Origin of the sequence: Ensifer sp. 2TAB8, assembly GCF_052115125.1 — a bacterium.
Taxonomy (GTDB): domain Bacteria; phylum Pseudomonadota; class Alphaproteobacteria; order Rhizobiales; family Rhizobiaceae; genus Ensifer.
In genome coordinates, this window is sequence record NZ_JBFRGB010000007.1 from 1 (window position 1) to 226,938 (window position 226,938).

Genomic DNA, 226,938 nt, shown 5'->3' on the forward strand with positions numbered 1-226,938 from the left:
CCAACCAATGGCATGACAAGGGCAGCGGAGATTCCCACATTGGCGTCTCGTGATCGGAGCAATGCAGGCAAGCGCGTTGAATTCCACGACATCTCAGACCCCTCCTACCCGTATGGTTGCAAAGCGCTCTATCTGGCTACTCGGCATGGCGAATGTGAAAAGGTTAAAGATCGGGAGGTCGGCGGCGTCGTATTTGATCCGCACCGTGAACTGGTTGGCGTTGTTGGCGTCGGCCTTGACGGTGACGGTCATGTGCGAGGATTTGATGAAGGCCTGATCCATCGTCGTGCGCCGGATGTAGTCGGTCGCGAGGCGTTCACGCTCGTTTTCCGATAGTCCGGCGATGGCTGTACGCGCGGCATCTGCGGCGATTTGCTGGATGGAATGGGCTGTGCTGAGGTAGACGCCGTAGGCGATCAAGGTCAGCACGCAAAGGAAGAAGAGTGGCGCTATGATTGCAAATTCGATTGCAGCGGCGCCGTCTTGGCGGCCTGTAAGGCGCTTGAAGTTGGACATTGCAGCATCTCCGCGTACCCACGTTGCTGTGTTTTTCAAATGTCCCTGCACCCACACGATGGTCCTCAAATATTAATTTTCTCATACTCCGATAAGTTGTTGAATCGTCATACTTTTCGCACATGTTGCAAAAGGCGTATTCACGGTTGATTTAGTGTTTATGAAGGTAAGCGAGTTTTTGCCTGTCATACCCCCGAAATAGCGAATTCGGAGATGGCTGCAAAACCGCTGAGATACCCCGTTTTGGGGCGGCACCAGGGATCAGACTGACTTGGGCGTTCAGTCCTGCCCGGGCGATGACCGATAGTGTTCGAGCTGGCGATTGAGCGTTGCAAGGTCGGCGCGCAGTTCCGAGATCTCGCGCAGCAATACGTCATCGACCTTGTGGTGCAGGGCGATGAGTTCGACTTCGGATTTCAGGTTGACCTCATAGTCCTTGGACGCCGCGAAGCGGTCACGTTCGGCCTGGCGGTTCTGCGACATCATGATGATCGGCGCCTGCAGGGCGGCGAGCATGGAAAGCACCAGGTTGAGGAAGATATAGGGGTAGGGGTCGAACGCTCCAGCCAGGAGCAGCAGCGAATTCACGATCACCCAGCAGACGAGGAAGCCACAGAAGGCAAGGATGAAGGTCCAAGAGCCGCCGACCCGGGCAATGCTGTCTGCGAGCCTGTCGCCGAAGGTCTGCCGGGCTGCGAAAGCCGCATTGGTATCGGTGGTCAGCGGGCGCCGCTCGCGCGCGTGGGCGAGTATGCGGCGCTCAATCTCGCCGAGTTCGCTGAGCGGCTTGCCGAAGAGCTGTTGTGAGAAATTGTTGAAGTGCGGCATGACGATCTCCGGGGTTGGACGGAGAAAATCTAGAGCATTTCCAGCAAAAGTCCGTAGCGGTTTTCTGTCCGCGAGACGCGGCGTCGCCCCGGAAGCTCGAGAGCCGGACCGGGTGTAACCGGTCCGGCTTCGATGGATCAGTGGGTCTCGGCCGCGCTCGCGAAGAGGTCGGCGTGGGACTTGAAGAACCGGTCGGTCGAGAAACGGTCGCCGAACATCATGTCGTGCTGCAGGAAGCGGTAGTCACGCAGTAGTGCCGGCACCTTCGGCTGGCGCGACCACTCGGCGACCTCCTTGCCGTTCTTGCGGATCAGCATATAGCGGTCGACGACGCGGTACTGGTCGTACACCTTGCCGAGGAACCCGGTGTAGTAGGGGTGCTCGTAGCCGGACTGCTTGAGGATCTGGTAGGAGAGGAAGGCTGGGCTGATGGTGCCGACGTTCTTCTTCGGGCCTGTCTTGTTCGACCAGACGACGAGCGGCGTTTCGTGCTGCGCCTTCATCTGATCCTTCGAACCTTTACGCTCTGCGGTGACGCCCTTCATGAAGCCGGTGCTGGTATAGACGGTGTTCAGCGGCGGCAGGTGGTCGCCAAAGAGCACGATGACCGTCTCGCGGTCGCGCTTCTTGGCCCAGTCCATCAGCTTCTTCAGGCTGTCGTCGGCTTCCTTGATGCCCTGCGCATAGGTGGCGAGCACCTGGCGGTCGGCTTCGGGCAGGTCGCCCTCGATCTTGATGGTGTTCTTTGCGTAGCGGTTGGCCTCATAGGGGCCGTGGCCCTGCAGCGTGACGGCGAAGAAGAAGAACGGGTCGTCCATCGCGTCGGCCTGGCGGATGATCTCGTTGGTCAGCGACTCGTCCGAGGCGAAGATGCCGCGCTTCTGCATCGGCGGCATGTTCTCTTCCGACTTGAACATGTCGAAACCGAAGGCCTTGTAGACGGCGGTGCGGTTCCAGAACCAGCTCTGGAAGGGATGGATGGCGCGCGAGACATAGCCTTCGCCGCGGAAGAACGTGGCAAGCGACGGGATCGGGTTGCGGATGTACTGCTGGTACGGAATGCTGCCGTAGGGCAGGAAGGCGTTCGAGAAACCGGTCAGTGCTTCGAACTCGACATTGGCGGTCATGCCGCCGAATTCCGGCGAGAAGACGTTGCCCGACTGCATCTCGCGGATCGTCGGCATCGGATCGGGCGACAGCTTCACGTTCGGCAGGCGGGTCGGATCCCAGAAGGACTCGCTCATCAACACGATGACGTCGGGCTTGCCGCGGTGCGAGGTGCCGGCCGGCAGTGGCTTCACCGGAATGCGGTCGATCGCATCGGCCATATAGCCGGCGGGCGCGCTGACATTGGCCATCGGCAGGTTGATGGCAAACGCAAGGGCAAAGCCGTTGTGCTTATAGTTCTCGGTCTGGTCCCACATGATGGGGATGACCTTCAGGCGGTCACGGATCCAGGAGAACTGGTTGTAATCCATGATGTTCCAGAAGGCGACGAGCAGCGGCAGCGCGAAGGCCAGACGGGCAACACGCTCGCGCGTCGAAAGCTTGGGGAATGTCCGCCAGGCAAAACGCAGGAGAAGGGCGATTGCGACGACGGCGGCGATCAGGCCGACGGCAATGCCGATGGCCGTCCACGGCCGATCCTTCACCAGAACGGGCATCAATTCCATGATCTGGCGGCCGAACAGGAAGTCGGTCGGATAGAGCGGATCGGAGAGGAAGACCTGTTTCTGCTGGCAGACGACGGCAGGGATGATGGCAAGCGGTGCGATCACCACGGCGGACTTGTGCTCGCGACCAAAAATACCGTCGATGGCCAGCATGATCAGGAAGAATGCACCGACGGTCGTCAGCGCCGGGCGCGTCGGATCGAGCATGTAGGCGAGAGCATCGGACAGCGACTGACGCACGATCAGTTCGACGACGAAGACGAGGGAGGCTGCGACGAAGAGGGAGAACAATGCGCTGCGGGTGGCCGCAAGTGTCTTGGCGTGCCGTGCGGTGAAGCCGGGTCTATCGACGTAGACGCGCGAGCCTCTCGCGACAGCGGAATCGATACTAGCCAACATGTTCTCCAATTTCATAAATGCGTCGTGTAACTGTCATACGCCTGTCATTTTGAACAGGGGATGAATGGTTTCTTAACGTGGTTTGGGAACAGGTTTTCGTGACGTGAGGGCACTGCAACGGCCCTTCATAAGAACCGGGAAAGACAGAATTTTTCGGTATTTTTTCGCGGAGCGGCGATTGGCTGTGGGTATTTTCCCGCGGATTGCGCTAAAGAACACTGCGAAAGTCAGACGCAATCGCTCAGAAAAGACCGACAGGCCCGCTCATGACCGCTCACAAGACCGCCCCCACCATCCTCCGCATCGCAGTCGCCCAGCTCAATCCGACGGTGGGTGACATCGCCGGAAACCTGGCCAAGGCACGCGAGGCGCGCGCTGATGCCGCGCGCCAGGGCGCCGATCTCCTGTTGCTGACGGAGCTGTTCATTTCCGGCTATCCGCCGGAAGATCTCGTTTTGAAGCCGGCCTTCCTGAAGGCATGCCTGCAGGCAGTCGAAAAGCTGGCGGCCGAGACGGCCGACGGCGGACCGGGCGTCATCATCGGTTTGCCGCGGCTTGCCAAATCCGGGCGACACAATTCGGTGGCGGTGCTTGACGACGGCAAGGTGATCGCATTCCGCGACAAGGTCGATCTGCCGAACTACGGCGAGTTCGACGAAAAGCGCGTCTTCGATCAGGGGGAGATGCCGGGCCCGGTGAACTTCCGCGGCGTGCGCATCGGTATTCCGATCTGCGAGGACATCTGGGGCGATCTCGGCGTGTGCGAGACGCTGGCGGAAAGCGGCGCGGAGATCCTCTTGTCGCCGAACGGTTCGCCCTACTATCGCGGCAAGGTGGATGTCCGCCACCAGGTGGTGCTGAAGCAGGTTCTCGAGACCGGCCTTCCGATGATCTATGCCAACCAGCTCGGTGGCCAGGACGAGCTTGTGTTCGACGGCGCAAGCTTCGCCTTCAACACCGACAAGTCGTTGGCCTTCCAGATGAGCCAGTTCGAGGAGGCGATTTCGATCGTCGAATGGAAAAAGGGCGACGGCGGCTGGCATTGCGAAGGCGGCCTGAAGTCTCGCCTGCCGGAGCGGGAGGAGGCGGATTACCGCGCCTGCATGCTCGGCTTCCGTGACTATGTGAACAAGAACGGCTTCAAGAATGTCGTGCTCGGACTTTCCGGCGGTATCGATTCGGCGATCTGCGCCGCACTGGCCGTCGACGCCCTTGGCGAAGAGCGGGTGCGCACCGTCATGCTGCCCTACCGCTACACCTCGCAGGAATCGCTGAAGGACGCCAAGGAATGTGCCGCCGCTCTCGGCTGCCGCTACGACATCGTGCCGATTTCCGAGCCGGTTGAAGGCTTCCTCAGCGCGCTTTCCGATACGTTCGAGGGCACGGAGCCCGGGATCACTGAGGAGAACCTGCAGAGCCGCACGCGCGGCACCATTCTGATGGCGATCTCCAACAAGTTCGGCTCGATGGTGGTGACCACGGGCAACAAGTCGGAAATGTCCGTCGGCTATGCCACGCTCTATGGCGACATGAACGGTGGTTTCAATCCGATCAAGGACCTCTACAAGATGCAGGTCTATGCCATATCGAGTTGGCGCAATACCACGGTTCCCCCAGGTGCACTGGGCCCATCGGGCATCGTCATTCCGCAGAACATCATCGACAAGGCGCCTTCGGCAGAGCTTCGTCCCAACCAGACGGACCAGGATTCGCTGCCGCCCTATCCGGTACTTGACGATATTCTCGAGTGCCTGGTGGAAAAGGAGATGGGGACCGACGAGATCGTGGCGCGCGGCCATGACGAGGCAACGGTGCACCGGGTTGAGCATCTGCTCTACATCGCCGAGTACAAGCGCCGGCAGTCGGCACCGGGAGTGAAGATCACCAAGAAGAACTTCGGCCGCGACCGGCGCTACCCGATCACCAACCGCTTCCGCGATCGGGGGTAGGTGGTGAGCGCGTCTGCCGAAGCGCGGGACGGAGGGGAAAGCCGTCCGGAGTTCACGGAGGAGGAAATCCGGCTCGTTCGGCTATGGTCGCTGAGCGACGCTTCGGTGAGCAGGCAGCTTTCGGCGCAGGTCGCCTATTTCGCAACACCCGCGGTCTTCGGGATCTACGGTCTGGCGATCGGCAGCCTTGTCATCGTCGGGGTTGCCTTCGTCTGCACGCTGCTGCTTTTGGCCTGGGGCTTCTTCTCGGCTTGGCGGGACCAACGCAATCTGATCCTGATGCAGTCGACCTGCACCAAAATGCTGGCGACATTGCCGCCGGGCGAACGCGACAAACAGCTTCGCGGCTAGGCAGGAGAGAGGCATGCGCAGTTCCATCGAAATCCACGACATCATCAGCGGCGAAACACAGGTCGTCTGGCAAACGGACCGGCTGGTCGAGGCGCCGAACTGGTCGCGGGACGGCACGCACCTGATCATCAATGGCGATGGCCGACTTTATCGCCTCGGCCTCGACGGTTCGGAGCCGGTGGAGATCGACACCGGCTTTGCCACACTCTGCAACAACGACCACGGCATTTCGCCGGACGGGGCCACGATCGCAATCAGCGACAAGACCGAGTTCGGCAAGTCGGCAATCTATCTGCTGCCGGCCGAAGGCGGCACGCCGCGGCTTGTGACCCGCAACCTGCCGTCCTACTGGCACGGCTGGTCGCCGGATGGACGAACGGTGACCTATTGCGGAATCCGCGACCAGGTCTTCGACATCTACACGATCTCTGTCGATGGCGGCGAGGAGCGGCGGCTGACCCACGGGGAAGGGCGCAACGACGGGCCGGACTGGTCGGCGGACGGCGAATGGATATACTTCAACTCCAGCCGCACCGGACGCATGCAGATCTGGCGCGTTCGGCCCGATGGCAGCGCCGTCGCGCGCATCACGAACAGCCCCTATGGCGACTGGTTTCCGCACCCTTCGCCGAATGGAAAGCATTTGCTGGTGCTCTCCTATGACGGCGACGTGTTCGATCATCCCAGGGACCTCGACGTCCGCCTGCGATTGATGGACATGGATGGCCGCAATGCGCGCGTGCTGTTCGAGCTCTTCGGCGGGCAGGGAACGATCAACGTTCCCAACTGGTCTCCGGAGGGCGATCGCTTCGCCTTCGTTCGCTACGAACCGGAAAGCTGACAAAGCTGGACAAGTATACTTGCGGCATGCTAGCGCTGAGCTCGTTCGCAGGGCGCATCCGATCCGCGGGAAGGGCAAGGCCCACCTGTCTCACTGAACTTGGTTGCCACACCTCTTTTCAGTCTGTGGGCGCGGATACCGGACGAGAATGAAAGGAGGTCTTTCATGATCGCGCGCGATCTTTCCGCGAACCTTACCCTCGATATGCTCCGCAAGCAGGCCAAGGCTCTATTGAAGGCCGTAAAGGCCGGCGATGCCAGCGCAAGCCAGCGGGCGCTACCTTACTTTTCCGATCTCGCCACGATGGGCCTTCAGGATGCCCAACTGGTGCTTGCCCGCGAATTCGGCTTCTCGAGCTGGACCCGGCTGAAGCGGCATTTCGAAAAGGCGGGAGCAGCAAAGCCGGCAACGGAGCAGCTTGCGAACCGGTTCCTGTCGCTTGCAACCGTTTCTTATTTCAGTGACATAGCGCCGGATCCCGAACGTTTTTCTGAGGCGTTCTCCCTGATCGAGACCCATCCTGAAATCGGCGAGGACAGCATTCATGTCGCGGCAGCAAATGGCGATGCCGCTGCGGTCGACCGCTGGCTTGATCGTGATCCGAAACTTGCAACCAGGCGCGGCGGTCCCTACGACTGGGAGCCGCTGCTTTACGCCGCCTATGCCCGGGTTCCCGGTCGCTCCTCCTTGGAGGTCGGCGCGCGGCTGATCGCGCGCGGGGCCAATCCGGACGCCCATTGGCTGGATGATGGCCAGTATCGTTTCACGGCGCTGACCGGCGTCTTCGGCGAGGGCGAGGCCGGGCGCGAGCGGCAGCCGCCGCACCCGGAGTGGGCGGCATTCGCGCGGCTGCTGCTTGACGCCGGAGCCCAGGCCAATGACAGCCAGGCGCTCTATAACCGGATGTTCGAGCCTGATAACGGTTGCCTGAAGCTGCTGCTCGCCTATGGCCTCAACGCCAATGACAGGAACAACTGGCTGGTGCGGGCCGACGGCGGTTTCGTCGAGAACGGCGAGCGCGTTTTCGACTACCAGCTTGCCTGGGCGCTCGAAAAACGCATGGGCGACCGCGTGCGGCTTCTGGTCGAGCACGGTGCTGACGTCAATCGCACCATCAAGGGGCGAACGCCTTACCAATGGGCGGAACTCGGCGGCGACGGGGCACTGGCGCAGTATCTGATTTCGCAAGGTGCAGTGGAAGAACCGCTCGACGATGTCGACCGGTTGGCCCGGGCGATCTCGGAAAACGACGGAGACGTGGCAAGGGCACTTGTCGATGCCGATCCGACGCTGATTGCACGAACGCAGACAGCGCATCCGGTATTGCTGCATGAAGCGGCCGGTGAGGACAGGCGCGTCGAAGCGACGCTCATGCTGTCGCTCGGCTTCGACGTCAACCGCATGACATCGCGCACGCCGCTACACGAGGCGGCGCTGCACGGGCATCTCGCAATGGCGAGGCTGCTGCTCGATCACGGCGCTAATGCAACGGCCCGCGATCCCTACCATCATGCGCCGCCGATCGGCTGGGCCGCGTACAATGGCCGGGCTGAGATGGTGCGTTTCCTGAAGGAAGAGCCGCTGGATATCTTTGCGGCCGCATCGTTCGGTGTACTCCATCGCATTGCCGAGAACCTCGACCGGCAGCCAGACTTGCTCGAAACGCCGTTCGGCCGCTTCCGGGGCCACGGCCGTCCGGAGCCGCAACAGGATTGGATGACGCCGCTGGCATTCGCCGTAGTCAACGGGCAGGCTGCCGCCGTGCGGCTGCTCCTTGATCGAGGTGCCAATGCCGGCGTCCGGGACGGCATCGCGGGCCCGTCGATCCGCGATCTGGCGCGCGACAAGGGCGATGAGGAGATCATCTCCTTGCTGCGCCCGGCGGCCGTGCCGAAGTAAACACCCGGTGCAAATGGGGGAGCGCTGGCTTTGGCTTGCGCTCCCTGCAAGCGCACCTGCGACTGCTGATTGTCAACGGATTCAGCGGGTTGAAACCGTTAAGTATTTCAACACCAGCTTATTTAAGCCAAACTTTGACTTTGCTCTCTAAGGTGCTGCCCGTGCCCGCCGCCGTCGCTGTGCATCGCGCTTGGAAAGGCGCGATGCACGCTCGCGACAGCCGGCCGGACGAGGGGGCGATTGCATCATGGACAAGACTTTGCGGCTAGCGAAGCGGAGGAGAACGGTTTGGGCAATCCATGCCGCCTGCACCCTGGTCGCCGTCCTGATCATCGCGAGCCTCATCTACGTTCTCGATCGGTCCGTCGCCGAGGCGGACCGCTTCGGCCTGTCGGCCGAGCGCCGCCTGGTGGCAAACGAGCTGCGCCACCAGATGGATGCGGTCGTTCAATTTCAGGCGCAGATCTCCTTCTGGGACAAGACCTATCAGGAGCTCGCCAATGGGCATGTCAGCGACATCTTTGCAGCGGATGAGCTGATGGGCTGGCTGTGGGAGGACTACGGATTCTCCTGGCTGATCGTGACGGACGTCGATCACAAGGTTTCGACGGTGTTGAAGGATGGTGTGGTCGTGCCGGGCGACACGGCCCGTGTGCCGCTTGACGAGGTCGATGATCTGCTCGACGAAGCCAAGCGCCGCTACGACAACTCGCTCAGAAACAACCATGGTTCCTATGTGCTTGATGTCGTCACCCCAGATCCGCAATCGCTGATGCCGGCCGTGCCCGGAATTCATGCGGTGGACCTGCGCGAGATCGACGGGCGCATGAGCGTGGCGGTCGTGCAGGCGGTCATCCCGGAAACGCTGGTGATCCCGGCCGAGCGCCGGGCACCGATGCTCATGGTCTCGGTCAGGCCAGTGACGGCCAAGATGACCCGCGAAATCGCCGCGCGCCTGGGTATCCGCGGGTTGGCCTTCGTGCCGCTGACCGAGCGGCCGGAGGGTAGCGTCTATGCCTCGATCGGGCGCTGTTCGGACGCCTCCTGTCTGGTGGCGGCGTGGATGCCGAAGTCGCCGGGTGGCTTTGTGCGCGCCGAACTGCTGCCGAGCGTCATCGCCATGGCGATCGTCGCGGCGCTGCTGATGGCGTTCGTCGCCTTCCGCTTCTCGACACTCTTTGCCGCCTTGCAGCAGAGCGAGGCGCTCAACCGCCATCTCGCCAAGCACGATCGCCTGACGGGGCTGCTCAACCGCAGCGGTTTCGACGATATGCTGGCGGCAGCGCTGCTGCGGGCAAAGACGCATCCGTTCACGCTGGTCTATGCCGATCTCGACGAGTTCAAGGCGGTCAACGACCGCCACGGCCACGCGGCCGGCGACGCCGTTCTGGTCGCCATGGCCGAGCGCTTTCGCAACCGAGCCGGACCCAAGGGGACAGTCGCGCGGCTTGGCGGCGATGAGTTCGCCATCATCCTCGGCGATTGCAGCGAGACGGAAGCCTGTGGTCTTGCGGCTGGCCTTGTCGCCGATGCGCAGACGCCGGTCGCGTTCAACGGCCAGTTGCTCGTCGTCGGTGGCAGCGCCGGCATCGCTTTCGCGCCACGACATGGCCTGACGGCGCGCGCCCTGCTGCTGGCTGCGGATGAGGCGCTCTATCTTGCCAAACGGCGCGGCCGCAACCGCGTCGAGACCGCTGACGATGCGGTGTTGCCGGGCGAAGCCTCCGACGAGGAGCCACCCGCCGGACCGGGCGGCTCGGGCGATTTTCCTACTCCGGTACGTTATAGGGCGTGATGACCACGACGGCTGAAAGCTGAGGGCCGACGGCGGTGGACGGAGCGCGGCCATGGAGCATGATCGTGCGGAAGGCCGTGCGGGCGTCGGTCTTCAGATCATGGTGAAGGACGAAGTGAATGCGCCGCGCGCGCAGCAGCGCCAGATTGTCCTCATCGAGATCATGGGCAATGTAGAGCGCGCAATGGCGGCCGAGGCGATCGAAGGCTGCGAGTACGGAGCGGTTGCCACCGCCGATCGAATAGGCGGCGTTGATGTCCTGGTTGGCGGCAAGCGCCGCGTCGGCCAGCGCGCCCGTCTCGCTGTCGCGACCATGCCCTTCGCTGATCTCGACGATCCGGATTGTCGGATGATGTTCGCGCAGCACCCGGCGAAAACCGATCTCGCGCTCTTCCTCACCGCGGAAGCGGCCGCTGGATAGCGTCACGAGCACCGTGGCTTCGGCACCGGCAAAGCGCTCGCCGATCAGATAGGCAGCGGTTTCTCCGGCCGCCCTGTTGTCGGCGCCGGCATAGGCGGTGCGCTGGGAATGGGGCAGATCTGTCACCAGGGTCACGACGGGAATGCCGCTGATTTCGAAGCGTGCGACGGCTGCGACGATCTCGGGCACATCCGGTGCCTTCAAGACGAGCCCATCGGTTCCGCGCAGGCGTATGCGATCGAGCAATTGCACGATGTCGTACGGACGCATGGTTTCGGCGAAGTGAAAACGGCAGCGAAAGCTCGTCGGCGCCAATGTCATGGCTTCGCTTTCGAAGGCCCGCCGCACCGCGTCGGTGAAGCGCTCTGGCGCCTCCATGACGATATCGATCGCGAACTTGCGGCCCTGAATGTCGAGTCCGGCCTGCTGCTTTTCCAGTTCCTCGATGGCAGCGCGAACGCGGGCGACGGTCTGGCGGCGGACGCCGGGGCGCTCGTTGAGCACGCGATCGACCGTCGCTGTGCTGAGACCTGCCTGAAAGGCGATGTCCTTGACCAGAAACGGATGGGCCATCGCCATTGATCTCCTGATGGATTTTTGATGGATTCTTGCTCTATATCATGTTTTGCCGCCGCCTATAGTCATGTTCATCGAGATGTTCCAGGGGAGGAAACGGGATGAAGACGGACAACAGTGCGTGGGAGCGGATCGAGCGCGTGTGGCTCACCGAAGAGACCTGCGACATCGAGGCGTTCCGGGCGGAAGTGGAGCGCCGAACCAATCCGGCGGACTATCCCTATGCTTCGGGCTGCGACAAGAACGTGCTGATCTACAACAGCGCCGATCTGATTGCCGCCTGCGAAAATGCCGAGACGCGGCGCGCGGCGCTTGCGGAGATCTGCGAGGCGCTGGCGACCGGCCCGGGTGTGGCGGTCTTCAAGCGCGCCTTTGCCGATACCGCCGCGATCGATGTCGCGAGCACCGTCTTCGACGAGATCATCGAGGAACAGCATCGCAGCAACAGCGGCGGCGGCGATCACTTTGCCAAGCCCGGCGCCAACGATCGCATCTGGAACTCGCTGGAGAAGCACTGCCTCAAGGCACCGGAGAATTTTGCCGCCTATTACGGCAATACCATCATCGCACTCGTCAGCGAAGCCTGGCTCGGGCCGAACTACCAGATGACGGCGCAGGTGAACCGCGTCAATCCGGGTGGTGCTGCGCAGTCGGCGCACCGGGACTATCATCTCGGCTTCCAGACCTCCGCGGTGATCGAGCAGTACCCGGCGCACGTGCACAAGCTCTCGCCGGTGCTGACGCTGCAAGGCGCGGTTGCCCATTGCGACATGCCGCTCGAGAGCGGACCGACGCTGTTCCTGCCCTATAGCCAGACCTATGTGCCGGGCTACCTGGCGCTCAACCGGCCGGAGTTCCGCGCCTATTTCGACGAGCATCACGTGCAGCTCCCGCTCGAAAAGGGCGATGTCGTCTTCTTCAATCCGGCGCTCTTCCATGCAGCCGGCAACAACCGCTCCGCCGATATCCGTCGCGTGGCGAACCTGCTGCAGGTGTCCTCCGCCTTTGGCCGGGCGATGGAGACCGTCGATCGGCTGACGATGAGCGCAACGCTCTACCCGGCGCTGAAGGCGTTGCTGGCCAACGGCCAGCTGACCGAAGCGGAAGCGGCCAATGCGATCGCATCCTGTGCAGAAGGCTACTCCTTCCCGACTAATCTCGACCGTGATCCGCCGCTCGGCGGGCTGGCGCCGAAGACCCAGGCACAGTTGATGCGCGAGGCGCTGGCCGTAGGAACGAGCTCGCAGGACTTTCACGCGGCGCTCGACGCGCAGGCGAAGCGCAAGCTGAGCTGACGGTTCAACTACCCATTCGAAAGGCTCCCGGTGCGTTTCGCCCGGGAGCCGTCGCTGTTTGACACGATCATGTTCGAGGAGGAATTCGATGAGTGGACAATTGGAAGGCAAGATCGCCATCGTCACCGGTGGCACGCAAGGGTTGGGCGCAACGATTGCCGGCCTCTTCGCCGAGCGTGGTGCTGCCGGCATCGTCATCTGCGGACGCAATGCGGCCAAGGGGCGGGCGAAGGCTGAGGAGATCGGCAAGGACAGCGGCGCGAAGGTGGTTTATGTCCAGGCCGATCTCGAAAAGGTGGAGGACGCCCGCAAGGTCGTTGCCGCTTGTGATGCGGAGTTCGGCCGGGTCGATGCGCTGGTCAATGCCGCCGCGATCACTGACCGCGGCACGATCCTCGATACGACGCCCGAACTTTTCGACCGGATGTTCGCGATCAACGTGCGAGCGCCGTTCTTCCTGATGCAGGAGGCGGTGAAGGTGATGCGACGCGAGCGAACCGAAGGCACGGTCGTCAATATCGGCTCCATGTCGGCGATGGCCGGGCAGCCCTTCATCGCCGCCTATTGCTCGTCGAAAGGGGCGCTGGAGACGCTGACCAAGAACACGGCCTATGCGCTCCTGCGAAACCGTATTCGGGTCAACGGCCTGAATATCGGCTGGATGGCTTCCGAAGGCGAGGACCGGATCCAGCGCGAGTTTCACGGTGCATCGGTGGACTGGCTCGAAAAGGCGGCTGCCAGCCAGCCGTTCGGCCGGCTCGTCGACCCGGCAGAGGTGGCACGCGCCTGCGCCTATCTGTCTTCGGCTGAATCGGGGCTAATGACCGGATCGGTGATCTGCTTCGATCAATCGGTCTGGGGCGGCTATGACGGTTCGCCGCATCCGGTGGCGCCGCTATAGGCGGCGCTTGTCTTTCGGTTGCCGCTATGCGCTTATGGCGGCGTCAGGTGCCCGCGCGAGCGGGAGAATCGGGAATCCGGCGTCATTCCGGAACGTGCCCAACGCTGTGACGGGGACGGTCGCCTCTAAGTGCCTTGAATTGATTCAAGGATTTGCCACTGGATCTTCAATCGGTCTGGGAAGGTGAGGCGGCCGGTTGAACCGGAGTCAGAAGACCGGCCTGGCAAGATAGACCGAACCCCGCGCGGACGGCGGGAGGTTGCGCATTGTTGGGGATCGAACGATGCTAACTGAACCGAAGGGCGGCCTTGCGGCTGCCGGTGCCTTCGCGCGCAATGAGCGGGAGGCCGTCTACCGCGCCATCGAAACACGCCGCGACGTGCGCGACGAATTTCTCGCAGAACCTCTTCCCGACGATCTGGTGAAACGCCTGCTTACGGCTGCGCATAGCGCGCCGTCTGTCGGCTTCATGCAGCCCTGGAACTTCGTGCTGGTGCGAGCGGAAGAAACGCGTGAGCGCGTCTGGCAGGCCTTTCGCCGCGCCAACGATGAGGCCGCCTTGATGTTCGAGGCGGAACAGCAGACGAAGTACCGTTCGCTGAAACTCGAGGGCATTCGCAAGGCGCCGCTCAGCATCTGCGTCACCTGTGACCGCACGCGCGGCGGCGCCGTCGTCCTCGGCCGTACCCATAATCCGCAGATGGATGTCTATTCCACGGTTTGCGCCGTGCAGAACCTGTGGCTTGCCGCGCGCGCCGAAGGTGTCGGTGTCGGCTGGGTCAGCATCTTCCACGAGGCGGAGATCAAGGCGATCCTCGGCATCCCTGGTCATGTCGAGATCGTCGCCTGGCTCTGCCTCGGCTATGTCGATCGCCTCTACCAACAGCCGGAGCTGGCGGTGAAGGGATGGCGGCAGCGTCTGCCGCTGGAAGAACTCGTGTTCGAGGAAGGCTGGGGGAACTGCAGCGAGCGTTCCTGAAACCCGTTGCGCCAAAGTGCGCAGCGGTATTGCGACAGCGACATGCGAAATATCGAGAACTTGAAGCGCAATGAGCGAATCTGAAGATCGCGACGCGCTTTGAGATGGCGCTCCGGGATCAGTTCTGGACCGGTTGATAGGCCGGTCCCTTCGGGTGCTTCAGGTCGATCGAGGTTTCCTGTTGCGGCAGGAAGGTCGGGCCGACGACGCGCACCTTGCTCTTCGACGGATCGTAGGGCCGCTCCTCAGGCGGTGCCTTGGCGGTCGTGGTCTCCGCCGGCTTCTTGGTTTCGATCACGACGATGGACGACTGGTCGTCACCGATCCTGGTGCCGGTCGTCTTCGGTGAGGTTGCGGCGGTCTGTGGTATCTGGCAGCCGCACATGCCGGGCTTGCGGACACCGCGGGTGCGATAGGCGAAGGCATTCGGCATTTCGGTATAGGGCCGGCCGGTCACGGCCGAGACCATCTGGTCGCTCTCTTCCGTGTTGATATCATGTAAGTAGAGTTCGGTTTCGGCACCCGGGCAGCGCGCCCGGCAGGCCTGTTCGTCCCGCGGGAAATCGGCCGGCGTGGCGTCCGAGGAGATCGGGAAAAAGGCGCCGTCGCAGGTGCGCACGCACATGGTCCGCAGCGTGCCGCTGTAGTAGCGTTCCTGCGGCGCATAGCCGTCTTCGCCAAGCATCGGGCCGTAGGCGTCGTCCGGCGGCAGATCGGCGATGATGTTGCGGTGCGATTCGGGCTCTTCGGGGTCGACGCTCGCGAACTCTTCGCGGTCGCCATAGCAGCCATTGATCTCCAGCGCGGCAAGGATGCGGCGACGGCTGTCCTGGCTGCCCCCGGCAACAATCTGCTCGCGCTCCGATTTCAGCATGCGCAGATTGTCTTCCATCTCGGCAATGAGGCCGTCGAGTTCGCCACAGATATCCGGGTTGCCGCCATCGAAGGTGACGACGCTGCCGCCACCACAGGCAGCACGGCGGCGGTCGTTCTTCGCCCTGCGCAGTTCGATGTTCTGGCGGGAGATCGCACTCGCATAGTCACGGGCGTCGGCATTGCTGGAGACGATGTCAGGCAGCTGCGCAAGACGGGTGTTCAGCCGGTCGCACACGGTCGATGCCAGCGAAGGATCGGCACCGACCAGGGCAAACGGCACAAGCACCGCAGCGAGGTGTTTCAAGCGCGGGAACACGGGCGAAGTCTCTTCCTGCAACCGCTCGACGCCGGCCTTCTGATATGGGCGGCTGCCAGCGGCATTTCCTGTTTCACCTCCATCATAGAGCTTGTCGGTGATCGTGCAACGACAAGCGGCGGTTTGCGTTAACGGGTCCGGCTGAGCCAAGCGCTCAAGCGGCGCGGGCGGTTTCCAGCGACATCGGACGTTCGAGAACAGTGCCTTCGATGGCGGCTACCGCTTTCATACGCTGGAGCAGGCTCTCATTCACTTCCCAGGCGACGGCAACGGCAAAGACCGAGCCGATGCGGTGCGGTTCGGCAATGCGCTCGCCGGGGCATCCCATGCGGCGGAACATGCGCTCCAGGAACACGTCGGTAACGGTGACGATATGGCTGATGCCGGAGGCAAGGCCGAGTTCACCGACGCCGCACATCAATTCGGCTGCTGCAACGGTGACCTGATTCGAGGCGCGGTCCTGCGAAATCTCCGGCTCGATGCAGAAGCGGCTCGATTCCCATACCGAGGCGCTGCGGATTTCCGGGTTGTCGCCGAGCAGGATCGGGAAGGTGTCGTCCAGCATGTTGGGGCCGAGCGTTGGCAGCAGCCGCAGCGCGCCACGCAGGCGACCGGTGTCGGGGGCATAGGAGAGCACATAGAGCGGATTTGCCTTGTCGTAGTTGTCGATTTCCCACTCGCCGTCCGTCTGCACATCCCATTTTAGGAAATCGTGAAAGACGCGCTTGCGCAGCCGAAACATATCGTCGACGGCCTGCGGGTGCTGTGCGCGGGTCTTTCCGTTCAGGATCCTGATCATCTTCTTCTCCATCCTTGTTTGGGGATGGGCGGATGCTGTCAGGCCGGCGGCGGTCGCGTAACTGTCGGTAGTGACAGTTTAAATCAGCGATTTTTCCCACTAGATTTCGAGGGGTTTTTTGGAGGGCTTGGCGCGAGCTGCGTCAAACGGTGGGGATCAGCGCATGGCGGACGGCCTGGGCAACGGCCTGCGTATTGGACACGACATTGAGCTTGCGCCTCGCATTGGTCATGAAAAAGCGCACGGTGCGCTCGGAAATGCCGAGAATCGTTGCGATCTCCCAATAGCTCTTGCCGGCAGCGGCCCAGGTCAAAACCTCGGTCTCGCGGCCGGTGAGCCGCATGTCGCGGGTCGAAATGCTGCCGGCCATCGCGCCGTGCTCCAGCATGGCGGCGTGGAAGAGATTCGCCGCGAGCTGGAAATCGCGCAGGTGATGGCGCCGATAGATCGTCCACTCGTCAGCCGGCATGTTGACGTTGATCGCCAGCATCGCCATCCGGCCGGCCGGTGAGGGGAGCGGCAGGGCGACGCCCTCGGTGGAAAGACCGATCTCCTGTGCCGCCTGGAAAAGCGGCTCGCAGTCCGCAAAGCGATGTCGCGCCATCGTCCACTCCACCGGGCGAACGCCGCCAAGTGCGAGTTTCAAGATAGGGTCGATTCGGTGAAGGCCGCGCGACCGGTAGATTTCTGCGGCATAGGCACCGAAGGTGTGATGCAGGCGGCAGATCTTGAGTTCGTCCGCGTAGGGCTCGGCTTCCAGGTACAGGAGATGGGCGATGCGGAACGTGCGGCGCATCAACGTAAAGAAATGAGCGGGCTCGACACAGCCGCCGCATTCCAGGATTTCCAGCATGTCGAGGACAGCCTGCTGCTCAGTCATGCCACAACACCGAATCTCGTCCGAGGCTCCAGCATGGTTAGGGGTTCACCTTTTGTCCAGCGCAAACTTACCTGTTTGGTGTGTAATACCAATTTTGCAATTTTCGATTGCCGACCGCCGCGGTCGGTTTGCGCGAGCCTGCGGTAGAGGGTGATTCCGCTGTGATTCTCGGGCGATAGAGCGCCGCGCTCAACGATTGCGCGGCGCCTGGATATGGCATTGGGGGCGCCGGTGCGGCGCCCGAACTCCGCGAAGATCGAAGGCGATCTCCGCGGTATCATTTCAGCCCGGATGGCTGGCTTCGACGACCGCGAGAGCCGCCATGTTGACGACACCGCGCGACGTGACCGAAGGCGACAGGATGTGGGCGGGAAGCGCCGAACCGAGAAGAATCGGGCCGACATGCAGGCTGTCGGTCATGGTTTTGACGACGCCGAGCGTGATGTTGGCGGCATCGAGATTGGGGAAGACCAGGAGGTTGGCTTCGCCCGACAGGCTGCTGTCCGGCATGACGCGATGGCGCAGCGCTTCCGAGATCGCAGCATCGCCGTGCATTTCGCCGTCGACTTCGAGATCGGGCGCCAGTTCCCGCACCAGCTGAAGCGCCTTGCGCATCTTGGTGGCGCTTTCCGAATCGCGCGAACCGAAGTTCGAGTGCGAGACGAGGGCCGCACGCGGCGTGATGCCGAAGCGGCGGATTTCCTGTGCGGCCATGACCGTCGTCTGCGCGATCTCCTCGGCGCTCGGGCAGTAGCTCACATAGGTGTCGGTGAAGAAGGTGGCGCCGCGCTGGGAGATCAGCAGGCTGAGGGCCGAGAAGTCGAGCACGCCTTCACGCTTGCCGATGATCTGCGAAACGTCGCGCATGTGCCTGGAATAGCGGCCTTCGACGCCGCAGATCAGCGCATCGGCTTCGCCGCGCTTGACGGCAAGTGCGCCGATGACCGTCGTGTTGGTGCGCACGATGGTGCGGGCGGCTTCCGGGATGACGCCGAGACGGCCGACAAGGGCGAAGTAGTCCTCGACATAGTCGCGGTAGCGCGGGTCGCCTTCGGGGTTGACCACTTCGAAATCGACATCGGGACGGATGCGCAGGCCGTAGCGGCGCAGGCGGGTCTCGATGATCTGCGGACGGCCGATCAGGATCGGGCGGGCAGTACCCTCTTCGAGCAGCACCTGGGCGGCGCGCAGCACGCGCTCGTCTTCGCCTTCGGCAAAGATCACCCGGTTCTTCTGGGCGTTCTTGGCAGCCGCGAACACCGGCTTCATGATGAAGCCCGAACGGAAGACGAAGCGGTTCAGCTTGTCGAGATAGGCGTCATAGTCCTGGATCGGACGGGTGGCGACACCGCTTTCCTCAGCTGCCTTGGCGACGGCCGGCGCGATGCGCAGGATGAGGCGTTGGTCGAAGGGCGAGGGGATGAGGTAGTCCGGGCCGAAGACCGGGGTCTCGCCGGAATAGGCGCGGGCGGCAACGTCGGACGGCTCCTCGCGGGCGAGGCCGGCAATGGCGCGGACCGCCGCCATCTTCATTTCTTCGTTGATCGTGCTTGCGCCGCAGTCGAGCGCTCCGCGGAAGATGTGCGGAAAGCAGAGAACGTTGTTGACCTGGTTCGGAAAGTCCGAGCGGCCGGTGCAGATCATCGCGTCCGGGCGGGCGGCACGGGCGGCTTCCGGCATGATCTCCGGCGTCGGGTTGGCAAGCGCCATGATCAGCGGCTTTTCGGCCATCTGCACCAGCAGTTCCGGCTTCAGCACGCCTGCGGCGGACAGGCCGAGGAAGACGTCTGCGCCGCCGATGCTGTCGGCGAGAACGCGGTTGCTGCTGTCCTGCGCATAGATGGACTTCCACTCGTCCATCAACACTTCGCGCCCCTTGTAGACGAGGCCTTCGAGGTCGTGGACCCAGATGTTCTCGCGCTTGGCGCCGAGCGTCACGAGCAGGTTGAGACAGGCAAGTGCTGCCGCACCAGCGCCGGAGGTGACGATCTTCGCCTTGGCGATGTCCTTGCCGGCGAGTTCCAGACCGTTGAGGATGGCGGCGGCGACGATGATGGCGGTTCCGTGCTGGTCGTCATGGAAGACCGGGATCTGCATCTTCTCGCGCAGGCGCCGCTCGACTTCGAAGCACTCGGGCGCCTTGATGTCCTCGAGGTTGATGCCGCCGAAAGTCGGCTCCAGTGCCGAGATCACGTCGACCATGCGGTCGATGCTCGAGGCGTCGATCTCGATGTCGAAGACGTCGATGCCGGCGAACTTCTTGAACAGAACCGCCTTGCCTTCCATGACCGGCTTGGAGGCCAGCGGGCCGATATTGCCGAGGCCGAGCACGGCTGTGCCGTTGGAGATCACGGCAACCAGGTTGGCACGGGCGGTGAAATCCGCAGCCGTCTCCGGGTTGTCGCGGATGGCGATGCAAGGCGCGGCAACGCCTGGCGAATAGGCAAGCGCCAGGTCACGCTGGTTGCCGAGCGGCTTGGTGGGCTGGATTTCGAGCTTTCCCGGGCGAGGGTAACGGTGGAAGAATAGGGCCTGCTGGTCGATGTCGCCGCTGGCCGGACCTGTTTGGGATTTCGTTTTGTCGCCCGTGTTCATGCTCTCACATTCCTCATTCGTGGTCGTGCCTTTTGGCATGAATTCGGAGCGAGGTACAGTTTGCCGTGCTGATTTCGGGAGCCCGACAGGCAGCAAGGCGCTCATGTCATCTTCCTGAAACACGAGTCTGGTTTTCACGGAGGCAGGAAGCGTAACTAGAGACGAGGCTGGCATGACGGCGGCGCAGCAAGACAACTCCGTACGAAAGCTCAGGACGTTGTTCATCTCCGACGTCCATCTCGGCTCCAAGGCCGCCAAGACGGACTACCTGCTTGATTTCCTGCGGTACCACGAAGCCGAAACGATCGTGCTTGTCGGCGATATCGTCGACGGGTGGCGACTGAAGCGCAGCTGGTACTGGCCGCAGAACTGCAACGACGTCGTCCAGAAATTGCTGCGCAAGGCGCGCAAGGGTACGCGCATCGTCTATATCCCCGGCAATCACGACGAGTTCCTGCGCGATTTTCCCGGCGTGCACTTCGGCGGCATCGAGGTGGCGCAGCGCTATCTCCACGCCGGCGCCGACGGCCGCAAGTATCTCATCCTGCACGGCGACGAGTTCGATGTGGTGGTGCGCAATGCCCGTGTGCTGGCCTATCTCGGCGACTGGGCCTATGACACGGCGATCGCCATCAATATCGGCCTGGCCGCCATCCGCCGGCGTCTCGGCATGCCCTATTGGTCGTTCTCCTCCTGGGCCAAGCTCCAGGTGAAGCATGCGGTGAACTTCATCGGCGAGTTCCAGAAGGTGGTTGCCGACGAGGCTCGTCGCTACGACGCGCAGGGCGTGATCTGCGGACACATCCACCATGCCGTCATCGAGAACATCGGCGATATCCGCTACATCAACACCGGCGATTGGGTGGAAAGCTGTACCGCGATTGCCGAGCACCACGATGGCACGATGGAGCTCATCACCTGGCACCAGATGCGCGGCGGTGCCCTCGAGGGCGAAGCGTCGGGCGAAGCCGACAAGCTGCTTGCGCAATTGCTGATCCAGCGCGCCGCCTGACCCCAGAGGCGGCAGGCCGGTCCTGTCGCGAAAACTAGGTTATGGCGAGCCATGCCCGGGCTGTGCTAGAGATCACGTACAGCCATCCAGGTCAGCCGATGATTCCCTCCTCAGCGCCCGCATATGTGGGCCCTCCGCCGCGCCATTTCGCGCTTCGCATCGCCTTGCTCTTCTGCGCGCCGCTAATCGTCAACGGCTTCGCGATGCCGTATTTTCCGATGTGGCTCAGCACGCTCTCGATGACCGACTTCGAGATCGGCGTCGTGCTGGCGCTGCCGATGTTCGTGCGCGTCATCACCGCGCCGATCGCGGGCGTCATTGCCGACCGTCTCGGCGAGCGTGCGATCGTGCTGATCTGGTCCGGGTGCCTGTCGCTGGCGACCGCCCTGGTGCTCTTCTACTTCCGCGACTTCTGGCCGGTGCTGGTCATCTACACACTGCAATCGGCCGTCTATTCGCCCTATGTGCCGATCGTCGAGGCGATTGCGCTATCGGGCGTGCGCCGCTGGGGTTTCGATTATGCCCATATGCGGCTCTGGGGCTCGGTTGCGTTCATCGGAGCGACGATGATCGGCGGCTGGATGGTCGGTATCTTCGGCAGCGACATGGTGCTACCGGCCATGGCGATCGGGTTCGGGCTGACCATCGCCATGGCGTATGGGGCACCCCGGGTCGGCAAGCCCCGCCGGCCGTCACCGATCACCGCGCTCACCGAGCCGCCGCCGAAGTCGCTGCGACAGCTCGACCTGCAACTGCTGTTGATCGGTGTGACGCTGGTGAACGCCAGCCATGCGATGCTCTTCGCTTTCTCGGCGATCTATTGGCAGCACATCGGCTATAGCGGTACCGAAATCGGCCTGCTCTGGAGTGCGGGCGTGGCGGCTGAGGTGACGATGTTCATCTTCGCCAAGGCGATCAGCCGTCGTTTCAGCGTCTGGGTGATGATCCTGTCCGGCTGCTTTCTCGCCGTGGTGCGCTGGATCATCTTCCCGATGGATCTCGGCTTCAGCGGCTACTTCATCCTCCAGTGCTTCCATGCCTTCACCTATGCGATCATGCACACGGGCATGCAGCACAAGCTGGTGGAGCGGGTGGTGGAGTCGCAGGAGGCGTCCGCCCAGGGGCTCTATTTCTTCTATACCGGCATCTTCACCGCGATCTTCACGTTCCTGTCCGGCTATTTCTATGCCTGGTACGGTGTAAAGGGCTTCTACTCGATGTCGGTCGTTGCCTTTGCCGGCTGCTGCTTCGCGGTCGCCGCCTGGTACCTTCAGCCCCAGAGACGCGGTTCCGGCGGGAAGACCAGCGACGCCTCGTAACGTAGGCCCGGCGTGCGATCTTCGGCGAGCAACAGCGGCCCGTCGAGGTCGACGAAATCGGCGCCCTGGGCGACAAGGATTGCCGGCGCCATCGCCAGCGAGCTGCCGACCATGCAACCGACCATGATCTTCAGGCCAAGTGCGGTCGCCTGATCGCGCATTCGCAGCGCCTCGGTGAGACCGCCGGTCTTGTCGAGTTTGATGTTGACGGCATCGTAGCGGCCGACGAGGGCGGCAAGGTCGCCGGTCGCGTGCACGCTTTCATCCGCGCAGATGGGGACGGGCCGGGCTATCGTCGCCAGTGCCTCGTCGCACCCGGCAGGGAGCGGCTGCTCGATCAGGTCGATGCGCTCCTCCGCGCAGATCGCAAAATGATAGGCAAGCGTTTCCGGCGTCCAGCCTTCATTGGCATCTAGAATGATGCGGCTCTTCGGCGCGCCGGCCCGTACGGCGCGGATACGCGCGGCATCGTCCGGCGTGCCGACCTTGATCTTGAGCAGGGCACGGTGGGCGTATTTTGCGGCCTGCTCGCGCATTGCATCCGGTTCGGCAAGCGACAATGTGTAGGCGGTGGTCAATTCCTGAGGCGAGGGAATGCCTGCAAGTATATGAACGGCCTTGTTTTTCTGCTTGGCCTCGAGATCCCATAGTGCGCAATCGACGGCGTTGCGGGCGGCACCCGGCTTCATCTGGCGCTGTAACTCGACGCGGCTGAGGCCCGCCTCAATATGCGGGCGTATGGCGGCAATCTCGGAAAGTACCGATTCGATCGTTTCGCCATAGCGTCCATAGGGCACGCACTCGCCGGCGCCGGTGTGGGTGCCGTCGCTGATTCGGCAGGTGACGACGCTTGCCGTCGTCTTGGAGCCACGCGAGATCGTGAAGGTGCCTGCGATCGGGAAATGTTCCACTGAAGCATCGAGGGAAAGTGACATGAAAACGTCTCCGGCGAGCAATCTGAGGGTCCGGCATCGCCGCCGGCCCAACGTGCGGGTGACAGCTACGGTGCGAGCCGTTATGACGGTGCAAGCATTTACGAATCTTTACGGCGCCGCGCGTTGAGACGCATAAAGGTCGCTGTAACACTTTAGGTCTGCTGCATAATTCTGTCGTTAGGTCGATTTCGATTTAAAGGATTATGCGATCGCAAATCAGGAAAACCGAAACCACGTGACGCAATCCGCCCGCAAGCTTACCGCCGATGTCGAACTGGCCGAAAGTACCAGTGGGCAAAGCTATGTCTTCACGGGCACCTGGCGGCACGAAACCGCGGAAGCGATGGCAAAGAAGCTCGATGGCCTCGCCCGCAAGAGCGATGGCGTCACGCAGTTCGATCTCTCCGGCGTGACGGCGATGGATACGGCCGGTGCCTGGATCATCCGGCGCTTCATGACCCGCATTGCCGGCACTTCGCGCGACGACGTGCATTTTGCCGAGGGCGGGCAGCGGTATATCGAGCTTATCGACGCCTTGCCGGCGGAACTGCGCGCGCCTGAAAAAGGCAACGGGCGCGTTCCGTTGTTCCAGCGCATCTTCGCGCCGGTCGGCGAGGCGATGGTGGCGACCTGGGACGATATCGTCGCGGCCATGTACATTCTGGGGTCCGCGGTGCGCGGCGCCCAGCTCAAGCTCGGTAGGCACAGCGGCGTCTCGCCGGCGGCGATCGTTCATCAGATCGACCGGATGGGCGTGATGGCGGTACCGATCATCACGCTGATGTCTTTCCTGATCGGGGCGATCATTGCACAGCAGGGCGCGTTCCAGCTGCGCTACTTCGGCGCCGAAGTCTTCGTCGTCGATCTCGTCGGCATCCTGCAATTGCGCGAAATCGGCGTTCTCCTGACGGCGATCATGATCGCCGGCCGCTCAGGCAGCGCCATCACCGCCGAAATCGGCTCGATGAAGATGCGTGAGGAAGTGGACGCGCTGAAGGTGATGGGGCTGAGCCCGATCGGCGTCCTCGTCTTTCCGCGCCTCGTCGCGCTCACCGTTGCACTGCCGCTGCTGACGATCATCGCGAACTTCGCCGCCTTGACCGGCGCGGCCCTGGTCGCCTGGGGCTATTCGGGCATCACGATCCCGACCTTCCTTGCGCGGCTGCAGGAAGCGGTCGATTTTTCGTCGGTCGCTGCCGGCATGATCAAGGCGCCGTTCATGGCGCTCATCATCGGCGTGGTCGCAGCCGTCGAGGGGTTGAAGGTCGGCGGCAGCGCCGAATCGCTCGGCCGGCATGTGACTTCTTCGGTGGTCAAATCGATCTTCGTGGTGATCCTGATCGATGGCCTCTTTGCCATGTTCTACGCAGCAATCAATTTTTAAGGCGGGGAACAGCGTGAGCGCAGTCGAAAAACGACATGAGGAAGATCAGGCGACGGAAGCAGACGGGCGCGAGTCGGTGCTTTCCGTCCGTGACCTGACGGTCGGCTTCGGCTCCAACATCGTGCTCGACAAGCTGAACCTCGAAATCTACCGGGGCGAAATCCTCGGCTTCGTCGGCGCGTCCGGAACCGGAAAATCGGTGCTGATGYGCACCGTGCTCAGGTTGCTGGCAAAGCGTTCCGGCAAGATCGAGATCCTGGGCGCCGACTACGACAAGATCACCGAGGGCGAGCGCATCGCGCTCGATATGCGCCTCGGCGTTCTCTTCCAGCACGGCGCGCTCTTTTCGGCGCTGACGGTACGCGAAAACATCCAGGTGCCGATGCGGGAATACCTCGATCTGCCGCAGAGCTTGATGGATGAACTGGCACGGGTGAAGATAGAGCTCGTGGGCCTTGCGCCGGAAGCAGCGGAGAAATATCCGTCCGAGCTTTCGGGCGGCATGATCAAGCGCGCGGCTCTCGCCCGGGCGCTGGCGCTCGATCCCGATCTGGTCTTCCTCGACGAGCCGACCTCGGGCCTCGATCCGATCGGTGCCGCGGAGTTCGACGAGCTCATCGCCAAGCTGCGCGACACGCTGGGATTGACCGTGTATATGGTGACTCACGACCTCGACAGCCTCTTTTCCGTCTGCGACCGCATCGCGGTTCTCGGCAAGAAGAGGGTGCTAGTGGAGGGTACGGTAGAAGACATGCTGGCCTGCGACGACCCTTGGGTGCAGTCCTATTTCCGTGGCAAGCGGGCTCGAGCGATCGTACGCCACGATCCATGACTGGGAGCATCCGGTGCTCAAGCCAATCGCTTGGGAGCCGAAAGATGCGCCGGAAACTGAAATGCAAGAGGTTCTTCGTGGGTTCATTTGAACACACGGCGCTCCAGTGAATGCGGTTTTGGCGCCCAGGCGTCGAGATACGAGGTAGAGCCGGTGAAGCGGCCACGAAGGTAGTCGGTACGAATGGAAACGAAAGCGAACTACGCCATTGTCGGTTTCTTCACGGTGTTCGTGATCGCGGCCGCATTCGGCTTCGTCTACTGGATGTCGCAATATGGCCGCAGCGGCGAGATGGTGGAGCTTGTGGTCAATATTCCGGGTTCCGCCAACGGTCTTTCCGTCGGTTCGCCGGTGCGCTTCAACGGCATTGCCGTCGGCACGGTGCGCAATCTTGCGATCGACGCCAATGATCCACGCTATTCGATCGCCGTCACCGAGGTCTCCGTCGATGCGCCGGTGCTGAAGTCGACCAAGGCAACGTTGGAAGTGCAGGGGCTGACGGGCGCGGCCTACATCGAGCTTAGCGGCGGTCGCAATGGCGACGAGAACATCCTGAAGACCGCGATCGAAAAAGGCACGCAGGCACGCATCCTTGCGGATCAGTCGAGCGTGACCAGCCTGCTCGCAACGGCCGACCAGATCATGGACCGGGCCAACAACGCAATCACCGACATTCAGGGCTTCGTAACGGACGTGCGCGGCCCGCTGACAAATACGATCGGCAATGCGGAGAAGTTTTCCACCGCGCTCGCCAACAATTCCGGTGCGATCGACGACTTCCTGAGGAGCGTGACGGAGCTTTCGGGCTCGGTCAGCGCAGCCTCCAAGAAACTCGATTCGACTCTTGAATCTGCCGATGCCCTGGTGAAGTCCGTGGATCCGAAGAAGATCGACCACATCGTCTCGAACGTCGAGCAGATCAGCAACGACCTGAAGGCCGCTTCAGGCGGCGTTTCCGAAACGGTTGCCGCATTCCGACGCACGGTCGAAACTTACGAGCAGTTCGGCAAGAATGCCCAGAAGACGCTGGAGCGGGTCGATACGCTGGTGGCCTCGGTCGACAAGGAGAAGGTCGAGCTCGTCGTCAACGACATCACTGCAGCGACCGCCGACGCCCGCAAGACCGTTGCCAATATTTCTGAGTTCGCCTCGAAGATTACCGCCCGGCAGGAGGACATCGACCGCACGGTCACCGATGTCACCCAACTGGCGAGCAAGCTGAACAATTCGGCCAACCGGGTCGACAGCATCCTCGTCAAGGTCGACGGCTTCCTGGGCGATGCGGATGCCCCGTCGCTTTCGGCCGAGGCGCGCGCGACGCTCGAATCCTTCCGCAAGGTGGCAGACACGCTCAACGCGCAGATCGGACCGATCGCCGACAACTTGCGGCGCTTCTCGGGCTCCGGCCTGCGCGACGTCGAAGCGCTCGTCACCGATACGCGACGGACGGTCCAGAGCCTGGAAAACACGATCTCCACCTTCGACAAGAACCCGCAGCGTCTTCTCTTTGGCGGCGAGACAGTAAAACAATATGATGGTCGCACCCGGCGTTGAGTCGGGGCGTGGCGGGACCAGCTTAGGGCCAGACGGTGTGCTTTCGATCGAGGGGGCGCCAAGGTGCGTGGGACAAGGGTATTGGCAGTATGAGTTTTCAGGGGCTGGTTGGTATGCGAGTAGCGGGAGCGCGGCGCTCCGCCCTGATTTTCATGCTGGCAGCAGGCCTTGCCGGCTGCGGTACAAAAGCGGTCAATGACACATACAGTCTTTCGGCGTCGCCAGCCGTCGAAGGACGTGCCTCCACAGGCAAGCAAATCCTCGTGCCGGAACCAACGGCACTGAAGGCGCTCGACAGCGACCAGGTCGTCATCCGTCTGTCCGGATCCGAGCTGCAATATCTCTCCAAGGCACAATGGAGCGACCGACTGCCGAAGCTGGTGCAGTCGAAGCTGGTGCAGGCCTTCGAGGACACCGGCAAGGTCGGCGGCGTCGGCAAGCCGGGCCAGGGGCTGGCGATCGATTATCAGGTGATCACCGAAATCCGCGCCTTCGAGGTCTCGACGGAAGGTGCGGACACGGCGATCGTCGAAATCTTCGCCAAGATCCTCAACGACCGTAACGGTACGGTGCGGGCGCAAAAGGCGTTTCGCGCGACCGCCAGCGTCAAGGGCGCAGGAAACCCGGCCTTCATCAAGGCAATGGACCAGGCTTTCGCAAGCGTTTCGGCCGAGATCGTCAGCTGGACGCTCGGCTCGATCTGACGACGCCTATTCAGTGCCAACCGGCTCGATCCGGTTGATGACTTCCGCCACGCCCTGCATCTGTTTTGTCGCCTCTTCGGCGCGCATGGCTTCGGCTGCCGTCGCGACGAAGCCGGCAAGGATGATCGTGTTGCCCTTGGCCGTCACCGTTACATCGGCGGCATCGAGGCCGGGCGCGACCGCCAGAAAGTGGGCGACGCGGCGCTCCAGTTCAGCCGGATGCTCGGGCGTCAAGCGCTCCGGTTCATCGCCGTAGAATGTCCGTTTCTTGAAAATCATCGCATCCACCTCGCTCAACGCAGAGGAAACGCCGGATGCTCCGGTTTGTTCGACTGTTTCATTCGAAACAGCGGGAAATCGTCAGCCGTGCCATGTCTGTTTTCAAGCGACGGGATCTGTCGCGGCCACAATCAGCATGCAGGGGACATATCGATGCGCGGTTCTTTTTTCGCCATGGCTCTGGCGATCGTGACGGCTCTTGCCTTGGGTACGCCGGCACAGGCAGGGAACTACAGCTATGGCTGCAAGCCCAGTTGTGTCGTCAAAACCGTCAAGACTTATGGCGCCTATGGCGCGGTCATCCTGAAGAAGGTCCGCATATGCAATTGATGCAGGGAGAGGGCGTTCGCGATCGGCGAAACGCTCTCCGCCCTTGGCTTACGGCCAGCGCACCACCGGGGGCAGCGACGACAGGATCGACTCGACATTGCCGCCGGTCTTCAGGCCAAAGATCGTGCCGCGGTCGTAGAGCAGGTTGAACTCCACATAGCGACCGCGCCGTACGAGCTGTTCGTCCCGATCTTCCTCGGTCCAGGGCGCATTGAAGTTGCTGCGCACGATCTTCGGGTAGACGAGGGCGAACGCCTTGCCCACATCGCGGGTGAAGGCGAAGTCCGCGTCCCAGCCGCCCTGTTCCTCCGCCGAATGCAGCCAATCGTAGAAGATGCCGCCAGTACCGCGCGGCTCGTTACGGTGCGGCAGGAAGAAATAGTCGTCGCACCACTTCTTGAACTTGGCATGGTCGGCGACCGCATGACGGCTGCAGGTGATTTCCATGGCGCGATGGAAGAGCTGCGTGTCGGCATCGGTCGTGACGCGGCGGCGATCGAGCACCGGCGTCAGGTCGGCGCCACCGCCGAACCAGTTGCTGGTCGTCACCACCATGCGGGTGTTCATATGAACGGCCGGCACATTGGGGTTCACAGGATGGGCGATCAGCGAAATGCCGGAAGCCCAGAAACGCGGATCCTCGGCAGCGCCCGGGATCTGGCTGCGGAACTCAGGCGAGAATTCGCCGTAGACCGTCGACGTATGGACGCCCACCTTTTCGAAGACACGGCCTTCCATCATCGACATGCGGCCACCGCCGCCCTTGCCATCGTCGCGGCTCCAATCCTTGCCGACGAAACGTCCGGGCGCGCGGTCGGAGAGCGGACCGGTCAGATCATCCTCGATCGCTTCAAATGCAGCGCAGATAGTGTCGCGCAGTCCTTCGAACCACGCGCGCGCCTCGGCCTTCTTGTCTTCGATATCTGCGGGGAGGCCCGGGGGTAGCTGCGGTCGTTCCATGGAAAATTGCGTCCTGTTGGCGGGATTTCCCGATGAAATGCCGCCGATTCTATTGAAGTCGCCACAGTTCATACTTTCGCGCCGATGGCAACGCCGGTCCAGTACCTTGGGCGGTCTGTCGCAACGACAGCACCTATGGGCAGCGAACCTGCTCTCCAACAAGCCTCTGGCAAAGGGCGAGCGCCGTCACTATATTAGCGACTAGAGGTATAGCCCATGGCAAGAATACCTGCAGGCCCGCCGCTCGATGGTTTGCGGCGGCAGATCGCCCGGCATCGCCGGGACAACCGGACACGAGGCGATGGCCTTTTCGTGCGGGAAACCTTTCGTCTCGATCGCAGTGCCGCCCGCGCGAAGGCCCGGGAATGGTTCGATACCTGGCCGAAAGCTGCCTACTGGACCGAGGTCGAGAGCTGGCGCCAACTCGATGGCGACGAGATCGAGTTCACAATGCGCCGCCTGCCGACGGCTGATTAGCCGTTCTGCTCCTCAAGGGTGCGTGTCTTCGTCCATCAGTCGCGGTCCGGCGCCTTCCATCGACAGCACGTCGTGCGGATTGCGCAGCGGACATTCGCGCAGCGACAGGCAGCCGCAGCCGATGCAACTCGTCAGGTGATCGCGCAAGGCCATCAGGTTGGTGATGCGTTCGTTTAGCTGTTCGCGCCAGTTTTCGGACAATTTTCCCCAATCCTCCACCGTCAGCGGACGATCGTCCGGAAGGACCAACAAAGCGTCCTGTATCTCAGACAAGGGAATGCCGGTGCGCTGGGCGACCTTGATGACCGCGACGCGTCGCAGGACGCTGCGCGGATAGCGGCGCTGGTTGCCGCGGGTACGGTTGCTGCGGATCAGCCCCTTGGCCTCGTAGAAGTGCAGGGTGGAGACGGCGACGCCGCTTCGTTCCGCCACTTCGCCGACCGTCAGTTCGCGACGCAATTCGCTGCTTTTCACAATTGTCATGATGGCTATTGACCTCAACTATTGTTGAGGTTTTATAGCATTGGCTCCATACTGCAGACAACAGGAGCTTGATCCCCATGACTGAGAAAATGACCCTTGCCGTGATCTATGGCAGTGCGCGCCAGGGTCGCTTCTGCGATACGGTCGCCAACTGGCTGATCCGGGAACTTTCGGCTTCGGAGACCTTTACGTTGACGGTGATCGACCCGGCGCGGCTGCGGACGTCGCGTGGGCTCGGGGCGGCGGTCAATCCGGGCGAGTGGCTCGAACGCAAGATCGCCGAGGCTGATGCCTTCGTCATCGTCACGCCCGAGTACAATCACGGCTATCCGGCGGCGCTCAAGGAACTGATCGATTCGGTCTACGAGCCCTGGCAGGCCAAGCCGGTTTGCTTCGTCTCTTATGGTGGCGCCTCTGGCGGCATTCGGGCCGTCGAGCAGTTGCGCCAGGTTTTCGGCGAACTACATACGGTGACGTTGCGCGACGGGATCACGTTCCCCAAGGCCTGGTCGAAGTTCGATGCTGCCGGCAACCTCTACAAGCCCGAGGAACTGCGCGCGCCGCTGTTTTTGATGATGGATCGGCTGACCTGGTGGGCGCGCGTTTTGAAGCAGGCGCGCAAAAGCGCGCCCTACAACGAAGTGGCTGCGTAGCACCTGCCATTGAAAGCCGTCGGTTCCGCGTTCAGCGGCCGCCGGCCGTGGTCAACAGCCAAGGAGGTGGCGATGTTTGCGCTGTCAGGCTGGAGAGACTTGCCGGATCGCTTCGCCGGCGATCATCGCTACGGACATCGCGATGTTGAGCGAGCGCTGGCCTTCTGCCATTGGGATCAAGATGCGCCCGTCGGCGCGTTCGTGCACGTGGTCGGGAACGCCGGCGCTCTCTCTTCCGAAAAGTAGGATATCATCGGGGCGGAACTCGAAGCGGGTATAGGGCAGGGCAGCCTTGGTGGAGGCGAGCACCAGCCGGCGTCCGCTTGCAGCCCGCCACGCCTCGARGTGCTCCCAGTTGACATGACGGGTGAGCGCGACCGAAGCGATATAGTCCATGCCGGCGCGTTTCAGGTTGCGGTCGGAGAGGTCGAAACCGGCGGGTTCGATCACGTCGACGGAGAGGCCGAGACAGGCGGCCAGGCGCAGGATCGTGCCGGTGTTGCCTGGAATATCGGGTTGGTAGAGGGCGATGCGCAGGCTGCTCATTTCAGATCACTCGTTTTTGCGGCCATCGCGCCGCGCGTCAAACTCCGCAGCCAGGATGCCCATCATGATGTCGTCGTGCCACGCACCGTCGATCAGAGCCGACTCGCGTTCGCGGCCCTCGACGGAGAAGCCGGACTTGACGTAGGCGGCAATCGCCCGTTCGTTGAAGGCGAGAACCCTGAGCGAGACCCGGTGAAGGGCAAGTTCATCGAAGGCATAGGCCAATACCCGCTTCGTGACCGCCGTGCCAAGACCCTTGCCCAGCCGTTGCGGATCGAAAATGCCGATGGCGAAGCTCGCGCGTCGATCCTGATGGTTGAGGTTATCGAGGCGCACTTCGCCGATGAGGCCGCCCTGATCGATGACCCAGGCGGTCGGATGTCCGGCGATCCGCGTCACCCAGGCGGCGGCCTCGCCGTGACCGAAAAGGCCGGCAAACGACCTACCGGCGCCGAACATCCGGTAGATTTCCGGATCGCGGCCGAGCCTCAGGCGCGCATCGACATCACCGTCGTGAGGGCGGCGAAGGACAAAGCCGTTGCCTTGAAGATCAGGAGCCCTATCCGATGAAGCGTTCATGCTGCTTCTCCAGTGCGAAATGGCCGGCGTTCCCTGCTTGTGAGGGCGCTCATATTGCTGAAGCTAATCTGTGCCGAAACGGCAACAGACACGCAATCGATGAAAAATTGTGGAAGAAACAGCCTGCGACAATCTGGCATGCCGGCGCAAATAGGGGTAGAGATCGAGCCTCTTCAACGCGAACCGACGGAGGCAAACATGAATGTATTGATGTTGACACGCCTTCCTGGAGTAGTGGGCCACCGTTTGGCCTGACCGGTTCCGCGACCTATCTTCTAAAAGAGATTGACGCGCTTCCGGAACTCCGGAAGACGAAGCCCTTTTTCGGGCTGCATTTCCGGACTGACTTTTTCATCATAAGAACGCGGGGAAACCCGCTTTCCTTCAAAATTCTCTGAAGGAGCAAATGCAATGTTTGGCTGGTTTGAATCCCGCCTTGACCCATACCCGGCGGAAGAGCCGACGCTCCCGCCGAAAAGCCTTTTCGGCTTCTGCTGGCATTATTCCAAGCCGGCCGTGCCGTGGCTTCTCATCATGTCCGTCTGCACCATGCTGATTGCCGTCGGCGAGGTGGCGCTGTTCCAGTTCCTCGGCAACATGGTCGACTGGCTGTCGAGCGCCAACCGCGAGACGTTCCTTGCAGCCGAAGGCGGCCGGCTCTTCTGGATGGGCGCGCTGGTCCTCATCGGTCTGCCGGGCTTGGTCGCAATCGACTCCTTGATCATGCACCAGGTGCTGCTCGGCAACTATCCGATGATCGCCCGCTGGCAGATGCACCGCTATCTGCTGCGCCAGAGCATGACCTTCTTTGCCAACGAGTTCGCCGGGCGCGTGGCGACGAAGGTGATGCAGACGTCGCTGGCGGTCCGCGAAACGGTCATGAAGATCCTCGACGTCTTCGTCTATGTCGTCAGCTATTTCGTGACCATGCTCGCCGTCGTCGCGACTGCCGACTGGCGTCTCGTCATCCCGCTCACCATCTGGCTCGCGATCTACATCTGCATCGTCAGCTACTTCGTGCCGCGACTGCAAAAGATCTCCAAGGAGCAAGCGGACGCGCGCTCGATGATGACGGGACGGATCGTCGACAGCTACACCAATATCGGCACGGTCAAGCTCTTCTCACATGCCGGCCGCGAGGAAGGTTATGCACGGGACGGCATGGACAGCTTCCTTGGCACCGTGCATCGCCAGATGCGCAAGGTGACGCTGTTCCACATCCTGGTTTACGCCAACAACAGCATCGCGCTCTTTGCCATCGCAGCGCTCGGCATCCATCTCTGGTTGACCAGCGCCATCTCGGTCGGGGCGATTGCGATCGCCGTCGGTCTCGCGATGCGCATCAACGGCATGTCGCAATGGATCATGTGGGAAGTCTCGGCGCTCTTCGAGAACATCGGTACGGTCTATGACGGCATCGGCATGATGACCAAGGGGCACGACATCGTCGACGAACCGGACGCCAAGGCGCTGAAGGCGGAGAAGGGGGCGATTGCCTTCGACAACATCCGTTTCCACTACGGCAAGGCCAAGGGCGTCATCGATCACCTGCAGCTCGACATCAAGCCGGGCGAGAAGATCGGTCTCGTCGGCCGCTCCGGCGCCGGCAAGACAACGCTCATGAACCTGCTGCTGCGCTTCTACGACCTGGAAGACGGGGCGATCCGGATCGACGGCAAGGATATCTCCACCGTCACCCAGGACAGCCTTCGCGCCCAGATCGGTGTCGTTACGCAGGATACCTCGCTGCTGCACCGCTCCATTCGCGACAACATCGCCTATGGACATCCGGAAGCGGATGACGAGGCGATCATCGCGGCGGCGAAGAAGGCGAATGCCTGGGACTTCGTTCAGGGGCTCGAGGACAACCAGGGCCGCAAGGGCCTGGATGCCCAGGTCGGTGAACGCGGCGTCAAGCTCTCGGGCGGCCAGCGCCAGCGCATCGCGATCGCGCGCGTGTTCCTCAAGGACGCGCCGATCCTGATCCTCGACGAGGCGACCTCGGCGCTCGATTCCGAGGTCGAACAGGCAATCCAGGAGAACCTGTTCGCGCTGATGGCCGGCAAGACGGTGATCGCGATCGCCCATCGTCTGTCGACCCTGACGGAGATGGATCGGCTGGTGATCCTCGAGGCCGGCCGCATCGTGGAGACGGGCTCGCATGCCGAACTCGTCGCTCATGGCGGCCTCTATGCCGATCTCTGGTCTCGCCAGTCCGGCGGCTTCATTGCCGACGATGTCGAGAAGGAAGAGGCGGCAGAGTAAAAAACGCAGCCCGCCGTTCCTTCGAACGGCGGGCTGACCTTTCACACGTTACGCATTTGTAATCAGCAATTGCACCAAAACCGATTGCTGTTCCCACCGAACCGCCTATATCGGAACCATGCTCAGCGCTATCGTCAGCCTCTTCGAGAACTGGATCAAGCCGTTCGCGCCGCGCGAGCGCCTGCAGCCGCCGAAATCGCTGTGGGGTTTCGCCTGGTTCTACGCCGCCCAGGCGAAAGGGCCATTCATTGCGATGGCCGTGCTCGGCGGCCTCGTGGCGATGCTTGAAGCAGGGCTGTTCTATTTCGTCGGCCGGCTGGTCGACGTTCTCGATACGGTGAAGCCGGAAGCCGGCTGGGGCGGTCTAATCGCCGCCAACGGGCCGGAACTCCTGTTCATGCTCTTGACGGTGATGGTGTTCCGCTTTCTTGCGGTGTCGCTGGCAGCACTGGTCGAAGAGCAATCGATCATCACCGGCTTTCTCAACCTGGTGCGCTGGCAGTCCTATGTGCATGTCGCGCGCCAGTCGCTGACCTTCTTCCAGAACGATTTCTCAGGACGTATCGTCACCAAGGTCTGGGCCGGGGCGCAGGCGACCAGCGACCTCATCGTCTCGCTGCTGCAGGTCGTCTGGTTCATCGTGATCTACACCGCGTCCACCATGGCGCTGGTGGCGCAGCTCGACTGGCGCCTGGCGGCAATGGTCGCCTTCTGGATCGTCGTCTTCCTGGCGCTCGCGCGCTTCTTCGTCCCGCGCATCCGCAAACATGCCCGCGACACGGCCGAAATGGCATCGATGCTGAATGGCCGCATGGTCGATGCCTATTCCAATATCCAGACGCTGAAGCTCTTCGGCCGCGATGAAGAGAACGACCGCTATATCCGCTCCGGCTTCGACCGGTTCCAGCGCGCGGTCATTCCGTTCACGCGGCTTCTGACGGCCGTGCGTGCGTCGCTGGCGCTGCTTTCCGGCATGATGATCACGGCCATCGCCGTCTATTCGATCCATCTCTGGCTCGGCGGCTCGATCAGTTCCGGGGCAGTGGCCTTCACCCTGGCGCTGGTTCTGCGGCTCAACATGCTGCTTGGCCGGATGATGACGCAGTTCAATTCGATCATGCGCAACATCGGCACGATCCAGAACTCGGCCGAACTGGTGTCGCAGTCGATCGGGCTCGTCGACCGTCCCGGCGCCACGGAGCTTGCCGTCAGCCAGCCGGAAATCCGCTTCGAACACGTGCGCTTTCATTACGGGAAGGGCGAACGCGTCATCGACGATTTCTCGCTCGTCGTTCGCCCCGGAGAAAAGGTGGGCATCGTCGGCCGCTCCGGCGCCGGCAAGTCGACCCTCGTCAATCTGCTCTTGCGGTTCTACGACCTCGAAAGCGGACGCATACGCATCGACGGCCAGGATATCGCCGCAGTCACGCAGGAATCCCTGCGCGCGCAGGTGGGCATGGTCAGCCAAGATACATCGCTGCTGCACCGCTCCATCCGCGACAACATCCTGTTCGGCCGGCCCGATGCCAGCGAGGAGCAACTGATCGCCGCTGCAAGCAAGGCTGAGGCCTACGACTTCATCCTCGGCCTCCAGGACCAGCGCGGTCGCAAGGGTTTCGACGCCCATGTCGGCGAGCGCGGCGTCAAGCTTTCCGGCGGTCAGCGCCAGCGTATTGCGATCGCGCGGGTGATGCTCAAGGACGCGCCGATCCTCGTTCTCGACGAGGCGACCTCGGCGCTCGATTCGGAAGTCGAGGCGGCAATCCAGTCCAATCTCGACCGTTTGATGCAAGGCAAGACGGTGCTGGCGATCGCCCATCGGCTCTCGACCATCGCCGCACTCGACCGGCTCGTGGTCATGGACAAGGGGCGGATCGTCGAGGAAGGAACGCATGCCGAGCTCGTCGCCCGCGGTGGGCTTTATGCCGGGCTCTGGTCACGCCAGTCGGGCGGATTTCTTGCCCGCGAAGAAGCGGCGGAGTAGGGCGGCTCAAGAGCACTTCAACACCTGCTCGACCGGCTTGAATTAAGCCTAACTGGCGACCGTCAAGTCCTTGTGCCGATTGGCCGCGCTTTTCCCCGCGACAATCTGCCCACATCCCCTTGTCAAGGCTGGACATAATTTGCGATCAAGCATAGAACGCGCCGGATTGACGGGGAATCTGTGTGCCGTGCGTGCGCAGAATTTTTTCGGATTCTGGTGCCGATGTCGTGTTTGCAGCCGCAAGACGACGGGGGCGGCAGCACTATGAATTGGGCGCGGTTCCTTGACCTGGATCAAGTCTCAAGGGGCAGGAATTTCGCCGGGGGCGGATGCGGTTTCCGCAATAATTGCGTGAGAGGATGGTTTAGCCGTGAGCGAACACGACACTTCAAGCGAGGCCTTGGGCGAGCCCACTCGCCGCGATTTCCTTTATCTGGCTACCGGTATGGCAGGCGTCGTCGGCGCTGGTGCTGTCGCTTGGCCGTTCATCGACCAGATGCGTCCGGATGCATCGACGCTCGCGCTCGCCTCGATCGAGGTTGACGTTTCGAGCCTGCAGCCCGGAATGTCGCTGACGGCGAAATGGCGCGGCAAGCCGATCTTCATCCGCAACCGTACGGAGAAGGAAGTCGAAGAGGCAAAGGCCGTCAAGCTCGACGACCTGAAGGATCCGGTTGCGCGCAATGCCAACCTTCCAGCCGACGCACAGGCAAGCGACGTCGATCGCTCTGCCGGCGAAGGCAAGGAAAACTGGATCGTCATGATCGGTTCCTGCACTCATCTCGGCTGCGTGCCGCTTGGTCAGGCCGGTGACTTCGGTGGCTGGTTCTGTCCCTGCCACGGTTCGCACTACGACACGGCCGGCCGTATCCGTAAGGGTCCGGCGCCGGAGAACCTTCATGTGCCGACCTTCTCGTTCGTTTCCGACACAGTTATCAAGATCGGTTGAGGGGACTACTGATAATGAGTGCTGAACATTCAACCTACACGCCGACGACAGGCATTGAGAAATGGGTTGATTCCCGTCTGCCGTTGCCGCGTCTCGTTCATGATAGCTTCATCAGCTATCCGGTTCCCCGGAACCTGAACTACGCCTACACCTTCGGTGCCATGCTTTCGGTCATGCTGATCGTCCAGATCCTGACCGGCATCGTGCTGGCGATGCACTACGGTGCCGACACGTCCGTTGCCTTCAACTCCGTCGAAAAGATCATGCGCGACGTCAACCACGGTTGGCTGCTGCGCTACATGCACGCCAATGGCGCATCGTTCTTCTTCATCGCCGTCTACCTGCACATTGCCCGTGGTCTCTACTACGGCTCGTACAAGGCTCCGCGCGAAATCCTCTGGATCCTCGGCGTTGTCATCTACCTCCTGATGATGGCGACCGGTTTCATGGGCTACGTTCTGCCCTGGGGCCAGATGTCCTTCTGGGGCGCGACCGTTATCACCGGCTTCTTCACCGCATTTCCGTTGGTGGGTGAGTGGATCCAGCAGTTCCTGCTCGGCGGCTTCGCTGTCGACAACCCGACGCTGAACCGCTTCTTCTCGCTGCACTATCTGCTGCCCTTCATGATCGCCGGCGTCGTCGTCCTGCACATCTGGGCTCTGCACGTGACCGGCCAGACCAACCCGACCGGCGTTGAAGTCAAGTCCAAGACCGATACCGTTCCCTTCACGCCCTACGCGACGCTGAAGGATGCGCTTGGCGTCTCCGTCTTCCTGCTCGTCTACGCCTGGTTCGTCTTCTACATGCCGAACTTCCTTGGCCATCCGGACAACTACATTCCGGCTGACGCGCTGAAGACGCCGGCTCACATCGTTCCTGAATGGTACTACCTGCCGTTCTACGCGATGCTGCGCGCCATCACCTTCAACGTCGGCCCGATCGACTCCAAGCTCGGTGGCGTTCTGGTGATGTTCGGTTCGATCATCATCCTGTTCTTCCTGCCCTGGCTCGATACGTCCAAGGTCCGCTCGGCTGTCTACCGTCCGTGGTACAAGCTGTTCTTCTGGATCTTCGTCGTCAACGCCATCATGCTCGGCTGGCTCGGCTCGCGCCCTGCAGAAGGCCTCTACGTCGTGATGTCGCAGATCGGCACGCTGTACTACTTCGGCTTCTTCCTCGTCATCATGCCGGTTCTCGGCCTGATCGAGACGCCGAAGCGCATCCCGAACTCCATCACCGAAGCGGTGCTGGAAAAGCGGAATGCGAAGGCGCAGCCGGTAGCCGCGCGCGCCTGATCAGAACAGCGATTGATAAGGAACCCACAACAATGAAAAAGCTTGTTACAGGCATTCTGTCACTCGCTGTCGTCGCTGGTCTCGGTCTCGGTGCAGCTGTCGCCGAAGAGGCGAAGGGCGGCGAGGAGCATGGCGGCGGTACGCCTCACTATCCGATTCACAAGCCGGAGCAGCAGGAATGGAGCTTTGCCGGCCCGTTCGGTCACTATGACAAGGGCCAGCTTCAGCGCGGCCTGAAGGTCTACACCGAAGTCTGTTCGGCTTGCCACTCGATGAACCTGGTGGCCTTCCGTACGCTCGAAGGCCTCGGCTACTCGGAAGCGCAGGTAAAGGCGTTTGCGGCCAACTACGAAGTCCAGGACGGCCCGAACGCCGACGGTGAGATGTTCACCCGCAAGGCTCTGCCGTCCGACCACTTCCCGTCGCCTTACGCGAACAAGGAAGCGGCTGCTGCATCGAACAACGGTGCAGCCCCGCCGGACTTCTCGCTGATCGCCAAGGCACGTGGTATCGAGCGCGGCTTCCCGCAGTTCGTCTTCGACATGTTCTGGCCCTACCAGGAAGGCGGCCCGGACTACATCCACGCGCTGCTGACCGGCTACCAGGATCCGCCGCAGGGCGTCGAGGTCGCCGAGGGCACGCACTACAACCCGTACTTCGCGAACGCCGCCGCTCTGGCGATGGCGCAGCCGATCTCCAACGACCAGGTTACCTACGACGACGGCACGCCGCAGACGGTCGACCAGTACGCCAAGGACGTCGGCGCATTCCTGATGTGGACCGCAGAGCCGCACCTCGAAGAGCGCAAGCGTACCGGCTTCATGGTCATGGTGTTCCTGCTGATCTTCACCGGCCTCGTCTATCTCACGAAGAAGTCGGTCTACGCTAACAAGGAACATTGATCGACCGCCGCTAAGCCGGATTGATCGAAATCCATAAAGAGGCCCCGGTTCGTCCGGGGCCTTTTTTGTTGCCTATTGCGTATCCGGCGGCGCCTGACCCCAAGCCAAAGACAACAAAAAGGACGTGCTGCTTCATGGTGGTTCAAGCGTCTATGCGCGTCTATCGAAGCGCATCGGGCTGCATATCGCGCGCTCCTGCAACATCCCAGCGAAGGCAGATCGCCACAGCGTTCCCTAACGCGCGTGCGCCACCGCAACGGATCCAGGAGAGACTGTGCGACGGGCCTGGGATCTGTGCCCCAGCGGCTTCTATGCGTCGGAAGGGCCTGGTTTCCAGCCACCTGCAGCGGCCCATTGATCTGCACGTCGAATGATCTGCCACAGATGCTCCGACTTGCCCTCGGTGTAGGCCATCCGGTCATGACGATACCGTGCCGCTAGAGCACGCTTCAGTTCGGCATATGGGGCGTGTTCAAGGACGTGCGCGCGCATGTAGTCGCGAAACAACAGCGACCATTGCTCCTGCCAGCTTCCCAACCGTCGCATGTGGATGTGCGTGCGTTCACCGCCTGGCTGCTCACGGAAGTAGCGTTTCGTCCGATCGGCGTTCAACGGCCGCCACAGGTAGCCGATCGTCGCCATCTTTTCCGCGATGATTTCGATCGGTTCCAGATCGGCAACGGAAAGCTGGACATCGATGATTGGTTTGGCCGCCAGCCCCCGGATTGCAGTGGAACCGACATGGTCGATACGCAAGGCATGGTCTCCCAATGCGTGGCGGATCGCATTTGCCTTGATCGCAAACCTCTCCGGCCAATCAGGAGACCAGTCGAGAATTTCGACCGGCGATGCAGTGTGAGGCAGTTCAATCTTCATGACCGAAATCCATGACGTAGCGTCTCCAGTGTCAACATCTTTGGTTTGAGCACGCGGCTCACGCATTAAGCGCACATCCGCATATTGAGGTTGTAATTTTAATCGAAGAACACCTGGTCAGTTGCGTCTCTCCGTTTCTCAAGAGGTTGAAATCCGATGTTCATTTCATTCAGACGGCTGGTGCTGGCCGGTACGATCGGCCTTGCCTTTCTTCCCGGCATCGCCCAGGCCGAGAGCTATTCGACGCTTGCCAAGCAGGGCTATGCGATCGGCAAACTTACTAGAGGCAAGTCCGGCGCCTGGGGATGGGTCGTCGCCAACACCGAGAAGAAGTTCTTTTGCCGGCTCAATGTCGCCTCGGCCTATGTCAACAAGAAGGAGATGGTGAGTTTCACGGCAAGCGGGCGAATGCTTAAAATCGACCGCGCGACCTATGACGGGGCGCTCGGCGGGCCGGACCCGAACAAGCCTTACTTGAAGGACCTTCAGGCTGGCCGCGTGAAGCCTGCCGACGTCGGCGGCTGCTCGCCGYTGCGCTGAACCGGTTTGGGCTGAGGGTGAGGGCTGGCGAGTCTGTTGGTCCCGGTATGTCTGCTGCGCCCCGTTCACTACGGCTGCCTGCGGACAGACAGTCTGAGTTTAGCGGAAGCGACCGACCGCTTTTCTTCACTGACGCGCTTGCAAACGAAAACGGCCCCGTCGCAAGACGGGGCCGTTTGTTGTTCTGGATGCCAGTGCCGCTTAGCTGAAGCGACCGGCTGCGTGGGCGAGCATCGTGTACACCTTGCCGGTATCCGACGTCAGGTAGGTCTGGGTGATGCGCTTGTCCGGGTCGTTGCGGGCAACGTCGGCGAGCAGTTTTTCAAAGTCCGAGATATAGCGATCCACGGCGGTGCGGAACTCCGGCTCACGATCGTACTTACGCTTGATCTCGTCGAAGGTCTGCTGGCCTTTCAGCGTATAGAGCCTACGGGTGAAGACGTCGCGCTCGCCGCGCTGGTAACGGCGCCACAGTTCGACCGAGGCATCGTGATCGATGGCACGGGCGATATCGACCGAGAGCGAGTTCAGCGACTCGACGACGTGGCGCGGATTGCGGCTATCGCCGGTGCGGGCTGCAGGCTGCGCTTCCGCCGGGCGCTGCGGCGCCGGCGAGGGCGCCTCTTCACGCGACGCCGCACGCAGCAGGTCACGCATCCAGCCACCACCCTCAGCAACCTCACTGGTCACCGCCTGCGACGGAGCAGGCTGGCGAACGGCTGGTTGTTCGATGCCGAGGCTGCCGCGCAGGGCCTGGGCCGGTTCCTGCCGGCCCGGCTGCTCGACCGCCTGCTGCACTGCGGGCTGCTGAGCGATCGGCTGAGGCTGGGGTGCCGGCTGCTGCTGGACGACTGGCTGCTGTTGAACAACCGGCTGTTGCTGCGCGACTGGCTGTTGCTGGACCGGACGAGAGACCGGAGCGGCGGCAGGCTGCTGACGCAGCGGCTGGGCGACCTCGAGCTGCGTCGAGGACTTGCCGATGATATCGGATAGTTCCTGCAGCGCCTTGATCTGCTCGCCAACGGCGCGACGCATGACCGCCGCGTTTTCCTTGGCCTCTTCCGGCAGGTCGAATGCACCGCGCTTCAGTTCTTCGCGGGTCATGTCGAGTTCCTTGCGGATCTCGCCGGCCGAGCGACGGATTTCGTCGGTGGCGCCGCTGAAGCGACCGATCGCTTCGTCGATCGCCACCCGAACCGCGTCGCGCAGTTGCCCTGCGACGCCGTCGGACTTCTTGCCGCTTTCCGTCAGMATGCGCTCGATGTCGGATACCGAGGCTGCGACGCTGCCGCGCAGACGCGAAGCCACTTCCTTGGAGCGCTCCTCGGCATTGGCAAAGGCGCCTTCGATCGATGCACCGGCATCTTCGCCGACCTTGGCAATCGCCTGGCGCAGCGCTTCAGAGGCGCCAAGCGCGCGACCCTCGACAGAGGTCAGCGTCTTGTTGACGTCGGCAAACGAGGTCTCGACACCGGAGCGAAGCGTATCGGCGATCTGGCGCGAACGCTCCTCAGCCCGGCTGAAGACCTGCTCGACCGAAGCGCCAGCTTCGTCGCCGGCCTGGGCGAGGGTGTTGCGCATCGCTTCTGCCGCTTCCACTGCACGCTGTTCAGCGCTGGTGAGCAGCCGGCCGACATCCGAGAAGGACTGCTGAATGCCGCTGCGCAGGTTGCCGGCAACGAGGCCCGAGCGCTCTTCGGCGCGCTGGAAGGCGCCGTCGACGAAGCCTTCGAGCGCACGCATCGTGCGTTCGATCTCTTCCGAACGCTGGACGAGGCCGACCGACAGGGTGCGCAACGCGTCCTGGCGTTCCTCGAGTGTGCTGACGAGGTTCGACTGGGCGGCCCCCAGCAGGTCCGACGCCTGGCCAAGCACCTTCGAATGGTCCTCGAAGCGGCCGACGATGCCGCCGATCTGCGAGAGCGTCGAGGCGGAGATGTCGGAGAGCTTGTCGACCTTGCCTTCGATGAGGCGGGTGGAAGTCGACAGCATGTCGGAAGCCTGGCGGGTCGATTCCGACACACGGGCGATCGTCGATTCCAGACGCTGGTCCATCTCGCCAAGGTTGTTGCTTGCCTGGTCGATGACCGTGGCGATCGCCGCATTGTTGTTGGCGAGTTGGTCGATCAGGCCCATCGCGGTCGACTGCAGACGGTTCTCGACCATCTTCATCGCTTTCGCCGTTTCCTCGGCGCGGTGCGAAATCGCGTTCAGCGTTTCACCGGTGCGCTCGGCAATGGCGTTGACCAGGGCGGCATTTTCCGCACGCAGGCGGTCAGCGCTTTCCTGGGTCACGGCGGCGATGCGTTCGGCTGCCTCGCGGCCGGTTGCGGCATACTGGTCGATGACCGGGCGAGCCTGCTCGTCGATGAGGCGCGACAGTTCGAGCGAACGGCCGGCGAGCATCGAGTTGAGTTCGCGGGTGCGGTCGTCGAGCGTGTTGCGGATCGCTTCGCCGCGGGCTTCCAGCGCCTTTTCGGTGTTGGCGAGGCCCTGGTGGATGTTGTCCGCATGGCTGGCGATCTGGCTGTGCGTCGCAGCGAGCCGTGCCGTTGCCGTATCGGCCGCGTCGGCGATCGAGCGGGCGAGATCGGCATGACGCACTGCTGTGGCAGCAGCCTTCTGCTCGATCGTATTGGCGAGGTCCGCATGGCGCGCGGCGGTTGCCGCTGCGGTCTGGTCGATCGTGTTGGCGAATTCGGCCTGACGGGCAGCGAGTGCCGACGCGAAATCGTCGCCAGCCCTGGAAAGGAGCTCGGCAGAGCGCGCCGCTTCCGCGTCGATTTCACGGGCAACGTCGCTGACGGCGCCGCGAAGGGTCGTCGCAAGGCCGGCAGCCTTGCCTGCGATGCGCGCCGCTTCGGCGTCGAATTCCTGGGCAACCTCGCCAACTGCACCACGGAGCGTCGTCGCGAGGCCTGCAGCGTTGCCTTCGATGCGGGCTGTTTCCGCGTCAAATTCCTGGGCGACATCGCCGACGGCGCCACGAAGCGTGGTCGCAAGGCCGGCAGCCTTGCCTTCGATGCGGGCTGCTTCGGCGTCGAACTCGTGGGCGACATCGCCGACGGCGCCGCGAAGCGTGGTCACGAGACCGGCAGCCTTGTCTTCCATGCGGATGGCTTCGGCGTCGAACTCCTGGGCCACACCGCCAACCGCGCTGCGCAGGTTGCTGACGAGATCGGTCGTCTTGCCTTCAAGACGGGAGGCTTCCGCGTCGAGGTCCTGCGTTGCTTCGCTGACTGCGCCGCGCAGGCTGCTGACGAGACCGGCGGCCTTGCCTTCGATGGTGCGATTGACGTTTTCAAGACCGATATTGAGGGCACGATCCATGGTGCCGAGACGCTCGGCGATGCGTTCCGCACCGGACTCGATGGCACCGGAGATGCGGCTTGCCGCGATTTCGCTCATGCGATCGATGTCGCCGGCACGGTCGCCAAGGCTGTCGGCGATGCGCTGGCCGGCGCCATCAACGATCTCGTTGACGTTGCCGACGCTGTCGCGGACGCGCTCTTCGAGCGAGCTGAGGCTGACTTCGAGACGCAGGCCGGTATCGTCGACCAGCGCGTTGACGTCGTTGACGCTGCCGCGGATGCGATCCTGCAGAGCGCCGAGGCTGCTTTCGATGAGGGTGCCGGTGTCGCCGACAACCGAGCCGACGCTGCTGACGCTGCCACGGATCCGCTCTTCGAGGGTGCTGAGGCCGCCCTCGACGCGGGCAGCGGCATCGTCGACGACGGAGCCGACATTGGCTACGCTGCCACGGATGCGGTTTTCAAGCGCGCCGAGATTGCTTTCGATGCGGGCGCCGGTGTCGTCGACAACCGTGCCGACATTGCCGACGGTGTTGCGAATGCGGTCTTCGAGCACGCCGACGCGTGTTTCGATATGCATACCCGTTTCGTCGACGATCGAGCCGATGTTGCCAGCGCTTTCACGCATACGATCTTCGAGAGCGCCAAGGCTCGTCTCGATGCGCAGGCCGGTATCGTCGAGGCGGTCGTTGATGCCGTTGATCGACAGGTCGACGCGGTTGGTCAGGCTGTCGGCCGCCAGGCTGATCTGGTTGGCCGTTTCAGCCAGACGCTCCGCAATGTGACCGGTCGTCGAACGCATGCGCGCGTCTAGCGTTTCGCCGCTGCGGTCGATGACCCCGGCGAGTGCCGACTGGCGCTCTTCCAGCGACATTTCGAGCATGCTTGCGCTGGTGGCGAGCGTCGTGGCGATGGCGGTCGACTGATCGGCCAGCATGCCTTCGAGCTGGTCGCGGCCCTGGCCGACGGCCAGGTTGATGGCGTTGATCCGGTCGTCGAGCGTGGCACGGATCTCTTCGTGCGTCGACGTCAGCGTATCGCGCAGATGTTCGGCACGACCGCTCAGCGTCTGCTCGATCTCCGCTGCCTTGCCGGCGAGCGAAGCGGTTGCTTCGGTCGTACGCGCGGTCAGCGCATCGGCGATGTGCGCGCTGGTCTCGGTCAGCGTATCGGAGATCTTGCCGACGCGGCCGCTGAGGTCCTCGGCGATGCGGGCGCTCGTCTGGGTGAGGGTATCGGAAATCAGGCTGACGCGGCCGCCAAGGTTTTCGGCGATCGTGTTGACGCTATCGGAGAGCTTTTGCTCGATATCACCGACGCGGTCGGTCATGGTTTCGGCGACCGCCGTTGCGCGGAACGTCAGGCTGTCGGCCACGTCTTCGGCGTGACGGCTCAGCGTATTCGCCATCTCGTTGGCGCGCGACGACATCGTCGAGGTGATCGCAGCGGCGCGCTCGGCAAGAACGCCATCGAGCGCCGATGTCTGGGTCGTGAGGGCTTCGGAGATCGCCTCGCCACGTTCGGAGAGAACGCGCTCCAGCCGATCGGCAGTGCCGTTGACGGCATTGTCGATCGAATCCGCGCCCATCGACAGGATGGTCGAAAGCGCGAGCGTGCGTTCGGAGAGCGTATTGTCCAGGCGATGCTGGCTTGCGGCAATCGCGCTGGTGATTTCGTCCGTCGAGCCGCTAAGCGTCTGTTCGATGCGGGCATGGGCGGCGTGCAGGCCATCGACGAAGGCTGCGGTGCGGGTATCGAGACCTTCCGTCAGGCGCTGTTCGCTTGTGGTGAGTGCGCTTGCAAGCGCGTCTGCGCGCTGGCCGAAGCCGTTTTCGATGCGGTCCTGCGCCTGGGAGAGGGCCCCCATGAGGCCGCTCGTCTTCTCGGAGAGCACGCTGTCGATACGGCTGTGGGCATCGCCGACCAGGTTGCCGAGCTCAGAGGTACGGCTGCTGATCGTCTCCTCGATGAAGTCCTGCGTCGCGCCGAGCGTGGCCGCCAGTGTCAGCGACTGGTCGGAGAGAGCGGAGCCGATCTTCTCGATGCTGCTGTCGAGCGCGCCGCCGATCGCTTCCGAACCGCCGGAGACGGTTTCGTTGATGCGGTGCAGGCTTTCCATGAGCTTGGTGTCGAGCATGCTCGCGCGCTTGTCGAAGGCCGAGGCGAACTCGTGGAAGCGTTCGTCGAAGGCGGTAGCGAGCTGGCCAACCGTGGTCTGCAGTTTCTCTTCGAAGAAGCCGCCGCGCAGGTCGAGATCCATGATCGCATCGTCGGCGCTCGAACGCAGGCTCTGACGGAAGCTTGCGCCTTTCTCGTCGAGCGTGGCGTTGAGCGAGGCAAGTACGTGATCGAGGCCGCCGGTGATCGCCTGCTGGCCGACACTGAGGCTCTCGTTGAGGTCACGGGTGCGGGCGATCAGCGTCTCGTTGAGCTGGCGTGCACGGTCGTTAAGCGCCGCGTTCAGCCGTTCGGTGCTGGCGTCGAGCGAGGAGGCGCGAGTTTCGAACTGGCTGAGCAGGTCTTCGCCGCGCTTCGTCAGCGTGTCGCTCAATTGGTCAAGCCGCGTATCGAATTCGGTGCTAAGGCCAAGGCCGGCCGCGGTCAGGCCCGAAAGCAGCGTGTCCGTACGGGCCGACAGCATGCTGCCGATCGACTGGAGGGCGCTGTCGGATTTTTCGCTGAGGGCCGCGGCACGCGTGTCGATGAGGGACGCGAAGGCTTCGCCGGAAATCGCAATGCGCGAGGCGATGTCGTCGCTCGCCTGTTCCAGGTCGTCCTTGAGTTTGCCGTGGGCACCGGCGATTGCCGAGCGGATCCGCTCGGAGTGGCCGATGATCGCTTCACGCTCGAGGCCGAGTTCCTGCACCAGCGTGCGGACGCGCAGTTCGTTTTCGCTGTAGCTGCGTTCGAGCGCGTTGACTTCGGAATGGACCAGCGTCTCGAGTTCGGTGGCGCGTGCGATCGTGCGCTCGATGCCCTCGTTCATCGCCGAGACTTCGCGGCGAACGGCCTGACCGACGGTCATGACACGATCGGCGGCGGCGGTCTCGGGTTCGGCGAGGCGCAGGGCCACTTCAGCCATGGAGCGAGCCGCATTGCGCAGTTCCTGCGCGCGGGCGATCATGATGGCGAAGGAGAAGAAGAGCATGACCGGCAGCAGAATGCCGATCGCGACGCCGATGGCGCCAGGGGTCGCCGCCAGATCGCTCAACGTGCGGATCTGCCAGATCTGCGGCCCATAGAGAAGGTTGGCAATGCCGAGGCCTGCGATGGCCCAGATGATCGACACCAGCGCGGCAACCCGGATCGCGGCGCGATTGGAGCGCACGTCGAGCGCACGCAGCATCGCAGCCGGCGAACGGCGACCATCGTCGTTGGCGGCGGAAAGGGAAGGGGATTTCGGCGCAGGTTCCGGGGCGAGCGTCTTGGCCGCTTCGGCAGCACGTGCCGCGCGGGTTGGCTCCGGTTGAGACTTTGCTCTTTTATTCTGATCGGGCGCTGGCGCCTGATTGCCGGGCTGAGACACATTTTCCTCCGGATCATCCAAGGAAGTCTTGTCGTTCGGGCTCGAGTTAAGCTCGTCAAAATCGATCTTCAGGGCAGCTTCCAAAGCCTGGAAGGCCTTCTCGTCGATTGACTCATTGCTCTTTTTCGTCGCCATGGGGATACGCCTCATTACCTTTTGCCAGCGACGAAGCTGCCAGCGCACGCGCAAAACGGGCGGGCCGGGCTTCTTCCTCGCGGGCTGTGACGGCAAGATACGCGCATTGGATCTACGCAATACCCTACTGATCACACACTGCATTGCCTCGACGGATAGTCACATTTGCGGACGAAAGGGACCGCGACTTGAGCTTATCCACCGGAACGGTTGCCATTTTCGCACGAAGGCACGTTCCTGAGCGTATCGTAGTGACACATTAGCCGGGTTCTTACAATTAAGAGCGCTCGGGCTTAATTAAAATCCTAATGAAATCTTAATACGATAGCCGGGCCAAAGCCAGAAAATACAAGGAAATCAGATGGTTTAACGGCCGTTAACCATTTTCCCAGATTCCCGCCCATATTGCGCCCCGATTTAAGCCGATAGCAGCCCCGCACCCGCAAAGGATGCATGTCCGAAGAATACGGGTGTGCGTGTCGATGACAGGCGACACCGAAAACAAGACCAACATAGAATAAACAATAGGGAATTTGGCTCATGGCAGCCCTTAGAATTGCCTTCGAAGCTCCGGACAACCCGGGAAACTCTGCAGCGACCGGCAAGAAGCCGATCGACCTCGCTCACCTTGCAGCACAGACCATGGGTGACAAGGCGCTCGAAATCGAAGTCCTCCAGCTCTTCGCGCGTCAGGCGCGCCAGGTGATGAAGGAGATGGTCGAAGGCGACCACACGCTTCGTACTCAGGCCGCCCATCGACTGAAGGGGGCTGCGCTTGCGGTTGGCGCCGTCGACGTCGCCCGCTTTGCCGGCGCGATCGAGCAGAACCCGGACGAAGCATCGCTCTGCGAGGCTCTTTCGGCTGCTGTGCTCGAAGCCGAGCTGTTCATCTTGAAGCTCTGCCGCTAATTCGCGGCGCTATCGGGCGGGTGGCCGCCCACATTTCAAGATAAAGGCCTCGCGCCCGTGGCGCGCGAGGCATGGGATGATGGCCGTTGTTGACTGGCCGGCGGATTTGTTGGAAGAACTTCCACTGAATTTGCGCCCGAGCGGCGTGCGTTCTGAACAGGCTTTACGCCTTGCCAGTCCCAGCAGTTCATTCCGGAAAGAAACATGACAAAACTTACGATCGTTGCCTTTGATGGCGCGCGCCATGAACTTGATGTCGAAAACGGCTCGACGGTCATGGAAAACGCCGTTCGCAATTCGGTTCCCGGCATCGAAGCCGAATGCGGCGGGGCCTGCGCCTGCGCGACCTGTCATGTCTACGTCGATGACGCCTGGGCGGCTGTCGTCGGCGCTCCGGAAGCGATGGAAGAAGACATGCTGGACTTTGCCTACGACGTCCGCCCGACGTCGCGGCTTTCCTGTCAGATCAAGATGAGCGATGCCCTCGAGGGTCTCGTCGTGCATGTGCCGGAGCGTCAGGCTTAAGTCGCATCGCGATCTTTCAGCTTGCGCGTTCGGCATCGCGCTATGACGCAGCCGCCGCTACTCAAATTGAGGGTCTGGCCTCAGCGCTCCGCATCGGACTGCGCGGGCCGCTCTCCAATCCATAGCTTTGCACAAAAAAAGCGCCTCGCCGGTCGTTGGACAAGCGAGGCGAGGAGGGCGCATCGCTAACAGATGAGGGAGGGGACATCTGCAGCACCAAGACACGCCAGGAGAACCCATGCCGGCTCCGCTGTTCAGTTTCTTCTTTTTAATATTGAACAACTCCGCCTAAACTAAAGTAACGGCAATATTTAAGCTCTTCGCACAAATACTGCGCCGCGCTTAACCCACTCATTCGGCGAGGGCTAGTCTTCATTCCGGCCCCTCGCTCCATGGTTTCAATATAGATGAGTCGGCGGCCGCCAGCCATCGTTATATTTCACCAATAAAATACTGTGGGTATTGCCGCTGAAATTACGCAGGAGCCGACTATAGTCCGGCTCTTCTTCGGGGTCTGCGCGCCGCTACCTATTGTTGCGTTTTCTTCAGCGCTTCGAGCCGGTATTGCAAAAGCCGGATCATGCGTTTGTCGAAATTTGCGGCTTCCGTACGATCGAAACGCGCCTGATCCTTGTCGTGATCTTCGATCGCCGTGGCACTGACCCGCGCGACGCTTGCCTGCATGCGCTCGCAATCCGATTCCGGCTTCAGCGCCAGGAACATCTTCTCCATGCGCCGTGCGTGGTTGCGGGCGATTTCCGCGTGCCGCTCCTCATGACGCTTGATGTCGCTCGAAAGCGTGTCCCAAACCAGAGCGAGGTCACGGCCTGCCTGACGGCGGTATTTCCAGCGCGGCAAGATGATGCGGGTGCTGAGCGTTACGCGTGCCGAGCCAACCGCACAACGGCCGCCCCGGTTCACATAGGTGATCGAACCTCCGAACTTGATGCGGGTCGCGCCCGGGTGACGCGCGCCGGTGGATTTCATCATCGGGCCGCCGGTGGAGAGTGCCTTGTCGAGTTCCGCCGCAGTCCGTCCACCAATCGTGAAATAGGAAAAGCTCTTGTTGATCACGGTTTCTCCCGACGCGGCGCTGAGGGGAGCGGCGACCAGGAGAGCGAGGAGGGCGGCTTTGAACGGGACGCGTACTCGGGACATCAATGCGTGGTTCTCTTCAGTTGAACTTCGATCAAGCTTGGGGCATAGCCACGGTCGGCGCAACAGCAAATCGAGGGCTCTCGGCCGAATGCGGATCGTGAGGGAAAATGACTTACAATCCATTTCAGAAATTTAGCTGGAAGCTGGCGCATGGGCGCAGCCTGGAACTCGGGCCGCGTGGCGTTTTGATGGCGATCGTCAATGTTACCCCGGATTCTTTTTCCGATGGCGGGCGTTTCATCGATGCTGTTGCTGCGGCAACGCAGGGCGTGCGGTGCCTGCAGGAAGGCGCGCTGATCCTCGATATCGGCGGTGAATCCACGCGGCCGGACGCCGCTATGGTCAGTGCTGAGGAGGAGCAGGCGCGTATCCTGCCGGTGATCTCGGCGCTCAGCCGCGACACCGATGCTCTCATCTCCGTCGACACCTACCGGGCGTCGACGGCCCGGCTGGCGGTCGAAGCCGGCGCTCACATCGTCAATGACGTGCACGGTCTGCAGCGCGAGCCGGATATCGCAACCGTTGCCGCGGATACCGGGGCAGGGCTCTGCATCATGCATACCGGGCGCGGCAGGCAGAAGCTCCCCGACGTGATCGACGATCAGTTCCATTTTCTCGAACGCTCTCTCGAAATCGCCAGTACGGCGGGTGTGACGCGCGATCATATCGTCCTGGACCCAGGCTTCGGCTTTGCCAAGGACACGGATGAAAACCTCGAACTCATGGCGCGCTTTGCCGAGCTGCACCGCTTCGAGCTTCCGTTCCTGGTGGGAACGTCCCGCAAGCGCTTCGTCGGGGCAGTGAGCGGACGCGAAGCGGCCGACCGGGATGTGGCAACGGCCGCGACCACCGCACTGCTGCGCGCCGCTGGAGCAGCGATTTTCCGGGTACACGATGTCGCAAACAGCAGGGATGCGCTGGCCATGGCCGATGCTATGCTCAGGGCCAGAACGGGATGAAAAGCGCACGCGGCCCTTGGCCCACATGCGACTGCCACTTACCAGAATCGATCACGCTGAACTCGGCACGCGACCGAAACCGGCGTGATCCCAGAAAAAGCCGACGGGACGGAGAAGCATGAGCCCGACTTACACCATCACTCTCAAGAATTGTGCATTCTTTGCGCGCCATGGCGTCTTCGACGAAGAAGAGCTCCTCGGGCAGCGCTTTTTCGTGGATGCCGAGCTCGAGGTCGAGCAGGGAACGGCGCTCGTCGACGATTCGATCGAGGACACCGTCCACTACGGCATCGCCTTTCAGGAGATCGAGCGTATCGTCACCGGGCGCCGGCGTTATCTGATCGAGGCGCTGGCGCTGGAAGTGGCCAAGACGCTCTGCGTGCGCTTTCCGCAGATCAAGCGCGCCAAGGTTTCGATCCGCAAGCCGAACGCGCCGGTGCCCGGCGTGCTCGACTATGTCGAAGTGACGGTCGAGCATGTCGTCTGAGGCGCGCTGGCGCGTCGCCTCTCTCGGTCTCGGCGGCAACCTCGGCGATCCGCGCAAGGCGATGGCCGAAGCGCTGCAGGCTCTCGATGCACGCGAAGACTGCGTCGTCGAGGCCGTGTCACGTCTCTACCGCACGCCACCCTGGGGCAAGACCGATCAGGCCTGGTTCTTCAATGCTTGCGCCCAGGTCAGGACAACCCTTGAGCCCGAAGCCCTGCTGGACACGTGCCTGGACATCGAGCGATCGATGAAGCGGGTCCGTGACGAGCGCTGGGGACCACGCACGCTTGATATCGACGTTCTGACGTATGAGGGCGTGGCCCAGACTGATACACGGCTGGAACTGCCGCATCCGAGAATGACGGACCGCGGTTTCGTGCTCATGCCGCTTGCCGACTTCGCTGCTGATTTGTTGGTGCGTGGACGTACGGTCGGCGACTGGTTGCGTGAGGCCGATATTGCAGGGATAGAGGTTGCCGATGGCGACATGACCTGGTGGCGTGCGGTTTCCTGAGTGATCCCGCTAACCCGACAAGACCTTCGAAAACAACAAAGCCCCGGCAAATATTGCCGGGGCTTTGTTGTTTGACCGTGCCTTGAATTTACTTGATCGAGCCGACGGCGATCGCATCGATCTGGCGATTGAGGCTGACGCCGATGACCGGGACCATCGTATCTTCGACCTTGACCGAAATGGTGATGTTCATCGTCTGGTCGTCCTGAAGCCGGGCGATCATAGCGCCGTTGAGCTTCTTGCGGTTGATGCCGACGACGACCTTGTCCTTGGCGACGTTGCCGGAAACGACATCGAGGCCCTTGCCTTCGGCGCCATCGAGAAACTTGCCGGTATAGCTGTTGCCCTTGCGGGTGATGAGTGCCGACATCGGCTGCTTGAACACGCCGACGCGGCAGAAGCCGTCGAGCTTGATGCCAGTGTCATCACCGGCCACCGATTCGCCCGAGAGATCGCAGGTGAACTTGGTGCCCTTGTACTTGCCGGCGACAATCTCGCCAGGGCCTTTCCATTGGCCGGCCACCTTCTCGAAGAAGGCCTTGTCCTTGGCGCCGGAAAGGGCTGGCGTCGCAACGCTGACGGTAGCCGCAAGCGCGAGGGCGGCGGTGCCGCGAGCGATCAAAGAGGGGCGCGAGAACATAAACGATCCTTGATGGGTCAACGTCCGAAACTGGAAGTCACATTTGCGCGGAAATGGTTAATGGAGCGTTTCTGAGGCGGCGGTATCAAGGCATCTTTGTGGCCGCGACGCCAATTATGCACAGCGCTTTTGGCCCCATCAGGCCAAGCTTCGCATCTTTTCTGCAAAGCCGCTTCAAGAGTCTGCCGGAACGAGCGCTGAAGCGGCGTGTCATGCGAATCGGTCGCCGCTTTCGCTGCCTGTGCGCCCGGCGCCCGGACTCAAGTCGGCGAGAAAATCGCCGATACCCGGGCGTTTCAAGGCGCGGAACGGCATGGGACGGCAAAGGTCCATGGCCGCGATGCCGATGCGCGCCGTCATCAGGCCGTTGATCACGCCTTCACCAAGACGCGCGGAGAGCTTCGAGGCGAGGCCGTGGCCAAGCACCTGCTGGATGAGGCTATCGCCGGCGGCAATCGAGCCGGTGACGGCAAGATGGGCGATGACATCGCGCATCAGCCTCAGCAAACCAAGCGTGCCGGGGCGGCCGCCGTAGAGTTCGGCCATGGCGCGGATCAGGCGAGCGGATTCGTAAAGCACATAGCCGAGGTCGACCAAGGCACGCGGGCTGACCGCGGTGACGATCGAGACGCGCTTCGAGGCAGCCAGGATGAGACGACGGGCTTCGCGGTCTAGCGGGCTCAGGAGTTCGCGTTCGGTGAGCTCGATCAGATGCGGGCCATCGATGATCTCTCCCTCGGTCTCCTTCAGTCGCGTGCGGCCGCGTGCCGTTCGCGGATTGCCGGCCAGCAGATGCACGAGCTTCGTCTGTGCCGAGCCCGCGAGCTTGGTGTTGCCTGAGGTCGCTGCGGTCTCCGTTTCCGCTTTCAGCTTCTGGATGGCCGTGAGTTGCATCATGCCCGAGAATTCGCGGGCAACGACGATCAGCAGCGCCAGCAGTCCGATCGCCACGACGGCAAGGGCGGTGTAGCCGAGCCAATCGGCGCGACTGAAGAGATCTCGCAACAGGCGATCGACCCAAAGGCCAGCAGCCAGCGACAGGATGATGCCGAAAGCGCCAACCGCGATCTTGCCGACCGAGAGGCGTCGCTTGCGCGGGCTTGCCTCCGGCAGGGCGAGTGCCTCGACCGAAAGCGTCGTCTCGCGGAACGGATCTTCCGTATCGGGCGTCAGCACGACGTTGTCGCCGAAGCTCGCGGGCGACCGCGGCGCGCGCGGTTGAGGTGCGGGCTGGGTCACCTTCTCATCGCCAACCGAAAAGGCGCCCGGTCGGCGGCTGCGGCCATTGCTATCGTCACTCATGCCAGCCGGTCTCCAAACAGGAATTGCATGGCCCGGTCGAGGCGGATATGCGGCACCGACAACTTGAGGCCACCGCCGGTTTCTTCGAGATGCGGCGGACGGAAGCGCACAAAGCTGAGCTCCGGCATCGGGTGGGCGGCCTCGACGAAGGTCGTTCCGCCCGACTGCATCTCGATCGCCTTGAAAAGTACTTCAGGATCCTCCGGCAAGTCTCCGGGAAATATTGCAGTTTTCTTCTCGCCGTCAAAGATTTCGCCATTGATCTTTTCGCCGGAGATCGGTGTGCCGACGATGACGGGCAGCGCGTGGCCATCGTGATTGACGGTCGCTTCCCGGGTTGCCCTGACCGAGGCGAGCGCCATGACCTCCAGGCCCGCGCCGCTCATGCCGATGCTCTCGGCGGCGCGATCGACCAGGCGTGCGGCGATGCGCTCCAGCCGGTCGTGGCTTTCGTGATGAAGATGATCCGCCTTGGTTGCGGCGATCAGCACCTTGTCGATTCGTCGCGTGAGAAAAGACGAGATCCAGCTGTTGGTTCCGGGGCGGAAGCAGGCAAGCACGTCGGCCAGTGCCTGCTCGAGATCAAGCAGCGCCTCCGGGCCGTTGTTGATCGCCTGCAGCGCGTCGACCAGCACGATCTGGCGATCGAGGCGGGCAAAGTGCTCGCGGAAGAACGGGCTGACGACGTGCTTCTTGTAGGCCTCATAGCGCCGTTCCATCATCGCCCAGAGAGAACCTTTCGGTGCGCGGCCATCAGGAAGATCGGGCAGCGGCGAAAAAGTGAGGGCCGGCGACCCCTCGAGATCGCCCGGCATCAGGAAGCGGCCAGGCGGCAGGGTCGAGGGAGAGCGTTCGTCTGCCTTGCAGGCCTTCAGATAGGCCGTGAAACTCTCGGCAAGCCTGCGGGCGCTCGCCTCGTCGGCAACCGCGGTCGGGCCGGCGGAAGCGGCCAGCGTCAGCCAATCCGCTGAAAAGGTGCTGCGGCTTGCGGCGCGGGCGCGTGTCACGGCATTGTTGCTGAACGCGCGGAAATCCTGTGCCAGCAGCGGCAGGTCGAGCAACCATTCGCCTGGGTAGTCGACGATGTCTAGCGACAGACGACCCGGTGAGAACAGTCGATTCCAGCCGCTGGCGCTCTCATAGTCGAGCGTGATGCGCAGTTGTGAAATGGCGCGGGTCGAATCCGGCCAGATGCGATCGCGCACCAGAGCGGCGATGTGATCCTCGTACTGGAAGCGCGGCACAGCGTCATCCGGTTGAGGTTCAAGCCTGACCTTCGAGACCCGCCCCGAACGCACCGGCTCGAACACGGGCAGGCGTCCGCCGTTCAGCAGATTGTGCACCAGCGACGAGATGAAAACGGTCTTGCCGGCGCGCGACAGGCCGGTGACACCGAGGCGGATGGAGGGGTTGACGAGGCCGGAGGCTCGATCGGTCAGATTGTCGAGCGCGATCAGGGCGTCGTCTTTGAAGCTGGTCAGGTTGGGCGCCAAATCTTGCTCTTTCTTGCGGCGTATTTCCATAAGGCGTTCTGCTGACGTCGTCCGGCAAGAACTGTCGCACGCAGGCAGCCACCGCGATATAGGCAATATTTCCCCGGCCGCAACGACGGCCCGGCAATTCTTCTATTGGCCGGGCAGCAGGATCGAGACCAATGTCGCGAATTCGGCACGATCGTTCGGCGCAACGGCAGGCAGGTCGAGGATCGAAAGCCCCGCCGGCGGATACCCATAGGGAAAGGCCTCACGCGCGGCGTCGTCTCCGATCAGCTGGTGAAGCAATTGCTCGATCATCGGGTTGTGCCCGACCAGCATCAGCGAGTTCAGATCCCGATGCGCATCTATGAGATCGAAGTAGACTGTCGTCGGCCCCGAATAGAGTGCGTCGATGTAGCGGATGTCGAGATCTTCGCTGACGGTACGAAAGAACGGCTCGGCGGTTTCGCGGCAACGCACGGCGGTTGAACAGAGGATGCGCTCGGGATGGATGCCACGGTCGGCAGCCGTCTGCGCCAACCGTTCCGCATCGATGTAGCCAACGTCGTCCAGTGCGCGATCAAAGTCGCGCTGCCCCGGCAACGCCCAGCCGGAACGCGCGTGCCGCAGAAGGTAGAGGCGGAGGGCCTTGGGGGCGCTGTCTTGCATCGTGCGGTTTCCGGTGCCTGCCTGTCGCCTCTGGCGCCAGGGTCGAATGTCGTTGTCGGGCCACAGCTTGCGCATCGCCCGACAGATCCCCACCTTTTCCCGCAGGAAAGGCAAAGATCAAGCTGCCGGCCGCTTTTTTCAGGGGATCGGCAAGCTGCTGCGCTTTGCCGCGGTCGCGATCAGGCGATCCAATGACGCAAACACATCAGCGTCACTTTTGAGCGAGAACTGCCGGACGCTGCGGTACGCACAAGCAGGTATTCAAGTTCGAATGTGTAATTTTGATGAAATATTCGTCAGTTAGCCTGAATCGCGAGCAATATTAAAATACGGTTGAGTGTCTCTTCCGAGGCTTGAATCAAGGCTTCCATAGGTCTATACACCGCCGCAATGAGATGTTCTTCAGGAGAATCGCGTTGAGTGAGAAGATCGATCTTAGTACCTTCGTCCTTTCCGAGGACGATGAATTCATGAATGCCAACCACCGGGCGTATTTCCGGGCCAAGTTGAACGCTTGGAAAAATGACATCCTTCGCGAGGCACGCGAGACACTGGATCACTTGGCAGAGGAGAGCGCCAATCATCCGGATCTCGCAGACAGAGCTTCTTCCGAAACTGATCGGGCAATCGAGCTCAGAGCCCGGGACCGCCAGCGCAAGCTGATCTCCAAGATCGATGCGGCGCTGCAACGGCTCGACGAAGGCACTTACGGCTATTGCGAAGAGACCGGCGAGCCGATCGGCCTGAAGCGGCTGGACGCCCGTCCGATCGCAACCCTGTCGATCGAGGCGCAGGAGCGGCACGAGCGTCGGGAAAAGGTCTACCGGGACGAATAGGATATCCGACTTTCGGAACTGTCTGAAAAAAGGCGCGGGTCAAACCGCGCCTTTTTCTTTGGTTCAGATGCTGATCAAGAGTGGCTCTTTTCGTGCGATGGGCAACGACGTCACCCGCTAGCGGGGAAGCTACGGCTTCCGGCCGGCCGAGATGTCGGCCAGCATGCGGTTCATTTCTTCTTCGATGGTTGGTTCCTTGCGACCGCCTTCGGCGCCGGGGGCGCCAAGCGTGGGCTCCTGCCGACCGGATGGCGCAAGTGAGCGGCTCTCCGGCGCCACCATGCCCGCCGTGGAGGTAACCGTGCCTGGGCCGGCTATGCCGGGGCCAAGGCGCTGCAGGTCGCCGGTGATCTCTGCATCAAGCAGGCGCTCGAAGTCCGTCAAGCCGGCCGCCGGCTGGGGCTGCTGCTGGATGGCGGGGGCCGGGCGCTGCAACTGCACGGGCTGGACCGGGATCGGCGGTGCCTGGACTTGCTGAACCACCGGAGCGGGCCTGTTTACCGCGACGTCGAAGTTTGCCTGAGGCGTAGAAGCGGTCGCAACGGCCGGGATCTCCGCGGCCTGCTGCACCGGCGGACGGACAAGCGGACGCTGTTCGGCCGCAAGCATGGGCGCTGCGGCCGGGCGTTGCTCGGCGACGACACGCTGCGGCGCGACCGGCTCGACACGGGCGACCGGCTGTTCTTCCGGCCGGGCAACGGGGCGGACCGGCGTGATGGCTGCGACGGTTTCAGGTTCAAGCGCCGGTGCGGCCTGCTGCGGAAGCTCCCGTGTTGCCGGCCGGCTTTCCACTGCCAGCGGCTCTGCAGCCTTGCGCTCGGCGACAGAGGCGCGCTCCGCGGGCGCACCGATCCGGCTTTCGATGACGATATCCGTGGGACCGCCGATCATGATCAGATGTTCGACATCGTCTCGGCGCACAAGGACGAGCCGGCGACGGGTATCGACGGCGGCGGCATCGAGCACGGCAAGCCGCGGCTGGCGGTTCTTGCCACCGCGAATGAAGGGCGAGGAGGGGCGATTGCGCATGACCCAGAGTACGATCACGAGGCAGAGAAGTCCGATCGCGACGGCTGCGGCGGCGATGACGAACCGGCTGCCATTGTCTGCGATGATCGTTTCCATCATAGGCTGAACTCCTTCTGCCTTTCGAGTGGCAGTATTTGACGGCTTTTTTCGGGCTCGGACAAGGACTTCGCCGACATTCCCTGTGAATTGGCTGCAATGCTTCCGCCGAGGTGCTTTTTGCTGTTATCTCTGATTGTTAAAGATGATTCTTGTCCGGATGATCGAGGGCGGGTCGGGATTGGCCGATTTCGCCCGGCGGATCGAGCGGATGCCGGCCGGAAGGGCTGGGCCGCGCCACCGCGCGGCGCCGGCCGCATAAGAGGACCAGATGACGAAATTGCGGCAGTCAGGCGACTACCAGATGCCGGTTATTGACCGTGGCGTCAGGCCGGGCACCGTGCTGCGGATCGTTCTGCTCGCGATCGTCCTTACCGTTTCGGCCATCGCCTTCGTGCTCTTCAAGAACGAGATGGATAACGAGATCGTTCTCGGCATCCTCGGCGTTCTTGCCATGGTCGGCATCTTCTTTCTCGTTTCCTCCGTCATCGGCTTCATCGAGGTCATGCCGCAGTCGCGGCCCGACGAGCTGGCGCGCGCCTTTCTCGATGCGCATGAGGACGGCACCATCGTCACCGACCGCAAAGGCCGGATCATCTATGCCAATGCCGCCTATGGCGCGCTGACGGGTGCAAAGAGCGCCGCCGGCATCCAGTCGCTCGAGACCATCCTGTCGCGCAATCGCGAGGCGACGGAAGCGATCTACCGGCTGACCAACGGGCTGCACGAGGGCAAGCAGGGGCATGAGGAATTCCGACTGCTGAAGCCGCTGGCGACCAGCACCTCCAGTGGCTCCGGTGCCCACTGGTTTCGCTTGAAGGCGCGGGTGCTGCCGCTTGAAGACAGCGAGCGCAACCCGCTCTATCTCTGGCAGATTGCCGACATCACGGCGGAACGCGACGACCAGGAGCGCTTCTTCAAGGAATTGCAGAACGCCATCGACTATCTCGACCACGCCCCGGCCGGATTCTTCTCCGCCGGGCGCAAGGGCGAGATCTTCTACATCAACGCCACGCTCGCCGACTGGCTCGGCATCGACCTAACCAAGTTCCAGCCGGGCTCGATCAGCATCGGCGACCTGGTGGCGGGCGAGGGGCTGACGCTCGTCCAGGCGGTTCAGGCAGAGCCTGGCCTGAAGAAGACCAAGATGCTGGATCTCGATCTGCGCAAGATGAACGGCCAGAGCCTGCCGGTGCGCATGATCCACCGCGTCTCCTCGACCCGTGACGGGGCACCCGGCGAAAGCCGAACCATCGTCATGTCGCGCGAAGGCAGCGAGGACAACGATCAATCGGCATCGAGCGCGGCGATGCGCTTTACCCGCTTCTTCAACAATACGCCGATGGCAATTGCCTCGGTCGACGGCAACGGCCGGATTCTGCGCACTAACGCGCCATTCCTGAAGCTCTTCTCCGGTCTCGTCTCGCAGGACGACGTCGAGCGCGGCGCGTTGATCGAGGCCGTGATGCACGAAACCGAAAAAGGGCGCCTGCACGAGGCGCTGGCCGCGGCCAAGGACCGGCAGGGCGATATCGCGCCGATCGATGCGCTGCATCCGACGGATATCGAACGCCATTTCCGCTTCTATATCAACGCCGTGATCGACCAGAGCGATCAGTCGCCTGAGGAAGCGGCGATCATCTATGCGCTTGAAATCACCGAGCAGAAAGCGCTCGAGAACCAGATGGCGCAGACCCAGAAGATGAACGCCGTGGGCACGCTCGCCGGTGGCATCGCACACGACTTCAACAACGTGCTGACGGCGATCCTGCTTTCGTCTGACCATCTGCTTCTGTCGGCCCGTCCGGCAGACCCCAGCTTTGCCGACCTGATGGAGATCAAGCGCAACGCCAACCGCGCTGCGGTTCTCGTACGGCAGCTGCTCGCCTTCTCGCGCAAGCAGACGATGCGGCCGACGGTGCTCAACATGACGGACGTGATCGGCGACCTGCGCATGCTGGTCGACCGCATGACCGGAACCAACGTCAAGGTCGAGGTGGACTATGGCCGAGATCTCTGGCCGGTCAGGACCGATCTCGGCCAGTTCGAGCAGGTGTTGCTGAACCTGGCGGTCAACGCCCGCGACGCAATGCCTGAAGGCGGCACTATCACACTTCGCACGCGCAACCTGCCCGCAGCAGAGGTTGCAGCCTTCGGGCGCCGCGAGTTGCCGGACGACGATTTCGTGATGGTCGAGGTCGCCGACCAGGGAACCGGCATTCCGCCGGAGATCCTCGACAAGATTTTCGAGCCGTTCTTCACCACCAAGGAAGTCGGCAAGGGTACCGGCCTCGGCCTGTCGATGGTCTATGGCATCGTCAAGCAGTCGGGTGGCTACATCTATCCGGAATCGGAGGTCGGCAAGGGCACGACCTTCCGTATCCTCTTGCCGCGTCACATCGAGGTGCCGGTAGCGGTCGAAGAGCCTTCGCAGACTGCGTCTGCCGCGGCAGAGACCGCACCTGCGCCGGTGGCACAGGCGGTTGCAGCACCGGTGGCGAAGGCCGAAGAGCCGGCCGATCTCACCGGGGATTCGGCTGTCGTCCTGCTCGTGGAAGACGAGGAGGCGGTGCGCCGTGGCGGCAAGCGCATGCTCGAAACGCGCGGCTACACCGTCTACGAGGCGGGATCCGGCGTCGAGGCGCTGGACATCATGGACGAGCTCGACGGCGCGGTCGATATCGTCGTTTCGGACGTGGTCATGCCGGAGATGGACGGACCGACGCTTCTGACAGAGCTTCGCAAGAAATACCCGGACCTGAAGTTCATTTTCGTTTCGGGCTATGCGGAGGATGCCTTTGCCCGCAACCTGCCGGCCGACGCGAAGTTCGGCTTCCTGCCGAAGCCATTCTCGCTGAAGCAACTGGCCGTCTCCGTGCGCGAGATGCTCGATTCCTAAATCGACGCCATTGATCCAAGGGCCGGAAGCGGCCCAGATCGAGGCTCAGGTGCTGCCAAACAGGCGTTCAGAACTAATCGTGCTTGTGCCTTGACCAGGGCTCGCCAATACGCGGTGCGCGTTGCCGACCTGCCCAGAGGAAGATCGCGATCTCGTCAATGTCGGGGTGGATATCCACGACATCAGACATCGCGACGTTGGTTCCCCGTCCAGGAACGCACGAATGATCGTCAGCATAGTGTGTGACGACGAGAATGGGACGACCAGCGACGACCGAGCGGCAGGCAATGCAGGCAGCGTTCGGTGCTAGATCAAACTTCCAGCGCATACTCAACCTTCGCAAATGCAAAAGCCCGGCACTTGCGTCCCGGGCCTTTCCGTTTTTCCGTGGTCTTGCGGAGTGATTTACTGCGCGTTCAACGCGACCGCGATTTCGCCGGCGAGGCGGGCATTGTTCTCGACCAGCGCGATGTTGGTCTCGAGGCTGCGGCCCTCGGTCATGTGGAAGAGGTTGTCGAGCAGGTAAGGCGTAACGGCCTTGCCGGTGATCTCGTCGCTCTCGGCATTGTCGAGTGCGCGGGCGATGTAGATTTCCATCTCCTCACGCGGGATTTCGCTTTCTTCCGGAACCGGATTGGCGACCAGCATGCCGCCGTCGACGCCGAGCAGTTCGCGCATGTTCTGGAAGTTGGCGATCGCTGCCGGGCTGTTCAGCATCAGCGGGCTCTTGAGGCCACTGTCGCGCGACCAGAAGGCCGGGAAGACTTCGCTGTCATAGGTGACGACGGGTACGCCGCGGGTTTCGAGCACTTCGAGCGTCTTCGGAATGTCGAGGATTGCCTTGGCGCCGGCGCAAACGACGATGACACCCGTACGGGCAAGTTCGTCGAGGTCGGCCGAAATGTCGAAGCTGAGTTCGGCGCCGCGATGCACGCCACCGATACCGCCGGTCGCGAAGACCCGGATGCCGGCGCGGGCGGCGGCAATCATTGTCGCGGCAACGGTGGTCGCGCCGGTGCGGCGTTCGGCAATCGCGAAGGCGAGGTCGGCGCGCGAGACCTTCATCGCACCTTCCGTCTTTGCCAGCTCTTCCAGCTTGGCGTCTTCAAGGCCGATATGCAGCACGCCATGGATGACGGCGATCGTTGCCGGCACGGCACCCTGTTCGCGGATGATCGCTTCGACGCTGCGGGCCATGTTCAGGTTGCCCGGATAGGGCATGCCATGGGTGATGATGGTCGATTCCAGCGCCACGATCGGCGCGCCACGCGCCTTGGCGGCTGCGACCTCGTTCGAATATTCCATCGGCAGGGAGGGAGAAGCGGGTTTGGTCATGGTCTTTCCTTGGGAGTTCTGCTGGCAATTGTCATGACAGCATTTGGGGAGCGGGCACAAGGGCCAGCGCCTGTTCGAGATTGGTCGCGGACATCTCTTCGGATGCGGCCAAGGGAGAGCGCAATGTGATTCCGGCGGCTGCGATGCCGTGCCGCAGGCATTCGTCGATGCCGCGACCCGCGAGCCGGGCGGAAAGGAATCCGGAAGCGAGTGCGTCGCCGGCGCCGGTGACGTCGGCAAGTGCCGGCAGGGCCGGCGGAACGGCGACGCAGACGCGCTCACCATCGAAGGCGACAACCGCACGACCACCGCGTGTCACCACGCCACCCTTTAGGCCTGCGCTTCGCAGCAGCGACGGCCATTCTTCCGCCTCGGCTGCGTCCTTGCCGGTCAGCGCTCGCGCCTCGGATTCGTTCATGAACAGGAACGACAGATATGAAAGGCACGAACGATAGCGGATGACCTTGGCGGGCGAAACCGCAATGCCGGCGACAAGGCGCCCGGTATCGGCAGCCGATTGCACCAGCGCGGCAATCGTTTCTTCCGGCAGGTTGGCATCCGTCAGCACGAGTTTGCTCGTGGCGACGACTTCGCGCAGAGCCCGCCGCTGCAGCTGCCGGGGAGAGAACAGCCGGTAGAGCTCCATGTCAGCGAGCGCGATGACCAGATTGCCGTCGTTCTCGAGGATCGCCGTGTAGCTCGGCGTCTGACGGTCGAGAAAGGTGAGGGGACTGTCGATGACGCCGGCGGCGGCCGCCGCTGCCGTCACCATCTCGCCAGCCGCATCGCCGCCACGCGTGCTGATCATGCGCACGCTGTGACCGAGGCGCGAAAGGTTGCGGGCCGCATTGAAGCCACCACCGCCGGCCTCTTCGAACCAGGTGCCGGGATTGCTGGACCCCGGTGCCGTCGTTCCCGATATGCGGCCGCGCCTGTCGATGTGCGCACCGCCGAAAACGGCGATTTCAGCTTCCGTCATGAATGTTCCTCTGCTTGGCCGTTCGGCCGAAATATCTGTTGGCTATCTGCAATGGCCGATGGCCGAATTCCAAGTACCTGATGCGCCTGACGTCTTCGTCGGCGGCGAATCGGCAAAGCCTTGCCGGGCAGGTTCRAAGGGGTATCCCTCGTCTTCGAGAACCCTTGGTTTCAATCCATGAACATGAACGGAACGAAACCAAAATATCGGTTGTTTTTCAATGTATTGTCCTGCTCTTGCAAATACGGAACAAAACATGTACAAAAACTCCTGCGGCGGCTTCATTGCCTCGGTAGCTTCAATAACCTAAAGGTGGACCAAATGGCACAAAACTCTTTGCGGCTCGTAGAGGACAAATCGGTGGATAAAAGCAAGGCACTTGAAGCGGCACTTTCCCAGATCGAACGTTCGTTCGGTAAGGGATCGATCATGAAGCTCGGTGGGAAGGACAGCATCATTGAGATCGAGACGGTTTCGACCGGCTCTCTCAGCCTCGACATCGCGCTCGGCATTGGCGGCCTGCCGAAGGGCCGTATCGTTGAAATTTACGGCCCGGAAAGCTCGGGTAAGACGACGCTGGCGCTGCAGACCGTCGCCGAAGCACAGAAGAAGGGCGGCATCTGCGCCTTCGTCGACGCCGAACACGCGCTCGATCCGGTCTATGCCCGCAAGCTCGGCGTCGATCTTGAAAACCTCCTGATCTCGCAGCCCGATACCGGCGAGCAGGCGCTTGAGATCACCGACACGCTGGTACGCTCCGGCGCGATCGACGTTCTCGTCGTCGACTCCGTTGCAGCGCTCGTGCCGCGCGCTGAAATCGAAGGCGAAATGGGCGACAGCTTGCCGGGCATGCAGGCCCGTCTGATGAGCCAGGCGCTGCGCAAGCTGACCGCATCGATCTCCAAGTCGAATTGCATGGTCATCTTCATCAACCAGATCCGCATGAAGATCGGCGTCATGTTCGGTTCGCCGGAAACCACCACCGGCGGCAATGCGCTGAAGTTCTACGCATCCGTGCGTCTCGACATCCGCCGCATCGGCTCGGTCAAGGAGCGCGAAGAGGTCGTCGGCAACCAGACCCGCGTCAAGGTCGTCAAGAACAAGATGGCACCGCCCTTCAAGCAGGTTGAATTCGACATCATGTATGGCGAAGGCGTATCGAAGACCGGCGAACTCGTCGACCTCGGCGTCAAGGCCGGCATCGTCGAGAAGTCCGGCGCCTGGTTCTCCTACAATAGCCAGCGCCTGGGGCAGGGCCGCGAGAACGCCAAGACGTTCCTGCGCGACAACCCGGATCTCGCACGCGAGATCGAGACGGCGCTGCGCCAGAACGCTGGCCTGATCGCCGACCGGTTCCTCGAGAATGGCGGTCCGGAAGCTGACGACGGCGACGACGCCCCCGAAGCATAAGCGGCCGAGGTCCGCAGAAGCTACCAACGAAACCGGTCGTCCCATTGGCGACCGGTTTTTTGCTGCCGTCTGGACAGTATGATACGTGAACGATAAAAGCCTTTGGTTCCGGCGACCGAGGGCGTTGGAGGGCGCGGCCATCATGGGTGGCTGCGGGGTTCAAGGACAACGGTTGATGGCGCGGCGATGGCCGCTGCCGGCCGGATTTGATGCTTAAGAATAGGACGCAAGATGAGCGGCGTGAATGAAATCCGGTCGACCTTTCTCGACTATTTCCGCAGAAACGGTCACGAGGTCGTGTCGTCGAGCCCGTTGGTGCCGCGCAACGACCCGACATTGATGTTTACCAATGCCGGTATGGTGCAGTTCAAGAACGTCTTCACCGGCCTGGAGCAGCGTCCCTATTCGACGGCCGTCACGGCGCAGAAATGCGTGCGTGCCGGCGGCAAGCACAACGACCTCGACAATGTCGGCTACACCGCGCGTCACCACACCTTCTTCGAGATGCTCGGCAACTTCTCCTTCGGCGACTACTTCAAGGCGAACGCTATCGAGCTTGCCTGGAACCTGATCACCAAGGAATACGGCCTCGACGCCAAGCGCCTGCTGGTCACGGTCTACCACACCGATGACGAAGCCTTCGACCTCTGGAAGAAGATCGCCGGCTTCTCCGATGACCGCATTATCCGCATTCCGACCAGCGACAACTTCTGGGCCATGGGCGATACCGGACCGTGCGGCCCGTGCTCGGAAATCTTCTACGACCATGGCGACAAGATCTGGGGCGGACCACCCGGTTCGGCCGACGAGGATGGTGATCGCTTCATCGAGATCTGGAACCTCGTCTTCATGCAGTACGAGCAGGTCACCAAGGAAGAGCGGGTCAACCTGCCGCGTCCGTCGATCGACACCGGCATGGGCCTCGAGCGTCTGGCAGCCGTGCTGCAGGGCGAACACGACAACTACGACATCGATCTCTTCCGCGCCCTGATCGCCGCGTCCGAAGAGGCAACTGGCGTCAAGGCCGAAGGCGACCGTCGCGCGAGCCACCGCGTCATCGCCGACCATCTGCGCTCCTCCGCTTTCCTGATTGCAGACGGCGTTCTGCCGTCGAACGAAGGCCGCGGCTACGTTCTGCGCCGCATCATGCGCCGCGCCATGCGCCACGCCCAGTTGCTTGGCGCGCAGGACCCGTTGATGTGGAAGCTGCTGCCGGCTCTCGTCGGCCAGATGGGCCGCGCCTATCCGGAGCTGGTGCGCGCCGAGGCGCTGATCTCCGAAACGCTGAAGCTCGAAGAAACCCGCTTCCGCAAGACGCTGGAGCGCGGCCTCAACCTGCTCTCCGACGCTTCTGCCGATCTTTCCGAAGGCGACCAGTTCAACGGCGAGACCGCGTTCAAGCTTTACGATACCTATGGCTTCCCGCTCGACCTGACCCAGGACGCGCTGCGCGCCAAGGGCATCACCGTCGACACCGATGCCTTCTCGGCCGCCATGGCGCGCCAGAAGGCGGAGGCCCGTGCCAATTGGGCCGGCTCCGGCGAGGCGGCAACCGAAACGATCTGGTTCGAGCTCAAGGAGAAGCACGGTGCCACCGATTTCCTCGGCTATGACACCGAGACCGCCGAAGGCGTGATCCAGGCGATCGTGCGCGATGGCGCCGTCGTTGCTTCAGCTGCCAAGGGCGACACCGTCCAGGTGGTGCTCAACCAGACGCCGTTCTACGGCGAATCGGGCGGCCAGATGGGCGATACCGGCACGATCACCACCGAAGGCGGCAAGCTCACCGTGACGGATACGCAGAAGCGCGGCGAGGGGCTCTTCGTCCACTTCGCGACTGTTGCCGAAGGCACGGTCAAGACGGGGGACGCTGCCCAGCTTGATGTCGATCACGCGCGCCGCTCGCGCCTTCGCGCCAACCACTCGGCAACCCACCTCTTGCACGAGGCGCTTCGCGAAGTACTCGGCACCCATGTGGCCCAGAAGGGCTCGCTGGTGGCGCCGGAGCGCCTGCGCTTCGACGTGTCGCATCCGAAGCCGATGACGGCGGAAGAGCTGAAGATCGTCGAAGAAATGGCCAATGAAATCATCGTGCAGAACACGCCGGTGACCACGCGCCTGATGAGCGTCGATGACGCGATCGCCGAAGGCGCAATGGCGCTCTTTGGCGAAAAATACGGCGACGAAGTGCGCGTTGTCTCGATGGGTCGTGGCGTTCACGGCTCGAAGGCCAACCGTCCTTATTCCGTCGAACTCTGCGGCGGCACCCACGTATCAGCCACCGGTGACATCGGTCTCGTCCGCGTCGTCTCGGAAAGTGCCGTCGGCGCTGGCGTCCGGCGCGTCGAAGCCCTGACCGGCGAAGCGGCGCGCGCCTATCTCAACGAGCAGGACGAGCGCGTGAAGACGCTCGCCAGCACGCTGAAGGTTCAGCCGGCCGACGTGCTCGGCCGCGTCGAAGCGCTGCTCGACGAACGCCGCAAGCTCGAGCGCGAACTGACCGAAGCCAAGAAGAAGCTGGCGCTCGGCGGTGGCGGCGAGGCAGGTTCCGCCGATGCCGCCCGCGAAATCGCCGGCGTCCGTTTCCTCGGCAAGGTCGTTTCGGGCGTCGAGCCCAAGGATCTGAAGAGCCTCGCCGATGACGGCAAAAAGAGCCTCGGCTCCGGCGTCGTCGCCTTTGTCGGCGTCTCCGGCGACGGCAAAGCCAGTGCGGTCGTCGCCGTCACCGATGACCTGACTTCGAAGCTCAGCGCCGTCGACCTCGTTCGCGTCGCATCCGCCGCACTCGGCGGCAAGGGCGGCGGCGGACGCCCGGACATGGCCCAGGCCGGCGGCCCGGATGGCGAGAAGGCAGCCGAAGCGATCGAAGCGGTCGCCGTCGCGCTCGCCGGATAATTGGTAGGAAAGAGTTATAGAAAGAGCCACTGCCGCATTTTGAAGTACTGCATGTTTCCTTAAGTCGGAAACTATTTAGGGAAGCATGCAGCAACTGAAATGAGGCGCGCTATCCGCTGTGGCACTCCAGCATTAAGCGTTGCCACGGGAATCTGCAGGAAGGTTCGGTTCAGTTTGGCAGTTTTGTCGCGAAGGTAGATTTCTACGACATTGCCTTTCGCAACAATGCGATGACCTGCCTCACTGAGGGGCCTTTGATCGGCGGTGGTTTGGCGCGTTCACAAAACTCGCGCCAAACGAACAGAGTGAGCTCTGCGCCATCCGTTGCTGTTTCGCCCGGTCCTTCCGCAAAGCTTTCCAGCGCACGATACCGATCGTCGCACCAGAACAGCTCTTCCACCCAGTCGTATATTGGAATGATATGGAAGTGGATTGGATAACCGGGAGTGTGCCCATACCTGCTGATATATACTCGCTGGGCGTTCAGTTCTCTTTTTAGCGCTCTTTGAGCCAGCGACAGCAACGGACCAAGCTCGGTTAAAGCAATTTCGGTTAGATCGGAAAGATCGTTGGCGTAGCCCTTAGAGCCGACCATAAGATAGCCGGGCAGAGCCGAGTTCATCCGGTGATTAACAAGCCATCCGTTTGTCTCGGCAACATGAAACTGCTGAGGGATTTGCAAGCTTCTGCCTCCGTTATAGCTGCCGCAAAAACTACAGAGCTATCCGCGACGACGAAACCTATTTATCAATTTCATTCTTGATCGAATAGGTTAAGTCGCATCAACGGTCGCCGTGGGGATCGGCGCGCGATCTCTGAAAATCCAAGGGCGGTGAAGACCGAGGCAATACCGACGAAACCTTCTCCCCACATCAAAGGCTTCTCGGAGTCGATGGGACAAGCATCGACGGCCACCGCGTGGTTCGCTTTCGCAAATTCAAGGGCGGCGCCGGCAAGCTGCCGCATGAGACCCTGACGGCGGTAGCCTGTGCGCATAAAAAAGCAGGTGGGGTAAACTCTCGAAAGATCAGGTTCATTCGCTTTTTGTAGAGGCCGCGACGCTTTCGCGTCATGAAAACGCGCGGAATCCGACCGTGGGCCGACAGCACACCAACCGATCGCTTTTCCGTCGCTATAAGCGAGCAGTCCGGGTGGCGGTCCGGCCACTACAATTGCGCAGAAAGTCTCTTTCCGGGCAGCCTTGTCCGTGGCCTTATAGTCTGCGCCCTTGATGCGCAGCCACATGCACCAGCATCCTGAATTGGCGCCGCGCTCCGGGCCGAAAAGGTCTTCGAGATCGGCCCAGCGATCGGCCGTCAATGGGTGGATATCGAACGTATCAGGCATTCCACCTCTCAAGATTTCAATCGGCGGTGTGGCCAACAGTACTGGCACCTATGTGTCAGTCGGAATGCAGGCTACCACGAGAACCGCCGGCTGCGCGCCAGACAACTCCGCAGGATTTGTCAAATTGATCTATGGTCTACCGATCCGTGAGCAAAGCGTGAAAGGGTAGACATGGAAGAGCGGGTGACGTGGGCAACCTATGAACGGCGTCTGCACAGGGTCAGCGACTACATCTACGGCCATCTTGACGGCGATCTCGACCTCGATCGTCTCTCCGAGATTGCCTGTATGTCGCCGCACCATTGGCACCGTATTTACCGTGCTGTCCATGGCGAGACGCTGGCCGGAACGGTGAAGCGGCTGCGGCTGCAGCGGGCCGCTGCCGATCTCGCCCAATCCGATCTTCCTGTCGAAGCGATCGCGCAGCGCTCTGGCTATCCCAATCTGCAATCCTTCAATCGCACCTTCAAGGGAGCCTACGGGCTGCCGCCGGGGCGCTATCGGAGAGAGGGAAGCCATGTCGCCTTTGAAACCGCGTCAACGGAAGGAATCCCTGACATGTATGAAGTCACCCTCAAGGACGTCGACGTCTTCGATCTCGTCGGCGTCGCCCATAGCGGCTCCTATATGGAGATCGGACGCGCATTCGAAACGCTCTACGGCACCCTGTTCTCACGACAGCTGTTCCGACCGGAGATGGAGATGATTGGCATCTATCTCGACGATCCCGAACTGGTGCCGACCGACAAGCTGCGTTCCTTCGCCTGCGTCAGCGCACGCGAACAGATGCCAACGGACGCTCCGTTGACAGCTCAGCACCTCGACGGCGGCCGCTACGCCGTGCTGCGCCACAAGGGCCCCTATGCGGATATGCCGAAGGCCTACCAATGGCTCTACGGCACCTGGCTGCCGCAGTCCGGCCGTGAGATCCGCGACAGCCTGATGTTCGAGAAGTACCTCAACAATCCCCGCGAGGTCGCGCCGACCGAACTCTTGAGCGAGATCTACCTGCCGTTGAAATGACGGGTATGGGTTCGCCGCGTCGCAATTGACGAATCAGCGGCCGGGCGGCAGTTTTGGTTCGGCGTGGCCTGCGCCGAACCTCCAAAGATCGTCCCCAGCACGATCCTTTCACGGAGGCAAAGGGACTTCTGTCTCGGGTCGCAAACCTGGCCCCACCGTTTCGGGTCCGGTTGCTGGGGAACTTGCCCGAGACGCGAAAGGCCCGTCATGACTGAAAGCCGGAATTTCAAACGCCGCGTGCGTGCCCGTGCCGCCAAGACCGGTGAATCCTACACCACAGCACTCATGCATCTTCGCGATGCTTCGGTGGAAGACACACCGCCGCAATCAAAGGCGTTGCGCCTGGCCGTGGTTCAATCCGGCTATTTCGATGATCCGCGAGACGCCGCAGCGCTTCGCCTTGCCGGCGAAGAGATCCGGCACCTGATGCGGGCGGCACATCGGGCAGGAGCGCGTGTGGTGCATTTCCCGGAGGGAGCGACGTGCTTTCCGAACAAGCGTATCATGTCCGCTATCGGTCCCCGCGACATCGGCCCATCCGATTGGCGCCGGTTCGATTGGGCGGTTCTGCGCGCGGAGCTTGATGCCACCCGATCATTGGCACGGGACCTCGGCCTATGGACGGTGCTCGGATCTGTACACCCGCTCACCGAACCGCACCGCCCGCATAACAGCCTGTATGTGATTTCGGACAAGGGAGAGGTCGCGACGCGCTACGACGAACGCATGCTGTCGAACACCAAGATCTCGTTCATGTACACGCCCGGATCGATCCCGCTGACATTCGACGTTGACGGTGTCCGCTTCGGCTGCACGCTTGGTATCGAGTGCCACTTTCCCGAGCTCTTCCTCGAGTACGAGCGCCTGAATGTCGATTGCGTCCTGTTCTCGACCACTGGCGGCGCGCAACCGAACGATCTTGCTTTCGCAGCTGAGGTGCAGGGGCATGCGTCCAGCAATTGCTACTGGGCAAGTTTTGCCGTTCTCGCACAGCCGGGCCTCGCCGCTGCCTCGGGTATCATTGCTCCCGACGGCCAGTGGGCGGCGCGATGCACCGGAGATGGCCCTTCAATTGTCGTGGCCGATATCGGCAACGATCCCGGCGATCCCGCCCGACCCTGGCGTCGACAGGCGCGAGGCGGGATCTACGATCCGCATATCGTCAGCGACGACCCGCGAAGCAAAAGGCGCGATATGTTCTAGGCGTAGACAGCACCTCAGCCGAAGCGACCGAGCCTAGTGTGAAGCAGCCTGCGGCGAGGCCTTCCGCAGGGCTGCCGCCATGCGCGTGGAATCGCCCCAGGTCGAAAGCCAGATCAGGACGGTGGTGGCAAGGGAGATGACGGCGCGCAGGGCGTCAGCGAGCCGGTCTTCGCTCGAAAGCTGCGCCTCGGCGTGATCGAGATGAGCCAACTCTTCCTCGCGGATCGACAGGATGAGAGCGTGAAGGTCGGAATCCTTGCCCGCAAGAAAATGTAGCTGATCATCAAGGTGACGGTGCACGGCAGCTTCCACGGCTGCCGTGCAAGCCCATATGCCGCGGCGGCCGAAAAGCGCGCTCAGGAAGCCAAGCAACCAACCGCCCAAACTCCAGAACGGCATGATGCGGCAGGGGCGGGATCTTCGCGCGGGCATCGCCGCGCGAAACAGCGCGCAGTGCTCGATCTCGTGACCAAGCATTTCCGAGAGCATCGGCACGCAATCCCTGTAGAACCGACGAGCGACGGCAATCTGGGCACTATAAATGCGGATCGCGCCGAATTCCCCGGCGTGATTGACCCTGACGATGCGAGCGATCGTCAGGGCGTTGCGCGGGGAAATCGGCGCGATCATTTTTCAAGCTCTTTCGAGCCTATCAGGCGGCCATGGCCTTCTGCAGGTTCTCGTCGATCTTGTCGAGGAAGCCGGTGGTCGAGAGCCACGGCTGATCGGGGCCGATGAGGAGCGCGAGGTCCTTGGTCATGAAGCCGGCTTCGACGGTGTCGACGCAAACCTTTTCGAGCGTTTCGGAGAAGCGGGCGAGTTCAGCATTGCCGTCGAGCTTGGCACGGTGGGCGAGGCCACGGGTCCAGGCGAAGATCGAGGCGATCGAGTTGGTCGAGGTTTCCTCGCCCTTCTGGTGCTGGCGGTAGTGGCGGGTAACCGTGCCGTGGGCGGCTTCGGCTTCGACCGTCTTGCCATCCGGCGTCATCAGGACCGAGGTCATCAGGCCGAGCGAACCGAAGCCCTGGGCAACGATGTCCGACTGCACGTCGCCGTCGTAGTTCTTGCACGCCCAGACGTAGCCGCCGGACCACTTCAGCGCGGAAGCGACCATGTCGTCGATCAGGCGGTGTTCGTACCAGATCTTCAGTTCCTTGAACTTGTCGGCGAATTCGGCGTCGAAGACCTGCTGGAAGATGTCCTTGAAGCGGCCGTCATAGACCTTGAGGATGGTGTTCTTGGTCGACAGGTACACCGGAACCTTGCGCTGGATACCGTAGTTGAACGAGGCGCGCGCGAATTCGGTGATCGAATCGTCCAGGTTGTACATGCCCATGGCAACGCCGGCCGACGGTGCGTCGAAGACGTCGTATTCGATTTCCTTGCCGTCTTCGCCGACGAACTTCATCGTCAGCTTGCCCTTGCCCGGGAACTTGAAGTCGGTGGCGCGGTACTGGTCGCCGAAGGCGTGACGGCCGACGATGATCGGCTTGGTCCAGCCCGGAACCAGGCGCGGAACGTTCTTGCAGATGATCGGCTCGCGGAAGATGACGCCACCGAGGATGTTGCGGATCGTGCCGTTCGGCGACTTCCACATCTTCTTCAGCTTGAATTCCTCGACGCGGGCTTCATCCGGCGTGATCGTGGCGCACTTGACGCCGACGCCGTGCTTCTTGATCGCGTTGGCAGCGTCGATCGTGACCTGGTCTTCGGTCGCATCGCGGTTTTCGACGCTGAGGTCGTAATATTCCAGATCGACGTCGAGGTAGGGATGGATCAGCTTGTCCTTGATGAACTGCCAGATGATGCGGGTCATCTCATCGCCGTCGAGTTCGACGACCGGATTGGCGACCTTGATCTTTGCCATGAATATGCCTCGTAGTTTAAGCGGGACAGCGGGAGCGACGTCCCTTCCTCTCTGAAAAATCCTGTGCCCTATAGCACTCAGAACCGGCAAGGCAAAGCATGCTTGGCTGAAACTTTGGATGGAGGCGAAGGCGGGCGTCGACCAAGGGTTCGGCAGCACTTTCTGGGCYAAGCGGGCCACGGGCGTGAGGACGCGACAGGGTCGCCGCAGCACCTCGAGCGGCAGCATGTTGTAACGGAGACAGGCAGCAGGCTTTCGATGTTGCCRGCCTTGCAAAGATCGCTTCTGCCGCTATGCAGGAAGAACCGGCGAAAGCGGCGCGCGTCCCCAGGCGAGCGCGGACAGGCAAGGGCATCCGATGGCATTTCGTTCCCGTATGCGCGATTGGCTTCTTGCCAACGATCCGGCCTTCTCGCGGTTGCGACAGGCCTCACGCATCACCACGACGATCGTCGTTTCCGTGCTGATCCTGATGGCGGTCCATTATGTCATCGTGCCGCTGCCACCGGCGGCCTATGGCCTTGCCGCGTCACTGTCGATCGAGGGCGGACTGGCGGTGCGCGACCGCACGATTGCAGGGCAACGCGTCACGCGCATCATCGCTGTCCTCGTCGGCGTTTCGATGATCTGGCTCGCTTCGCTGCTCGAGGAATATCGTTACGTCTCGGACGTCGTCTTCCTGCTGATCATCTTTCTCGCGGTCTATGGCCGCTCGTTCGGCCCACGCGGCTTTGCCGTCGGCATGTTTGCCTTCATGTCCTATTTCACCGGCGCCTATCTCCGTCCAACGGCCGATCAGTTGCCGGCGCTCTTCTTCGGGGCCGCGGTGTCGGCGACGGTCGCCCATCTCGTCCGTACGCGGCTGCTGCCGGATGATCGCTACCGCGATCTGCTGCGCGCCGCGGCCAGCGTGCAGCGCCGCGTCGACCAGATGCTGCTGCAATTGGCGGAGATCGCCCGCAAGCCCGTGCTTTCCGAGGTCGACCGGCGTCGGCTGCTGACGGCCGAAGAGCGGCTGAAGGAAGCAGTGCTGATGGCCGAAAGCTTCATTCCGACCGAGAACCGGCGGCCGGGACCGGAGCCCGGCCTTGCGTCCTCGGATCTCGTCGTCAACCTCTTCGACCTGCACCTCGCCGCCGAAAGCGTGATCGTGCTGAGCTTCCAGTCGATGCCGCCACCGGCGCTGGTGGAGGCGATGCTGGCGCGCGATGGTGAAAGGATCGACGAGGAAATCGCGCGCCTTGGCGAGGCCGCTCCGCGCCGCGAAGAGACGGTGAAGGCGCTGCGCTGGCTTCGCAACGTCCGGCAGCGGCTTGCCCGCAGCCTCGCGAAGCTGACGCCGGTCGATCTCGAAGAGCCGCCAGCGCTTGAGGGGGGCGCGGCGACGCGCTGGAAGCCATCGCTTGCCGACCCGGCGCTGAAGACGGCGATCCAGATCACGCTTGCTACGGGCATCGCCATGGTCTTTGGCCTGATGCTATCGCGCGAGCGCTGGTTCTGGGCGGTGCTTGCGGCGTTCCTGGTCTTTACCAATACGCGCTCGCGCGGCGATACGGCCGTCAAGGCGCTGCAGCGTTCAGCTGGTACGCTCTTCGGCATCGTGGTCGGCATCGTCGTTGGCACGCTGGTCGGCGGCAGCATCTATCTGGTTCTGCCGCTGAGCGCGCTTTGCGTCTTTCTCGCCTTCTATTTCCTGGCGGTCTCCTATGCGACGATGACCTTCTTCATCTCGGTCGTGCTGTCGCTGGTCTACAGCCTCATGGGCGTGCTGACCCCGCATCTCCTGCAGCTGCGCCTCGAGGAAACGATGATCGGCTCGATCGCCGGCGCGGCGGTTGCCTTCGTCGTGTTTCCGACCCGAACGCGCACGACGCTCGATGCCGCCGTCGCAACCTGGTGCGACGAGCTGACGGGCCTGTTGCAGGCGGCGAGGGACGGGGCCTCGGGGTTGATGCTCATCACCCGATCGCAGGCGCTCGACCGGGCCTATCGCGATCTGGCTGCCGCGGCAAAGCCGCTCGGGCTTCCCTGGCAACTCGTCACGCGTCCCGGCCATGTCCGCCAGGCCCTGGCGATCTTCATGGCCTGCACCTATTGGGCACGGGTGTTCGCGCGGCGCGTCGGCACGGATGCAGACGTGGAGGGCACGGCATTCAAGGACGACATCGACGCCAATCTCGCACTCGTTCAGTCCGTGCGCGACAAGGCGTCGGCCTATTTCTACGAGGTCGGCCGGATCGGTGGACCGGTCGATCGGCATCTGCCGATATCGCGAGACGACGCGGAGCTCGGCCTTGAGATGATCGGCGTCTCTCTCAACCGCCTTCATCTGTAGTGGACTTTAATTTCCCCGGTATTTGTGCGAGGGAAGCGCCGAACGACAGGCGAAGGCACGAGAAAATGGCAGGTACGAACAGCGAGCGCGAACTTCTGGCGGAAGGACCGGCGATCATCCTCGCGTATCCGCAGCTCGGCGAAAACATCGGCATGGTCGCCCGCGCGATGGCGAATTTCGGCCTGGCCGAGCTTCGGCTCGTCAATCCGCGCGACGGCTGGCCGAGCGAAAAGGCGCGCTCCGCCGCGAGCCGTGCCGACCATGTGATCGACGCTGCCAAGCTTTATGGCTCGGTCGAAGAGGCAATTGCCGATCTCAACTTCGTCTATGCCACGACCGCCCGCGACCGCGACGGCTACAAGCCGGTGCGCTCGCCGATCGTCGCAGCCCGCACGCTGCGCCAGCGCTTTCAGGGGGGCGAGAAGACGGGCATCCTGTTCGGGCGGGAACGCACCGGCCTCACCAACGAGGAAGTGGCCCTTGCCGACGAGATCGTGACCTTCCCGGTCAATCCGGCTTTCGCCTCGCTCAATCTCGCCCAGGCCGTGCTCCTGATGTCCTATGAGTGGCTGAAGACCGGCATGGAATCGGAGGACCAGACCTCGTTCCAGGCGATCGAGCAACGACCGGCCACCAAGGAGCATCTTCAGGGCCTGTTCGAGCATGTCGAGGAGGCGCTCGATGCGCGCAACTATTTCCGCTCCGCCGATAAAAAGCCGAAATTGGTCGAGAACCTGCGCGCCGTTCTGACCAGACCATCCTTTACCGAATCGGAAATCCAGGTGCTGCGCGGCGTCATCTCTTCGCTCGACCGGTTCACGCGGGAAAACCCGCGGGGCTCCGGCGCTCCGAGTGATAGCAGCAGGGGCGAGCACAGCAGGAAAGCGCGAGACAACGGTGACAGCGACTGAACTGAAACCCATCCTCGTTTTCGACAGCGGCATCGGCGGCTTGACGGTGCTGCGCGAGGCGAGGGTGCTGATGCCCGAGCGACATTTCATCTATGTCGCCGACGATGCCGGCTTTCCCTATGGCGGTTGGGAAGAGGCGGCGCTGAAGGCGCGGGTGATCGAACTCTTTGGCCGCCTGCTCACCGAACACGATCCGGAAATCTGCGTAATCGCCTGCAACACCGCCTTCACGCTCGTCGGCGCCGATCTGCGCGCAGCCTATCCACAAATGACCTTTGTCGGCACGGTCCCGGCAATCAAGCCAGCGGCCGAGCGCACACGCTCCGGGCTGGTCTCAGTGCTGGCGACGCCCGGCACGGTCAAGCGTGCCTATACCCGCGATCTCATCCAGTCCTTTGCCAGCCAGTGCCATGTGCGGCTCGTCGGCTCCGAGAACCTCGCCAAGATGGCGGAAGCCTATATTCGCGGCGAGAAGTTCGACGACGAGACCGTCCTTGCAGAGATCGCGCCGTGTTTCGTCGAGATGGACGGCAGGAAGACCGATATCGTGGTGCTCGCCTGCACGCATTATCCCTTCATGGCCAACGTTTTCCGCAGGCTCGCACCCTGGCCGGTCGACTGGCTGGATCCGGCCGAAGCGATCGCCCGGCGGGCGCGCTCGCTGGTGCCGCAGCCAAACGGCTTCGAGCCGCTGAACGGCCAGGACCCGGCGATCTTCACCTCGGGCAAACCCGATTTTGCCACGCGCCGGCTGATGCAGGGCTTCGGGCTGACGGTGGCACCTGAAGCCATCGTGGAAAAACGAGCAGGGCACGCCGAAGCGCTCGGGTAGAGCCCTGTTCATGCGTCGCTACGACCGGCACGGCCCTCTAAAGGAAGATCGCCAGCAACAGGCCGATCAGAACGGCCAACACGCAGGCGGCGCGAAAGCGCATGCGGCCGGCCCGTGCGGCGTCGTCTTTCGAGGCGACCCGTTGCGTGTCCTTGTAAGCATCGCGCATACGCTGATCGAGATTGTGCAGCTCCATCTGCTGTTCTGTTTCATAGTGCTCCATTCCTGCCCCTGGCAAATCGCTTCGACTAAATCCCAAATGGGCATTCGTCCCTACTCGCCAAAGGACGATCTTCAACTTTATATTGTGGCGGTTCGGATCTACATCCGGTTATTCTGCGTAGACTCGCCCGTGCGTATTCCCTGTGGGTTTTGTGCGCCGGCGGCACGATTTCCGGGAAAACCGTGCTAGGTGTCGCCCGACGGGCGGTCTCCGCGTGATCGCGAATCAGTTCAACACGAAGAGGTGGAAATGAAGGTCGGCATCGACATGGGAGCGACGTCCGAAGGGACATCGGCCTCGCTCGATATCGAGGAGCTTCTGGCCACCCGTCTTCTGGTGCAGGGCAATTCCGGTTCGGGCAAGTCGCATCTTCTGCGCCGCCTGCTGGAGCAATCGGCGCCCTGGGTGCAGCAGTGCATCATCGATCCCGAAGGCGATTTCGTCACGCTCGCCGACAAGTTCGGCCATGTGGTTGTCGAGGGCGAACGGACCGACGCGGAACTGATAGGCATTGCCACCCGCATCCGCCAGCACCGCGTCTCCTGCGTGCTGTCGCTGGAAGGGCTCGATATCGAGCAGCAGATGCGCAATGCCGGCGTGTTCCTGAACGCCATGTTCGATGCGGACCGCGAATACTGGTATCCGGTTCTCGTCGTCGTCGACGAGGCGCAGATGTTTGCGCCATCGGTCGCCGGCGACGTCACCGAAGAGGTGCGCAAGATTTCGCTCGGCGCCATGACCAACCTGATGTGCCGCGGCCGTAAGCGCGGCCTTGCCGGTGTCATCGCCACGCAGCGCCTGGCGAAGCTTGCCAAGAATGTCGCCGCGGAAGCCTCGAACTTCCTGATGGGGCGCACTTTCCTCGACATCGACATGCTGCGTGCCGCCGATCTGCTCGGCATGGACCGGCGCACGGCAGAAATGTTCCGCGACCTGAAGCGCGGCTCCTTCGTCGCGCTCGGCCCGGCGCTTTCACGACGCCCGCTCAAAGTGACGATCGGCACGGTCGAGACTTCGGCACGCTCGACGAGCCCGAAGCTGATGCCGCTACCCGAAGCCCCGCAGGACGTCGAAGACCTGATCTTCACGCCGGATCCGGACGAATTGACCCGGCCGATCATGCGCCGCGTCGTCGCGCCGCCGCGGCCAACGACCGACATCCTTGCCGAACTGTCGCGTCCGCGGCCGGAAGCCGCTGCGCCGATCGAGGCACGGCAGGCCCAACAGGAGATGTCTGCCGAAGAAAAGGAGACCCTGCTCGACGGCGTCTTCGCGGAAATTCTGACCAATCCGGAGGCGGCCTTCCGGCCCGATGCGGAACTGTTTCAGGACTTCCTGGTGCGATGCCGCATCCGTCGCCTCCCGTCAGGCGCTGCCCTTTCGCTCAGCGCGTTTCGCCGCAAGATGGCGGTCGCCCGTTCTGGGATCGACGCCGAGACGGCAGCGACGGAGGTTTGGGCACAGGCGTTGCTGCTCGCCGATCGCGTCACCGAAGACCTGCAGGCGGTGTTCCTGATGATGGCGCAGGCCGCAATTCGCAGCCTGCCGTGTCCTTCGGACGCGATGATTGCACGGGCCTACGGCACGCATTCCGCAAGACGGGCCCGTCGACTGCTCGGCTATTTCGAGGAACATGGGCTGATCGTCATCCATGCCGATTTCACCGGCAAACGGATCGTCGCGTTCCCGGACCTTGGCAGCGAGACCGCGCCCGGCGATGCGAACGGACCCGACACGGCAAGCACGACGGCCGCGGCGGCCGAGTAAGCTCTACCTAAGCTGCCGCCTTCCAGTGCTGGCACAGCGCGACCATCGCAACAGGCGCTACAGCCAACTCTGAACCACCCGGTCGGATGCGTGGATGCAGGTCATTTGCAGCCGGCCGGTGCCGATGTTGACGAAACGGTGCGGCGTTTCGGGGTCGACGACGATGATGTCACCGGCCTTGCCCATGATCTTCTGCTCACCCACCGTGAATTCGGCTTCGCCAGAATGAACGATCCACGTCTCCGGATAAGGGTGGACGTGAAGGGCTGGCCCCTGGCCGGGTTCGGCATCCATGAGAAAGAGCGAAATCGGGGTTCCGAATTGACCGCCCTCGAACAGGATCGTTCGGTTGGGGCTCTGTTTCTGCTCTGCACGTGGAATGACATGAAACATGCTGGCCTCCCTAGTCGTTCGGCTTGGCTTTCTCAAGCGGATGAATTATCTTCACGAGAAGATATTATGTGAAACTATCTTCCCGTCAAGATAGATTGATGAAGATCGAGGTGAACGATGCGGAACGAGAATGAGGCGAGGGATCACGTCGATCGGTTGCAGGGGCAGTGGCAGCGTGAACTGCCCGATCTCGATACCGAGCCGATGACGATCCTCGGGCGTGCCTACCGCCTTTCCAATCTCGTCCGTCCGTCGATCGAGGAGACCTTTGCCTCCTTCGGCCTCGACCGCGGCGAGTTCGACGTGATTTCGACGCTGCGGCGATCCGGGCCGCCCTATCGACTGACGCCGACGGACCTCTATACGTTGCTGATGATCTCGTCGGGTGGGCTGACGCACCGGCTCGACCGGCTGCAGAAGGCAGGACTGATCCTGCGTGAACGCTCCGCATCCGATGGCCGCAGCAGCGTCGTCGGATTGACCGACAAGGGAGTAGCCCTTGCGGAAGCGGCGATTCGCGCGGATATGACCAGCGAAGCACGTTACCTCGAAGGGTTGAGCTCGGAAGACCGCGCCGCTCTGGCTGGGTTGCTCAGGAAGCTGCTCGTCTCGCTGGAACGGGCCTGACCTGTTGATCCGGCCTGAAGCGAAGCCGATTGCCACGATTTCGTTTGACAATAGTGGCCCGACCCACTAAAGCCGCCCCAACGCCGGGCAGAAATGTCCGGTGTTTCATTTGACATGTCCCGTGGCTTCTCCGTCAGCGTGATCGTGAGAAACCTGTCAGAACCCCGAAAATGGGTTCAGAGGAGGGCGTGTTTCCTTGATCCGGCTTGGAAACAGGCCGGTGTAACCGTTTGAAAGGAAATGCGATGAGCAAGCGCGAATCGTCCAAGTATAAAATTGACCGCCGTATGGGCGAAAACATCTGGGGCCGTCCGAAGTCCCCGGTTAACCGCCGCGAATACGGCCCGGGCCAGCACGGTCAGCGCCGCAAGTCCAAGCTTTCGGACTTCGGTGTACAGCTGCGCGCCAAGCAGAAGCTCAAGGGCTACTACGGCGACATCCGCGAGAAGCAGTTCCGCGCGATCTTCGCTGAAGCTTCCCGCCGCAAGGGCGACACCCCGGAGAACCTGATCGGCCTGCTCGAATCGCGCCTCGACGCGATCGTCTACCGCGCCAAGTTCGTTCCGACCGTCTTTGCTGCCCGTCAGTTCGTCAACCACGGCCACGTCAAGGTCAACGGTGTTCGCGTGAACATCGGTTCCTACCGTTGCAAGCCGGGCGACGTCATCGAAGTCAAGGAAAAGTCCAAGCAGCTCGTGACCGTTCTCGAATCGGTTTCGCTCGCTGAACGCGACGTTCCTGATTACATCGAAGTCGACCACAACAAGATGGTTGCGACCTACGTCCGCGTGCCGGTTCTCTCCGACGTTCCTTACGCCGTCGTCATGGAACCGCACCTGGTCGTCGAATTCTATTCGCGTTAATCCGAGGCTCGCGCCTTGTGACGTTTCGAAAACCGCCCGGAAACGGGCGGTTTTTTTGTCTGTAGCCTTCGCTACGCGACCGCACTCCGATCATGGCGATCTCACCCCTTGTCTCCGAAGGCGGTGAGCGAGAGGGAAGCCGATGCCTGAGCAGAACGCTCCGCAAGACCTGCAGGCGATCATCGACGATATCCACCGGGAACTGAGCCCAAGGTTCGGCCAAGGCAAGGTCGCCGACTACATTCCGCAGCTCGCGCGGGTCGATGCCAAGCATTTCGGCATGGCGATCGTCACCACCGATGGCAAGATCTATCGGGTTGGCGATGCCGAGGTGCCGTTTTCGATCCAGAGCGTCTCGAAGGTGTTCACGCTGACGCTGGCGCTCGGCAAACACGGCGAGAACATCTGGCACCGGGTCGGTCGCGAACCGTCCGGCTCCGCGTTCAATTCGATCGTGCAGCTCGAGCATGAGGGCGGAAAGCCGCGCAATCCCTTCATCAATGCCGGTGCGATCACCATCAGCGACCTGATCCTCGCAGGCCATACGCCGCGGGAACTGATCGGCGAAATCGTGCAGTTCGTCCGCTATCTTGCCGACGACGACCAGATCGTCATCGACCACGAGGTTGCGCGTTCGGAGACGGCCACCGGCTACCGCAACTTCGCGCTCGCAAACTTCATGCGCTCCTATGGCCGGCTCGACCATCCTGTCGACCACGTGCTCGGCGTCTACTTCCATCATTGCGCCCTGGCGATGACCTGCAGCCAGCTGGCGAAGGCCGGCCTGTTTCTGGCCGCAGGCGGCAGTAACCCGCTGACCGGCCACAATGTGGTCTCGCGCCAGCGGGCGCGACGCATCAACGCACTGATGCTGACCTGCGGCCACTACGACGGCTCGGGCGATTTCGCCTATCGCGTCGGCCTGCCCGGCAAGAGCGGCGTCGGCGGCGGCATCCTGGCAGTTGCTCCGGGCAAGGCGTCCGTCGCCGTCTGGTCGCCGGGTCTCAACGAGAACGGCAATTCGCTGCTCGGTTCGCTGGCACTCGAAATGCTGGCGGCACGCACCGGCTGGTCGGTGTTCGGGTCGTAACGGCCAGCCAGCGGGCGATTTTCCTTGATCTTGACGGCTGGAGCGGGCAAGTGCAGGCCAAGATTTGCCGGGCGCCGGTTGCGCCCGCGCCTGCCGCACAGGATCCCCTGCCATGGACCTTTCGCTCACGTCGTCGCAAGACCCGGTCGAAGCCACTTTCGATGAGGTCGAGATCGACGCCGGCACGCATCCGCTGTTCAGCCGCATGCCGTCCTCCGTCTCGTTCAACAAGCTGCGCAAGCGCCTGCTGCGCCAGACCCGCCAGGCACTCGACGACTTCGGGATGTTGAAAGGCTCGAAGCGCTGGCTGATCGGTCTTTCCGGCGGCAAGGACAGCTATAGCCTACTGGCGCTTTTGATGGACCTGCAATGGCGCGGGCTGTTGCCGGTGGAACTCATCGCCTGCAATCTCGACCAGGGGCAGCCGAACTTCCCGAAGCATATCCTTCCGGAATATCTGCAATCGATCGGCGTCAAGCATCGCATTGAGTATCGTGACACCTATTCGATCGTGAAGGAGAAGGTGCCGACGGGTGCCACCTACTGCTCCCTCTGTTCGCGGCTGCGCCGCGGCAACCTCTATCGCGTCGCCCGCGAAGAGGGCTGCGACGCGCTGGTTCTCGGCCACCACCGCGAGGACATCCTCGAAACCTTCTTCATGAACTTTTTCCATGGCGGCCGGCTCGCCTCGATGCCGGCAAAGCTCCTCAACGACGAAGGCGATCTGATGGTGCTTCGTCCGCTTGCCTATGCGGCCGAAGATGATCTTGCCAAGTTTGCCGCAGCGATGGAGTTCCCGATCATCCCTTGCGATCTCTGCGGCTCGCAGGACGGGCTCGAGCGCAATGCGATGAAGGCGATGCTTTCCGATATCGAGCGACGCATGCCCGGCCGCAAGGACACTATGCTGCGCGCGCTCGGCCATGTGAACCCGTCGCATCTGCTCGATCCCAAGCTGTTCGATTTCCAGTCCCTCACACCGGAGCCCAAAGAATGAGCCATTCCGTCGACATCGCCGGCCTCGCCAACCTCATGCAGGAGGCGGCGGTCAAAGAAATCCTGCCGCGGTTCCGCAATCTCGGGGCGGATGATGTCCGGATGAAGTCGGAAGCGATCGATCTCGTGACCGAAGCCGACGAGGCGGCCGAACGGCTGATCAAGTCCCGTATGGAAGACATAGCGCCCGGCGCACTGTTCATTGGCGAGGAATCGGTCGCCGCCGACCCGGCGCTGCTCGACAAGCTTGCCGATGCCGAGCTTGCCGTCGTCGTCGACCCGATCGACGGCACCTTCAATTTCGCTGCCGGCGTGCCGCTTTTCGGCGTCATGGCGAGCGTCGTTGCGAAGGGCGAGACAGTTGCCGGCATCATCTACGATCCGCTCGGCAACGACTGGGTGATCGCGGAGAAGGGCTCGGGCGCCTGGATGTGCCGCCCGGATGGGACGCAGGAGCGCATGTCGGTCACCGTCGGCGTGCCGCTCGAAGCCATGGTCGGCGGGGCCTCGACAGGTTTCTACCAACAGGAAGCACGACGCGAAGTCATGGCCAACATGGCCAAGGTCCGCATCGCCACCAGCTATCGCTGCGCCGCGCATGAATACCGCATGCTTGCCGGCGGCCACATCCACTTCCTGATGTACCAGAAGCTGATGCCCTGGGATCATCTCGCCGGTACGCTGATCTCGCAGGAAGCCGGTGCCTATGCCGCCCGCTTCGACGGTTCGCCCTATCTGCCGGCCCATCTCAATGGCGGACTTCTGCTGGCGACAGACAAGGAGAGCTGGGAGACGCTGCGCAGCGAGGTCTTCACGGTCTGAGCTGTTCGAAGCAGCCCGAAAATGCGAAAGCCCGCCCGGATCGCTCCGGGCGGGCTATTTGTTTGCCTTCTGGCGGCCGTCACATATGGCCGCCGCCGTGATCCATGGAGACGTCCTTGTCGCCCGGATGGGTGAAGAGCTTGCCCTTTTCAGCCCAGAGCGTTGCAAGGATCGTCACCGCGCCGAAGAGCGCGAAACCACCGAACAGCGGCTGCAACGTGCCATTGAAGAGCTGGCCGACAGCGCCGCCGATGAGCGCGCCACCGGTGGTCGAAACGAAGCCGGTGATCGCCGTTGCGGTACCGGCCAGGTGCCCCATCGGCTCCAGGCTGATCGCGGTGAAGTTCGTTGCGATCACCGCAAAGAACATCAGGAGCACCGAGAACATCAGGTAGCTGACGACGAAGGCCGGCGTGCCGGAGAGCGACATCACGAAGCCTGCGACCGAAATCAACGTGAACAGGATCATCGAGACGTGCGAGATGCGGCGCATGCCGAAGCTGCGGACGAAGAAGCCGTTGGCGAAGTTCGCAACCGCAATGCCGCCGGCCGTGCCGGCAAAGGCGATCGGCAGCCACTCGCCGAGGCCGTAGACCTCGCCGAAGATCTGCTGGACGGTAACGATATAGGCGCAGATGACGGCGGTAAACATCGTCATGCCGATCATGTAGCCGCAGGTGATACGGTTGGTGAGTACGGTCTTGAAACCCGATGCCACCGCGCCGACGGAGAGCGGCATGCGCTCCTCTTGGGGCAGGGACTCCTTCATGCGGGAAAAGGCCCAGACGAAGAGGATCGCGCCGATGATGCCGATCAGGATGAAGATCCAGTGCCAATTGGCATAGAGGATCACGAGCTGGCCGATCGAAGGGGCGACGATCGGCACGATCATGAACACGATCATGACATAGGACATGACGCGCGCCATCTCGCGGCCGCCAAAGCAGTCGCGCACGATCGCCATGGTGGTGATGCGGATCGCAGCGGCGCCGATACCCTGAATGAAGCGCAGGATGAGCAGCGTCTCAAAGCTCTGGGTAAGCGCAGCCGAAAACATCGACACGGTGAAAAACGCGAGGCCGCCCAGCAACACCTTGCGACGGCCGAAGGCGTCGGAAAGGCTGCCGAAGAAGATCTGCGAGAGGCCGAAGCCGAGGAAGAAGACGCCGATCACCAACTGGCTATCGTTGGTGTTGGCGACGTTCAGCGACTGGCCGATGGCCGGCAACGCCGGCAGCATGCTGTCGATGGCGATAGCGACGCTCGCCGTCATGACGGCGATGGTGATGATGAACTCGACGATGCCCATGTTGAGGCGTTGAGCCCCGGAAACCCCGTCGATATGTTCGGATTGATTGGCAATGGTGGACATTTGGGAAAACCCGTAAATTCAATCTTTGGAGAGACTGGCCGGCAGTTTGGGGCGCTACAGCGACCTTTCGCGTCTTAAGACACGCATGGCACTTTAGAGATCAACCGGCCGGCTGATGGTGCGGTTTGAACAGCTTGCCGCGTTCGGCGATGAAAACGAAAACGAGACCAATCGCGGCAACGGTGAAGTAGCCAGTGGCAAGCGGCGTGGCCGTGCCGTCGAAAGACTGGCCGATGAAGGCTCCGATCACGCTTCCGCCGATCGTCTGCATGAATCCGAGCACGGAGGATGCGGTTCCGGCGACGTGTCCGAGCGGCTCCATGGCCATGGCGTTGAAGTTTGGCGCGATCAACCCGAACTGGAACATCGTGGCGCAGTAGAGCACGACGAAAATCGGGAAGGGCAGCGGTCCATAGAGTGAGGCCGACATCCAGACGAAGCTTGCGAGCGTGAAGCCGCAGAGCGCCGCATGTGAAAGCGGCCGCATGCCGAAGCGGCGGACAAGGCGGGAGTTGGTGAAGGAAGCGACCGCCATCATACCGGCAAACGCCGCGAAGACAAGCGGAAACCACACGCCTAGGCCGTAGACGCCGACGAGCACCTGTTGCGCCGAGTTGATGAACCCGAAGAGCGCGCCAAGGATCACAGAGGTCGCGAGCGTATAGAGCAGCGACAGCCGGTTGGTCAGCACGATGCGGAAACCGCTGAGGATGACCGACGGCGTGAAGTCGCGGCGATGCGCCGGATCAAGGGTTTCGTCAAGCTTTGAGACCACGAGCGCAATGATCATCACCGCATAGACTGCGACGACCACGAAGATCATGTGCCATTCTGCAAAGCTGATGATGAGCTGACCTATGCTGGGCGCGACGACCGGAACGATCATGAACACCATCATGACCAGCGACATGACCTCCGCCATCTGCCGGCCGCCATAGACGTCGCGCACGATCGAGATGGTGATGACGCGCGTCGCCGCCGCACCCGCGCCCTGGACGAAGCGCAAAGCCAGCATGAGGCCGAAGCTTGGCACGACGGCGATTGCGAGCGCACACAGTGCGTAGAGAACGAGACCAGCGAGAAGCGGCGGCTTGCGGCCGAACCGATCCGACAGCGGGCCGAAGAACAGTTGTGCCACGCCCATGCCGAGCAGATAGGCGGTGATGATGTATTGCCGCTCATTTTCGGAGGCAACGCCAAGGCTCGCGCCGATCTGCTGCAGACCGGGAAGCATGATGTCGATCGAGATCGCGTTGGTCGCCATCAGCATGGCCATCAATGCGATGAACTGGAATTTCGTGAGGCCGGGCCGGGCGTCGTCGTTGGTCGTACTTGTCATTTTCAAAAAGTCCTAACGGCGCATCGGGCGCAAGCGGAACAGGTTGGTCCGGAGCAGATCCGGAAAAAGAGGATGTCTGCTGGCGTCATGCCGGCAGGCATATGAATTGCGAGCAGGGGCCGCCGGGGCGATATGAAACCGCACGGACCGGGCCGGCATGAAGCAAGGGAAGCGTCGAGCGGCGGGGACCGGACTTCCGGCGCCAGAGCGAGGCGAGGACCTCTATGAGCAGCTTATGCCGAACGATCGCAACCGATTCATGACAGGCCGGACATCAGATATCCGGCCCTTCGCCCGCTCCTGAACGCCGGCAGGCGCTCGTGAAGAAAGCACGCTCTGAACGCATCTCGACGGCTCCCGCGCGAACACGCGCGAAAAGCCTCCAGAAGAACAACGAAAATTAGGCGATCCGGAACGACCGTCAGAATCAAAAAAGGCGGTTGCCCGCCTTCTCCGAAAGATCGGGACGAGGCGTCGCTAGATCAGGCAGCAGCACCCTTGACGGCAATGCCCTGCGCCTCAAGGTGCGACTGCAGTTCGCCGGCCTGGAACATCTCGCGCACAATGTCGCAACCGCCGACGAATTCGCCCTTGACGTAGAGCTGCGGGATCGTCGGCCAATTGGAGTAATCCTTGATGCCCTGGCGCAGGTCCGCGTCGGCGAGCACATTGACGCCCTTATAGTCGACGCCGATGTAATCGAGAATCTGGACCACCTGACCGGAGAAGCCACACTGTGGGAACTGCGGCGTACCCTTCATGAAGAGCACCACATCGTTCGTCTTGACTTCATTGTCGATGAATTCGTGAATTCCGCTCATCTTGTCTTCCTTCCTGCGCCGGCTTCAAGGGCCGGATATCTATTGGCTCTTAGATAGCATGCATATCGGTGATTTTCACCACCCATTCGCAACAAATATTGATGGTCCTCAAGATGTGGTTTTATTACCACTCCCGCGCCACGCGCCTCATCAGACCACGCGCAAAGCGCACTGCAGAGACCTTTGCCTTGCACGTTTTATCCTTAAATCGACCAGGAATTAAGGAGCATGCCGCCGTCAGGCGGTGCGGCGACGGGTCTTGCTGCGCGCCGCAGCCGTACGGCGACGGCTGACCTGCTTCTTGGCCGGCTTGCTGACGGCAGCCTCGAGGATATCCCCGAGGATGCCGCCGCCGGAAGTCGTCCGCGCCCGACGCTTCGTCCGCTTGGTCGAGGTTCGCTTGACGCCGGTCTTCTTGAGGATTTCCCTCAGCGCGCTATCGACAACGCCGCTGACAAGTTCCTTGATCAGATCAGCCATTCCGGCTCACTCCGGCGCGCTCGTCTGCAGGGCGAGGGCGTGCAAGACACCCCCCATGTTGCCCTTGAGCGCGTTGTAGACCATCTGGTGCTGCTGCACGCGAGTCTTGCCACGAAACGCTTCGGCCACGACTTCGGCGGCATAGTGGTCGCCGTCACCGGCCAGATCGCGGATCGTGACCTTGGCTCCGGGAATCCCGGCCTTGATCATGTCTTCGATGTCGCCTGGTGTCATGGGCATGATACGCCAACTCCTTGTTTTTCTGCAGTGCCGACCGCGTCGCCAGTACCGCTCCATACCCTCAGGGAACCACGATTCAGGGGCGAAACGCAATTGCTGAATCAGGTGAGCAACAACGAGGTGCGGCCGACAATTGACGTTCTGCAAATCTGCAGAAGGTTCCTGCGACAAAGCTGATAGCAGTGAAATGCCGGTTCCGCTCTAGTGCGCAAGGGCTGGTGAGCCGAGGCGGAAGCCCGTTGCCGCCCCTTCATTTCAACAGCCCGCGCGGATGTGCCGGGCACCGCTAGGGAAGTCATATGTCACGTGATCAGGCGAATAGGGCAACGGTCGAAGCCTATGTGCGGGCGATGAATGCAGGCGACATCGAGGCCCTGCGTCCGCTCTTTGCCACCGACGCGGAGATTCAGGGCGTGGTGGGTGCCGGCGCCTTCGATTTTGCCGCACGGGTCTGGCACGATCTTCACCACGGGCTGAACATGAGGCTCGACGTCCTGTCCATGGTCGCATACGAAGACACCGTCGCGGTTCGCCTGCGCGAAACCGGCAAATGGACCGGCCCGTTTCTGGACTTCAGGCAACCGACCGGCCGCTCTTACGAGTTGCTTGCGATTGAATGGTTCGAGTTCAAGGCTGGCAAGATCGCACGGCGATGGGGCGCACGTGACGGTGGCGCGCAGGCGCGGCAACTGGGTTTTCCGGACGCGGCCAGCCATTGTCCGGCGGGTAAGGAAGAGGCGCTGGAGACCGCCTAGGCTCCCGGGGCGGAGCGTCCCTCGAACCGGTGGCGGTGGCGGACGACTTCAAAGCGCGCCGTCACCGCTTCGCGAAACAGCCGGACATGTGGGCTCTCACGCAGGCTTTCGTGATAGAGGAGCCAAATGTCCGAACGGGCCTCGAGCTCGGGAAGGGGACAGCGCAGCAAGCCATCGTCCACGGAGGCGGCCCAACAGGGAAGCGGGCCGATGGCCAACCCGGAGCGCACTGCGGCTATCAGATTGGGCACGGAATTGCAGTGGATGCCGATCGGGGCGTCGGGTGCCGCCTTGCGCAAGGCAACGAGCGGTCCCAATTCCTTGAGACTGCCGGCTCCTCCAACGATCTCATGCCGGCCGAGGTCGGCAATGGTGCCAGGCAAGCCATGGCGCTCGGCGTAGGATCTCGCGCAATGAAGCGCCCAGACGCTGGTTGCAAGCCGGCGCCGGACGATGCCCGGCTCTTCAGGGCAGGAGCCGACGCGCAATGCGACATCCACTTCACCGCGCGAAAGATCGAGCCGGCGATCGTCGGCGATCAACTCAATGGACAATGACGGGTGCTGACTGCGCAGTTCGGAGACCAGCGGCGCCACCACATCGATCGCAAGGATCTCCGTCGTGGTCACACGCACGGTGCCGGCGACCGTCCGGTTCCAGCCGCGGGCCGTGTCGGCGAGCGTGCTCGCGCCTTGCTCGACCTGTTCGGCGAGCGCGACGGTCGCTTCCCCGCGCTCCGTCAGGCGATAGCCGTTCGGAAGGCGCACGAAGAGGGTGAGGCCGAGACCGCGTTCGAGCGCGTCGATCCGGCGTGCGACGGTCGTCTGATTGACCTTGAGGCTGCGAGCAGCCGCAAGCGTGGAGCCGGTGCGCGCCACGGCGAGAAAATATTTCAGGTCGTCCCAATCGAACATGGCGCGTCCGGAAAATCACCCGCCGTGGTGGCGCTGTTCCTGTCTCAATTCTCCGGTGCGAGGTCGCCCTGCATGAATTCCGGGAACCAGGCCTCGTGGGCGGCACGCAGATCTGCGACCGAAACCGCCTTGGCTTCGCCGAGCTTGACGGCGTCGCCACCGGTCTTGCCGATCACGGGGAGCGAGACGCCTGCAGCCTTCGCACGGGCGGCAACCGCATCGAGCGCACCGGCAGCGACGGTCACGACATAGCGACCCTGGTCTTCACCGTAGAAGGTGGCAATCGGGTCATGACCGGCAACAGCGTCGACGGCAGCGCCGATGCCCGATGCCATCGCCATTTCGGCAACGGCAAGTGCAAGTCCGCCCGACGAGCAATCGTGAACGGCGGTCACGAGACCGTCGACGATCAGGCCGCGGACGAAGTCGCCAACCTTGCGCTCGTGCGCGAGGTCGACATGCGGTGCCGGGCCGTCAGTGCGGCCGTGGACGTCACGCATGTAGACCGACTGGGCGATGTGCGAGCCGAGACCGGCAGGGGCGCCGGCGAGCAGGATTGTTTCGCCTTCCGCGGCAAAGCGGATGCGCACCATCTTCGACCAGTCGTTGATCAGGCCAACGCCGCCGATCGTCGGGGTCGGCAGGATCGCCTGGCCGTTGGTCTCGTTGTAGAGCGAGACGTTGCCGGACACGATCGGGAAGTCGAGCGCGGTGCAGGCCTCGCCGATGCCCTTGATGGCATGAACCAGCTGGCTCATGATTTCAGGGCGTTCCGGGTTGCCGAAGTTGAGGTTGTCGGTGGCTGCCAGCGGCAGCGATCCCGTTGCCGTCAGATTGCGCCAGCACTCGGCGACCGCCTGCTTGCCGCCTTCGTAAGGATCGGCTTCGACATAGCGCGGCGTCACGTCGGACGAGAAGGCGAGTGCCTTTGAGGCATGACCTTCGACGCGGACGACGCCGGCGTCGCCGCCAGGAAGCTGCAGCGAATTGCCCTGGATCAGCGTGTCGTACTGCTCATAAACCCAACGGCGCGAGGAGTTGTTGGCCGAACCGACAAGCTTGACGAGCGCGTCGGCGACATCGGCAGCCGGAATGTCGTTGGTTGCGAGCGGTGCCGTGGTCTTGGCCGGGGTCCAGGGACGATCGTATTCCGGGGCTTCGTCGCCCAGTTCCTTGATCGGCAGGTTTGCGACTTCCTCGCCCTGGTGCAGGATGCGGAAACGCAGGTCGTCGGTGGTCTTGCCGACGATCGCGAAATCGAGGCCCCACTTGACGAAGATCGCCTTGGCGACTTCTTCCTTCGCGGGCTCGAGGACCATGAGCATGCGCTCCTGGCTTTCCGACAGCATCATTTCGTAAGCCGTCATGCGCTCTTCACGAACCGGAACGCTGTCGAGGTTGAGCTCGATGCCGAGGTCGCCCTTGGCGCCCATTTCGACCGCCGAGCAGGTAAGGCCGGCTGCACCCATGTCCTGGATAGCGATTACGGCGCCGGTCTGCATCAGTTCGAGGCAGGCTTCGAGCAGGCACTTTTCGGTGAAGGGGTCACCGACCTGAACGGTCGGACGCTTCTCTTCGATAGACTCGTCGAATTCGGCAGACGCCATCGTCGCACCGCCGACACCATCACGGCCGGTCTTGGCGCCCAGATAAACGACCGGGAGGCCGACACCTTCAGCCTTCGAGTAGAAGATCGCGTCGCTCTTGGCGAGGCCGGCAGCAAAGGCGTTGACGAGGATGTTGCCGTTGTAGCGGGCGTCGAACTCGACTTCGCCGCCGACGGTCGGAACGCCGAAGGAGTTGCCGTAGCCGCCTACGCCGGCAACGACGCCGGAAACGAGGTGGCGGGTCTTCGGATGATCCGGCGAACCGAAGCGCAGCGCGTTCATCGCCGCGACGGGACGGGCGCCCATGGTGAAGACGTCGCGCAGGATACCGCCGACGCCGGTCGCAGCACCCTGGTAGGGCTCGATATAGGACGGGTGGTTGTGGCTCTCCATCTTGAAGACGACGCAGTCGCCGTCATCGATGTCGACCACGCCGGCATTTTCGCCGGGGCCCTGGATGACGCGCGGACCCTTGGTCGGCAGCGTGCGCAACCACTTCTTCGAGGATTTGTAGGAGCAGTGCTCGTTCCACATGGCCGAGAAGATACCGAGTTCGGTAAAGGTCGGCTCGCGTCCGATCAGGCTCAGAATACGCTCGTACTCGTCAGGCTTCAGCCCGTGCGATGCGATGAGGTCCGGGGTGATGGGGCGGGTGTTGGAAATCGTCATCGTCGACCGTCAAATCCTTCGGGCGGCGCGCAATCCACGTAAGAGGAATATGGCGCGTGCGAACCGCAACAGAAACAGGGGGCGCTTTGCGGCTTCTTTAGCCTATGCTGCGGCGCGGCGCGACAGAAAAATACGGGCGATCAACAGCGGTTGACGCCCGTACAAAGCTTCGCAGAAGGCTGATGCGGCGGCTCGTGTCAGAACTTGTAGCCGAGCGCGAGGCCGGCGCGTGTCAGGCCATTGTTCGGGCCGTCGCACAGATTGGCATGCGACGCGTGTTCCACGGTCGCCGAAACGTTCCAGTGCTCATCCAGGCGGACGCCGGCGGCGGCGTATTCGCGGAAGAGGAAGCGGCAGCCGAGCTGGGGGCCGGAACCGCTGGGGTTGTCGAGGTCGCCGTCATGAACCGTACCGCCGGCGCCGAACTCGACGAAAAGGCGCTTCGTCATGTCAAATGTCCAGCTCAAGCCGCCATAGGCCTGATTGACACCGTTGGACGCGGTCGCAACCGCCGCGCCGGCATAAACCCGCGGACGCAGCAGCTTATCGCCGAGATCGACCGCGCCATCGGCATCGAACGGGTCGAAATACACGGTGAACGACGGAAACACCCCGTCTTCCTGCTTGCCGCCGGCCGCAATCGACGTCGTGACGCCGAAGCGCATTTCATCGAAGACGCTATCCGCAGCCATCGCCGGCGTGGCGGCGCTCAACGTGGTCGTGGCGAGAAGAAGGAGCGCGACGCGTCGCGACGAGGCTGGGCTGAACGGTAGCGGCATGCGGAATCCTTGAGGCGAATCATATGCGCAAGACTGCTAAAATAATATGTTGCGCAACCTTGCCCGAAAGTCACCCCGTGGATTCCGATAATCACTCGAAACTGTCGTAGCCGGCACGTCCGCTGTCGAGCAGCCGCTTCAGCGTCTGAAAGCCTGCTCGTACCTGGGCCCGGTCCGGCGGTGAGGAAAAGCCGATGCGGATGCGGTGGAAGACGCGGTCGGTGCGGCCGGCCTTGAACTCATCCTCGTCGTCGACGAGCACGCCCTCCTGCAGGGCGGCCTGCTTGAAGGTGCCGGACAGCCACGGATCGGGCAACTTCATCCAAAGGAACGGTATGCAGGGATGCGAGGTGAAGTCGATACCGTCGAAGATCTCACGCGCCATCGCCTCACGGGCGCGAACTTCTTCGATGCCCTTGCTGCGCAGGATCGCCGCCGAACCGGAAAGCACGAGCCGGGCACAAAGCTCCGCCAGGATAAACGGCAGGCCGCCGCTCACCATCTTGTGGGCAATGCGGATACGCTGGCTGAAATGTGGAGGGCAGGCGACCCAGCCGCCGCGGACGCCGGCAGCGACCGACTTCGAAAGGCCACCGACCAAAAATGTGCGCTCCGGTGCAAGCTCGGCCAGGAGTGGCGTCTGATCGCCGGTCATGGCGCCGTAGAGATCGTCCTCCACAAGCCACACACCATATTTGCGGGCGATGTCGGCGATCGCCTGGCGGCGGGCCAGCGGCATGACTGCGACTGTCGGGTTCTGCGCGCTCGGCATCAGGAAGGCGAGCTTCGGATGCTGCTGGGCGCAGACGCGCTCGAAATCCTCGGGGATCATGCCGAATTCGTCCGATTCGACCAGCGTCGTCCGGCGACCGACCAGCCCGGCGCTTCGGCTCACCTGCGAATAGGTGAGCGTCTCAAAGGCGATGCGATCTCCAGGCGCCGTAACCGCCGTGATGACGGCGACGACGGCCGCATGGGCACCGAGCGTCGGCACGATGTCTTCAGGCCGCGGGCGGAAGCCGCCGCGGGCCAGCCACAGGCAACCCGCCTCGAACCAATGGTCGGGGAAATTGCGGGCGTAGCTTGCGATATCGGCATGGTGGTCGTGGCTGATCTCGCTCAGCAGTTCGCTGAGCACCGTGCCTTGGCCGATATCCGGAGCCGCGGTGCTGTCGAACCTGAGCTTGCCGGCCGGCGCGACAAGCGGACGAGTGCCGGCGAGGGAAGTTGTCAGCGGATCGGCCTGTTCCGGCGGGCGGCTTTCAGGATGATCGAGCACATAGGTGCCGCGCCCGACTTCACCGCTCACCAATCCGCGTTCACGAACGATGTTGTAGGCGCGTCCGATCGTGCCGATTGTCACGCCTATATCGTAGGCGAGGTTGCGCTGGGGCGGCAATTTGGCCCCGACGGCGAGGGCGCCGGTGCCAATTGCGTGCTCAATCTGGTCGGCAATCCGCGCATAGAGCGGACCGTGACCCTGCTGAATGTCTGGGAGCCAATTTGTCATCGTGACAATTCTTTAGATTACAGCGTGAAATATGTCAATTATCACCGATACAACGATAGCAATCGCTGCATTGGGGTTGTCAATGAGTACAATCGATACAATTTGTTTGTCCCGTCCGGAAGTGACGTCCGTCTCTTGCCCCAGCACATTGCTGGGCGGCGACTACTCGGACGAACGCGAAAGCCTGCTGAAGCGGCTTTGGGGTCTTTATTGCGAATTGGCGGCGAAGCGCCGCAGCCGTCTGGCGCTCGGGGACATGAGCGAATGGCAGCTCAAAGATATCGGGGTTTCCGAGAAGGACGCCCGTCAGGAGTCGATTGTCCCATTCTGGCGCTAGCTGAGCGGAGCGGAACGACTGTTCGACAAAGCACAAAGGCCGGCGCCCTCTGCGGTCGCCGGCCCTTGGATCGATGCGATGATACGGGCGGGTTTACTTGCAGCCCTGTCCGCCGGCAGCCCAGCGCTTGATATCGGCGGCCATGCGCGTTCCGGTCGGCTCGTCCATCAACGGCCCGAATGCCTGGAGGCGTGCCGGGTTGCCCTCGGCCTGAACGACGGCAAGCGGGCGCGCTTCCGGCGACTTGCGCGGCACGATCAGAATGCGCGGACGACCTGAGAAGGAATTGAGTTCCGGCGCCAGGCGATAGGACTTGAATTCGGGATCGCCCGACTTGAACCAGCAGCTATTGGCCCCCAGCGCCACACGCTCCATGGTCGGCAGCGCCGCCGTGTTCGGGCTCGGCGCCGGCGGCTTCGGCGATTGGCACGAAGCGAGGAGGGCCAGGCTGAACGTTGCGCAGGCAAGTCCGGCCAGGCGTGCAGTGACAAATGAAGGCATCGACGGTCTCGCTCGCAATTGGGGGATGGGTCGGATGCCTTCTATCAGCCGGGTGGTTAAGCGGCGATTACTTCGAGCGCCGAAGCGAAGAGGCCGCGACCATCAGAACCGCCATGTGCGGCTTCGATCAGGTTCTCCGGATGCGGCATCATGCCGAGCACGTTACCCTCAGCGTTCATGACGCCGGCGATATCGTTCATCGAGCCGTTCGGGTTGGTGCCTTCGGCGTAGCGGAAGACCACCTGGCCGTTGCCTTCGATCGCCTTCAGCGTCTCGGCATCGGCAAAGTAGTTGCCGTCATGGTGAGCGACCGGCGAGCGGATGATCTGGCCCTTGCTGTAGGCGCGGGTGAAGTCGGTTTCGGCATTGACCACTTCAAGCTTGATCTCGCGGCAGACGAACTTGAGTGAGGCATTGCGCATCAGAGCGCCCGGCAGCAGGCCTGCCTCGACGAGGATCTGGAAGCCGTTGCAAACGCCGAGAACCTTGACGCCTTTTTCCGCCTTGGCCTTGATCGCCTGCATGACCGGCATGCGCGCAGCGATCGCGCCGCAGCGCAGGTAGTCGCCATAGGAGAAGCCGCCGGGGATGACGATCAGGTCGACATCGGGGATGTCCGTCTCCGTCTGCCAGACAGTGACCGGAGCCTTGCCGGAAATCTTGGTGAGGGCCGCAATCATGTCGCGGTCGCGGTTGAGGCCCGGTAGCTGGACGACGGCTGACTTCATATCTCTGTCTCCGATACGGCGAGATCAAATCTTGATGCCGCACCCCGACGAGCCAGGCACCTCTTGCGACGACAACAACACCGCTCCCTCGGGCGCCCGTGCTGCTGCGGCGTTTTCTTAACGTCTCGCTCCGCGCCCGAAAGCGCGGAACGATTTCGATGCCTGACAGATCAGGCGAACGAGATGCTGTAGTTCTCGATCACCGTGTTGGCGAGCAGCTTTTCGCACATGGCCTTGAGGTCTTCTTCGGCCTTGGCCTTGTCTGCGGATTCGATCTGCAGGTCGAAGACCTTGCCCTGGCGGACCTGGCCGATGCCGTCGAAGCCGAGTGCGCCGAGCGCACCTTCGATTGCCTTGCCCTGCGGATCGAGAACGCCGTTCTTCAGCGTCACGGTTACACGTGCCTTGATCACTTTGAATTTCCCCGAAGTTACTTTACCAGAACCGGACCGGTGCCGCGCACGGGTTCGTTCTCGTTCATGATGCCGAGACGGCGAGCGACTTCCTGGTAAGCCTCGACGAGGCCACCGAGGTCGCGGCGGAAGCGGTCCTTATCGAGCTTCTCGCGGGTCTCGATGTCCCAGAGACGGCAGCTGTCCGGCGAGATCTCGTCGGCGAGCACGATGCGCATCATGTCGCCTTCGAACAGGCGGCCACACTCGATCTTGAAGTCGACGAGCTGAATGCCGACGCCCAGGAACAGGCCCGAAAGGAAGTCGTTGATGCGGATGGCGAGCGCCATGATGTCGTCGAGTTCCTGGGGGCTTGCCCAGCCGAAGGCGGTGATGTGCTCTTCAGACACCATCGGGTCTTCGAGCGCGTCGGCCTTGTAGTAGAACTCGATGATCGAACGCGGAAGAACGGTGCCTTCCTCGATGCCGAGACGCTTGGCCAGCGAGCCRGCAGCGACGTTGCGCACGACGATTTCAAGCGGGATGATCTCGACTTCCTTGATCAACTGCTCGCGCATGTTGAGGCGGCGGATAAAGTGCGTCGGGATGCCGATCTTGTTCAGGTGCGTGAAGATGTATTCGGAAATACGGTTGTTCAGCACGCCCTTGCCGTCGATGACGTCATGCTTTTTCTTGTTGAAGGCGGTCGCGTCGTCCTTGAAGAACTGGATGAGCGTGCCCGGCTCCGGGCCCTCATAGAGGATCTTGGCCTTGCCCTCGTAGATACGGCGGCGACGATTCATGGATTCTGTCTCTGTGCTTGCTGGCGCTCTTGGGCGGCGCGCGTGGAATATCTCTCGGGGTCCATAGCTGAAAAGAACGGATTTCACAATCGGCGTATCTTTCAGTCCCACTGATTTACAGAGGGTAGCATGAAAGTCGCGAATCCCGAAAACTGCGCAATTCAGTTTGACCTCCATTTTGGTTATGGCGATAACTGTTCAGGGCACCGAATTCTCAGGGAGATCAATTGATGACCACTATGCAGGATCGCGAAAAAGCCTTTGAAGCGAAGTTTGCGCTGGACGAAGAACTGAAGTTCAAGGCTGAAGCGCGCCGCAACAAACTCCTTGGTCTTTGGGCTGCCGGATTGCTCGGCAAGCCCGATGCCGAAGCCTATGCCAAGGAAGTCGTGACCGTGGACTTCGAGCATGCCGGTCACGAAGAGATCATCCGCAAGCTCAAGGCGGATTTCGACACTGCGGGCGTTGCCCAGACGGAAGAACAGATCCGCAAGCGCATGCTCGAGCTTCTCGCCGAAGCGATCCAGCAGATCCAGAACACCTGATTGACGCGCACTCCCGCGTCCACCACCGCCCGGCCTCACGGCCGGGCGTTCTATTTGTCGGCGCTGCCGAAGACCGGCTTCCATCCGTGCCGCAGGCGGCGCTCGAGTTCCAGACGGTCCATCGGGCGGGCCAGGGCATAGCCCTGAAGCACGTCGCAGCCGAGCTCGCGCAGCATTGCCGCATGCTCCCAGGTCTCGACGCCTTCGCCGACAACCTGAATGTTGAGCGAGTGACCGATGTCGATGATCGCGCGGACCAGCTTGGCCTGTTTCGCGCTTTCCGTGATCGGCCCGACAAGCGCCCGATCGATCTTCAGCCGTGCCGGATTGAGGTTGAGCAGGCCGATGATGGAGGCGTGGCCGGTCCCGAAGTCGTCGATCTCTACCTCGATACCGAGCGCGTCGAGAGCCGAGATCGTCTCGGCGATTTCATCTTCCGGGTCATCGAGGAAGATGGATTCGAGCAACTCGAACGAGAGGACACCTGGCGGAATCCGCAGATCGCGCAGGTCCGCGATCAAGCCCGGATCACGCAGGCGCGGCGACGACATATTGACGGAGACCTTGGGAATGCCGAAGCCGGACTGCTGCCAGGATTGAAAGTCGGCATAGGCGAGCTCCACCACCTTCCGGTCGATCGCCGGCAGCACGTTGATCTCCTCGGCGACCTTCAGGAAATGGAAGGGGGCAAGCACACCGCGCTCGGGATGGTTCCATCGCACCAGCGCCTCGACACCGGTGATCTCCAGCGAATGCGCATCGAATTGCGGCTGATAGTAGACCGTGAACTGGCCTTCCTCGATCGCCTGGCGAATGTCGTCGCCGATGCGCTTGGCGTTGAGGATCTGCGTCTGGATCTGTTCGGAGAAGACTTCGACGCGGTCCCGGCCAAGGCTCTTTGCCCGGTAGAGCGCGATGTCGGCATTCATCAACAACTGCTTCGCATCGAAATCGTCGTGACCCTTCCAGGCGATGCCGATGCTCGCACCCAGACGGCAGAGCTGACCTTCGTGGGGGATGGGGCGGCGAAAGGCGTGGACGATGCGCTCGGCGAGCTCGGAGAGTTGCGGCAGGTTTCGACCACGGCGGCAGAGAATGACGAATTCGTCGCCGCCGATACGGGCGATGAAGTCGTCGTGGCGCGCATGCGCACGAAGGATGGCGGCGGCGTGCGTCAGCATGGCATCGCCGGCCTGGTGACCGAGCGTATCGTTGATCTGCTTGAAGCGATCGAGATCGATATGCAGGATGGCGTTGACCGCGACGTTCTCCGCCAGCATCTGGTCAAGGTAGCGCCGGTTGGGCAGGTCCGTCAGGTAATCGTGCAGGGCGTTGTACTCGATCCTGATCCGGGCCTGCTCGAGCTCGCGGTTGCGCGCCTCGGCAGAGGCCTGGGCCTGGCGTAAATCCTCCTGCAAGGCGATGTCTTCGGTGACATCCCAGTTGGCGCCGATAAGCTTTCGTGTTCCGAGGTGGTCGATATAGGTCGCGGCATTGGAGCGGATATGACGGATGGACCCGTCCGGCCGCACGATCCGAAAGGCGTTGCTGTACGGCTTCCCGGAGGCGATACCTTCGTTGGTCCGGGCAATGACCTTCTCGCGGTCGTCGGGATGGAGCGTGTTTTCCCACGCCTCGGAGCTCGGTGGCCCGTCGCTCGGGTCGAGGCCGTAGATCTCGAACATGCGCTCGTCCCAGTCGTCCCTCAGGGCGTCAAGGTTGAAGTCGAAGACGCCAATCTTCGAAACGCCGAGAGCAAGCCGCAGCCGGCGAGAGACCTCTTCGAGCCGCGCCTCAGCCTCCTTGCGGGCGGTGATATCCGTATCGGTCCCGATGATGCGGCTGGGTCTGCCATCCGGCCAATAGGCAACGGACGCCCCACGGCTCTCGATCCAGATCCAATGCCCGTCCGCATGGCGCTCGCGATATTCGAAGGCGTTGAATACAGCCGCGCCGGAATCCTGCCGTTCGATTGCGGCGCGCACATGGGCGTGGTCGTCCGGATGGACGTTCTGGATCCATGTCTCAAGGCTGCCGTCGACCACGGCGTCATCGGACAGGCCGCGAAGCCGTCTCCAGGTGGCCGAATAGAAGAGATCCCCGGTTTCGAAATCGTGGTCCCAAACCCCCTCAAGTGCGCTATCGAGAGCGTATTTCCAGCGAGTTTCGTCGTTGCGCAGCCCCGCGATTTCGTCGACGAGGTCATGCGCGGGGAGCAGCAGCAGGAGAAAGACATCCTCGCCGGCGAAGTGCACGGGAGACCAGGAGGCGAGCATCGGCAGCGAGCCAGAGAGGCTTTCGAAGCGAAGCGTCGTGGACGAAGTCGTTGCCGGCGGCAACCTGTTCCACGCTGGCAACAGAGGCCTGTCCTCATCGAGCACGAGATCAGCGAGAAGGGTCTTCCGCAGCGAAGCGGGCGTCCTTTGCAACAGTTCGCCGGCACGTGCGTTGGTCGTTATGATCCGTCCCAGATCATTGGCAATGATTGCCCCGGCCGGCAAGCGCTCGAGGGCGGCCTGCGTGAGAACATCCGAGTTCGCCGGCGCGCCGCGCGCGCCTTTGGTGAGACCTTCGTTGACGGCCACTTATCCCACGTCCAGCGTTTGCGACCACGGTTTCCAAGGCGGAGAGCCGGAAATCTGGCTGCAAATCAAGATTCGACAGCGCCCGAAGCCCTCTGGAGGGCGAGTCACGCTGCCATGCCGGCCGATGATGACCGGGGACAATGAACGTCGGATTAATGGGAGGGGCAGGATTGACAGGGCGTCAACCAGCCCGCCGATACATCAGGGCTTCAAGCGGCTCAGGAACTGGGCGAACACCATCGTGCCTTCCGGCCAGGGTCCATGGCCGGATTCGGTGTTGATGTGGCCGGATTCGCCCGCATCGACGAGCAGCGAGCCCCATGCATTGGCGATATCGTCCGCATGTTCGTAGGAGCCGAATGGATCGTTGCGGCTTGCAACCATCAGCGACGGGAACGGCAGGGGATCACGCGGATAGGGGCCGAACGTCATCAGGTGCTTCGGACGGATCGTCGGATTGGCCACATCCGGAGGTGCGACGAGGAACGCGCCGGCAATCGGCTTGTTGAAATGGGGCAGGGCGTGCACCGCAGTCGCGACGCCAAGCGAATGGGCGACGATGACGACCGGCTTTTCAGCCGCGTTGACCTCTTCGACCATGCGCGCCACCCAATCCTCGCGCACGGGCTTTGCCCACTCTGCCTGCTCGACGCGGCGTGCGGTGGACATCTTGCGCTCCCAACGGGTCTGCCAGTGCTCCGGTCCGGAGTTGGTGTAACCAGGAACGATTAGGATATGGGCGTCGGATACCTTCATGATGGCCGCGATGTGGCGCTGAACGCTGCCGAAGTCAAGGCCTGCGGCGCCGCGCGTCATTCAAGGCGCGCCAAGGCCGCCGCAGCACCGCGAAGTAGCCGCATGGCTCGCTCCCAGAAATCGGTGCCGATCTGCGGAAACATGCGGCAGGCGACAGCGCCTGCATTTTCTGTATAATCGACATGACGGTCGCGGTTGGTGCGACTTGGTTTCGTCGCATTGCTGTTCCGTGGCCGCTCTGGTTCGTTGAGGAGTGTGAGCCATGACAACATTCCATGTTCTGTCGGGGGCGGACGCGAGTGTCGCCCACCCCGGGATAAAGAAGATTGGCGTCTCGGACGTCTTCGACGCCTTGCGTCTCGGCTTCGAAGATTTTCGCGAAAAGCCGTCGCATTACGTCTTCCTTTGCCTGATCTACCCGATTGCCGGCGCCGTGCTGATCACCTGGAGCGCGGGCGCAAACATGCTGCCGTTGCTCTACCCACTGGTCTCGGGCTTCGCCCTGATCGGCCCGGTTGCTGCGATTGGCCTTTACGAAGTCAGTCGACGGCGTGAACTCGGCATGGACTATTCATGGCCGCATGCACTTCGCCTGCATCGCTCCCCGGCCTTGCCGTCGATCATGGCTGTTGCTGCCATGCTATTCGCGGTCTTCATCGTCTGGCTGCTGGTCGCCCAGGCACTCTACGTCCAGATTTTCGGAGCCGAACCGCCGGATTCCATCGCAGCCTTCTGGAACGGGATCATCAGCACGGAACAGGGTTGGAACCTGATCCTCGTCGGCAACGCCGTCGGCTTCGTCTTCGCCGTTATCGTGCTGTCGACGACGGTCATGTCCTTCCCGCTACTGATAGATCGTGACGTCGGCGCGGTTGCAGCGGTCGAGACATCGATCCGTGCGACCCTCGTCAATCCGGTACCGGTCGCGCTCTGGGGCTTCATCATTGCTGCCGGCCTCGTAATCGGCTCGATCCCGGTCTTTGTCGGTCTCGCCGTCATCATGCCGATATTCGGCCACGCCACATGGCATCTCTATCGCAAGATGGTGGAGCCAGGTCCGCGCGCCCGCTCACGGTGATTGCCGGCAACCGCTTCTCAGCGAAAGCCGAGCACCCCTCAACGCGAAAAGCGCCGCAGTTCAATCGACATGCGGCGCTTTGCAGCGTGAGCGATGGGCGGCTTTCGGTCTAGCGGAAGTGCTTGTAGTAGGAGGAAATCTGCGCCGCCGTATTGGAGGACAGATTGAGCTTGATGCCGATCTTGTCGCCGCGGTACCAGCGGACCATGCCGGTCAGGAAGCCGAGTTCCTCGCTCCTGATCGTTACTTCCTGCCCGGTCTTGGCACCGATATCGAAGAGCAGCTGAAAGCAAATGCCCTCGGCCGAAAGGTCCTTGACGATGCCGTTGCTGGAGCCGGACTTGACGGTCACCGTTCCAGTAATTTTCGTTTGCGTGCGCTGGGTCGCCCGCTCGACACTGTCCTTGTAGGTCATGTGATCCTCAGAAACCTTAGTTGACAGGCCCTGATCGTCGCACGCAATGATTGAACATCCGCCTAACAAAAATGCCCGCATTTAAGCGATGTGCGCCAAATGCGGGCATATTCATATGGTGCAACGCGGACGCGTGGCCCGCAAATCGGTCGGGCTCAGCCGAAGACGCGCTTGAAAATCGTGTCGACGTGCTTGGTGTGGTAGCCGAGATCGAACTTCTCGCGGATGTCCTCTTCAGAAAGCGCCGCACGGACTTCCGCGTCGGCCAGCAGCTCCTCAAGGAAGTCCTTGCCTTGTTCCCAGACCTTCATGGCGTTGCGCTGCACGAGGCGGTAGGCATCCTCACGCGACACGCCGGCCTGGGTCAGTGCCAGCAGCACGCGCTGCGAGTGAACGAGACCACGGAACTTGTTCATGTTCTTGGTCATGTTTTCGGGATAGACGAGCAGCTTGTCGATCACGCCCGTCAAGCGAGCGAGCGCGAAGTCGAGGGTTACCGTCGCATCCGGGCCGATCATGCGCTCGACGGAGGAGTGCGAGATGTCGCGCTCATGCCAGAGCGCAACGTTTTCCATCGCCGGGATCGAGAAGGCACGGAGCATGCGGGCGAGACCCGTCAGGTTCTCGGTCAGGACCGGGTTACGCTTGTGCGGCATTGCCGACGAACCCTTCTGGCCCGGCGAAAAATACTCTTCAGCTTCGAGCACTTCGGTGCGCTGCAGGTGGCGGATTTCCGTCGCCAGGCGCTCGATCGACGACGCGATGACGCCGAGGGTCGCGAAGTACATGGCGTGACGGTCGCGCGGGATGACCTGGGTCGAAACCGGTTCCAGCTTCAGGCCGAGCGCCTTGGCGACGTGTTCTTCAACGCGCGGGTCGATGTTGGCGAAGGTGCCGACGGCGCCGGAGATCGCGCAGGTGGCCACTTCCTCGCGCGCGGCGATGAGGCGCTGCTTGCAGCGATCGAACTCGGCATAGGCGAGCGCCAGCTTGACGCCGAAGGTGGTCGGCTCGGCATGGATGCCATGCGAGCGGCCGATCGTCACCGTGTCCTTGTGTTCAAAAGCGCGGCGCTTCAGAGCTTCGAGCAACTTGTCGAGGTCGGCGAGCAGCAGGTCGGTTGCGCGCACGAGCTGGACGTTGAAGCAGGTGTCGAGCACGTCGGACGAGGTCATGCCCTGGTGGATGAAGCGGCTGTCAGGGCCGACGAATTCGGCAAGATGCGTCAGGAAGGCGATGACGTCATGCTTGGTGACGGCCTCGATCTCGTCGATGCGCGCGACGTCGAAGGTGGCAGCGCCGCCCTTTTCCCAGATCGTGCGGGCCGCATCCTTCGGGATCACGCCGATTTCGGCAAGCGCATCGCAGGCATGGGCCTCGATCTCGAACCAAATGCGGAACTTGGTTTCCGGCGACCAGATGGCCACCATTTCCGGCCGGGAGTAACGCGGGATCATGGGCTTTAGCTTTCGTCGTCAGTGGAGGATGGCCGTGCCTCTAGCAAAGATAGCCGTGAAGCTCAACGCCATTGGCGTCGGCCGCGTGCCAGCCACAGGCTGACGCCGACCAGTATAACACCGCCAACCGGCAGATAGAGGCGAAGACCGAGAGCCAGGAACTGATAGAACGCGACGAGCGAGGTGAAGGTGAACTGGAAGAACCACGTCCGTGTGCCGATGGGTGCGTGCCATTGGGCGTAGAACTGTCGGTAGTCGAGCGCATAAAGCACCGCGGTCATCGCGACGGTGCCGAGCGACAGAAAAAAGAGGTAGGCCGCAAGACGCGTCTCGGGCCGACGCCCGAGCGCCGCAAAGCGCGCCAGGAACAGCGATGGCGGCCACGCCAGAAGCGCGCCGAAGCCGAAGATCAAAAGCAGTTCGGCGAGATGAAACGTGAGTGCACGTTCGCGGAGCCAGAGGCTATACCAGGCCGAAAGCGCCATTGCGCCACCCCAGAGCGGCGCACCGACGACAAGCTCGCGCATCGTCGGGATGGATCGGGCGAGCCGGCTTCGAGGCGGGGCACCTTCCAGCGCCGGATGTGCCTTCGCCTTGACGCCGGCCGCCGTGTCGTTCATTTCGCGATCCGGGTGGGGATCGCGATCCAGCGCCCATCGGTCGTGCCTTCGAAGCCGAGCGACTTGACGAGAACCATGATGACATGGGTTTCTGAGCCATCGTCATTCCGGTGGGTGATGGCACCGCCGACCTGATAACCGGTCGGGCAGCGGCGGCTCTCCGGTATGCGGCTATCGTCCTGCAACACGTCTGTCACCGGCTTCCCGGCCTTCATCGTCATCGACAGACGAAAGCCTTTGACCTCCTTGAGGAAGTCCTTGCAGATGCCTTCCGGCTCGAATGTTTTCTCTTCGAGAGTCACCGAATAGGTTTCGCGAAACCCTTCGGCGGCGGCAAAGGAGTCGTAGGTCAGCGCCAGCGGCTTGGCGTTCGCCTCAGTGATCGGATTGAAGGCGGCAAGCAGCCCGGGCGCATCGGCCAGGCGATAGGCGTCGATCAGCGGCGCGGCGCGGCGGCGTGCCTCGTGGCGCGGCTTAGAGAGCGGGCTGCCATCCTCGCGGCCGACGGCCCGCACGGGCGCGCCGGGAAGGAAACTGTCGTCGCGCGTATCGATCACGTAGATCGTCGAATACGGAAAGCCGGAGCCATCCTGAACACCGTATTCCTCGAAGGCGAAGACATTGCCGTCGGCCGAAAAGCCGATCGGCTGGAGCGCGGCATAGTCGCCGGCAAAGGTTGGCGATGCGGCTGCCGCGGCAGCCAGGAAAAGCACGCCGGGTAGTGCCGCGCGTGCCTTCATCGATAGGCCTTCTCGGCCGGCGTGCGGATCGCTGCGATCGCCGCCCGATAGGCTTCGACGGAGCCGCCCTTGAAGATCGCCGAACCGGCGACGAGCACGTTGGCGCCGGCGCCGCTGGCAACGGCGGCCGTGTCGGGCGCAATGCCGCCATCGACTTCGATCTCGATCGGACGATCGCCGATCATCGCCTTGATGCGGCGGATCTTCTCAGCCGTGGCATCGATGAACTTCTGCCCACCAAAGCCCGGGTTCACGGTCATGACCAGGATGAGATCGACCTCATCGAGCACGTATTCGATGGCGCTTTCCGGGGTTGCCGGGTTGAGCGAAACGCCGGCCTTCTTGCCGAGCGACCGGATGGTCTGCAGCGAACGGTGAAGGTGCGGACCGGCTTCCGCATGCACGGTCAGGATATCGCAGCCCGCCTTGGCGAAGGCTTCGAGGAACGGATCCGCCGGCGAAATCATCAGGTGGCAATCGAAGGTCGCGTCCGTGTAGCGGCGCAGCGACTTGATCACATCGGGGCCGAAGGTGATGTTCGGCACGAAATGACCGTCCATGACGTCGAGATGGATCCAGTCGGCGCCGGCATCGACGACGTCGCGGACTTCCTGTCCGAGCTTGGAGAAATCGGCCGCCAGGATCGACGGGGCAATGCGAATGGGGTGGCTCATGGCGCGCTCCGGCTAGATACTTTGCATGTCGCTATCGCAAAACCGCTCAGCATTTTTGCGCGATATGCTCTCATTTTCCGCGGCAATAGCACCGCCGAGGCCGGCAAACAACATGCCGGCGATCAAAGCTGCGTCAGGCGCCTTCGGACCAGGAGCGCATGAGGTCGTTTTCCGCAGGCGTCGCATCGTGAACGCCCCGGGCGATGGCCCGTGCCATGGTCGACGCTGCCACGGCGCCAAGGTCGATGAAATCCTCCACCGTCGGGGTCCTGCCGCTGGCGCCGGTAGCAAGCGCGAAGATCAGATCGCCGTCGAGCGGGGTGTGCGCCGGCCAGAGCCCACGGGAAAAACCGTCATGGGCAGCGATCGCCAGGCGCTTCGCCTCGGCCTTGGTCAACACCGCATCCGTCGCGATCACCGCGATCGTCGTGTTCGCAGCCGCAGACTGCCGGCCGCGAAACTTGATCCGGAGATCGGCAGCGTCGGCAGGCAGGGGATGCGGCAGGCCGAGGGCACCGAGTTCGCCATTCAGTTCGAAGGGTGCCGACCAGAAATGCCGGCCATCGCCAACGGTCGCCGAACCGAGCGCGTTGACGGCGACCAGCGCACCTATGGTGATGCCGCTTGGCAAAACGGTCGATGCCGAGCCGAGGCCGCCCTTGAAGGTGGCGGTCAAGGCGCCGGTGCCGGCACCTGCGGTTCCCGTCGTAAACGACGGGCCGGCGCGGCGAACCGCCTCGAAGCCGAGTTCGCGATAGGGCGGGTAGCGTCCCCAGTCCTTGTCACCGCCATTGATGAGGTCGAACAGGATGGCGGTGGGCACGATCGGAATCCGGTGCGGACCAACGGCAAAGCCGCGGCCCATTTCCCTGAGCGCCGCCTGGGCACCGGATGCAGCATCGAGCCCAAAGGCCGAACCGCCGGAAAGCACCAGGCCGTCGACCGTCTGTACCGTGTTGTGCGGATCGAGCAGATCGGTTTCGCGCGTACCGGGCGCGCCACCCAGCACCTGAACCGCAGCCGTTGCCGGCGGATCGCAGACGATGGCAGTGACGCCGGATTTCAGCCGGTGATCCTCGGCATTGCCGACGGTCAGGCCCGCAACGTCGGTAATCAGGTTCAGCGGTCCGGTGCGCATCATTGGGCGGTTCCTTCGGCAGGCGCCGGCACGAAGCGGCCGCCTTGCCACTGCATCAGGCGATAGGGATTGTCGGCACGCTCGTGCTGCGCGTTGAAGGCGATGGGGCCGAGCACCGTAGGGTAGGGTCCCTTGGCGAAGGCATCGAGAAGGGGCTTGTCGTCCTTCTCCGCCTGGTCCTTGGCCTGCTCGAGCATCGAGACGGCGGCAAAGGCCGACAGAACGTAACCATCCGGCTCGGTTCCCGCGGCGCGCAAGGCGTCCGCAACCGGCTTGCCCTCGGGCGACTGTGATGCCTCGGGCAGGGTGACCGCCAAAACGCCATCGGCGAGCGGCACAGTGAGATCGGCAGCATTGAGCGCATCGCCGCCGAGAAGCGTGAGGCTCGCACCTTCGCCTTGGGCATCGCGCGCAATGACCGCCGTGTCCTGTCGATCGCCGCCGGTAAAGATATGCGTTGCGCCACTCTTCACCAGTCGCCGCACCAGGCTGACCTGCTGCTCCTGGGCAGGTCGATAGGTATCGGTGAAGACCGGTGTCAGGCCGATCTCGCCAAGAGCTGAACGCACGCTCTCGACCAGTTCCCGGCTGTGGATGGTTCCATCATCGATCAATGCGATCGGCTTGTCCTTCCAACGCTGAACGATCGTGTCGACAATGCCCGCGGCCTCGGCGTTACCGCTGGGCGCAAGCCGGAAGAGCGGCCACTTCTTCTTCAGCGCATCCTCCATCAGGATATCGGAGCGCACGCTCAGCGTAATGGCGGGAATGCCTGCCTCGGCAAGCGCCGGAAGTGTCGCGTCCAGACTTTCGGTGCAGAGGAAGCCGATCGCCGCCTCCGCGCCGGCCGCAAGCAGCGCCTTCGTCAGCGCTTCGTTGCCGGCGGCACTGCAGGTCTCCGGAATGACGACGATCTCGCTGCCGCGGTCGCCGGCCTGGAATGCGGCGCCATCGATGATCTGCTTGCCGAGAATTGCAAACGGGCCCTCGACCGGGGCGACGACGGCCACCTTGATGCCGGCTGCCGCGGCGGGTGCGGCCTGTACCAGTCCGGCCACGACAAGGCTGGCGACGATCGATCGAAGCATTCACTTTCTCCGCTGCCGCTTGTTCCGGATCGGGTGCGATCCGAACCTGCGGCGAGCCCAAACATTGTCTGATCCGTTGCCGAATGCGACGGGCGCGCGGCACGGTAGTGGCCGCATGTTTTAAGGATGTGCCCCGCGGCGTCAAAGGAAAAGATGTGCGTTCTGGCGCAGATGGCACGATCCGCGTCGCGGCCATGTCGCAGAACTGCAAGATTCTCCTCGCAGCGGGTTTCATATTTCCCGGTACTGTCTATGTATGTGACTGACTTCGCTCGGAGAAAGAAGTGTTGAACAAGACCCGGCTGGACCCCATCAGTTACCGCGACGCCATGAGTCGCCTGGCCGGTCACGTGCAGATCATCACCGTGGCCGACGGTACCGAACGGCGTGGTGTCACCGTGACGGCATCCTGTTCCGTATCCGATAGTCCGCCGACGGTTCTGGCCTGTCTGAACGGCGCCAATCCACGCAACGAGATCTTCACGCGCAGCGACAGTTTCGCGCTCAATCTGCTGGGCGACGAGCATCGCGCGATGGCGCACGCCTTTTCCGGTCGCGATCAACTCGACATGGATCTGCGCTTTGCCCTTGGCCAGTGGACTAAACTGACGACGGGCTCTCCGATCCTCACCAACGCCATCGCCTCGTTCGATTGCCGTCTTATCGAGGTGAAGACGATTGCCACGCACCTGGTGCTCTTCGGCGAGGTCGTCGACGTCTCCCTCGGACCGGCGCGACCGCCGCTCATTTATGTGGACCGCGGATACCACTCGCTATAAGTTTTACGTGGTGAGATCGCGTGTTCCAGCGAACATGAGAAGATTTCCGTAAGCCTTTGATTTGGCTGATCGAATTCATTCGCATGCCAATATCAAAACGATCGATTCGAGCCGTGGCGGAGGAGACATGGCGACACAGGCGACGACTGGCCTGCCGCAGTCCATCGAGGAGACGATGGCGCTGCTCACGGCGCATGACTACCTCGCAGGCACGGCGTTGGCGACGGTGCTGTTCCTGGCGCTCCGGATGAAACGTCCGCTTTTTCTCGAGGGCGAGGCAGGCGTCGGCAAGACCGAGATCGCCAAGGTTCTTGCCAAGGCGCTCGATCGGCCGCTGATCCGGCTGCAGTGCTATGAAGGTCTCGACGTCGCCTCTGCCGTCTACGAATGGAACTATCCGGCGCAGATGCTGGAAATCCGGCTTTCGGAAGCGGCAGGCAAGATCGATCGGAAACGGGTCGAAAGCGACATCTTCTCCGAACGTTTCCTGATCCGCCGTCCTGTTCTACAGGCAATTTCGTCCAGCGCCGGTCGTGCACCCGTCTTTCTGATCGACGAGCTCGACCGGACAGATGAAGCCTTCGAGGCATTCCTGCTCGAAGTTTTGTCCGATTTCCAGGTGACCATTCCGGAACTTGGTACGATCCGGGCGGACGAACCGCCGATCGTGATCATCACCACGAACCGCACCCGCGAGATCCACGACGCGCTCAAGCGCCGCTGTCTCTATCATTGGGTCGATTACCCGAAGGCGGCGCAGGAGCTGGAAATCATCCGCCGCAAGGTTCCCGGCTGCAACGCGATGCTGTCGCGCGAAGTTATCGCCTATGTGCAGCGGCTGCGAACGATCGATCTTTTCAAGAACCCGGGCGTTGCCGAGACGATCGACTGGGCAACGGCGCTGACGGAGCTCGACCGGCTGGCGCTCGATCCGGAAACGATCGCCGACACGCTCGGAACATTGCTCAAGTATCAGGACGACATCGCCAGGATCGAGGGCGCCGAGGGGCGCAAGCTGCTCGCCGAAGTCAAGGCGGAACTGCTGGCGGCGGGTTGAAGATGGAGAAGCGGGGCGAGCACAGCGATAGTGCCATTCTCCCGCCGGCAGGCGAAGGTGACGGGCGCCTTGCCGACAACATCGTCCTTTTCGCACGCGCCCTGCGTCGCGCCGGCATCAAGATCGGACCTGGCGCCATCGCCGATGCCATCGATGCGGTCGCGCTGATCGGGATCGGCGGGCGGGACGCGTTTTACGCGGCACTGCAATGCGTCTTCGTCAAGCGCCACGAGGACCAGCCGGTTTTCGACGAAGCTTTCCGTCTGTTCTGGCGGTCGCGCGGTCTCGTTGAAAAGATGATCGCGATGATGTCGCCGCTGGCGCCGGAGCGCGAGAGTGAGCGACAGCAACGCCGGGCCGGCGAGACACGCGTCAGCGACGCGCTGCTGTCCGGGCACGAGGCAGATCGTCCCGCACGCGAGGAACCCGAGATCGATATCGACGCACGCTTCACGGTTTCGGGCCGCGAATTGCTGCGACGGGCCGATTTCGCGCAGATGAGCGCTGCCGAACTCGCCGAGGCGAAGCGCGCCCTTGCCGCGCTGACGCTGCCGATGGATCGCGTCGTCACCCGCCGCTTCCGACCATCGAAGAGGCAGATCCGCATCGACCCGCGCGCCACCATGCGTGACGCCATGCACTTCGGCGGGGAACTGATCCTGCCGCGCTTCCGGGAGCGGCGTGTGGTGCATCCGCCGCTCGTCGTGCTTGCCGATATCTCCGGCTCGATGAGCCAGTACACCCGCATCTTCCTGCATTTCCTGCACGCGCTGACCGAGGAACGGCGGCGCGTCCACACATTCCTCTTTGGCACCCGGCTCACCAATGTCTCCCGACAGTTGCGCAATCGCGATCCGGATGCGGCGATCGACGACTGTGTGGCCGCGGTCAAGGACTGGTCCGGCGGTACGCGCATTGGCGAAACGCTGCATGAGTTCAACAGACGCTGGTCGCGGCGCGTGCTCGGACAGGGCGCGATCGTGCTGCTGATCACCGATGGGCTGGAGCGTGACGACGTGGGCGACCTCGAGATCGAAATCGACCGGCTGCACCGGTCCTGCCGCCGGCTGATCTGGCTCAATCCGCTGCTGCGCTTCGACGGCTTCGAGGCCCGCGCGCGCGGTGTCAGAGCAATGCTGCCGCATGTTGACGAATTCCGGGCCGTGCACAATCTTGAATCGATTGGAGAACTGGTGAAGGCGCTTTCCGGGCAGGGCTCCCGGCAGGCGGACCCGAGGCGGTTCCTGGGTTCACGGTAATCGTCCGGTGGGAGGGTGGTGGCGACATGCTGGCAGTTGCAAATGTTCTGGATCCGCTCGACATCGCCGAAACCTGGATGAAGGAGGGGCGAAAGGTGGCGATCGCCACCGTGATCGAGACCTGGGGATCGGCCCCACGCCCGGTCGGCAGCCATCTGGTGATCGACGGCGATGGCAATTTTCAGGGCTCCGTTTCCGGCGGCTGCGTCGAAGGCGCCGTCATTACCGAAGCGGCGGACGTGATCGCATCAGGCACGCCGCGGATCCTTGATTTCGGCGTTGCAGACGAAACCGCCTGGCGCGTGGGACTTTCCTGCGGCGGCAGGATCCGCGTCTTCGTTGAACGGGTCGAAGGATAGCTATGGAACGAACGATTCTAGTCGCACTCAATGCGGCGCGCTCGGCGCGTCGGGCCGCCGTCACTCTCAGTGCTCTCGCCGGCGGCCGCAACCAGGTCTATCTTGAAGGCGAAGACTGTCCGGACGTCTGGCGCGTGCCGGTCGCACGCGCCCTGCAATCCGGTAGAGCCGGGATCGTGGAAACGGAGCAGGGCTTCTTCTTCCTCAATGTCTATTTGCCGCCGCCGCGCATTCTCGTCATCGGCGCCGTTCATATTTCGCAGGCCCTGGCCAAACTGGCTCCCGTTGCCGGCTTCGACATGACGATCATCGATCCACGCACCGCCTTCGCAACACCGGAGCGCTTCGCCGGGGTCGATCTTATCGCCGAATGGCCCGAGGATGCTTTGAAGGAAAGGGCGCTCGATCGCTTCACCGCGCTCGTCGCCGTCACCCATGACCCGAAGATCGACGACGAACCGATCCACGCCGCGCTTTCGGCGGGCTGTTTCTACATCGGCGCGCTCGGCAGCCGGAAAACCCACGCGACACGGATCGAGCGGTTGCGGCAGGCAGGTGTTTCCGAGGGTGACATCGCCCGCATTCGCGCACCGATTGGCCTTGATATCGGGGCGGCAAGTCCGGCAGAGATCGCCGTCGCGATCCTCGCCGAGATCATCGAATCACTCCGCCGCCGCGATACCGGCCAGATCCAAGGAGCGATCGCGTGAGGTTCGGACCGGTCAAGACAAGCGATTCGGACGGCGCCATACTGGCGCATTCGGTCAAGCTGAATGAAGCCCGACTGCCGAAAGGCCATCGGCTTTCGCCCACCGATGTCACCGCCCTGATCGCCGGCGGCACGCTGGAGGTGGTCGTTGCCCGCCTGGAGCCCGGCGACCTCATGGAAGACGAGGCCGCAACGCGCATTGCAGCGGCCATCGCACCCGATCACCTGCGTTTCTCCCAGGCAGCAACCGGGCGGGTGAACGTCTACTCTCGCGTTGCCGGTCTCTTCGTCGCGAACCGTCGGACTGTCGATCGGTTGAACCGCATCGATCCGGCGATCACGCTCGCTTGCCTTGCCGACCACGTGCCCGTGCAGGCCGGCGACATGGTGGCGACCATCAAGATCATTCCACTCGCAGTGTCTGCTCAGTTCGTCGAGGAAGCACAGAATCTGCTGAGAGACCACGCTGCGTTCGAAGTGAAACCCTTTTCCGCGCGCCGCGCGGCGCTAATAGCAACTCAGTTGCCAACGCTGAAGCCGCAGGTGATGGACAAGACGAAAGCCATCCTGACGGCTCGCCTGCGGCAATCGGGAAGCGAGCTTCTGACGGAGCGACGTGTCGCGCACACGGAAGGCGCGGTCGCTGCGGCAATCGATGAACTGCAGGCGGATCACGACTTGCTGGTGGTCTTCGGAGCGTCTGCGGTCGCCGATCCGGACGATGTGATTCCCGCAGCCGTCCGTCGCGCGGGCGGTGTCGTAGACCATGTCGGCATGCCCGTCGATCCCGGCAATCTGCTTGTTCTTGGCCGTGTCGGCGAGATCCCGGTGATCGGCGCGCCGGGATGTGCCCGCAGCCCGCGCGAAAACGGCTTCGACTGGATCCTTGATCGTATCCTTGCCGGCGAGTGGCCGAGCTTCGACGACATTACCGGACTGGGGGTCGGTGGCCTGCTGGGCGAAATCCCAACCCGGCCGCAGCCACGTGAAAAAGCAACTTCGTTGCTGGCTGGACCGGTCGAGATTGTGGTTCTCGCCGCCGGCCGTGCCAGCCGGATGGGCACGGACGGCGGACACAAGTTGCTTGCAACCTTTGACGGCGTGCCGCTGGTCCGCCGCAGCGTCGAAGCGGCAATTGCCGCGGCGCCCGGCAGGGTGGTCGTGGTCACCGGCCACCGCGAGGCCGATATCCGCGCCGCGCTGGAGGATCTGCCGGCGAAGCTGGTCTCCAATCCGGATTACCTGTCCGGCATGGCGTCGTCACTGACCACTGGGCTATCCGCAGTCAGTGAGCAGGCCGGCGGCATTTTGGTGATGCTCGCCGATATGCCGGGCGTTACCGGCAGCGATCTACGCAAGCTGCTTGATCGCTTTACTGCCGAAAACGGCCGCGCCGTCATTCGGGCAACCGCCGAGGGGCAACGGGGCAATCCGGTCATCCTGCCGCAACAGACCTTTTCCGCCGTCCGTCAATTGGTTGGAGACGTCGGCGCAAGACACATCATCGAGAAATGCGGCCTGCCGGTCATCGACGTCGAGCTTGGCTCGGCGGCACGACTCGATCTCGACACGCCCGAGCAGATCGTCGCTGCGGGCGGTATCCTGGAGGAATGAACGCGTGGACAATGCTGCCATCGAAGAGATGTTCGAGACGCTGGGGCCGGTGACTATCAAGCGGATGTTCGGCGGCAAGGGTGTCTATTGCCAGGGCATCATCTTCGCGCTCGAAGTGGACGGAGAAATCCTCTTGAAGGGTGATGAGCAGACGGCTCCGACCTTCGAGGCGGCTGGCTCAAGGCAATGGGCCTATGACGGCAAAGGCAAACCGGTAAAGATGCCCTATTGGAGCATCCCGGACGATGCGTTTGACGATCCCGACGAAATGGCGCGCTGGGTGCGGCTTGCCTATGAGGCAGCGTTGCGATCGAAAAAATAGCCCGATCGACCACCTCGGCGGATGCGACCCGCGTCGGCCGCATCACTGGTCGTCGATCGAAGGAATAGGATCGCAGATGCGTGTAGTCGCACGGCCGCCAGTCGCGCGCCTAGTGCTCCAACTTCCGCAGCGCTTCGACCGCGTCAGCCGCAAAGCGTGACAGCGGCTGGGGCAGGGCATCGAGATCGAACCACCCGAGTGCAGAAAGCTTGTGCGGTTCCGTAAGTTCAGGTTCGCCAGCAAAGTCCCGGGACACGTAGATCATCGAGATCCAGTGCTGACGGTCGGCCTCGATCACCTGTTCGCTGAGGCAGAGGAATTCGCTCGAACGGATCTGGAGGCCGCTTTCCTCTTCGGCCTCGCGCCGCGCAGCGGCTTCCGAGCGTTCCATATGGTCGACCTTGCCGCCGACGATGTTCCAGTGCTCGGCTTCGGGCGCGTTCACGCGCCTGTAAAGTAGGATCTTGCCATCGCGCACGATCGCAAGCCCGCAGCCGAAGCCCGGAAAATCGACGCCCGGCAGGCCCATAGGTTTAATCAGGCCTTGCCGGCAATCAGCATGAAGGCAGGGATTTCGTCGCCGAAGCCGACGGGCGTCGGGCCGTCGTCATAGTCGCGGCGGTGACGGTTGCGGCGGTCGCGATTGTCATCATTGGCCGGGTTCGATGCGCGCACCGGACGATCGGCGCGGTTGTTCTGTCCCTGCTTGTTTTCTGCGCTGCGTGCCGGTTTCACCGATTCCGCCCTTTCCGCGACTGTTTCAATTTCGGCCTCACTATCGGCACGCACGGTATCGGATTTATGATCGGAACGGCCCTTCGAGGCACGATCCCCATCTTTTTTCCGGTCCTTGCGACCATCGCGGCCGCGATCACGGCGGCCGGTATCGTGGCTTTCCATCGGCTCAGGCAGATTGGAAAGGTCGCCGTTCAGCCATTCGACCTTCTGGCCGATCAGCTTTTCGATGGCATCGGAGAACTTCGTGTCGCGCTTCGTCACGAGCGTGAAGGAGGCGCCGGAGCGACCGGCACGGCCGGTACGGCCGATACGGTGCACGTAGTCTTCCGCATGAATCGGAACGTCGAAGTTGAAGACGTGGCTGACGTCAGGGATATCGAGACCGCGGGCAGCAACATCGGATGCTACGAGCAGTGTGATGTTGTTGTCCTTGAAGTTGGCCAACATCGTCATACGCGAGCGCTGGTCCATATCGCCATGCAGCGCGCCGACGGAGAAACCGTGGCGGTCAAGCGACCGGAAAAGGTCGGCGACATCCTTCTTGCGATTGCAGAAGATGATCGCGTTCTTCAGGTCGTCCTGGGCGCGAATCAGATCGCGCAGCACGGCGCGCTTCTCGTAATCCTTGGCGTGCGCGGCAACGAAGCGCTGCGTCACCGTCTGTGCCGTGGAGGCCGGGCGGGCGACTTCGACGCGCTCCGGGTTCTGCAGGAAGCGATCGGCGAGCTTCTGGATTTCCGGCGGCATGGTCGCCGAGAAGAACAGCGTCTGGCGCGTGAACGGGATCATCTTGGCGATACGCTCGATATCGGGAATGAAGCCCATGTCGAGCATGCGGTCGGCTTCATCGATGACGAGGATCTCGACGCCGGTCATCAAGAGCTTGCCGCGCTCGAAGTGATCGAGCAGACGGCCGGGCGTGCAGATCAGCACGTCGGCGCCACGCTCGAGCTTGCGATCCTGCTCATCGAACGAAACGCCACCGATCAGAAGCGCGATGTTGAGCTTGTGGTTCTTGCCGTACTTGTCGAAGTTCTCTGCGACCTGGGCGGCAAGCTCGCGCGTCGGCTCCAGGATCAGCGTGCGCGGCATACGTGCGCGTGCGCGGCCCTTTTCGAGCAGCGTCAGCATCGGCAGCACGAACGAAGCCGTCTTGCCCGTACCCGTCTGGGCAATACCCAGAATGTCACGACGCTGCAGCGCCGGCGGGATGGCGCCAGCCTGGATCGGGGTCGGGGTTGTGTAGCCCGCATCGGTGACAGCGGAGAGAACTTTTTGGCTCAGGCCAAGGTCAGCAAAATTGGTCAAAGGGAAATCTGTTTCCGTTCCGGTTCAATAGAACACTGATCGATCGATGGAAAACGCACGAGCACGTGGCCGCGCTCATAAGCTGAACGTCGCTGAAAGTCAAGAAATCCAGCACGTTGAAGCAGCAAAAGGTAAATAGTGGCGAATCTGTCGCATTTCTTGTCAAGCCGCGCAAGACCCGCGGACGGTTCAAATGACCGTCAATTCATGTAGGAGGCGAGCTTCCGGCTGGCATCGATGAACCGCATGGGATCCACCGCTTCGCCGTTCAGGCGGACTTCATAGTGCAGGTGCGGCCCGGTGGAACGGCCCGTATTGCCGGACTTGGCGATGACTTCGCCTTCCTTCACCTGGTCGCCGACCTTCACCAGGACGGCGGAGAGGTGGGCGTATCGGCTCGACACGCCGTTGCCGTGGTCGATCTCGACCATGTTTCCGTAACCGCCGGTCAGGCCGGCATTCGTCACGGTACCAGGTGCGGCCGCGCGGATACGCGTGCCGACCGTCGCACGGAAGTCGATGCCGGCGTGCAGCGCCAGTCGACCGAGGAAAGGATCGAGGCGGTTGCCGAAGTCACTGGTGATATCGCTCGCCGGAGAGGGGTTGCCGAAGGGCAACGTGCGGACCTGCGCTCGTGTCTGCTCCAGCTCCAGAAGAGCCGTGTCCAGAGCGGCCAGCGAGCGGCCGAATTCGTCATCGGTTGCCGGCTCGACGAAAGGGCCGCCGATGGCGCTGTCGGCGGCGTCCGAGGTCGCAGCGGGGACCATTTCGGCGACGTCGCCGACCGGCAGGTCGACGCCGGTCCGGCCGACGATCGAGCGAATCGCATACGATGTCTTTGCCGCGCCGTCGGTCAGTTGTTTCAGGCGCGTCATCTGTTCGAGTTCGACGTCCTTCAGCGACAGTGTCACTTTGGAAAAGATCCGATCGGCGCGATCAGATGTCGATTCGGCCGCGTCGGGCGCAGCGTAGGCGAGGGGAGCGGGGCGGACGGTACCGGTGACCGAGGCCGCGTTCAGCCCCATCAGTTTCTCGATCGCCTTTACGCCGCCGCTGCTGGCGTCAGCTCGCTTCTCATAGGCAAGCGGTTCGATGATCTGGGGTTCATTGCTTTCCGTCGTCAGGCCCGAGCTCTCGGCCCTTTCGACCAGAGCTCCAAGCTTTCCGTTGCGCGAGGTCAGCGCCATCTGTTGGCGCAGCAGTTTCTCGACCTTTTCTTCCACCACCTGCTGGTCGAGGAGTTGCCGGCTGGTGACGCGATCGACCTGCGCCCTCAGCGCCGTGATTCGATCCTCGTATTCGTGCTGCATGCGCGCCTGGCGGGCGATCGTGCCGCCGATGAGATCGTCGCGCAGGACCAGATAGGATGTGGCGGCGAGATAGCCGATGCTGCAGACGCCGGCAAAGGATACCGCCATTGCCGCCATCCAGGGACGTACCGTCATGTGGCGGACCTTGTCGCCACTTGCCAGTATCAGAACGTGATTTTCCTTACGTTTTCCGAAGGCACGATTTGCCGAACGTCCAGACACCCGTTCTCTCCCGCCATGTGCGCGTTGCCTCGCATCACCTGCGGATCATTACACTTCGTTAGGGTTAACAATTGGTAAGGATGATTGCAGGAGCGTGACGCGGCTATCGGTTGGTAGAGGCCGTCATCGAGCGGTAGAAGGACGGTGTCAGCCCGGCCTCGGCGCGGGCAATATCGTTGAACGGCGCCTTCAGCGGTCCACGAAAGTTGGCACGCACGAGCGCCTGGAAGGTCGCTGCGGGATCCTTCTTCTCACGGGCACAGAGAAAGCGAAACCATTTGGCACCGACGGCAACATGGCCTTTCTCGTCTTCGTAGATCACATCCAGCACGGCCGCGCTCTCGAAGTCGCCGGTTTCGCGCATCTTGGCCTGCAGCGCCGGCGTCACGTCGAGGCCGCGCGCTTCGAGAATGAGCGGCACCACGGCAAGCCGCGCCGTCAGGTTGTTGCGGGTATCATGCGCCGCTTGCCAGAGCCCGTCATGGGCGGGCAAGTCGCCATAGTCGGCGCCAAGATCGTTCAGCCGCTGGCGAACCATACGGAAATGCTTGGCCTCCTCGAAGGCGACACGCATCCAGCCGTCGAAGAAAGAATTCGGCACCGGCTCGGTCGCAAAGCGGGCGACGATATCGAGCGCCAGATCGACGGCGTTCAGCTCGATATGGGCAATCGAGTGCAGCAAGGCGATGCGTCCCTTGAGGGACCCGAGCGACCGCCGCTTCACCTGTGTCGGCGGTGTCAGCACCGGCTTGTCCGGCCGCCCGGGGCGGACTGGCACGGGCCTGTCGAGCGGCGAGCGCAGCGACAGGGCGCGGCGCTGCCAGCGTCTTGCCGCTTCCTGCGCAAGCGCCGTCTTGATCTCGAGGTCCGCGGCGCGAATCGCTTCCACGGCTCCGCCCCGCAGGCTGTGAAACACGGGCAATTCGGTCATGGGGTTCCTCAGAGGGCCTTTGCGGCGGCCAAGACCTCCTGGGCGTGACCGTCAACCTTCACCTTTTCCCAGACCCTGACAACGACGCCGTCGGCGCCGATCAGGAAGGTGCTGCGTTCGACGCCCATGTATTTGCGGCCATACATCATCTTCTCGACCCAGACGCCATACGCGGTCACCACCGCCTTTTCCTCGTCGGCGGCGAGTGTCACCGTGAGGTTGTGCTTCTTGGCGAAGCGATCGTGCTTTTTCACCGAATCAGGCGAAAGGCCGATCAGCGTGATGCCGGCTGCCGCAAACTCTTCGGCAAGCTCGGAGAACGAGATCGCCTCCAGCGTGCAGGCCTGCGTATCGTCCTTCGGGTAGAAGAACAGCACTACGGGTCGGCCGCGAAACGCGGACAGCGAAATCGTGCCGCCGCCATCGCGCGGCAGCGTGAAGTCGGGAGCGACATCTCGGGGAACGGGTCTTGCCATGATTAAACCTTCCTTCGGCCAAGTTTTCCAGACAATCCGACGCTATTGCACGTCTCCCTTGGTCGTCGCCGAGTAAAGGGTAAAACATGCAATAACTCAAAGTTCTACAGCGACTTTTGCGCACCTTGGAAGGCGCGCGGCGCTGTAGGGCATATCGAAATTCGTCGACCGCCGTCCAGCGCATTTGTGCTAGATTCGACAGGTTTCGGACGGCACGCGCCGCTACGAAACGTTGCAGTCGTTCGCTTAGCGCGATTCCGGTTGCAGGTGGTGGCTGTCCACAGCATGGTCCCGCGTCTCATGGTGACTCTGCACGGCGACATGTGGTCTACAAGAAACGAGAAACCGCCGCCCGCAACGACTGACAAGTAGGACGCGGCGAAGGGCTCGTATCGAACGGAGGACGTCCGCGCTGATGAGTGATATCCGCGGCGAAAAAGTCGGCTTTCGCAAGAAAGACATCGTCGCGTTGCATGCGTTGCCTTCGGCGCAGGCACACGATCCTATTATCGTGCACGCACCACGCAAGAGCGCGCCCCTGCGCCTCTGTGCCAAGATTGCCCTTTCCATATCGCTGCTCGCCCTCATCCTAGGGGCGATCCTCGTGACCGTGATCGAAAGCGGCATGATGGACAGCACGCTGAACGCGCGTGCGCGGGCCGCCCTCAATTCGGCGCTCGGAAACGCCTATCACGCCGATGTCGGCAGCACGGTTGTCCGCATGACGGCAAGCGGCGCAATTGCGCTCAAGGCGCGCGAAGTGGAGCTCAGCGAGGCGACATCCGGGCAGCCCGTTGCGAAGCTGCGCTCGATCTCGATCGCGCTCGAACCGCTGGCGCTGCTGACCGGTCACATCGCCGTTTCGCGGCTCGAAGCGGAAGGCGGCGATTTCGATACCGGGCTCCTTCCTCGAGGCGAACCGCTCGATCTCACCAAGATCCGCATCGCCGATGTCGGCCAGGCCCTTGAAGCCCTGTTTTCCCATGTCGACCGCATGTCGCAGATGGCGGCCGGACGCGGCAACCAGACCGTAACGCTCTCCGATTTCAGTTTTTCCGTCGTCGGCTCCCGCAACCGCGTCGTTCCCGTCGTCGCCTCCGCGCTCGAATTCAACCGCGATGCCAGCGGCTCCATGAGCGTGAAAGGCAGCGCCTCCGTCGATGGCGTCGAGGTCGATCTCACCGCCGACGCGCTCGGGCAGAAGGGGCACGTCACGGGTTTTGAGGCAGCGATCACCAACCTGCCGCTTGCGCCGTTCTTCTATCACGGCAAGTCCGGTGCTGAGCAGGCGTTCGGCATCGACGCAACGGCAGGGCTGACACTGAAGGCGACGCGGGCCGCGGGCGAAGCAAAGCCGGATCTGCGCGTGGCGGTGCGCACCTCCAAGGGTGCGTTCCATGCCGGCGGCCTCATCTCGACGCTCAATCCATCACAGATGGACATCGCCTATGATTTCGAGCGCTCCTCGGTCGAGATCCTGCCGTCGGCCGTCAAGATCGGCCGTTCGACCTTTCCGTTCACCGGCGCGATCATCGACCTCGACAAGCTCTCGGGCGCCACGGAAAAAGGGTTCGCGATCGATCTTCTCCTGAAGAACGCCAGTTCGGCCCCGGAGGACGTCACAGAGCAGCCGCTGATCTTCGATGCCAAGGCGAGCGGCCGGTTCACATCGGACACCCACCGGCTGATCTTCGATCAACTCGCAGTCTCGAGTCCGCTCGGCTCGATGTACGGTTCACTTTCAGTCGCCTTCGGCAAGACCTCGCCACAGATCAGCTTTGCCGCCGTCAGCGATCGCATGGAGGCGAGGGCCGTCAAGCAGTTGTGGCCGTGGTGGCTCGCCAAGGGCGCCCGCCGCTGGGCGATCGGCAACCTCTTCGGCGGCATCGTCACCAACGCCCGCATCGAAGTGTCGGTTGCCGAGGGTCGGATTGCCAACAATGAGGGGGAGTTGAAGCTCAACGAGCAGGAGCTCAACATCAACTTCGACATCGACGACACGCGCATCAACATAACGGGCGAGATACCGCCGTTGCGCGACACGTCCGGCAAGTTCAAGCTGAGCGGACAGCGCATGACAGTCGACGTTGGGCGGGGCACTGCCTATTTTCCGTCGGGACGATCCGTGGCGCTCAATGGCGGCGACTTCATCCTTCCCGATGTCTACACCAAGCCGCTAATGGCGGAAATGAAGATCGAGGTGGGTGGCGAGGCTGATGCGATCGCCGAGCTCGTCAGCTACAAACCGATCCAGGCGCTGCAGAAAACGAAATTGTCGCCGGAGGATTTCAGTGGCCCCCTGACGGCTGTCGTCGGTGCACGCTTCGGCCTGATCTCCGACCAGAAGCCACCGAAGCCGCTCTACCAGGTGGAAATGCAGCTCGACAAGGTCAGCGTCAACAAGGCGCTCGAAGGGCGCCCTGTGACCGATCTGGTGGGGACGTTCCGCGTCGACAATCAGCAGGCGGTGCTGGACGCCGATGCGAAAATCGAAGGCGCAAAGGTCAAGGTCGCACTGACCGAGCCGGTCGATGCGGGTTCGACCGTGAAGCGCTCGCGCCATATCTCGGGCACACTGGAAGACGGTGTCTGGCAAAAAATCACGTCGGGTCCCTCCAAGATCATCTCCGGACCGATCACGGTCGACGTCGCCATCGATGAGACCGGCAAGCAGAAGGTGAAGGTCGGCCTTACCAAGGCGGCATTGTCGCTGCCCTGGATCGGCTGGAGCAAGGGTGTCGGAATTCCGGCCGAGGCGCAGTTCACGTCGAGCATGGACGGCGATTTGGCCACAATCAGCGATTTCGCCGTTGCTGGCGACGGTTTCGGCGCGCGCGGCAATCTGCAGGTGGACAATAGCGGCCTCGTATCCGCCGATCTCAATAATGTCCGTCTGGCACAAGGTGACGACTTCAAGGTTTCAGTCGATCGCGGCAAGGGCGGCTATACGGCCAAGCTCACCGGCGCGGCTGCAGACATCAGGCCGATCCTCGCGCAGATAAAGGCGGGAAGCGACCAGAACCAGGGCGGCAGTGACGATATCACCGTGAAGGCCCAGCTCGATCGCATTACCGGCTTCAACGGCGAATCCCTGTCGAACGTGAACCTTGTCTATGCGGAACGTGGAAGCCAGATCGAGGACGTCAACCTTTCTGCCGTCACCGGCAGCGGTCAAGCGCTCGTTGCCCGGATCGCCAAGGCCGGTGCCGACAACACGCTGGAACTGACGACAGGCGATGCCGGCGCGCTGGCGCGCTTTGCCGATATCTACCAGAACATGCGCGGCGGCCTGCTCAATCTCAAGCTGCGCGACCGAGGTGGGCGCTCCTGGCGGGGCAGCGTCGATATCCGCAAGTTCCAACTGGTCGGCGAACAGCGGCTCCAATCGATGGTGTCGACGCCAACGGGCGCCGATGGACGAAGCCTCAACCAGGCCGTCCGCCGCGACATCGACGTGAGTTCGGCCCGCTTCGAGCGCGGCTTCGCGCAGCTTGCGCTCGACCGCGGTGCGATCCGCGTCGATGGCGGCGTGCTCCGCGGGACCGATGTCGGCGCGACTTTCCAGGGGACTGTACGCGACGGCAACGGCATCATGGACATGACCGGCACCTTCATGCCGGCCTACGGCCTGAACCGCATTTTCGGCGAACTGCCATTGATCGGCGCATTGCTGGGCAATGGTCGTGACCGTGGCCTGCTCGGCATCACCTTCAAGCTCAACGGCCCCTTCAACCAGCCGAAGCTGACGATCAACCCCTTGTCGATCATCGCGCCGGGCGTCTTCCGCAGCATCTTCGAATTCCAATGAAAAAGGCCGGCGCTAAGGCCGGCCTGTCGATCGTTGTTTGATGCGCCGACTTTAGGCCGGGCGCACCAGAATGTGCTTCTTCTTGCCGAGCGACAGCTTGACGACATTGTCGGCGGTCACGTCGCCGGTACCGATCAGCCGGCGCTCGTCGCTGACGGCCTCATCGTTGATCCTGATGGCACCGCCCTGGACGTGACGACGGGCTTCGCCATTGGAAGCGGCAAGGCCGGCGCGCACGATCAACGTCAGCAGGCCAAGGCCGGCTTCGAGATCTGCGGTCGGAATTTCGACCGAAGGCAAGTCGTCGGCAAGCGCACCTTCCTCGAAGGTCTTGCGCGCCGTCTCCGCCGCCTGCTCGGCCGCCGGGCGGCCGTGCAGCATGGCGGTGATTTCCGTTGCGAGGATCTTCTTGACCTCGTTGATCTCCGAGCCGCCAAGCTTCGAGAGACGCTCGATCTCCGCCATCGGCAGCGTCGTGTAGAGCTTCAGGAAGCGGGTAACGTCGGCGTCCTCGGTATTTCTCCAGTACTGCCAGAAGTCATAGGCCGACAGCATGTCCGGGTTCAGCCAGATAGCGCCGTTGACCGACTTGCCCATCTTGGCGCCCGACGACGTCGTCAAAAGCGGCGAGGTCAGCGCGTAAAGCTGCTCGGTGCCCATGCGGTGGCCGAGGTCGATGCCGTTGATGATGTTGCCCCACTGGTCCGAGCCGCCCATCTGCAAGCGGCAGCCGGTGCGCTTGTGCAACTCCACGAAGTCGTAGGCCTGGAGGATCATGTAGTTGAATTCGAGGAACGACAGTGACTGCTCGCGATCAAGCCGCGTCTTGACGCTGTCGAAGGACAGCATGCGGTTGACCGAGAAGTGGCGGCCGACGTCGCGCAGGAATTCGAGGTAGTTGATACCGAGCAGCCAGTCGGCGTTGTTGATCATCAACGCGTCCTTCGGGCCTTCGCCATAGGTAAGGTAGTTGGAAAAGACCGTCTTGATGCTGGCGATGTTGGCTTCGATCGTCGCCGGCGTCATCAATTGCCGCGCTTCATCCTTGAAGGAGGGATCACCGACCATGCCGGTGCCGCCGCCCATCAGCGAGATCGGCTGATGGCCTGTCGCCTGCATCCAGTGCAGCATCATGATCTGAATGAGACCGCCGGCATGAAGGCTCGGTGCCGTTGGATCGAAGCCGATATAGGCCGTCACGGTTTCCTTGCGGAACAGTTCATCCAGGCCCGACTCGTCGGAGATCTGGTGGATGAAGCCACGCTCGCTGAGGGTGTGAAGGAAATCGGACTTGAAACCGGACATGATCTGTCTCTCTTGCGGGGAAGTTTTTGAACGAACGGGCGTTTAGCACTGTTTCCGCGCATAATCACTTCAAAAGTGATTCTGGAAATATTGACGGCATGACACAGACAAGAACGGCAATCGGCCTGATGAGCGGCACCAGCATGGACGGCATCGATGTCGCTTTGCTGAGGACCGACGGCGACGCGATCGTCGAGCGCGGCCCCTCTGCCGGCTATGCCTATGACGCCCGCTTCCGCGACCGGCTGAAACAGGGATTGGACGAGGCGAAGACCATCACGCAGCGGGACCAAAGGCCCGGAGCGCTGTCGGAGCTCGAGCGCGACCTGACGCTACGTCATGCCGAAGCGGTCAAGGCCTTCCTGCAGCATAACAGCCTGAAGCCGGCTGATATCGATGTGATCGGCTTTCACGGGCAAACCGTACTGCATCGCCCCGACGAAGCCCTGACCGTGCAGATCGGCGACGGCGCGCTGCTTGCCAACGAAACCGGCATCGACGTCGTCTACGATATGCGAGCCAACGACATGGTGCATGGCGGGCAGGGCGCGCCACTGATCCCGGCCTACCACGCTGCTCTGGCGCGGAGCGCGGCCGGGCTTGCGGCGCCAGTCGTCTTCGTCAATATCGGCGGTATTTCCAACCTGACCTTCATCGGCACTGGGGAGACGCTGGTTGCCTATGACAGCGGCCCCGGCAACACGCTGATCGATCAATGGGTCGAGGCACATGCCGGCATTCCCTACGACCAGGGCGGCATGATCGCGAGCGAAGGCACCGTTCTGCCCGATCTCGCATCACGTTACCTCGCCAGTCCTTTCTTCACCGCCAAGCAACGCCGCTCGCTCGACAGAAACGATTTCGCGCCGCCGTCGGGAAGCGACGCCGGCCTGGCCGACGGCGCCCGTACGCTTGCCCATGTAACGGCAGCAGCCATTCTCAAATCCGCCGGGCATTTGCCGCAGCGACCGTCCACCTACATCGTTTGCGGCGGGGGCCGCCTCAACCCGGTGATCATGCGCGACCTCGCGGCGCTGGCGAAGGAGACGGGCGCCGTGGTGCTACCGGCGGAGGATGCCGGCTTCAACGGCGATTCCATGGAGGCCGAGGCCTGGGCTTACCTCGCAGTGCGCTCCTTGAGGGGGTTACCTCTCACCTATCCAGGCACGACGGGGGTCCGTCAGCCTGTCACGGGCGGAAAACAAGCTGCCAGACGTGCTCGCTGAAAGGCCCGAAACGGTGTATCGTATCCACCGAACGGATTAATCAATTCTTCGCATCGGCCAATTAGGATCGGCATCCGCTACCACCGGTGGTGGCGAAAGGCGGCTCGCCGCAATACGAAGGTTTCGGGTTCTTCGATGGGTGGTGCGCTTTCTCTGCTGGCTGTGAACTTCATCATTGCGCAGATTTTCACGGCCGCATTCCTCACCATCGCTGCAAAAAGCCGCCAGCGCCGCGCGGCCCTGTGGTGTGCCGCCGGTTTCGCGGTCGCCTCGCTTGCGGCCGTTTGCGAAGCAATCGTTCCTTTCTCATCCACGCCGCGGCTCTTTGCGATCGGAGCCTTCGCCTGCATGCTCGGCGGCTTCTGCCTGCTGCGGTTCGGGCTCGGTCTCTTCTATGAGATCCCGGTGCGCTGGCCAGTGCTGGGCGCATGCTTTATCGCCGGTGTCGCGTTGGATGTGGCGATTTTCGATCTGCCGCGCGGCACCTGGCAGCATGCCATTCCCTACCAACTACCCTTCTTCCTGATCCAGATGTGGACCGCGTCCGTGGTGCTGCGTTCAGGACGTCGCTCGTTCTTCGACTGGCTGCTTTTCGGCCTGCTGGCACTCTGCTCGCTCTATTATCTCGTGAAGATCTATGCGGCCGTGGCCGCCGGCTCTGGCGCCTCCGCTCAAGATTACGTTTCGAGCCCGTTCGCGCTCATTTCCCAGGCACTCGGTGCGATGTTGATCGTCGGAGCAGGACTTGCGATGCTCGGCGTGATGGTCAAGGACATCATCGACGATGTGCAGGCCCGTTCGGAAATCGACCTGCTTTCAGGGCTCTACAATCGCCGTGGCTTTATGGATCGCGTCATGCCGCTCTTGCATGCGCGTGCCACCCAGACGCCAGGCACACTTATTCTCGCCGACCTCGATCGCTTCAAGCTGGTCAACGACACCTATGGCCATCTTGCCGGTGACGAGGTGATCCGTCGCTTTGCGCGGGTGCTGATGGACGTCATGCCGAACCGTGCCGTGGCCGGTCGCCTTGGCGGTGAGGAATTCGCAGTGTTCTTGCCCTGTACCGACCTGTCGGAAGCCCGCGTCGTCGCCCATGGCATGCGCGCTGCCATCATGTCCCAGCAGATCGCCGGCTTGCCGGAAGCAGCGCGTGTAACGGCGAGCTTCGGCGTCACCACCGCCGGTAGCGGCGAGGCCCTTGATCCCGTCATGCAGCGCGCCGACAAGGCTCTCTACTCAGCCAAGGCAAATGGAAGAAACCGCGTCGAGTGYGCGGATGCGCCGACCAACACCGTCGTCAATCCGACTGTGCCGCAGTGGATCAGCCGCCCGCAAGGCTAGCCTGAAACGAAAAGAGCCGCGCGATCCGAAGACCGCACGGCTCTGTTGTTCAATCGACCAACCGATCAGCGAATGCGCTTGGCAGCCGGCTCCGGCGTCAGCTCGCCGTTGAGGCGACGGTCGAGGTAGTCCTCGCATTCCGTCATCAGGCCGTCGACCTGGCCGTTGAAGAAGTGGTTGGCGCCGGGAACGGTGCGATGGGTGATCAGAATGCCCTTCTGCGCCTTCAGCTTTTCGACGAGACCGTTGACGTCCTTCTCCGGCGCGACCTTGTCGGAATCGCCGTTGATGATCAGGCCCGAGGACGGGCAGGGTGCCAGGAACGAGAAGTCGTAGATGTTCGGCTGCGGTGCCACGGCCATGAAGCCTTCGATCTCCGGGCGGCGCATCAAGAGCTGCATGCCGATCCAGGCGCCGAAGGAATAGCCAGCAACCCAGCAGCTCTTGGAGTCCGGATGCAGGCTCTGCACCCAGTCGAGCGCCGATGCCGCGTCCGAGAGCTCTCCGGCGCCATGGTCGAACTCACCCTGGCTGCGACCGATGCCGCGGAAATTGAACCGGAGCGTGGTGAAGCCGCGCTTCTGGAACATGTAGAAGAGCTGGTAGACGATCTGGTTGTTCATCGTGCCGCCAAACTGCGGATGCGGGTGCAGGATGATGGCGATCGGTGCGCTCTTCTGCTTCGAAGGCTGATAGCGGCCTTCGAGGCGGCCAGCGGGTCCGTTGAAGATGATTTCGGGCATTGGTTCTCCGGGAGTGTTCCTGGTTCGAATCTTGGGTTCAGATCGCGATCAGTCTTGACGAAAGCAGTCAGCTTTTCTAAAACCTAGTTTAGAACCGTTCAAAACTTCTGTGCGGGCATTCCGCCTTGTGCTTCGTCTCATAAGGCAAGCGACGCGGAAAATTCAAGGAAAATGCATCGCCAGAGGTTGCCGGGTCGCAGCCTGTTGTTCTAGCGAAGGAAATCATGTCGAGTTCGCGCATCTACATGGACTGGAACGCCACGGCGCCGCTTCTGAGCGAAGCGCGCGAGGCCTGCCTGTTCGCGCTCGACCTTGTCGGCAACCCTTCTTCCGTCCATGGCGAGGGCCGTGCGCTGCGCACGCTCATCGAGAATGCCCGCCGCGATGTGGCCGGCCTTTGCGGCGCAAAACCTGCGAGCGTCATCTTTACTAGCGGCGCCACGGAAGCAGCGAATCTTGTGCTGACGCCCGATTTCCGCATGGGGCGCACACCGCTGAAGATCGGCCGGCTCTATGCCTCGGCTATCGAACATCCGGCGGTACGCGAAGGCGGGCGGTTCCCGCGCGATGCCGTCAGCGAAATCCCCGTGACCTCCGCGGGAATCATCGACCTTCAGGCGCTTCGGGACATGTTGGCAGCGCATGATCGCCAGCTGGGCTTGCCGATGGTTGCCGTCATGCTGGTCAACAACGAGACCGGTATCATCCAACCGATTGCCGAGATCGCCGAGATCGTTCGTGCCCATGGCGGCATTCTCGTCGTTGACGCGGTTCAGGCCGCCGGCCGCGTGCCGCTCTCGATCGAAGAACTCGGCGCCGATTTCCTCATTGTCTCTTCGCACAAGATCGGTGGCCCAAAGGGCGCCGGCGCGCTGGTGGCGCGCGGCGAGGTGATGATGCCCGCACCGCTAATCCGCGGCGGCGGACAGGAGAAGGGCCATCGTTCGGGCACTGAAAATCCGGTGGCAATTGCTGGCTTCGCCGCGGCCGCCAGGATCGCCGGCGAAGGCGTCGGCCAGCGGATGAGCGCGATTGCCGCGCTGCGCGACAAGCTCGAAGGCGACATGCTGGCAGCGGCTGGCGATGTGGTCATACACGGTCGCGACGTTTCGCGCGTCGGCAACACGACATTCTTCACGCTTCCTGGCCTGAAAGCGGAAACGGGACAGATCGCCTTCGATCTCGAAGGGGTGGCGCTTTCGGCCGGATCGGCTTGCTCGTCCGGCAAGGTCGGGCAGAGCCACGTGCTGACGGCGATGGGTTACGATCCGCGCCAGGGTGCGCTGCGGATCTCGATCGGCGAGGCGACGACGGCGGCCGAAATCGAGCGTTGCGCCGCCGCCTTTGCAAAGGTAGCAGCAAGACGCCGTGCATCGGGGCAAGCCGCCTGAGGCGGAGCGAATGGATGAAATTGCGGAAAAGCAATTTTCCGCTTGGCAAACAGGGTGAAAAGCGCCTTTTAGCCATTACATAAGCGGTGCGCCGAGCGCATCGTGTTTACAAGCTGCCGGACCTTGGATCCGGCAAGATTGGAGAACGACATGCCTGCCGTGCAGGAGACCATTGATCAGGTCCGTCAGATCGACGTCGACCAGTACAAATACGGCTTTGAGACCACCATCGAAGTCGAGAAGGCCCCGAAGGGTCTTTCGGAAGATATCATTCGCTTCATCTCCGCAAAGAAGAGCGAGCCGGAATGGATGCTTGAGTGGCGTCTGGAGGCCTATCGCCGCTGGCTGACGCTCGAAGAGCCGACCTGGGCGCGCGTCAGCTATCCGAAGATCGACTTCAACGAGATCTACTACTACGCCGCTCCCAAGGGCGTGACCGGTCCGAAGTCGCTCGACGAAGTCGACCCCGAAATCCTCAAGGTCTACGAGAAGCTCGGCATTCCGCTGAAGGAACAGGAAATCCTGGCGGGCGTGCAGAAGTCGAAGATCGCCGTCGACGCCGTGTTCGACAGCGTCTCGGTCGTCACCACCTTCAAGGAAGAGCTGAAGAAGGCCGGCGTGATCTTCATGTCGATCTCCGAGGCGATCCGCGAACATCCGGACCTCGTGAAGAAGTATCTCGGCTCCGTCGTACCGACGACCGACAACTACTATGCGACGCTGAACTCCGCGGTCTTCACCGATGGCTCCTTCGTCTTCGTGCCGAAGGGCGTTCGTTGCCCGATGGAACTGTCGACCTACTTCCGCATCAACGAGAAGAACACGGGCCAGTTCGAGCGCACGCTGATCATCGCCGAAGACGGCGCCTACGTGTCCTATCTCGAAGGCTGCACGGCGCCGCAGCGCGACGAGAACCAGCTTCACGCTGCCGTCGTCGAACTGGTTGCGCTCGACGATGCCGAGATCAAGTATTCGACGGTGCAGAACTGGTATCCGGGCGACAAGGAAGGCAAGGGCGGCATCTACAACTTCGTCACCAAGCGTGGCGATTGCCGTGGCAAGAATTCCAAGATCTCCTGGACGCAGGTCGAAACCGGCTCGGCGATCACCTGGAAATATCCGTCCTGCATCCTGCGCGGCGACGGTTCGCGCGGCGAGTTCTACTCGATCGCCGTTTCGAACGGTCACCAGCAGATCGATAGCGGCACCAAGATGATCCACCTCGGCAAGAACACGTCGAGCCGCATCGTCTCCAAGGGCATCGCTGCCGGCGTTTCGGAAAACACCTATCGCGGCCAGGTTTCGGCCCACCGCAAGGCTGAGAATGCCCGCAACTTCACCCAGTGCGACTCGCTGCTGATCGGCGACAAGTGCGGCGCGCATACCGTGCCCTACATCGAGGCGAAGAACTCGACGGCACAGTTCGAGCACGAGGCGACGACCTCCAAGATCTCCGAGGACCAGCTGTTCTATTGCCTGCAGCGCGGCATCCCGACGGAAGCGGCGATCGCGCTGATCGTCAACGGCTTCGTCAAGGAAGTGATCCAGGAGCTGCCGATGGAGTTCGCTGTCGAAGCGCAGAAGCTGATCGGCATCTCGCTCGAAGGCTCGGTCGGCTAAGGCCCTGAACTGAATATTTAATGGCGCGCACGATGTTGCGCCCGAACACAAATTCGTTTCCCAAGAGGACGATTAGAATGCTTGAAATCAAGAACCTGCACGCCCGCATCGCCGAAGACGGCACCGAGATCATCCGTGGCCTGAACCTCACCGTGAAGGCCGGCGAAGTGGCCGCCATCATGGGCCCGAACGGCTCCGGCAAGTCGACGCTCTCCTACATCCTCTCGGGCCGCGAAGACTACGAAGTCACCGAAGGCGACATCCTCTACAACGGCGAGAGCATCCTGGAGCTCGACGCTTCCGAGCGTGCGGCCAAGGGCATCTTCCTTGCCTTCCAATATCCGGTCGAAATCCCCGGCGTTGCCACCATGCAGTTCCTGAAGGTGGCGATGAACGAGCAGCGCAAGTACCGCGGCGAAGACGAACTGACGACGCCGGAATTCATGCGCCGCGTCAAGGAAGCCGCTGCCGAACTCAAGATCGCTCCGGAAATGCTGCGTCGCCCGCTGAACGTCGGCTTCTCCGGCGGTGAGAAGAAGCGCGCCGAAATCCTGCAGATGTCGCTGCTCGAGCCGAAGCTGTGCGTCCTCGACGAAACCGACTCCGGTCTCGACATCGACGCGCTGAAGATCGTTGCCGACGGCGTCAACGCGCTGCGTTGGCCGGACCGCGCGGTCGTCGTCATCACCCACTACCAGCGCCTGCTCGACTACATCGTGCCGGACAGCGTGCATGTGCTCTACAAGGGCCAGGTCATCAAGTCGGGCGACAAGACGCTGGCGCACGAACTCGAAGCCAACGGGTACGCGGACATCATCGAGGCCGCGGCCTGACGCCTGTTGAAGGAGTGTTCGAATGAATATGCAACAGGCAATCAAGATGACGGCAGCCGAGACGGCGCTCGTCGACGCCTACACCGCCCAGATCGGCGATCTGCCGGGTGACGGCTCGGTACTCTCGGTTCGCGACACGCTGGTGCACGAGCTGCGCACGGCTGGCCTTCCGACCCGCCGTGTCGAATCCTGGCACTACACGGACCTCAGAACGCTGCTGCGCGCCGTTCCCGCAGCCGATCCGACGGCTTTTGCCGATCGCGTCGACGCGCTGGTTCCGGGCTCGACGGTGCTTTCCGTGCGCAACGGCCAGGTGGATCTCAAGGGCAGCCTTCCGGAGGGTTTGACTGTCCGTTCCTACGTCGACAGCCTGCTCGACGGTTCGGCGGCAGCCGGTCTCGCGGTGCTCGGCTTTGATGACGCGATCGGCCGCATCAATGGCGGCCTCGTTCGCGGTGGTCTCGAAATCGACGTGGCCGCTGAAACGGCGCTCGAAGATCCGCTGGAAATCCAGCTGGTACAGAGCCTCGGCCAGGCGCATACGCGCTTCCCGGTGACCTTCGGTACCAACACCAAGGCAACGGTAATCGAGCGGCATCTGTCGACCAACGATGCCGAGAGCTTCGTCTCCTCGGTCGGTGACGTGACGCTTGCCGAAGGTGCGGACATCATCTGGATCATCCTGCAGCAGCAGGGTGCAGCCGATACCCATCTCGGCCAGATCCGCTTCGACCTTGGCAAGAACGCCAAGCTGCATCTCTTCGTGATCAACGCGGGCGGCAAGCTGGTGCGCCAGGAGATCCACGGCAAGACGAGCGGTGAGGGCGCCGACTTCAAACTGCGCGGCATCAACCTGCTTGGCGGTGAGACCCATACGGACGTGACCTTTACGCTCGGCCACAACGTGCCGCACACCACGTCGACGGAGATTATCCGCAACGTCGTGTTCGATCGGGCCAAGGGTGTGTTCCAGGGCAAGATCCTGGTTGCCAAGGACGCACAGAAGACCGACGCGAAGATGGCGTGCAACACGCTGCTTCTGTCCGACGACGCCGACCTGTCGGCCAAGCCGGAACTGGAGATCTTTGCTGACGACGTGCAGTGCGGCCACGGTGCGACGGTTGCCGATATCGACCACACGCAGCTCTTCTACCTGATGGCGCGCGGCGTTCCGGAAAACAAGGCGCGGGCCATGCTCGTCAATGCCTTCGTTGCCGAGATCGTCGAAGAGCTTGAAGACCACGAGGCGCTGGTCGAGGCACTGGAAGACGTCATCTCGACCTGGCTCGACAAGCACGCCTGACGGGCTCCTTGCGTAATTCCTTAAATCCGCAGCGATTTGAGGGTAAATTATGCAGCGGTTCAACATGTTGCAGTGCGCTTAGCGCGTCTTGAGGGACGCGCGGCGCTCCAGGGCAATTGGATTAAGAGACATGGAACACACTGTACCGGTGCCTGCCTACGACGTCGAAGCGATCCGCAAGGATTTCCCGATCCTGTCGAAAACCGTCTACGGTAAGCCGCTTGTCTATCTCGATAACGGCGCATCGGCACAGAAGCCGCAGGTCGTGATCGATGCGATCTCCCATGCCTATTCCAACGAATACGCCAACGTCCATCGCGGCCTGCATTTCCTGTCGAATGCCGCGACGGAAGCCTATGAGGCGGCGCGCGAAAAGGTGCGCCGCTTCCTCAATGCCCCGTCGGCCGAAAACATCATCTTCACCAAGTCCTCGACCGAAGCGATCAACACGGTCGCCTATGGCTACGGCATGCCGAAGCTCGGCGAGGGTGACGAGATCGTGCTGTCGATCATGGAACACCACTCCAACATCGTCCCTTGGCACTTCATCCGCGAGCGCCAGGGCGCCAAGCTGGTCTGGATTCCGGTCGACGATAACGGTGCCCTGCACGTCGAGGAATTCGTCAAGTGCCTGACGGACCGCACCAAGCTCATCGCCATCACCCATATGTCGAATGCGCTGGGCACGGTCGTTCCGGTCAAGGAAATCTGCCGCATCGCCCGCGAGCGTGGCATCCCGGTTTTGGTCGACGGCAGCCAGGGCGCGGTGCACATGCCGGTCGATGTCCAGGACATCGACTGCGACTGGTACGTGATGACCGGCCACAAGCTTTACGGCCCCTCCGGCGTCGGCGTGCTTTATGGCAAGATGGACCGACTGAAGGAGATGCGGCCGTTCCTCGGCGGCGGCGAGATGATCGAGGTGGTGACCGAGGATACCGTCACCTACAACGACCCGCCGCACCGCTTTGAAGCCGGCACGCCGCCGATCGTGCAGGCGATCGGGCTCGGCTACGCACTCGACTACATGGAAAAGCTCGGCCGCGCCGCGATCCAGGCGCATGAGGCGGACCTGACGGCCTATGCACGCGAGCGGCTTTCGGCGGTCAATTCGCTGAGGGTCTTCGGCGATGCGCCGGACAAGGGCAGCATCTTTGCCTTCGAGATCGCCGGCATCCATTCGCACGATGTGTCCATGGTGATCGACCGCGCCGGCGTCGCCGTTCGCGCCGGCACCCATTGCGCCCAGCCGCTCTTGAAACGCTTCGGCGTTACCTCCACATGCCGTGCGTCTTTCGGACTCTATAATACCAGGGCCGAAGTGGATGCGCTGGCGGATGCACTGGAACATGCACGCAAGTTCTTCGCCTGAGAACTTGAAAGTTGAAAATTTGCAAAAGGTTCAAAGAGTTCTTTTGATCTTCTGAACCAAAAGAGAAAGTCCAGGAGGCCGATATGAGCCTTGATGCTACGGAAGAAAAGGTCGATGTTCGCGAGGGCATCGTACATTCGGAAATCCCGGCCGAGGAACTGGCGCGGCTCAGCGACGACATCATCGCCGCGCTGAAGACCGTCTATGATCCGGAAATTCCGGCCGACATCTTCGAGCTTGGTCTCATCTACAAGATCGACATCGAAGACGACCGGATGGTCAAGATCGACATGACGCTGACCGCTCCGGGTTGCCCGGTGGCTGGCGAAATGCCCGGCTGGGTCGAGAATGCCGTCGGCGCGGTCGAAGGCGTATCGGGTGTTGAAGTCGCCATGACCTTCGATCCGCCGTGGACGCCGGACCGCATGTCCGAGGAGGCGCAGGTCGCCGTTGGCTGGTACTGAGCCGAACGCCCGCATATTGATCCGTTAAGGCACGGATACTACATTTGATTCTGTAAGGCGCCGGGCCTTTACCCCGGTGACGACAAGGAGAACGAGCCTATGGGCTTTGCCGTTATGAGCCTGACCGATGCCGCTGCCGACCGCGTGCGTTCGATCGTCGATGGCGCCGGAGCCGATGCCAAGGGCATTCGTGTCGGCATCAAGAAGGGCGGCTGCGCCGGAATGGAATATGCAGTCGACCTGGTGACCGAACCCAATCCCAAGGACGACCTGATCGAGCATCAGGGCGCCAGGGTCTGGATCGCGCCGGAGGCTGTGCTTTATCTGCTCGGCACGCAGATGGACTTCGAAATCACGACGCTGCGTTCCGGCTTTACCTTCAACAACCCGAACCAGACTTCAGCTTGCGGCTGCGGCGAATCGGTCGAGTTGAAGCCCGCCGACCTCGCGGCGCTCGCTGCGCAGGGCGATGCCGTGGTGCGCGCCAACTAAGTTTCTCCATTCCTTCAAGCGGATAGGTCGGCCCGGTTTTCGCCGGGCCTTTTTTCTGCTGAGATGCTTGGACGTGGAACAGGGGATAGGGCATGGCGGCGTTCAATGAGGATCTCGTCTTCAAGGCGCTCTACGAGACGTTTCCCGACCCAGTGATCATCATCGACGCCGAGCGCGTGATCCGCTCCGCAAACAACGCCGCCCTTCGCCAGTTCGGCTATTCGGCTGAGGAATTCATCGACCGTTCGGTACGGCTGATCTACGCCAACGATACGGAATACGGGAAGCGCCTGCGGAACCGGGCGGCCCGCGTGGACGAAACCGCCGCCCGGACCTCGAACTATCTCTATATCAGGCGCGACGGATCGACATTCTCCGGCCACCTTCGCACGACGCCTCTGCTCGACGATCAGGGCGAAGAGCTGGCGCTGATCGGCATCATTCGCGACGTTTCGGATCTGACAGAGGCCGTGGGCGAGCGGCAGAAGGCTTCCGAAATGCTGAACGCGGCACTGGAAGCCATGCCCGAGGGATTCGCGATCTTCGACCGGGAAGAACGGCTGGTCGTCTATAACAGGGCCTACCAGGCGATTTGCGGGCCGGCAGGTGCGGCGCTTGAGCCGGGCATCACCGCCGAGGAAATCCTGCTTCTGGCACGCCAGGGCGGCCACTATCCCGATGCCTTGCCAGGCACCCGCGAGGGCGACGAATGGATCGCTTCGCGCCTGCGCGATTTCCGCCATCCCGACGGTCGACCCAAAATCTACCGCTACGCCGATGACCGCTGGCTACGTGTGGAGAACATCAAGGCGAAGGACGGCAACACTGTCGTCGCGCGCGTCGATGTCACCGATCTCAAGCGCGCGGAACTCGCGCTCGAGCGCCAGCGGCAGGAACTGGAGCACAAGAACGAAGCGCTCGACCAGTTCACGGCGACTGTGTCCCATGACCTCAAGGCGCCGCTCAGACACATCTCCATGTTCTCCGAAATGATCGAAGACGATCTCGCGGCAGGAAACCAGATCGAACTTGCCGAGAATGCGCGCCATCTGCGTGACAGCGTGAGGCGCATGAACCGGGTGATCGACAGCCTGCTCGACTATGCGCAAATCGCGCACCGGATCAGCCATTGGACAGAGGTGCGGCTCGCGGACATCGTTGCCGAGACGCTGACCATTCTTGCCAGCGACGCACAGGAAGCACAGGCAACCTTCGAGGTTGGCGACCTGCCGCAGCTGGAAGGCGACCCGGAGCTTCTCCGCCGTCTGGTTCAGAACCTGGTCGGCAATGCGATCAAGTATCGGCACGCCGACCGCCAACCGGTGATCCGCATTCAAGGCGGCCTCGTCGACCAGATCGTCGAGTTTGTGGTCGAAGACAACGGCATCGGCATCGATCCGCGCTTTTCAGCCCGGATCTTCGAAGTGTTCCAGCGGCTGCACAAGGACGAGACTGTCTATGGCGGCACCGGTATCGGCCTTGCACTGGCCAAACGCATAGCTGAAAGTCACGAAGGCTCGATCCGACTTGACACGACCTTCCGCGAAGGCGCACGTTTCATCGTGCTTCTTCCGAGGCGGCTACGGAAGGCGAACTAGGACGAAACAGGTGGCCTCGACGCCAAAGCGAGTGCTCTTGGTGGAGGACGACGCGCACGACGCGCGCTTCGTTCTGCGTGCCTTCGCACAGGTCGACGAAACGATCGATCTGGTGCTGGCAGCAGACGCGGACAATGCGACCGAGCACCTTGCCCAAACGCATTTCGACTATGTGCTCCTGGATATCAAATTGCCCGGCAACGACGGCATCGAGCTTCTGCGGCGCATCCGCAGGGGACAGGCGACCGTTCTGATCCCGATCATCGTGCTGACCTCATCCAGCAATCCGACCGATGTGCTCCATTGTTATCGAGCCGGCGCCAATGCCTATGTGGCCAAGCCTGCGTCGGTCGCCGGCTACAGGCATTTTGCCGAGGCTTTCGTGCGATTCTGGATCGAGAACACCATCCTGCCTCCCGGAATGACCTCGCGTCGGTAACCATGTGCATCGCGTAATCGCCGGCGGAATGGCGCTGCGCACGCATATTTGTCGATCTTCGCGATTTTAGGAAATGATTCTGGATGAGATGGGCGCGGGATGCGCGCTGCCACGGCCGCGGATAAGCGCCGGGGAAACCGGCGGAGCGGGCGCCCCGCCGGTTCTTTGGACGTTACTCTGCCGCTTCCGCGTAGCTTTCCAGCGGCGGGCAGGTGCAGACGAGGTTGCGGTCGCCATAGACGTTGTCGACGCGGTTGACCGGCGACCAGTACTTGTCGACACGGAAGGCGCCCGGCGGGAAGCAGGCCTGCTCGCGCGAGTAGGGACGATCCCAATCGCCAACCAGGTCTTCGACCGTGTGCGGAGCGTTCTTCAGCGGGTTGTTGACCTTGTCCATACGACCTTCCTCGATCGCGCGGGCTTCCTCGCGGATCGCCAGCATCGCATCGCAGAAGCGGTCGATCTCGGCCTTGGTCTCCGACTCGGTCGGCTCGATCATCAGCGTGCCGGCAACCGGCCAGCTCATGGTCGGGGCGTGGAAGCCGCAGTCGATCAGCCGCTTGGCGACATCGTCGACGGTGACCCCGGCGCTTTCGACCAGCGGACGGGTGTCGATGATGCACTCATGCGCGACGCGGCCCCTGGACGACTTGTAGAGCACCTCATAGGCGCCCTTCAGGCGGGCAGCGATGTAGTTGGCGTTGAGGATCGCCACCTTCGTCGCCTGTGTCAGGCCTTCGCCACCCATCATCAGGCAGTAGCTCCAGGAGATCGGCAGGATCGAAGCCGAGCCGAATGGCGCCGCCGAAACCGCACCGTCATTGCCGTCGGTTTCCGGGTGACCGGGCAGGTAGGGTGCCAGATGCGCCTTGACGCCGATCGGACCCATGCCGGGACCGCCGCCGCCGTGCGGGATGCAGAAGGTCTTGTGCAGGTTCAGGTGGCTGACGTCGGAGCCGATGTCGCCGGGGCGGGCAAGGCCGACCATGGCGTTCATGTTGGCGCCGTCCATATAGACCTGGCCGCCGTGCTTGTGCACGATCTCGCAGACTTCGCGCACGTTCTCCTCGAACACGCCGTGCGTCGAGGGGTAGGTGATCATGCAGCACGACAGGTTTTCCGCGTACTGCTCGGCCTTCGCACGGAAATCGTCCATGTCGATGTCGCCGTTTTCGCTGACCTTGATGACGACCACCTTCATGCCGGCCATCTGGGCCGATGCAGGGTTGGTGCCGTGCGCCGAGGTCGGGATCAGGCAGACGTCGCGATGGGCGTTGCCCTGCGCCAGGTGGTATGCGCGGATCGTCAGCAGACCGGCATACTCGCCCTGTGCGCCGGAGTTCGGCTGCATCGAGATCGCGTCATAACCGGTGACGGCGCAGAGCTTCTCCGACAAATCCTCGATCATGTGCTGATAGCCAGCCGCCTGTTCCTTCGGCACGAAGGGATGGATCTCCGAGAATTCCGGCCAGGTGATCGGCAGCATTTCTGCGGTGGCGTTGAGCTTCATCGTGCAGGAGCCGAGCGGAATCATCGCCCGGTCGAGCGCAAGATCGCGGTCCGAAAGACGGCGGATATACCGCGTCATCTCGCTCTCGGCGCGGTTCATGTGGAAGATCGGGTGCATCAGGTATTCGCTGGTGCGCAGCAGCGGCTGCGGCAGGCGGTAACCCGGCTCGAACTCTTCCACCTTGAAGTCGCCACCGAAGGCGCGCCAGACGGCTTCGAGCGTGACGGGGCGCGAGCGCTCGTCGAGGCTGATGCCGATCTTGGTTTCGCCGATCTTGCGCAGGTTCACTTCCTCGGCGACCGCGGTCTTGAGGATGATGCCCTGCAGCTTGCCGACCTCGACGGTGATCGTATCGAAGAACACGTCGGGTTCGACGGTGTAGCCAAGCTTTTCAAGGCCCATGGCGAGACGCACGGTCTTCTGGTGAACGCTTTGGGCGATCGCCTTGATGCCCTTCGGTCCGTGGAAGACGGCGTACATCGACGCCATGACGGCGAGCAGAACCTGCGCGGTGCAGATGTTCGACGTCGCCTTTTCGCGGCGGATGTGCTGTTCGCGCGTCTGCAACGACAGGCGATAGGCACGGTTGCCACGGGCATCGACCGAAACGCCGACGAGACGGCCGGGCATGGAGCGCTTGTGCGCATCCTTGACGGCCATATAGGCCGCATGCGGTCCACCATAGCCGACCGGAACGCCGAAGCGCTGGGTGCAGCCGATGGCGATATCGGCGCCCATCTCGCCAGGAGACTTCAACAGGGCCAGCGCCAGCGGGTCGGCAGCGATGGTCGCGATCGCGCCGGTCTGGTGCAGGCGGGCAATCAGGCCGGTGAAATCGTTCACGTGGCCGTAGGTGCCCGGATACTGGAAGATCGCGCCAAAGACGTCGACCGGATCGAGATCGGTGAAGGGATTGCCGATGACGATCTGCCAGCCGAGCGGCTCGGCGCGGGTCTTCAGAAGTGCGATCGTCTGCGGATGGCAGTTCTCGTCGACAAAGAATGCCTTGGCCTTCGACTTCGAGACACGCTCTGCCATCGCCATGGCTTCAGCCGCAGCCGTCGCCTCATCGAGCAGCGAAGCATTGGCAACGTCGAGGCCGGTCAGGTCGCAGACCATGGTCTGGTAGTTGAGCAGCGCTTCGAGACGGCCCTGGCTGATTTCCGGCTGGTAGGGCGTATAGGCCGTGTACCAGGCGGGGTTTTCCAGGATGTTGCGCTGGATCACCGGCGGCGTGATGGTGCCGTAATAGCCCTGGCCGATCAGCGAAACGAGCTTCTGATTGCGATTGGCCGTTTCGCGCATCTTGTCGAGCGCTTCGCGCTCGGTCATCGGCGCGCCCCAGGCGAGCGGCGTCTTCTGGCGGATCGACGGCGGGACCGTGTCGTCGATGAGCGCGTCGAGCGTCGGATAACCGACGACCTTCAGCATCTCGTCCATCTCGGCCGGCGACGGGCCGATATGACGCCGATTGGCGAAATCATACGGCTTATAGTCCGTGAAGGTGAAATCCTTGGGCATGCTCATCAGGCGACGAGCTCCTTGTAGGCCGCTTCGTCGAGAAGGGCGTCGGCCGCGTTCGGATCGGCGAGCTTCAGCTTGAAGAACCAGGCAGCGCCCTGCGGATCGCTGTTGACGAGCGACGGATCGTCGACGATCGCCTGGTTGACTTCGACGATTTCGCCATCAAGCGGACAATAGACGTCGGATGCCGCCTTGACGGATTCAACGGTCGCCGCAGTGTCGCCCTTGGCGAAGGTGGAGCCGGTTTCCGGCAGTTCCACGAAGACGAGGTCGCCGAGCTGGCCGGCAGCATGTTCGGTGATGCCGACCGTTGCGACGCCAGCTTCGACCTTCAGCCACTCGTGTTCGTCGGTGAACTTCAACATTTGCGCTCTCTCCTGATCAGCGTTTGTAGGTTTGTTTGACAAAGGGCAGGGCGGCGACGACGACAGGCAGGTACTTGCCGCGCACTTCCGCAAATAGGGTGGTGCCGTTTTCGATATGGCCGGCGTCGACGTAGCCCATGGCAACGGGACCATCGACGGAAGGACCGAAACCGCCCGACGTCACCTGGCCGACCGGGGTCTTGCCCTCGGCATCGGCGAACAGGTTTGCCCCACCGCGAACCGGTGCGCGTCCCTCGGGCTTCAGCCCGACGCGACGACGCGAAGCGCCATCGGCGAACTGGCCGAGGATACGGTCGGCACCGGGGAAACCGCCTTCACGGGCGCCACCGGCGCGGCGCGCCTTCTGCATGGCCCATTCGAGCCCGGCTTCGACCGGGGTCGTGCTGGTGTCGATATCGTTGCCATAGAGACAAAGTCCGGCTTCCAGACGCAGCGAATCGCGGGCGCCGAGGCCGATCGGCTTCACATCAGGATGCTCCAGCAGGCGCTGTGTCACATCGACGGCGGAGGCAACGGGAATGGAAATCTCGAAGCCGTCTTCGCCGGTGTAGCCCGAGCGCGCGATAATGCAGGTCACGTCGTGCAGGTCGGCTTCTGCAACGTCCATGAAGCGCATGGCGGAGACATCAGCCCAGAGCTCACCAAGCACGGCTTCGGCGTGCGGGCCCTGAAGCGCGATCAGCGCGCGATCGTCGAGCAGCGTGACCTCGCAGGTGTCGGAAAGGCCCTTTTTCAGAAGCTCGAAGTCGGCGTCCTTACAGGCGGCGTTGACGACGAGGAAGAGATGATCGCCGCGATTGGTGATCATCAGGTCGTCGAGGATTCCGCCTTCGGTATTGGTGAAGAGGCCGTAGCGCTGGCGTCCTTCAGCGAGGCCCAGCACGTCCACCGGCACCAGCTTTTCGAGCGCCAGAGCCGCGTCCTCGATCTTGCCGGACTTCGGCCGGACGATGACCTGGCCCATGTGCGAGACATCGAAGAGGCCAGCGGCGACACGCGTGTGCTGGTGTTCCTTCATCACGCCATCAGGGTACTGCACCGGCATATCGTAACCGGCAAAGGGCACCATGCGCGCGCCCAGCGAAAGGTGCAGCGCATGCAGCGGCGTGTGTTTCAAATGAGGATTGTCTTCCAAATCCGGCCTCCAGGTCTGGCGCTCCCGCGCCGGCTCACACTTCCGGCGTCAATCGCCGTCGATTCGAGCCCCCTCTGTCCCTTTGCCTGAGATTGTTATCCCTTCGGCGAGCGTGAAAACGCTTCTCTCCAGAGTCCTACCGGCACCTTGCTGGTCCTTTGGCCTGAGAGTTTCCGGGGCGGTTGCTCCTTCGGCACCGGATTGAACCGGCTTCTCCCAACAAGATCGTCTCCAGATAACGGCGAAGGCGGGAGCTTGGCAAGAGGGCGGTGTCGCGCTGAAACACATTTTTGTCGCATGACCAAAAGACGCAGCCGACACCACTGCGGCAATTCTGCCTTTGCTTTCTTCTCCGGTTGAGGATAACCCAAAGCAGATACCAGAGCGGGGTGTGGAAAGGCATGTGCGTTTTCTGCCCGCGTGCCGCTCTAACCCACAAGAGTCGATCACGATGACAGGGCGCGAAGGCAGGTTCGGGATAGCGGTGCGGCTGATCGCCGTATTCGCGCTCGTGTTCCTGACTTTTGCCCACAAGCCGCTCGGCGCCAAGACGCTGACGCCGGCCGAGATCGCCGCCTATCAACTGCCTGACGGTTCGATCGCCGAAATCTGCTTCGGCATGGACGGTGTCGACCACCAAAGCGGCAAGGGCCAGTCGATGGCCCCGGTCTGTGAAGCCTGCCGTCTCTCGGGCTCGGTCCTCCTGCCGGTTCCGCCGGTGGAGAGCGTGCGCGCCGAGGCGGGCACATGGCTCGTTTCTCCGCTCCTTGGAGAAAACGACGCTGCACATCAGCATCTGCGCCTGCTGCCGCCTTCTCGCGGGCCGCCCGTGCGTTCGTAATCCTCCTCTCGCATCCCATTCAATGCGCCGCCGTCAAGCGGCTTGGACCACCGAAACCGGGCAAAGTCCCGCGCGTGGTCAGGAGATTACGACATGACAAAGACCAGGATCGCGTCGCTTTCGCTCGGACTTACCCTTGCCGCAAGCGGCATTGCTCACGCGCACGCCACGTTCGAAAACGACACGGCGCCGGTTGAGAGCACCTTCAAGGCGGTGCTGCAGGTACCGCATGGCTGCGACGGCAAGCCGACGACAGAAGTACAGATAAAGTTGCCGGAAGGGTTTGTCCTCGCCCAGCCGCAGCCGAAGCCCGGCTGGGAAATCGAAATCATCAAGGGCGACTACAAGAAGGCCTACGACAATCACGGCAAGCAGGTCACGTCCGGCCCGGCGGAAATCCGCTGGAAGGGCGGCAGCTTGCCGGACGAATACTACGACACCTTCGTCGTCCGCGGCAAAGTCTCGGGCTTCGACAAGGAGACGGTACTTGCCTTCCCGACCACGCAGCTTTGCGGAACCGAAGGCAAGGTCGTCTGGGACCAGGTTGCCGCCGAGGGTCAGAACGCGCATGACCTGAAGAGCCCGGCGCCGACCGTGACGGTCACGATGGCCGACGCCGAAGATCCGCATGCCGGTCATGGAGGACATATGGCGGGCGCCGACGGATCGGCGAAACTCGGCGACCTCKAGATCTCCGGCGGCTCGGTGAAGGCCATGCTGCCCGGCGCCAAGGTCGGTGGCGGCTTCCTGACCATCAAGAATGGCGGCTCAAGCGAAGATCGGCTCGTCGCCGTCGAAAGCCCTGCGGCCGCACGCGTCGAGATCCACGAGATGAAAATGGAAAACGACGTGATGAAGATGCGCAAGCTGGATGACGGCGTTGCGCTGCCGGCCGGAGAGACGATCGAGCTCAAGGCCGGCGGCCTGCATCTGATGTTCATGGACGTGAAGACGTCCTTCAAGGAAGGCGATGCCGTTCCCGTCACGCTCGTCTTCGAGAAGGCAGGCAAAGTCGATGCGGCGTTCCCGGTCGGCTCGGCCAAGGGCGGCGAGGCGACCGGCGGCCACAAGCATCATTGATCATGAGATTGTGACGCCCGCCTCAGGCGGCGTCGCTTTCACCCTGTTGGCCGGCCGGTTCATCCTGCCGGCCTTCGTTTTCCCGCTCCTCGGAACCATCGTCGTCATCGCGCATGAATTCGAGATAGCGGCGCAGGGCTTCGGCTTCCGAACGCTCCGGCAGGCGGCCGTCGGCACTTGCCAGCATAAAGGCGAGGGGCAGGGCGCCCCTGGTCTTGGGGACCGAGACCGGCGTCAGCGCGGGCTCCTCGGGCCGCCGGGTCGAAAGCAAGGTGATCGCTTCATCGGTCGGGCCGTCACCACGCACGCGTGCAGACGGCTTCAGCGCTTCCGCTGCATAGGCCGCTGTCGTCGCGGATACTGTGACGACCTGTGTCACGTCTTTCCTGCCTTGCCATTGTCAATCCATTCTTTTCGCTCAACTCCACTTGCAGGCGTGTAAAAACCGACGCCTGCCTTTTAATAAAATCCTAACGGCGGCCGGATTGGCGGCGTTTGCGGCCAAAGACCAGGAACACAAAGCTGTACTTGCGATATCACTAAAGTGCGCGCACACTCGCCCAGATAGAAACGGGGAGGCTTCACATGACCGAGCGAAGCATACTGGAAACCCGGGTGCGGGCCCTCTACAGCGCCCGCGATGTCAACGACCTCGACACCATGATGGCGCAACTCGATCCCGAGTTCAGCTTCCGCATCGTCGGAAACGGCAGGCTCGGCACCATGGCGCTCGCGGTCAATACACCGGAGACGGTGCGCAGCAGTTTCGAGGCGCTCGTGCAGAACTGGGACCTGAGCGAGATGGAGATGGTCGGCGCTTACGTCGATGGCGACACCATCGTCGTCCACCGCGCCGGCGTCGTCTGCTTCGTTCCCTCGCAAACCCTCGAACGGACCGAGATCATCGACAAGTTCACGTTCCGCAACGGCCGGATCGTCGATCTGACAGAGTTCGTCGACACCTTGTTTGTTGCCGAGACGATCGGGCTGCTGAGCACGCGGGGTGTAGACTATTCGCCCTCGACTCTCGACAGAATGAGCCTTTGAACCTCCGGATCCTGGGATCGGATGGCGTTCATCAACACGGAGAGACGGCCACGCAGGCCGTGGATCTGGTCGAGTAGCCGCATGGCGACATCGACGCCATCGTCGTTGACGCCCATCGGACCTGTCAGATCCTGGATCAGTCGGGCGCGGGCAAGGTCGGCCTCTCCGAACAGCCAGCCGGCCTCCACCTCCTGCGGCATCAGCCAGCGCTGTTCGACCCAGATGCGCAAGACCTTCACTTCGATATCGAGGTTTTCGCAGAATTCACGGTCGTTCATGCCTGGCCTCCCATGCCCTTGCGCGGGTCTTCCGTCTTTCCGGCCGCCCAGGTTTCGACGAAGGCGGAAAGCGCCGGATCAGGGGTCTGCGGCAGCACGATCTTCAGGCTGACATAGGCGTCGCCATGGCCGCCGCCGGGCTTGTGCAGACCCTTGCCCTTCAACCGCAATGTCTTGCCGGTGTTGGTGTGCGGCGGGATCGTGACGTTGACCGCGCCGTCGATCGTCGGAACCCGGATCTTGCCGCCGAGCACCGCTTCGCTGAGCGAGATCGGCACTTCATAACGAACGTCATCGCCATCGGCCGCAAACAGAGAATGGGCCCGGACGCGAATGTCGATCAGGGCATCTCCCGCCGGCGCGCCATTGAAGCCGGGCTCGCCCTTGCCGCGCAACCGCAGCGTCTGGCCGTCGCGCGTGCCGGGCGGGATGGTGAGATCGAGCGCCGGTCCGCCGCCTGGCAGGTTGATTTCGGTCCTGGTGCCGTTGGCCGCGTCGAGAAAGCCGATCTCCATCGAAAAATGCAGATCGCGGCCACGCCGGCGTTGCTGCTGGCCGCCGCCGCGACGGGAAAAGAAGCTCGAGAAGATATCGTCCGAATCCGCGAAGTCCGAGAAACCGTGGGCATTCTCGTAGCGTCCGGCCGTATCGCCGGAGGAGGCGTATTCGCGATAGTAGTGGCGGGGCGCAGTCTCTGCCCCCGTTTCGTCGATTTCGCCACGGTCGTATTTGCCGCGCTTCTCCTCGTCACTGAGGAGCGCGTAAGCCGCCGAAACCGCCTTGAAACGGTCCTCCGCCCCCTTGTCTCCTGGGTTCAGATCCGGGTGCAGCTTCTTGGCAAGCTTTCGATAGGCGCTCTGGATGTCCTTTTGTGTCGCTTCGCGGCTAACGCCGAGCGTTTCGTATGGGCTCGTCATGGATCTCCCTCAGGCGGCAACGATCAAGGTCGGATCACGGGCGCCCTGCGTGCGCGATGGTCATGCGACTTCAATCACTCGCCTAAGAGCATAGGGCGGATTTCTGCGCGCGACAGGGGCAGCGCGCCATGCGTGACGCATTGTCGCCAACGCGCCACGCAACCACCGGCACCTTCGACCATTTCGCGCATTCGCGATCTCTGATACAATCAACGACGAATTATGTTCGAGGCGCGATGTCGCCTTGGAGCCCGGGGAGGTCGAAATGTCCGTCCGCCTGCAACTCGCCATCATGGTCGGCCTGATGATCAATGCCATTCTGTTCGGGATCGGTATCGTGACGGTTCTCTCGGTCCCGGTGCTTGCCGACAACGCCAAGTATTCGATCCCGGCGCTGGTGGTCGCCTGCTTCGTCACGACGCCATTCGTCGCCTGGATCATGGCGCCGCGGCTTCGCCTCAGATATTGGCAGGAGCGGGAACAGGCAGACAAGCACCAGCCGATCTAGCCAGCGCACTCACCGATCATTGACCACGTTTCACGTTCATCCATGAAATTAATGGGTGCGCGAGCCGCCAAACGGTCGCCGGCACAATTTACATCTTCAACGACCAAGCGTTTTGTTATACCACCGACTAGATGCCGCTTGTCGTGTGCGATAGTCCTCATATATCCACTAGTCTCAAGGACATAGCCGCTGTTAAGGCCCGAAAGGAACCGACTTCATGAGAACGATCGTATTGCTGCTCGCACTCGCTACCCTGACCGCTTGCTCGCAGACCGGCGGCGGTGGCACGCGCGTTGTTGGCGGTGACGGCGACTACTACCAGGGCATCGTTGCGCCCCGCTAAGGCGATCGTCTCCGCCGATCATTCGGCGGGTGCGGGCGCGCTTTCGCGGCAGGGACGTGCTGTCCGGGGAGCCGCCACCGGGCTGGCCTCGAAACCGCAGGCGGTGAAGGTCAGATTCTACCGGGCCGCTCCACCGTTTAGAGCAACGGCTTGAGACCCATCATGATTGACGATGGGTCCATGTCCAGCGGCCATCCTCCTGGCAATCCAGTATGGCGTCATAGAGATCACGGGCATCGCTCTCTTCACCGTTGTTGATGCAGGTGATCGCATTCTCGGAGAGCAGGCTCAGCACTTTCCGGAACGTCTCGTGCCCAAGGGTTGCCTCGAGCCGGTCAACAAAGACATATCGCGGTCTCGCGAGAAGCACCTTGGCCACAGCCAGAAGCTGTTGCTGCCCCAGGGACATTTCCCGATCCAACTCCTTCTCCAGTGCGTGAGTGTCGCAGGCAAGGCTCTCGAGACCAACGCCGCGCACGACCTCAAGAATACGACTGTCGGGGATGTCGTCCGGTTTATCGCCGGGCAGAAGAACCTGCCGAAGCGAACCCGGCGGCAGGTAAGGTCGCTGCGGAAGAAACAACAGGTCGTTCGGGCGGGTGATCCGCCCGGTACCGGCGGTCGGAATTCCGGCGGTCGCCCTGAAGAGCGCTGCGCCTGCAGCCGCATGCGATCCCGATATCAGCACCGGCATTCCCTGCGGGATCGATATCGACAGGTCGTGCAGCAAGGCGTGGCCGCCGACCGAGCCCAACGTCACATGCTCGAAGACCAGATCGCCCTCCCGCTTGACCAGTTCGACGCCGGTCGCACCCCTTGTTCGGCTCTTCTCAATGGCTTCCAGCAGGGAACTCAGCCGGGACACCACCGCGGCGAAGTTCGAGATAGAGTTGAACTGCCGAACGATCAGGGAGAACGCGCCGACGAGCATCGCGAATGCGGCACCGGATTGCGTGATGACGCCGAACTCGATTTCCCCTCGCATGAAAGCGGGCGCAATGATCAGGTCCGGGATGATCTGTATCATCCAGTTATACCCGCTCGTGAAATAGGAGAGGTTCCGGTTGACAGCGGTGATGACGCGGATGTTGCCGACGAGGTCGTCGAGGCGGTGGATCAACCTTGTTCTTTGCTGCCCCTCGACGCCCGTCACCATCACCGACTCGGCGTTCTCGCGGACATGCATAAGGCTGGATCTAAAGCTCGCTTCCTTGTCGAGCCGCTCGTAATTCAGGCCGATGAGAGGGCGTCCCAGGACGATCGTCATGTACGAGCCGCAGGCGGCATAGAGCACGGCCACGACGAATAGCAGCGGGCTGATGGACCACAACACGCCGGAAAACGTCACCACCGTCAGCGTGCTGCTGAACAGCATGATGATGTAGGAGAGCGTCGTGACGGTGAACGCCTGGATGTCTTCGGATATTCGCTGGTCCGGATGGCTCAGCGTACCCGAGACCTCCACGCGGTAGTAGGTCTCATTCTCCAGATAGAGATCGACAGCGCGCCGCGTCATGAATTCGCGCCAAAGCAGCGCCAACCGTTCCTCGACAAAGCGTGCGATGACACCGGTAACGGTGAGGACGGCAAACACGCACACATAAAACACGGCCTGCCGGATGAACTCGTCCATCTGGCGTTCGGCGATCGCGGTCATGAAATTGCGGCCGACGTAGTTGTTGACGACGTTGAGGCCGTTCAAGCCGAACAGCAGCGCCATCAGTCCGACGAACATCCACCTCGCCCTGCCGCCGACTTCAGAGGTCAAGAGCATTCGAACAGCCCGCGCAAAGCGAAGTGCGGTTGTTCTGATCGGCACTGGCTGGCTGTCCATCAGAGTACCTTTGTTGATTTGGCCCTCAGAGCCAGCCGCCGGAGAAACCTGCTCGCCTCAACCCCACCACGATCGGCGCACATCGGCGCATGATGTTCCATAGCAAGCCGGTTCGGTAATTCTCGATCATCAGGACCACCGGGCCCTGGTCGATGCCGAAGTGGTAGGGGCTGACCCACCAGCCGGAATCGCTTCCCTCGACGGGAAAGCTTCGGTTGAAGGAGGGCTTGAAGCCGTAAAGCTTCGTCATGCCGAGGCTCATGCGGGCGCAGTTCCAGACTGTCGGGATGACGATCTCCGGGGCAAACGGCAGCGAGGCGACGACGGCCCAAGGCGACACGGTACCATCGTCCGGGCCGAAGGGGGCGCCGCGGGCGAGGTAGTCGAAGAACTCTCGTTCGGTGCCGTTCACCATGCCCTTGGTCCAGCCCGGTCCGTCGCTCGCCGTGAAGCCCCAGCAATGCTCGCCATAGCCAACGAAATTCAACGGGTTGCGGATGGCATATTCCTGCTGGACGAACGTCGCGTGCCGGCTGTTTTGGAAGTAGTCGCTGTTGTGTTCGCGCATGAATTCGTCGCGGATGCCGCGGAAATCGATCCACATGTGCGAGAGCTGGTGCGTAAATAGCGGTCCCGAATAGAGCAATTCGCGACCGTAAAGGTTCCGCCAGTCGTAGCTCGCCGTATAGGCCGTATAGGCTTCCGGCGGTAGCGGATGGGTGGGCGAGCCGAGGCCGAGGATATAGAGCAGCAGGCCCTCGTCGTATCCACGCCAGCGATAGGGAATGAAGCCGTTTTCCGGCCGCCAGCCGTGGGTGAGCGTTAGCCCGTGGTCGCAGGCCCAGTTCCAGTCGGCCCGTTCATAGAGTGCGTTTGCCACCCTGCGGATTTCGACTTCCTCGGCATCGTCGCCGTCGAAATAGGCAGCCACCGTCAGAGCACCGGCAAAAAGGAAGGCGGAGTCGATCGTCGATAGTTCGCACTCCCAAACGCGTCTGCCGGTTTCGATATCGAGGAAATGATAGAAGAAGCCCTTGTAGCCGGTGGCGTCCGGCTCAGGACCTTGCGGGCATTGCAGGAGAAACTGCAACCGCCGACGCGCGATCTTCGCGGCAAACTTGCGAATGACGATGCCGCGCTCGACAAGTACGGGGATCGTCGCGAGCGCCATGCCGATCGCCGCGATGCTTGCGGGCGCATCTTCCTGCGTCTTGTCGCGCACGAGCCCGTTGTCGGGGTTGGTGCAATGCAGATAGTAGAGCAGGGTGGTGAACTGCAGCCGCGCAAGATCCTGCTCGGTCGGCATCCGGTTCAGTTCGGGATCTGTCGACAACAATTCCGACATAGCCAGCCAGCTGCGATTGCGACGCGTGGTTCATTCATCCAACGTAGGCGAGACGCTCCCTCCGGAGCGACCCGCGAGCGATCAAGCGATCGGAGCAAGGTCGTCAATGCGGCAGCACGCAGGCCCTAGACATTGTCGCCTTCCGTTGACGTCGACGGTTTTGCCTGTTGCGCATCCTTGACGCCCCATTTCCAGCCGCTGATCGAGGGCATGTCGTCGCCATGCTTCTCGATATACTCCCGATGCTCGATCAGCTTGGCCTGGATTGCCTGCTTGAAATAGGCAGCGCGCGCACCGAGTTGCGGCAGGCGGTCGATGACATCGCCGGCGAGGTGGAAGCGATCAAGCTCGTTCAGCACCACCATGTCGAACGGCGTCGTCGTCGTGCCTTCCTCCTTGTAGCCGCGGACATGCAGATTGTCGTGGTTGGTCCGGCGGTAGGTGAGGCGGTGGATCAGCCACGGATAGCCGTGGAAGGCGAAGATGATCGGTTTGTCGCGGGTGAAGATGCCATCGAAATCCCGATCGGAGAGACCATGGGGATGCTCTTCGGCCGGCTGCAACTTCATCAGGTTGACGACGTTGACGACCCGGACCTTCACTTCCGGAAGATGCTCGCGCAGCAATTGGACCGCAGCCAGCGTTTCCAATGTCGGAACATCGCCGCAGCATGCCATCACGACGTCCGGCTCACTATTGGCATCGTTGCTCGCCCATTCCCAGATGCTGACGCCCATGCTGCAATGGCGCACGGCCTGTTCCATCGTCAGCCATTGCGGGCCTGGCTGCTTGCCGGCGACGACGACATTGACGTAGTTGCGGCTGCGAAGGCAGTGATCGGTAACGGACAGCAGCGTGTTGGCATCCGGCGGCAGATAGACACGCACGACTTCCGCCTTCTTGTTGACGACGTGATCGATGAAGCCCGGATCCTGGTGGCTGAAGCCGTTGTGGTCCTGGCGCCAGACATGGGAACTCAGGAAATAGTTCAGCGACCCGATGGGCCGGCGCCAGGGGATCTCGTTGCAGACCTTCAGCCACTTGGCATGCTGGTTGAACATGGAATCGATGATGTGGATGAACGCCTCGTAGCACGAGAAGAAGCCGTGGCGGCCGGTCAGGAGATAACCTTCGAGCCAGCCCTGGCACTGGTGTTCACTGAGCACCTCCATGATGCGTCCATCCGGTGAGAGGTGGTCGTCCTCCGGATAGATCTCGGCCATGTAGCAGCGGTTGGTGACCTCCAGCACATCCTGCCAGCGGTTGGAGTTGTTTTCGTCCGGGCTGAACAGACGGAAGTTCTTGGCATCCATGTTGTTCTTCATCACGTCGCGCAGGAACTTGCCCATGACGCGGGCCGCTTCCACCGTAGTCGCGCCTGGACGCGGTACGTCGACGGCATAATCCCGGAAAGCCGGCATCTTCAGGTCATGCAACAACAGCCCGCCATTGGCGTGCGGGTTGTCGCTCATGCGGCGATGGCCCTTTGGCGCGAGTGCTGCGATCTCCGGCTGCAGCCGGCCCTGATCGCTGAAAAGCTCCTCGGGTCGATAGCTCTTCATCCAATGCTCGAGGATGCGGATGTGCTCGGGCTTGTCCATCTCGCCCATCGGCACCTGGTGCGCCCGCCAGTAGTCCTCGCATTTCTTGCCGTCGATCTCCGGGGGGCAGGTCCAGCCCTTCGGCGTACGGAAAACGATCATCGGCCAGGCCGGCCGCTTCAGATTGCCCCTCACGCGGGCATCGTCCCAGATCCGGCGAATCTCGGCCATCGCGGTATCGAGCACAGCGGCGAGCTGCTGATGCACGCTTGCCGGATCATGCCCTTCGACGAAATAGGGCTTGTAACCCATGCCCTCGAAGAACTTCTGCAGCTCGTCCTTCGGAATGCGGGCAAGGAAGCAGGGGTTCGCGATCTTGTAGCCGTTCAGATGCAGGATCGGCAGGACGCAGCCGTCACGGGCAGGGTTCAGGAACTTGTTGCTCTGCCAGCCGGTCGCAAGCGGCCCGGTCTCGGCCTCGCCATCGCCGACCACGCAGGCGACGACGAGGTCCGGATTGTCGAAGGCCGCGCCATAGGCGTGGCTCAGCGCATAGCCGAGCTCGCCACCCTCGTGGATGCTGCCGGGCGTTTCCGGCGCCACATGGCTCGGAATGCCGCCGGGAAAGCTGAACTGCTTGAACAGCCGCTGCATGCCCTCGGCGTCTTCGCTGATGTTCGGATAGAACTCGGTGTAGGTCCCTTCCAGATAGGCGTGCGCCACCAGCGACGGCCCGCCGTGCCCCGGACCGATGATGTAGATCATGTTGAGATCGTCGCGCTTGATCACGCGGTTGAGATGCACATAGAGCATGTTGAGGCCGGGCGAGGTGCCCCAGTGGCCGAGCAGGCGCGGCTTGATGTGTTCGCGTTTCAGCGGCTCGCGCAGTAGCGGATTGTCGAGCAGATAGATCTGGCCGACAGACAGGTAGTTCGAAGCGCGCCAATAGGCGTCCATCAGGCGGAGTTCATCTGCCGATAATGGCGTTGTCGAATGCGAGCTCCCGGATGCCGTCTCTTTCATCGATGCCGTTTCAGGCGAAACCATCTGAACCTCCCGATCATTAGGACATTGCCTGGATTTCTYCGGCTTGCAGTCGTGCAAGCCACTGCAGTCTTGTAAGTTCGCTACGGTTGTGCTGTTTCCCGGTGAAGGGCGGAATGGTGGAACGCCTGTCTTCGGACGACAGCGGCAGGGATCGTCTTGCTATTTCGGCGCCGCGAACACGTCCGTGCCGCGGCGATCTCGCGGCGGGCGCTATTGCGGATAGGGCTCGGAGAAGTGCTCGACCACGCCCCGGACGCCACGCACGCTTTCGGCGAGGATCCGCGCGGCCTTCCGGCAGTCGGCAGTCTCCACGTTGCCCCACAGATGGACGATGCCGTCGGTGACCGCGACCTTCACATCCAGCCCTTCGAGGCCAGTGTTCTCGCCGAGGCGCACGAGAATGCTGCGCCGGATGGCGTCATCCCCCGCAGCCGTCTCATCCTGCTTTGCTGCCAAAACCGCCTGCAACAGATCGGCGCGGCTGACGATGCCGACGAGAACGCCGTTTCTGAGGACAGGAATGCGCTTGATGCCGCGCTCCTGCATCAGCGCCGCCACGCGCGCAACGGACGCACCTTCGTCGATCGTGACCGGATCGGCTGTCATCGCGTCGCCGACGCGCCAGGAGGACCGCCTTACATAGGCGCTGGCCCGATCATCGGCGCCCAGCGTTGCGTCTACCACCGGCACGCCGCCGCCAAGCTCCGTCCGACGGATCAGATCGCCTTCACTGATCAACCCCACCAGACGGCCTTCATCGTCAACGACGGGGATGCCGCTGACATGATTGTCGAGCATGATCCGGGCTGCCTGTCTGACGCTGTTGTCAGGGGAAAGTTTGACGACGGACGTCGTCATCACATCTTTAACGCGCATGTCGATCCAACCCAGAAAAGGACCTTGGTACCGTCACCAGCGAGCGTAAGGTAAACCTATCGTGGCGGTTCGACAACCTGTTCCTGGGGGCGATACTCGAGTTGGGCGCTGTCGTTAGCCGCCCCCGCTGCAGCTTCTAGGCGAGCGTGCATACTCGTGCATCGCTCGACCGGGTTTCGCTATCTCGATGTGCGCAGGATGTTCCTGGTGGAGCCGAAGAACGCTAAAGCCTTGTTTCTTAATATCTTTTTGTGTGTCTTTTCAGTCCATTATTTTTGAGTAGCTGTTGCTAATAGTGCCCAATTATGCCTAATTGTCCCTAGTTGTGAATATGGCAATGAATAGGGCACGAGATGAGCGGCAAAACCCCCAAAAACCAGAACCAAACCCATGCTCGGGGAGTCGAACCCTCGGCCCCCAAGAACCGCAAGATTGCGCCTCTCACGTGGCATCGGCAAGACCGTGCCGGCCCCGGTTCTTTCGTGTTGGTGAAACAGGGCAAGCACGGGCCAACGGGCGAATACTGGATAGGCTCGGCGGCGATGGTATCCGAGCAGGCGRCACTCGAAATCGCGGCCGGGTTGCGGGACAGGATAATGAAAGGCGAAGACGTGTTTCAGGAGAAGCGCGACCGCAAGAAAATGACCGTCACCCTCGGTTGGTGCTGCGATGAGTTTTGGAAGGTTCATGAGCCGACACTGAAAAACGACAAGCACAAAAGCCAGTGGGTCCACGGGCTTACCGTCAAATGGAAGGCGCTTCGCGACAAGCCGATTTCCAAGGTGACGATTGACGACGTGACCCGCGTCATCAAACCAGTTTGGGAAACCACCACCGAGACCGCCGAAAAAAACATCGAGCAGCTATCCAAAGTGTTCAAATGGGCGATGGCTTATCGCTATTGCAAGGAAAACCCGGCGGATAAGTCCATTTTGAAAAACCGGCTCGGCACCCCGCGCAAGAAGGTTGCACACCTCGCCGCCTTGCCGTGGCGCGATATGCCGGCATTCATGCCGCGCCTTCGCGCATCCGTTGGTCTCGGCGCTCGGGCGCTTGAACTGGCGATTCTCACGGCATGCCGCACAACGGAAGTCCGGGCCGCTCGCATCGAGGAATTCGACCTGAAACAGAAGCTTTGGACAATCCCCGATACGCGCATGAAGGGGAACAAGGTTCACATTGTCACCCTCACCGAATCGGCGATTGACCTGATTGCCACATTGATAGGGGACAATAAGACCGGGTTGCTGTTTCCGGGGCAGGGCGAGGGCGATAAGCCGATTTCCGACATGACCATGAATGCCGTGCTTAAGCGGCTGAAAGTCGATTGCACCGTGCACGGTTTCCGCTCGTCATTCCGCGATTGGGCCGGGGCGAACGACCAGCCCCGCGAGGTTGTCGAGGAATGCTTGAGCCACGAAGTCGGCAACGCGGTCGAGAGGGCTTACAAGAGAGAAGCGCTGTTGCGGCAACGTCGGGACGTGCTTGAGGCGTGGGCCAAGTATCTTGCGCCCAAGGCGTCCAATGTCGTGGCTTTAAAAATTTAGATTTTAGAATTTTCTGGCCAGAAAGCAGCTATTTTCATGAAGGTGAGGGCCGGTTTTTCCGGCCTTTGCTTTGCCGAAAACGTTGCAAAAATGGAAACGAAATGCTGTTTCCGCAGGTTTTCGCCGAAACAATCTTGCTGACAGGCGGATAAACTTAGACATTATTGGTGTTCACCAAAATCCAATAAGGGACAGGTGGACCATGAATATTCGCCCCGATTACGAACCGCTCGAAAGAGCCCTTGCCCATATCGGCCGGGGTCGCAAGTGGTATTACAAGCACCGCAATGAACCCAATTTTCCCGCTGGCAAGAACGTGCACGGCCGGGTCTATGTGAAGGTCTCGGCGCTCTTTGCCTATATCGACAGTTGCCCCGACAATGTGCCCGCACCGCTCCCGCCGGTAACGGGAAAGCGCGGCCCCGGCCGGCCGCGCAAAATCCAACCCATTATTGCCGCCGAATGAAACGCCGCCCGCCTCGGGAGATTCGAGGGGAGCGGCGCGAAAGGCTCTTTGCAGCGAGCTAAATATAGGCGTGCACCCCTCGAATGCCAAGCGGGCGTTTTCCATCAAGGGAATCGCCATGCAGATAGAACTTGACGCCATCATCACCGACGACGCCGCGCAAATCCGCGTCGGCGGCACGAATCCCGAAACGGTCACCGAATACGCCGAGGCGATGCAAGGCGGAGCCATCTTCCCGGCCGTCATCCTCTTTAGCAACGGCGACGGCTTTTTCGCCGCAGACGGTTTCCACCGCATCGCCGCCGCAAGGAAAGCGGGGCTCGGCGCTATCCCCGCCGAGGTGCGGCAAGGCACCTTGCGCGATGCAATCCTGCACGCGGCCGGGGCCAACGCCGACCACGGCCTCAGACGCACCAACGCCGACAAGCGCCGCGCCGTCACCACACTGTTGACGGACCCGGAATGGGCCGGCTGGTCGGACCGCAAGATTGGTGAGGTTGCCCGCGTCGACCACAAAACGGTCGCCTCGATACGTCGGGAACTCACTGGGGAAATCCCCAAGGCCCGCAAGGTGGGGAATTCCCCACTCAGCCACGCCAACGGTACGCCGGTCGGCGGCTCGATGGTTGGCCGGTTGCTCGCCACCCTTTCCGATGAGGCGTTGATAGCCGAGTGCCGCCGCCGGGGCTTGGTGGAGGTGGTCGATGATTGACTATGACTCGATTAAGGCAACAGCCAAGGCGCTCAAATGCCGCGCCACGGACCTCATTGCGCTTGCCGAGGGAAACGACCCTTTCTATGCCGGCTTGCCTTATCGAAAAAGCGGGGCGGAATGGTTCGCCGGCCTCTGGCAACAATTCGGATGGGGAAGCGGCGTTCATCTTCGCCGGCTGCATTACATACTGATTTCCACCACGGCGCCGGTCCTGAAACCGGATGGCACGGCATATCTCAATACGCTCGATGACTGGAAGATGCTCACGCGGGCCTCACTCGCCGCCCGCTACCTCGGCCTTATTCCTGCCTCGCACCTGATAGACCGGCGCAACCCCGACCCGCAGGTCTTCGCCATAAACAGCCCCGTCGCCGGTTCGGTATCGCCGAGCATCGGGGTCGCCAACCGGATGCCGTCATTCGCTTACGACCTTCCCGACGTCGGAACCGACGACGCCCCGGATACGCCAGCGCTATACGTCTACGGCGTCCCGAACGGCCAGCCCTATCTGGTTGAAATCTGGTGTGAGAAGTCCACGCAAGACGACATTCTTGTGCCGCTCTGTCAGCGCCTCGGCGTCAACTATGTGCCCGGCATGGGTGAGACTTCCGAAATGCAGGTGCGGCAAGCGATAGAGCGCTGTATCGACGCGGGCCGGCCGATGCGGATACTCTACATTTCGGATTTCGACCCGGCCGGCCGCTCAATGCCGGTGGCCTGTGCCCGCAAGATTGAATTCATGGTGCAGGACACCGGCCTCAATCTCGATATCAGCTTGCAGCCTATCGCCTTGACGCCCGAGCAATGCGAGCAATTCCGACTGCCCCGAACGCCCATCAAGGAAGGCGAGCGCCGCGCCGCCCGCTTCGAAGAACGATTCGGCGAGGGTGCGACCGAGCTTGACGCGCTCGAAGCGCTGCACCCCGGCGCACTGGCGCGGCTCGTTGAGGAAGAAGTTTGTCACTACATCGAGCCGGCGCTGGCGAGCCGGTGCAGGGTCGCCGGGTGGGAGATAGACAGGCGGTTACGAGCGATAACCGACGACGTGCTTGAACCCTATCAGGACGAAATCGACGCGATCGCCGAGCGCTACGCCGAGATTCAGGACGAACTTAACGCCGCCATCGACGCGGCGCGGGAAGGTATGGAGCGGCTCGAAGCGGACGCCGCGCCGCTCTGGCAGTACATCGGCGAAAAGCTCGAAGAACTGGCCACCGGGATTGAAGTGGAGTCCCCCGAGCCGCGAGAGGCCGAGCCGGTCGAGGCACCGCTGTTTGATAGCGAGCGCTCATATTTCGAACAACTGGACCACTATCGCCGATGGCAGGGGCGCGACGAATGATGCATGGCACAGCAATTTCCCCGCTCATAGAAATTATCAAAACTTGGTGCAACCTCGGGGCCGTCGTCTTTCCGGTGAGGGGCGACAAGACCCCCTTGCTCAAGGATTGGCGAAAGAAAGCCAGCCGCGACCCGCAACAGCTTCACGATTGGTTCGCCCCGGCTCGGGATGGGCATTTGGCCTATGGTATCGAGTGCGCCCGCTCGGGCCTCGTCGTTGTCGATATCGACATGGCAGACGGCAAGGACGGCGAGGCCGCTTGGAATGCGTTGCTTGCCGAACTCGGGATAGCCGAACCGGCAACATACCAGGTGGCAACGCCGAGGGGTGGCAGGCATCTCTATTTCCGGGCACCGCCCGGATTGGAAATCAAGAACAGCGCCGGGAAGCTCGCCGAGAATGTGGACGTGCGCGGCTCGGGCGGTTTCATCATCGGGCCTTTGAGCCGAACCGCCGCCGGCATCTATGAGCCGCGTTTTACCCTCAAGGAAAGGCCCATCGCCGATTTGCCGCCCGAGCTTGTCGAGCGCTTGGGGAAACCCAAGGCACGATTGCCGGCAGCGACCAAGTCGACCGCGACGGCGAGCGCTGGCGAGCGCGAAGGCGGGATGAAGGGACTTGCAAAAGAGCTTGCCAACTTGCGCGCCGCAAAAGCGGGTGGCCGTAACGACGCCCTCAACAAGGCGGCCTTTGCGGTCTTCGCCCTCGTCAAAGGCGGATATCTCGATGAGGCCAAGGCGAGGGACCACTTAAGCGAGGCGGCGGCAGAAATCGGACTTGAGGCCGAGGAAGTCGAAAAGACCTTGGCGAGCGCTTGGGACGCGGCCGAGGCGCGAAGGGCCTATGACGACGAACAAGGCGAAAGCCGGCAGAATCTTGAGCTTGAGGACTTCTTTTATCACCTGCCGTCCAAGGAATACATTTTCCGCAAGACCGGCGATTGCTGGCCCGGTGCCAGTGTCAACTTGCGGGTCGCCCCTCGCTTCAATGGCTATGACGACAAGGGCGAGGAAAAATGGTTGCCGGCCTCATCCATCATCGCCGCTCGCCGTTGCGTCGAACAGATGACTTGGTTTCCCGGCTATCCCGAACTCATCGTGGGCAAGCTCATGGCCGGCGGCGCGCTCATCGATGAGCCTACGGCCCGGATTTACAATCTCTATCGTCCCGGCCCGAACCTTAGCCACGGCAACCCGGCCAAGGCATCTCGATGGCTCGACCATATCAACGGCATATACCCCGACGACGTGGACCACATCGTCACGTGGCTTGCCCATCGGCTGCAACGCCCCTTCGAGAAGTGCAATCACGCGTTGGTTCTCATTGGCGAACAGGGCGTAGGCAAGGACACAATCTTGTATCCGGTCATTCAGGCGATAGGCCGGTGGAACCATCAGGCGATTTCGCCGCAAACGCTACTTGGCCGTTTCAATAGCTGGCAAAAGTCGGTCCTGTTGCAAATTAACGAGGGGCGCGACCTCGGCGAGGTGGACCGCTATAGCTTCTATGAACGTTCGAAACCCATCATTGCCGCACCGCCCGACTCGTTGCTCGTGGATGAGAAGAACCGGCAAGAATATTCCGTACCGAACGTTTGCGGCGTCGTCATCGGTTCGAACTATCACACGGACGGCCTGTATCTGCCCGAGGACGACCGGCGGCACTATGTCGCCAAGTCAGAACTGGAAGTTTCCCAAATCGCCTCGGACTATTTCCGCAATATCTATCGATGGTTCACGAAAGAGGACGGCATAGCCCACGTGGCCGCCTACCTCGGGCAGATTGACCTATCCGGTTTTGACCCGGCCGCGCCGCCGCCAAAGACTCCGGCCTTTTGGGAAATCATCAACAGCGAACAGGCCCCGGAAGTCGCGATGTTGCGTGAGGCCATCGACCAGATAGCCGCCGATGCCGGCGAGTATCCGACTATTCTCACACTCGACATGTTGCGCGCCAAGGCACCCCAAGGAAGCCCGCTCGACCTATGGCTCACGGATAAGAAATACCGCCGGCAAATCCCTAAACAGCTTGAGCGCGCCGGGTTCGTCATGGTGCCGAGCAGCGCCGATAACAAGCTTTGGACCGTCAACAACAAACGCGTGGCCCTTTACGGATGGAAGAAAATTCCAAAGCCAGACCGTAACGCGGCAGCAAAGGCGTTCCAATGAGCTTTTGCAGTGGTTGCAGTGGTCGCACTGGTTTTGAAACTGCCCAACTTCTCGCGCGCGTGAGTACCACCCCCGTTTCTTGATTCTAGATTTGAGGGCTGAAGGGGAAGGGTGGAGGAAGGATGGAAGGGGCAAAAGGAAAAGTTTAGCGATTGTGGAACCACTGCGACCACTGCGACCACTGCACCGAAATCGTGCCAGCTTGGCCGGAAGACTCGCCCCCTCGGGGCGAGCATCGGGGGGGGCGGTCGCGTTTGAAATGCCGGCCCTTTGGAGGCCGCGCCGTGGAGACGAACATGAGATTTCGCAGCAAATGAATTTCAAAAAGTCGGAAGTCGCGTCAGTTCAACCCGGTGCCACCGCCTTGCGTCTGCATCATTTCCGCCCGCTCCAATTCGGCAATCCAATCGATGGGTTGGACACCGCTCGCAACCAACCCGGCGCGTGCGTTGTGGCCGATACCGAGGGCCGACGAGAGCCGCACAAAGTCGGCGAGTGCTTGGCGGGCGACGATGAGGGCAGGATTTCGACGGGGGGTGCCGTCCTTGTCGTGGATGATGGCCCCTTGGCGTTCGGCCTCGGTCACCATTCGTCTATGGTCGAACCACGCTTGGGCGGCCATTTCCAACATAGCCTCACCCGCGCCGTTCCAATGCGAGAGCGGCACGGCCAGTTTGAGTTTCTGCCATAGGAGCCGGCGTTGGTCGTCTTCCGGCCATGGCGGGCGCGAGCTTATGAAATGATATTCATCTAGGTCGCGTTGTATGGATGGCGGCTTGGCTTCAAGCTCGGTTTTGGTGCGATGGCCGCGATTGCCTTCCAGCGCCTTGAGAGCATCCGGTTTGCGGTTCCTGCCGCCCGAGCGGCCCTTTACTCCAACCATTGCTGTTTCCTTTCCAAGCTATCACGTGCTCTTGCCAAAAGCTGAAAGGCGATATCCTCGCCAATCGGGAGCCCCCAATATTCGCGCGGAACCTCGATAGCCTCGAACAACAATTGCCGCCATTCGGGCATCGGCTTTGGAAAATGGATGACTTCGCCCATATCCTCATCCTTTCGACGGTGCCGGCCGTGGGCCGGGTCTACAGCGCGACCGGCGCTTTTTCCGCGTGTCCCATCGTCTCGACACTATAGCGCGTCTGCGGCCAAATATAACGTTGCCAAATTGGCAACGAATTCCGTGCTTTGGTGACCGGGCTTCACCTGTTACACTAACGTCAGTCGTGTAACAGGGCATTCCGGCGCCCAATCGAACAATGTTCGCCCCGCGCCGGAATCCATCGAGCCGGGGTTTTCCATGTCGCACCTTTCCCTTGAAGCCGTTGCCCGTGAAGTACAAGACTTGCGGTCGCTGGCCATCGGCTTGCAGCGGCGGGCCCGAGCGGGTGACGAGGAACCCGGCGCCCCTCTCGGTGACCAGTTCATTGCCTTGGCCGCAAGCGCCCTCATGCAGGGCCTCGGGCGGCCCGAGCGGGCGGCCGAATGGGCAAAGCGCGCAGTCACCAATCCGGCGATGACCAGCGTTACCGGATGGGCAGCCGAGCTTGTGAGCGGGCCGACAACCGCGTTTCTCTTGTCGATGCAAAGCGGCATCCGGGCGGTTCCCGGCATCATGCGGCGAGCGCGTGGCATGCCGCTCGACGTCAACACGCGGGCCATCTCGCTAACGGCGGCGGCCTCGGCGCGATTCACCCAAGAGGGCGCCCCGATTTCGGTCGTCAAGGGAACCTTGAGGGCCAATGGGCTCATACCCTATACGGTGAAGTGCCTTGCAACCTTCAGTGAAGACATAGCTGACCACTCGCAACCAACGATTGACGAGGTGTAGCGGCAAATCCTCGGCGATGCCGTCGCTCAAGCTGTGGAAACCGTATTTTTCAGCGATGACGCCCAATCGGCATTTTCGCCGGCCGGCGCCTTGCTTGGGGCCACCGTGGTCCCACCGGGTCAAAGCTTCAGCGAGGACGTCCGGGGCCTCATGGCCGCGATTTCGCCGGCCGTCGACCCGGTTTTCATCATGAACCCCGCCAGGTTGGCGGGCGCGTCGGCGGCCGGTTCCTTGCTCGGGTTCGGTGCCTATGCCGTCTTTGGCTCATCGGCGATTGCCGATGACGATATGGTCGCGCTCGATGCCGCCGCACTCGTTTTTGGTGCTGGCACGCCATCGTTTAAACTTGGGCGTGAGGCGACTCTTGTCGAGGATACCGACCCGGTACCCATCTCGACACCCGGCACCCCGCCGACCATTGGAGCGCCGACGCGTTCGTTGTGGCAGACGAATTCCGCAAGTTTGCGTTGTGTCCTGCCCATCTCGTGGACCCCGCCGCCGTCAGCCATCGTTACCGGCATCACGTGGTGACCGCCATGAAACTCACCGGCTATCTTGGCCCCGAGCCCGACCCCGAAAAACCCGCCGTTGACGATTACGGCCTATCGGATGACGAAATCATCGCGCGCGAATTCGCCGCTCAAGGTCTCGTCTGGCATGAGCGGCCGTCCGCCGAGCCGTTCGAAGCGCGACCGCTACCGGAGCCGGAAGCGGAAATGACGCTTGAGGAACGGCGTAAGCTTTTCGAGGAAGAGAAGAAGCGCAAGCGCTACAACCGTGACGTTGAGGCCATCATTCTTCGGGTCACCCAAAAGGCCAAGCGCGACGGTGAAGCGCTAAAGGAAAGCATCCGAAATACGCTTGTCCTCGAAAAAGAGCGCATCGACCGGGAAATCGAAACCGAGGGCAAACACGCCGCCCAACGGTTCGGCGAGGAAGTGCGTAAGCTAACCGAGGATTTCGACCAGCGGTTCGAAGCACTGGAAAGCGCCTTACGCAAGGAAATCATCGAAGGGCTCACCTATCACCGCGACCGCTTCGACAAGCTCGTTGCGAAAGAGGTGGCCCGACAGATTGAAGCGAGGGCAAGGCCATGACCAGCAAGGAACCCAAGGTCCACTATACGGCCCTCATTCTTAACCGGGATTGCACGGGCACAAGGGTCTTTGAGGTGGATGGCGAAATGAGGATGGAGAAGGTCGACAGTCACGACGCCCTCATGGATGCCATCGGCCTCTTTGTCGCCCGACTGATAGAACCCCTTCCGCCGGCAAGCTCGCCCTAAGTGCGGATTGGCGGGGGCGGTCTTCGGCGAGTTGGCCGCCCCCATCACGAAATATCGCATGAGCCGGCCCAAGCGGTGGCCGGGACCATGCGAATGAGGCCGGGACGGAGGGCATTGCCAATCAGTCCGGTACGTCCCGGCCCGCTTCATCGCCTTGGACGCGGTCGGTCCTTCGGCAATCGCTTGGCATCGGCCGCCCCGAGCGGCTTTGGCCCCTTGGGCGACGTGGCCCCGATGGTTTCCGGTTCCCGTGGCGGTTTCTTGGGTTTTGGTCGGGAACGCCAAAGGTCGAGGGGACTTTTCATCGCCCGAACCTCGGCGGCGTTCGCGGGTGATGCACCTGGGCGACGACCGGGGGCGGCAACAATCCCCGGAACAGGCTTTGCAGCCGCTCCAATTCGTCGCCCGTGAGCTTGTCGGTCGCCCCGTTGATTGTCTGGTCGAGCGCTCGGCGGGAAATTCCGGCAAGGCGGTGAATTTCCTGTTTGGTGATGCCGGCCGCTACCAGCCGCCTTGTGAGCGCTACCGGGTTCATTGCCGGCTCACCTTGGCCTTGAGGGCGGCGGCGTAGGCTGGCGAAACCGTGCGCTTGTCCTTGGGCAGGTTCGCGACCTTGATGGCGGCGGCGTTGTCCTCTTGCGCCCACGGGTGCCACGGGTCGAGGCTCACGCCGTCCTCGTCGCATGCGCCGGCAAGCGAGCCCTTTTCATAGGCGGTCGTGATGCGGGAGTGGCATGGCTGGCAGAGCGCTTGCAGGTTGGAGCGGTCATAGCGCCGATGCGGGGCCACCTTCACCGGCACGATATGGTCGGCGTGGGCCGATGGTTCGCCGCATCGGACGCAATGGCGATTGGCGCGAAGGAAGGACCGGGAAAGCTTGGTCCAACGCTTGTCGTAAAGACGGCGGTCAACCGGCATCGGTGCGCCTCGCTCGATAAGCTCGCTCGATGCCAAAGCCTACTTGATAGCTTGGTCGGCTCGTCTCGCCTTGGGCAATGCGCCATACCGAGGCATGGGAAATCCCCGCCTCGGCGGCAATCTGGCGATAGGAAAGGCCGTGGTCGACGCGCAAGCATTCGAGCATCGATTGGAAGGCTTGGGCGGGGGCGGGCTGTTTGCGCATGATGCGAGTTCCTGAAACGCAAAGGGCGCACGAGAAGGCGCCCCGGCCCATAAGGCGGCAACAGTATAGAGAACCGAACCGAACGCGCCAATATGGCAATGCATGCGGCAGAATTCTATTTAGTTTCTAGTGCGTTGATTTTATTGCGTAATTTCTGTGATTTGGTGGAGCCTAAGGGAGTCGAACCCTCGACCTCCGCAGTGCGATTGCGGCGCTCTCCCAACTGAGCTACGGCCCCGTTCCAGTGGGATCATGAACAAATCCATGGTCTTTGCAAGAGCAACGTAACGAACCTAGGTCCGTCCGGAATCTGCGAGTGGCGGCAGGCCGTCCACCTAGGTTGCGATGGGGCTAGCTCAACTTTGACAGGTAGCGCGCTTTTCTCGTATCGAAAGGCAACACTTTCATGCAGGGACTTTGATGGACGATCTGAAATATCCGCGTACCTATCACTTGCCGACCAGTCCCGGGCTCCAAAGCGACGACAAGCGGATGCCGGACCTTGCACCTTTTCCAGGGTAGGCGGGTGATCGTCACCGAAAAAATGGACGGCGAATGCACGACGCTCACCGCGACCAGTTCCTATGCCCGATCGCCGGACAGCGGCTATCATTCCTCACGCGACTGGCTGCGCGCCTATCATGCGCGCCGTGCGGCTGATATCCCGGACGATTGGCGGGTTTCGGGCGAGTATCTCTACGCCCGGCACTCGATTGCCTACACGCGCGCATCCGGCAATGCTCTACAGTCGTACTTTTACGGCTTTGGCGTCTGGGACGATCGCAACACGCTTCTGGATTGGGATACCACGCTCGAAATCCTGGCGATGCTGGAAGTCGAACCGGTCCCGGTCCTCTATGATGGACCGTTCGGCAGTGACCTCGTCCAGAATGTCGTGGCGGGCTTGGATATGTCGCGCCAGGAAGGTTTTGTCATCCGCCTCGCCGAGCAGATGCCTTACCCTGCGGGAACGGGCAGCGCCGGCCGCTTCCTTGATGGCATAGCCAAGTGGGTGCGAGGCAACCACGTCGCCAGCGAACGACACTGGATGGTCGGCCGCGTCATACCAAACGAACTGCGAGAGGGGAGCGACGCGACGCCATAGGCTAAAGGTTCTCGCCGCCGTCTGGCATTCGCTACAAAAAACGCTTTTTCAGGAAATAGCGCGCAATCGCGTCTTCGCCGCCCTCAAGCTCACCGAACACCTGGAAGCCGAGCTTCTCATAGAAGGGTCGGGCCTGAAACTCAAAGGTGTCGAGCCAGAGGCCGATGTAGCCGCGCTCGCGCGCGATATTCTCCGCTTCCTCGATCAGTCGCCGACCAAGGCCCTGGCCGCGATACTCATCGGGCACGGCCAGATAGCGGATGAATGCCCAGCCGTAGCCATCCGTCGCATAGAGCCCGCCGGTTGCCGCCCCTGTCTCGCGGTCGCGAAGCACGATGGCAAAGCCGGGCAGATCGGCCATGCCACTATGCGCATCGTTATAGGCGTCCAGCGGCGCAACGATGCCGCGCAGGTCCTCTCTGCTCGGGTCTTCGAGAATGATGTCAATGATCGGGGTGGGCATCGCAAAACTCGGATTGTAGCTGAAAATCATCGGCCAACGCGGCCACCTTCGCTTAGATCGGCCATCCCCGGCGCTATCGAAGCACCACCGTCGCAAGCGCTGTCTGAATACCCTGGACGTCCGCTTCCGTCTTCATCGGCAAGATCCACCGTCGAACCATGACCAAGCAGCCCATAGAACAGTCCCATTGACACTCCCCCTATTTGCCGCGCGGCGGATGCGGATGGCGCGACACATTATTTAGAGACCGCATCAGCCTACGCAAGGTTGCATTGGCGTGTTTGCCTTCCGAGGGACGAAGGTCCGCCCGTGATCAAGCAGAAAGGGCCGCTGGTCGAATACCAGCGGCCCTTTCACGATATCATCATGTCACATCAGCCGTGACGGCGACGCTTGCCGCCGCGCGGCCACCGCCGCCGCGCTTGCGATCTGCTTAGCTGCAGCCGCTCGTCGCGCCGCAGGTGTCGCACTTCTCGCAGGTGCCGTTGCGCACCATCGTGAAGTTCTGGCACTCGGTGCACATGTTGCCGGTATAGCCCTGCATGATCGAGCGGGCGCGACGCTCGGCTTCCACCTTCTTGGCGTCCGTCTTGGCCGATGCCGCTTCCGCAGCTGCCTTGTCGGAGAAGAGGGCGGTCACTTCCGTTGCGGTCTCGACCGTTTCTTCGGCGATCTCCTCGGCCAGTTCCGCCGCGCGCTCTTCGTAGTCGCGCTTGAAGGCAACGATTTCGGAAGTCGAGATCGCCGTCGTCTGCTCGATCTTTCGGACCGTGTTGCCGGCGATCGAGGTTACAGTGGCGGTCGAAGAGGCTCGGGCAGGGGCGGTCGTCGACGAGCCCTTCGGCTCACCGGCGCGTTCGGCCGTGCCACCAACGATCGTCGGCTTGTAGCCGCGCGTCCAGCCGGTGGAGATCAGGTTGGTCTTGCCTTCCTGGATACCCTTGCCGAGCGCTGTGTTGCTGAAGTCGGACGTGTCGACATGGGCCAGATCGTGGCGACCGAGATAAGAGACGGCCAGTTCGCGGAAGACGTAGTCGAGGATCGATGTCGCGTTCTTGATCGCATCGTTGCCCTGAACCATGCCGGCCGGCTCGAACTTGGTGAAGGTGAAGGCCTCCACATATTCTTCGAGCGGCACGCCGTACTGCAGGCCGAGCGAGATGGCGATGGCGAAGTTGTTCATCATCGCACGGAAGGCAGCCCCTTCCTTGTGCATGTCGATGAAGATCTCGCCGAGACGGCCATCACCGAATTCACCGGTGCGCAGGTAGACCTTGTGACCGCCGACGACGGCCTTCTGGGTGTAGCCCTGGCGGCGGTTCGGCAGCTTTTCGCGGGCGCGGATCACCTTCTCGATGACGCGTTCGACGATCTTCTCGGTAATGGTGACGGCCTGGGCGGCGGCGGGCGCCTGGATCAGATCCTCCAGCGCATCCTCGTCCTTGTCGTCCTCGATCAGCGAGGCGTTGAGCGGCTGCGACAGCTTGGAGCCGTCGCGATAGAGGGCGTTTGCCTTCAGCGCCAGCTTCCACGAGAGCATATAGGCATTCTTGCAGTCCTCGACGGTCGCCTCGTTCGGCATGTTGATCGTCTTGGAGATCGCACCGGAGATGAACGGCTGGGCTGCCGCCATCATGCGGATGTGGCTTTCGACCGACAGGTAGCGCTTACCGATCTTGCCGCAGGGGTTGGCGCAATCGAAGACGGGCAGGTGCTCGTTCTTCAGGAACGGCGCGCCTTCCAGCGTCATGGCACCGCAGACATGGATGTTGGCCGCTTCGATGTCCTTCTTGGAGAAGCCCAAATGGTCGAGCAGGTTGAAATCCATCGCGGCGAGCTGTTCGTCGGAGACCTTCAGCGTACCCTTGAGGAAGTCGGCGCCGAGCGTCCACTGGTTGAAGACGAACTTGATATCGAAGGCAGACTTCAGCGCGGCGTTGACCGCTTCCACCTTCTCGTCGGTGAAGCCCTTGGCCTTCAGCGTTGACGGGTTGATCGCCGGCGCCTGGTTCAGGTTGCCGTGGCCGACCGCGTAGGCCTCGATCTCGGCGATCTGGCTTTCGCTGTAGCCGAGCGAACGCAGCGCTTCCGGAACGGCGCGGTTGATGATCTTGAAGTAGCCGCCACCGGCGAGCTTCTTGAACTTCACCAGCGCGAAGTCCGGCTCGATGCCGGTCGTGTCGCAGTCCATGACGAGGCCGATCGTGCCGGTCGGCGCGATAACGGTTGCCTGGGCGTTGCGGTAGCCGTGCTTCTCGCCGAGTTCCAAGGCCTTGTCCCAGGCGCTCATGGCGTGGATGACGAGGTCCTGGTCCGGGTTGTCCGAGTGGATGAGGGCGACCGGGTTGACCGACAGCGCCTCATAGCCAGTTGTCTCGCCATAGGCGGCACGGCGGTGATTGCGGATGACGCGCAGCATATTGTCGCGGTTCGGCGCAAAGCCCGGGAACGGACCGAGCTTCTCGGCCATTTCGGCGGAGGTGGCGTAGGAGATGCCCGTCATGATCGCGGTCAGCGCACCGGCAATGGCGCGGCCCTCGGCGCTGTCATAGGGAATACCCGAGGACATCAGCAGGCCGCCGATGTTGGCGTAACCGAGGCCGAGCGTGCGGTACTCGTAGGAGAGTTCGGCAATCTCGCGGGACGGGAACTGTGCCATCATGACCGAAACTTCGAGAACGATGGTCCAGAGCCGGACGGCGTGCTCGTAGTCGGCGATGTTGATCCGCTTGGTCGCCGCATCCTTGAACATCATCAGGTTCAGCGAGGCGAGGTTGCAGGCGGTGTCATCGAGGAACATGTATTCCGAGCACGGGTTCGACGCGCGGATCGGGCCGGCGGCGGGGCTGGTGTGCCAGTCGTTCATCGTCGTGTTGAAGTGCAGGCCTGGATCGGCCGATGCCCAGGCTGCGTAGGAGATCGACTCCCAGAGATCGCGCGCCTTCAGCGTCTTCATGACGCGACCGTCCTTGCGGGCCGTCAGGTTCCAGTCGCCATCGGCTTCGACAGCGCGCAGGAAGTCGTCCTTGATCGAGACCGAGTTGTTGGAGTTCTGGCCCGAGACCGTGAGGTAGGCTTCCGAATCCCAGTCGGTGTCGTAGGTCTTGAACTCGAGGTCCTTGTAGCCCTGCTTGGCGAACTGGATGACGCGCTGGACGTAGTTTTCCGGAACCAGGGCCTGCTTGGCAGCACGGATCTCGCGCTTCAGCGCCGGGTTCTGTTTCGGGTCATAGCAGGCGTCGTCGGTGCCGTCGCAGTTGACGCAGGCCTTCATGATCGCCTTCAGATGTTTGGCGACGACCTTCGAACCGGTGACGAGGGCAGCAACCTTCTGCTCTTCCTTGACCTTCCAGTTGATGTATTCCTCGATATCGGGGTGATCGATATCGACGACCACCATCTTGGCGGCGCGGCGGGTGGTGCCACCCGACTTGATGGCGCCGGCGGCGCGGTCGCCGATCTTCAGGAACGACATCAGGCCGGAGGACTTGCCGCCGCCCGAGAGCTTTTCGCCTTCACTGCGCAGGTGCGAGAAGTTGGAGCCGGTGCCCGAACCGTACTTGAACAGACGTGCTTCACGCACCCAAAGGTCCATGATGCCGCCTTCGTTGACGAGATCGTCAGCGACGGACTGGATGAAGCAGGCGTGCGGCTGCGGGTGCTCGTAGGCCGACTTCGACTTCGTCAGCTTGCCGGTGAAGGGATCGACATAGTAGTGGCCCTGGCCAGGGCCATCGATGCCATAGGCCCAGTGAAGGCCGGTGTTGAACCATTGCGGCGAGTTCGGCGCAACGCGCTGGGTGGCGAGCATGTAGGCGAGTTCGTCGCGGAAGGCGGAGGCGTCTTCTTCGGTATCGAAATAGCCGCCCTTCCAGCCCCAATAGGCCCAGGTACCGGCCAGGCGATCGAAAACCTGGCGAGCATCGGTTTCGGAACCGTAGTGTTCTTCCTTGGGCAGCGCCTTCAGCGCTTCAGCATCCGGAACGGAGCGCCAGAGGAAGGAGGGGACATCGTTCTCCTCGACGCGCTTCATCTTGGCCGGAACGCCAGCCTTGCGGAAATACTTCTGGGCGAGAATGTCGGCAGCGACCTGGCTGAACTGCGCCGGAACGTCGATATCGGCAAGACGGAAAACGATCGAACCATCGGGGTTCTTGATCTCACTCGTAGCCTTGCGGAATTCGATCTCCGCATAGGCAGATTGCCCGGCCTTGGTGAAACGACGTTCGATCTTCATTGTCCCTGGTCCTTCGTGTTGCCTAGCGCCCGCCACAGGCGCAATTGTCCCCGCCCGGCCGCGAGGGGCATCCCGCAGCCAGTCTCAGCTTCCGTCCTTTGGAGAGAAACCCACAGTTGGGTGACCCTGTATCTTGTGAGATAGGCTGACTGCAAGCACTAAATATAGTGTTAACAGCTGATTTATGCCAGCCAATTGTTGCTCAAACGGGCCTCAAAGATCGCACAAAAATCCTCACGGCGACCGCATGGTGAAATCCATGACCGCCGCCTGTCAGAACCGCCGATTTGGTGAGATGAACCGGGCGCTAAACAATCCGGTCCGCCGCCGTCGCAACGTAAAATCCATTAACCGTGAATCGTCCGGGGGCGTCAAGGGGTGGTTTGTGACGGAAGTTTGAGCGCTAGATGTTGTGTGGACCGACTGTGGAAAACGGGGACATCGAGCAACCCCATGAAAATCAGGCACTTCCGCAGCTTGCCTGTGAGACTGCCGCAACAATCCGCGCCAGATCAAAAAATTGACGGGTAAAAAGCCGTATAAAAACCATCCTTAACGGCACCCTCGGTTGCGTCCGATCAAGCGATATGGGGTGGCCGGAGTGATTCGGATCTCGCGTCCTGTAACCGCGGGCCTTTTGTCGCCACAACGAAACACAGGCACTACTCCTAGTGCCTCTTCCAGCCTCACGCGCGGCCAGTGATGCCGGCGCAGGCACGAACGCTGGTCGGTTCGTGAAGGGCAGGCGGGATCAGCGCGCTGATCCCGCACTGGAATTCAATCGACGCGCTTCTGCAGTTCGCGCGCACCGTTCGGCGCATTCACCTTGCCCTCGGTAATGAAGTAGGCAAACACATCGCGCGCCTCTTTCTTCGCCTTGCGGTCCGGGGCGCTCTTTTCAAGCCCGCTCGGCTCGTCGCCCTCTGCAAAGGTCTTCGCGCGCTCGGCCCAGAGGTCGAGCTTGTCGGGCGCGTAACAGGTCTCGATATCGTCGCTGCCCTTCTGCAGGCGGAGATAGACGAAATCGGCGGTGACATCGGCGATCATCGGATAATCAGCGTGTTCGGCGAGCACCACGGCAACGCCGTACTTCTCCAGCAGCGAAACGAACTCCGGGGTCTGGAAGGTGGGATTTCGCACCTCGACCACATGACGTAGCGGAAGCCCATCCTGCTTCTCCGGAAGAAGCTTCAGAAAACCTTCGAAGTCGTCAGGTTCGAACTTCTTCGTCGGCGCGAACTGCCAGAGGATGGGTCCAAGATGGGGCCCGAGCTCGGTCAACCCTTGTGTCAGGAATCGCTCCATGGATTCACCGGCTTCCGACAGAACCTTGCGGTTGGTAACGAAGCGGCTCGCCTTCAACGAAAAGATGAAATCCTCCGGGACCTCTGAAGCCCATTTGGCAAAGGTCTCGGGCTTCTGCGAGGAGTAATAGGTGCCGTTCACCTCGATCGCGCGAAGCTGCTTGCCGGCGTATTCGAGCTGCCGCTTCTTGGCCAGCGTGCTCGGATAAAAGGTGCCCTCCCAGGGCTCGAAGGTCCAGCCGCCGATGCCAACGCGGATCTTTCCGGATTTTGCCATGCCATCCTCCTCAACAACGGTCATCGCGTAACCGCGTGCTTTTCAATCTTTGATCGATTTCGTCATGTCCACGAATGTCCACCCTGGACGATAGGGATTGGGTCGGCGACCCGTTTCTTGAAATCCATAGGTGCTGTAGAGCGCAATGTTTCGCTCCATGCGTGAATTGGTGTAGAGCCGCACCTCCGGCAAGCCCCACTCGGCCGCCATGTGGTCGACGAAGCGCAACAACTCGATACCGAGCCCCTGGCCCTGGCAGGCAGGGAGAACGGCGAGGCTGAAGATCATCAAGTGATCGGCGTACCGCTCGACAACCGCAAGCGCCGAAACAATGTCCTCTCGTTCGCGAAGCCAAACCTCGCCGCGCAGAATGCGGGGCGCGTAGTCCTCGGTTACCGGCAGCGGCGGCCCGCCAAGAAGTGCCTTATACGGCTCGTAGGCTGCCGCCGTCACGCTTTGTACCGCGGCCAGATCCTCCAGACGAGCAGGCCGCATCATGCCAGGATCACTCCTTGCGGTCGCCGATCGGCGTCGCGCTCCTCACTCCGCCGCCTCGACCTTCTTCATCGGCCGCCGCTCAAGCAGCTCCTTGAGGAACTGGCCAGTATAGGAGCGCTTCTCCTTGACGACGTCCTCAGGCGTCCCCTTGGCGATCACTTCGCCACCCCCGTCGCCGCCCTCCGGACCGAAGTCGATGACCCAGTCGGCGGTCTTGATGACTTCGAGGTTGTGCTCGATGACGACGACCGAGTTGCCCTGGTTCACGAGCTCATGCAGAACTTCAAGAAGCTTGGCTACGTCATGGAAATGCAAGCCTGTCGTGGGCTCGTCAAGAATATAGAGCGTACGGCCGGTGGAACGCTTCGACAGTTCCTTCGCCAGCTTGACGCGTTGCGCCTCACCGCCTGACAGCGTGTTTGCCTGCTGCCCGACCTTGATGTAGCCAAGGCCAACCTGGTTGAGCGTCACCAGCTTGTCGCGTACGGCCGGGACGGCTGCGAAGAACTCCACACCTTCCTCGACGGTCATGTCGAGCACGTCGGCGATCGACTTGCCCTTGAAGTGCACGTCGAGCGTTTCGCGGTTGTAACGCTTGCCGTGGCAGACGTCGCAGGTGACGTAGACATCCGGCAGGAAGTGCATCTCGATCTTGATGACGCCGTCGCCCTGGCAGGCCTCGCAGCGGCCGCCCTTGACGTTGAAGGAGAAGCGACCCGGCTGATAGCCGCGCGCCTTTGCTTCCGGAAGACCGGCAAACCAGTCGCGGATCGGCGTGAAGGCACCGGTATAGGTTGCCGGGTTCGAGCGCGGCGTGCGGCCGATCGGCGACTGATCGATGTCGATCACCTTGTCGATATGCTCGAAACCGTCGATACGGTCGTGCTCGGCCGGGTTTTCGCGCGCCCCCATGATGCGGCGGGCGGCGGCCTTGTAGAGCGTTTCGATCAGGAAGGTCGACTTGCCGCCGCCGGACACGCCGGTGACCGCGGTGAAGACACCGAGCGGGATCGAGGCGGTAACGTTCTTGAGGTTGTTGGCGCGGGCGCCGACAACGGTGATTTCCTTTTTCTTCTTCGGCTTGCGACGCTCGGAGGGAACGTCGACCGCAAGTTCGCCGGACAGATACTTGCCGGTCAGCGATTTCGGATTGGCCATGATATCGGCGGGCGATCCTTGCGCGATGACCTCGCCGCCATGGATACCGGCGGCCGGGCCGATATCGACGACGTAATCTGCCGTCAGGATCGCGTCCTCATCATGCTCCACGACGATCACGGTATTGCCGATGTCGCGCAGGTGGCGAAGCGTGTCGAGCAGGCGGGCATTGTCGCGCTGGTGCAGGCCGATCGACGGTTCGTCCAGAACGTAGAGAACGCCCGTCAGGCCCGAACCGATCTGCGACGCAAGCCGGATACGCTGGCTTTCACCGCCCGAGAGCGTTCCGGAATTGCGCGACAGACTGAGATATTCCAGGCCGACATCGTTGAGGAAGCGCAGACGGTCGCGGATCTCCTTGAGGATGCGGACGGCAATCTCGTTCTGCTTGGTATTGAGATGCTCCGGCAGAGCCTCGAACCAGTCGCGCGCGATGCGGATCGACATCTCGGTCACCTGGCCGATATGCAGCTTGTCGATCTTGACCGCCAGCGCCTCGGGCTTGAGGCGGAAACCGGCGCAGGCCGGGCAGGGCGCCGCTGACATGTAGCGCTCGATCTCCTCGCGCGCCCAGGCGCTGTCGGTTTCCTTCCAACGGCGCTCGAGATTGGGAACGATGCCCTCGAAATTCTTGGTCGTGTTGTAGGAGCGGGCACCGTCTTCATAGTGAAAGACGATCTTTTCTTCCGTTCCGTGCAGGATCGCCTTCTGCGCCGCAGCCGACAGCTCGTTCCAGCGGCTGCCGAGCTTGAAGCCGAAGACCTTGCCGAGCGCTTCCAGCGTCTGGTTGTAATAGGGAGAGGAGGATTTTGCCCAGGGCGCAATCGCACCGTCGCGCAGCGTCCGGTGTTCTTCCGGCACGATCAGCGCCGTGTCGATCTTCTGCTGGCTGCCGAGACCATCGCAGGTCGGGCAGGCGCCGAAGGGGTTGTTGAACGAAAACAGCCGCGGCTCGATCTCGGAAATCGTGAAGCCGGAAACCGGGCAGGCGAACTTTTCGGAGAACAGCACGCGCTCGTGGGTTTCGTTCAGCGATTTGTTGGCCGAACCGCCTGCAGCGGTCTCCTCGGGTGGCAGCGGCTTGTCGGCAAACTCGGCAACGGCAAGCCCATCGGCCAGAGTCAGGCAGGTCTCCAGGCTGTCAGCCAGGCGCGAGGCAAGATCGGGCCTGACGACGACGCGGTCGACAACCACATCGATGTCATGCTTGTACTTCTTGTCGAGCGGCGGAGCTTCGGCGATTTCGTAGAAGGTGCCGTCGACCTTGACGCGCTGAAAACCCTTCTTCATCAGCTCGGCGAGTTCCTTCTTGTACTCGCCCTTGCGACCGCGAACGAGCGGCGCAAGAATATAGAGACGCGTGCCTTCGCCAAATTCGAGCACCCGGTCGACCATCTGGCTGACCGTCTGACTTTCGATCGGCAGTCCCGTCGCCGGCGAATAGGGCACGCCGACACGTGCAAAGAGCAGGCGCATATAGTCGTAGATTTCGGTGACCGTACCGACCGTCGAACGCGGGTTGCGCGAGGTCGTCTTCTGCTCGATCGAGATTGCCGGCGACAGCCCGTCGATCTGGTCGACGTCCGGCTTCTGCATCATTTCGAGGAACTGGCGCGCATAGGCCGACAGGCTCTCGACATAGCGGCGCTGCCCTTCGGCATAGATCGTGTCAAATGCGAGCGAGGACTTGCCCGAGCCCGATAGGCCGGTCATCACGATCAGCTTGTTGCGCGGCAGATCGAGGTCGATGCCTTTCAGATTGTGCTCGCGCGCACCACGAATGGAGATGGTCTTGAGTTCACTCATCGGAAGCCAGCTTTTGCATGTCGGTTGAAAGCCCCCTATGTAATGACGCTAACGCCCATGTCGAGGCGCAATCGGCAAAACAGGCGGCCAATTCGAGTCGGTTGACAGGATCATAGCCAAATACTAGAACAAATAAAGAACAAATCGCCCATAAAACGACCAAAACTGTTGTGGATTATGTGCGAGGCGGGGCGTATCGACGGCAGCGGACCGCTAAGATGCGCGCTCTTGAAATTCCAAGCCGGGCCCTAGGCGCGGTGAAACCACGGGAAAAGCAACAATGGCTGGAAGCGTCAACAAGGTGATCTTGATCGGAAATGTCGGGGCAGACCCGGAAATCCGGCGCACGCAGGACGGCCGGCCGATCGCCAACCTGCGCATCGCAACCTCGGAAACCTGGCGCGACCGCAACAGCGGCGAACGCAAGGAAAAGACTGAGTGGCACACGGTCGTCGTGTTCAACGAAGGCCTCTGCAAGGTTGTCGAGCAGTACGTCAAGAAGGGCGCCAAGCTCTATATCGAAGGCGCACTGCAGACCCGCAAGTGGCAGGATCAGAACGGTAACGACCGCTACTCGACGGAAGTGGTACTGCAGGGCTTCAACTCGACGCTGACGATGCTCGACGGTCGCGGCGAGGGCGGCGGCTCCGGCGTCAGCCGTGGCGGTGGCGGCGACTTCGGCGGTAGCAACTACGGCGGTGGCGGTGGTGGTTACGACGACTACGATCAGCAGCCGCGCCAGTCTTCAGGCGGCGGCCGTTCGGGTGGCAGCCAAGGTGGCCAGGGCGGTCAGGGCGGCGGCTTCTCGCGCGATATGGACGACGACATTCCGTTCTGATCGTCGTATCAGGCTCGGACTGTTTCAAACGCCGTGTCCCTTGGGGGCGCGGCGTTTTTTGTTCGAGCGGAGGTGCCATCTCGCGATGTCAGCGGCTGATTGCTCAAATGGCAGCGCGTTCAGACGAACGCACAAGGCTCGCTCGAGCCGCCTGCTTCCAGTCCATCTTTCGGCTTCGAGCGCCTCCACTTCAAAGCGGATGCTTTAGAGGGCCATCGCGGATTTGACCCCGTCGACAACGAACTGGACGGCAAGGGCCGCCAGGATGACACCGAGCAAGCGGGTGAGGATGGCGCGGCCGGTGACGCCGAGGAACCGGTCGATACGTTCGGCTATGACCAGCGCGAGAAACAGGCTGAGCATCGACAGCGCGATGACGATCAGGAGCTGGGTGCGCTCTATGGCCGTCGGGAATGAGCCGGCAAGCAGGATCGTTGCCGAGATCGCGCCCGGCCCGGCAATCAGCGGCAAGGCGAGGGGAAAGACCGCGATGTTGTGGATGTGATCCTTCGTGGTCGCGTTCTCGCCGGTCTTTTCCTTGCGCTCCTGCCGCTTCTCGAAAATCATCTCGAAGGCGATCCAGAAGAGCAGCAGACCGCCGGCGATGCGGAAGGCGCCGATCGAAATGCCGAGCAGGCCGAGGATGCCGTTGCCGAAGAGCGCAAAGGCGGCGAGAATGAAGAAGGCGATCAGCGAACCGCGGGTGGCCACCTGAAAGCGCTCCTGCCGGCTGAGGCCGACGGTCAGGCTCAGGAAGATCGGCGCAAGGCCGGGCGGATCGAGCGTGACGAGAAGCGTGGTGAGCGCATTGACCAGGAGGTCGACATTGAACATCCGTTTCCCCTTCCGGATTTCGCCCCGGGTTTTCCCGGTGACGGGCGGGTATTGTTAGGCAAGCGGCAGGGGCTTGGGAAGAGGGCCGCAAACAAAGTCTCAGCAATGACTTATTGAGCAATCCCTACCGGCAACCGGACCGCAAATGCGCAGCATTTCGGTGATCGGCGACGGGGGTCTTCCGATTTCCCGCGCAATGCCCTAGAAAAGCCTGCTCCGGCGGCAAAAGACTGTTCACAACTGCCGCGTGGCTCATCGGGTCCGGATCTGGATTTCGGAGAAAATCATGCAGCGATTCAAAGCGTTACAGTGACATCTTCACACCTGAGCGGAYGAAAGGTGCCGTGGGCCGCAAATTGGCGATTCCGGTGGCAATCCGCTATAAATATCCGACTGATTCTGAACAAAGATCGTGATCACCATTGACTGAGCAAAGCCCCCCCGGCGGCGGAAAAACTCCGCCAGGCATCGAGCCGATTTCCATCATCGAGGAAATGCAGCGGTCCTATCTCGATTACGCGATGAGCGTCATCGTCAGCCGCGCGCTTCCCGACGTGCGTGACGGTCTGAAACCCGTGCACCGCCGCATCCTCTACGGGATGAGCGAGCTCGGGATCGACTGGAACAAGAAATACGTCAAATGCGCCCGTGTGACCGGGGACGTGATGGGTAAGTACCACCCGCACGGCAATGCGGCGATCTACGATGCGCTGGCGCGTATGGCGCAGGATTGGTCGCTCCGCCTGCCGCTGATCGACGGCCAGGGCAACTTCGGTTCCGTCGACGGTGATCCACCGGCAGCCGAGCGCTACACCGAATGCCGCCTGCAGAAGGCCGCGCATTCGCTTCTCGACGATCTCGACAAGGAAACGGTCGACTTCCGCGACAACTACGACGGCACCCTGCAGGAACCGGCTGTCGTTCCGGCGAAGTTCCCGAACCTGCTCGTCAACGGCGCCGGCGGCATCGCCGTCGGCATGGCGACGAACATTCCGCCGCACAACCTGGTCGAAGTCATCAATGGCTGCATGGCGCTGATCGACAATCCAGCGATCGAACTGCCGGAACTGATGGAAATCATCCCGGGTCCGGATTTCCCGACCGGCGCGCTGATCCTCGGTCGTTCCGGCATCCGCTCGGCCTACGAGACCGGCCGCGGCTCAGTCATCATGCGCGGCCGCGCCCATATCGAGCCGATGCGCGGCGACCGCGAGCAGATCATCATCACCGAGATCCCGTTCCAGGTGAACAAGGCGACGATGATCGAGAAGATGGCCGAACTGGTGCGCGACAAGCGCATCGAGGGCATCTCGGACCTGCGCGACGAATCCGACCGTCAGGGCTATCGCGTCGTCGTCGAACTGAAGCGCGACGCCAATGCGGACGTCATCCTGAACCAGCTCTATCGCTACACGCCGCTGCAGACCTCGTTTGGCTGCAATATGGTGGCGCTGAACGGCGGCAAGCCGGAGCACATGACGCTGCTCGACATGCTCAGGGCGTTTGTTGCGTTCCGCGAAGAAGTCGTTAGCCGGCGTACGAAGTACCTGCTGCGCAAGGCGCGCGACCGAGCTCATGTGCTCGTCGGCCTCGCCATCGCAGTCGCCAACATCGACGAAATCATCAAGCTCATTCGCCATGCTCCGGATCCGCAGACGGCGCGCGAGCAGTTGATGGAGCGCCGCTGGCCGGCCCATGACGTCGAAAGCCTCATTCGCCTGATCGACGACCCGCGCCACCGCATCAACGAGGACGGTACCTACAACCTCTCGGAAGAGCAGGCCCGCGCCATCCTCGACCTTCGCCTGCAGCGCCTGACGGCACTCGGCCGCGATGAAATCGGCGACGAACTCAACAAGATCGGCGAGGAAATCAAGGATTACCTCGACATCCTGTCGTCGCGCCTGCGCATCATGACCATCGTCAAGGACGAACTCGTCGTCATCCGCGACGAGTTCGGCACCCCGCGCCGGTCCGAGATCATGGAAGGCGGCCCTGACATGGACGATGAGGATCTCATCGCCCGTGAAGACATGGTCGTGACCGTCTCGCATCTCGGATACATCAAGCGCGTGCCGCTGACGACCTACCGGGCGCAGCGCCGCGGCGGCAAGGGCCGCTCGGGCATGGCGACCAGGGACGAAGATTTCGTTACCCGGCTATTCGTTGCCAATACTCATACGCCGGTTCTGTTCTTCTCCTCGCGTGGCATCGTCTACAAGGAAAAGGTCTGGCGTCTGCCGATCGGCACGCCGCAATCGCGCGGCAAGGCGCTGATCAACATGCTGCCGCTGGAGCCCGGCGAACGCATCACCACGATCATGCCGCTGCCCGAGGACGAGGCGACCTGGGAAAACCTCGACGTCATGTTCTCGACGACCCGCGGCACGGTTCGCCGCAACAAGCTGTCGGACTTCGTCCAGGTCAACCGCAACGGCAAGATCGCGATGAAGCTCGAGGAAGAGGGGGACGAGATCCTCTCCGTCGACACGTGTACGGAGCATGACGACGTCATGCTGACGACAGCGCTCGGCCAGTGCATCCGCTTCCCGGTCGACGACGTGCGCGTCTTTGCCGGCCGCAACTCGATCGGCGTTCGTGGCATCAACCTCGGCGACGGCGACCGCATCATCTCGATGGCGATCCTTGGTCATGTCGATGCCGAACCATGGGAGCGCGCGGCCTATCTGAAGCGCGCTGCGGCGGAGCGTCGGGCGACGAACGGCGACGAGGAAGAAATCGCACTGGTCGGCGAGGAAGTCGCTGACGGCGGAGAGCTGTCGAACGAACGTTTTGAGGAGCTGAAGGCGCGCGAACAGTTCGTGCTGACGGTCTCGGAGAAGGGCTTCGGCAAGCGCTCCTCGTCCTATGATTTCCGCACCTCGGGTCGTGGCGGCAAGGGCATCCGCGCCACCGACACCTCGAAGACGACGGAAATTGGCGTGCTCGTCGCGGCCTTCCCGATCGAAGACAACGACCAGATCATGCTCGTCTCCGATGGCGGCCAGCTGATCCGCGTGCCGATCAATGGCGTCCGGCTCGCAAGCCGCGCCACCAAGGGCGTCACCATCTTCTCGACCGCCAAGGACGAGAAGGTCGTTTCGGTCGAGCGCATCAGCGAGCCGGAAAGCGACGAGGAGGAGGGCGAAGAGGCAGCCGTCGAGAACGGTGCGCCGGAAACGTCTGCCGAATCCGAAGGTTAACCGCCAAACAATCTGAACGCCTTGAAATCGAAAGCCCGCCATCCTGGCGGGCTTTTTCTATTGGGGTCGTCGTGTTGCCTCACCAATGACGCAAGCTTGCCGACACCGGCCGAGCCATGTTACGCGCACGTCATGGAAAAGGTCCGCAACAGCAACGCTTCGATTATTCGCGCCATTCATCGAATGGTGGGTTGACGCGCGCTCCTTTTCTGAAAGCAGCAACCCGCCGCAAGGCGGGTTTTGTCCATCCGTCTTGCGCAACCAGGAGACGGACATGTCAGATCATGAACTGAAACAGGTTATCGAGGCTGCCGACCGTGCGATCACGGCGGAAGACTTCGGGAGTCTGATGGATTTCTACTCCGAAGACGCGACGCTCGTCATCAAACCGGGTCTCAACGCGACCGGAAAGTCCCAGATCCACAAGGCGTTCGTGGCGATCGCCGCCCATTTCAACAACCGGATGAAGGTCCGCCAGGGCGCGATGAAAGTGATCGAAGGCGGCGACACGGCCCTTGTCATCATGGAAACGGTGCTCGACACGATGAACCCGGAGGGCGACGAGGTCTCCATCGTGCGGCGAGCGACCTACGTCTTCCGCAAGACCGACGCCGGAAAATGGCTTTGCGTCATCGACAATTCCTACGGCACGACGCTGCTTGATGCCTAGTCTCGGTGCTCGGCGGACGGATCGCTGTCTTTGGCCGTGGGCGGGATACCGCGGATGTAGTCGCGCAGGCCCCTGGCGAGCGCACCGAATGTGACGCGGCAGCGCGGTGCGGTCTTCAGGTTCTCGTGCATCACCAGCCAGGTGTCGAGCTTCATCTCGAACAGGCCCGACAGCACGGGGAGAAGATCGGGGTCGCGCGCCGCCAATCCGTTCTGGCAGATGCCGATGCCGAAGCCGGCGCGGATCGCGGCAAGTTGGGCAAGGTTGCTGTCGGCTTTCAGCGCAAAGCGTGCAGCCGGCAGCTCCGGCGAGCGGGCGATGATCGCCCGGATCGCCGCGGTCTCCCGGTCGTAGCCGATCAGGCTGTGATCGGCGAGATCGGTCAGCGCCCGCGGCATGCCGCGCCGCGCGATGTAACGGCGGTGGGCGTGAAAACTGATAGGAATGACACCGAGGTGCTTGGCGATCAGCGCATCCTGCGCCGGCGCGATCATACGCACCGCGATATCGGCCTCCTGGCGCAACAGGTCCTCGACCGTATCCGAGGCTGAGAGTTCGATCGTCAGCTGAGGATAAGCTTCGTGCAGGTCTGCGAGGATCGGCGGCAGGACCTCGATGCCGATGACTTCGCTCGCACTGATGCGCACCGTGCCACTGACCATATCGCGCTGGCCCGACGCGGCACGCAACAGCGCCGCCGATGTTGCGGAGAGCGTCTCGGCATAAGGCCTGAGCGCCAGTGCTGCATCGGTCGGCAGCAGGCCGTGCGGAGAGCGCACGAACAGCGGATAACCGAGTACCGTTTCCATTGCGTCCACGTGTCGACCGACGGTCGGCTGCGTCAAGCCTAGCTCGCGGGCGGCCGCCGACAGCGATCCCTCCTGCAGCACCGAGAGAAACGTCCTGTAGAAGTCCCAGCTCAAATCCATCTTGCTCATCTATTTCAGTATATCCGATCAAATCTTTTCGGCAATTCCGTTTAGCCAGTCGATGCGCGATCCTGCCTTTATCGAGATGGATGGAGCATGACATGACCGAGATGCAGCAAAGAACAAGGGTAGCGCTAGTCCTTGGCGCCACGGGCGGCATTGGCGGCGCGGTTGCGCGCGAGCTTAACAAGCGCGGCTGGCAGGTGCGCGCCTTGAACCGCAACGCGGAGAAGGCGGCAAAGGCCGAGCCTGCATTCGACTGGCGGCAGGGTGACGCCATGAACGCACGCGACGTTCGCGCCGCAGCGGAAGGAGCCAATCTGATCGTGCACGCCGTCAATCCGCCCGGCTACCGCAACTGGGGCACCCTGGTGCTGCCGATGCTCGACAGCACGATTGCCGCGGCGAATGCGGTCGGGGCCCGTGTCCTGCTGCCTGGAACGATCTACAATTTCGGCCGCGACGCCTTTCCAATCCTGAACGAGGACGCACCGCAAAATCCGGATACCGAGAAGGGCCTGATCCGCAAGGAGATGGAGCGTCGCCTGAAAGATGCGTCAGAGACAGGCGTCGGCGTGATCATCGTCAGGGCGGGCGACTTCTTCGGACCGGGTGCCGCCAACAACTGGTTCTCGCAAGGGCTGGTAAAACCCGGAAAACCGGTGACGACGATTTCCTACCCCGGCCGTGAAGGGATCGCGCACCAGTGGGCCTATCTACCTGATGTCGCGGAGACCATGGTCCGCCTCGTCGAACGCGCCGAAAGCCTACCGCGCTTTGCGGTCTACCACATGCGCGGCTTCCTCGATCGGAACGGTACGGAGATGGTTGCGGCGATCCGCCGTGCCCTCGGAAAACCGGGCGTGCCAGTGCGGTCCCTCCCGTGGTGGCTGATCGGCCTGGCTTCGCCCTTCGTCCCACTCTTCCGGGAGCTGCGTAAAATGCGCTACGTTTGGCGCGAGCCTCTGAGAATGCCGAACGAGCGGCTGCTGGCAGTTCTCGGCGAAGAACCGCATACGCCGATCGACGAGGCGGTCGCAACGACCCTCAAGGGGCTTGGTTGCATGCCGAAAGAGATAGCCACCAGGGCAACAACCGCTGGCCGCATGCCTGCGTAGCTCGACGAGGAACGACCGGGCGCCGCCCGATACGGCTGGCGGCGCGGGGACCGTCAGTTCTTGAAGACAAGGCAGGCGCCGCCGCTCTTGCGAATGGTGGCGCAAAGCTTGTTTGCTTCCTCTTGTGTGTCGCGGCCGATGCGGGCGGCGTAGCGGATCCTCAGGCCGAAACTGGCATTGCGCTCCTTAAGCAGAAGCGCCTTTTCGCTGCGGATTGGTTCCGGAAGACGCTTGACCGCGCTGACGAACAGTCGCTGGGCAACGGACTTTTGGAAATGCGCGGCGAGTTGCACGCCCCAGGGCGCCCATTCGGCTTCGTCGATCACCTCGATGTCGCGAAGGTTGCGGGTGCTGGCGAGCGCCACGCAGCCATCGAGGAAGGTCTTGCCCTTGTCGAGCGTCATGTCGAGCGCCTTTGGCGGATTGTCGCGCCAGTCCTCGACGCTGTAGGCGGTGATCGCGAGCACGTAGTTGCGCGTTTCGGCCGGCAGCCAATCGACCTCGAGGAAGCGTTCCAGCCCGTTCTCGCCGGCATTGTAGGCGGCGGCAGCAAAGCCGAGGTTGCCATAGCGCGACTTGAGTTCGTTCAGATATTCCGCCGACTTGCCGAGCGCCTCGACGACATCGAAGCTGTTGTTGAGCCCCCGCATCTTCGCCGTTCCCGGCATGAACTGCGCGATGCCTTCCGCGCCCTTGGGGCTGACTGCGTTTGGCCGGAACAGGCTTTCGCGCCAGATCAGGCGGGCAAAGAAGGCCGCTGGCAGGCCGTTGGCGGCCGCATAGTGGTCGATCACGCCGCAGATGTCGCGGGCGAAATTCTCCTTGCTGATGCAGAGTGCCTTTGCGGGATCGGTCACCGATCGACCGGAATAGACGCATTTCGGCTGTGGGACGAGATCGTCGATACGAGCCGTCGCGGGGAGCGCGCTCAATGCCGAACAGCTGGCAGCCAGCACCAGTGCCGCTCTCGCGACACGTGCCCAGGCGCTCGATCTGACCTTCCGCCGAAGACCCACGTCAAAAATATTTCCAGAAAAAGTCCTTGAGCGTTCATAGCATCTCCGGTCGCCTCGACAAACGGCATTGTCGAGGCGGGCGTCGGGGCCTAGCGCGGAGAGCCGGTCGGCAGCACAAGTTGCATGAATGTCAGATCGAGCCAGCGACCGAACTTCGTTCCAACCTCGCGCATGCGGCCGGTGTCGACGAAGCCCAGCTGGGCATGAAGGCGGATCGAGGCAGTGTTCTCCGACTCGATACCCGCGACCATCACATGCTTGCCCAGCTGTTCGGCCTCGGCGATCAACGCGACCAGGAGTTTCCGGCCAATGCCGCCACCGCGGCAATCCTTGTGGACATAGACGGAATGCTCGACCGTGTGGCGATAGCCATCAAAGGCGCGCCAATCGCCAAAGGACGCATAACCGACGACATCACCCTCCGCGGAGACTGCCACCAGTACCGGATAGCCCGCGTCCGCACGGGCCTTCAGCCAGGCCGTTCGATTGGCGACATCGACCAGGGTCTCGTTCCAGATCGCCGTCGTGTTGGCCACGGCGTCGTTGTAGATCTCGCAGATGACTGGCAGATCGTCTTGGATGGCCGCCCTGATCAGCATGCTTGCTCCTCACATTCATTCACTATATGACTACAACATGGATACTAAAGTAGACAGTCTAGATCAACGGCTCAGTGAACGAATTCGTCTCGAAAGGGAGGCGCGTGGCTGGTCGCTGARCGAACTCTCAGAGCGCTCCGGCGTCTCGCGCGCGATGATCCACAAGGTTGAGCGGGGCGACAGCAGCCCGACGGCGACACTGCTTGCAAAGCTCGCCGGCGCGTTCGGGCTGACCATGTCCAGCCTGATCGCGCGCGCGGAGATGAGCCAGGGCAGGCTGTCGCGACGCGAGGACCAGGCGGTGTGGCGCGATCCGCAGACTGGATATCTCCGGCGCCACGTCTCACCGATGTCGGACCTGCCGCTTGAACTCGTCGAAATCGAGCTTCCGGCCGGCGCCGACGTACCAATCCCGGCATCTGCCTACGCACTTCATCGTCGCTGGATATGGGTGAAACAGGGCCGCCTGACCTTCGTCGAAGGCCTTGAGACTCATGCGCTCAGCGAGGGGGATTGCCTGGAGCTTGGCCCGCCGCAGGATTGCGTTTTCCGCAATGCCAGCGGCGAGACCTGTATCTATGCCGTCGTGCTATTGCGGACCGGCTGAACCTAGCGGTCGAGCTCGGCGATGGCGATCCGAGCCATCGTCAGGTCGCTTTCGACGCCGAAATCATCACCGTCTTCCAGGAACCAGGCGGCGGAAAGCCCGGCATAGGCCAGTACCCAATGGAGGATGCGGCGCGGGTGAAGGCCCGTCTCCACGGCGACGATGGGCAGGTGACGCTGCAGCCGTCCCGGCGCTGTGACGAGAGGCAGTTCCGGATTGCAGAAGAGGTTCGCATAGTCGTAGCCGCGATCGCCGAGCACACGCTTCGGATCGATCGCCAGCCAGCCACGGTCGCCGAAATCGAGGATGTTGGCGTGGTGGACGTCGCCGTGCAGCACGACCGGCGGTTCGGGATCGGCAAACAGGTTTTTCGCCGCCTCGAACGCGCGCGCAAAAACGCCACCTTGAGCGGGTGCCGTCGCCTCCAGTGAAGCGAACCATTTGTCGAGCGGGACGAGATCGTCCGGAACCGGTGTCGGGCGCGGCGCATGAAGCTCGGCCACGGTGCGGCAGATGATGCGCGTCGCGTCCTCATCACTTCCCGTCATCGCCATATGGAACAGGTTGCGCTGACTGTCAGTGCGCTCCATGAGAACGGCATCGCCATCGGATTCATAGACTTTTGCGGCGCCTTTCCCGTTCCAGTAAAGCAGTGGCAGGCGGCCATATTTCTCTTCCGGATCCTGCGCGACCTTGAGCATCGCCGACTGGTTGCGATAGCGGACGGGATGAAGATGGCTGGAGGGCGTGACGATGATTTCGCCGTCCGGCTGCAATGACCATTTTTCAAAATATGCAGAAAACATAAGGCGTTAGTTCCCAAAGGACAAATGCCCCGCCGAGGTGGAGGGGCATTGGCCATGTGGGAGCGTCAGGCAACCTGTTCAAGGGCCGGATAATCGGTATACCCCTTGGCGCCGCCACCATAGAAGGTCGCCTGGTCCGGCGTATTGAGCGGCGCGTCGAGCTTCAACCGCTCGACAAGATCCGGATTGGCAATGTACGACTTGCCGAAAGCGACGAGGTCTGCTTCGCCTTCCTTGATCGTCTTCACCGCCAGCGCCCTGTCATAACCGTTGTTGGTCATCCAGGCCGCCTTGCCACCGGCTGCAACATAGGTGGAACGCAGCGCGTCATAATCGAATGGCCGGTCACCCTGCTGGTGATCACGCGGGCCGCCCGTCGCGCCTTCGATGATGTGGATATAGGCGAGGGGATAGCGCGCAAGGTTCTTGACCACGTAACCAAACACCGGCTGCGGCTCCGGATCGAAGGCGTCGTTGGCAGGCGTCACGGGCGAAAGACGGATGCCGACGCGGCCTGCGCCGACTTCCTGCGTCACCGCATCCATGACCTCGAACAGGAACCGGGCACGGTTCTCGATCGAACCGCCATAGGCATCCGTACGAAGGTTCGAGCCGGAACGAAGGAACTGGTCGATGAGATAACCGTTGGCCGCATGGATCTCGATGCCATCGAAACCGGCGTCGATCGCAGCCCGCGCAGCCTTGCGGTAGTCCTCGACGATCGATCCGATCTCGCCGATTTGCAGCGCGTGCGGCTCGGAGGTTTCGGCAAAGGAGCCGGTGCCATCCGCATTGATCAGGTAGGTCTTGGACTTGGCGCGGATTGCAGAGGGCGCAACCGGCTTCTGACCGTCAGGCTGCAGCGAATTGTGCGAGATCCGGCCGACATGCCACATCTGGACGACGATCCGGCCACCCCTGGCGTGCACCGCATCCGTCACCTTGCGCCAACCTTCGAGCGCCTCCGGCGTATAGAGACCGGGCACGTCGGCGTAGCCCTGGCCCTGCTGGGTGATCGCCGTGCCCTCAGATATCAGCAAACCAGCCGTTGCGCGCTGCTCGTAATAGGTGACGTTCAGAGTGTTCGGAACGGCCCCGGGAGAACGGTTGCGGGTCAAGGGCGCCATGACGATGCGGTTCTTCAGAGCGATGTCGCCGATGGTGATGGGGTCGAAAAGCGAGGCCATGGGAGGTCCTTTCATGGAGGTCTGCTTGGGAGGAGTGGCTCGGCTCAGAGGTCGCCGATGCTCTTGAGGAAGGCGGCGATCGTCTCTTCGTCGCGGCGGTAGAAGATCCATTGGCCAACCTTGCGGGTTGTCACGAGGCCGGCGCGCTGAAGCACGGCGAGATGCGAGGAAACGGTCGACTGCGACAGGCCGCAGCGTTCGAACTGGCCGGCGCATACGCCGAGATCGAGCGGATGCTCCTGTGTCGGGAAATGACGCTGGGGCTCTTTCAGCCAGGCGAGGATGTTCACCCGCACTGGGTGGGCCAGCGCCTTCAATATCTCGTCTCTGTCCATCGTATATCGCTATATCGTGTTTTACCGATACATGTATCGCTCAAACACGATATTCAAATCACAAGACCGTGAGCACCAGGAAGGCAAAAAAAGAGGGCCTCAAGAAAACTTGGGCCCTTGTAGTTGTGAAGGTAATGAGAACCTCCAGAGGGGAACAGCTAATGCGGTGGCGGGGAGGAGAAGCCACCAAGAATGCATCAGCTGCATTTTAATATGGGAAGCGAAGTATCGGCTTTCAATAGCCAGCTGTGATTTTCGTCACGGTTCGCCTGTATCTAACAGTAGACAAAAAAAGAGGGCCACAAGATGACTTGGGCCCTTATAAGTTGTGAAGGTAATTAAACCTCCAGAGGGGAACAGCTGCTGCGGTGGCACTGGGAGGAGAAGCCACCAAAGATGCATCAGCTGAGTTTGGTATGCTGCTTTTTTGGGCGTGCAGCAATCATTTAATATGCATGACAGCCATGCCATGTGCGCATCCCTGCCCATTTCTGCATCGCGCAGCAAAAATGCGCCGCACAACGATGGGGGCGCATTCTAAATATCACATCGAAAACAGATGGTTATAAACCCATCCCAGAAATGCTCACAAAAAGAGCATTTGCAAACTTGGCATCAGAAGTTCCAGTTCCGGGCCTTGGCGACGATGTAGTCACGGAAGACCTTGAGCTTCGCGGCGTTCTTCATCTCGTCGGGATAGCAGAAATAGGTATCGAAGGACGGGATGTCGGCGCTGATCGGCAGCTGGATGAGGCCAGGATCACGACCGACGATATAGTCAGGCAGCATGGCGACGCCGATGCCCAGCAGGCAGGCGCGCTTGATCGAGGTCTGGCTGTTGATCTGCAGGTGCGAGACGCGCGGATTGTCGGAATCGCGGCCGGCGATTTCGAGCCAGTTGACGTCGAGCAGATAGTTCGGCGCCGGCTCGCCAAAGGTGATGATGCGATGGTTGTCGAGATCTTCGACCGACTGCGGCTCGCCGTATTTGTTGATGTAGGAGGGTGCTGCATAGACGTGCATGTGCACCGTGAACAGCTTGCGCTGGATCAGGTCCGACTGTTGCGGCTGGCGCAGGCGGATGGCGCAGTCCGCGTGGCGCATGTTCACGTCGAGTTCTTCATTGTCGAGGATGAGCTGAACCTGCACATCCGGGTGCAGCGACATAAACTCCTGGATCTTGTCGGTGAGCCAGCCCTGGCCAAGGCCGACGGTGGTGGTGATGCGCAGTTTGCCGCTCGGCTTGTCGGTGGTTTCGCTCAGCTGGACCTTGACGCTTTCGAGCTTCATCAGCACTTCGTGCGCGGTGCGATAGAGGATCTCGCCCTGTTCGGTGAGAATCAGGCCACGTGCATGGCGGTGGAACAGCTTGATGCCGACGTCCTGTTCAAGCGAGCTCACCTGCCGGCTGATTGCCGATTGCGAAAGATGGAGCTTGTCTGCCGCATGCGTGAACGACCCTGCCTCGGCCGCCGCGTGAAAAATGCGCAGTTTGTCCCAGTCCAGCGACATGAAGTCCCCCATAAGAAACCACTCCGGAAGACGGGGTCCTGTCTTCCGGGCGTGGCTGATGCATCTGTTCCCACACGGGCGAGGTGCCTTGGCGGCACCACCCCGATTCGCAGCTTCTATTCGGCTGCAATTGCGACGGGCATATGACCCGCCAGGTATTTCTCGGCCTCAAGCGCTGCCATGCAGCCCATGCCGGCCGCCGTCACCGCCTGACGATAGATGTCGTCCGTCACGTCGCCTGCGGCAAAAACGCCGGGCACGTCGGTCGCCGTCGAATCGGCCGCGGTCCACAGATAACCGTTGGACTTTTGCCGAAGCTTGCCTTTGAAAAGTTCTACCGCCGGGGCATGACCGATCGCAACGAAGACACCGTCGGTGACCATGTCCTGGGTTTCGCCGGTCTTGGTGTTGCGCAGCTTCACGCCGTTGACCGAGGCCGGCATCGGCGGCTTGGCTGGTGCGCCCAAGTATTCCGTGACCTCGTGGTCCCAGATGACCTTGACGTTCGGCTTGGCGAACAGGCGCTCCTGCAGGATCTTTTCGGCGCGGAAGGAATCGCGGCGATGCACGACGGTGACCGTCTTGGCGAGGTTCGACAGATACAGCGCTTCCTCGACGGCCGAGTTGCCGCCGCCGACGACGATAACGTCCTTGTTGCGGTAGAAGAAGCCGTCGCAGGTGGCGCAGGCCGAGACTCCGAAGCCCATGAAGGTCGGCTCGGTCTCAATGCCGAGCCACTTTGCCTTGGCGCCGGTGGCGATGATCAGGGCATCGGCGGTCCAGTCGTTACCGCTGTCGGTCTTGATGCGGAACGGGCGCACGGACAGATCGACGTCGGTCACGAGATCGTTGACGATCTCGGCGCCGACATGGGTCGCCTGCTTCAGCATCTGTTCCATCATCCAGGGACCCTGAACCGGATCGGCATAGCCCGGATAGTTCTCCACATCGGTGGTGATCATCAACTGGCCGCCCTGTTCCATACCGGCGATCAGCACCGGCTCAAGCATGGCGCGGGCCGTATAGATGGCGGCCGTATAACCAGCCGGGCCGGAGCCGATGATCAGCACTTTCACGTGACGGGCAGTCATAGTCTTGTCCTTCGTTCACCGGAGAGGAGGCGAGCTCGTCCGATTCCACCGCTTCAATGGGAAATAGTTCCATACTTTAGGTATTCCCCACCATGACTTTCAAGGGCGTCAGCCCTGATACACACAAGTGCTTGAGCGCCAAATCTAGTTTTGCCACCAGATGACGCGTTTGTGCACCAGGTTCGGCCGACGATCATACTGCCCAAGTCTCGTGCCTGGGCGTTCTGGGGGCGGCGAATGCTCCGTGCAATGGCGCGACGCACGTCACTTCGGGCAGTGTGCGCCGCTATTTGTATCCCGATCGGTGTCGGCAACGCCATTTTCCCGCGAATAGTCGGCGGGACTGCTTGTTGTCCAGCGGGTTTGACGATATTTCACGCGGATTCACTTTGCTGGAGAAGCATATGGGGTTGAATGCCGGCCGTGCTTGGTTCCATCGCGAACGCGCTGCGCTCGGCCACGCACCGACTCGAGACGACCTCACCCTTGGGGAGCGCGCCTTGCCGACAATCTCGACCGAGGTGGTCGCGGCTGCGCCGGGATAGGGAACGTAGCGGTCAACGTCGCCGGCCATCAAGGCCTGCCCAACCGTCAGCAGATACAAGATTTCGACTTTGCCCTCACGCACAAAGTCACCACGCAAAAAGGACGAACGTTCATGACGAAACAAGTCGAGCTCGATGCAATCGATCTCAAGATCCTTCGCGAGCTCCAGCGTGATGGCCGGATGACCAATGTCGATCTCGCCCAAAGGGTGGGCATCTCCGCGCCGCCCTGCCTCAGGCGTGTGCGCAAGCTCGAAGAAACCGGCGTGATCAAGGGCTACCATGCCCTCCTGAACGCACCGACGCTCGGTTTCGATCTGGTCGCCTTTTGCATGGTGGGCCTGAAGCGCCAGTCGGAAGCCGACCTCAAGGCGTTCTCGGCAGCCACCGCAGAATGGCAGATCGTCCGTCAGGCCTGGACGGTTTCCGGCGAAAGCGACTTTCTTTTGCATTGTGTCGCCGAGAACCTGACAACTTTCCAGGATTTCGTCATCGAAGTGCTGACGGCCAACGAACGGGTCGACACGGTGCGCACGATGCTGACCATTCGCCAGGTCAAGGATATCGGCCTCGTTCAGATCTAGGGCCCGCCCATGAGCAAGCTTCCGCTTTCCGCCTTCATCATCTGCCAGAACGAAGAAGCCTACCTCGGCAATTGCATCGAGAGCCTCGAACAATGCGCGGAAATCGTCATCGTCGACTCCGGTTCGACCGACGGCACGCCGGCGCTCGTGCAATCCTACATCGACGAGGGGTGGCCGATCCGTTTCCTGCGTGAGCCGTGGCGCGGTTATGCCGGCCAAAAGCAGTTCGCCCTCGACCAGTGCACGCAGCCCTGGTGCCTCAACATCGATTCCGACGAGCGTCTAGACGAACCGCTGAAGGCGCTGCTGCCATCGCTGCTCGACGCCCCGGTGGAGACCGTCGGCTGGCGTGTCGCCCGCAGGCCCTATCTGATCGGCTACGGCTACACGCCCGAGCGCGTGCATGAACGGCGGAACCTCAGGCTGATCCGCCAGGGCAGGGGGCGTTACGACCTCAATCAGAAGGTCCATGAGGGAATCGTTCCGGACGGCGCCGTCGCTGCCGCACGCAAGGGAAGCCTGCTGCACTACCGGCCGCTGATCATCGACGAGCAGATCCTCAAGGAAAACAAGTATTCAACGCTCAAGGCAGACCAGCAGTTTGCGGCCGGCAAGTCCGCGCGCCCTTACAAGATGCTGTTCAGCCCGCCGCTCTATTTCTACCGGCTCTACTTCCGCAACGGCCTTTGGCGCTGCGGTTTTCCGGGTTTCATCGAAGCGATGACGGGGGCAGTCTATTCCTTCCTCACCGCCGCCAAGATCTATCAGAGGCACGCGCTGAAGCGCCGTCCGAACCATGACGACATGGATCGGCGCCAGACCAGCCCGTGAGGTTCCCATGAAAGTCATGCATTTCCACTTCGGCAAGGATGGCGGCGCGGAGCGCTTCTTCGTTCATCTGGTGAATGCGCTTGGCGAGCGCGGCGTCGAGCAGACCTCCGTCATCCGGCCGGGGCGCATCTGGCGGAAGGACATCGAGGGCGCGACGCGCATCATCGAAAGCAATTTCCGTAACCTGTCGCTTGACCGGATCCTGCTGCCGATGAAAGTCAGCAGCATGGCGCGCCGCGAGAAGCCGGACGCGCTGTTCGCCTGGATGCCGCGCGCCAGCCGTCTCATGCCGAACTACAAGGGCTGCATCAAGATCTCCCGCCTCGGCGACTATCCGCTGCGCCTCGACTATTTCCGCAACACCGATTGCCTCGTCTGCAACACGCCGGGGATCGCCGAGCATGTGCGCAAGATCGGCTGGAAGCGCGATGTCGAAGTCATCTCCAACTTCACCGGTACCGAGCGCGTCGCGCCGGTCAACCGCGCGACGCTCGACACACCCGAGAACGCGCCGGTCATCATGTCGATGGGTCGCTTCGTCCCGCGCAAAGGCTTCCATACGTTGATCCAGGCGATTGCCAAGGTGCCGGACGCCTATCTCTGGCTGGTCGGCGACGGCGAAGAACGCGCAAACCTGGAGAAGCTGGCGTCCGATCTCGGCGTATCGAAGCGCGTGCGCTTTGCCGGCTGGCAGAAGGATACGCGGCCATTTCTCGCCGCCTCGGACATTTTCGTCATGGCATCGAGCCATGAGCCGCTCGGCAACGTGATCCTCGAGGCCTGGGCCCAGGGCACGCCTGTCGTGTCCAGCCGTTCGGAAGGGCCGCAATGGTTCATGCGTGACGGCGAAAACGGGCTGATGGTCGATATCGGCGATGCTGACGGCTTCGCCCAGGCAATCGACCGTATTGCCAGCGACACGTCGCTCGGCGAACGCCTTGCCGAACGCGGCCACGAGACCCTGATGAACCAGTTCTCGAAGCAGGCGATCACCGACGCCTATCTGAAGCTCTTCGCCTCCAAGCGCTGAGACAATCTCGACCGCGCGGCTGCCATCACAGATGGCAGCCGGTCAGAAGCGCATCAGACGCTCGTAGACGGCGTTGATCGCCCGGGCCTCGCCCTCGATCGCGAAGGAAGCAGACGTCAGTCCCAGGCCGTTGGCGCCTGCCATCGTGCGGCGGCGATCATCGTCCATGAAGCCGGCGGCCGCTTCAACCATCGCCTGCAGGTCGTTAGCTGCAATGACGGTGCCCGTTTCCTGCTCGCCAACGACGACCAGCTCCGAAAACGCACCGACATCGGTCGCGACAACAGGCACAGCGGTCGCCATCGCTTCCAGGGGCGTCAGGCCAAACCCCTCCCAGCGCTGCGGCGCGATGAAAAGATCGAGCGCGCGGTACCAGTCGGGAATGTTGGTGTGTTCTCCGACGAAACGGATGCGGTCCGTCAGGCCCGCCTTTGCGACCCGTTCCTTCAGTTCGTTCTCGAACGCCACGTGCGGGCCGGTCGCACGCCCGGCGACGATCGCGCTCCAGCCTGGCCGGCAGGGCAAAAGCGCAATCATGCTGTCGACGAAGAGATCGGTACCCTTCTGCTTACGAACGCGACCGAAGCAGCCGACATATTTCTGCGCGGGGTCGAGCCCGAGCGCCGACTTGGCGGCGACCGCATCCGCCGGAGGCTGGAAGCGCTTGGTGTCAATGCCATGTAGGATGACCGTGTTCGGCACCTTGAGATAGGCGGCCGTCTTGCCGCTCGTGGCGATCACCGCATCCATCCTGGAGATCAGGAACTTGCTCCAGCCGGTATGGCGGCGCTGCGACGCGGAGGTAAATACGATCTTCAGCTTCATGCCCAGGAGATCGCGCAGAACAATCGCCGGCAGCATCTCGACATTGCGGCGCGCGTGCCAGACCCGACAGGGCCGGCCATCCGGGGCGCTCCACAAACGCAGAAGATCGCGGAAGCGGATCGAGGGCAGGGTGTCCGGTAGCCCAGGACCAAGCACGGCGACCTTCTCACCCAGCGCGCGCTGGATCGGAATCAACTGGATGATGGTGGACGTCACGCCCGAGAGACGGCGCTTGAAATTGGGAGCGATGACCTCGACGTTCCGGATATCGGCCACGAAAGCGCACTCCTTGCGCGAGCAATGATCGTCTTTTGGAAAGAGAGAAACGGGGCGAAGGGAGGCTTCGCCCCTGCTGGGGCTGATCAGCCCCAGTTGACCGCGAGAATTTCGTAGGCCTTGGAACCGCCGGGGGCGTTCACTTCGATGGAATCGCCGACTTCCTTGCCGATCAGGGCGCGGGCGATCGGCGACGAGATCGAGATGCGGCCGGCCTTCACGTCGGCTTCCTGATCGCCGACGATCTGATAGGTCTTTTCTTCTTCGGTGTCTTCGTCGACGAGCTTGACCTTGGCACCGAACTTGATCTTGGAGCCGGACATCTTCGTGAGATCAATGACTTCCGCGCGGGCGATCAAGTCTTCGAGCTCGGTGATGCGGCCCTCATTGTGGCTCTGCGCTTCCTTGGCAGCGTGATACTCGGCATTTTCCGACAGGTCGCCATGTGCACGGGCTTCGGCAATCGCCTCGATGATTCGTGGTCGTTCTTCCTGCTGGCGCCAGCGCAGCTCCTCCTGCAGGTTGACGAATCCACCCTGTGTCATCGGCACTTTTTCGACCATTTCAATGTCCTTCATCAAGCACGAGGCGCCGCCCTTGGGGCGGCGCCAACGCAAAAGAAAACGGTCTCCGGCGCGCGAGCGCCGGAACCGTCCGAAACTTCGAACCTTCGTTATAGCAGAAACGGAAGCGCGAAAGCCAGATATTTCGCCACCATCCACCGAAGGCAACAAACGGTCCGCAACTTGTAGACGAACGAAACCGGTGGCAAGTTTTTTTCAGAAACCGCTTTACCTCAACAGCGCTTCAGGTCGTATCAGAGTTGCTCCCGCAAAATATCAATGAGGAAGCATGACCCATGGATTTCGCCAAGGACGACAACGTCAGGGCAGACCTGGACGCACCGCCGCAGCAGGATGGCCGCTGGAGCGAACTGCTTAGGCCGAACTATCTGGCGGCGACCGTCACGCTCTGCCTCGGGGTCGCGCTCTTTGCCTTCAATGAGTTTTTCATTGCGACCGCACTGCCGACGGCCGTCTCCGAGATCGGCGGGGCCACGCTGCTTTCCTGGGCGGTCACGCTCTATCTCGTCTTCGCCATTCTCGGCGGCGCGATTGCCGCGAATCTCAAGACAAGATTCGGCGCACGCGGCACGCTGATTACCGCCGCCATCGTCTTTGTCGCCGGGACCATGATCGCGACGACCGCGGGCAGCATGCCGCAGGTGCTTGCCGGCCGAATCTTTCAGGGTTTCGGCGAAGGAATCATAGCCGCGGTTTGTTACGCATTGATTCCCGAGCTCTTCCCGCCGCGACTGGTACCGAAGATCTTTGGAGCCGAAGCCATCGTCTGGGCAACGGCTGCCTTCGGCGGGCCACTCCTTTCCGGATTTCTCACAGAGCATTGGTCCTGGCGGGCAGCATTTGGCGTCAATATCCCGGCAGCCGCAATCTTCGTCGTGCTCGTCCTTGCCATCGTGCCGGCACAGAAGGTTGCGGCCAGCACATCCCGTCCGATCCCGCTGCTGCGGCTGATCATCGTCGGCACCGGCATTTTATTGATCTCGGTGTCGACCACGGCCGCAAGTGTTCCCTTGATGATCGCCGCGCTGGCAACGGCTCTGACAATCCTCTGGGCGGTGGTCCAGGCTGACCGGCGTGCGGAGCACTCGATCCTGCCTGCCGGCGCCTTCGCGCTGACAAAACCGCTCGGCACCGGCCTTTGGGTCGTGTTGCTGATGCCGCTGGCGCAGGCGTCCGGCTCGATCTACCTCATCTACGGACTACAGCACGTGTGGGACTTCAGCCCGACGGCTGCCGGTTTCTCCGGTGCGCTGATGGCGATCTCATGGAGCTTTACCGCAATCCTCGTTGCGAGCCTTCGCTCACACGACCTGCGTGTGAAACTGATCCCGTTGGGGCCGGCGCTTCTGAGCCTCGGACTTGCCGGCCTGACGGTCGCGATGGCCATCGACGAATTCCGGCTGGTCTTCCCGAGCCAGATCGCGGTCGGCGCCGGCTTCGGCATCTCCTGGGGTACGCTCAGCCAGTTGATGATGGATGTGTCGCCACACAAGGAGCGCGACAAGACGTCGGCGTTCCTGCCGACGCTGCAATCGGCCGGCTACGCCATTGGCGCCGCAATCTGCGGACTGACGGCAAATCTCCGCGGCTTCGACGAGAAGGCAAGTGTTGCGACGATGCATGGCGCGTTGTTCACCGTCTTCGTCGTCGCGTCCGTGATCTCAACGGCATCGCTCTATTTCGGCCTCAGAACCGTGCGGCTTGCCGCCAAACGATCGCGGCCCGGCCAAGGCGGAGCGACGCTCGGCGCGTTCGCCGGAGACTAGAGCGCGGCGCGGTCAATGGCGCACTAGGCAGCCGCGTGGAGTGGCGCACCGACCTGTCGGCGCCCAAGCAGCGCGCGCTGCTCGCCACCGCGGCCAATCGACGGAACGATCGTCGCGAGCAGTCTGCGATTGCTGGAGAAAACCTCGACCTTCAGGGATCCATAGTCCGCATCGCGGCCGATCTTGTCGGCGATGCGCTGGCCGTAATAGAGGGCCGACCCCTCATCGAAATGGATGATGCCGTCCTCGTCGACGAAGTGCTCGTCACCCCAATGCAAATCGAAGAAATAGAGTTGCACGATCTCGCCCCGTAGCGCGCCCACCGGAGGCCCCTCCGATCCCTAAGCGCAGACATATTGGAGCATGGTGCGGACGAACGCAGCCTGAACCGCCCATTCATGCTGCATTCAGCCGGACGGAGTGGACGAAAGCGCCGGTCACAAGCGTCCGCTGCAAATGGAAGCGGCGCGTGAGATCGTCACGCGCCGCTCGTCGTATCAGGCCTTGAAGTAGCTCTGCAGCGGACGCACTTCGAGGCTGCCGGCCTTCAGAGCCTTGATCGCGTGCGCTGCCGCTTCGGCACCGGCCATCGTCGTGTAGTAGGGCACCTTCTGCATCAGTGTCGCGCGACGCAGCGACTTCGAGTCCGAGATCGCCTTGTTGCTGTCGGTGGTGTTGAACACGAGCTGGACCTGGCGGTTGCGGATAGCATCCTCCACGTGCGGCCGGCCTTCCTGGACCTTGTTGACCTTGGAGGCGGCAATGCCGTGTTCGCCAAGGAAGCGGGCAGTGCCACCGGTGGCCATGACCTTGAAGCCGATGTCGACGAGGATGCGGATCGCCGGAAGAACCCGGGTCTTGTCTTCGTCGCGCACCGAAACGAACACGGTTCCATCGCGCGGCAGGTCGACGCCGGCGCCGAGCTGCGACTTGGCGAAGGCGAGCGCATAGTCGGTATCGAGACCGATAACTTCGCCGGTCGAGCGCATTTCCGGACCGAGCAGCGTATCAACACCCGGGAAGCGGGCGAAGGGGAACACGGCTTCCTTGACGGCGATGTGCTTGAGGTTGCGCGGATCGGGCTTTTCGCCGTAGGCCGCGATCGCGACATCAAGTGCTTCGCCGGCCATGACGCGGGCTGCGATCTTGGCGATCGGCGCGCCGATTGTCTTGGCGACGAAGGGCACGGTACGCGAGGCGCGCGGGTTGACTTCGAGTACGTAGATGGTGCCGTCCTTGATGGCGAACTGCACGTTCATCAGGCCGCCGACATTGAGTGCCTTGGCAAGGGCTGCCGTCTGGCGCTCGAGTTCGTCGACCATGGCAGTATCGAGCGTGTGCACCGGCAGCGAGCAGGCGCTGTCGCCCGAATGGATGCCGGCTTCCTCGATGTGCTCCATGATGCCCGAGACGAACACGTCCTTGCCGTCGCAGAGGCAATCGACATCCACTTCGGTGGCGTTCGTCAGGTAGCTGTCGAACAGCAGCGGGTTCTTGCCGAGCAGCGTGTTGATCTGGCCGGTCTTGTCGTTCGGGTAGCGCTGCTTGATGTCTTCAGGAACGAGGCCCGGCACCGTGTCGAGCAGATAGCTCTGCAGCATGCTTTCCGAATGGATGATCTGCATCGCGCGGCCGCCGAGAACGTAGGACGGGCGCACGACCAGCGGGAAGCCGATTTCGGCAGCGACAAGGCGGGCCTGTTCGACCGAATAGGCAATGCCGTTGTTCGGCTGGTTCAGGTCGAGCTTCATCAGCAGCTTCTGGAAGCGGTCGCGGTCTTCGGCGAGGTCGATCGCGTCCGGCGCCGTACCGAGGATCGGGATGCCGTTCTTTTCCAGCGCTTCGGCGAGCTTCAGCGGCGTCTGGCCACCGAACTGCACGATCACGCCGACGAGCTCGCCCTTTTCCTGCTCGGCGCGCATGATCTCGATCACGTCTTCGGCGGTCAGCGGCTCGAAGTAGAGGCGATCGGACGTGTCGTAGTCGGTCGAAACCGTCTCCGGGTTGCAGTTGATCATGATCGCTTCATAGCCGGCGTCCTTCAGCGCGAAGGCGGCGTGGCAGCAGCAATAGTCGAACTCGATACCCTGACCGATGCGGTTCGGACCGCCACCGAGAATGACGACCTTCTTGCGGTCGGAAACCTCGGCTTCTGAACGGGCGGCACCGACGAAGGGCGTCTCGTAGGTCGAGTACATGTAGGCGGTCGGCGAGGCGAATTCTGCAGCGCAGGTATCGATGCGCTTGTAGACCGGGCGCACATTCAGGGCATTCCGCAGTTCCGCCACTTCCTTCGGGCGCTTGCCGCCGAGCGTTGCGAGACGGGCATCGGAGAAGCCCATGGCCTTCAGCATGCGCAGGTTGTCGGCATCCTGGGGCAGGCCGTGCTCGCGGATGCGGGCTTCCATGTCGACGATCGCCTTGAACTGGGCGATGAACCACGGATCGATCTTGCTTGCCTCGTGGACGTCCGCCTCGCTCATGCCGAGACGCAGCGCCTGGGCGACCATGCGCAGACGGTCCGGCGTCGGCGTGCCGATCGCGGCGCGGATGGCGTTGCGGCCATCACCGTTTTCGTCCATGTCCGGGATTTCGATTTCGTCGAGACCGGTAAGGCCTGTCTCCATGCCGCGCAGTGCCTTCTGCAGCGATTCGGCAAAGGTACGGCCGATTGCCATGACTTCGCCGACCGACTTCATCGCGGTGGTCAGCACCGGCGAGGCGCCCGGGAACTTCTCGAATGCAAAGCGCGGGATCTTGGTAACGACGTAGTCGATCGACGGTTCGAACGAAGCCGGGGTTGCGCCGCCGGTGATGTCGTTGTCGAGTTCGTCGAGCGTGTAGCCGATCGCAAGCTTCGCCGCGATCTTGGCGATCGGGAAGCCGGTCGCCTTCGACGCCAGAGCTGAAGAGCGCGAAACGCGCGGGTTCATCTCGATGACGACCAGGCGCCCGTCCTTCGGGTTGACGGCGAACTGCACGTTCGAACCGCCGGTCTCAACGCCGATCTCGCGCAGAACCGCGATCGAGGCGTTGCGCATGATCTGGTATTCCTTGTCCGTCAGCGTCAGCGCCGGAGCAACGGTGATCGAATCGCCGGTGTGGACGCCCATCGGGTCGATGTTTTCGATCGAGCAGATGATGATGCAGTTGTCCGCCGTGTCGCGGACGACTTCCATCTCGTATTCCTTCCAGCCGAGCACCGATTCTTCGATCAGCACTTCGGTGGTCGGCGATGCATCGAGGCCGCTGCCGACGATGTCGAAGAATTCAGTGCGGTTGTAGGCGATGCCGCCGCCGGTACCGCCGAGCGTGAATGACGGGCGGATGATCGCCGGCAGGCCGACATCGTCGAGCGCCTGCGCTGCAATCGCCATCGCATGGTTCATGTAGCGCTGCTTGCGATCGCCTTCGCCGAGGTTCCACTGGTTTTCGAGATTATCCAGCGCCTTGTCGAGCTCGGAGCCGGAGAGCCGGCTCTTCAGTTCGGCGCGCTCGGCCTCATGCACCTTGCGGTCGTGGTCCTTGATGTCGGTAGCGTTGGCCAGCCGCGACTTCGGCGTCTCCAGGCCGATCTTCGCCATGGCCTCACGGAAGAGCGCGCGGTCTTCGGCCTTGTCGATCGCATCCGGCTTTGCGCCGATCATCTCGACATTGTAGCGGTCGAGCACGCCCATGCGGCGCAGTGACAGCGCGGTGTTGAGCGCCGTCTGGCCACCCATGGTCGGGAGCAGGGCGTCGGGGCGCTCCTTGGCGATGATCTTGGCGACAACTTCCGGGGTGATCGGCTCGACGTAAGTTGCGTCGGCGAGGCCCGGATCGGTCATGATCGTTGCGGGGTTGGAGTTGACGAGGATGACACGGTAGCCTTCCTCCTTCAGCGCCTTACAGGCCTGGGTGCCGGAATAGTCGAATTCGCATGCCTGACCGATGACGATCGGCCCTGCGCCGATGATAAGAATGGACTTGATATCTTGGCGCTTCGGCATGGTCGGTCATCCGTTTCTAGCTGCGCGAAAAACCGGCCAAAGTGGGAGGTCACCGGCCGGGCACGCATTGATGGGTCTTTTCAGGCTAGAAGCGGCTTATAGGCAAATGTATCTGCAAGCGAAACCCCGAAAATTCCGGAATCGACAAGAAGCGGGGATATTTGCGCGCGCTCTGCTTTGTCGCTTGCGAAGCGGCACCGAAACAACGTCAAAGCATCAGGTGCCACCGGGGATCACCAGAACCTTCACTTCGCCCGCTGCCGGCGGATGCGCGATGATGCCCGCGGCCTCATCGAGCGTCACGCGCCGGGAGATCAGCTTGTCGATCTCGATGGCTCCGGAGGCCACCAGCTCGGCGGCGCGCCGATGCACGAACGGGTTGATGAAGGACCCGAGCACGCGCAGTTCACGGAAGAGAATATCGAAGGGCTCGATCTCCACGGTCTCGCCCTGCGGCATGACGCCAAGGATGACAACCGTACCGCCCGCCTTTGCGAGGCGTGTCGCCTGCCTGACGGTTTCGGCCACACCGGCGCATTCGATGACGACATCGACCCCACCGGGAACGAGCCCGGAATCGCCAGTGACGAATTCGACGATATCGGCCGAGGAGGGATCGACGGTCGCGGTCGCACCGAGCTCTTCGGCGAGGCGACGCTTCACCGCCTGTCGGGTCGACAGGATCACCGTGGTGGCGCCCGCGAGCCTGGCGAGCTGCACCACCAGCAGGCCGATCACTCCGCCACCCAGAACGATGACGGAGGAGCCTGCGCGAATGCCTGACATGTCCACGCCATGCAGGCAGCAGGCCAGCGGCTCGCAGAAGGCGCCGCGAACCGGATCGAGGGCCCGCGGCAGTTCGAAAGCCTGCTTGCGCGGCACAAGAACATAGTCGGCGAAGCCGCCATCACTGTGGATGCCAATTGCCCGCAGATTGCGGCAAAGGTTGACACGTCCTGTGCTGCACTGGGGGCAAGCGCCACAGGCAATGTTGGGGTCACCGGTAATACGCGCGCCGATTGCTATATCCGAGACTTCACTTCCTATGGCTTCGACGATGCCGCAGAATTCATGACCAAGGGTGACCGGCGGCTTCGAGGGAAATTCGCCATGCAGCAGATGCCGGTCGGTGCCGCAGATGCCACAGGCTTCGACCCGGACGAGCAGGTCCTGTGGACCGGGCAGGGGCTTTTCGACTTCGACCACGCCTAGCCGGCCGATTCCTTCAAGCCGCAACGCCTTCATGAACGCTCCTCCTCGCTCCTGTCCGCCATGGCATAGGAGCGGCAAAGCGATATGGCGTCAAGGCAAGCGGCGCCATCTTCGGCCGGCGCGCATTTCACTGCCGGTGTCCGAAGCGGCGCGCCTTGCAGGTACAGCAAAAAAGATTGGCGAGATCGCGAACTTACGGGTGGCAATTGCGTTTTACAACGACCTTAGGCCCGTCTTATAAATGACGGACCGACAATGCCTGTTTGCACAGCGCCGGAGGACAGATCATGGAGTGGAAAGGCCGCCGCCAATCCGAGAATATCGAAGACCAGCGCGGCTCGAGCCCGGATGGGGGACTCGGCGGCAATCCGTTCGGCCGTGGCGGTGGTTTCCGCATGCCGGGCGGCGGAGGCGGCATGCGGCGCGCCGGCGGCGGCATGAGCTTTGGCACGATCATCTTCCTCGTCATCCTCTACTTCATCCTCAAGGCCATGGGCATCGACATGCTGCAGGTGCTGGAAGGCGGCGGCGGTCAGGTACAGCAGCCTGGCTTCGAGCAGAGCGACGGCTCGCCGGCACCGCGCGGCTCTGCCCAGGAAGAGGAAATGAAGCAATTCATGGCGACGGTGCTCGCGGAGACCGAGGATACCTGGAACGGCATTTTCCAGGCGAACGGCAAGCAGTATGAGGAGCCCAAGATGGTGCTCTTCCGCGGCCAGGTGCGCTCGGCCTGCGGCTTCGCTTCTGCCGCCTCCGGGCCGTTCTATTGCCCGGGAGACCACAAGGTCTATCTCGACATGAGCTTCTTCGACGAGCTCGCCCAGAAGTTCGATGCCTCAGGCGATTTCGCCCAGGCATATGTCGTCGCGCATGAGGTCGGTCACCACGTTCAGAACCTGATCGGCGTCTTGCCGAAGTTCAACCAGATGCGCCAGTCGATGAGCGAGACCGAGGCCAACCAGATGTCCGTCCGCGTCGAGCTGCAGGCCGATTGCTTCGCCGGCGTCTGGGGCAAATACACGGAGCAGAAGGGCCTGCTCGAGCAAGGCGACCTCGAAGAGGCGCTGAACGCCGCAACCCAGATCGGCGACGACACTCTGCAGAAGCGCATGCAGGGCTACGTGGTGCCGGAGAGCTTCAACCACGGCACTTCCGAACAGCGGATGCGCTGGTTCAAGCGCGGCTTTGACAGCGGCAAGATGTCGGCCTGCGATACGTTCTCCGGCGGCGTCTGATTGCACCAAGCCAAGAAACCGTCAGGGCCGGCACGATTGCCGGCCCTTTCTTTTGTTGCCTCAACGTTCGCTGTCCATATGGGCGAGCTGCGCCTCGGGATAGCGGGCGCCCGCGGCGGCGTTTTTCGGAACCGCCAGTTCGATCGCCGCGAGATCGCCGGCATTGAGATGGACGTCGCGCGAGGCAAGGGCTTCCGCCAGGCGGTCGCGGCGGCGTGCCCCGATCAACGGCACAATGTCCTTGCCCTGGGCGGCCACCCAGGCGATCGCGATCTGCGCCACTGAAACACCCTTCTTTTCAGCGGTCTGCCTCAGCGCTTCCACGAGGGCGAGGTTCTTGTCGATATTGCCCTCCTGGAAACGCGGGCTCATGGCGCGGAAATCGCCCTTGCCGGCGGCGCCCTTCTCCCAATGGCCACTGATCAGGCCACGTGAGAGAACACCATAGGCCGTGACGCCGATGCCGAGTTGTCGGCAGGCGGGCAGGATCTCGTGCTCGATCCCGCGCGAAATCAGCGAGTATTCGATCTGCAGATCCGAGATCGGATGGACGGCAGCCGCACGACGAATGGTCTCGGCACCGACTTCGGAGAGGCCGATATGCTTGACATAGCCAGCCTTCACCATGTCGGCGATCGCGCCGATCGTGTCCTCGATCGGCACATCCGGATCGAGCCGCGAAGGGCGGTAGATATCGATATGATCGACGCCAAGGCGTTGCAGCGAATAGGCGAGAAAGTTGCGAATGGCCTTCGGGCGGGAATCATAGCCGGACCAGTTGCCGGCGGCGTCACGCAAGGCGCCGAACTTGACACTTATCAGGGCCTTCTCGCGCTTTCCGCCCTTCAGCGCTTCGCCGATTAGCATCTCGTTGTGACCCATGCCGTAGAAATCGCCGGTGTCGAGCAGCGTGATGCCAGCCTCCAGCGCGGCGTGGATGGTGGCGATGCTTTCGGCACGGTCGGCCGGGCCGTACATGCCGGACATGCCCATGCAGCCGAGGCCGAGCGCCGAGACCGAGGGGCCGGTCTTTCCGAGTGAAACGTAATCCATTCTCGTTCTCCTTCGACAAGGCCGAAATCTGCCGGCCGTTTGCTCGGTCTCTTGTTTACTTCGCTCTGCGTCGTGCGATAATCCGATATCAACCGAACGCCTTGTACGAAATTTCGCACAATGAACGACCTTCCACTTGCCGATCTCGATGCCTTTACCGCCGTCGCCGCCGCACGCAGCTTCCGCGCAGCAGCCAAGACACGCGGCGTTTCTGCGTCCGCGCTCAGCGAGGCGCTGCGGCGGCTTGAAGCCAAGCTACAAGTGCGCCTGCTCAACCGCACAACCCGCAGCGTGACGCTGACGGAGGCGGGCATGCGGCTCCTCGATCGGCTGACGCCGGCGCTCGGCGAAATTGCCGGCGCGCTCGACCAGGTGAACGAGATGCGCGACAGTCCGGCGGGAACGCTGAAACTGAATGTTCCGACCATCGTCGCCCGGGAGATATTACCACCGATTGTCGGCCGCTTCCTCAGCGAGCATCCGGCAATCGCCCTGGAAGTGACAGCCGAAGACGGGTTTGTCGACGTTCTGGCGGCCGGTTTCGATGCTGGTGTGCGCTACGAGGAACGGGTCGAACGCGATATGATCGCCATACCGATCGGGCCGCGCCGCCAACGCTATGTCACCGCCGCTGCGCCGGACTACCTCGCCAGGCGGGGCATGCCGCAGCATCCGCGCGATCTGCTCGAGCACGCCTGCATTCGCCACCGTTTCTCAAGCGGCATTTCTCTTCCCTGGGAATTCGGCGAGGGTGATACGGCACTGACGATCGCACCGCTGGCGGTTGTGACCGCCAATACGATCGACCTCGAACTCGGGGCTGCCCTAGATGGGCTCGGCATCATCAGAACCTTCGAAGAGTTCGTCGCCCCCGCAATCGCCGCGGGGCGGCTCGTGCCCGTCCTCGGCGACTGGACGACGAGCTTTTCCGGACCGTTTCTCTACTACGCAAGCCGCAGACATATGCCGGCGGCGCTGCGCGCCTTTGTGGACTTCCTGCAGCGCGAACAGCGGCGCAAATACGGCTGACAAACGGCTGCACTTCAACCGACGCATCAACCACCGCGATAGTCCCATCAGATAATTTGRGTTGTTCACGGATTGTTTCGGTCGAAATGATCCGTTACACCTAAATTGGTCGCGTTGTTCACGTTCTGTCCCCATCTTCGGGGCAGGCGCTCGGGGGAGGGGTTGCATGCTCGACGAGAAGTTTGTGCGACGTGGCCTGTTCCTCGTCTTCCTCATCCTGTTCCTGGATATCATCGGCATCGCGATCATCGTCCCGGTGCTGCCGACCTATCTCGAGGAATTGACCGGCTCCGGCGTCAGTGAGGCGGCGATCGATGGGGGCTGGCTGCTGCTCGTCTATGCGGCGATGCAGTTTCTCTTCGCCCCGCTGATCGGCAACCTCAGCGACCGCTTCGGACGGCGGCCGGTACTGCTTGCGTCCGTCTTCACCTTCGCACTCGACAATCTCATCTGCGCGCTCGCCACCAGCTATTGGATGCTGTTCATTGGCCGTGTCCTCGCCGGCATCAGCGGTGCGAGCTTCGGCACGGCCTCGGCCTACATCGCCGACATCAGCCATGACGGAAACCGCGCCAAGAATTTTGGGCTGATTGGCATCGCATTCGGCACCGGCTTCGCGCTCGGCCCGGTGCTTGGCGGCCTGCTCGGCGAACTCGGCCCGCGGGTGCCGTTTTACGGTGCTGCGGCACTATCCTTCGTCAACTTCATTCTCGGCGTGTTTCTGCTGCCGGAAACGCTGGACCGTGCCCACCGCCGTCGTTTCGAATGGAAACGCGCCAATCCGCTTGGCGCCCTCAAGCAGATGCGCAACTATCCGGGTATCGGCTGGGTGGGGCTCGTCTTCTTTCTCTTCTGGCTCGCCCACTCCGTCTATCCGTCGGTCTGGTCGTTCGTATCCAACTACCGTTATGGCTGGAGCGAGGGGCAGATCGGGCTGTCACTGGGCATCTTCGGCATCGGTGGCGCGTTCGTCATGGCCGTTATTCTGCCGCGCATCGTGCCACGGCTCGGCGAGTGGCGAACAGCGGCACTCGGCCTGGCCTTCACGACGCTCGGCGCCATTGGCTATGCCGGCGCCTGGCAGGGATGGATGATCTATGCCGTGATCATCGCAACCGCGCTCGAAAGCCTCGCCGATCCGCCGCTGCGCAGCATCGCAGCCGCCCATGTGCCGCCTTCGGCACAGGGCGAACTCCAGGGGGCGCTGACCAGCATCGGCAGCATCACCACCATCATCGGCCCGCTGATCTTCACCCAGGCCTTCGGCTACTTCACCAGCCCCAGCGCTCCCGTCGCCTTCGCCGGCGCCCCCTACGCGCTGGCGAGCTGCTTCCTCGTCGGCGCGCTCATCGTCTTCCTCATGAAGATCCCGAGAAACAGGGCGGTCGGACCGCAAGGCATGGAGGCTGCCGGGCCGGTCGCGATTGCTGCGCGGGAAGCAGCCGAGGCGGTCGAGCGCTCGCGAGTGCACGGAAATTGATCAATTTTCGTGATCTATCGATGAAAGTTTGAGCACCTTCGCCCTTGCTGCTGGCTCTTTGCCCGGCGGTATTCTATCTCCGGTTTTCCTCCCTCCGATCTTTAGTTGCGGCCAGAGGCCGCATCGATTGCCAGGAATCTGCCATGCTGACCGCAAATGCGAACCCTACGTCTTTGACGACCGACAATTCCTGGCGGACGCATTATCGCGCGAGTTTCTATCTTGGCGTCCCGTTCATCGGTGCCCAGCTCGCCCAACTCGCCATCAACACGACGGACGTGCTGATGGTTGGCAAGCTCGGCGCGACCGAGCTCGCAGCCATCATCCTCGCGACGCAGATGTATTTCACGGTCTATGTCTTCGGGAACGGTTTTGCCAACGCCGTGGTGCCTATGGCGGCCCAAGCCGTCGGGCGAGGCGACAAGGTCTCGGTGCGCCGTTCCGTGCGCATGGGCATGTGGGTGGTTCTGCTTTACGGCGTCCTGACGGCGCCGGTGCTCTGGATGGCCGAGCCGATCCTGCTTTTTGCCGGGCAACAGCCGAAGGTCGCAGCACTCGCAGGCGAGTACATCCGCATTGCGCAGTGGGCGATCTTTCCCGGTCTCATCTTCATGGTGCTCCGCGCCTTCCTGAGCGGGCTGGAGAGGGCAGGCATCATTCTATACGTGACGCTGGCAACCCTCGTGCTCAACGCCCTGCTTTGCTACGTCCTGATTTTCGGTCATTTCGGCTTTCCGAAACTCGGCATTTTCGGCGCAGCCGTCGCCGCCCTCGGCGTTGCCGTGCTCGGAGCGGCACTGACGATCGCCTACATCAAAAGCAAGCCGGAGCTCAACCAGTACGAATTGTTCGTGCGCTTCTGGCGCCCCGACTGGGTGGCGTTCCGCGAAGTCGTCTTTCTCGGCATTCCGATCTCGCTGACAATCCTTGCGGAGGTCAGCCTCTTCACGGTCGCGTCGCTGCTGATGGGGACCATTGGCACGGTCGAGCTTGCGGCCCATGGCATCGCCCTGCAGTTCGCCTCTATCGCTTTCATGATCCCGCTCGGTCTCGCCCAAGCCGCAACCGTGCGCGTAGGTCTTTCCTATGGGCGCGGCGATCTCCTGGGCGTGCGCCGGGCGGCGATTGCGTCGCTCGTGCTCGGCGCCGGCTTTGCCATCGTCGGCAGCGCGATCTATGCGCTTTTACCGAGCCAGCTCGCCGCGCTCTATCTCGACACCGAGCGGCCGGACGCCGCCGCGGTTCTTGCTTTTGCCGCGCCTCTCATCGTCATTGCCGGCGCTTTCCAACTCGTCGACGGCATGCAGGCGATCGCTGCCGGCATGCTGCGCGGGCTGAAGGACACCAAGGTGCCGATGCTGCTGGCATTGATCTCCTATTGGCCGATCGGCTTCGTGTGCGCCTGGGCCTTCGCCTTCCTGTTCAACTTCGGCGGGATCGGTGTCTGGTTCGGCTTCGTGCTTGGGCTAGCCGCTGCGGCCGTGCTGTTGAATTGGCGCTTCTTCCGTATGCTCAACGCCATGTTGGCAAAGGCTGCCGCCAAGGCGGCCCACTGAGCGGAGGCAAAGAAAAAGCCGGACGGGCAGGGGATGCCGTCCGGCTTGCAATGGCGGTCGCCTCAGGGGAAGGGAACGACGGCCGCTTTTCACCAAGCTTCATTCACGAAGCCTTGGAACTGCTAGACGTTGAAACCGTCAAGCCGCTCCTGACCCTGGCGATCGCGCTGGAGGTCGCGTATCGTTCGGGCGAAATCGATCAAGAAAACGAAACTGATAACCGCTGCCGCGATCATGAACAGGGTGGCCATGACGCCCTCCATCAATGGAAGATCTTCTGGGTCGCGAACTTATCGCGCCGGTCACGGGACTCGTCGCGAAGTCCATATATCGTCGCAAAGAGCATCGCGAAAAACATCGCCATCGAAAACAGAGCAAGTCCCATAGCCGTAATCCTTTCGCGTCCTAAACGGCAGTACGTTCGAAAAAGTTCCGTTGTTTACTGCGCTACACTAACGTTTTGCGTGTGAAGCACCGTTGAACATGGCATTCATCTAGCATTCATTCTTTCTGCCCCGCTGTTTCCCAGGGAACAGCCTCTGGCTCTCGGCACAACTCTTGCGATCCGTCGCCGTCCATGACAAAAGGCATCACCAAACGGAAACAGGTGCGATGACCACGGCATTTTATCCCGGCTCCTTCGATCCGATGACGAACGGGCATCTCGACGTGCTCGTGCAGGCGCTGAACGTGGCGGCGAAGGTTATCGTCGCAATCGGTATCCATCCCGGGAAGGCGCCGCTTTTCTCCTTCGAAGAGCGTGCAAGTCTCATCCGTCAGTCGCTTCAAGAGTTTCTGCCCGACAGGGCCAGTGACATCGACGTCGTCGCCTTTGACAATCTGGTTGTCGACGCGGCACGCGAGCGTGGCGCGAAACTGCTGGTGCGCGGACTTCGCGACGGCACGGACCTCGATTACGAAATGCAGATGGCCGGAATGAACCGGCAGATGGCCCCCGACATCCAGACGCTATTCCTGCCCGCAGGCACGGCATCGCGGCCCATTACGGCCACATTGGTCCGCCAGATCGCGGCCATGGGCGGTGACGTCAGCGCCTTCGTGCCCGCGGCAGTTTACCAAGCACTGCAGGCCAAACGCCGCGCTTGAAGCGCGGCACCCTTTACACCACGCAGGGAGAAACCATGAAAATCCTCCACCTCGCTTTTGCCGGCGCCCTTGCGCTTGCCTCCTGGACGGGAACGGCAATCGCACAGTCGGCCGACAATTTTCTCACGATCACGCTCAAGGATGGGCCGGTCGTCGTTGAACTGCGTCCCGACATTGCCCCGAAGCATGTCGAGCAGATCAAGGCGCTTGCGGCCGCCGGCGAGTATGACAACGTCGCCTTCCACCGCGTGATCAAGGGCTTCATGGCCCAGACCGGCGACGTGCAGTATGGCGATATGGAAAACGGCTACCAGCCGCAGGCTGCCGGTACCGGCGGTTCGTCGCGGCCTGACCTGCCGGCCGAATTCTCCGACGTGCCGTTCGAACGCGGCACGGTCGGCATGGCCCGCTCGCAGGATCCGAACAGCGCCAATTCGCAGTTCTTCATCATGTTCGCACCCGGCGACTTCCTGAACGGCCAGTACACGGTCGTCGGCAAGGTCGTTTCCGGTATGGAGAACGTCGACAAGATCAAGCTCGGCGACGACGCCAACAACGGCTCCGTTACCGATCCCGACCGCATGATCAGCGTCAAGGTCGGCAAGTAAAGTCAAACAGAAGGAGAAAACCCATGGCCGAGATCAAAGATCCGGAAAACACGATCATCATGGAGACTACCAAGGGCAAGATCGTTATCGAGCTTCTGCCTGACGTCGCTCCGGGTCATGTCGCCCGCATCAAGGAACTGGCTCGCGAAGGTGCCTATGACGGCGTGGTGTTCCACCGCGTGATCGAGGACTTCATGGCGCAGACCGGCGACGTTCAGTACGGCAAGACGGGCGGCGAACACTTCAACCCGGCGCGCGCCGGCATGGGCGGTTCCTCCAAGCCGGATCTGAAGGCTGAATTCTCGAACGTCAGCCACATTCGCGGCACCTGCTCGATGGCCCGCAGCCAGATGCCGAACTCGGCAAACTCGCAGTTCTTCATCTGCTTTACCGATGCTCCGTGGCTCAACAAGCAGTACTCCGTTTGGGGCCAGGTCATCGAAGGCATGGACAATGTCGACAAGATCAAGCGCGGCGAACCGGTGCGCGATCCCGACACCATCGTCTCCATGCGGGTTGCCGCCGACGCCTGATTTGCGCTAATGCACAAACCCGCCCCGGTCGCCAACAGCGCCGGGGCGGGTTTGCTTTTGTCTGAAGAAAACAATGCGCGTAGACCTGTTCGACTTCGACCTTCCGGAAACCTCGATTGCGCTTCGGCCCGCAAGCCCGCGCGACAGCGCCCGCATGCTCGTCGTTCGCCCTGACGGCACAGACGTTCTGTCCGACCAGGGCGTGCTCGATCTGCCGTCTTTCCTTAAGGCAGGCGACGCGCTGGTATTCAACGACACCAAGGTGATCCCTGCACAGCTCGAAGGCATTCGCCGCCGGGGCGAGGAGATCACCACGCCCGTTTCGCTGACGCTGCACATGCGCACGGCACCCGATTGCTGGAAGGCCTTTGCCCGCCCGGCACGGCGCCTCAAGATTGGTGACCGCATCGCCTTCGGCCATGGTGGCACGAGCTGCCTTCTTGGAACGCTCGACGCGACGGTGGAAGAAAAGGGCGATGCCGGCGAGGTGACGCTGCGTTTCGACCTCTCGGGTCCGTCGCTCGACGAAGCAATCATGGCCGTCGGCCATATTCCCCTGCCGCCTTACATCGCCTCGAAGCGCGCCGAGGACGCACAGGACCGCGCCGACTACCAGACGATGTATGCCCGGGAGGAGGGCGCCGTTGCGGCCCCAACCGCTGGTCTGCACTTTACCGACCGGCTTTTCGCCAAGCTCGACGAGGCTGGCATCGAGCGGCACTTCGTGACGCTGCATGTGGGAGCGGGCACGTTCCTGCCGGTCAAGGCTGATGACACCGACGACCACGTGATGCACCAGGAGATCGGCCACGTCGACGCCCGCACGGCCGAGCGGCTGAACGCCGTCAAGGCGAGGGGCGGCCGCATTGTCTGCGTCGGCACGACTTCGCTGCGGCTGATCGAAAGCGCAACCTTGGAAGACGGCACCGTCAAGCCGTGGTCCGGGCCAACCGGCATCTTCATCACGCCCGGCTATCGCTTCCGCGCCGTCGACATGCTGATGACCAATTTCCATCTGCCGAAATCGACGCTGTTCATGCTGGTTTCGGCCTTCTCTGGCCTCGAAACGATGCGCGCGGCTTATACGCATGCGATCGAAACCGGCTACCGCTTCTATTCCTATGGCGACGCCAGCCTGCTTTTCCGGAAAGACTAGATGACCGAGACCTTCCAGTTCAAACTGCACAAGACCGATGGTAAGGCCCGTCGTGGCGAGGTTTCCATGCCGCGCGGCACGATCCGCACGCCCGCCTTCATGCCGGTCGGCACGGTCGGCACGGTCAAGGCGATGTATCTCGACCAGGTGAAGGACCTCGGCGCCGACATCATTCTGGGCAATACCTATCACCTGATGTTGCGGCCCGGCGCAGAACGCGTCGCGCGGCTCGGCGGTCTGCACGGCCTCATCCGCTGGCAGGGACCGATCCTAACCGATAGCGGCGGTTTCCAGGTCATGTCGCTCGCCGGCCTTCGCAAGCTCGACGAGCAGGGCGTCACCTTCAAGAGCCATGTCGACGGCGCGCTCTTCCACATGTCGCCGGAACGCTCGATCGAAATTCAAGGGTTGCTCGACAGCGATATCCAGATGCAGCTCGACGAATGCGTGGCGCTGCCGGCCGAACCGAAGGAAATCGAGCGCGCGATGGAGATGTCGCTGCGCTGGGCTGAGCGCTGCAAGGTCGCCTTCGGCGATCAGCCGGGCAAGGCGATGTTCGGCATCGTCCAGGGCGGCGACATTCCGAAGCTGCGCGAACGTTCGGCCGAAGCGCTGAAAGGCCTGGACCTCAAGGGCTATGCCGTTGGCGGTCTCGCCGTCGGCGAACCGCAGGAGGTGATGCTGCGCATGCTCGACATTACCTGCCCGATCATGCCGGTGGACAAGCCGCGCTATCTCATGGGCGTCGGCACGCCTGACGATATCCTGCGGTCCGTGGCCGAGGGCATCGACATGTTCGACTGCGTGATGCCGACCCGCTCGGGCCGCCACGGCCTTGCCTTCACGCGCCACGGCCGCATCAACCTGCGCAATGCGCGCCACGCCGAGGACATGCGCCCGCTCGATGAGCAGTCCTCGTGCCCGGCGACGCGCGACTATTCGCGTGCCTACCTGCATCACCTGATCCGCTCGAACGAATCGCTCGGCGGCATGCTCTTGAGCTGGAACAACCTGGCCTACTACCAGGAGCTGATGGCAGGCATCCGCCTGGCAATCGACGAAGGTCGCTTCGCCGACTTCATGGGCGAGACGCAGGAAACCTGGCGGCGAGGGGACCTTCCGCCGGTCTGAGACGCGGTAGTGCTCAGATCTCCGGCCCCGGCGCCGACTGAAGCATCATCACGGCATTGATCTTGTAGCTGCCGTCCGGCTGCTTCACGAGCTGATAGAGCGCGGTCCAGTCCTTGCCATCAGGGGCTGAGATCAGCACTTCCTGGATCACCTGGTCACCCACGACTTTCGACCGGCCGAAAGCGAAATTGCCGGGCCGATAAACCGGCCGGTAGCCGCGCTTGACCATGTCGAAAAAGGCGGTCTTGTCGGGGAACTTTCCCCGGATCTCAGGTGAGGCGAAAGAATAGGCGGTCTCTGCATCGTCATGCAGAAAGGCCGCAATCTGCTCCTCAATGATGGCGCGTGCCGTATCGACAGGTTCTTCCGCGCGCGAAGCGCTCGTGCCCGCCAGTTGAGCCGCCAGACCGAGGGCAATAGCAAGGGTCCTGAACATCGCCGATCTCCGCAGTCAGAGCTGAAGAGCATAGGACGGTCACGCGTGTTGGAAATGGGAGAGTCGGCGCATATACGAGACTTAGCCCTGAGAGATGCCCGAATAGTTCAATAAACGAAATGCCTTAAACGCAAGAATGAATATCCAGATTTAAATATCATAAGTTAGTGATTTCGGAAAAATTCGCCCGGGCAGGGCACATGGACCGTATACCAACCCGCTAGAATGGGCAGCGGGTTGGAGGACTGACCGGCCTTGGGGGCGCAGGACTTACCTGAACGTTTCTTCAAACCAGTCGCGCCATTTGGGCTCACTCGTCGCCGCACGCGCCTTGGCATCATCGCCATAGAGATAGAGCGCCATGCTGGCGTTGGCTCCGTCGCCGCTCGAATAGGTTCCGATCAGCGCGATGCCCGAGCCCGGCTCCTTCAGGCGCAACAGCAGATAGCGTTGCTTGGCGTCCTGCTGCACGCGCTCGACGATACCGGAAAGGCGCTCGGGATGAGGCGGGGCCGTGCGCTCCTCAACGATATTCGCCGCGGCAAGCCCCAGCGTTTCGGTTAGGCCACTCCAGACCTTCGCTTCAGGCTCCGGCGTCGACGCCATGACGAAGAAGCTCGCGGCTTTCTCGCCGGCAAAATGCGCAAGATAAATCCGCAGCACCTCGAAGAAGGCCGGCCAGCCGCCTTCGAAGCCTTCCAGTTGATCATCCCAGTCGTCGCTGTCCGTGAAGAGCGAATGCACCATGCGCAGCAGGCAGCGATCGCCGGAGCGGGCCGTGACGGTGATTTCGGTCGCAACGGGCGGCGCGCCTTCGCTCCAGCCGCGCTCGACATAGGCAAAGCGGGCAGGCGGCTCCCAGTGCGTTACCTCGCCGGTCGAGGCTCCATTCGGACCGAAGTCGAAGGATATCTTGCCTCCGACCTGTTCGTCGATCTCCGTTTTGGTGAACCAGGCGCTGTTGCCGCCGCCCGTCGCCATAGCCTGCCAGACCTGCTCGGGCGAACCGGGCACAACCAGTTCCATTTCGACCCAGCGCTTTCCGCTGCCATCCTTCTTGATCGGCATGAGATATCCTTTCAGGAGTTGGTTTCGTCGAGCCGCGCAACCTCGGATCGCGTCGTCCCAGGCCGCAACGAGCCTATTTTGAGCGGCTTACACGGCGCGCCGTTCTGGACGATGTACGCACTGGCTGCTAGTCTCAATGCTCGGTTTAGTCTTCTGGCGACCAAGTACAATGGAACACGATCGTGCGTGCTCTTACGTAGGGCTCTCCATTGGCGGGAACATTGATTGCCTCCTTTGTGGCAGGCGTCGTGCTACCGCCGCGCTGCTTTGACCGTGCCAAACGAGTCACCGAAAAATGGCGGGCAAACTGACGCCAAGGTGCGTCCGCTCTTCGGCTTTCGCTTTTCACAGGCGGGAGCAGTGGTACAAGAGCACTACCTTCCCGATCCCGCAGAAACTCCCGCTTCTGAGCAGGACGACACTTTCCTCTGGGTCCATCTCGACCTTTCCGACCCGTCGATGGTCGATTGGTTGCTGCGGCTCGCGATCCCCTCAGACGTTCGGGAGGCTGTTTCCCGCCCGATTCCGCGTGGCCGGGTTTTCACGCTCGACACGCTGATATACGGTCAGTTGCGTGACTTGCGCGTTCCGACGGCAGATGAGGGCAGTGGGCGGCAGTCCGCAGCGCTGAGCCTGCTGATCATCCCAGGGCTCGTAGTCACTGGTGGTGTGGAGCCATTGACGACAGTGGAGCGCCTGCGGGAGCGTATAGTCGCCGGCGCGGCAAAAGTTGGCTCTCCAATCTCCCTGCTCACGGAGTTCTTTATTTCGCTCAACTTGCTTGGCGAGCAGGCTCTGGACGAGGCCTCCGAGAATGTCGGTCAGCTGGGGTCCAGGATGCTGAGAAGCCAACGCAGCTTCGAGCAGCGCCATGACCTGCCGCGCATGCGCCAACAGCTCCTGCAAACGCGCGTGCACGCGATGAATATAGCACGAGACATGGCATACAAACGAACCGCTATGCTGGAGCTTTTGCGCGAATGCCCCCCCATTTCGGAGCCTGGGGACTATCGCGAACTTCGACGTGAAATCGACCGGTACAATGCCCTGATCGAAGACATTCGCGACTTTGCCGATCGATGCCAGTCCATTCTCGATGAACAGCGCGCCCAAGTCGAGGAAGCAGCAAGCCGCAATCTCTACATCCTGACGATCTTTTCCGCCGTCTTCATGCCAGCGACGCTAATCGCCGGAATGTGGGGGATGAACGTAAGCTGGTTGCCCTTCGGCGTAGGTGCATACGGTTTTTGGGAAATTTCGGCACTGGTAGCACTATCGGTTGGTGTCGTCCTGCTCTGGGTTCGATTGATGCGGATCTTATAATGGATCTCGGTACGCCTGGAAGGTGAAGAGGGTGCAGCGCTGCAATTGTGCGGGTGCCACACCAACTTCCCCAAAACGCTGCCGCCGCTCTTTGCGGATGTCGTCAGCAACCGCCGGGAAGTATCCGCTACAGTTGAGCAGCTCGCGATCGTGGACGCCCGAGTTCGCGCGCCATTTCTTTGATCGGTAGTTTGCGTTCGACAAAATGGAAGAGCCGGCGTCGATCGGCCAGATTCAGCTGCGAATAGCGTCGGGACATTCCAAAATCTCCAAGGGGAAGCCATTGAAATCATTGGCATGTCGCACTTGGAAATAGAATGTACCCGGCTACGCATAAAGATCACATAAGATAGATTATGGAACTATCTCATCTGCCGGAAAACATGGATTGCGGCCAATCCCTGCGTTGCCGAGCTTGACCCGGCCTTTCCAGCCTGCTTAGCGTTCCGGCACCGAACACCATTTCAAGGCCAGATGCGATGAGCGAATTGCGCGTTCTTACAGATGCTTTCATTCCGGAACTGCCAAGCCGCTATAAAGGCAAAGTTCGTGAAAACTACGACCTGCCCGACGGCAATCGCATCATCATCGCCACCGACCGCCTCAGCGCCTTCGACGTCATCCTGACATCGATCCCGAACAAGGGTCATGTACTGACCCAGACGGCACGCTACTGGTTCGAGGAAACGGCCGACATCTGCCCGAACCATGTGGTCAGCTATCCGGATCCGAATGTCGTCATCGGCAAGCGGCTCGACATCCTGCCGGTCGAGGTCGTCGTTCGCGGTTATCTCGCCGGAACCACCAGCACCTCGATCCTGACGAAGTACCGCAACGGCGAGCGCGAGATGTACGGCATTACCTTGCCGGACGGCATGCGCGACAATGAGAAGCTGCCCCAGGCGATCATCACGCCCACCAGCAAGGCTTTCGACGGCGGCCACGACGAGCCGCTTTCGGCTGAAGCGATCCTCGAGCAAGGTCTGCTGACGAAGGAACAGCTCGATACCGTCTGGCAGTATGCGCTCGCTCTGTTTGCCCGCGGCCAGCAGCGCGCCGCCGAGCGCGGCCTGATCCTCGTCGACACCAAGTACGAGTTCGGAACCGACGAAAACGGCACGATCATTCTTGCCGACGAGATCCATACGCCCGACAGCAGCCGCTACTGGATCGCCGACAGCTATCAAGAGAGCTTCGAGCGCGGCGAACGCCCGAAAAGCTTCGACAAGGATTTTGTCCGCGCCTGGGTCACCGCGCGCTGCGATCCCTACAAGGACCCGATCCCGGAAATTCCTGTTGATCTCATCGAACAGACGTCGGCTGTCTATATCGAAGCCTTCGAGAAGATCACCGGCCAGCGCTTCGCTCCGGATCTTTCCGGTGTTACGGTTCTGGACCGCATCCGGGCCAATCTCGCGCCATATTTTTCCAAATAAATCAGCATATTAGATCGGTATTTTAATCTAAATTATGCGTCAGCGGACGCCGGATCGTCGATATCGAATTCGAGCCGCATCATGTCATAGGCCGGCTCGATATGCTCGGGCGTTTCGCTCTGGACCATGTCGTAGTCCAGCGGCACGTGCATGTGCGTGAGCACCGCCCGCTTCGGCTGCAGCCTGGTGATCCAGCCGAGCGATTGTACCAGCGACAGATGGCTCGGGTGGAACTTGTACTGCAGCGTGTCGATCACGAGCAGATCGAGGCCGCCGAGCTTGGCGACGGTCTCCGCCGGAAAATCGCTGACGTCGCTGCAATAGGCGAAATCGCCGACGCGGAACCCGAGAGAATGGATGTTGCCGTGAAACTGCATCAGCGGCCGGAACGCGATCGGCCCGCCGGCGCCCGATATCACCACGGGCGACAGATCGTCGGGAATAATCCGCGGCTCGACGATCGGCGGATAGCCGCTGCCGGGCGGTGACTCCAGGCAATAGCCAAACCMTTCGCGAATGCGGCCCATCGTATAGGCATCGGCCCAGATCGGCACCCGCCTGCGGTTTTCGATGACGTAACCCCGCAGATCGTCGATGCCATGCAGATGGTCGGCATGCGAATGGGTATAGAGCACTGCATCAATATGGCGCACGTTCGTTGCGACCATCTGCGCACGAAAATCCGGCCCGGTGTCGATGACGACGCTCGTCTTGCCGCCATCGGGCGCGATTTGCTCGACAAGCAAAGCCGCGCGCATGCGCCGGTTCTTCGGGTTTTCAGGATTGCAGGCGCCCCAGTCACCGGTGATCCGCGGAACGCCAGGCGACGACCCGCAGCCAAGAATGGTGAAGGTGCGCCGGAACGCCACGTCAGAGCCTCGGCATCTTGGAGAAGATGCGGAAGGCATTTTCCGTGGTGATCGTTGCGATTTCCGCCGCGCTTACGCCGATCGTTTCGGCAAGCACGGCGGCCGTATGGGCAACGTAAGCCGGCTCGTTGCGCTTGCCACGGAACGGCTTCGGCGCGAGATAAGGCGCGTCGGTCTCGACGATCATCCGATCATACGGCACGGTCTTGGCGATTTCGCGCAGCTCTTCGGATTTCGGGAAGGTCAGGATGCCCGAAAACGAGACGTAGCCGCCGAGCTCCACGCCTACGCGGGCGAGGTCAGGACCGGACGAGAAACAATGCAGAAGGAAAGGGAAGGCCCCCTTCCCGGTTTCCTCGGTCAGGATCGCTGCCATGTCCTCGTCGGCCGAGCGGCTGTGAATGACGAGCGGCAGTCCCGTCTCGCGTGCAGCGGCGATATGACGGCGCAGGCCCTCTATTTGCGCGTCACGCGGCGCGTTATCATAGAAGTAATCGAGACCCGCCTCGCCGATCGCCACCACCTTTGGATGCGCCGAAAGCCGAACGAGATCCTCCGTCGTGATGTCCAGTTCCTCGTCCGCATTGTGCGGATGGGTGCCAACGGAACAGAAGACGTTCGGATAGGCTTCAGCGATCGCGAGGATCGCCTCGAACCGCTTCACACGGGTCGAGATCGTGATCATCTGCTCGACACCCGCCTCGTGCGCCCGCGCGACGATGGCGTCACGCTCCGCTTCGAAATCGGGGAAGTCCAGATGGCAGTGGGTATCGATCAGCATGCTCAAATGCCCTACTGCGCTTCCGGTGCCACATAGCGCGGGAACACCGGCTTCGGCGCTTCGAGCGGTGTGCCCGAGACCAGACGCCCCGCCTCGCCGAGAGCTGCGAAGTCGCGCTTGTCGGCAGGTGCTGCCACTAGGTCGAGCAGCTTTGCTGAAGATTCCGGCATGAAGGGCTGCAGCAGGATGGCGATCTGGCGCACGACTTCCGCCGTGACGTAAAGCACGGTGCCCATGCGGGCCGGATCGGTCTTTTTCAGCGCCCAGGGCTCCTGGCCGGCGAAATAGCGATCCGTCTCGGAAACGACGGCAATGATTGCCGCCAGCGCCCGGTGGATCATCTGCTTGCCCATCTCATCGCGGGTGATTTCATGCAGCGCGTCAGCGGCGGCCAGCATCGCCTTGTCCTCGTCGGTCAGCGGACCGCAGACCGGAACCTGGCCGTCGCAGTTCTTAACGATCATCGACAGCGAGCGGCTCGCCAGGTTGCCGATGCCGTTGGCGAGGTCGGAGTTGATGCGGGTTGCGATCCCCTCCTCGCTGTAGCTGCCATCCTGGCCGAAGGAGACTTCGCGCAGGAAGAAGTAGCGGATCTGGTCGAGGCCGAAATGCTCGACGAGATTGAACGGGTCGACGACGTTGCCAAGCGACTTAGACATCTTCTCGCCCTTGTTGAGCAGGAAGCCATGAGCGAAGACGCGCTTCGGCAGCGGCAGGCCGGCCGACATTAGGAACGCCGGCCAGTAGACGGCGTGGAAGCGGATGATGTCCTTGCCGATCACATGGATGTTCGCCGGCCAGAATTTGGCACGGGGACCCTTTGGATCGTCGAGATAACCGGTGGCGGTGATGTAGTTCGTCAGCGCGTCGACCCAGACATACATGACATGCGACGGGTCGTTCGGGACCTTGATGCCCCAGTCAAAGGTGGTGCGCGAAACCGAGAGGTCCTTGAGGCCGGACTTCACGAAGGAGATCACTTCGTTGCGGCGTTCCGCCGGGCCGATGAAGTCAGGGTTTTCCTCGTAGTGCTTCAGCAGCTTGTCCTGGTATTCGGACAACTTGAAGAAGTAGCTCTGCTCCTCGACCCACTCGACCGGCGTTCCCTGCGGCCCGTAGCGCACGCCGTCATCGCGCAGCTCCGTCTCGTTCTCCTGGTAGTAGGCTTCATCGCGCACCGAATACCAGCCGGCATAGGAGTCCTTGTAGAGGTCGCCCGCCTCGCCCATGCGAGTCCAGATGTCTTGCGAAGCCTGGTGATGGCGCTGCTCGGTCGTCCGGATGAAGTCGTCGTTGGAGGCGTTCAGAACCACGGCCATTTTCTGGAATTCCGCCGAGTTGCGGTCGGCGAGCTCCTGCGGCGTCACGCCTTCCTTGCGCGCGGTCTGCTGCATCTTCTGGCCGTGCTCGTCCGTTCCGGTCAGGAAAAACACGTCACGTCCGTCGAGGCGCTGGTAGCGCGCCATGGCATCCGTCGCGATCAATTCGTAGGCGTGGCCGATGTGCGGCTTGCCGTTCGGATAGGAGATCGCGGTGGTGATGTAAAAGGGGGACGTGTCTCTCATAGGCGGATTCGATCTATCTCGGATTAAGCTACGCACGCTCTTAGCGCATACGCCGCAAGGAAGAAACATGCGATCCGTGAAAAGCCCGGGCCGAGCGGTCGTCGTCGCTRCTCCCAGCCTTGCGCGCTCAGCACGCGCTAACTAGAACAAAACAGAAACAAGCTGAAGGACGAATCATGCTGGAACGACTTGGCAGCCAATTTGAAACTGCATCCGCCGGCTATGCCGGCGCGCACGGCATCGAACGTGATCCCGATTGGTTCATCCTGAAGATGCAGGAGGAATTGGGGGAGCTGACGCAGGTCTGGAACAAGCTCAGTGGGCGCGGCCGGCGCCACGGCGTATCGACGGACGAACTCACGGCGCTGATGGCCGACGAGACCGCCGATCTGCTCGGGCATGTGCTGCTGTTTGCCCACCACCACAAGCTCGACCTCAGCGCCGCGATCGAGCGCAAGTGGCGCTTCCAGGCGGCGCTATAGCGCCGCCTTCATGTCGTCGAGCAGCGACAGGATGGTCTGCTTGCGATCGAGATTGTAGGCGTCGCTGACCGTCAAGCGCTCGGTCACGGAGGCAGAAAGCCGCGCGAAGCGCTCGGCGCGCATGATGTCTCCCGCAATCGCAGCCTCCCGCGCGTCGCGCATGATGCGGTCGCTCGCGAGCGCCTGGAAGAATTCGAAGATCGTTTCGCTGTCCTTGCCAGACAGCACGTCTGCCAGCTTGTGCATGTCCTTGCGCACCGCCGGGCCCTGCCCTGCGAGGATCCCTTCGAATGTCGCGGCGATCTCCAGTCCGCCATAATTGATGAGCTTCAGCGCTTCGGCGACGCTGCCATTGGCGGCCGCAATGATGCGCTCGGCATTCTCGCCCTCAAGATCGAAACCGAGATGCGCCAGAGCCTGGCTTAGCGGTGCCGCGTCAAGCGGCTTCAGCCGCAACGGCAGGCAGCGCGAGCGGATCGTTGGCAGCAGCTTTCCGGGCGCATGCGTCAGCACCAGGAAGAGCGAGCGGCGCGGCGGCTCCTCGAGGATCTTCAGGATGGCATTGGCCGCATTGCGGTTGAGATCATCAGCCGGGTCGATAATGACGATGCGCCAATTGCCGGTACCGGACGTCTGGCTGAAGAATTTGCCGGCCCGCCTGACCTCGTCGACCGTGATCGCGCCCTTCGCCCGGCCCGTTTTCTCATCGATCGGGCGCGTCAGGTGCAACAGATTGTGCGAGGCGCCCGAGGCAAGCTGGCGCCCGATGGCGGAAGCCGGATCGGGATCGGAAATCGTTTCAGGCGCTTCCGCGGGCTCGGGATGTTTCAGGATGTGATGCGCAAGGCGGAAGGCAAGCGTCGCCTTGCCGATCCCCTCCGGCCCTTCGATCAGGATCGCGTGATGTCCCTTGCCAGAACGATAGCTCTGCGCGAGGAATGCTTCGGCCTGCTCGTGGCCGAAGAGCCGATTGTTCTCGGCGGGCGCGATGGCGCCATCCAGGACGCCGGCTCGTTCGCTCATGACACCACTTCCTCGGCCGACGTATCGGTGCCATCGCCATGCGGCAGGAGGGTCTCGACGAGCGAAAGTACCTCGGCGGCTATGGCCTCGACAGGCTGTGTTGCATCCACGACGCGGCATCGCTCGGAATCGCGCCTGGCGATATCGAGAAAGGCATCCCGCCGTTTCTCGTGCGTCTCCAGTTGTTCCTTCTCAAAACGATCGGGATTGTCATCGCCGGCGCGGCGTTGCGCCCGCTCGAGGCCGACACTGGCCGGCAGATCGAAGATCACGGTCCGATCGGGCACCACGCCGTTGATCGCCACACGCTCGAGGCTCTCGACGAAGCTCTGCTCCAGGTTTCCGGTAATGCCCTGATAGACGCGCGAGGAATCCATGAAGCGGTCGCAGAGCACGATGGTGCCCTGATCGAGCGCCGGCCGAATGACCTCTTCGACATGATCGCTGCGGGCGGCGGCAAAGAGGATCGCCTCCATCCGCACCCCGAAAGCCTCTGCGGCGCCGGAAAGCAGCACGTGGCGCACCGCTTCAGCGCCGGCTGAACCGCCGGGCTCCCGTGTCGTCAGTACTTCGTAGCCGCGCGCGCGCAGCGATTCGGCGAGAAGACGGAGCTGCGTCGACTTGCCGGCGCCTTCCCCGCCTTCGAATGTTACGAACAGACCTTTTTTCAGCGACACCATGCGTTCCCATATTCGGCATGCGACCCGGTCACGATGAAATCTGGTCGAATCGACCGCGTGACCGGTTCTAATAGGTTGGAGCGGGATGGAGCGGAAAACTGCGCGAACCATCCTCACCCCGCTCCGGCTCTGTTTAGCCGATTGGTCGGCGCTGTGAAACCGTCAGGTGGCGATGAATTGGCGGGAACTTCCCCTCGCCTTGGCTTGCTGTCGCTAAATCCAGAAGAACAGCAGTTCCTGCAGCGCATCGAGGGCACGGCTGGTCAGCGTGCCCTGCCCGACGGCGCTCGCGGTCTTGACCGGCACTTCACGCAGCAGCTTCTCGCCGTTCCACAATTTGACGACGCCGACCTCCGTTCCCGCCGTCACCGGCGCCCGCAAGGGCCACTTATAGACGATACGCGCCGTCAACCGGTCCGGATTATCGACCGGCAGCAGCACGTCGACCGGGCCGCCGGCAACCAGCGCGACATGGGAGGCATCGCCGCCATAGACGGCCGCCTCGCCGATCGCTTCCCCGTCGGCAAAGATCCGCTTCTTTTCGAACGCAGACATCGCCCAATCAAGCACCTTGCGGCTCTCTTCGATGCGCTCTTTGTCGGTCTCGAGGCCGCCCATGGCGAGATAGACCCGGCGGTCGCCGCGCTGGAGGGAAGCGGCGAGCGAAAAGCCGAAACCTTCGGCAAAACCAGTCGCCAGACCATCAACGCCGATATTGGCCGAGATCAGCGGGTTTTTGTTGCGCTGCAGGATCTTGTTCCATTCGAACTCCGGCTGCGAATAGAGCCGGTAGAGATCCGGGTGCGCCTCGTGGAGATGCCGGATGAGCGTCACCAGTTCGCTCATCGTGATCTGGTTGCCCGGATCGGGAAGTCCGGTCGCGTTGCGGAACGTTGCGACCGGCATGCCAAGCTCGCGAGCGCGCGCCGTCATCAGTTCGGCAAAGGCGCCCTCGTTGCCGGTCATACCTTCGGCAAGGATGATACAGGCGTCATTGGCAAGCTGCACTGCAACGCCCTGCAACAGGTCGGCGACGCGGATGCGGGATTTCAACGCGGCAAACATCGTCGAGGTGCCGGCGGGTGCGCCACCGGTACGCCAGGCATGCTCGGACACTTCGAAGGTGGTTTCGGCCGAAAGCTCGCCCTTGCCGATCGCCTCGGCCACGACCTCCATCGTCATCAGCTTGGCAAGCGACGCGGGCGGTATCGGCTGGCTTTCGGCGCGGGAAAAAAGCACGGTGCCGGTTTCGGCATCGACAAGCAGGATCTGCTTTGCCTTGGTATCGAAGGCAGGCGCCGGTGCCTGCGCGAGTGCGGCGCCGGCAAGCAGCGAAACGCTGAAAAACACCGCCGAAAACATCTTCATGCGCATGGGAAACTCCGGGTTCCCCTCGGGCATAGCAGCGCGGTCATTTTGGCACAACGCCGTCTGTGCTTATCGGACAGAACCGCTTGCTTTCTGGCGCTTGGCGTAATCGACGATCACCTGCGGCGTCAGTTGCTTCTTGTCGACCATGATCGCTTCAAACGGCGATTCGGCATCGCTGACGCGAACTTCGTAATAGGCGGCCGCAAAAGCCATGTTGCCGTTGGGCATCGGGATGTATTCAGGACGCTCGCGCGGGATCGGGCCGATTTCCGGCAGCATGACGAACTCGTTGAACGACTGTGGCTGGGCGAACTGCGGCACGGGAGCGGCAAGTGCCGTCACCGGCTCGCTGACATCGAGCGAAGCCTTTGCCGGGACTGTGATCGTGCCGAGGCTCTGATTGCGGAACGGCTCGTTCGAAGCGACCATCACGCCGGTCGCGACCTGGCCTTCCGGCATCACGCTCGGGCCACGCTGCCCCTTCTCGACATAGGATGCCATCAGATAGGGCATGTCGTTGCCTTCGAGCGGCGCACGACCGACATATTGCACCCGCACCTGCGCGCTGCCCTTGCGCTTGATGTCGAGCATGTCTGCCGTCTTCGAGGAAACGTCGATGATGCGGCCAAATTCATAAGGCCCGCGGTCGTTGACACGAACGATGACCGACGTACCGTTTTCCATGTTGGTGACGCGCGCATAGCTCGGCAGCGGGAACGTCGGGTGCGCGGCCGAGAGATGCGCCTTGTCGTAGACCTCGCCGTTGGCAGTCAGGCGCCCGTGAAAGGCCGAGCCGTACCAGGAAGCCGTACCCGTCTTGTTGTAGCCGAAGTCTTCCTTCGGCTGATACCACTTGCCCTTGACCTGATAGGCCTTGCCGACCTGAAAGCGTCCGCCGCCCTTCGGGATGTTGTTGCCGGTGGCAACGCGCGGGCTGGCCTTTACGCCATAGACGGATTCAGGAAAGTACTCCTTGCTCCGCGCAGTTTTCTTGACGTTCGACGTGGAGCCGCAGGCGGCAAGCGCTACGCAGAGCGCAGGTATCGCCGCAAGGCGCAGTCCCTTGACCAGATATGCCGCATTTTTACTGGATTTCATCTGTCCCACAACATCGATCGATAAAGCCGTACTCGAAACCTTCCGCTTACCCCCAGCGGAAATCTCGGCGTCCCGAAACGGAACAGGTGTGTATTCATGACATCATCAAGGCGAAAATGCGAACTCATCCACAGGCCGGCGCCGCATTTCGCGAGTTATGGTTTATGGCTAGTTAACACAATCCAGCCCGACGCGTGCTCTTCGAAGCGGTCGAGAAAATCTTGCGGCGACGCATGTTAATTCTTGCAAAGCGCCAAGGCTTCGCGCAATAACGCCGTGCCCGGCACGCAGTCGAGCGTTGCTTCAGGCAAGGACAGGTGGCCGAGTGGTTTAAGGCTCTGGTCTTGAAAACCAGCGTACGGGAAACCGTACCGTGGGTTCGAATCCCACCCTGTCCGCCACATATTTTCTCTAAACGATGGAAATAGTTCGGCATTTCGGAACGATGCTATTGCTGCTTGCACCTTGGCTTGCACCTTCGCCGTTTGTGGTAGCACTTTCTGCACCGGCTGACGCGACAGCGCGACGCATCACGCTTGCCTCGCCAGGAGGAGAAAGGACGGTGCCGTCGCTAGAGATGAGATTGAATTTGCGGATGAAGTCGAGTGTGGGCGCAACGTTCGGCTGATGCACAGACCATCCCGCCAAGGCAACCGTTGCAAGTGCTTGCTCGATGGTGACCTTGTCAAACCCATGCAGCAGACCTACCAAGCGGTTAGCCAGCCGCTCAATCTTCTTGATCACTCGAATGTTGGTGATACCAAGCCTAACGATTTGAGGTCTAAGGAGTTCTGCTACTGGATCATCCTGTGAAAGCGCTATCCTTACTGCCTCTTCGGGCGACAAATCGAAGGCGAGGGTCACATCGGCGACTTTTTCAAGCTGCTTATCGAATTCAACTTTGTCGCTAAGTTCCTTATCGTTAAGTAGCAGAACTACCTTACACTTACGCTCTTCCTTAAGGAACGAAACCAGTCCAAGGACGTCGCGGGCTTCCAGGCCCTTTCCAGCGCGCTCAAGATCGTCAATGCAGATGATTTGATTTCGCACGAGAAGGAACGCCGACTTAAGGATGGTGTTTGCGACACCTGGCATCTTGAGGACAGAACTGAGAAGTTCCATCATCGTTCGAGCCTTCCGGCTCGCGTTCTTCCCTTTGTCGAGAAGCGTTCCCAATGTGTCGAGGTCGGGACCAGTTTTCAACTTGTCGGCTGTGACCGTGTTCTCGAAGATCGAATAACGCAGGTCCTCAAGCGAGTTAAGGCCGAAGAGCGAGACGTAGGAGTAGTTATCGAGCCCAAGCTTTTTCTTATCTGCGGCGTCGACAAGGTACTTCTTCCACGCGTAGGTCTTGCCGACCCCCCATTTGCCCCTAATGCAAAGGACCTCAGGATCTTTGGTGGCCAAGAACTGGCGTATTTCCGTCTCTATCAGCCCTAGCGACAAGGCTCTCCTCCGCAAATGTTCTTCGCCAGTTTACTCATATGGGTAAACCGGAATTCGATGGCATGATCGGCCCGACGCGGCACCGAAATAGATGGTATCGCGTTCCTTCGCCCGCTTTCATGTGGCTGCACGCGTTTCACCTCTCCCCGGCGGGGAGCCATGCAATGAGCCAGAGAGTGGGCCAGCGAGGCGCTGTTGCCCGAAAGAAAGGCCATTGGCATGTTGATCGCCTGTTTCTGTCGCCGTTCGGAAAAACGCTGCTTCACTCCTCGCTGAAGAAGTCTTCGTCCAGACGTTTGAATTCGACGGTACGGTAACCGAGGGATCGGGCTGCTTCGCGCAAGGCATTAAGTCCAGTTAGGGTCCCAAATATCTGCTGCCCCGCGGCATACCATTACGCTCACAGGTGAAGCTCATTGACCAACCCGCGCCGGAGTGGCTCAGAACAGCCACATCCGACGGATGCCCGTAGCCGTTTCCTTTACCAACCGAAACCACGCACCGGCCACTGCCTCCACGCGGCCAGACGACACTTCCGGTAAATTTGGCGCCGTGGTGGGTGGCAACGATAAAGTCCGGTAGAGTCGACAATCTCGGCCGGACTAGGTCGTAGTCGGCATCACCCATGAAAAGTACCGTCTTGCCCGATTGCAAGGTAGTTTGAACGCATAGGCCAGTCTGATTGAGATTGCCTGCTTTACCGTTGCAGCGCCCCAGCCGCAGGGGGCCAGCCGACACATCTGCGGAGCTCACGCCCAGAAGCCGATTATGGGTGGCCAGCTTCTCAGCAACCAACTTTGCGCCTGGTCCAAGCCGCTGCACCGGCACAATCCAAATGCCACCCGCAAGGCCCGCTATTGCGTGATAGCCATGCAAATGATCCCAGTCCCAGTGAGAAAGGATCACTGGGACATCGCTAACTTTCACCTTGGGTTTACTAGACGCGGTCTTTTTGTTGTATGAGATCGGCCAACCAGCATCCAGATGAAATAGTTCGTTTCCGTACTGATCAATTGCGCTGCAGAAACTCGCCTGCCCGACATCTCGGACG

At 62.0% G+C, this 226,938-nt stretch carries 209 protein-coding genes, 2 tRNA genes, 1 pseudogene and 2 riboswitches (1 of these 214 only partly in view); of the genes and pseudogenes, 104 read left to right on the forward strand and 108 right to left on the reverse strand.

Going from position 1 to position 226,938, the window contains the following annotated elements; translation table 11 throughout:
* Nucleotides 1-93: 93 nt before the first annotated feature.
* From AB4Z53_RS13755 to AB4Z53_RS13765, 3 genes are all read right to left on the reverse strand, one after another.
* A complete protein-coding gene (locus tag AB4Z53_RS13755; protein WP_113540107.1) occupies nt 94-516 on the reverse strand; it encodes a TadE/TadG family type IV pilus assembly protein in 423 nt (140 codons plus the stop codon).
* A 279-nt stretch (nt 517-795) separates the two neighbouring features.
* Complete coding sequence (locus AB4Z53_RS13760; RefSeq protein ID WP_113540106.1) at nt 796-1,344, reverse strand: DUF1003 domain-containing protein; 549 nt, start codon at nt 1,342-1,344, stop codon at nt 796-798.
* A 137-nt stretch (nt 1,345-1,481) separates the two neighbouring features.
* Nucleotides 1,482-3,413 carry an LTA synthase family protein gene (locus tag AB4Z53_RS13765; protein ID WP_441596331.1) on the reverse strand — a complete coding sequence of 644 codons (1,932 nt, stop codon included), beginning with the start codon at nt 3,411-3,413 and terminating at the stop codon, nt 1,482-1,484.
* 269 nt (nt 3,414-3,682) lie between these two features.
* Here AB4Z53_RS13765 and AB4Z53_RS13770 point away from each other — a divergent pair, with 269 nt between their 5' ends.
* The 5 genes from AB4Z53_RS13770 (at nt 3,683) to AB4Z53_RS13790 (ending at nt 10,251) form a co-directional block, all read left to right on the forward strand.
* A complete protein-coding gene (locus tag AB4Z53_RS13770) occupies nt 3,683-5,365 on the forward strand; it encodes an NAD+ synthase (protein ID WP_441596332.1) in 1,683 nt (560 codons plus the stop codon).
* 3 nt (nt 5,366-5,368) lie between these two features.
* Nucleotides 5,369-5,716 (forward strand): hypothetical protein, encoded by a 348-nt coding sequence (locus tag AB4Z53_RS13775; RefSeq protein WP_441596333.1) that lies wholly within the window; start codon nt 5,369-5,371, stop codon nt 5,714-5,716.
* Nucleotides 5,717-5,729: 13 nt separating this feature from the next.
* Complete coding sequence (locus AB4Z53_RS13780) at nt 5,730-6,557, forward strand: TolB family protein (protein WP_291156634.1); 828 nt, start codon at nt 5,730-5,732, stop codon at nt 6,555-6,557.
* Between the two features lie 165 nt (nt 6,558-6,722).
* Entirely contained in the window at nt 6,723-8,456 is a 1,734-nt protein-coding gene (locus AB4Z53_RS13785; RefSeq protein WP_441596334.1) for an ankyrin repeat domain-containing protein, read from the forward strand.
* A gap of 247 nt (nt 8,457-8,703) precedes the next feature.
* Entirely contained in the window at nt 8,704-10,251 is a 1,548-nt protein-coding gene (locus tag AB4Z53_RS13790; RefSeq protein ID WP_441596335.1) for a GGDEF domain-containing protein, read from the forward strand.
* On the opposite strand, the gene AB4Z53_RS13795 is transcribed toward AB4Z53_RS13790, so the two are convergent.
* Complete coding sequence (locus AB4Z53_RS13795; protein WP_441596336.1) at nt 10,226-11,245, reverse strand: LacI family DNA-binding transcriptional regulator; 1,020 nt, start codon at nt 11,243-11,245, stop codon at nt 10,226-10,228. The genes AB4Z53_RS13790 and AB4Z53_RS13795 overlap by 26 nt on opposite strands.
* A 104-nt stretch (nt 11,246-11,349) precedes the next feature.
* Here AB4Z53_RS13795 and AB4Z53_RS13800 point away from each other — a divergent pair, with 104 nt between their 5' ends.
* The 3 genes from AB4Z53_RS13800 to bluB all read left to right on the forward strand — a co-directional run bounded on the left by AB4Z53_RS13800 (nt 11,350) and on the right by bluB (nt 14,423).
* Nucleotides 11,350-12,543 (forward strand): phytanoyl-CoA dioxygenase family protein, encoded by a 1,194-nt coding sequence (locus AB4Z53_RS13800; protein ID WP_441596337.1) that lies wholly within the window; start codon nt 11,350-11,352, stop codon nt 12,541-12,543.
* An 88-nt stretch (nt 12,544-12,631) separates the two neighbouring features.
* Nucleotides 12,632-13,444, forward strand: coding sequence for an SDR family oxidoreductase (locus tag AB4Z53_RS13805; protein WP_441596338.1), 813 nt, complete (start codon nt 12,632-12,634; stop codon nt 13,442-13,444).
* A 28-nt stretch (nt 13,445-13,472) separates the two neighbouring features.
* A riboswitch (cobalamin riboswitch) is annotated at nt 13,473-13,682 on the forward strand.
* 45 nt (nt 13,683-13,727) lie between these two features.
* Nucleotides 13,728-14,423, forward strand: coding sequence for a 5,6-dimethylbenzimidazole synthase (gene bluB, locus AB4Z53_RS13810; RefSeq protein WP_113540097.1), 696 nt, complete (start codon nt 13,728-13,730; stop codon nt 14,421-14,423).
* Between the two features lie 118 nt (nt 14,424-14,541).
* On the opposite strand, the gene AB4Z53_RS13815 is transcribed toward bluB, so the two are convergent.
* The 4 genes from AB4Z53_RS13815 to AB4Z53_RS13830 all read right to left on the reverse strand — a co-directional run bounded on the left by AB4Z53_RS13815 (nt 14,542) and on the right by AB4Z53_RS13830 (nt 19,889).
* Complete coding sequence (locus AB4Z53_RS13815; RefSeq protein WP_441596339.1) at nt 14,542-15,615, reverse strand: DUF2865 domain-containing protein; 1,074 nt, start codon at nt 15,613-15,615, stop codon at nt 14,542-14,544.
* A 154-nt stretch (nt 15,616-15,769) separates the two neighbouring features.
* Complete coding sequence (locus tag AB4Z53_RS13820) at nt 15,770-16,414, reverse strand: acyl-homoserine-lactone synthase (protein ID WP_441596340.1); 645 nt, start codon at nt 16,412-16,414, stop codon at nt 15,770-15,772.
* Between the two features lie 142 nt (nt 16,415-16,556).
* Nucleotides 16,557-17,294, reverse strand: coding sequence for a helix-turn-helix transcriptional regulator (locus AB4Z53_RS13825; RefSeq protein WP_223727512.1), 738 nt, complete (start codon nt 17,292-17,294; stop codon nt 16,557-16,559).
* A gap of 282 nt (nt 17,295-17,576) precedes the next feature.
* Nucleotides 17,577-19,889, reverse strand: a complete 2,313-nt coding sequence (locus AB4Z53_RS13830; protein ID WP_441596341.1) for an NADP-dependent malic enzyme — start codon at nt 19,887-19,889, stop codon at nt 17,577-17,579.
* A 172-nt stretch (nt 19,890-20,061) separates the two neighbouring features.
* Here AB4Z53_RS13830 and AB4Z53_RS13835 point away from each other — a divergent pair, with 172 nt between their 5' ends.
* Nucleotides 20,062-20,901 (forward strand): UDP-2,3-diacylglucosamine diphosphatase, encoded by an 840-nt coding sequence (locus AB4Z53_RS13835; protein WP_441596342.1) that lies wholly within the window; start codon nt 20,062-20,064, stop codon nt 20,899-20,901.
* A 98-nt stretch (nt 20,902-20,999) separates the two neighbouring features.
* On the forward strand, nt 21,000-22,220 hold the full coding sequence (locus AB4Z53_RS13840; protein ID WP_113540143.1) for an MFS transporter: 1,221 nt from the start codon (nt 21,000-21,002) through the stop codon (nt 22,218-22,220).
* On the opposite strand, the gene dgcA is transcribed toward AB4Z53_RS13840, so the two are convergent.
* Nucleotides 22,172-23,155 carry an N-acetyl-D-Glu racemase DgcA gene (gene dgcA / locus AB4Z53_RS13845; RefSeq protein ID WP_113540091.1) on the reverse strand — a complete coding sequence of 328 codons (984 nt, stop codon included), beginning with the start codon at nt 23,153-23,155 and terminating at the stop codon, nt 22,172-22,174. The genes AB4Z53_RS13840 and dgcA overlap by 49 nt on opposite strands.
* Before the next feature lie 235 nt (nt 23,156-23,390).
* On the opposite strand from dgcA, the gene AB4Z53_RS13850 reads away from it, so the two are divergent.
* The 4 genes from AB4Z53_RS13850 to AB4Z53_RS13865 all read left to right on the forward strand — a co-directional run bounded on the left by AB4Z53_RS13850 (nt 23,391) and on the right by AB4Z53_RS13865 (nt 27,629).
* The gene (locus AB4Z53_RS13850) at nt 23,391-24,539 is read left to right on the forward strand and encodes an ABC transporter permease (RefSeq protein WP_441596343.1); all 1,149 of its coding nucleotides are present in this window, start codon (nt 23,391-23,393) and stop codon (nt 24,537-24,539) included.
* 13 nt (nt 24,540-24,552) lie between these two features.
* Nucleotides 24,553-25,371 (forward strand): ABC transporter ATP-binding protein, encoded by an 819-nt coding sequence (locus tag AB4Z53_RS13855; RefSeq protein WP_441596344.1) that lies wholly within the window; start codon nt 24,553-24,555, stop codon nt 25,369-25,371.
* Between the two features lie 183 nt (nt 25,372-25,554).
* Nucleotides 25,555-26,925 (forward strand): MlaD family protein, encoded by a 1,371-nt coding sequence (locus AB4Z53_RS13860; protein WP_441596345.1) that lies wholly within the window; start codon nt 25,555-25,557, stop codon nt 26,923-26,925.
* A gap of 89 nt (nt 26,926-27,014) precedes the next feature.
* Nucleotides 27,015-27,629 carry an ABC-type transport auxiliary lipoprotein family protein gene (locus AB4Z53_RS13865; RefSeq protein ID WP_113540087.1) on the forward strand — a complete coding sequence of 205 codons (615 nt, stop codon included), beginning with the start codon at nt 27,015-27,017 and terminating at the stop codon, nt 27,627-27,629.
* Nucleotides 27,630-27,635: 6 nt separating this feature from the next.
* Here the strand turns inward: AB4Z53_RS13865 and AB4Z53_RS13870 are convergent, their stop codons facing one another.
* Nucleotides 27,636-27,908 carry a BON domain-containing protein gene (locus AB4Z53_RS13870; RefSeq protein ID WP_113540142.1) on the reverse strand — a complete coding sequence of 91 codons (273 nt, stop codon included), beginning with the start codon at nt 27,906-27,908 and terminating at the stop codon, nt 27,636-27,638.
* Between the two features lie 153 nt (nt 27,909-28,061).
* Between AB4Z53_RS13870 and AB4Z53_RS13875 the strand changes: the two genes are divergently transcribed.
* Entirely contained in the window at nt 28,062-28,238 is a 177-nt protein-coding gene (locus tag AB4Z53_RS13875) for a hypothetical protein (protein ID WP_162768895.1), read from the forward strand.
* Nucleotides 28,239-28,286: 48 nt separating this feature from the next.
* Here the strand turns inward: AB4Z53_RS13875 and hemF are convergent, their stop codons facing one another.
* Nucleotides 28,287-29,198 carry an oxygen-dependent coproporphyrinogen oxidase gene (gene hemF / locus AB4Z53_RS13880; protein ID WP_113540086.1) on the reverse strand — a complete coding sequence of 304 codons (912 nt, stop codon included), beginning with the start codon at nt 29,196-29,198 and terminating at the stop codon, nt 28,287-28,289.
* A 216-nt stretch (nt 29,199-29,414) separates the two neighbouring features.
* On the opposite strand from hemF, the gene AB4Z53_RS13885 reads away from it, so the two are divergent.
* Entirely contained in the window at nt 29,415-29,675 is a 261-nt protein-coding gene (locus tag AB4Z53_RS13885) for a hypothetical protein (RefSeq protein WP_113540085.1), read from the forward strand.
* Nucleotides 29,676-29,687: 12 nt separating this feature from the next.
* On the opposite strand, the gene soxR is transcribed toward AB4Z53_RS13885, so the two are convergent.
* Entirely contained in the window at nt 29,688-30,158 is a 471-nt protein-coding gene (gene soxR / locus AB4Z53_RS13890; RefSeq protein WP_113540084.1) for a redox-sensitive transcriptional activator SoxR, read from the reverse strand.
* A gap of 77 nt (nt 30,159-30,235) precedes the next feature.
* Between soxR and AB4Z53_RS13895 the strand changes: the two genes are divergently transcribed.
* Nucleotides 30,236-30,811, forward strand: a complete 576-nt coding sequence (locus tag AB4Z53_RS13895; RefSeq protein WP_223727501.1) for an NADPH-dependent FMN reductase — start codon at nt 30,236-30,238, stop codon at nt 30,809-30,811.
* 84 nt (nt 30,812-30,895) lie between these two features.
* On the opposite strand, the gene AB4Z53_RS13900 is transcribed toward AB4Z53_RS13895, so the two are convergent.
* Both AB4Z53_RS13900 and AB4Z53_RS13905 read right to left on the reverse strand, forming a co-directional pair.
* Nucleotides 30,896-31,357, reverse strand: a complete 462-nt coding sequence (locus AB4Z53_RS13900) for a tRNA (cytidine(34)-2'-O)-methyltransferase (RefSeq protein WP_441596346.1) — start codon at nt 31,355-31,357, stop codon at nt 30,896-30,898.
* Between the two features lie 6 nt (nt 31,358-31,363).
* On the reverse strand, nt 31,364-31,936 hold the full coding sequence (locus tag AB4Z53_RS13905) for a GNAT family N-acetyltransferase (RefSeq protein ID WP_441596347.1): 573 nt from the start codon (nt 31,934-31,936) through the stop codon (nt 31,364-31,366).
* A gap of 411 nt (nt 31,937-32,347) precedes the next feature.
* Between AB4Z53_RS13905 and AB4Z53_RS13910 the strand changes: the two genes are divergently transcribed.
* The 5 genes from AB4Z53_RS13910 (at nt 32,348) to AB4Z53_RS13930 (ending at nt 39,331) form a co-directional block, all read left to right on the forward strand.
* Complete coding sequence (locus AB4Z53_RS13910; RefSeq protein ID WP_113540080.1) at nt 32,348-34,201, forward strand: ABC transporter ATP-binding protein; 1,854 nt, start codon at nt 32,348-32,350, stop codon at nt 34,199-34,201.
* Between the two features lie 118 nt (nt 34,202-34,319).
* A complete protein-coding gene (locus tag AB4Z53_RS13915; RefSeq protein ID WP_441596348.1) occupies nt 34,320-36,185 on the forward strand; it encodes an ABC transporter ATP-binding protein in 1,866 nt (621 codons plus the stop codon).
* A gap of 370 nt (nt 36,186-36,555) precedes the next feature.
* Nucleotides 36,556-37,134: a ubiquinol-cytochrome c reductase iron-sulfur subunit gene (gene petA, locus AB4Z53_RS13920; protein WP_113540078.1), complete on the forward strand. Its 579-nt coding sequence runs from the start codon at nt 36,556-36,558 to the stop codon at nt 37,132-37,134.
* 14 nt (nt 37,135-37,148) lie between these two features.
* Complete coding sequence (locus AB4Z53_RS13925) at nt 37,149-38,429, forward strand: cytochrome b (protein WP_113540077.1); 1,281 nt, start codon at nt 37,149-37,151, stop codon at nt 38,427-38,429.
* 32 nt (nt 38,430-38,461) lie between these two features.
* Nucleotides 38,462-39,331: a cytochrome c1 gene (locus AB4Z53_RS13930; RefSeq protein ID WP_113540076.1), complete on the forward strand. Its 870-nt coding sequence runs from the start codon at nt 38,462-38,464 to the stop codon at nt 39,329-39,331.
* Between the two features lie 309 nt (nt 39,332-39,640).
* On the opposite strand, the gene AB4Z53_RS13935 is transcribed toward AB4Z53_RS13930, so the two are convergent.
* Nucleotides 39,641-40,207, reverse strand: coding sequence for a GrpB family protein (locus tag AB4Z53_RS13935; protein WP_441596349.1), 567 nt, complete (start codon nt 40,205-40,207; stop codon nt 39,641-39,643).
* Nucleotides 40,208-40,363: 156 nt separating this feature from the next.
* Here AB4Z53_RS13935 and AB4Z53_RS13940 point away from each other — a divergent pair, with 156 nt between their 5' ends.
* Nucleotides 40,364-40,747 carry a hypothetical protein gene (locus AB4Z53_RS13940; RefSeq protein WP_113540074.1) on the forward strand — a complete coding sequence of 128 codons (384 nt, stop codon included), beginning with the start codon at nt 40,364-40,366 and terminating at the stop codon, nt 40,745-40,747.
* A gap of 201 nt (nt 40,748-40,948) precedes the next feature.
* Here the strand turns inward: AB4Z53_RS13940 and AB4Z53_RS13945 are convergent, their stop codons facing one another.
* Nucleotides 40,949-47,719 carry a kinesin gene (locus tag AB4Z53_RS13945; RefSeq protein WP_441596350.1) on the reverse strand — a complete coding sequence of 2,257 codons (6,771 nt, stop codon included), beginning with the start codon at nt 47,717-47,719 and terminating at the stop codon, nt 40,949-40,951.
* A 540-nt stretch (nt 47,720-48,259) separates the two neighbouring features.
* On the opposite strand from AB4Z53_RS13945, the gene AB4Z53_RS13950 reads away from it, so the two are divergent.
* On the forward strand, nt 48,260-48,628 hold the full coding sequence (locus AB4Z53_RS13950; protein ID WP_113540072.1) for an Hpt domain-containing protein: 369 nt from the start codon (nt 48,260-48,262) through the stop codon (nt 48,626-48,628).
* Nucleotides 48,629-48,832: 204 nt separating this feature from the next.
* Nucleotides 48,833-49,153 (forward strand): 2Fe-2S iron-sulfur cluster-binding protein, encoded by a 321-nt coding sequence (locus AB4Z53_RS13955; protein WP_113540071.1) that lies wholly within the window; start codon nt 48,833-48,835, stop codon nt 49,151-49,153.
* A gap of 528 nt (nt 49,154-49,681) precedes the next feature.
* Here AB4Z53_RS13955 and AB4Z53_RS13960 read toward each other — a convergent pair.
* Nucleotides 49,682-50,311 carry a DUF922 domain-containing Zn-dependent protease gene (locus AB4Z53_RS13960; RefSeq protein ID WP_113540070.1) on the reverse strand — a complete coding sequence of 210 codons (630 nt, stop codon included), beginning with the start codon at nt 50,309-50,311 and terminating at the stop codon, nt 49,682-49,684.
* Between the two features lie 107 nt (nt 50,312-50,418).
* Between AB4Z53_RS13960 and folP the strand changes: the two genes are divergently transcribed.
* The 3 genes from folP (at nt 50,419) to folK (ending at nt 52,271) form a co-directional block, all read left to right on the forward strand.
* On the forward strand, nt 50,419-51,270 hold the full coding sequence (gene folP / locus AB4Z53_RS13965; protein WP_113540069.1) for a dihydropteroate synthase: 852 nt from the start codon (nt 50,419-50,421) through the stop codon (nt 51,268-51,270).
* A gap of 118 nt (nt 51,271-51,388) precedes the next feature.
* Entirely contained in the window at nt 51,389-51,757 is a 369-nt protein-coding gene (gene folB / locus AB4Z53_RS13970) for a dihydroneopterin aldolase (protein WP_057248908.1), read from the forward strand.
* Nucleotides 51,747-52,271, forward strand: a complete 525-nt coding sequence (gene folK / locus AB4Z53_RS13975; RefSeq protein WP_441596351.1) for a 2-amino-4-hydroxy-6-hydroxymethyldihydropteridine diphosphokinase — start codon at nt 51,747-51,749, stop codon at nt 52,269-52,271. Before folB ends, folK begins: the two co-directional genes overlap by 11 nt.
* An 88-nt stretch (nt 52,272-52,359) precedes the next feature.
* Here the strand turns inward: folK and AB4Z53_RS13980 are convergent, their stop codons facing one another.
* From AB4Z53_RS13980 to AB4Z53_RS13995, 4 genes are all read right to left on the reverse strand, one after another.
* Complete coding sequence (locus AB4Z53_RS13980; protein ID WP_113540067.1) at nt 52,360-52,911, reverse strand: hypothetical protein; 552 nt, start codon at nt 52,909-52,911, stop codon at nt 52,360-52,362.
* A 210-nt stretch (nt 52,912-53,121) separates the two neighbouring features.
* The gene (locus tag AB4Z53_RS13985; RefSeq protein ID WP_441596352.1) at nt 53,122-54,213 is read right to left on the reverse strand and encodes a YcjF family protein; all 1,092 of its coding nucleotides are present in this window, start codon (nt 54,211-54,213) and stop codon (nt 53,122-53,124) included.
* On the reverse strand, nt 54,210-55,706 hold the full coding sequence (locus AB4Z53_RS13990) for a YcjX family protein (RefSeq protein ID WP_441596353.1): 1,497 nt from the start codon (nt 55,704-55,706) through the stop codon (nt 54,210-54,212). Before AB4Z53_RS13990 ends, AB4Z53_RS13985 begins: the two co-directional genes overlap by 4 nt.
* 132 nt (nt 55,707-55,838) lie before the next feature.
* The gene (locus tag AB4Z53_RS13995; RefSeq protein WP_441596354.1) at nt 55,839-56,357 is read right to left on the reverse strand and encodes a SixA phosphatase family protein; all 519 of its coding nucleotides are present in this window, start codon (nt 56,355-56,357) and stop codon (nt 55,839-55,841) included.
* Between the two features lie 416 nt (nt 56,358-56,773).
* On the opposite strand from AB4Z53_RS13995, the gene dksA reads away from it, so the two are divergent.
* Nucleotides 56,774-57,193 carry an RNA polymerase-binding protein DksA gene (dksA, locus tag AB4Z53_RS14000; protein ID WP_034794589.1) on the forward strand — a complete coding sequence of 140 codons (420 nt, stop codon included), beginning with the start codon at nt 56,774-56,776 and terminating at the stop codon, nt 57,191-57,193.
* 129 nt (nt 57,194-57,322) lie between these two features.
* Here the strand turns inward: dksA and AB4Z53_RS14005 are convergent, their stop codons facing one another.
* Nucleotides 57,323-58,321, reverse strand: a complete 999-nt coding sequence (locus AB4Z53_RS14005; protein WP_441596355.1) for a flagellar biosynthetic protein FliO — start codon at nt 58,319-58,321, stop codon at nt 57,323-57,325.
* 268 nt (nt 58,322-58,589) lie between these two features.
* Between AB4Z53_RS14005 and cckA the strand changes: the two genes are divergently transcribed.
* On the forward strand, nt 58,590-61,217 hold the full coding sequence (gene cckA, locus AB4Z53_RS14010) for a cell cycle histidine kinase CckA (RefSeq protein WP_441596356.1): 2,628 nt from the start codon (nt 58,590-58,592) through the stop codon (nt 61,215-61,217).
* Nucleotides 61,218-61,622: 405 nt separating this feature from the next.
* Here the strand turns inward: cckA and AB4Z53_RS14015 are convergent, their stop codons facing one another.
* Together AB4Z53_RS14015 and AB4Z53_RS14020 are read right to left on the reverse strand one after the other, a co-directional pair.
* Complete coding sequence (locus AB4Z53_RS14015) at nt 61,623-62,552, reverse strand: pseudouridine-5'-phosphate glycosidase (protein ID WP_441596357.1); 930 nt, start codon at nt 62,550-62,552, stop codon at nt 61,623-61,625.
* A 31-nt stretch (nt 62,553-62,583) separates the two neighbouring features.
* Nucleotides 62,584-63,531: a carbohydrate kinase family protein gene (locus AB4Z53_RS14020; RefSeq protein ID WP_441596358.1), complete on the reverse strand. Its 948-nt coding sequence runs from the start codon at nt 63,529-63,531 to the stop codon at nt 62,584-62,586.
* Nucleotides 63,532-63,852: 321 nt separating this feature from the next.
* On the opposite strand from AB4Z53_RS14020, the gene recA reads away from it, so the two are divergent.
* Together recA and alaS are read left to right on the forward strand one after the other, a co-directional pair.
* Nucleotides 63,853-64,941 carry a recombinase RecA gene (gene recA, locus AB4Z53_RS14025; protein WP_113540060.1) on the forward strand — a complete coding sequence of 363 codons (1,089 nt, stop codon included), beginning with the start codon at nt 63,853-63,855 and terminating at the stop codon, nt 64,939-64,941.
* Between the two features lie 231 nt (nt 64,942-65,172).
* On the forward strand, nt 65,173-67,836 hold the full coding sequence (gene alaS, locus AB4Z53_RS14030) for an alanine--tRNA ligase (RefSeq protein WP_441596359.1): 2,664 nt from the start codon (nt 65,173-65,175) through the stop codon (nt 67,834-67,836).
* A 202-nt stretch (nt 67,837-68,038) separates the two neighbouring features.
* On the opposite strand, the gene AB4Z53_RS14035 is transcribed toward alaS, so the two are convergent.
* Together AB4Z53_RS14035 and AB4Z53_RS14040 are read right to left on the reverse strand one after the other, a co-directional pair.
* Nucleotides 68,039-68,518, reverse strand: coding sequence for an HIT family protein (locus AB4Z53_RS14035; RefSeq protein ID WP_441596360.1), 480 nt, complete (start codon nt 68,516-68,518; stop codon nt 68,039-68,041).
* A 71-nt stretch (nt 68,519-68,589) separates the two neighbouring features.
* A complete protein-coding gene (locus tag AB4Z53_RS14040) occupies nt 68,590-69,183 on the reverse strand; it encodes a GNAT family N-acetyltransferase (RefSeq protein WP_441596361.1) in 594 nt (197 codons plus the stop codon).
* A gap of 171 nt (nt 69,184-69,354) precedes the next feature.
* On the opposite strand from AB4Z53_RS14040, the gene AB4Z53_RS14045 reads away from it, so the two are divergent.
* Nucleotides 69,355-70,206, forward strand: a complete 852-nt coding sequence (locus tag AB4Z53_RS14045) for an AraC family transcriptional regulator (RefSeq protein ID WP_441596362.1) — start codon at nt 69,355-69,357, stop codon at nt 70,204-70,206.
* Between the two features lie 207 nt (nt 70,207-70,413).
* Nucleotides 70,414-71,409: a nitrilase-related carbon-nitrogen hydrolase gene (locus tag AB4Z53_RS14050; RefSeq protein WP_441596363.1), complete on the forward strand. Its 996-nt coding sequence runs from the start codon at nt 70,414-70,416 to the stop codon at nt 71,407-71,409.
* A gap of 33 nt (nt 71,410-71,442) precedes the next feature.
* Here the strand turns inward: AB4Z53_RS14050 and AB4Z53_RS14055 are convergent, their stop codons facing one another.
* Both AB4Z53_RS14055 and AB4Z53_RS14060 read right to left on the reverse strand, forming a co-directional pair.
* On the reverse strand, nt 71,443-72,039 hold the full coding sequence (locus tag AB4Z53_RS14055; RefSeq protein WP_291161815.1) for a demethoxyubiquinone hydroxylase family protein: 597 nt from the start codon (nt 72,037-72,039) through the stop codon (nt 71,443-71,445).
* A 22-nt stretch (nt 72,040-72,061) separates the two neighbouring features.
* Nucleotides 72,062-73,276 carry an NADP-dependent isocitrate dehydrogenase gene (locus AB4Z53_RS14060; RefSeq protein ID WP_291161818.1) on the reverse strand — a complete coding sequence of 405 codons (1,215 nt, stop codon included), beginning with the start codon at nt 73,274-73,276 and terminating at the stop codon, nt 72,062-72,064.
* A gap of 358 nt (nt 73,277-73,634) precedes the next feature.
* Between AB4Z53_RS14060 and AB4Z53_RS14065 the strand changes: the two genes are divergently transcribed.
* The 3 genes from AB4Z53_RS14065 to murI all read left to right on the forward strand — a co-directional run bounded on the left by AB4Z53_RS14065 (nt 73,635) and on the right by murI (nt 77,354).
* Entirely contained in the window at nt 73,635-75,611 is a 1,977-nt protein-coding gene (locus AB4Z53_RS14065; RefSeq protein WP_441596364.1) for an FUSC family protein, read from the forward strand.
* A gap of 65 nt (nt 75,612-75,676) precedes the next feature.
* Nucleotides 75,677-76,522 carry an RNA methyltransferase gene (locus AB4Z53_RS14070; RefSeq protein WP_441596365.1) on the forward strand — a complete coding sequence of 282 codons (846 nt, stop codon included), beginning with the start codon at nt 75,677-75,679 and terminating at the stop codon, nt 76,520-76,522.
* Nucleotides 76,509-77,354, forward strand: a complete 846-nt coding sequence (gene murI / locus AB4Z53_RS14075; RefSeq protein WP_441596366.1) for a glutamate racemase — start codon at nt 76,509-76,511, stop codon at nt 77,352-77,354. The genes AB4Z53_RS14070 and murI overlap by 14 nt, the downstream gene beginning before the upstream one ends.
* Nucleotides 77,355-77,391: 37 nt before the next feature.
* Here murI and AB4Z53_RS14080 read toward each other — a convergent pair whose 3' ends face one another.
* Complete coding sequence (locus tag AB4Z53_RS14080) at nt 77,392-77,577, reverse strand: hypothetical protein (protein WP_113540051.1); 186 nt, start codon at nt 77,575-77,577, stop codon at nt 77,392-77,394.
* A gap of 249 nt (nt 77,578-77,826) precedes the next feature.
* On the opposite strand from AB4Z53_RS14080, the gene AB4Z53_RS14085 reads away from it, so the two are divergent.
* The gene (locus tag AB4Z53_RS14085; protein ID WP_441596367.1) at nt 77,827-79,344 is read left to right on the forward strand and encodes a helicase HerA domain-containing protein; all 1,518 of its coding nucleotides are present in this window, start codon (nt 77,827-77,829) and stop codon (nt 79,342-79,344) included.
* A 57-nt stretch (nt 79,345-79,401) separates the two neighbouring features.
* On the opposite strand, the gene AB4Z53_RS14090 is transcribed toward AB4Z53_RS14085, so the two are convergent.
* Nucleotides 79,402-79,737 (reverse strand): cupin domain-containing protein, encoded by a 336-nt coding sequence (locus tag AB4Z53_RS14090; protein ID WP_291161832.1) that lies wholly within the window; start codon nt 79,735-79,737, stop codon nt 79,402-79,404.
* A gap of 117 nt (nt 79,738-79,854) precedes the next feature.
* Here AB4Z53_RS14090 and AB4Z53_RS14095 point away from each other — a divergent pair, with 117 nt between their 5' ends.
* The 5 genes from AB4Z53_RS14095 (at nt 79,855) to AB4Z53_RS14115 (ending at nt 84,135) form a co-directional block, all read left to right on the forward strand.
* Nucleotides 79,855-80,364, forward strand: a complete 510-nt coding sequence (locus AB4Z53_RS14095; protein WP_113540048.1) for a MarR family winged helix-turn-helix transcriptional regulator — start codon at nt 79,855-79,857, stop codon at nt 80,362-80,364.
* Between the two features lie 245 nt (nt 80,365-80,609).
* Complete coding sequence (rpsD, locus tag AB4Z53_RS14100) at nt 80,610-81,227, forward strand: 30S ribosomal protein S4 (RefSeq protein ID WP_113540047.1); 618 nt, start codon at nt 80,610-80,612, stop codon at nt 81,225-81,227.
* A gap of 142 nt (nt 81,228-81,369) precedes the next feature.
* Nucleotides 81,370-82,317 (forward strand): glutaminase, encoded by a 948-nt coding sequence (locus tag AB4Z53_RS14105; RefSeq protein ID WP_113540046.1) that lies wholly within the window; start codon nt 81,370-81,372, stop codon nt 82,315-82,317.
* A gap of 112 nt (nt 82,318-82,429) precedes the next feature.
* Nucleotides 82,430-83,314: a tRNA 2-thiocytidine(32) synthetase TtcA gene (ttcA, locus tag AB4Z53_RS14110; RefSeq protein WP_441596368.1), complete on the forward strand. Its 885-nt coding sequence runs from the start codon at nt 82,430-82,432 to the stop codon at nt 83,312-83,314.
* A complete protein-coding gene (locus AB4Z53_RS14115; RefSeq protein ID WP_113540044.1) occupies nt 83,311-84,135 on the forward strand; it encodes an inositol monophosphatase family protein in 825 nt (274 codons plus the stop codon). The genes ttcA and AB4Z53_RS14115 overlap by 4 nt, the downstream gene beginning before the upstream one ends.
* 79 nt (nt 84,136-84,214) lie before the next feature.
* Here AB4Z53_RS14115 and AB4Z53_RS14120 read toward each other — a convergent pair whose 3' ends face one another.
* The 5 genes from AB4Z53_RS14120 to AB4Z53_RS14140 form a co-directional block, all read right to left on the reverse strand.
* Nucleotides 84,215-85,507: a multidrug effflux MFS transporter gene (locus AB4Z53_RS14120; RefSeq protein WP_162768893.1), complete on the reverse strand. Its 1,293-nt coding sequence runs from the start codon at nt 85,505-85,507 to the stop codon at nt 84,215-84,217.
* Between the two features lie 100 nt (nt 85,508-85,607).
* Entirely contained in the window at nt 85,608-86,846 is a 1,239-nt protein-coding gene (locus AB4Z53_RS14125; RefSeq protein WP_441596369.1) for a multidrug effflux MFS transporter, read from the reverse strand.
* Nucleotides 86,847-87,328: 482 nt separating this feature from the next.
* The gene (grxD, locus tag AB4Z53_RS14130) at nt 87,329-87,667 is read right to left on the reverse strand and encodes a Grx4 family monothiol glutaredoxin (protein WP_058328257.1); all 339 of its coding nucleotides are present in this window, start codon (nt 87,665-87,667) and stop codon (nt 87,329-87,331) included.
* A gap of 237 nt (nt 87,668-87,904) precedes the next feature.
* Nucleotides 87,905-88,147: a hypothetical protein gene (locus AB4Z53_RS14135; protein ID WP_223727470.1), complete on the reverse strand. Its 243-nt coding sequence runs from the start codon at nt 88,145-88,147 to the stop codon at nt 87,905-87,907.
* 6 nt (nt 88,148-88,153) lie between these two features.
* Nucleotides 88,154-88,387, reverse strand: coding sequence for a BolA family protein (locus AB4Z53_RS14140; RefSeq protein WP_057248940.1), 234 nt, complete (start codon nt 88,385-88,387; stop codon nt 88,154-88,156).
* Nucleotides 88,388-88,686: 299 nt separating this feature from the next.
* On the opposite strand from AB4Z53_RS14140, the gene AB4Z53_RS14145 reads away from it, so the two are divergent.
* The gene (locus AB4Z53_RS14145; protein ID WP_113540041.1) at nt 88,687-89,142 is read left to right on the forward strand and encodes an ester cyclase; all 456 of its coding nucleotides are present in this window, start codon (nt 88,687-88,689) and stop codon (nt 89,140-89,142) included.
* On the opposite strand, the gene AB4Z53_RS14150 is transcribed toward AB4Z53_RS14145, so the two are convergent.
* Both AB4Z53_RS14150 and purL read right to left on the reverse strand, forming a co-directional pair.
* Nucleotides 89,139-90,056: a LysR family transcriptional regulator gene (locus tag AB4Z53_RS14150; RefSeq protein WP_441596370.1), complete on the reverse strand. Its 918-nt coding sequence runs from the start codon at nt 90,054-90,056 to the stop codon at nt 89,139-89,141. The genes AB4Z53_RS14145 and AB4Z53_RS14150 overlap by 4 nt on opposite strands.
* A 44-nt stretch (nt 90,057-90,100) precedes the next feature.
* Complete coding sequence (gene purL / locus AB4Z53_RS14155) at nt 90,101-92,332, reverse strand: phosphoribosylformylglycinamidine synthase subunit PurL (RefSeq protein WP_441596371.1); 2,232 nt, start codon at nt 92,330-92,332, stop codon at nt 90,101-90,103.
* On the opposite strand from purL, the gene AB4Z53_RS14160 reads away from it, so the two are divergent.
* Nucleotides 92,319-92,486 (forward strand): hypothetical protein, encoded by a 168-nt coding sequence (locus AB4Z53_RS14160; RefSeq protein ID WP_162768892.1) that lies wholly within the window; start codon nt 92,319-92,321, stop codon nt 92,484-92,486. The two genes, purL and AB4Z53_RS14160, sit on opposite strands and share 14 nt — an antisense overlap.
* A 43-nt stretch (nt 92,487-92,529) precedes the next feature.
* Here the strand turns inward: AB4Z53_RS14160 and AB4Z53_RS14165 are convergent, their stop codons facing one another.
* Nucleotides 92,530-93,111: an acyloxyacyl hydrolase gene (locus AB4Z53_RS14165; RefSeq protein WP_441596372.1), complete on the reverse strand. Its 582-nt coding sequence runs from the start codon at nt 93,109-93,111 to the stop codon at nt 92,530-92,532.
* 91 nt (nt 93,112-93,202) lie between these two features.
* Nucleotides 93,203-94,621, reverse strand: a complete 1,419-nt coding sequence (locus AB4Z53_RS14170; RefSeq protein ID WP_291157124.1) for an aminotransferase-like domain-containing protein — start codon at nt 94,619-94,621, stop codon at nt 93,203-93,205.
* Nucleotides 94,622-94,652: 31 nt separating this feature from the next.
* On the opposite strand from AB4Z53_RS14170, the gene AB4Z53_RS14175 reads away from it, so the two are divergent.
* The gene (locus tag AB4Z53_RS14175) at nt 94,653-94,958 is read left to right on the forward strand and encodes a DUF1127 domain-containing protein (protein ID WP_441596373.1); all 306 of its coding nucleotides are present in this window, start codon (nt 94,653-94,655) and stop codon (nt 94,956-94,958) included.
* A 93-nt stretch (nt 94,959-95,051) separates the two neighbouring features.
* Here the strand turns inward: AB4Z53_RS14175 and AB4Z53_RS14180 are convergent, their stop codons facing one another.
* The 4 genes from AB4Z53_RS14180 to purC all read right to left on the reverse strand — a co-directional run bounded on the left by AB4Z53_RS14180 (nt 95,052) and on the right by purC (nt 97,382).
* Nucleotides 95,052-95,459 carry a hypothetical protein gene (locus AB4Z53_RS14180; protein ID WP_441596374.1) on the reverse strand — a complete coding sequence of 136 codons (408 nt, stop codon included), beginning with the start codon at nt 95,457-95,459 and terminating at the stop codon, nt 95,052-95,054.
* A gap of 56 nt (nt 95,460-95,515) precedes the next feature.
* Nucleotides 95,516-96,187, reverse strand: a complete 672-nt coding sequence (gene purQ / locus AB4Z53_RS14185; RefSeq protein ID WP_441596375.1) for a phosphoribosylformylglycinamidine synthase subunit PurQ — start codon at nt 96,185-96,187, stop codon at nt 95,516-95,518.
* A gap of 170 nt (nt 96,188-96,357) precedes the next feature.
* Complete coding sequence (gene purS, locus AB4Z53_RS14190; protein WP_034794427.1) at nt 96,358-96,600, reverse strand: phosphoribosylformylglycinamidine synthase subunit PurS; 243 nt, start codon at nt 96,598-96,600, stop codon at nt 96,358-96,360.
* A gap of 17 nt (nt 96,601-96,617) precedes the next feature.
* Nucleotides 96,618-97,382 carry a phosphoribosylaminoimidazolesuccinocarboxamide synthase gene (purC, locus tag AB4Z53_RS14195; RefSeq protein WP_034794646.1) on the reverse strand — a complete coding sequence of 255 codons (765 nt, stop codon included), beginning with the start codon at nt 97,380-97,382 and terminating at the stop codon, nt 96,618-96,620.
* A 230-nt stretch (nt 97,383-97,612) separates the two neighbouring features.
* On the opposite strand from purC, the gene AB4Z53_RS14200 reads away from it, so the two are divergent.
* Nucleotides 97,613-97,927, forward strand: coding sequence for a DUF1476 domain-containing protein (locus tag AB4Z53_RS14200; RefSeq protein ID WP_223727462.1), 315 nt, complete (start codon nt 97,613-97,615; stop codon nt 97,925-97,927).
* Between the two features lie 50 nt (nt 97,928-97,977).
* Here the strand turns inward: AB4Z53_RS14200 and AB4Z53_RS14205 are convergent, their stop codons facing one another.
* Nucleotides 97,978-100,512 carry a sensor domain-containing protein gene (locus AB4Z53_RS14205; RefSeq protein ID WP_441596376.1) on the reverse strand — a complete coding sequence of 845 codons (2,535 nt, stop codon included), beginning with the start codon at nt 100,510-100,512 and terminating at the stop codon, nt 97,978-97,980.
* Between the two features lie 201 nt (nt 100,513-100,713).
* Nucleotides 100,714-101,268, reverse strand: a complete 555-nt coding sequence (locus AB4Z53_RS14210; protein ID WP_275023871.1) for an RBBP9/YdeN family alpha/beta hydrolase — start codon at nt 101,266-101,268, stop codon at nt 100,714-100,716.
* Between the two features lie 262 nt (nt 101,269-101,530).
* Between AB4Z53_RS14210 and AB4Z53_RS14215 the strand changes: the two genes are divergently transcribed.
* A complete protein-coding gene (locus AB4Z53_RS14215) occupies nt 101,531-102,346 on the forward strand; it encodes a DUF2189 domain-containing protein (protein WP_441596377.1) in 816 nt (271 codons plus the stop codon).
* A 109-nt stretch (nt 102,347-102,455) separates the two neighbouring features.
* On the opposite strand, the gene AB4Z53_RS14220 is transcribed toward AB4Z53_RS14215, so the two are convergent.
* From AB4Z53_RS14220 to AB4Z53_RS14250, 7 genes are all read right to left on the reverse strand, one after another.
* Nucleotides 102,456-102,761, reverse strand: a complete 306-nt coding sequence (locus AB4Z53_RS14220) for a PilZ domain-containing protein (RefSeq protein WP_113540031.1) — start codon at nt 102,759-102,761, stop codon at nt 102,456-102,458.
* 155 nt (nt 102,762-102,916) lie between these two features.
* Complete coding sequence (purB, locus tag AB4Z53_RS14225) at nt 102,917-104,218, reverse strand: adenylosuccinate lyase (RefSeq protein ID WP_441596378.1); 1,302 nt, start codon at nt 104,216-104,218, stop codon at nt 102,917-102,919.
* Nucleotides 104,219-104,280: 62 nt separating this feature from the next.
* Nucleotides 104,281-104,838, reverse strand: a complete 558-nt coding sequence (locus AB4Z53_RS14230; protein ID WP_441596379.1) for a hypothetical protein — start codon at nt 104,836-104,838, stop codon at nt 104,281-104,283.
* Nucleotides 104,835-105,578: a DUF2259 domain-containing protein gene (locus AB4Z53_RS14235; RefSeq protein ID WP_441596380.1), complete on the reverse strand. Its 744-nt coding sequence runs from the start codon at nt 105,576-105,578 to the stop codon at nt 104,835-104,837. Before AB4Z53_RS14235 ends, AB4Z53_RS14230 begins: the two co-directional genes overlap by 4 nt.
* On the reverse strand, nt 105,575-106,252 hold the full coding sequence (rpe, locus tag AB4Z53_RS14240; RefSeq protein WP_291157146.1) for a ribulose-phosphate 3-epimerase: 678 nt from the start codon (nt 106,250-106,252) through the stop codon (nt 105,575-105,577). The genes AB4Z53_RS14235 and rpe overlap by 4 nt, the downstream gene beginning before the upstream one ends.
* Nucleotides 106,253-106,385: 133 nt before the next feature.
* Nucleotides 106,386-107,393, reverse strand: coding sequence for a P1 family peptidase (locus AB4Z53_RS14245; RefSeq protein WP_441596381.1), 1,008 nt, complete (start codon nt 107,391-107,393; stop codon nt 106,386-106,388).
* Nucleotides 107,390-108,478: a branched-chain amino acid ABC transporter substrate-binding protein gene (locus AB4Z53_RS14250; protein WP_441596382.1), complete on the reverse strand. Its 1,089-nt coding sequence runs from the start codon at nt 108,476-108,478 to the stop codon at nt 107,390-107,392. Before AB4Z53_RS14250 ends, AB4Z53_RS14245 begins: the two co-directional genes overlap by 4 nt.
* Before the next feature lie 329 nt (nt 108,479-108,807).
* Here AB4Z53_RS14250 and AB4Z53_RS14255 point away from each other — a divergent pair, with 329 nt between their 5' ends.
* From AB4Z53_RS14255 to AB4Z53_RS14285, 7 genes are all read left to right on the forward strand, one after another.
* Complete coding sequence (locus tag AB4Z53_RS14255; protein ID WP_113540134.1) at nt 108,808-109,257, forward strand: flavin reductase family protein; 450 nt, start codon at nt 108,808-108,810, stop codon at nt 109,255-109,257.
* Between the two features lie 127 nt (nt 109,258-109,384).
* Nucleotides 109,385-110,314: an AAA family ATPase gene (locus AB4Z53_RS14260; RefSeq protein ID WP_441596383.1), complete on the forward strand. Its 930-nt coding sequence runs from the start codon at nt 109,385-109,387 to the stop codon at nt 110,312-110,314.
* A 2-nt stretch (nt 110,315-110,316) separates the two neighbouring features.
* Nucleotides 110,317-111,573 carry a vWA domain-containing protein gene (locus AB4Z53_RS14265; RefSeq protein ID WP_441596384.1) on the forward strand — a complete coding sequence of 419 codons (1,257 nt, stop codon included), beginning with the start codon at nt 110,317-110,319 and terminating at the stop codon, nt 111,571-111,573.
* A gap of 26 nt (nt 111,574-111,599) precedes the next feature.
* Entirely contained in the window at nt 111,600-111,932 is a 333-nt protein-coding gene (locus AB4Z53_RS14270; RefSeq protein WP_441596385.1) for an XdhC family protein, read from the forward strand.
* A gap of 2 nt (nt 111,933-111,934) precedes the next feature.
* Complete coding sequence (locus AB4Z53_RS14275) at nt 111,935-112,642, forward strand: XdhC family protein (RefSeq protein WP_441596386.1); 708 nt, start codon at nt 111,935-111,937, stop codon at nt 112,640-112,642.
* Nucleotides 112,639-114,255 carry an NTP transferase domain-containing protein gene (locus AB4Z53_RS14280; protein WP_441596387.1) on the forward strand — a complete coding sequence of 539 codons (1,617 nt, stop codon included), beginning with the start codon at nt 112,639-112,641 and terminating at the stop codon, nt 114,253-114,255. Before AB4Z53_RS14275 ends, AB4Z53_RS14280 begins: the two co-directional genes overlap by 4 nt.
* 4 nt (nt 114,256-114,259) lie before the next feature.
* Nucleotides 114,260-114,577 (forward strand): TfoX/Sxy family protein, encoded by a 318-nt coding sequence (locus AB4Z53_RS14285; protein ID WP_113540022.1) that lies wholly within the window; start codon nt 114,260-114,262, stop codon nt 114,575-114,577.
* A gap of 109 nt (nt 114,578-114,686) precedes the next feature.
* Here AB4Z53_RS14285 and AB4Z53_RS14290 read toward each other — a convergent pair whose 3' ends face one another.
* The 5 genes from AB4Z53_RS14290 to AB4Z53_RS14310 all read right to left on the reverse strand — a co-directional run bounded on the left by AB4Z53_RS14290 (nt 114,687) and on the right by AB4Z53_RS14310 (nt 119,562).
* Nucleotides 114,687-115,106 carry an NUDIX domain-containing protein gene (locus AB4Z53_RS14290; protein WP_441596388.1) on the reverse strand — a complete coding sequence of 140 codons (420 nt, stop codon included), beginning with the start codon at nt 115,104-115,106 and terminating at the stop codon, nt 114,687-114,689.
* Nucleotides 115,107-115,114: 8 nt separating this feature from the next.
* The gene (locus AB4Z53_RS14295; RefSeq protein WP_291154908.1) at nt 115,115-116,623 is read right to left on the reverse strand and encodes a DEAD/DEAH box helicase; all 1,509 of its coding nucleotides are present in this window, start codon (nt 116,621-116,623) and stop codon (nt 115,115-115,117) included.
* A 200-nt stretch (nt 116,624-116,823) separates the two neighbouring features.
* Nucleotides 116,824-118,155 (reverse strand): M23 family metallopeptidase, encoded by a 1,332-nt coding sequence (locus AB4Z53_RS14300; protein WP_441596389.1) that lies wholly within the window; start codon nt 118,153-118,155, stop codon nt 116,824-116,826.
* A 103-nt stretch (nt 118,156-118,258) separates the two neighbouring features.
* Nucleotides 118,259-119,086 carry a ferritin-like domain-containing protein gene (locus tag AB4Z53_RS14305; protein WP_113540018.1) on the reverse strand — a complete coding sequence of 276 codons (828 nt, stop codon included), beginning with the start codon at nt 119,084-119,086 and terminating at the stop codon, nt 118,259-118,261.
* Between the two features lie 8 nt (nt 119,087-119,094).
* Nucleotides 119,095-119,562 carry a peroxiredoxin gene (locus AB4Z53_RS14310; protein WP_441596390.1) on the reverse strand — a complete coding sequence of 156 codons (468 nt, stop codon included), beginning with the start codon at nt 119,560-119,562 and terminating at the stop codon, nt 119,095-119,097.
* A 415-nt stretch (nt 119,563-119,977) separates the two neighbouring features.
* Between AB4Z53_RS14310 and AB4Z53_RS14315 the strand changes: the two genes are divergently transcribed.
* Nucleotides 119,978-123,370, forward strand: a complete 3,393-nt coding sequence (locus AB4Z53_RS14315) for a YhdP family protein (protein WP_441596391.1) — start codon at nt 119,978-119,980, stop codon at nt 123,368-123,370.
* A gap of 51 nt (nt 123,371-123,421) precedes the next feature.
* Here the strand turns inward: AB4Z53_RS14315 and tyrS are convergent, their stop codons facing one another.
* Nucleotides 123,422-124,675: a tyrosine--tRNA ligase gene (gene tyrS, locus AB4Z53_RS14320; RefSeq protein WP_113540015.1), complete on the reverse strand. Its 1,254-nt coding sequence runs from the start codon at nt 124,673-124,675 to the stop codon at nt 123,422-123,424.
* Between the two features lie 98 nt (nt 124,676-124,773).
* Between tyrS and AB4Z53_RS14325 the strand changes: the two genes are divergently transcribed.
* Nucleotides 124,774-125,901: an anhydro-N-acetylmuramic acid kinase gene (locus AB4Z53_RS14325; protein WP_441596392.1), complete on the forward strand. Its 1,128-nt coding sequence runs from the start codon at nt 124,774-124,776 to the stop codon at nt 125,899-125,901.
* A gap of 135 nt (nt 125,902-126,036) precedes the next feature.
* Entirely contained in the window at nt 126,037-127,245 is a 1,209-nt protein-coding gene (locus AB4Z53_RS14330) for a diguanylate cyclase (RefSeq protein ID WP_441596393.1), read from the forward strand.
* Between the two features lie 65 nt (nt 127,246-127,310).
* Here the strand turns inward: AB4Z53_RS14330 and AB4Z53_RS14335 are convergent, their stop codons facing one another.
* A complete protein-coding gene (locus AB4Z53_RS14335) occupies nt 127,311-127,988 on the reverse strand; it encodes an alpha/beta hydrolase (RefSeq protein ID WP_113540012.1) in 678 nt (225 codons plus the stop codon).
* Nucleotides 127,989-128,212: 224 nt separating this feature from the next.
* Here AB4Z53_RS14335 and AB4Z53_RS14340 point away from each other — a divergent pair, with 224 nt between their 5' ends.
* The 9 genes from AB4Z53_RS14340 (at nt 128,213) to AB4Z53_RS14380 (ending at nt 137,500) form a co-directional block, all read left to right on the forward strand.
* Nucleotides 128,213-129,379: a cysteine desulfurase family protein gene (locus AB4Z53_RS14340; protein ID WP_441596394.1), complete on the forward strand. Its 1,167-nt coding sequence runs from the start codon at nt 128,213-128,215 to the stop codon at nt 129,377-129,379.
* 150 nt (nt 129,380-129,529) lie between these two features.
* Nucleotides 129,530-130,999 carry a Fe-S cluster assembly protein SufB gene (sufB, locus tag AB4Z53_RS14345; RefSeq protein ID WP_291154925.1) on the forward strand — a complete coding sequence of 490 codons (1,470 nt, stop codon included), beginning with the start codon at nt 129,530-129,532 and terminating at the stop codon, nt 130,997-130,999.
* A 77-nt stretch (nt 131,000-131,076) separates the two neighbouring features.
* The gene (sufC, locus tag AB4Z53_RS14350) at nt 131,077-131,832 is read left to right on the forward strand and encodes a Fe-S cluster assembly ATPase SufC (protein ID WP_441596395.1); all 756 of its coding nucleotides are present in this window, start codon (nt 131,077-131,079) and stop codon (nt 131,830-131,832) included.
* A 22-nt stretch (nt 131,833-131,854) separates the two neighbouring features.
* Nucleotides 131,855-133,135 (forward strand): Fe-S cluster assembly protein SufD, encoded by a 1,281-nt coding sequence (gene sufD / locus AB4Z53_RS14355; protein WP_441596396.1) that lies wholly within the window; start codon nt 131,855-131,857, stop codon nt 133,133-133,135.
* A gap of 130 nt (nt 133,136-133,265) precedes the next feature.
* Entirely contained in the window at nt 133,266-134,507 is a 1,242-nt protein-coding gene (locus AB4Z53_RS14360) for a cysteine desulfurase (protein ID WP_113540006.1), read from the forward strand.
* 83 nt (nt 134,508-134,590) lie between these two features.
* A complete protein-coding gene (locus AB4Z53_RS14365; protein ID WP_113540005.1) occupies nt 134,591-134,971 on the forward strand; it encodes an SUF system Fe-S cluster assembly protein in 381 nt (126 codons plus the stop codon).
* A 99-nt stretch (nt 134,972-135,070) separates the two neighbouring features.
* A complete protein-coding gene (sufA, locus tag AB4Z53_RS14370) occupies nt 135,071-135,463 on the forward strand; it encodes a Fe-S cluster assembly scaffold SufA (RefSeq protein ID WP_441596397.1) in 393 nt (130 codons plus the stop codon).
* 92 nt (nt 135,464-135,555) lie between these two features.
* Nucleotides 135,556-137,061 carry a sensor histidine kinase gene (locus AB4Z53_RS14375; protein WP_291154931.1) on the forward strand — a complete coding sequence of 502 codons (1,506 nt, stop codon included), beginning with the start codon at nt 135,556-135,558 and terminating at the stop codon, nt 137,059-137,061.
* Between the two features lie 10 nt (nt 137,062-137,071).
* Nucleotides 137,072-137,500, forward strand: a complete 429-nt coding sequence (locus AB4Z53_RS14380) for a response regulator (protein WP_441596398.1) — start codon at nt 137,072-137,074, stop codon at nt 137,498-137,500.
* A gap of 172 nt (nt 137,501-137,672) precedes the next feature.
* On the opposite strand, the gene gcvP is transcribed toward AB4Z53_RS14380, so the two are convergent.
* Genes gcvP through gcvT form a run of 3 tightly spaced genes read right to left on the reverse strand, consistent with a single transcriptional unit; the run spans nt 137,673 to nt 142,055 of the window.
* Entirely contained in the window at nt 137,673-140,537 is a 2,865-nt protein-coding gene (gcvP, locus tag AB4Z53_RS14385; RefSeq protein WP_113540001.1) for an aminomethyl-transferring glycine dehydrogenase, read from the reverse strand.
* Complete coding sequence (gcvH, locus tag AB4Z53_RS14390) at nt 140,537-140,899, reverse strand: glycine cleavage system protein GcvH (RefSeq protein WP_025427112.1); 363 nt, start codon at nt 140,897-140,899, stop codon at nt 140,537-140,539. Before gcvH ends, gcvP begins: the two co-directional genes overlap by 1 nt.
* A gap of 16 nt (nt 140,900-140,915) precedes the next feature.
* Nucleotides 140,916-142,055: a glycine cleavage system aminomethyltransferase GcvT gene (gene gcvT, locus AB4Z53_RS14395; protein WP_113540000.1), complete on the reverse strand. Its 1,140-nt coding sequence runs from the start codon at nt 142,053-142,055 to the stop codon at nt 140,916-140,918.
* Nucleotides 142,056-142,196: 141 nt separating this feature from the next.
* Nucleotides 142,197-142,284: riboswitch (glycine riboswitch) on the reverse strand.
* A gap of 222 nt (nt 142,285-142,506) precedes the next feature.
* On the opposite strand from gcvT, the gene AB4Z53_RS14400 reads away from it, so the two are divergent.
* Nucleotides 142,507-142,896, forward strand: a complete 390-nt coding sequence (locus AB4Z53_RS14400) for a hypothetical protein (RefSeq protein WP_113539999.1) — start codon at nt 142,507-142,509, stop codon at nt 142,894-142,896.
* Between the two features lie 93 nt (nt 142,897-142,989).
* On the forward strand, nt 142,990-143,976 hold the full coding sequence (locus tag AB4Z53_RS14405) for a DUF1775 domain-containing protein (protein ID WP_441596399.1): 987 nt from the start codon (nt 142,990-142,992) through the stop codon (nt 143,974-143,976).
* A gap of 22 nt (nt 143,977-143,998) precedes the next feature.
* Here AB4Z53_RS14405 and AB4Z53_RS14410 read toward each other — a convergent pair whose 3' ends face one another.
* Complete coding sequence (locus AB4Z53_RS14410) at nt 143,999-144,355, reverse strand: hypothetical protein (protein ID WP_291154941.1); 357 nt, start codon at nt 144,353-144,355, stop codon at nt 143,999-144,001.
* A gap of 206 nt (nt 144,356-144,561) precedes the next feature.
* On the opposite strand from AB4Z53_RS14410, the gene AB4Z53_RS14415 reads away from it, so the two are divergent.
* Entirely contained in the window at nt 144,562-145,023 is a 462-nt protein-coding gene (locus AB4Z53_RS14415; RefSeq protein ID WP_441596400.1) for a nuclear transport factor 2 family protein, read from the forward strand.
* Here the strand turns inward: AB4Z53_RS14415 and AB4Z53_RS14420 are convergent.
* On the reverse strand, nt 144,987-145,301 hold the full coding sequence (locus AB4Z53_RS14420) for a chaperone modulator CbpM (RefSeq protein ID WP_441596401.1): 315 nt from the start codon (nt 145,299-145,301) through the stop codon (nt 144,987-144,989). The genes AB4Z53_RS14415 and AB4Z53_RS14420 overlap by 37 nt on opposite strands.
* Entirely contained in the window at nt 145,298-146,218 is a 921-nt protein-coding gene (locus AB4Z53_RS14425; RefSeq protein ID WP_441596402.1) for a DnaJ C-terminal domain-containing protein, read from the reverse strand. Before AB4Z53_RS14425 ends, AB4Z53_RS14420 begins: the two co-directional genes overlap by 4 nt.
* A gap of 265 nt (nt 146,219-146,483) precedes the next feature.
* Here AB4Z53_RS14425 and AB4Z53_RS14430 point away from each other — a divergent pair, with 265 nt between their 5' ends.
* Together AB4Z53_RS14430 and AB4Z53_RS14435 are read left to right on the forward strand one after the other, a co-directional pair.
* On the forward strand, nt 146,484-146,726 hold the full coding sequence (locus tag AB4Z53_RS14430) for a hypothetical protein (protein WP_113539993.1): 243 nt from the start codon (nt 146,484-146,486) through the stop codon (nt 146,724-146,726).
* A gap of 217 nt (nt 146,727-146,943) precedes the next feature.
* Entirely contained in the window at nt 146,944-147,069 is a 126-nt protein-coding gene (locus AB4Z53_RS14435; RefSeq protein ID WP_291154950.1) for a hypothetical protein, read from the forward strand.
* A gap of 160 nt (nt 147,070-147,229) precedes the next feature.
* Here AB4Z53_RS14435 and AB4Z53_RS14440 read toward each other — a convergent pair whose 3' ends face one another.
* The 4 genes from AB4Z53_RS14440 to AB4Z53_RS14455 form a co-directional block, all read right to left on the reverse strand.
* Nucleotides 147,230-148,903 (reverse strand): ABC transporter ATP-binding protein/permease, encoded by a 1,674-nt coding sequence (locus tag AB4Z53_RS14440; RefSeq protein ID WP_113539992.1) that lies wholly within the window; start codon nt 148,901-148,903, stop codon nt 147,230-147,232.
* A gap of 25 nt (nt 148,904-148,928) precedes the next feature.
* Nucleotides 148,929-150,248 carry a glucoamylase family protein gene (locus AB4Z53_RS14445; protein WP_113539991.1) on the reverse strand — a complete coding sequence of 440 codons (1,320 nt, stop codon included), beginning with the start codon at nt 150,246-150,248 and terminating at the stop codon, nt 148,929-148,931.
* A gap of 125 nt (nt 150,249-150,373) precedes the next feature.
* Nucleotides 150,374-152,836, reverse strand: coding sequence for a phosphoketolase family protein (locus AB4Z53_RS14450; RefSeq protein WP_441596403.1), 2,463 nt, complete (start codon nt 152,834-152,836; stop codon nt 150,374-150,376).
* A gap of 210 nt (nt 152,837-153,046) precedes the next feature.
* Nucleotides 153,047-153,712, reverse strand: a complete 666-nt coding sequence (locus AB4Z53_RS14455) for a CBS domain-containing protein (protein WP_113539989.1) — start codon at nt 153,710-153,712, stop codon at nt 153,047-153,049.
* A gap of 353 nt (nt 153,713-154,065) precedes the next feature.
* Here AB4Z53_RS14455 and AB4Z53_RS14460 point away from each other — a divergent pair, with 353 nt between their 5' ends.
* The 5 genes from AB4Z53_RS14460 to AB4Z53_RS14480 all read left to right on the forward strand — a co-directional run bounded on the left by AB4Z53_RS14460 (nt 154,066) and on the right by AB4Z53_RS14480 (nt 159,950).
* Nucleotides 154,066-155,259: a tyrosine-type recombinase/integrase gene (locus AB4Z53_RS14460; RefSeq protein ID WP_441596404.1), complete on the forward strand. Its 1,194-nt coding sequence runs from the start codon at nt 154,066-154,068 to the stop codon at nt 155,257-155,259.
* Between the two features lie 202 nt (nt 155,260-155,461).
* Nucleotides 155,462-155,725 carry a hypothetical protein gene (locus AB4Z53_RS14465; RefSeq protein WP_441596405.1) on the forward strand — a complete coding sequence of 88 codons (264 nt, stop codon included), beginning with the start codon at nt 155,462-155,464 and terminating at the stop codon, nt 155,723-155,725.
* 70 nt (nt 155,726-155,795) lie between these two features.
* Nucleotides 155,796-156,437 carry a ParB/RepB/Spo0J family partition protein gene (locus AB4Z53_RS14470; protein ID WP_441596406.1) on the forward strand — a complete coding sequence of 214 codons (642 nt, stop codon included), beginning with the start codon at nt 155,796-155,798 and terminating at the stop codon, nt 156,435-156,437.
* Nucleotides 156,430-157,782 carry a hypothetical protein gene (locus tag AB4Z53_RS14475; RefSeq protein ID WP_441596407.1) on the forward strand — a complete coding sequence of 451 codons (1,353 nt, stop codon included), beginning with the start codon at nt 156,430-156,432 and terminating at the stop codon, nt 157,780-157,782. The genes AB4Z53_RS14470 and AB4Z53_RS14475 overlap by 8 nt, the downstream gene beginning before the upstream one ends.
* Entirely contained in the window at nt 157,779-159,950 is a 2,172-nt protein-coding gene (locus tag AB4Z53_RS14480) for a bifunctional DNA primase/polymerase (RefSeq protein ID WP_441596408.1), read from the forward strand. The genes AB4Z53_RS14475 and AB4Z53_RS14480 overlap by 4 nt, the downstream gene beginning before the upstream one ends.
* A 340-nt stretch (nt 159,951-160,290) precedes the next feature.
* On the opposite strand, the gene AB4Z53_RS14485 is transcribed toward AB4Z53_RS14480, so the two are convergent.
* Both AB4Z53_RS14485 and AB4Z53_RS14490 read right to left on the reverse strand, forming a co-directional pair.
* On the reverse strand, nt 160,291-160,833 hold the full coding sequence (locus tag AB4Z53_RS14485) for a P27 family phage terminase small subunit (RefSeq protein WP_441596409.1): 543 nt from the start codon (nt 160,831-160,833) through the stop codon (nt 160,291-160,293).
* Entirely contained in the window at nt 160,821-160,994 is a 174-nt protein-coding gene (locus AB4Z53_RS14490; protein ID WP_441596410.1) for a hypothetical protein, read from the reverse strand. Before AB4Z53_RS14490 ends, AB4Z53_RS14485 begins: the two co-directional genes overlap by 13 nt.
* 253 nt (nt 160,995-161,247) lie before the next feature.
* On the opposite strand from AB4Z53_RS14490, the gene AB4Z53_RS14495 reads away from it, so the two are divergent.
* From AB4Z53_RS14495 to AB4Z53_RS14510, 4 genes are all read left to right on the forward strand, one after another.
* Entirely contained in the window at nt 161,248-161,778 is a 531-nt protein-coding gene (locus AB4Z53_RS14495) for a hypothetical protein (protein WP_441596411.1), read from the forward strand.
* Between the two features lie 150 nt (nt 161,779-161,928).
* On the forward strand, nt 161,929-162,309 hold the full coding sequence (locus AB4Z53_RS14500) for a hypothetical protein (protein WP_441596412.1): 381 nt from the start codon (nt 161,929-161,931) through the stop codon (nt 162,307-162,309).
* 5 nt (nt 162,310-162,314) lie between these two features.
* A complete protein-coding gene (locus tag AB4Z53_RS14505) occupies nt 162,315-162,875 on the forward strand; it encodes a hypothetical protein (protein WP_441596413.1) in 561 nt (186 codons plus the stop codon).
* On the forward strand, nt 162,872-163,063 hold the full coding sequence (locus AB4Z53_RS14510; RefSeq protein WP_441596414.1) for a hypothetical protein: 192 nt from the start codon (nt 162,872-162,874) through the stop codon (nt 163,061-163,063). Before AB4Z53_RS14505 ends, AB4Z53_RS14510 begins: the two co-directional genes overlap by 4 nt.
* 301 nt (nt 163,064-163,364) lie before the next feature.
* On the opposite strand, the gene AB4Z53_RS14515 is transcribed toward AB4Z53_RS14510, so the two are convergent.
* From AB4Z53_RS14515 to AB4Z53_RS14530, 4 genes are all read right to left on the reverse strand, one after another.
* Nucleotides 163,365-163,598: a hypothetical protein gene (locus AB4Z53_RS14515; protein WP_441596415.1), complete on the reverse strand. Its 234-nt coding sequence runs from the start codon at nt 163,596-163,598 to the stop codon at nt 163,365-163,367.
* A complete protein-coding gene (locus AB4Z53_RS14520) occupies nt 163,595-163,981 on the reverse strand; it encodes an HNH endonuclease (protein WP_441596416.1) in 387 nt (128 codons plus the stop codon). The genes AB4Z53_RS14515 and AB4Z53_RS14520 overlap by 4 nt, the downstream gene beginning before the upstream one ends.
* Entirely contained in the window at nt 163,971-164,186 is a 216-nt protein-coding gene (locus AB4Z53_RS14525; protein WP_441596417.1) for a helix-turn-helix domain-containing protein, read from the reverse strand. Before AB4Z53_RS14525 ends, AB4Z53_RS14520 begins: the two co-directional genes overlap by 11 nt.
* A 162-nt stretch (nt 164,187-164,348) precedes the next feature.
* Nucleotides 164,349-164,424, reverse strand: a tRNA-Ala gene (locus tag AB4Z53_RS14530).
* A gap of 288 nt (nt 164,425-164,712) precedes the next feature.
* On the opposite strand from AB4Z53_RS14530, the gene AB4Z53_RS14535 reads away from it, so the two are divergent.
* Nucleotides 164,713-165,291 carry an RNA ligase family protein gene (locus AB4Z53_RS14535; RefSeq protein ID WP_441596418.1) on the forward strand — a complete coding sequence of 193 codons (579 nt, stop codon included), beginning with the start codon at nt 164,713-164,715 and terminating at the stop codon, nt 165,289-165,291.
* A gap of 31 nt (nt 165,292-165,322) precedes the next feature.
* Here AB4Z53_RS14535 and AB4Z53_RS14540 read toward each other — a convergent pair whose 3' ends face one another.
* The 5 genes from AB4Z53_RS14540 to uvrA form a co-directional block, all read right to left on the reverse strand.
* The gene (locus tag AB4Z53_RS14540; protein WP_441596419.1) at nt 165,323-165,754 is read right to left on the reverse strand and encodes a GNAT family N-acetyltransferase; all 432 of its coding nucleotides are present in this window, start codon (nt 165,752-165,754) and stop codon (nt 165,323-165,325) included.
* A 433-nt stretch (nt 165,755-166,187) separates the two neighbouring features.
* A complete protein-coding gene (locus AB4Z53_RS14545) occupies nt 166,188-169,991 on the reverse strand; it encodes a vitamin B12-dependent ribonucleotide reductase (protein WP_441596420.1) in 3,804 nt (1,267 codons plus the stop codon).
* Nucleotides 169,992-170,768: 777 nt separating this feature from the next.
* Entirely contained in the window at nt 170,769-171,572 is an 804-nt protein-coding gene (locus AB4Z53_RS14550; protein WP_441596421.1) for a DUF72 domain-containing protein, read from the reverse strand.
* Nucleotides 171,573-171,614: 42 nt separating this feature from the next.
* Nucleotides 171,615-172,067 carry a GNAT family N-acetyltransferase gene (locus AB4Z53_RS14555; RefSeq protein WP_441596479.1) on the reverse strand — a complete coding sequence of 151 codons (453 nt, stop codon included), beginning with the start codon at nt 172,065-172,067 and terminating at the stop codon, nt 171,615-171,617.
* Nucleotides 172,068-172,112: 45 nt separating this feature from the next.
* Nucleotides 172,113-175,034 (reverse strand): excinuclease ABC subunit UvrA, encoded by a 2,922-nt coding sequence (gene uvrA / locus AB4Z53_RS14560; protein WP_441596422.1) that lies wholly within the window; start codon nt 175,032-175,034, stop codon nt 172,113-172,115.
* A gap of 280 nt (nt 175,035-175,314) precedes the next feature.
* On the opposite strand from uvrA, the gene AB4Z53_RS14565 reads away from it, so the two are divergent.
* A complete protein-coding gene (locus AB4Z53_RS14565; protein ID WP_291155297.1) occupies nt 175,315-175,872 on the forward strand; it encodes a single-stranded DNA-binding protein in 558 nt (185 codons plus the stop codon).
* A 204-nt stretch (nt 175,873-176,076) separates the two neighbouring features.
* Here the strand turns inward: AB4Z53_RS14565 and AB4Z53_RS14570 are convergent, their stop codons facing one another.
* Nucleotides 176,077-176,706, reverse strand: a complete 630-nt coding sequence (locus tag AB4Z53_RS14570; protein ID WP_113539983.1) for a MarC family protein — start codon at nt 176,704-176,706, stop codon at nt 176,077-176,079.
* Nucleotides 176,707-177,128: 422 nt separating this feature from the next.
* Between AB4Z53_RS14570 and gyrA the strand changes: the two genes are divergently transcribed.
* Nucleotides 177,129-179,909: a DNA gyrase subunit A gene (gene gyrA, locus AB4Z53_RS14575; protein WP_113539982.1), complete on the forward strand. Its 2,781-nt coding sequence runs from the start codon at nt 177,129-177,131 to the stop codon at nt 179,907-179,909.
* Nucleotides 179,910-180,183: 274 nt separating this feature from the next.
* Nucleotides 180,184-180,579 (forward strand): YybH family protein, encoded by a 396-nt coding sequence (locus tag AB4Z53_RS14580; RefSeq protein ID WP_291155291.1) that lies wholly within the window; start codon nt 180,184-180,186, stop codon nt 180,577-180,579.
* On the opposite strand, the gene AB4Z53_RS14585 is transcribed toward AB4Z53_RS14580, so the two are convergent.
* Nucleotides 180,576-181,508, reverse strand: a complete 933-nt coding sequence (locus AB4Z53_RS14585; RefSeq protein ID WP_441596480.1) for a LysR family transcriptional regulator — start codon at nt 181,506-181,508, stop codon at nt 180,576-180,578. The genes AB4Z53_RS14580 and AB4Z53_RS14585 overlap by 4 nt on opposite strands.
* Before the next feature lie 101 nt (nt 181,509-181,609).
* Here AB4Z53_RS14585 and AB4Z53_RS14590 point away from each other — a divergent pair, with 101 nt between their 5' ends.
* Nucleotides 181,610-182,626 (forward strand): SDR family NAD(P)-dependent oxidoreductase, encoded by a 1,017-nt coding sequence (locus tag AB4Z53_RS14590; protein WP_441596423.1) that lies wholly within the window; start codon nt 181,610-181,612, stop codon nt 182,624-182,626.
* A gap of 53 nt (nt 182,627-182,679) precedes the next feature.
* Here the strand turns inward: AB4Z53_RS14590 and AB4Z53_RS14595 are convergent, their stop codons facing one another.
* Together AB4Z53_RS14595 and AB4Z53_RS14600 are read right to left on the reverse strand one after the other, a co-directional pair.
* Nucleotides 182,680-183,651: a lytic transglycosylase domain-containing protein gene (locus AB4Z53_RS14595; RefSeq protein ID WP_162768900.1), complete on the reverse strand. Its 972-nt coding sequence runs from the start codon at nt 183,649-183,651 to the stop codon at nt 182,680-182,682.
* Between the two features lie 80 nt (nt 183,652-183,731).
* Complete coding sequence (locus AB4Z53_RS14600) at nt 183,732-184,241, reverse strand: GNAT family N-acetyltransferase (RefSeq protein ID WP_441596424.1); 510 nt, start codon at nt 184,239-184,241, stop codon at nt 183,732-183,734.
* Nucleotides 184,242-184,278: 37 nt separating this feature from the next.
* Here AB4Z53_RS14600 and AB4Z53_RS14605 point away from each other — a divergent pair, with 37 nt between their 5' ends.
* Nucleotides 184,279-184,848 (forward strand): helix-turn-helix domain-containing protein, encoded by a 570-nt coding sequence (locus tag AB4Z53_RS14605; RefSeq protein ID WP_441596425.1) that lies wholly within the window; start codon nt 184,279-184,281, stop codon nt 184,846-184,848.
* Nucleotides 184,849-184,850: 2 nt separating this feature from the next.
* Here AB4Z53_RS14605 and AB4Z53_RS14610 read toward each other — a convergent pair whose 3' ends face one another.
* From AB4Z53_RS14610 to trxB, 5 genes are all read right to left on the reverse strand, one after another.
* A complete protein-coding gene (locus AB4Z53_RS14610) occupies nt 184,851-185,654 on the reverse strand; it encodes an aminoglycoside phosphotransferase family protein (RefSeq protein WP_441596426.1) in 804 nt (267 codons plus the stop codon).
* 65 nt (nt 185,655-185,719) lie between these two features.
* On the reverse strand, nt 185,720-186,841 hold the full coding sequence (locus AB4Z53_RS14615; RefSeq protein WP_113539975.1) for an alkene reductase: 1,122 nt from the start codon (nt 186,839-186,841) through the stop codon (nt 185,720-185,722).
* Nucleotides 186,842-186,885: 44 nt separating this feature from the next.
* Complete coding sequence (locus AB4Z53_RS14620) at nt 186,886-187,176, reverse strand: ArsR/SmtB family transcription factor (RefSeq protein ID WP_291155277.1); 291 nt, start codon at nt 187,174-187,176, stop codon at nt 186,886-186,888.
* 615 nt (nt 187,177-187,791) lie between these two features.
* Nucleotides 187,792-188,688: a LysR family transcriptional regulator VtlR gene (locus tag AB4Z53_RS14625; protein WP_034791460.1), complete on the reverse strand. Its 897-nt coding sequence runs from the start codon at nt 188,686-188,688 to the stop codon at nt 187,792-187,794.
* A 116-nt stretch (nt 188,689-188,804) separates the two neighbouring features.
* The gene (gene trxB, locus AB4Z53_RS14630) at nt 188,805-189,779 is read right to left on the reverse strand and encodes a thioredoxin-disulfide reductase (protein ID WP_223727395.1); all 975 of its coding nucleotides are present in this window, start codon (nt 189,777-189,779) and stop codon (nt 188,805-188,807) included.
* A 658-nt stretch (nt 189,780-190,437) separates the two neighbouring features.
* Between trxB and AB4Z53_RS14635 the strand changes: the two genes are divergently transcribed.
* Genes AB4Z53_RS14635 through AB4Z53_RS14645 form a run of 3 tightly spaced genes read left to right on the forward strand, consistent with a single transcriptional unit; the run spans nt 190,438 to nt 192,769 of the window.
* Nucleotides 190,438-190,908, forward strand: a complete 471-nt coding sequence (locus AB4Z53_RS14635; RefSeq protein ID WP_113539971.1) for an Lrp/AsnC family transcriptional regulator — start codon at nt 190,438-190,440, stop codon at nt 190,906-190,908.
* 9 nt (nt 190,909-190,917) lie between these two features.
* The gene (locus AB4Z53_RS14640; RefSeq protein WP_441596427.1) at nt 190,918-191,739 is read left to right on the forward strand and encodes a glycosyltransferase family 2 protein; all 822 of its coding nucleotides are present in this window, start codon (nt 190,918-190,920) and stop codon (nt 191,737-191,739) included.
* A 7-nt stretch (nt 191,740-191,746) separates the two neighbouring features.
* Entirely contained in the window at nt 191,747-192,769 is a 1,023-nt protein-coding gene (locus AB4Z53_RS14645; RefSeq protein ID WP_441596428.1) for a glycosyltransferase, read from the forward strand.
* 42 nt (nt 192,770-192,811) lie between these two features.
* Here the strand turns inward: AB4Z53_RS14645 and AB4Z53_RS14650 are convergent, their stop codons facing one another.
* Nucleotides 192,812-193,870: a glycosyltransferase family 4 protein gene (locus AB4Z53_RS14650; protein WP_113539968.1), complete on the reverse strand. Its 1,059-nt coding sequence runs from the start codon at nt 193,868-193,870 to the stop codon at nt 192,812-192,814.
* 86 nt (nt 193,871-193,956) lie between these two features.
* The gene (greA, locus tag AB4Z53_RS14655; protein ID WP_104664035.1) at nt 193,957-194,433 is read right to left on the reverse strand and encodes a transcription elongation factor GreA; all 477 of its coding nucleotides are present in this window, start codon (nt 194,431-194,433) and stop codon (nt 193,957-193,959) included.
* A 296-nt stretch (nt 194,434-194,729) separates the two neighbouring features.
* Between greA and AB4Z53_RS14660 the strand changes: the two genes are divergently transcribed.
* Nucleotides 194,730-196,220 (forward strand): MFS transporter, encoded by a 1,491-nt coding sequence (locus AB4Z53_RS14660; protein ID WP_441596429.1) that lies wholly within the window; start codon nt 194,730-194,732, stop codon nt 196,218-196,220.
* 23 nt (nt 196,221-196,243) lie between these two features.
* Here AB4Z53_RS14660 and AB4Z53_RS14665 read toward each other — a convergent pair whose 3' ends face one another.
* The 3 genes from AB4Z53_RS14665 to AB4Z53_RS14675 form a co-directional block, all read right to left on the reverse strand.
* Nucleotides 196,244-196,519, reverse strand: a complete 276-nt coding sequence (locus AB4Z53_RS14665; protein ID WP_291155321.1) for a hypothetical protein — start codon at nt 196,517-196,519, stop codon at nt 196,244-196,246.
* Nucleotides 196,520-196,717: 198 nt separating this feature from the next.
* A complete protein-coding gene (carB, locus tag AB4Z53_RS14670; RefSeq protein WP_441596430.1) occupies nt 196,718-200,209 on the reverse strand; it encodes a carbamoyl-phosphate synthase large subunit in 3,492 nt (1,163 codons plus the stop codon).
* Nucleotides 200,210-200,425: 216 nt separating this feature from the next.
* The gene (locus AB4Z53_RS14675) at nt 200,426-201,454 is read right to left on the reverse strand and encodes a zinc-dependent alcohol dehydrogenase family protein (protein ID WP_441596431.1); all 1,029 of its coding nucleotides are present in this window, start codon (nt 201,452-201,454) and stop codon (nt 200,426-200,428) included.
* A gap of 254 nt (nt 201,455-201,708) precedes the next feature.
* Between AB4Z53_RS14675 and ypfJ the strand changes: the two genes are divergently transcribed.
* The gene (ypfJ, locus tag AB4Z53_RS14680; protein ID WP_113538802.1) at nt 201,709-202,656 is read left to right on the forward strand and encodes a KPN_02809 family neutral zinc metallopeptidase; all 948 of its coding nucleotides are present in this window, start codon (nt 201,709-201,711) and stop codon (nt 202,654-202,656) included.
* A gap of 60 nt (nt 202,657-202,716) precedes the next feature.
* On the opposite strand, the gene AB4Z53_RS14685 is transcribed toward ypfJ, so the two are convergent.
* The gene (locus AB4Z53_RS14685; protein WP_441596432.1) at nt 202,717-203,709 is read right to left on the reverse strand and encodes an aldo/keto reductase; all 993 of its coding nucleotides are present in this window, start codon (nt 203,707-203,709) and stop codon (nt 202,717-202,719) included.
* Nucleotides 203,710-203,829: 120 nt separating this feature from the next.
* Here AB4Z53_RS14685 and AB4Z53_RS14690 point away from each other — a divergent pair, with 120 nt between their 5' ends.
* The 3 genes from AB4Z53_RS14690 to AB4Z53_RS14700 all read left to right on the forward strand — a co-directional run bounded on the left by AB4Z53_RS14690 (nt 203,830) and on the right by AB4Z53_RS14700 (nt 207,774).
* Nucleotides 203,830-204,738 carry a LysR substrate-binding domain-containing protein gene (locus AB4Z53_RS14690; protein WP_441596433.1) on the forward strand — a complete coding sequence of 303 codons (909 nt, stop codon included), beginning with the start codon at nt 203,830-203,832 and terminating at the stop codon, nt 204,736-204,738.
* 166 nt (nt 204,739-204,904) lie between these two features.
* Nucleotides 204,905-206,218, forward strand: coding sequence for a TCR/Tet family MFS transporter (locus AB4Z53_RS14695; protein WP_441596434.1), 1,314 nt, complete (start codon nt 204,905-204,907; stop codon nt 206,216-206,218).
* 143 nt (nt 206,219-206,361) lie between these two features.
* On the forward strand, nt 206,362-207,774 hold the full coding sequence (locus tag AB4Z53_RS14700) for an MATE family efflux transporter (protein ID WP_291163248.1): 1,413 nt from the start codon (nt 206,362-206,364) through the stop codon (nt 207,772-207,774).
* A 122-nt stretch (nt 207,775-207,896) separates the two neighbouring features.
* Here AB4Z53_RS14700 and AB4Z53_RS14705 read toward each other — a convergent pair whose 3' ends face one another.
* Nucleotides 207,897-208,025, reverse strand: coding sequence for a hypothetical protein (locus tag AB4Z53_RS14705; RefSeq protein WP_441596435.1), 129 nt, complete (start codon nt 208,023-208,025; stop codon nt 207,897-207,899).
* Nucleotides 208,026-208,386: 361 nt separating this feature from the next.
* On the opposite strand from AB4Z53_RS14705, the gene coaD reads away from it, so the two are divergent.
* From coaD to tgt, 5 genes are all read left to right on the forward strand, one after another.
* Complete coding sequence (gene coaD, locus AB4Z53_RS14710; RefSeq protein ID WP_113538807.1) at nt 208,387-208,881, forward strand: pantetheine-phosphate adenylyltransferase; 495 nt, start codon at nt 208,387-208,389, stop codon at nt 208,879-208,881.
* Between the two features lie 35 nt (nt 208,882-208,916).
* On the forward strand, nt 208,917-209,489 hold the full coding sequence (locus AB4Z53_RS14715; RefSeq protein WP_113538808.1) for a peptidylprolyl isomerase: 573 nt from the start codon (nt 208,917-208,919) through the stop codon (nt 209,487-209,489).
* Nucleotides 209,490-209,512: 23 nt separating this feature from the next.
* Nucleotides 209,513-210,022, forward strand: coding sequence for a peptidylprolyl isomerase (locus AB4Z53_RS14720; RefSeq protein ID WP_113538809.1), 510 nt, complete (start codon nt 209,513-209,515; stop codon nt 210,020-210,022).
* Nucleotides 210,023-210,095: 73 nt separating this feature from the next.
* Nucleotides 210,096-211,178, forward strand: coding sequence for a tRNA preQ1(34) S-adenosylmethionine ribosyltransferase-isomerase QueA (gene queA, locus AB4Z53_RS14725; protein ID WP_441596436.1), 1,083 nt, complete (start codon nt 210,096-210,098; stop codon nt 211,176-211,178).
* Nucleotides 211,179-212,309 carry a tRNA guanosine(34) transglycosylase Tgt gene (tgt, locus tag AB4Z53_RS14730; protein ID WP_441596437.1) on the forward strand — a complete coding sequence of 377 codons (1,131 nt, stop codon included), beginning with the start codon at nt 211,179-211,181 and terminating at the stop codon, nt 212,307-212,309. It begins immediately after the preceding gene.
* Between the two features lie 13 nt (nt 212,310-212,322).
* Here the strand turns inward: tgt and AB4Z53_RS14735 are convergent, their stop codons facing one another.
* Nucleotides 212,323-212,745: a DUF4864 domain-containing protein gene (locus tag AB4Z53_RS14735; RefSeq protein WP_113538812.1), complete on the reverse strand. Its 423-nt coding sequence runs from the start codon at nt 212,743-212,745 to the stop codon at nt 212,323-212,325.
* A gap of 270 nt (nt 212,746-213,015) precedes the next feature.
* On the reverse strand, nt 213,016-213,813 hold the full coding sequence (locus tag AB4Z53_RS14740; protein WP_441596438.1) for an SRPBCC family protein: 798 nt from the start codon (nt 213,811-213,813) through the stop codon (nt 213,016-213,018).
* Between the two features lie 225 nt (nt 213,814-214,038).
* Between AB4Z53_RS14740 and AB4Z53_RS14745 the strand changes: the two genes are divergently transcribed.
* Entirely contained in the window at nt 214,039-215,136 is a 1,098-nt protein-coding gene (locus tag AB4Z53_RS14745) for a CorA family divalent cation transporter (protein WP_441596439.1), read from the forward strand.
* Nucleotides 215,137-215,186: 50 nt separating this feature from the next.
* Here the strand turns inward: AB4Z53_RS14745 and AB4Z53_RS14750 are convergent.
* Nucleotides 215,187-215,395: pseudogene (locus AB4Z53_RS14750) on the reverse strand (IS30 family transposase); the annotation flags it as partial.
* A 220-nt stretch (nt 215,396-215,615) separates the two neighbouring features.
* Between AB4Z53_RS14750 and AB4Z53_RS14755 the strand changes: the two are divergent.
* Nucleotides 215,616-216,572, forward strand: coding sequence for a phosphoribosylaminoimidazolesuccinocarboxamide synthase (locus AB4Z53_RS14755; protein ID WP_441596440.1), 957 nt, complete (start codon nt 215,616-215,618; stop codon nt 216,570-216,572).
* A gap of 32 nt (nt 216,573-216,604) precedes the next feature.
* Here the strand turns inward: AB4Z53_RS14755 and AB4Z53_RS14760 are convergent, their stop codons facing one another.
* Genes AB4Z53_RS14760 through metG form a run of 3 tightly spaced genes read right to left on the reverse strand, consistent with a single transcriptional unit; the run spans nt 216,605 to nt 219,787 of the window.
* A complete protein-coding gene (locus AB4Z53_RS14760) occupies nt 216,605-217,441 on the reverse strand; it encodes an MBL fold metallo-hydrolase (RefSeq protein ID WP_441596441.1) in 837 nt (278 codons plus the stop codon).
* A gap of 1 nt (nt 217,442) precedes the next feature.
* Complete coding sequence (locus AB4Z53_RS14765) at nt 217,443-218,222, reverse strand: TatD family hydrolase (protein ID WP_441596442.1); 780 nt, start codon at nt 218,220-218,222, stop codon at nt 217,443-217,445.
* A gap of 11 nt (nt 218,223-218,233) precedes the next feature.
* The gene (gene metG, locus AB4Z53_RS14770; protein ID WP_113537236.1) at nt 218,234-219,787 is read right to left on the reverse strand and encodes a methionine--tRNA ligase; all 1,554 of its coding nucleotides are present in this window, start codon (nt 219,785-219,787) and stop codon (nt 218,234-218,236) included.
* 176 nt (nt 219,788-219,963) lie between these two features.
* Here metG and AB4Z53_RS14775 point away from each other — a divergent pair, with 176 nt between their 5' ends.
* Nucleotides 219,964-220,269 (forward strand): pyrophosphatase, encoded by a 306-nt coding sequence (locus tag AB4Z53_RS14775; RefSeq protein ID WP_441596443.1) that lies wholly within the window; start codon nt 219,964-219,966, stop codon nt 220,267-220,269.
* Here the strand turns inward: AB4Z53_RS14775 and AB4Z53_RS14780 are convergent.
* The 4 genes from AB4Z53_RS14780 to AB4Z53_RS14795 form a co-directional block, all read right to left on the reverse strand.
* Nucleotides 220,264-221,292 (reverse strand): DNA polymerase III subunit delta', encoded by a 1,029-nt coding sequence (locus tag AB4Z53_RS14780; RefSeq protein WP_441596444.1) that lies wholly within the window; start codon nt 221,290-221,292, stop codon nt 220,264-220,266. The genes AB4Z53_RS14775 and AB4Z53_RS14780 overlap by 6 nt on opposite strands.
* Nucleotides 221,289-221,972 carry a dTMP kinase gene (tmk, locus tag AB4Z53_RS14785; protein ID WP_291154132.1) on the reverse strand — a complete coding sequence of 228 codons (684 nt, stop codon included), beginning with the start codon at nt 221,970-221,972 and terminating at the stop codon, nt 221,289-221,291. The genes AB4Z53_RS14780 and tmk overlap by 4 nt, the downstream gene beginning before the upstream one ends.
* Nucleotides 221,973-222,185: 213 nt before the next feature.
* Nucleotides 222,186-223,346 (reverse strand): D-alanyl-D-alanine carboxypeptidase family protein, encoded by a 1,161-nt coding sequence (locus tag AB4Z53_RS14790; protein ID WP_441596445.1) that lies wholly within the window; start codon nt 223,344-223,346, stop codon nt 222,186-222,188.
* A 63-nt stretch (nt 223,347-223,409) separates the two neighbouring features.
* Entirely contained in the window at nt 223,410-224,441 is a 1,032-nt protein-coding gene (locus tag AB4Z53_RS14795) for a septal ring lytic transglycosylase RlpA family protein (protein WP_441596446.1), read from the reverse strand.
* Nucleotides 224,442-224,752: 311 nt separating this feature from the next.
* Here AB4Z53_RS14795 and AB4Z53_RS14800 point away from each other — a divergent pair.
* Nucleotides 224,753-224,842, forward strand: a tRNA-Ser gene (locus tag AB4Z53_RS14800).
* A 10-nt stretch (nt 224,843-224,852) separates the two neighbouring features.
* On the opposite strand, the gene AB4Z53_RS14805 is transcribed toward AB4Z53_RS14800, so the two are convergent.
* A complete protein-coding gene (locus AB4Z53_RS14805) occupies nt 224,853-225,848 on the reverse strand; it encodes a hypothetical protein (protein ID WP_441596447.1) in 996 nt (331 codons plus the stop codon).
* A 396-nt stretch (nt 225,849-226,244) separates the two neighbouring features.
* Nucleotides 226,245-226,938, reverse strand: partial view of a metallo-hydrolase/oxidoreductase gene (locus tag AB4Z53_RS14810; RefSeq protein ID WP_441596448.1) — the 3' portion only. 554 nt of this gene lie beyond the right edge of the window; only the last 694 of its 1,248 coding nucleotides appear in the window; its start codon lies off the right edge, out of view; it ends in the stop codon at nt 226,245-226,247.

Excerpts from the sequence above, each read along its gene's own strand:
- AB4Z53_RS14635 (WP_113539971.1), top strand. The coding sequence starts at position 190,438 with ATGACGAAACAAGTCGAGCTCGATGCAATCGATCTCAAGATCCTTCGC.
- AB4Z53_RS13870 (WP_113540142.1), bottom strand. The coding sequence starts at position 27,908 with ATGATTTTCAAGAAACGGACATTCTACGGCGATGAACCGGAGCGCTTG.
- AB4Z53_RS14180 (WP_441596374.1), bottom strand. The coding sequence starts at position 95,459 with ATGCCTTCATTTGTCACTGCACGCCTGGCCGGACTTGCCTGCGCAACG.
- AB4Z53_RS14755 (WP_441596440.1), top strand. The coding sequence starts at position 215,616 with ATGAGCGAATTGCGCGTTCTTACAGATGCTTTCATTCCGGAACTGCCA.
- folK (WP_441596351.1), top strand. The coding sequence starts at position 51,747 with ATGTCGTCTGAGGCGCGCTGGCGCGTCGCCTCTCTCGGTCTCGGCGGC.
- carB (WP_441596430.1), bottom strand. The coding sequence starts at position 200,209 with ATGCCGAAGCGCCAAGATATCAAGTCCATTCTTATCATCGGCGCAGGG.
- AB4Z53_RS14495 (WP_441596411.1), top strand. The coding sequence starts at position 161,248 with ATGTCGCACCTTTCCCTTGAAGCCGTTGCCCGTGAAGTACAAGACTTG.
- AB4Z53_RS14765 (WP_441596442.1), bottom strand. The coding sequence starts at position 218,222 with ATGCTGATCGATACCCACTGCCATCTGGACTTCCCCGATTTCGAAGCG.
- AB4Z53_RS14540 (WP_441596419.1), bottom strand. The coding sequence starts at position 165,754 with ATGCCCACCCCGATCATTGACATCATTCTCGAAGACCCGAGCAGAGAG.
- AB4Z53_RS14660 (WP_441596429.1), top strand. The coding sequence starts at position 194,730 with ATGGATTTCGCCAAGGACGACAACGTCAGGGCAGACCTGGACGCACCG.
- AB4Z53_RS14790 (WP_441596445.1), bottom strand. The coding sequence starts at position 223,346 with ATGCGCATGAAGATGTTTTCGGCGGTGTTTTTCAGCGTTTCGCTGCTT.
- AB4Z53_RS13925 (WP_113540077.1), top strand. The coding sequence starts at position 37,149 with ATGAGTGCTGAACATTCAACCTACACGCCGACGACAGGCATTGAGAAA.
- AB4Z53_RS14020 (WP_441596358.1), bottom strand. The coding sequence starts at position 63,531 with ATGACGGAAGCTGAAATCGCCGTTTTCGGCGGTGCGCACATCGACAGG.
- coaD (WP_113538807.1), top strand. The coding sequence starts at position 208,387 with ATGACCACGGCATTTTATCCCGGCTCCTTCGATCCGATGACGAACGGG.
- AB4Z53_RS14265 (WP_441596384.1), top strand. The coding sequence starts at position 110,317 with ATGGAGAAGCGGGGCGAGCACAGCGATAGTGCCATTCTCCCGCCGGCA.
- trxB (WP_223727395.1), bottom strand. The coding sequence starts at position 189,779 with ATGACTGCCCGTCACGTGAAAGTGCTGATCATCGGCTCCGGCCCGGCT.
- AB4Z53_RS14340 (WP_441596394.1), top strand. The coding sequence starts at position 128,213 with ATGTCGAGTTCGCGCATCTACATGGACTGGAACGCCACGGCGCCGCTT.
- AB4Z53_RS14250 (WP_441596382.1), bottom strand. The coding sequence starts at position 108,478 with ATGCTTCGATCGATCGTCGCCAGCCTTGTCGTGGCCGGACTGGTACAG.
- AB4Z53_RS13985 (WP_441596352.1), bottom strand. The coding sequence starts at position 54,213 with ATGAGTGACGATAGCAATGGCCGCAGCCGCCGACCGGGCGCCTTTTCG.
- AB4Z53_RS14260 (WP_441596383.1), top strand. The coding sequence starts at position 109,385 with ATGGCGACACAGGCGACGACTGGCCTGCCGCAGTCCATCGAGGAGACG.
- AB4Z53_RS14060 (WP_291161818.1), bottom strand. The coding sequence starts at position 73,276 with ATGGCAAAGATCAAGGTCGCCAATCCGGTCGTCGAACTCGACGGCGAT.
- AB4Z53_RS13865 (WP_113540087.1), top strand. The coding sequence starts at position 27,015 with ATGAGTTTTCAGGGGCTGGTTGGTATGCGAGTAGCGGGAGCGCGGCGC.
- rpe (WP_291157146.1), bottom strand. The coding sequence starts at position 106,252 with ATGAGCCACCCCATTCGCATTGCCCCGTCGATCCTGGCGGCCGATTTC.
- AB4Z53_RS14325 (WP_441596392.1), top strand. The coding sequence starts at position 124,774 with ATGACACAGACAAGAACGGCAATCGGCCTGATGAGCGGCACCAGCATG.
- uvrA (WP_441596422.1), bottom strand. The coding sequence starts at position 175,034 with ATGAGTGAACTCAAGACCATCTCCATTCGTGGTGCGCGCGAGCACAAT.
- AB4Z53_RS14690 (WP_441596433.1), top strand. The coding sequence starts at position 203,830 with ATGAACGACCTTCCACTTGCCGATCTCGATGCCTTTACCGCCGTCGCC.
- AB4Z53_RS14235 (WP_441596380.1), bottom strand. The coding sequence starts at position 105,578 with ATGAAGGCACGCGCGGCACTACCCGGCGTGCTTTTCCTGGCTGCCGCG.
- AB4Z53_RS13755 (WP_113540107.1), bottom strand. The coding sequence starts at position 516 with ATGTCCAACTTCAAGCGCCTTACAGGCCGCCAAGACGGCGCCGCTGCA.
- bluB (WP_113540097.1), top strand. The coding sequence starts at position 13,728 with ATGCTAACTGAACCGAAGGGCGGCCTTGCGGCTGCCGGTGCCTTCGCG.
- AB4Z53_RS14065 (WP_441596364.1), top strand. The coding sequence starts at position 73,635 with ATGGCATTTCGTTCCCGTATGCGCGATTGGCTTCTTGCCAACGATCCG.
- AB4Z53_RS14705 (WP_441596435.1), bottom strand. The coding sequence starts at position 208,025 with ATGGCCACCCTGTTCATGATCGCGGCAGCGGTTATCAGTTTCGTTTTC.
- AB4Z53_RS13840 (WP_113540143.1), top strand. The coding sequence starts at position 21,000 with ATGATTCCCTCCTCAGCGCCCGCATATGTGGGCCCTCCGCCGCGCCAT.
- soxR (WP_113540084.1), bottom strand. The coding sequence starts at position 30,158 with ATGACAATTGTGAAAAGCAGCGAATTGCGTCGCGAACTGACGGTCGGC.
- AB4Z53_RS14365 (WP_113540005.1), top strand. The coding sequence starts at position 134,591 with ATGAGCCTTGATGCTACGGAAGAAAAGGTCGATGTTCGCGAGGGCATC.
- folP (WP_113540069.1), top strand. The coding sequence starts at position 50,419 with ATGACTTACAATCCATTTCAGAAATTTAGCTGGAAGCTGGCGCATGGG.
- AB4Z53_RS14400 (WP_113539999.1), top strand. The coding sequence starts at position 142,507 with ATGACAGGGCGCGAAGGCAGGTTCGGGATAGCGGTGCGGCTGATCGCC.
- AB4Z53_RS14640 (WP_441596427.1), top strand. The coding sequence starts at position 190,918 with ATGAGCAAGCTTCCGCTTTCCGCCTTCATCATCTGCCAGAACGAAGAA.
- AB4Z53_RS13785 (WP_441596334.1), top strand. The coding sequence starts at position 6,723 with ATGATCGCGCGCGATCTTTCCGCGAACCTTACCCTCGATATGCTCCGC.
- sufA (WP_441596397.1), top strand. The coding sequence starts at position 135,071 with ATGGGCTTTGCCGTTATGAGCCTGACCGATGCCGCTGCCGACCGCGTG.
- AB4Z53_RS14450 (WP_441596403.1), bottom strand. The coding sequence starts at position 152,836 with ATGGTTTCGCCTGAAACGGCATCGATGAAAGAGACGGCATCCGGGAGC.
- AB4Z53_RS14245 (WP_441596381.1), bottom strand. The coding sequence starts at position 107,393 with ATGATGCGCACCGGACCGCTGAACCTGATTACCGACGTTGCGGGCCTG.
- AB4Z53_RS14700 (WP_291163248.1), top strand. The coding sequence starts at position 206,362 with ATGCTGACCGCAAATGCGAACCCTACGTCTTTGACGACCGACAATTCC.
- AB4Z53_RS14420 (WP_441596401.1), bottom strand. The coding sequence starts at position 145,301 with ATGAACGACCGTGAATTCTGCGAAAACCTCGATATCGAAGTGAAGGTC.
- hemF (WP_113540086.1), bottom strand. The coding sequence starts at position 29,198 with ATGGAACGACCGCAGCTACCCCCGGGCCTCCCCGCAGATATCGAAGAC.
- AB4Z53_RS14580 (WP_291155291.1), top strand. The coding sequence starts at position 180,184 with ATGTCAGATCATGAACTGAAACAGGTTATCGAGGCTGCCGACCGTGCG.
- sufB (WP_291154925.1), top strand. The coding sequence starts at position 129,530 with ATGCCTGCCGTGCAGGAGACCATTGATCAGGTCCGTCAGATCGACGTC.
- AB4Z53_RS14015 (WP_441596357.1), bottom strand. The coding sequence starts at position 62,552 with ATGACCAAACCCGCTTCTCCCTCCCTGCCGATGGAATATTCGAACGAG.
- AB4Z53_RS14055 (WP_291161815.1), bottom strand. The coding sequence starts at position 72,039 with ATGATCGCGCCGATTTCCCCGCGCAACGCCCTGACGATCGCTCGCATC.
- rpsD (WP_113540047.1), top strand. The coding sequence starts at position 80,610 with ATGAGCAAGCGCGAATCGTCCAAGTATAAAATTGACCGCCGTATGGGC.
- sufD (WP_441596396.1), top strand. The coding sequence starts at position 131,855 with ATGAATATGCAACAGGCAATCAAGATGACGGCAGCCGAGACGGCGCTC.
- AB4Z53_RS14720 (WP_113538809.1), top strand. The coding sequence starts at position 209,513 with ATGGCCGAGATCAAAGATCCGGAAAACACGATCATCATGGAGACTACC.
- AB4Z53_RS13760 (WP_113540106.1), bottom strand. The coding sequence starts at position 1,344 with ATGCCGCACTTCAACAATTTCTCACAACAGCTCTTCGGCAAGCCGCTC.
- sufC (WP_441596395.1), top strand. The coding sequence starts at position 131,077 with ATGCTTGAAATCAAGAACCTGCACGCCCGCATCGCCGAAGACGGCACC.
- AB4Z53_RS14045 (WP_441596362.1), top strand. The coding sequence starts at position 69,355 with ATGGAAGAGCGGGTGACGTGGGCAACCTATGAACGGCGTCTGCACAGG.
- AB4Z53_RS14230 (WP_441596379.1), bottom strand. The coding sequence starts at position 104,838 with ATGAACGACACGGCGGCCGGCGTCAAGGCGAAGGCACATCCGGCGCTG.
- ypfJ (WP_113538802.1), top strand. The coding sequence starts at position 201,709 with ATGGAGTGGAAAGGCCGCCGCCAATCCGAGAATATCGAAGACCAGCGC.
- AB4Z53_RS14430 (WP_113539993.1), top strand. The coding sequence starts at position 146,484 with ATGTCCGTCCGCCTGCAACTCGCCATCATGGTCGGCCTGATGATCAAT.
- ttcA (WP_441596368.1), top strand. The coding sequence starts at position 82,430 with ATGGACCTTTCGCTCACGTCGTCGCAAGACCCGGTCGAAGCCACTTTC.
- AB4Z53_RS14625 (WP_034791460.1), bottom strand. The coding sequence starts at position 188,688 with ATGTCGCTGGACTGGGACAAACTGCGCATTTTTCACGCGGCGGCCGAG.
- AB4Z53_RS14590 (WP_441596423.1), top strand. The coding sequence starts at position 181,610 with ATGACCGAGATGCAGCAAAGAACAAGGGTAGCGCTAGTCCTTGGCGCC.
- AB4Z53_RS14510 (WP_441596414.1), top strand. The coding sequence starts at position 162,872 with ATGACCAGCAAGGAACCCAAGGTCCACTATACGGCCCTCATTCTTAAC.
- AB4Z53_RS14095 (WP_113540048.1), top strand. The coding sequence starts at position 79,855 with ATGCGGAACGAGAATGAGGCGAGGGATCACGTCGATCGGTTGCAGGGG.
- AB4Z53_RS14305 (WP_113540018.1), bottom strand. The coding sequence starts at position 119,086 with ATGACCGAATTGCCCGTGTTTCACAGCCTGCGGGGCGGAGCCGTGGAA.
- AB4Z53_RS14525 (WP_441596417.1), bottom strand. The coding sequence starts at position 164,186 with ATGCGCAAACAGCCCGCCCCCGCCCAAGCCTTCCAATCGATGCTCGAA.
- AB4Z53_RS14150 (WP_441596370.1), bottom strand. The coding sequence starts at position 90,056 with ATGTTCGATTGGGACGACCTGAAATATTTTCTCGCCGTGGCGCGCACC.
- AB4Z53_RS14740 (WP_441596438.1), bottom strand. The coding sequence starts at position 213,813 with ATGCCGATCAAGAAGGATGGCAGCGGAAAGCGCTGGGTCGAAATGGAA.
- AB4Z53_RS13935 (WP_441596349.1), bottom strand. The coding sequence starts at position 40,207 with ATGAAGATTGAACTGCCTCACACTGCATCGCCGGTCGAAATTCTCGAC.
- AB4Z53_RS14115 (WP_113540044.1), top strand. The coding sequence starts at position 83,311 with ATGAGCCATTCCGTCGACATCGCCGGCCTCGCCAACCTCATGCAGGAG.
- AB4Z53_RS14565 (WP_291155297.1), top strand. The coding sequence starts at position 175,315 with ATGGCTGGAAGCGTCAACAAGGTGATCTTGATCGGAAATGTCGGGGCA.
- AB4Z53_RS13885 (WP_113540085.1), top strand. The coding sequence starts at position 29,415 with ATGGCAAGAATACCTGCAGGCCCGCCGCTCGATGGTTTGCGGCGGCAG.
- AB4Z53_RS14570 (WP_113539983.1), bottom strand. The coding sequence starts at position 176,706 with ATGTTCAATGTCGACCTCCTGGTCAATGCGCTCACCACGCTTCTCGTC.
- AB4Z53_RS13895 (WP_223727501.1), top strand. The coding sequence starts at position 30,236 with ATGACTGAGAAAATGACCCTTGCCGTGATCTATGGCAGTGCGCGCCAG.
- AB4Z53_RS14270 (WP_441596385.1), top strand. The coding sequence starts at position 111,600 with ATGCTGGCAGTTGCAAATGTTCTGGATCCGCTCGACATCGCCGAAACC.
- AB4Z53_RS14135 (WP_223727470.1), bottom strand. The coding sequence starts at position 88,147 with ATGGCTGATCTGATCAAGGAACTTGTCAGCGGCGTTGTCGATAGCGCG.
- grxD (WP_058328257.1), bottom strand. The coding sequence starts at position 87,667 with ATGAGCGGAATTCACGAATTCATCGACAATGAAGTCAAGACGAACGAT.
- AB4Z53_RS14425 (WP_441596402.1), bottom strand. The coding sequence starts at position 146,218 with ATGACGAGCCCATACGAAACGCTCGGCGTTAGCCGCGAAGCGACACAA.
- AB4Z53_RS13820 (WP_441596340.1), bottom strand. The coding sequence starts at position 16,414 with ATGATCAGGATCCTGAACGGAAAGACCCGCGCACAGCACCCGCAGGCC.
- gcvH (WP_025427112.1), bottom strand. The coding sequence starts at position 140,899 with ATGTTGAAGTTCACCGACGAACACGAGTGGCTGAAGGTCGAAGCTGGC.
- purQ (WP_441596375.1), bottom strand. The coding sequence starts at position 96,187 with ATGAAGTCAGCCGTCGTCCAGCTACCGGGCCTCAACCGCGACCGCGAC.
- AB4Z53_RS13980 (WP_113540067.1), bottom strand. The coding sequence starts at position 52,911 with ATGTTCTCGCGCCCCTCTTTGATCGCTCGCGGCACCGCCGCCCTCGCG.
- AB4Z53_RS14715 (WP_113538808.1), top strand. The coding sequence starts at position 208,917 with ATGAAAATCCTCCACCTCGCTTTTGCCGGCGCCCTTGCGCTTGCCTCC.
- AB4Z53_RS14415 (WP_441596400.1), top strand. The coding sequence starts at position 144,562 with ATGACCGAGCGAAGCATACTGGAAACCCGGGTGCGGGCCCTCTACAGC.
- AB4Z53_RS13860 (WP_441596345.1), top strand. The coding sequence starts at position 25,555 with ATGGAAACGAAAGCGAACTACGCCATTGTCGGTTTCTTCACGGTGTTC.
- greA (WP_104664035.1), bottom strand. The coding sequence starts at position 194,433 with ATGGTCGAAAAAGTGCCGATGACACAGGGTGGATTCGTCAACCTGCAG.
- AB4Z53_RS14455 (WP_113539989.1), bottom strand. The coding sequence starts at position 153,712 with ATGCGCGTTAAAGATGTGATGACGACGTCCGTCGTCAAACTTTCCCCT.
- AB4Z53_RS14695 (WP_441596434.1), top strand. The coding sequence starts at position 204,905 with ATGCTCGACGAGAAGTTTGTGCGACGTGGCCTGTTCCTCGTCTTCCTC.
- AB4Z53_RS14685 (WP_441596432.1), bottom strand. The coding sequence starts at position 203,709 with ATGGATTACGTTTCACTCGGAAAGACCGGCCCCTCGGTCTCGGCGCTC.
- AB4Z53_RS14515 (WP_441596415.1), bottom strand. The coding sequence starts at position 163,598 with ATGAACCCGGTAGCGCTCACAAGGCGGCTGGTAGCGGCCGGCATCACC.
- AB4Z53_RS14165 (WP_441596372.1), bottom strand. The coding sequence starts at position 93,111 with ATGCCGCTACCGTTCAGCCCAGCCTCGTCGCGACGCGTCGCGCTCCTT.
- AB4Z53_RS14220 (WP_113540031.1), bottom strand. The coding sequence starts at position 102,761 with ATGACCTACAAGGACAGTGTCGAGCGGGCGACCCAGCGCACGCAAACG.
- AB4Z53_RS14465 (WP_441596405.1), top strand. The coding sequence starts at position 155,462 with ATGAATATTCGCCCCGATTACGAACCGCTCGAAAGAGCCCTTGCCCAT.
- AB4Z53_RS13835 (WP_441596342.1), top strand. The coding sequence starts at position 20,062 with ATGACGGCGGCGCAGCAAGACAACTCCGTACGAAAGCTCAGGACGTTG.
- AB4Z53_RS13780 (WP_291156634.1), top strand. The coding sequence starts at position 5,730 with ATGCGCAGTTCCATCGAAATCCACGACATCATCAGCGGCGAAACACAG.
- alaS (WP_441596359.1), top strand. The coding sequence starts at position 65,173 with ATGAGCGGCGTGAATGAAATCCGGTCGACCTTTCTCGACTATTTCCGC.
- tgt (WP_441596437.1), top strand. The coding sequence starts at position 211,179 with ATGACCGAGACCTTCCAGTTCAAACTGCACAAGACCGATGGTAAGGCC.
- AB4Z53_RS14275 (WP_441596386.1), top strand. The coding sequence starts at position 111,935 with ATGGAACGAACGATTCTAGTCGCACTCAATGCGGCGCGCTCGGCGCGT.
- AB4Z53_RS14480 (WP_441596408.1), top strand. The coding sequence starts at position 157,779 with ATGATGCATGGCACAGCAATTTCCCCGCTCATAGAAATTATCAAAACT.
- AB4Z53_RS14360 (WP_113540006.1), top strand. The coding sequence starts at position 133,266 with ATGGAACACACTGTACCGGTGCCTGCCTACGACGTCGAAGCGATCCGC.
- dgcA (WP_113540091.1), bottom strand. The coding sequence starts at position 23,155 with ATGTCACTTTCCCTCGATGCTTCAGTGGAACATTTCCCGATCGCAGGC.
- AB4Z53_RS14780 (WP_441596444.1), bottom strand. The coding sequence starts at position 221,292 with ATGAGCGAACGAGCCGGCGTCCTGGATGGCGCCATCGCGCCCGCCGAG.
- purB (WP_441596378.1), bottom strand. The coding sequence starts at position 104,218 with ATGATCCCGCGTTACTCCCGGCCGGAAATGGTGGCCATCTGGTCGCCG.
- AB4Z53_RS14475 (WP_441596407.1), top strand. The coding sequence starts at position 156,430 with ATGATTGACTATGACTCGATTAAGGCAACAGCCAAGGCGCTCAAATGC.
- AB4Z53_RS13805 (WP_441596338.1), top strand. The coding sequence starts at position 12,632 with ATGAGTGGACAATTGGAAGGCAAGATCGCCATCGTCACCGGTGGCACG.
- AB4Z53_RS13910 (WP_113540080.1), top strand. The coding sequence starts at position 32,348 with ATGTTTGGCTGGTTTGAATCCCGCCTTGACCCATACCCGGCGGAAGAG.
- AB4Z53_RS14040 (WP_441596361.1), bottom strand. The coding sequence starts at position 69,183 with ATGCCTGATACGTTCGATATCCACCCATTGACGGCCGATCGCTGGGCC.
- AB4Z53_RS14125 (WP_441596369.1), bottom strand. The coding sequence starts at position 86,846 with ATGACAAGTACGACCAACGACGACGCCCGGCCCGGCCTCACGAAATTC.
- AB4Z53_RS14215 (WP_441596377.1), top strand. The coding sequence starts at position 101,531 with ATGACAACATTCCATGTTCTGTCGGGGGCGGACGCGAGTGTCGCCCAC.
- AB4Z53_RS14620 (WP_291155277.1), bottom strand. The coding sequence starts at position 187,176 with ATGGACAGAGACGAGATATTGAAGGCGCTGGCCCACCCAGTGCGGGTG.
- AB4Z53_RS13790 (WP_441596335.1), top strand. The coding sequence starts at position 8,704 with ATGGACAAGACTTTGCGGCTAGCGAAGCGGAGGAGAACGGTTTGGGCA.
- AB4Z53_RS14615 (WP_113539975.1), bottom strand. The coding sequence starts at position 186,841 with ATGGCCTCGCTTTTCGACCCCATCACCATCGGCGACATCGCTCTGAAG.
- AB4Z53_RS14675 (WP_441596431.1), bottom strand. The coding sequence starts at position 201,454 with ATGAAGGCGTTGCGGCTTGAAGGAATCGGCCGGCTAGGCGTGGTCGAA.
- metG (WP_113537236.1), bottom strand. The coding sequence starts at position 219,787 with ATGAGAGACACGTCCCCCTTTTACATCACCACCGCGATCTCCTATCCG.
- queA (WP_441596436.1), top strand. The coding sequence starts at position 210,096 with ATGCGCGTAGACCTGTTCGACTTCGACCTTCCGGAAACCTCGATTGCG.
- gcvP (WP_113540001.1), bottom strand. The coding sequence starts at position 140,537 with ATGAGCATGCCCAAGGATTTCACCTTCACGGACTATAAGCCGTATGAT.
- AB4Z53_RS14375 (WP_291154931.1), top strand. The coding sequence starts at position 135,556 with ATGGCGGCGTTCAATGAGGATCTCGTCTTCAAGGCGCTCTACGAGACG.
- AB4Z53_RS14085 (WP_441596367.1), top strand. The coding sequence starts at position 77,827 with ATGAAGGTCGGCATCGACATGGGAGCGACGTCCGAAGGGACATCGGCC.
- AB4Z53_RS14050 (WP_441596363.1), top strand. The coding sequence starts at position 70,414 with ATGACTGAAAGCCGGAATTTCAAACGCCGCGTGCGTGCCCGTGCCGCC.
- AB4Z53_RS14550 (WP_441596421.1), bottom strand. The coding sequence starts at position 171,572 with ATGGCAAAATCCGGAAAGATCCGCGTTGGCATCGGCGGCTGGACCTTC.
- AB4Z53_RS14500 (WP_441596412.1), top strand. The coding sequence starts at position 161,929 with ATGGCCGCGATTTCGCCGGCCGTCGACCCGGTTTTCATCATGAACCCC.
- AB4Z53_RS14255 (WP_113540134.1), top strand. The coding sequence starts at position 108,808 with ATGAGTCGCCTGGCCGGTCACGTGCAGATCATCACCGTGGCCGACGGT.
- AB4Z53_RS14080 (WP_113540051.1), bottom strand. The coding sequence starts at position 77,577 with ATGGAGCACTATGAAACAGAACAGCAGATGGAGCTGCACAATCTCGAT.
- AB4Z53_RS14585 (WP_441596480.1), bottom strand. The coding sequence starts at position 181,508 with ATGGATTTGAGCTGGGACTTCTACAGGACGTTTCTCTCGGTGCTGCAG.
- cckA (WP_441596356.1), top strand. The coding sequence starts at position 58,590 with ATGACGAAATTGCGGCAGTCAGGCGACTACCAGATGCCGGTTATTGAC.
- AB4Z53_RS14520 (WP_441596416.1), bottom strand. The coding sequence starts at position 163,981 with ATGCCGGTTGACCGCCGTCTTTACGACAAGCGTTGGACCAAGCTTTCC.
- AB4Z53_RS14105 (WP_113540046.1), top strand. The coding sequence starts at position 81,370 with ATGCCTGAGCAGAACGCTCCGCAAGACCTGCAGGCGATCATCGACGAT.
- AB4Z53_RS14555 (WP_441596479.1), bottom strand. The coding sequence starts at position 172,067 with ATGCGGCCTGCTCGTCTGGAGGATCTGGCCGCGGTACAAAGCGTGACG.
- AB4Z53_RS14485 (WP_441596409.1), bottom strand. The coding sequence starts at position 160,833 with ATGGTTGGAGTAAAGGGCCGCTCGGGCGGCAGGAACCGCAAACCGGAT.
- recA (WP_113540060.1), top strand. The coding sequence starts at position 63,853 with ATGGCACAAAACTCTTTGCGGCTCGTAGAGGACAAATCGGTGGATAAA.
- AB4Z53_RS14315 (WP_441596391.1), top strand. The coding sequence starts at position 119,978 with ATGAGTGATATCCGCGGCGAAAAAGTCGGCTTTCGCAAGAAAGACATC.
- AB4Z53_RS13915 (WP_441596348.1), top strand. The coding sequence starts at position 34,320 with ATGCTCAGCGCTATCGTCAGCCTCTTCGAGAACTGGATCAAGCCGTTC.
- AB4Z53_RS13930 (WP_113540076.1), top strand. The coding sequence starts at position 38,462 with ATGAAAAAGCTTGTTACAGGCATTCTGTCACTCGCTGTCGTCGCTGGT.
- AB4Z53_RS14140 (WP_057248940.1), bottom strand. The coding sequence starts at position 88,387 with ATGCCCATGACACCAGGCGACATCGAAGACATGATCAAGGCCGGGATT.
- AB4Z53_RS14775 (WP_441596443.1), top strand. The coding sequence starts at position 219,964 with ATGCTGGAACGACTTGGCAGCCAATTTGAAACTGCATCCGCCGGCTAT.
- AB4Z53_RS13770 (WP_441596332.1), top strand. The coding sequence starts at position 3,683 with ATGACCGCTCACAAGACCGCCCCCACCATCCTCCGCATCGCAGTCGCC.
- AB4Z53_RS13825 (WP_223727512.1), bottom strand. The coding sequence starts at position 17,294 with ATGACTGAGCAGCAGGCTGTCCTCGACATGCTGGAAATCCTGGAATGC.
- AB4Z53_RS13875 (WP_162768895.1), top strand. The coding sequence starts at position 28,062 with ATGCGCGGTTCTTTTTTCGCCATGGCTCTGGCGATCGTGACGGCTCTT.
- AB4Z53_RS14145 (WP_113540041.1), top strand. The coding sequence starts at position 88,687 with ATGTCACGTGATCAGGCGAATAGGGCAACGGTCGAAGCCTATGTGCGG.
- AB4Z53_RS14440 (WP_113539992.1), bottom strand. The coding sequence starts at position 148,903 with ATGGACAGCCAGCCAGTGCCGATCAGAACAACCGCACTTCGCTTTGCG.
- AB4Z53_RS14645 (WP_441596428.1), top strand. The coding sequence starts at position 191,747 with ATGAAAGTCATGCATTTCCACTTCGGCAAGGATGGCGGCGCGGAGCGC.
- AB4Z53_RS14005 (WP_441596355.1), bottom strand. The coding sequence starts at position 58,321 with ATGATGGAAACGATCATCGCAGACAATGGCAGCCGGTTCGTCATCGCC.
- AB4Z53_RS14310 (WP_441596390.1), bottom strand. The coding sequence starts at position 119,562 with ATGGCAAGACCCGTTCCCCGAGATGTCGCTCCCGACTTCACGCTGCCG.
- AB4Z53_RS14435 (WP_291154950.1), top strand. The coding sequence starts at position 146,944 with ATGAGAACGATCGTATTGCTGCTCGCACTCGCTACCCTGACCGCTTGC.
- AB4Z53_RS14545 (WP_441596420.1), bottom strand. The coding sequence starts at position 169,991 with ATGAAGATCGAACGTCGTTTCACCAAGGCCGGGCAATCTGCCTATGCG.
- AB4Z53_RS14600 (WP_441596424.1), bottom strand. The coding sequence starts at position 184,241 with ATGCTGATCAGGGCGGCCATCCAAGACGATCTGCCAGTCATCTGCGAG.
- AB4Z53_RS14090 (WP_291161832.1), bottom strand. The coding sequence starts at position 79,737 with ATGTTTCATGTCATTCCACGTGCAGAGCAGAAACAGAGCCCCAACCGA.
- AB4Z53_RS13830 (WP_441596341.1), bottom strand. The coding sequence starts at position 19,889 with ATGAACACGGGCGACAAAACGAAATCCCAAACAGGTCCGGCCAGCGGC.
- AB4Z53_RS14070 (WP_441596365.1), top strand. The coding sequence starts at position 75,677 with ATGGCAGGTACGAACAGCGAGCGCGAACTTCTGGCGGAAGGACCGGCG.
- AB4Z53_RS14505 (WP_441596413.1), top strand. The coding sequence starts at position 162,315 with ATGAAACTCACCGGCTATCTTGGCCCCGAGCCCGACCCCGAAAAACCC.
- AB4Z53_RS13800 (WP_441596337.1), top strand. The coding sequence starts at position 11,350 with ATGAAGACGGACAACAGTGCGTGGGAGCGGATCGAGCGCGTGTGGCTC.
- AB4Z53_RS14610 (WP_441596426.1), bottom strand. The coding sequence starts at position 185,654 with ATGTTTTCTGCATATTTTGAAAAATGGTCATTGCAGCCGGACGGCGAA.
- AB4Z53_RS14200 (WP_223727462.1), top strand. The coding sequence starts at position 97,613 with ATGACCACTATGCAGGATCGCGAAAAAGCCTTTGAAGCGAAGTTTGCG.
- purL (WP_441596371.1), bottom strand. The coding sequence starts at position 92,332 with ATGACGATTTCCAACACCCGCCCCATCACCCCGGACCTCATCGCATCG.
- AB4Z53_RS14795 (WP_441596446.1), bottom strand. The coding sequence starts at position 224,441 with ATGAAATCCAGTAAAAATGCGGCATATCTGGTCAAGGGACTGCGCCTT.
- AB4Z53_RS14335 (WP_113540012.1), bottom strand. The coding sequence starts at position 127,988 with ATGCCCGAAATCATCTTCAACGGACCCGCTGGCCGCCTCGAAGGCCGC.
- tyrS (WP_113540015.1), bottom strand. The coding sequence starts at position 124,675 with ATGTCCGGTTTCAAGTCCGATTTCCTTCACACCCTCAGCGAGCGTGGC.
- AB4Z53_RS13795 (WP_441596336.1), bottom strand. The coding sequence starts at position 11,245 with ATGGCCCATCCGTTTCTGGTCAAGGACATCGCCTTTCAGGCAGGTCTC.
- AB4Z53_RS13950 (WP_113540072.1), top strand. The coding sequence starts at position 48,260 with ATGGCAGCCCTTAGAATTGCCTTCGAAGCTCCGGACAACCCGGGAAAC.
- AB4Z53_RS14170 (WP_291157124.1), bottom strand. The coding sequence starts at position 94,621 with ATGACAAATTGGCTCCCAGACATTCAGCAGGGTCACGGTCCGCTCTAT.
- AB4Z53_RS13905 (WP_441596347.1), bottom strand. The coding sequence starts at position 31,936 with ATGAACGCTTCATCGGATAGGGCTCCTGATCTTCAAGGCAACGGCTTT.
- AB4Z53_RS14445 (WP_113539991.1), bottom strand. The coding sequence starts at position 150,248 with ATGTCGGAATTGTTGTCGACAGATCCCGAACTGAACCGGATGCCGACC.
- AB4Z53_RS14290 (WP_441596388.1), bottom strand. The coding sequence starts at position 115,106 with ATGGGCCTGCCGGGCGTCGATTTTCCGGGCTTCGGCTGCGGGCTTGCG.
- AB4Z53_RS13955 (WP_113540071.1), top strand. The coding sequence starts at position 48,833 with ATGACAAAACTTACGATCGTTGCCTTTGATGGCGCGCGCCATGAACTT.
- AB4Z53_RS14120 (WP_162768893.1), bottom strand. The coding sequence starts at position 85,507 with ATGTCCACCATTGCCAATCAATCCGAACATATCGACGGGGTTTCCGGG.
- AB4Z53_RS13995 (WP_441596354.1), bottom strand. The coding sequence starts at position 56,357 with ATGCAAGACAGCGCCCCCAAGGCCCTCCGCCTCTACCTTCTGCGGCAC.
- AB4Z53_RS14175 (WP_441596373.1), top strand. The coding sequence starts at position 94,653 with ATGTCAATTATCACCGATACAACGATAGCAATCGCTGCATTGGGGTTG.
- tmk (WP_291154132.1), bottom strand. The coding sequence starts at position 221,972 with ATGGTGTCGCTGAAAAAAGGTCTGTTCGTAACATTCGAAGGCGGGGAA.
- folB (WP_057248908.1), top strand. The coding sequence starts at position 51,389 with ATGAGCCCGACTTACACCATCACTCTCAAGAATTGTGCATTCTTTGCG.
- AB4Z53_RS14490 (WP_441596410.1), bottom strand. The coding sequence starts at position 160,994 with ATGGGCGAAGTCATCCATTTTCCAAAGCCGATGCCCGAATGGCGGCAA.
- AB4Z53_RS14735 (WP_113538812.1), bottom strand. The coding sequence starts at position 212,745 with ATGTTCAGGACCCTTGCTATTGCCCTCGGTCTGGCGGCTCAACTGGCG.
- AB4Z53_RS13960 (WP_113540070.1), bottom strand. The coding sequence starts at position 50,311 with ATGTCCCGAGTACGCGTCCCGTTCAAAGCCGCCCTCCTCGCTCTCCTG.
- AB4Z53_RS14210 (WP_275023871.1), bottom strand. The coding sequence starts at position 101,268 with ATGAAGGTATCCGACGCCCATATCCTAATCGTTCCTGGTTACACCAAC.